This window comes from Dyella sp. 01N448, assembly GCF_056399225.1.
Window position 1 is genome coordinate 1 of sequence record NZ_JBFTQX010000002.1, and the last position, 230686, is coordinate 230686.

General features: G+C 63.8%; 202 protein-coding genes (1 of these 202 cut by a window edge). 96 read left to right on the forward strand and 106 right to left on the reverse strand.

The window, feature by feature from the left end:
* Positions 1-242 precede the first annotated feature (242 nt).
* The 7 genes from AC1DKY_RS02495 to AC1DKY_RS02525 form a co-directional block, all read right to left on the reverse strand.
* The gene (locus AC1DKY_RS02495) at positions 243-719 is read right to left on the reverse strand and encodes a tetratricopeptide repeat protein (protein ID WP_477179850.1); all 477 of its coding nucleotides are present in this window, start codon (positions 717-719) and stop codon (positions 243-245) included.
* Positions 716-1171 (reverse strand): hypothetical protein, encoded by a 456-nt coding sequence (locus AC1DKY_RS02500; protein WP_441602143.1) that lies wholly within the window; start codon positions 1169-1171, stop codon positions 716-718. The genes AC1DKY_RS02495 and AC1DKY_RS02500 overlap by 4 nt, the downstream gene beginning before the upstream one ends.
* A gap of 17 nt (positions 1172-1188) precedes the next feature.
* Positions 1189-2520 carry a hypothetical protein gene (locus tag AC1DKY_RS02505; protein ID WP_477179875.1) on the reverse strand — a complete coding sequence of 444 codons (1332 nt, stop codon included), beginning with the start codon at positions 2518-2520 and terminating at the stop codon, positions 1189-1191.
* A 472-nt stretch (positions 2521-2992) separates the two neighbouring features.
* Positions 2993-3283: a NadS family protein gene (gene nadS, locus AC1DKY_RS02510; protein WP_441602145.1), complete on the reverse strand. Its 291-nt coding sequence runs from the start codon at positions 3281-3283 to the stop codon at positions 2993-2995.
* Positions 3284-3285: 2 nt separating this feature from the next.
* Positions 3286-3600: a type II toxin-antitoxin system RelE/ParE family toxin gene (locus tag AC1DKY_RS02515; RefSeq protein WP_441602146.1), complete on the reverse strand. Its 315-nt coding sequence runs from the start codon at positions 3598-3600 to the stop codon at positions 3286-3288.
* A 51-nt stretch (positions 3601-3651) separates the two neighbouring features.
* Positions 3652-4725 carry a site-specific tyrosine recombinase XerC gene (gene xerC, locus AC1DKY_RS02520; protein ID WP_441602147.1) on the reverse strand — a complete coding sequence of 358 codons (1074 nt, stop codon included), beginning with the start codon at positions 4723-4725 and terminating at the stop codon, positions 3652-3654.
* Between the two features lie 4 nt (positions 4726-4729).
* On the reverse strand, positions 4730-7771 hold the full coding sequence (locus AC1DKY_RS02525; RefSeq protein WP_441602148.1) for a CHC2 zinc finger domain-containing protein: 3042 nt from the start codon (positions 7769-7771) through the stop codon (positions 4730-4732).
* A 113-nt stretch (positions 7772-7884) separates the two neighbouring features.
* Between AC1DKY_RS02525 and AC1DKY_RS02530 the strand changes: the two genes are divergently transcribed.
* Positions 7885-8280: a helix-turn-helix domain-containing protein gene (locus AC1DKY_RS02530; protein WP_441602149.1), complete on the forward strand. Its 396-nt coding sequence runs from the start codon at positions 7885-7887 to the stop codon at positions 8278-8280.
* Between the two features lie 697 nt (positions 8281-8977).
* Positions 8978-9211 carry a hypothetical protein gene (locus tag AC1DKY_RS02535; RefSeq protein ID WP_441602150.1) on the forward strand — a complete coding sequence of 78 codons (234 nt, stop codon included), beginning with the start codon at positions 8978-8980 and terminating at the stop codon, positions 9209-9211.
* Between the two features lie 7 nt (positions 9212-9218).
* Here the strand turns inward: AC1DKY_RS02535 and AC1DKY_RS02540 are convergent, their stop codons facing one another.
* Both AC1DKY_RS02540 and AC1DKY_RS02545 read right to left on the reverse strand, forming a co-directional pair.
* Positions 9219-9449 carry an antitoxin Xre/MbcA/ParS toxin-binding domain-containing protein gene (locus AC1DKY_RS02540; protein WP_441602151.1) on the reverse strand — a complete coding sequence of 77 codons (231 nt, stop codon included), beginning with the start codon at positions 9447-9449 and terminating at the stop codon, positions 9219-9221.
* A gap of 353 nt (positions 9450-9802) precedes the next feature.
* Entirely contained in the window at positions 9803-24019 is a 14217-nt protein-coding gene (locus AC1DKY_RS02545) for a putative Ig domain-containing protein (RefSeq protein WP_477179876.1), read from the reverse strand.
* A gap of 337 nt (positions 24020-24356) precedes the next feature.
* On the opposite strand from AC1DKY_RS02545, the gene AC1DKY_RS02550 reads away from it, so the two are divergent.
* Positions 24357-24839 carry a type II 3-dehydroquinate dehydratase gene (locus tag AC1DKY_RS02550; RefSeq protein WP_441602153.1) on the forward strand — a complete coding sequence of 161 codons (483 nt, stop codon included), beginning with the start codon at positions 24357-24359 and terminating at the stop codon, positions 24837-24839.
* A gap of 99 nt (positions 24840-24938) precedes the next feature.
* Here AC1DKY_RS02550 and AC1DKY_RS02555 read toward each other — a convergent pair whose 3' ends face one another.
* Positions 24939-25535, reverse strand: coding sequence for an NADPH-dependent F420 reductase (locus AC1DKY_RS02555; RefSeq protein WP_441602154.1), 597 nt, complete (start codon positions 25533-25535; stop codon positions 24939-24941).
* Positions 25536-25578: 43 nt separating this feature from the next.
* Complete coding sequence (locus tag AC1DKY_RS02560) at positions 25579-26025, reverse strand: DoxX family protein (RefSeq protein ID WP_441602155.1); 447 nt, start codon at positions 26023-26025, stop codon at positions 25579-25581.
* A gap of 182 nt (positions 26026-26207) precedes the next feature.
* On the opposite strand from AC1DKY_RS02560, the gene AC1DKY_RS02565 reads away from it, so the two are divergent.
* Positions 26208-27092, forward strand: coding sequence for a LysR family transcriptional regulator (locus tag AC1DKY_RS02565; protein ID WP_441602156.1), 885 nt, complete (start codon positions 26208-26210; stop codon positions 27090-27092).
* 45 nt (positions 27093-27137) lie between these two features.
* Here AC1DKY_RS02565 and AC1DKY_RS02570 read toward each other — a convergent pair whose 3' ends face one another.
* The 7 genes from AC1DKY_RS02570 to AC1DKY_RS02600 form a co-directional block, all read right to left on the reverse strand.
* Complete coding sequence (locus AC1DKY_RS02570) at positions 27138-27647, reverse strand: DUF4199 domain-containing protein (protein WP_441602157.1); 510 nt, start codon at positions 27645-27647, stop codon at positions 27138-27140.
* A 134-nt stretch (positions 27648-27781) separates the two neighbouring features.
* Positions 27782-28195: a helix-turn-helix transcriptional regulator gene (locus AC1DKY_RS02575; protein WP_441602158.1), complete on the reverse strand. Its 414-nt coding sequence runs from the start codon at positions 28193-28195 to the stop codon at positions 27782-27784.
* Between the two features lie 190 nt (positions 28196-28385).
* Positions 28386-30920, reverse strand: a complete 2535-nt coding sequence (locus tag AC1DKY_RS02580) for a TonB-dependent receptor (RefSeq protein ID WP_441602159.1) — start codon at positions 30918-30920, stop codon at positions 28386-28388.
* A gap of 37 nt (positions 30921-30957) precedes the next feature.
* The gene (locus AC1DKY_RS02585) at positions 30958-32982 is read right to left on the reverse strand and encodes a tetratricopeptide repeat-containing sulfotransferase family protein (RefSeq protein ID WP_441602443.1); all 2025 of its coding nucleotides are present in this window, start codon (positions 32980-32982) and stop codon (positions 30958-30960) included.
* A gap of 64 nt (positions 32983-33046) precedes the next feature.
* Positions 33047-34438 (reverse strand): M20/M25/M40 family metallo-hydrolase, encoded by a 1392-nt coding sequence (locus AC1DKY_RS02590; protein ID WP_441602160.1) that lies wholly within the window; start codon positions 34436-34438, stop codon positions 33047-33049.
* Positions 34435-35637, reverse strand: coding sequence for a 3-oxoadipyl-CoA thiolase (gene pcaF / locus AC1DKY_RS02595; protein WP_441602161.1), 1203 nt, complete (start codon positions 35635-35637; stop codon positions 34435-34437). The genes AC1DKY_RS02590 and pcaF overlap by 4 nt, the downstream gene beginning before the upstream one ends.
* A complete protein-coding gene (locus AC1DKY_RS02600; protein WP_441602162.1) occupies positions 35630-36448 on the reverse strand; it encodes an IclR family transcriptional regulator domain-containing protein in 819 nt (272 codons plus the stop codon). Before AC1DKY_RS02600 ends, pcaF begins: the two co-directional genes overlap by 8 nt.
* Positions 36449-36553: 105 nt before the next feature.
* Here AC1DKY_RS02600 and AC1DKY_RS02605 point away from each other — a divergent pair, with 105 nt between their 5' ends.
* Genes AC1DKY_RS02605 through AC1DKY_RS02635 form a run of 7 tightly spaced genes read left to right on the forward strand, consistent with a single transcriptional unit; the run spans position 36554 to position 47042 of the window.
* A complete protein-coding gene (locus AC1DKY_RS02605) occupies positions 36554-37873 on the forward strand; it encodes an aminotransferase family protein (RefSeq protein ID WP_477179877.1) in 1320 nt (439 codons plus the stop codon).
* Positions 37874-37884: 11 nt separating this feature from the next.
* Positions 37885-39468, forward strand: coding sequence for an aldehyde dehydrogenase family protein (locus AC1DKY_RS02610; protein WP_441602164.1), 1584 nt, complete (start codon positions 37885-37887; stop codon positions 39466-39468).
* 4 nt (positions 39469-39472) lie between these two features.
* Positions 39473-40318, forward strand: coding sequence for a CoA transferase subunit A (locus AC1DKY_RS02615; RefSeq protein WP_441602165.1), 846 nt, complete (start codon positions 39473-39475; stop codon positions 40316-40318).
* Positions 40315-41118, forward strand: coding sequence for a CoA-transferase subunit beta (locus AC1DKY_RS02620; protein ID WP_441602166.1), 804 nt, complete (start codon positions 40315-40317; stop codon positions 41116-41118). The genes AC1DKY_RS02615 and AC1DKY_RS02620 overlap by 4 nt, the downstream gene beginning before the upstream one ends.
* A 2-nt stretch (positions 41119-41120) precedes the next feature.
* Positions 41121-42464, forward strand: coding sequence for an acetyl ornithine aminotransferase family protein (locus AC1DKY_RS02625; RefSeq protein ID WP_441602444.1), 1344 nt, complete (start codon positions 41121-41123; stop codon positions 42462-42464).
* Between the two features lie 4 nt (positions 42465-42468).
* Entirely contained in the window at positions 42469-45009 is a 2541-nt protein-coding gene (locus AC1DKY_RS02630) for a CehA/McbA family metallohydrolase (RefSeq protein WP_441602167.1), read from the forward strand.
* Positions 45006-47042, forward strand: coding sequence for a S9 family peptidase (locus AC1DKY_RS02635; protein ID WP_441602168.1), 2037 nt, complete (start codon positions 45006-45008; stop codon positions 47040-47042). The genes AC1DKY_RS02630 and AC1DKY_RS02635 overlap by 4 nt, the downstream gene beginning before the upstream one ends.
* Positions 47043-47053: 11 nt before the next feature.
* Here the strand turns inward: AC1DKY_RS02635 and AC1DKY_RS02640 are convergent, their stop codons facing one another.
* Entirely contained in the window at positions 47054-48211 is a 1158-nt protein-coding gene (locus tag AC1DKY_RS02640) for a DmpA family aminopeptidase (protein WP_441602169.1), read from the reverse strand.
* A gap of 58 nt (positions 48212-48269) precedes the next feature.
* Between AC1DKY_RS02640 and AC1DKY_RS02645 the strand changes: the two genes are divergently transcribed.
* From AC1DKY_RS02645 to AC1DKY_RS02660, 4 genes are read left to right on the forward strand one after another with little or no spacing between them, the layout of a single operon-like run.
* Positions 48270-49340 carry an aromatic ring-hydroxylating oxygenase subunit alpha gene (locus AC1DKY_RS02645; protein ID WP_441602170.1) on the forward strand — a complete coding sequence of 357 codons (1071 nt, stop codon included), beginning with the start codon at positions 48270-48272 and terminating at the stop codon, positions 49338-49340.
* A complete protein-coding gene (locus AC1DKY_RS02650) occupies positions 49337-50638 on the forward strand; it encodes a Xaa-Pro dipeptidase (protein ID WP_441602171.1) in 1302 nt (433 codons plus the stop codon). Before AC1DKY_RS02645 ends, AC1DKY_RS02650 begins: the two co-directional genes overlap by 4 nt.
* A 19-nt stretch (positions 50639-50657) precedes the next feature.
* Positions 50658-51983, forward strand: coding sequence for an amino acid permease (locus AC1DKY_RS02655; protein ID WP_441602172.1), 1326 nt, complete (start codon positions 50658-50660; stop codon positions 51981-51983).
* A 5-nt stretch (positions 51984-51988) separates the two neighbouring features.
* The gene (locus tag AC1DKY_RS02660) at positions 51989-54076 is read left to right on the forward strand and encodes an oxidoreductase (RefSeq protein WP_441602173.1); all 2088 of its coding nucleotides are present in this window, start codon (positions 51989-51991) and stop codon (positions 54074-54076) included.
* A 2-nt stretch (positions 54077-54078) separates the two neighbouring features.
* On the opposite strand, the gene AC1DKY_RS02665 is transcribed toward AC1DKY_RS02660, so the two are convergent.
* Genes AC1DKY_RS02665 through AC1DKY_RS02680 form a run of 4 tightly spaced genes read right to left on the reverse strand, consistent with a single transcriptional unit; the run spans position 54079 to position 58703 of the window.
* A complete protein-coding gene (locus tag AC1DKY_RS02665) occupies positions 54079-55281 on the reverse strand; it encodes a threonine synthase (RefSeq protein WP_441602174.1) in 1203 nt (400 codons plus the stop codon).
* Positions 55282-55334: 53 nt separating this feature from the next.
* A complete protein-coding gene (locus tag AC1DKY_RS02670; RefSeq protein ID WP_441602175.1) occupies positions 55335-56633 on the reverse strand; it encodes a dicarboxylate/amino acid:cation symporter in 1299 nt (432 codons plus the stop codon).
* 26 nt (positions 56634-56659) lie between these two features.
* A complete protein-coding gene (locus tag AC1DKY_RS02675; protein ID WP_441602176.1) occupies positions 56660-58243 on the reverse strand; it encodes a SulP family inorganic anion transporter in 1584 nt (527 codons plus the stop codon).
* A gap of 10 nt (positions 58244-58253) precedes the next feature.
* Positions 58254-58703 carry a DUF3574 domain-containing protein gene (locus tag AC1DKY_RS02680; RefSeq protein WP_441602177.1) on the reverse strand — a complete coding sequence of 150 codons (450 nt, stop codon included), beginning with the start codon at positions 58701-58703 and terminating at the stop codon, positions 58254-58256.
* A 344-nt stretch (positions 58704-59047) separates the two neighbouring features.
* Between AC1DKY_RS02680 and AC1DKY_RS02685 the strand changes: the two genes are divergently transcribed.
* The gene (locus AC1DKY_RS02685) at positions 59048-61504 is read left to right on the forward strand and encodes a TonB-dependent receptor plug domain-containing protein (RefSeq protein ID WP_441602178.1); all 2457 of its coding nucleotides are present in this window, start codon (positions 59048-59050) and stop codon (positions 61502-61504) included.
* 44 nt (positions 61505-61548) lie between these two features.
* Here AC1DKY_RS02685 and AC1DKY_RS02690 read toward each other — a convergent pair whose 3' ends face one another.
* The 3 genes from AC1DKY_RS02690 to AC1DKY_RS02700 all read right to left on the reverse strand — a co-directional run bounded on the left by AC1DKY_RS02690 (position 61549) and on the right by AC1DKY_RS02700 (position 63828).
* Entirely contained in the window at positions 61549-62007 is a 459-nt protein-coding gene (locus AC1DKY_RS02690; RefSeq protein WP_441602179.1) for a MarR family winged helix-turn-helix transcriptional regulator, read from the reverse strand.
* Between the two features lie 34 nt (positions 62008-62041).
* Positions 62042-62923 carry an NmrA family NAD(P)-binding protein gene (locus AC1DKY_RS02695; RefSeq protein WP_441602180.1) on the reverse strand — a complete coding sequence of 294 codons (882 nt, stop codon included), beginning with the start codon at positions 62921-62923 and terminating at the stop codon, positions 62042-62044.
* A 107-nt stretch (positions 62924-63030) separates the two neighbouring features.
* Positions 63031-63828 carry a helix-turn-helix domain-containing protein gene (locus AC1DKY_RS02700; protein WP_441602181.1) on the reverse strand — a complete coding sequence of 266 codons (798 nt, stop codon included), beginning with the start codon at positions 63826-63828 and terminating at the stop codon, positions 63031-63033.
* Positions 63829-64022: 194 nt separating this feature from the next.
* Between AC1DKY_RS02700 and AC1DKY_RS02705 the strand changes: the two genes are divergently transcribed.
* Positions 64023-64631 carry a carbonic anhydrase gene (locus tag AC1DKY_RS02705; RefSeq protein ID WP_441602182.1) on the forward strand — a complete coding sequence of 203 codons (609 nt, stop codon included), beginning with the start codon at positions 64023-64025 and terminating at the stop codon, positions 64629-64631.
* 458 nt (positions 64632-65089) lie between these two features.
* On the opposite strand, the gene AC1DKY_RS02710 is transcribed toward AC1DKY_RS02705, so the two are convergent.
* Both AC1DKY_RS02710 and AC1DKY_RS02715 read right to left on the reverse strand, forming a co-directional pair.
* Positions 65090-65395 carry a hypothetical protein gene (locus AC1DKY_RS02710; RefSeq protein WP_441602183.1) on the reverse strand — a complete coding sequence of 102 codons (306 nt, stop codon included), beginning with the start codon at positions 65393-65395 and terminating at the stop codon, positions 65090-65092.
* 50 nt (positions 65396-65445) lie between these two features.
* Positions 65446-66729, reverse strand: a complete 1284-nt coding sequence (locus AC1DKY_RS02715) for a LysR family transcriptional regulator (protein ID WP_441602184.1) — start codon at positions 66727-66729, stop codon at positions 65446-65448.
* A 269-nt stretch (positions 66730-66998) separates the two neighbouring features.
* Between AC1DKY_RS02715 and AC1DKY_RS02720 the strand changes: the two genes are divergently transcribed.
* From AC1DKY_RS02720 to AC1DKY_RS02745, 6 genes are all read left to right on the forward strand, one after another.
* Positions 66999-67856 carry an amidohydrolase family protein gene (locus AC1DKY_RS02720; RefSeq protein WP_441602185.1) on the forward strand — a complete coding sequence of 286 codons (858 nt, stop codon included), beginning with the start codon at positions 66999-67001 and terminating at the stop codon, positions 67854-67856.
* Positions 67853-68752 (forward strand): substrate-binding domain-containing protein, encoded by a 900-nt coding sequence (locus tag AC1DKY_RS02725; protein ID WP_441602186.1) that lies wholly within the window; start codon positions 67853-67855, stop codon positions 68750-68752. Before AC1DKY_RS02720 ends, AC1DKY_RS02725 begins: the two co-directional genes overlap by 4 nt.
* 61 nt (positions 68753-68813) lie before the next feature.
* Positions 68814-70094 carry a C4-dicarboxylate transporter DctA gene (gene dctA, locus AC1DKY_RS02730; RefSeq protein ID WP_441602187.1) on the forward strand — a complete coding sequence of 427 codons (1281 nt, stop codon included), beginning with the start codon at positions 68814-68816 and terminating at the stop codon, positions 70092-70094.
* An 84-nt stretch (positions 70095-70178) separates the two neighbouring features.
* Positions 70179-71648 carry a carbohydrate porin gene (locus tag AC1DKY_RS02735; RefSeq protein ID WP_441602188.1) on the forward strand — a complete coding sequence of 490 codons (1470 nt, stop codon included), beginning with the start codon at positions 70179-70181 and terminating at the stop codon, positions 71646-71648.
* 20 nt (positions 71649-71668) lie between these two features.
* Complete coding sequence (locus tag AC1DKY_RS02740) at positions 71669-72340, forward strand: 4-carboxy-4-hydroxy-2-oxoadipate aldolase/oxaloacetate decarboxylase (protein WP_441602189.1); 672 nt, start codon at positions 71669-71671, stop codon at positions 72338-72340.
* Between the two features lie 13 nt (positions 72341-72353).
* The gene (locus AC1DKY_RS02745; RefSeq protein ID WP_441602445.1) at positions 72354-73376 is read left to right on the forward strand and encodes an amidohydrolase family protein; all 1023 of its coding nucleotides are present in this window, start codon (positions 72354-72356) and stop codon (positions 73374-73376) included.
* A gap of 28 nt (positions 73377-73404) precedes the next feature.
* Here AC1DKY_RS02745 and AC1DKY_RS02750 read toward each other — a convergent pair whose 3' ends face one another.
* Positions 73405-74106, reverse strand: a complete 702-nt coding sequence (locus AC1DKY_RS02750; protein WP_441602190.1) for a CerR family C-terminal domain-containing protein — start codon at positions 74104-74106, stop codon at positions 73405-73407.
* Positions 74107-74203: 97 nt separating this feature from the next.
* Here AC1DKY_RS02750 and AC1DKY_RS02755 point away from each other — a divergent pair, with 97 nt between their 5' ends.
* From AC1DKY_RS02755 to AC1DKY_RS02775, 5 genes are all read left to right on the forward strand, one after another.
* Complete coding sequence (locus AC1DKY_RS02755) at positions 74204-75343, forward strand: HlyD family secretion protein (protein WP_441602191.1); 1140 nt, start codon at positions 74204-74206, stop codon at positions 75341-75343.
* A complete protein-coding gene (locus AC1DKY_RS02760) occupies positions 75336-76916 on the forward strand; it encodes an MDR family MFS transporter (RefSeq protein ID WP_441602192.1) in 1581 nt (526 codons plus the stop codon). The genes AC1DKY_RS02755 and AC1DKY_RS02760 overlap by 8 nt, the downstream gene beginning before the upstream one ends.
* 11 nt (positions 76917-76927) lie before the next feature.
* Complete coding sequence (locus tag AC1DKY_RS02765; RefSeq protein WP_441602193.1) at positions 76928-78400, forward strand: efflux transporter outer membrane subunit; 1473 nt, start codon at positions 76928-76930, stop codon at positions 78398-78400.
* Between the two features lie 141 nt (positions 78401-78541).
* On the forward strand, positions 78542-78733 hold the full coding sequence (locus tag AC1DKY_RS02770) for a hypothetical protein (RefSeq protein WP_441602194.1): 192 nt from the start codon (positions 78542-78544) through the stop codon (positions 78731-78733).
* 133 nt (positions 78734-78866) lie between these two features.
* Positions 78867-80195 (forward strand): Nramp family divalent metal transporter, encoded by a 1329-nt coding sequence (locus tag AC1DKY_RS02775; RefSeq protein WP_441602195.1) that lies wholly within the window; start codon positions 78867-78869, stop codon positions 80193-80195.
* A gap of 15 nt (positions 80196-80210) precedes the next feature.
* Here AC1DKY_RS02775 and AC1DKY_RS02780 read toward each other — a convergent pair whose 3' ends face one another.
* The 4 genes from AC1DKY_RS02780 to AC1DKY_RS02795 form a co-directional block, all read right to left on the reverse strand.
* Positions 80211-81140, reverse strand: a complete 930-nt coding sequence (locus AC1DKY_RS02780; protein ID WP_441602196.1) for a LysR family transcriptional regulator — start codon at positions 81138-81140, stop codon at positions 80211-80213.
* Positions 81141-81248: 108 nt separating this feature from the next.
* The gene (locus AC1DKY_RS02785; protein ID WP_441602197.1) at positions 81249-82361 is read right to left on the reverse strand and encodes an alkene reductase; all 1113 of its coding nucleotides are present in this window, start codon (positions 82359-82361) and stop codon (positions 81249-81251) included.
* A gap of 180 nt (positions 82362-82541) precedes the next feature.
* Entirely contained in the window at positions 82542-82829 is a 288-nt protein-coding gene (locus AC1DKY_RS02790; protein ID WP_441602198.1) for a hypothetical protein, read from the reverse strand.
* Positions 82830-82924: 95 nt separating this feature from the next.
* Entirely contained in the window at positions 82925-83194 is a 270-nt protein-coding gene (locus AC1DKY_RS02795; RefSeq protein WP_441602199.1) for a hypothetical protein, read from the reverse strand.
* 111 nt (positions 83195-83305) lie between these two features.
* Between AC1DKY_RS02795 and AC1DKY_RS02800 the strand changes: the two genes are divergently transcribed.
* The gene (locus tag AC1DKY_RS02800) at positions 83306-83935 is read left to right on the forward strand and encodes a response regulator transcription factor (protein ID WP_441602200.1); all 630 of its coding nucleotides are present in this window, start codon (positions 83306-83308) and stop codon (positions 83933-83935) included.
* 47 nt (positions 83936-83982) lie between these two features.
* On the opposite strand, the gene AC1DKY_RS02805 is transcribed toward AC1DKY_RS02800, so the two are convergent.
* Positions 83983-84345 carry a nuclear transport factor 2 family protein gene (locus AC1DKY_RS02805; protein WP_441602201.1) on the reverse strand — a complete coding sequence of 121 codons (363 nt, stop codon included), beginning with the start codon at positions 84343-84345 and terminating at the stop codon, positions 83983-83985.
* Positions 84346-84355: 10 nt separating this feature from the next.
* The gene (locus tag AC1DKY_RS02810; protein WP_441602202.1) at positions 84356-85012 is read right to left on the reverse strand and encodes a DsbA family protein; all 657 of its coding nucleotides are present in this window, start codon (positions 85010-85012) and stop codon (positions 84356-84358) included.
* Positions 85013-85115: 103 nt separating this feature from the next.
* On the opposite strand from AC1DKY_RS02810, the gene AC1DKY_RS02815 reads away from it, so the two are divergent.
* The 3 genes from AC1DKY_RS02815 (at position 85116) to AC1DKY_RS02825 (ending at position 87552) form a co-directional block, all read left to right on the forward strand.
* On the forward strand, positions 85116-86024 hold the full coding sequence (locus AC1DKY_RS02815) for a substrate binding domain-containing protein (protein WP_441602203.1): 909 nt from the start codon (positions 85116-85118) through the stop codon (positions 86022-86024).
* 115 nt (positions 86025-86139) lie between these two features.
* Positions 86140-86769, forward strand: coding sequence for a glutathione S-transferase N-terminal domain-containing protein (locus AC1DKY_RS02820; RefSeq protein ID WP_441602204.1), 630 nt, complete (start codon positions 86140-86142; stop codon positions 86767-86769).
* A gap of 51 nt (positions 86770-86820) precedes the next feature.
* Positions 86821-87552 (forward strand): 2OG-Fe dioxygenase family protein, encoded by a 732-nt coding sequence (locus tag AC1DKY_RS02825; protein WP_441602205.1) that lies wholly within the window; start codon positions 86821-86823, stop codon positions 87550-87552.
* Between the two features lie 4 nt (positions 87553-87556).
* Here the strand turns inward: AC1DKY_RS02825 and AC1DKY_RS02830 are convergent, their stop codons facing one another.
* The gene (locus tag AC1DKY_RS02830) at positions 87557-88543 is read right to left on the reverse strand and encodes a HoxN/HupN/NixA family nickel/cobalt transporter (RefSeq protein WP_441602206.1); all 987 of its coding nucleotides are present in this window, start codon (positions 88541-88543) and stop codon (positions 87557-87559) included.
* Between the two features lie 306 nt (positions 88544-88849).
* Between AC1DKY_RS02830 and AC1DKY_RS02835 the strand changes: the two genes are divergently transcribed.
* A complete protein-coding gene (locus AC1DKY_RS02835) occupies positions 88850-89836 on the forward strand; it encodes a DUF4331 family protein (protein WP_441602207.1) in 987 nt (328 codons plus the stop codon).
* A gap of 9 nt (positions 89837-89845) precedes the next feature.
* Here AC1DKY_RS02835 and AC1DKY_RS02840 read toward each other — a convergent pair whose 3' ends face one another.
* Complete coding sequence (locus AC1DKY_RS02840; protein WP_441602208.1) at positions 89846-90838, reverse strand: AraC family transcriptional regulator; 993 nt, start codon at positions 90836-90838, stop codon at positions 89846-89848.
* A gap of 77 nt (positions 90839-90915) precedes the next feature.
* Between AC1DKY_RS02840 and AC1DKY_RS02845 the strand changes: the two genes are divergently transcribed.
* The 4 genes from AC1DKY_RS02845 to mctP all read left to right on the forward strand — a co-directional run bounded on the left by AC1DKY_RS02845 (position 90916) and on the right by mctP (position 94690).
* Positions 90916-91911: an oxidoreductase gene (locus tag AC1DKY_RS02845; protein WP_441602209.1), complete on the forward strand. Its 996-nt coding sequence runs from the start codon at positions 90916-90918 to the stop codon at positions 91909-91911.
* Positions 91912-91986: 75 nt separating this feature from the next.
* On the forward strand, positions 91987-92859 hold the full coding sequence (locus AC1DKY_RS02850) for an alpha/beta fold hydrolase (protein ID WP_441602210.1): 873 nt from the start codon (positions 91987-91989) through the stop codon (positions 92857-92859).
* A 168-nt stretch (positions 92860-93027) separates the two neighbouring features.
* Positions 93028-93225 carry a DUF3311 domain-containing protein gene (locus AC1DKY_RS02855; RefSeq protein WP_441602211.1) on the forward strand — a complete coding sequence of 66 codons (198 nt, stop codon included), beginning with the start codon at positions 93028-93030 and terminating at the stop codon, positions 93223-93225.
* Positions 93215-94690, forward strand: coding sequence for a monocarboxylate uptake permease MctP (gene mctP / locus AC1DKY_RS02860; RefSeq protein WP_441602212.1), 1476 nt, complete (start codon positions 93215-93217; stop codon positions 94688-94690). Before AC1DKY_RS02855 ends, mctP begins: the two co-directional genes overlap by 11 nt.
* An 86-nt stretch (positions 94691-94776) precedes the next feature.
* On the opposite strand, the gene AC1DKY_RS02865 is transcribed toward mctP, so the two are convergent.
* Both AC1DKY_RS02865 and AC1DKY_RS02870 read right to left on the reverse strand, forming a co-directional pair.
* The gene (locus tag AC1DKY_RS02865; RefSeq protein ID WP_441602213.1) at positions 94777-95844 is read right to left on the reverse strand and encodes an alpha/beta fold hydrolase; all 1068 of its coding nucleotides are present in this window, start codon (positions 95842-95844) and stop codon (positions 94777-94779) included.
* Between the two features lie 31 nt (positions 95845-95875).
* Positions 95876-96967: a redoxin domain-containing protein gene (locus AC1DKY_RS02870; protein WP_441602214.1), complete on the reverse strand. Its 1092-nt coding sequence runs from the start codon at positions 96965-96967 to the stop codon at positions 95876-95878.
* A gap of 407 nt (positions 96968-97374) precedes the next feature.
* Here AC1DKY_RS02870 and AC1DKY_RS02875 point away from each other — a divergent pair, with 407 nt between their 5' ends.
* Entirely contained in the window at positions 97375-99654 is a 2280-nt protein-coding gene (locus tag AC1DKY_RS02875; protein WP_441602215.1) for a PAS domain S-box protein, read from the forward strand.
* Complete coding sequence (locus AC1DKY_RS02880) at positions 99651-100019, forward strand: response regulator transcription factor (protein WP_441602216.1); 369 nt, start codon at positions 99651-99653, stop codon at positions 100017-100019. Before AC1DKY_RS02875 ends, AC1DKY_RS02880 begins: the two co-directional genes overlap by 4 nt.
* 94 nt (positions 100020-100113) lie before the next feature.
* Here AC1DKY_RS02880 and AC1DKY_RS02885 read toward each other — a convergent pair whose 3' ends face one another.
* The 3 genes from AC1DKY_RS02885 to katG all read right to left on the reverse strand — a co-directional run bounded on the left by AC1DKY_RS02885 (position 100114) and on the right by katG (position 104576).
* Positions 100114-100716, reverse strand: coding sequence for a peroxiredoxin (locus tag AC1DKY_RS02885; RefSeq protein WP_441602217.1), 603 nt, complete (start codon positions 100714-100716; stop codon positions 100114-100116).
* A gap of 190 nt (positions 100717-100906) precedes the next feature.
* Positions 100907-102097: an acetyl-CoA C-acyltransferase gene (locus AC1DKY_RS02890; protein WP_441602218.1), complete on the reverse strand. Its 1191-nt coding sequence runs from the start codon at positions 102095-102097 to the stop codon at positions 100907-100909.
* A 217-nt stretch (positions 102098-102314) separates the two neighbouring features.
* A complete protein-coding gene (gene katG, locus AC1DKY_RS02895) occupies positions 102315-104576 on the reverse strand; it encodes a catalase/peroxidase HPI (RefSeq protein WP_441602219.1) in 2262 nt (753 codons plus the stop codon).
* 377 nt (positions 104577-104953) lie between these two features.
* Here katG and AC1DKY_RS02900 point away from each other — a divergent pair, with 377 nt between their 5' ends.
* Complete coding sequence (locus tag AC1DKY_RS02900; protein ID WP_441602220.1) at positions 104954-105253, forward strand: hypothetical protein; 300 nt, start codon at positions 104954-104956, stop codon at positions 105251-105253.
* A 57-nt stretch (positions 105254-105310) separates the two neighbouring features.
* On the opposite strand, the gene AC1DKY_RS02905 is transcribed toward AC1DKY_RS02900, so the two are convergent.
* Positions 105311-105757: an H-NS histone family protein gene (locus AC1DKY_RS02905; RefSeq protein ID WP_441602221.1), complete on the reverse strand. Its 447-nt coding sequence runs from the start codon at positions 105755-105757 to the stop codon at positions 105311-105313.
* 211 nt (positions 105758-105968) lie between these two features.
* Between AC1DKY_RS02905 and AC1DKY_RS02910 the strand changes: the two genes are divergently transcribed.
* The 3 genes from AC1DKY_RS02910 to AC1DKY_RS02920 all read left to right on the forward strand — a co-directional run bounded on the left by AC1DKY_RS02910 (position 105969) and on the right by AC1DKY_RS02920 (position 107529).
* On the forward strand, positions 105969-106604 hold the full coding sequence (locus AC1DKY_RS02910; protein WP_441602222.1) for a nucleotidyltransferase family protein: 636 nt from the start codon (positions 105969-105971) through the stop codon (positions 106602-106604).
* Positions 106605-106682: 78 nt separating this feature from the next.
* On the forward strand, positions 106683-107267 hold the full coding sequence (locus tag AC1DKY_RS02915; protein WP_441602223.1) for an alpha-ketoglutarate-dependent dioxygenase AlkB: 585 nt from the start codon (positions 106683-106685) through the stop codon (positions 107265-107267).
* 100 nt (positions 107268-107367) lie between these two features.
* Positions 107368-107529: a hypothetical protein gene (locus AC1DKY_RS02920; RefSeq protein WP_441602224.1), complete on the forward strand. Its 162-nt coding sequence runs from the start codon at positions 107368-107370 to the stop codon at positions 107527-107529.
* 9 nt (positions 107530-107538) lie between these two features.
* Here the strand turns inward: AC1DKY_RS02920 and AC1DKY_RS02925 are convergent, their stop codons facing one another.
* From AC1DKY_RS02925 to AC1DKY_RS02935, 3 genes are all read right to left on the reverse strand, one after another.
* Positions 107539-108084 carry a type 1 glutamine amidotransferase domain-containing protein gene (locus AC1DKY_RS02925; RefSeq protein WP_441602225.1) on the reverse strand — a complete coding sequence of 182 codons (546 nt, stop codon included), beginning with the start codon at positions 108082-108084 and terminating at the stop codon, positions 107539-107541.
* A gap of 124 nt (positions 108085-108208) precedes the next feature.
* Complete coding sequence (ku, locus tag AC1DKY_RS02930; protein WP_441602226.1) at positions 108209-109138, reverse strand: non-homologous end joining protein Ku; 930 nt, start codon at positions 109136-109138, stop codon at positions 108209-108211.
* A gap of 99 nt (positions 109139-109237) precedes the next feature.
* On the reverse strand, positions 109238-111073 hold the full coding sequence (locus tag AC1DKY_RS02935; protein ID WP_441611201.1) for a CHASE3 domain-containing protein: 1836 nt from the start codon (positions 111071-111073) through the stop codon (positions 109238-109240).
* A gap of 263 nt (positions 111074-111336) precedes the next feature.
* Between AC1DKY_RS02935 and AC1DKY_RS02940 the strand changes: the two genes are divergently transcribed.
* The gene (locus tag AC1DKY_RS02940) at positions 111337-111618 is read left to right on the forward strand and encodes a hypothetical protein (RefSeq protein WP_441602228.1); all 282 of its coding nucleotides are present in this window, start codon (positions 111337-111339) and stop codon (positions 111616-111618) included.
* A 92-nt stretch (positions 111619-111710) separates the two neighbouring features.
* Positions 111711-112400 (forward strand): hypothetical protein, encoded by a 690-nt coding sequence (locus AC1DKY_RS02945; protein ID WP_441602229.1) that lies wholly within the window; start codon positions 111711-111713, stop codon positions 112398-112400.
* Positions 112401-112458: 58 nt separating this feature from the next.
* Here AC1DKY_RS02945 and AC1DKY_RS02950 read toward each other — a convergent pair whose 3' ends face one another.
* The 7 genes from AC1DKY_RS02950 to AC1DKY_RS02980 all read right to left on the reverse strand — a co-directional run bounded on the left by AC1DKY_RS02950 (position 112459) and on the right by AC1DKY_RS02980 (position 118259).
* A complete protein-coding gene (locus AC1DKY_RS02950; RefSeq protein WP_441602230.1) occupies positions 112459-112644 on the reverse strand; it encodes a CsbD family protein in 186 nt (61 codons plus the stop codon).
* A gap of 184 nt (positions 112645-112828) precedes the next feature.
* Positions 112829-114766 (reverse strand): response regulator, encoded by a 1938-nt coding sequence (locus AC1DKY_RS02955; RefSeq protein WP_441602231.1) that lies wholly within the window; start codon positions 114764-114766, stop codon positions 112829-112831.
* Positions 114753-115634, reverse strand: coding sequence for a sensor histidine kinase (locus AC1DKY_RS02960; RefSeq protein WP_441602232.1), 882 nt, complete (start codon positions 115632-115634; stop codon positions 114753-114755). Before AC1DKY_RS02960 ends, AC1DKY_RS02955 begins: the two co-directional genes overlap by 14 nt.
* On the reverse strand, positions 115627-116643 hold the full coding sequence (locus AC1DKY_RS02965; protein ID WP_441602233.1) for an ATP-binding protein: 1017 nt from the start codon (positions 116641-116643) through the stop codon (positions 115627-115629). Before AC1DKY_RS02965 ends, AC1DKY_RS02960 begins: the two co-directional genes overlap by 8 nt.
* On the reverse strand, positions 116634-117038 hold the full coding sequence (locus tag AC1DKY_RS02970; RefSeq protein WP_441602234.1) for an anti-sigma regulatory factor: 405 nt from the start codon (positions 117036-117038) through the stop codon (positions 116634-116636). The genes AC1DKY_RS02965 and AC1DKY_RS02970 overlap by 10 nt, the downstream gene beginning before the upstream one ends.
* Positions 117035-117397 (reverse strand): STAS domain-containing protein, encoded by a 363-nt coding sequence (locus tag AC1DKY_RS02975; protein WP_441602235.1) that lies wholly within the window; start codon positions 117395-117397, stop codon positions 117035-117037. The genes AC1DKY_RS02970 and AC1DKY_RS02975 overlap by 4 nt, the downstream gene beginning before the upstream one ends.
* A gap of 4 nt (positions 117398-117401) precedes the next feature.
* The gene (locus AC1DKY_RS02980) at positions 117402-118259 is read right to left on the reverse strand and encodes an STAS domain-containing protein (protein WP_441602236.1); all 858 of its coding nucleotides are present in this window, start codon (positions 118257-118259) and stop codon (positions 117402-117404) included.
* 159 nt (positions 118260-118418) lie between these two features.
* Between AC1DKY_RS02980 and AC1DKY_RS02985 the strand changes: the two genes are divergently transcribed.
* Positions 118419-118793: a response regulator gene (locus tag AC1DKY_RS02985; RefSeq protein WP_441602237.1), complete on the forward strand. Its 375-nt coding sequence runs from the start codon at positions 118419-118421 to the stop codon at positions 118791-118793.
* 4 nt (positions 118794-118797) lie between these two features.
* On the opposite strand, the gene AC1DKY_RS02990 is transcribed toward AC1DKY_RS02985, so the two are convergent.
* Entirely contained in the window at positions 118798-119025 is a 228-nt protein-coding gene (locus tag AC1DKY_RS02990) for a hypothetical protein (protein ID WP_441602238.1), read from the reverse strand.
* 236 nt (positions 119026-119261) lie between these two features.
* On the opposite strand from AC1DKY_RS02990, the gene AC1DKY_RS02995 reads away from it, so the two are divergent.
* The gene (locus AC1DKY_RS02995) at positions 119262-119708 is read left to right on the forward strand and encodes a ferritin-like domain-containing protein (protein WP_441602239.1); all 447 of its coding nucleotides are present in this window, start codon (positions 119262-119264) and stop codon (positions 119706-119708) included.
* 57 nt (positions 119709-119765) lie between these two features.
* Here AC1DKY_RS02995 and AC1DKY_RS03000 read toward each other — a convergent pair whose 3' ends face one another.
* Positions 119766-119987, reverse strand: a complete 222-nt coding sequence (locus AC1DKY_RS03000) for a hypothetical protein (RefSeq protein WP_441602240.1) — start codon at positions 119985-119987, stop codon at positions 119766-119768.
* A 266-nt stretch (positions 119988-120253) separates the two neighbouring features.
* Between AC1DKY_RS03000 and AC1DKY_RS03005 the strand changes: the two genes are divergently transcribed.
* The 5 genes from AC1DKY_RS03005 (at position 120254) to AC1DKY_RS03025 (ending at position 125507) form a co-directional block, all read left to right on the forward strand.
* On the forward strand, positions 120254-120544 hold the full coding sequence (locus AC1DKY_RS03005) for a glycine zipper 2TM domain-containing protein (protein WP_441602446.1): 291 nt from the start codon (positions 120254-120256) through the stop codon (positions 120542-120544).
* A gap of 46 nt (positions 120545-120590) precedes the next feature.
* On the forward strand, positions 120591-121109 hold the full coding sequence (locus AC1DKY_RS03010) for a hypothetical protein (RefSeq protein ID WP_441602241.1): 519 nt from the start codon (positions 120591-120593) through the stop codon (positions 121107-121109).
* Positions 121110-121234: 125 nt separating this feature from the next.
* Positions 121235-121990 carry a response regulator transcription factor gene (locus AC1DKY_RS03015; protein WP_441602242.1) on the forward strand — a complete coding sequence of 252 codons (756 nt, stop codon included), beginning with the start codon at positions 121235-121237 and terminating at the stop codon, positions 121988-121990.
* Between the two features lie 309 nt (positions 121991-122299).
* Positions 122300-123358 carry a glycosyltransferase family 4 protein gene (locus AC1DKY_RS03020; protein ID WP_441602243.1) on the forward strand — a complete coding sequence of 353 codons (1059 nt, stop codon included), beginning with the start codon at positions 122300-122302 and terminating at the stop codon, positions 123356-123358.
* A 4-nt stretch (positions 123359-123362) separates the two neighbouring features.
* The gene (locus tag AC1DKY_RS03025; RefSeq protein ID WP_441602244.1) at positions 123363-125507 is read left to right on the forward strand and encodes an amylo-alpha-1,6-glucosidase; all 2145 of its coding nucleotides are present in this window, start codon (positions 123363-123365) and stop codon (positions 125505-125507) included.
* Between the two features lie 3 nt (positions 125508-125510).
* Here AC1DKY_RS03025 and AC1DKY_RS03030 read toward each other — a convergent pair whose 3' ends face one another.
* Positions 125511-125738: a hypothetical protein gene (locus tag AC1DKY_RS03030; RefSeq protein ID WP_441602245.1), complete on the reverse strand. Its 228-nt coding sequence runs from the start codon at positions 125736-125738 to the stop codon at positions 125511-125513.
* Between the two features lie 63 nt (positions 125739-125801).
* On the reverse strand, positions 125802-126479 hold the full coding sequence (locus tag AC1DKY_RS03035; protein ID WP_441602246.1) for a GIY-YIG nuclease family protein: 678 nt from the start codon (positions 126477-126479) through the stop codon (positions 125802-125804).
* 23 nt (positions 126480-126502) lie between these two features.
* Here AC1DKY_RS03035 and AC1DKY_RS03040 point away from each other — a divergent pair, with 23 nt between their 5' ends.
* Positions 126503-127558, forward strand: a complete 1056-nt coding sequence (locus AC1DKY_RS03040; RefSeq protein WP_441602247.1) for a DNA topoisomerase IB — start codon at positions 126503-126505, stop codon at positions 127556-127558.
* 5 nt (positions 127559-127563) lie between these two features.
* Here AC1DKY_RS03040 and AC1DKY_RS03045 read toward each other — a convergent pair whose 3' ends face one another.
* Entirely contained in the window at positions 127564-128538 is a 975-nt protein-coding gene (locus AC1DKY_RS03045; protein ID WP_441602248.1) for a GlxA family transcriptional regulator, read from the reverse strand.
* Positions 128539-128677: 139 nt separating this feature from the next.
* Between AC1DKY_RS03045 and AC1DKY_RS03050 the strand changes: the two genes are divergently transcribed.
* Complete coding sequence (locus AC1DKY_RS03050) at positions 128678-129316, forward strand: HD domain-containing protein (protein ID WP_441602249.1); 639 nt, start codon at positions 128678-128680, stop codon at positions 129314-129316.
* A gap of 18 nt (positions 129317-129334) precedes the next feature.
* Here AC1DKY_RS03050 and AC1DKY_RS03055 read toward each other — a convergent pair whose 3' ends face one another.
* Positions 129335-129769: a DUF6326 family protein gene (locus AC1DKY_RS03055; RefSeq protein WP_441602250.1), complete on the reverse strand. Its 435-nt coding sequence runs from the start codon at positions 129767-129769 to the stop codon at positions 129335-129337.
* 52 nt (positions 129770-129821) lie between these two features.
* On the reverse strand, positions 129822-130556 hold the full coding sequence (locus tag AC1DKY_RS03060) for a nuclear transport factor 2 family protein (protein ID WP_441602251.1): 735 nt from the start codon (positions 130554-130556) through the stop codon (positions 129822-129824).
* Between the two features lie 213 nt (positions 130557-130769).
* Here AC1DKY_RS03060 and AC1DKY_RS03065 point away from each other — a divergent pair, with 213 nt between their 5' ends.
* From AC1DKY_RS03065 to AC1DKY_RS03080, 4 genes are all read left to right on the forward strand, one after another.
* Entirely contained in the window at positions 130770-131189 is a 420-nt protein-coding gene (locus AC1DKY_RS03065; protein WP_441602252.1) for a group III truncated hemoglobin, read from the forward strand.
* A 91-nt stretch (positions 131190-131280) separates the two neighbouring features.
* A complete protein-coding gene (locus AC1DKY_RS03070) occupies positions 131281-133203 on the forward strand; it encodes an FTR1 family protein (RefSeq protein ID WP_441602253.1) in 1923 nt (640 codons plus the stop codon).
* A gap of 98 nt (positions 133204-133301) precedes the next feature.
* The gene (locus AC1DKY_RS03075) at positions 133302-133898 is read left to right on the forward strand and encodes a TetR/AcrR family transcriptional regulator (protein ID WP_441602254.1); all 597 of its coding nucleotides are present in this window, start codon (positions 133302-133304) and stop codon (positions 133896-133898) included.
* Positions 133899-133932: 34 nt separating this feature from the next.
* Complete coding sequence (locus AC1DKY_RS03080; RefSeq protein ID WP_441602255.1) at positions 133933-134655, forward strand: SDR family oxidoreductase; 723 nt, start codon at positions 133933-133935, stop codon at positions 134653-134655.
* A 12-nt stretch (positions 134656-134667) separates the two neighbouring features.
* Here the strand turns inward: AC1DKY_RS03080 and AC1DKY_RS03085 are convergent, their stop codons facing one another.
* The 8 genes from AC1DKY_RS03085 to AC1DKY_RS03120 form a co-directional block, all read right to left on the reverse strand.
* On the reverse strand, positions 134668-137745 hold the full coding sequence (locus tag AC1DKY_RS03085) for an error-prone DNA polymerase (protein ID WP_441602256.1): 3078 nt from the start codon (positions 137743-137745) through the stop codon (positions 134668-134670).
* The gene (locus AC1DKY_RS03090) at positions 137742-139154 is read right to left on the reverse strand and encodes a Y-family DNA polymerase (protein WP_441602257.1); all 1413 of its coding nucleotides are present in this window, start codon (positions 139152-139154) and stop codon (positions 137742-137744) included. The genes AC1DKY_RS03085 and AC1DKY_RS03090 overlap by 4 nt, the downstream gene beginning before the upstream one ends.
* A 6-nt stretch (positions 139155-139160) precedes the next feature.
* On the reverse strand, positions 139161-139784 hold the full coding sequence (gene imuA, locus AC1DKY_RS03095; protein ID WP_441602258.1) for a translesion DNA synthesis-associated protein ImuA: 624 nt from the start codon (positions 139782-139784) through the stop codon (positions 139161-139163).
* Positions 139785-139796: 12 nt separating this feature from the next.
* Entirely contained in the window at positions 139797-140366 is a 570-nt protein-coding gene (locus AC1DKY_RS03100; protein ID WP_441602259.1) for a LexA family protein, read from the reverse strand.
* Between the two features lie 112 nt (positions 140367-140478).
* Positions 140479-141585, reverse strand: a complete 1107-nt coding sequence (locus AC1DKY_RS03105; protein ID WP_441602260.1) for a glycosyltransferase — start codon at positions 141583-141585, stop codon at positions 140479-140481.
* Between the two features lie 3 nt (positions 141586-141588).
* The gene (gene hpnH, locus AC1DKY_RS03110; protein WP_441602261.1) at positions 141589-142731 is read right to left on the reverse strand and encodes an adenosyl-hopene transferase HpnH; all 1143 of its coding nucleotides are present in this window, start codon (positions 142729-142731) and stop codon (positions 141589-141591) included.
* Positions 142732-142833: 102 nt separating this feature from the next.
* Positions 142834-143442, reverse strand: a complete 609-nt coding sequence (gene idi, locus AC1DKY_RS03115) for an isopentenyl-diphosphate Delta-isomerase (protein ID WP_441602262.1) — start codon at positions 143440-143442, stop codon at positions 142834-142836.
* 170 nt (positions 143443-143612) lie between these two features.
* Complete coding sequence (locus tag AC1DKY_RS03120; RefSeq protein WP_441602263.1) at positions 143613-144158, reverse strand: DUF2147 domain-containing protein; 546 nt, start codon at positions 144156-144158, stop codon at positions 143613-143615.
* Positions 144159-144212: 54 nt separating this feature from the next.
* Here AC1DKY_RS03120 and hpnI point away from each other — a divergent pair, with 54 nt between their 5' ends.
* The 5 genes from hpnI (at position 144213) to AC1DKY_RS03145 (ending at position 149657) form a co-directional block, all read left to right on the forward strand.
* Complete coding sequence (gene hpnI, locus AC1DKY_RS03125; RefSeq protein WP_441602264.1) at positions 144213-145376, forward strand: bacteriohopanetetrol glucosamine biosynthesis glycosyltransferase HpnI; 1164 nt, start codon at positions 144213-144215, stop codon at positions 145374-145376.
* A gap of 61 nt (positions 145377-145437) precedes the next feature.
* Positions 145438-146865 carry a hopanoid biosynthesis associated radical SAM protein HpnJ gene (hpnJ, locus tag AC1DKY_RS03130; RefSeq protein WP_441602265.1) on the forward strand — a complete coding sequence of 476 codons (1428 nt, stop codon included), beginning with the start codon at positions 145438-145440 and terminating at the stop codon, positions 146863-146865.
* 22 nt (positions 146866-146887) lie between these two features.
* Positions 146888-147718: a hopanoid biosynthesis-associated protein HpnK gene (gene hpnK / locus AC1DKY_RS03135; protein ID WP_441602266.1), complete on the forward strand. Its 831-nt coding sequence runs from the start codon at positions 146888-146890 to the stop codon at positions 147716-147718.
* Positions 147715-148749 (forward strand): lysylphosphatidylglycerol synthase domain-containing protein, encoded by a 1035-nt coding sequence (locus tag AC1DKY_RS03140; RefSeq protein WP_441602267.1) that lies wholly within the window; start codon positions 147715-147717, stop codon positions 148747-148749. The genes hpnK and AC1DKY_RS03140 overlap by 4 nt, the downstream gene beginning before the upstream one ends.
* Before the next feature lie 17 nt (positions 148750-148766).
* Positions 148767-149657, forward strand: coding sequence for a ferritin-like domain-containing protein (locus AC1DKY_RS03145; protein WP_441602268.1), 891 nt, complete (start codon positions 148767-148769; stop codon positions 149655-149657).
* Positions 149658-149701: 44 nt separating this feature from the next.
* Here AC1DKY_RS03145 and hpnA read toward each other — a convergent pair whose 3' ends face one another.
* Complete coding sequence (gene hpnA, locus AC1DKY_RS03150; protein ID WP_441602269.1) at positions 149702-150679, reverse strand: hopanoid-associated sugar epimerase; 978 nt, start codon at positions 150677-150679, stop codon at positions 149702-149704.
* Positions 150680-151010: 331 nt separating this feature from the next.
* On the opposite strand from hpnA, the gene AC1DKY_RS03155 reads away from it, so the two are divergent.
* The 6 genes from AC1DKY_RS03155 (at position 151011) to AC1DKY_RS03180 (ending at position 159691) form a co-directional block, all read left to right on the forward strand.
* Entirely contained in the window at positions 151011-152150 is a 1140-nt protein-coding gene (locus AC1DKY_RS03155) for a phytoene/squalene synthase family protein (RefSeq protein WP_441602270.1), read from the forward strand.
* The gene (gene shc, locus AC1DKY_RS03160; protein WP_441602271.1) at positions 152147-154165 is read left to right on the forward strand and encodes a squalene--hopene cyclase; all 2019 of its coding nucleotides are present in this window, start codon (positions 152147-152149) and stop codon (positions 154163-154165) included. The genes AC1DKY_RS03155 and shc overlap by 4 nt, the downstream gene beginning before the upstream one ends.
* A 20-nt stretch (positions 154166-154185) precedes the next feature.
* The gene (locus AC1DKY_RS03165) at positions 154186-154899 is read left to right on the forward strand and encodes a phosphorylase family protein (protein WP_441602272.1); all 714 of its coding nucleotides are present in this window, start codon (positions 154186-154188) and stop codon (positions 154897-154899) included.
* A gap of 75 nt (positions 154900-154974) precedes the next feature.
* Positions 154975-157587 carry an MMPL family transporter gene (locus tag AC1DKY_RS03170; protein WP_441602273.1) on the forward strand — a complete coding sequence of 871 codons (2613 nt, stop codon included), beginning with the start codon at positions 154975-154977 and terminating at the stop codon, positions 157585-157587.
* Between the two features lie 30 nt (positions 157588-157617).
* Complete coding sequence (locus AC1DKY_RS03175) at positions 157618-157980, forward strand: copper resistance CopC family protein (RefSeq protein WP_441602274.1); 363 nt, start codon at positions 157618-157620, stop codon at positions 157978-157980.
* 55 nt (positions 157981-158035) lie between these two features.
* Positions 158036-159691, forward strand: a complete 1656-nt coding sequence (locus AC1DKY_RS03180) for a copper resistance D family protein (RefSeq protein ID WP_441602275.1) — start codon at positions 158036-158038, stop codon at positions 159689-159691.
* Positions 159692-159706: 15 nt separating this feature from the next.
* Here the strand turns inward: AC1DKY_RS03180 and AC1DKY_RS03185 are convergent, their stop codons facing one another.
* From AC1DKY_RS03185 to AC1DKY_RS03200, 4 genes are all read right to left on the reverse strand, one after another.
* Positions 159707-160573, reverse strand: coding sequence for a polyprenyl synthetase family protein (locus tag AC1DKY_RS03185; protein WP_441602276.1), 867 nt, complete (start codon positions 160571-160573; stop codon positions 159707-159709).
* Between the two features lie 92 nt (positions 160574-160665).
* Complete coding sequence (gene ispC, locus AC1DKY_RS03190) at positions 160666-161871, reverse strand: 1-deoxy-D-xylulose-5-phosphate reductoisomerase (RefSeq protein ID WP_441602277.1); 1206 nt, start codon at positions 161869-161871, stop codon at positions 160666-160668.
* 45 nt (positions 161872-161916) lie between these two features.
* Positions 161917-163830: a 1-deoxy-D-xylulose-5-phosphate synthase gene (gene dxs, locus AC1DKY_RS03195; protein WP_441611206.1), complete on the reverse strand. Its 1914-nt coding sequence runs from the start codon at positions 163828-163830 to the stop codon at positions 161917-161919.
* Positions 163831-164004: 174 nt separating this feature from the next.
* Positions 164005-164784, reverse strand: coding sequence for a ferredoxin--NADP reductase (locus tag AC1DKY_RS03200; protein ID WP_441602447.1), 780 nt, complete (start codon positions 164782-164784; stop codon positions 164005-164007).
* Between the two features lie 535 nt (positions 164785-165319).
* Between AC1DKY_RS03200 and ahpC the strand changes: the two genes are divergently transcribed.
* The 3 genes from ahpC to AC1DKY_RS03215 all read left to right on the forward strand — a co-directional run bounded on the left by ahpC (position 165320) and on the right by AC1DKY_RS03215 (position 169304).
* Positions 165320-165883 (forward strand): alkyl hydroperoxide reductase subunit C, encoded by a 564-nt coding sequence (ahpC, locus tag AC1DKY_RS03205; RefSeq protein ID WP_441602279.1) that lies wholly within the window; start codon positions 165320-165322, stop codon positions 165881-165883.
* Between the two features lie 154 nt (positions 165884-166037).
* A complete protein-coding gene (ahpF, locus tag AC1DKY_RS03210) occupies positions 166038-167627 on the forward strand; it encodes an alkyl hydroperoxide reductase subunit F (RefSeq protein WP_441602280.1) in 1590 nt (529 codons plus the stop codon).
* 345 nt (positions 167628-167972) lie between these two features.
* Entirely contained in the window at positions 167973-169304 is a 1332-nt protein-coding gene (locus tag AC1DKY_RS03215) for a thioredoxin family protein (protein ID WP_441602281.1), read from the forward strand.
* Positions 169305-169370: 66 nt separating this feature from the next.
* On the opposite strand, the gene AC1DKY_RS03220 is transcribed toward AC1DKY_RS03215, so the two are convergent.
* A complete protein-coding gene (locus tag AC1DKY_RS03220) occupies positions 169371-169628 on the reverse strand; it encodes a hypothetical protein (RefSeq protein WP_046970820.1) in 258 nt (85 codons plus the stop codon).
* 258 nt (positions 169629-169886) lie between these two features.
* On the opposite strand from AC1DKY_RS03220, the gene AC1DKY_RS03225 reads away from it, so the two are divergent.
* Complete coding sequence (locus AC1DKY_RS03225; protein ID WP_441602282.1) at positions 169887-170570, forward strand: aspartyl/asparaginyl beta-hydroxylase domain-containing protein; 684 nt, start codon at positions 169887-169889, stop codon at positions 170568-170570.
* Positions 170571-170671: 101 nt separating this feature from the next.
* Entirely contained in the window at positions 170672-171592 is a 921-nt protein-coding gene (locus AC1DKY_RS03230; RefSeq protein ID WP_441602283.1) for a patatin-like phospholipase family protein, read from the forward strand.
* A 34-nt stretch (positions 171593-171626) separates the two neighbouring features.
* Here AC1DKY_RS03230 and AC1DKY_RS03235 read toward each other — a convergent pair whose 3' ends face one another.
* The 10 genes from AC1DKY_RS03235 to AC1DKY_RS03280 form a co-directional block, all read right to left on the reverse strand.
* Entirely contained in the window at positions 171627-171830 is a 204-nt protein-coding gene (locus tag AC1DKY_RS03235; RefSeq protein ID WP_441602284.1) for a hypothetical protein, read from the reverse strand.
* A 132-nt stretch (positions 171831-171962) separates the two neighbouring features.
* Positions 171963-172502 (reverse strand): Dps family protein, encoded by a 540-nt coding sequence (locus AC1DKY_RS03240; RefSeq protein ID WP_441602286.1) that lies wholly within the window; start codon positions 172500-172502, stop codon positions 171963-171965.
* 90 nt (positions 172503-172592) lie between these two features.
* Positions 172593-173285, reverse strand: a complete 693-nt coding sequence (locus AC1DKY_RS03245; RefSeq protein ID WP_441602287.1) for a YoaK family protein — start codon at positions 173283-173285, stop codon at positions 172593-172595.
* Between the two features lie 42 nt (positions 173286-173327).
* Positions 173328-174749, reverse strand: a complete 1422-nt coding sequence (locus tag AC1DKY_RS03250) for an alginate export family protein (protein ID WP_441602288.1) — start codon at positions 174747-174749, stop codon at positions 173328-173330.
* Positions 174750-174798: 49 nt separating this feature from the next.
* On the reverse strand, positions 174799-175704 hold the full coding sequence (locus AC1DKY_RS03255; RefSeq protein ID WP_441602289.1) for a glyoxalase: 906 nt from the start codon (positions 175702-175704) through the stop codon (positions 174799-174801).
* Positions 175705-175723: 19 nt separating this feature from the next.
* The gene (locus tag AC1DKY_RS03260) at positions 175724-176188 is read right to left on the reverse strand and encodes a DoxX family protein (protein ID WP_441602448.1); all 465 of its coding nucleotides are present in this window, start codon (positions 176186-176188) and stop codon (positions 175724-175726) included.
* Positions 176173-178053 carry an amidohydrolase gene (locus tag AC1DKY_RS03265; protein WP_441602290.1) on the reverse strand — a complete coding sequence of 627 codons (1881 nt, stop codon included), beginning with the start codon at positions 178051-178053 and terminating at the stop codon, positions 176173-176175. Before AC1DKY_RS03265 ends, AC1DKY_RS03260 begins: the two co-directional genes overlap by 16 nt.
* A complete protein-coding gene (locus tag AC1DKY_RS03270; RefSeq protein WP_441602291.1) occupies positions 178050-178328 on the reverse strand; it encodes a DUF1427 family protein in 279 nt (92 codons plus the stop codon). Before AC1DKY_RS03270 ends, AC1DKY_RS03265 begins: the two co-directional genes overlap by 4 nt.
* Before the next feature lie 27 nt (positions 178329-178355).
* Positions 178356-179009, reverse strand: coding sequence for a hydrolase (locus tag AC1DKY_RS03275; RefSeq protein WP_441602292.1), 654 nt, complete (start codon positions 179007-179009; stop codon positions 178356-178358).
* 204 nt (positions 179010-179213) lie between these two features.
* On the reverse strand, positions 179214-179846 hold the full coding sequence (locus tag AC1DKY_RS03280) for a response regulator transcription factor (protein WP_441602293.1): 633 nt from the start codon (positions 179844-179846) through the stop codon (positions 179214-179216).
* Between the two features lie 224 nt (positions 179847-180070).
* Here AC1DKY_RS03280 and AC1DKY_RS03285 point away from each other — a divergent pair, with 224 nt between their 5' ends.
* Complete coding sequence (locus AC1DKY_RS03285; protein ID WP_441602294.1) at positions 180071-183139, forward strand: sensor histidine kinase; 3069 nt, start codon at positions 180071-180073, stop codon at positions 183137-183139.
* 35 nt (positions 183140-183174) lie between these two features.
* Here the strand turns inward: AC1DKY_RS03285 and fusA are convergent, their stop codons facing one another.
* Positions 183175-185304, reverse strand: a complete 2130-nt coding sequence (fusA, locus tag AC1DKY_RS03290; RefSeq protein ID WP_441602295.1) for an elongation factor G — start codon at positions 185302-185304, stop codon at positions 183175-183177.
* Between the two features lie 379 nt (positions 185305-185683).
* Here fusA and AC1DKY_RS03295 point away from each other — a divergent pair, with 379 nt between their 5' ends.
* The 5 genes from AC1DKY_RS03295 to AC1DKY_RS03315 all read left to right on the forward strand — a co-directional run bounded on the left by AC1DKY_RS03295 (position 185684) and on the right by AC1DKY_RS03315 (position 191980).
* A complete protein-coding gene (locus AC1DKY_RS03295; protein ID WP_441602296.1) occupies positions 185684-188122 on the forward strand; it encodes a TonB-dependent receptor plug domain-containing protein in 2439 nt (812 codons plus the stop codon).
* A 101-nt stretch (positions 188123-188223) separates the two neighbouring features.
* Positions 188224-188598 carry a TraR/DksA family transcriptional regulator gene (locus AC1DKY_RS03300; RefSeq protein WP_441602297.1) on the forward strand — a complete coding sequence of 125 codons (375 nt, stop codon included), beginning with the start codon at positions 188224-188226 and terminating at the stop codon, positions 188596-188598.
* An 82-nt stretch (positions 188599-188680) separates the two neighbouring features.
* Positions 188681-189169, forward strand: a complete 489-nt coding sequence (msrB, locus tag AC1DKY_RS03305) for a peptide-methionine (R)-S-oxide reductase MsrB (protein WP_441602298.1) — start codon at positions 188681-188683, stop codon at positions 189167-189169.
* Between the two features lie 30 nt (positions 189170-189199).
* Positions 189200-190492 carry a thiolase family protein gene (locus tag AC1DKY_RS03310; RefSeq protein WP_441602299.1) on the forward strand — a complete coding sequence of 431 codons (1293 nt, stop codon included), beginning with the start codon at positions 189200-189202 and terminating at the stop codon, positions 190490-190492.
* Positions 190493-190546: 54 nt separating this feature from the next.
* On the forward strand, positions 190547-191980 hold the full coding sequence (locus AC1DKY_RS03315; RefSeq protein WP_441602300.1) for an amidohydrolase family protein: 1434 nt from the start codon (positions 190547-190549) through the stop codon (positions 191978-191980).
* 116 nt (positions 191981-192096) lie between these two features.
* Here AC1DKY_RS03315 and AC1DKY_RS03320 read toward each other — a convergent pair whose 3' ends face one another.
* Positions 192097-193335, reverse strand: coding sequence for an OprO/OprP family phosphate-selective porin (locus AC1DKY_RS03320; protein ID WP_441602301.1), 1239 nt, complete (start codon positions 193333-193335; stop codon positions 192097-192099).
* 238 nt (positions 193336-193573) lie between these two features.
* On the opposite strand from AC1DKY_RS03320, the gene AC1DKY_RS03325 reads away from it, so the two are divergent.
* Positions 193574-195337, forward strand: coding sequence for an amidohydrolase (locus tag AC1DKY_RS03325; RefSeq protein WP_441602302.1), 1764 nt, complete (start codon positions 193574-193576; stop codon positions 195335-195337).
* A 31-nt stretch (positions 195338-195368) separates the two neighbouring features.
* Here AC1DKY_RS03325 and AC1DKY_RS03330 read toward each other — a convergent pair whose 3' ends face one another.
* Positions 195369-196214 (reverse strand): hypothetical protein, encoded by an 846-nt coding sequence (locus AC1DKY_RS03330; protein WP_477179878.1) that lies wholly within the window; start codon positions 196212-196214, stop codon positions 195369-195371.
* A gap of 329 nt (positions 196215-196543) precedes the next feature.
* Between AC1DKY_RS03330 and AC1DKY_RS03335 the strand changes: the two genes are divergently transcribed.
* From AC1DKY_RS03335 to AC1DKY_RS03355, 5 genes are all read left to right on the forward strand, one after another.
* Positions 196544-197293: an SDR family oxidoreductase gene (locus AC1DKY_RS03335; RefSeq protein WP_441602304.1), complete on the forward strand. Its 750-nt coding sequence runs from the start codon at positions 196544-196546 to the stop codon at positions 197291-197293.
* Between the two features lie 48 nt (positions 197294-197341).
* Entirely contained in the window at positions 197342-198289 is a 948-nt protein-coding gene (locus AC1DKY_RS03340; RefSeq protein WP_441602305.1) for an alpha/beta fold hydrolase, read from the forward strand.
* Between the two features lie 155 nt (positions 198290-198444).
* Complete coding sequence (locus tag AC1DKY_RS03345; protein ID WP_441602306.1) at positions 198445-199161, forward strand: HAD family hydrolase; 717 nt, start codon at positions 198445-198447, stop codon at positions 199159-199161.
* 40 nt (positions 199162-199201) lie between these two features.
* Positions 199202-200014, forward strand: a complete 813-nt coding sequence (locus AC1DKY_RS03350; protein ID WP_441602449.1) for an NAD-dependent protein deacetylase — start codon at positions 199202-199204, stop codon at positions 200012-200014.
* Positions 200015-200090: 76 nt separating this feature from the next.
* A complete protein-coding gene (locus tag AC1DKY_RS03355) occupies positions 200091-201017 on the forward strand; it encodes a CHAD domain-containing protein (RefSeq protein WP_441602307.1) in 927 nt (308 codons plus the stop codon).
* A gap of 3 nt (positions 201018-201020) precedes the next feature.
* On the opposite strand, the gene tadA is transcribed toward AC1DKY_RS03355, so the two are convergent.
* Together tadA and AC1DKY_RS03365 are read right to left on the reverse strand one after the other, a co-directional pair.
* A complete protein-coding gene (gene tadA / locus AC1DKY_RS03360; protein WP_441602308.1) occupies positions 201021-201509 on the reverse strand; it encodes a tRNA adenosine(34) deaminase TadA in 489 nt (162 codons plus the stop codon).
* 41 nt (positions 201510-201550) lie between these two features.
* Complete coding sequence (locus AC1DKY_RS03365) at positions 201551-202462, reverse strand: LysR family transcriptional regulator (RefSeq protein WP_441602309.1); 912 nt, start codon at positions 202460-202462, stop codon at positions 201551-201553.
* Here AC1DKY_RS03365 and AC1DKY_RS03370 point away from each other — a divergent pair.
* Together AC1DKY_RS03370 and AC1DKY_RS03375 are read left to right on the forward strand one after the other, a co-directional pair.
* Complete coding sequence (locus AC1DKY_RS03370) at positions 202431-203441, forward strand: NmrA family NAD(P)-binding protein (protein ID WP_441602310.1); 1011 nt, start codon at positions 202431-202433, stop codon at positions 203439-203441. The genes AC1DKY_RS03365 and AC1DKY_RS03370 overlap by 32 nt on opposite strands.
* A gap of 24 nt (positions 203442-203465) precedes the next feature.
* Positions 203466-204167: an SDR family NAD(P)-dependent oxidoreductase gene (locus AC1DKY_RS03375; protein WP_441602311.1), complete on the forward strand. Its 702-nt coding sequence runs from the start codon at positions 203466-203468 to the stop codon at positions 204165-204167.
* A gap of 53 nt (positions 204168-204220) precedes the next feature.
* Here the strand turns inward: AC1DKY_RS03375 and AC1DKY_RS03380 are convergent, their stop codons facing one another.
* From AC1DKY_RS03380 to AC1DKY_RS03395, 4 genes are all read right to left on the reverse strand, one after another.
* A complete protein-coding gene (locus AC1DKY_RS03380) occupies positions 204221-205351 on the reverse strand; it encodes a porin (protein ID WP_441602312.1) in 1131 nt (376 codons plus the stop codon).
* Positions 205352-205434: 83 nt separating this feature from the next.
* A complete protein-coding gene (locus tag AC1DKY_RS03385; protein WP_441602313.1) occupies positions 205435-205920 on the reverse strand; it encodes a GAF domain-containing protein in 486 nt (161 codons plus the stop codon).
* The gene (locus tag AC1DKY_RS03390) at positions 205917-207287 is read right to left on the reverse strand and encodes an MFS transporter (protein ID WP_441602314.1); all 1371 of its coding nucleotides are present in this window, start codon (positions 207285-207287) and stop codon (positions 205917-205919) included. Before AC1DKY_RS03390 ends, AC1DKY_RS03385 begins: the two co-directional genes overlap by 4 nt.
* Positions 207288-207397: 110 nt before the next feature.
* Positions 207398-208642 carry a metal-dependent hydrolase family protein gene (locus tag AC1DKY_RS03395; RefSeq protein ID WP_441602315.1) on the reverse strand — a complete coding sequence of 415 codons (1245 nt, stop codon included), beginning with the start codon at positions 208640-208642 and terminating at the stop codon, positions 207398-207400.
* Positions 208643-208772: 130 nt separating this feature from the next.
* Between AC1DKY_RS03395 and AC1DKY_RS03400 the strand changes: the two genes are divergently transcribed.
* On the forward strand, positions 208773-209705 hold the full coding sequence (locus AC1DKY_RS03400) for a LysR family transcriptional regulator (RefSeq protein ID WP_441602316.1): 933 nt from the start codon (positions 208773-208775) through the stop codon (positions 209703-209705).
* Between the two features lie 42 nt (positions 209706-209747).
* On the opposite strand, the gene AC1DKY_RS03405 is transcribed toward AC1DKY_RS03400, so the two are convergent.
* From AC1DKY_RS03405 to folD, 4 genes are all read right to left on the reverse strand, one after another.
* The gene (locus AC1DKY_RS03405; protein WP_441602317.1) at positions 209748-210125 is read right to left on the reverse strand and encodes a gamma-glutamylcyclotransferase family protein; all 378 of its coding nucleotides are present in this window, start codon (positions 210123-210125) and stop codon (positions 209748-209750) included.
* A gap of 47 nt (positions 210126-210172) precedes the next feature.
* Positions 210173-211753 (reverse strand): glutamine-hydrolyzing GMP synthase, encoded by a 1581-nt coding sequence (gene guaA / locus AC1DKY_RS03410; RefSeq protein ID WP_477179879.1) that lies wholly within the window; start codon positions 211751-211753, stop codon positions 210173-210175.
* 126 nt (positions 211754-211879) lie between these two features.
* Positions 211880-213337: an IMP dehydrogenase gene (gene guaB, locus AC1DKY_RS03415; protein WP_426268967.1), complete on the reverse strand. Its 1458-nt coding sequence runs from the start codon at positions 213335-213337 to the stop codon at positions 211880-211882.
* A gap of 223 nt (positions 213338-213560) precedes the next feature.
* On the reverse strand, positions 213561-214427 hold the full coding sequence (gene folD, locus AC1DKY_RS03420) for a bifunctional methylenetetrahydrofolate dehydrogenase/methenyltetrahydrofolate cyclohydrolase FolD (RefSeq protein WP_441602319.1): 867 nt from the start codon (positions 214425-214427) through the stop codon (positions 213561-213563).
* 83 nt (positions 214428-214510) lie between these two features.
* Between folD and AC1DKY_RS03425 the strand changes: the two genes are divergently transcribed.
* A complete protein-coding gene (locus AC1DKY_RS03425; RefSeq protein ID WP_441602320.1) occupies positions 214511-215632 on the forward strand; it encodes a GNAT family N-acetyltransferase in 1122 nt (373 codons plus the stop codon).
* Here AC1DKY_RS03425 and moeB read toward each other — a convergent pair whose 3' ends face one another.
* The 8 genes from moeB to ndk all read right to left on the reverse strand — a co-directional run bounded on the left by moeB (position 215633) and on the right by ndk (position 223928).
* Positions 215633-216799 (reverse strand): molybdopterin-synthase adenylyltransferase MoeB, encoded by a 1167-nt coding sequence (gene moeB, locus AC1DKY_RS03430; protein ID WP_441602321.1) that lies wholly within the window; start codon positions 216797-216799, stop codon positions 215633-215635.
* 189 nt (positions 216800-216988) lie between these two features.
* Positions 216989-218386, reverse strand: a complete 1398-nt coding sequence (gene der, locus AC1DKY_RS03435; RefSeq protein ID WP_441602322.1) for a ribosome biogenesis GTPase Der — start codon at positions 218384-218386, stop codon at positions 216989-216991.
* Between the two features lie 23 nt (positions 218387-218409).
* Positions 218410-219636, reverse strand: a complete 1227-nt coding sequence (gene bamB, locus AC1DKY_RS03440; RefSeq protein ID WP_441611210.1) for an outer membrane protein assembly factor BamB — start codon at positions 219634-219636, stop codon at positions 218410-218412.
* Positions 219633-220277 (reverse strand): YfgM family protein, encoded by a 645-nt coding sequence (locus AC1DKY_RS03445; RefSeq protein WP_441602324.1) that lies wholly within the window; start codon positions 220275-220277, stop codon positions 219633-219635. The genes bamB and AC1DKY_RS03445 overlap by 4 nt, the downstream gene beginning before the upstream one ends.
* A 149-nt stretch (positions 220278-220426) precedes the next feature.
* Positions 220427-221380, reverse strand: coding sequence for a helix-turn-helix domain-containing protein (locus AC1DKY_RS03450; protein ID WP_441602325.1), 954 nt, complete (start codon positions 221378-221380; stop codon positions 220427-220429).
* 71 nt (positions 221381-221451) lie between these two features.
* On the reverse strand, positions 221452-222252 hold the full coding sequence (gene pilW, locus AC1DKY_RS03455; RefSeq protein ID WP_441602326.1) for a type IV pilus biogenesis/stability protein PilW: 801 nt from the start codon (positions 222250-222252) through the stop codon (positions 221452-221454).
* Positions 222242-223378, reverse strand: a complete 1137-nt coding sequence (gene rlmN, locus AC1DKY_RS03460) for a dual-specificity RNA methyltransferase RlmN (protein ID WP_441602327.1) — start codon at positions 223376-223378, stop codon at positions 222242-222244. The genes pilW and rlmN overlap by 11 nt, the downstream gene beginning before the upstream one ends.
* 124 nt (positions 223379-223502) lie before the next feature.
* Positions 223503-223928 carry a nucleoside-diphosphate kinase gene (gene ndk / locus AC1DKY_RS03465; RefSeq protein WP_441602328.1) on the reverse strand — a complete coding sequence of 142 codons (426 nt, stop codon included), beginning with the start codon at positions 223926-223928 and terminating at the stop codon, positions 223503-223505.
* Positions 223929-224163: 235 nt separating this feature from the next.
* Here ndk and AC1DKY_RS03470 point away from each other — a divergent pair, with 235 nt between their 5' ends.
* The 3 genes from AC1DKY_RS03470 (at position 224164) to AC1DKY_RS03480 (ending at position 228530) form a co-directional block, all read left to right on the forward strand.
* Positions 224164-224787, forward strand: a complete 624-nt coding sequence (locus tag AC1DKY_RS03470; protein ID WP_477175641.1) for a TetR/AcrR family transcriptional regulator — start codon at positions 224164-224166, stop codon at positions 224785-224787.
* A gap of 75 nt (positions 224788-224862) precedes the next feature.
* Positions 224863-227247: a 3-hydroxyacyl-CoA dehydrogenase/enoyl-CoA hydratase family protein gene (locus tag AC1DKY_RS03475; protein WP_441611212.1), complete on the forward strand. Its 2385-nt coding sequence runs from the start codon at positions 224863-224865 to the stop codon at positions 227245-227247.
* 74 nt (positions 227248-227321) lie between these two features.
* On the forward strand, positions 227322-228530 hold the full coding sequence (locus tag AC1DKY_RS03480) for an acetyl-CoA C-acyltransferase (protein ID WP_441602331.1): 1209 nt from the start codon (positions 227322-227324) through the stop codon (positions 228528-228530).
* Between the two features lie 216 nt (positions 228531-228746).
* Here AC1DKY_RS03480 and AC1DKY_RS03485 read toward each other — a convergent pair whose 3' ends face one another.
* Positions 228747-229130, reverse strand: coding sequence for a YidH family protein (locus AC1DKY_RS03485; protein ID WP_441602332.1), 384 nt, complete (start codon positions 229128-229130; stop codon positions 228747-228749).
* Between the two features lie 127 nt (positions 229131-229257).
* Between AC1DKY_RS03485 and AC1DKY_RS03490 the strand changes: the two genes are divergently transcribed.
* The 3 genes from AC1DKY_RS03490 to cycA form a co-directional block, all read left to right on the forward strand.
* Positions 229258-229797, forward strand: coding sequence for a DUF2058 domain-containing protein (locus AC1DKY_RS03490; RefSeq protein WP_441602333.1), 540 nt, complete (start codon positions 229258-229260; stop codon positions 229795-229797).
* 70 nt (positions 229798-229867) lie between these two features.
* Positions 229868-230605, forward strand: a complete 738-nt coding sequence (locus AC1DKY_RS03495) for a 2OG-Fe(II) oxygenase (RefSeq protein WP_441602334.1) — start codon at positions 229868-229870, stop codon at positions 230603-230605.
* 70 nt (positions 230606-230675) lie between these two features.
* On the forward strand, positions 230676-230686 hold the beginning of the coding sequence (cycA, locus tag AC1DKY_RS03500; RefSeq protein ID WP_441602335.1) for a D-serine/D-alanine/glycine transporter. The gene runs 1402 nt beyond the window's last position; 11 of the gene's 1413 nt are visible here — the first part of the coding sequence; it begins with the start codon at positions 230676-230678; the stop codon falls past the right edge of the window.

Genomic DNA, 230686 nt, shown 5'->3' on the forward strand with positions numbered 1-230686 from the left:
CCTTGACGTATCCGAGTACATTGATCAGTTCTACAACCCGATTCGCCGCCACAGTTACCTAGGTGGCGTCAGTCCGAATGAGTTCGAGGCCGCGCATCGGCGACGACGATCAGGTGTCCACTAAATCCTGGTAACTCCACTCTGACCCCGTTCTGGAATGAATGGCACGACCGACGGAAGCAAGGTGGCGCACTCCTATTTCTTCAGACGAGTCGTCGTGGCTTTGCCGAAAACTATATCAGTCATACCCTCAGAGCATTGAGGCGCTTCGCGATCAGTTGCCTAAGATCATCCCCTGGATTAAACCCCAGACATTTCTCCAGATCTTCGATAGCAGACTGCGTCTTACCCAGCTGAACGAGAACACTCGACCTGTTGTAATAAGTCAACGGATAGCTGGGATCCAAATCAACCGCTTTGGCGAAACATCCAAGCGCCTTATCGAACTGTTTCAACTCAAAATATATTGTTCCAGCAGTGCTGTACGCCGAAGCTTCGCCATAGCCAAGTGCGAAGGCCCGCTCAAGATCGTGAAGTGCGAAGTCGAATTTCTTTAGCATTGCGTATGCTGTGCCACGATCAGCATATGCCAAGGCATTATCGGGGTCGACCTTCAGCACGTCCCCGTACAAGTCGAATGCATCTTCAGTGCGCCCCTGGGCAAGAAATCCTCTCGCCCTCATGCAAAATGGAGATAGATCGATTGCGTTTTCGCTCACAAAGCACCATCCGTTTTCGTGATCAAACTCGTTAAATAGTCTTCCAAGGCATCAAAGCATATCGCCGTTGCGTAAGGACGCTCGGGATCTTGCCGTGCACAAGATTTTATCGATGCGGGCACGCTTTCACCTAGCCACAGCTCCCGCTTCTGATAAATGGCATACAAGATGCCATCAATTCGCTCCAAGACCATATGTCCATGCCACGAATCCTCGTACAGCCGACCGGAAACTGATCGAACGAAGAGAAGTGCCTCGTCACCCAATGCCAGCGCCACCTGCCCCCAATGATTAGGGCTGCCGACAAATTCAATCTCCGCTCCAAGATCAGTTACTTGGATTCCTTTTCTTGCCGCATATATCCGCTGCACCTTTGCACGAAAAGTCTGAGGTTTCGGCGCACCGACGACCTTAACCATCACTAGGTCACATGTTTCCACTTTGTCGGACAAGAACTCTCGAACGCTACTCATTGTGGTGTCCATAGTTGTCCGCGCTGTTCAAGCAGTGGCATATAGCTTCGCATGTTGCCGGTGGCTTCCGGGATAGGTATCCCGAGGTGGCTGGGGAATGTAGCGCAGTTGAAGGTGCACGCATTTTGTCCCGGGAAGCCATACTGCACGTCATTCATAGGATTGCCAACCCCGATGGAGTTATGCGCTGCCTGTATGGCATCAAAGTCAGCCTGAGCAAGGGGAATTTGCTGTTCAATTACAGCTTGCGGAAGCCCACCACGACTCATTGCCGGATTGTTCGCAACAGACTGAAAAATTGCTGTGTCATCGGTGATTACACCGGGATAACTCGCCCCATTTCGTAGCGACTGAACAGCGTCGTAGGCCGACATTCCCTCTGGCACGCTGGGGCCAAAACCGTAGATCGTCTGCCCCCCATCGAATGAATAGCCCACATGGCCGGTGATCACATATGGGTGAGGTGCACCATCTACAAGCAGATCCTCGACGGAACCAGCACCACGAAAACCGAAAATGCTAATTGTTGGATTCGCAACACCTGAGGCGCCTGCCCCCGTCAACGGCACAGACACTCCCTGTGGAGCTTCCAAGAACGAAGTATCAAATGCCCCCGGAGAAGTCACGCTGCGTATCGCGTCAAATGTATCGGCAGCGTACGCGAAGGTCTTTGCCGTCGCAGCTTCAGCGCCACCAAACGTCAGTATGGACATGCCAGCGTCGCCGATGGACCGCGCCTGCTGGTCCAGCGGTAAGGCATACCAGTCTGCCACGGCATTGGTTACACGGTCGTACGTATTAATCGGGTGAGCAACCGTCAGGGTGGTTCCAATCGCAAACTGTCGGAATGACTGATAGTCGGTGGCTATATCGAACACGCTCTTCCCCGCGCCGATCAGGCTGTTTCCGCCATCCGTTAGGAGCGTCACACTGTCGGCGGCCAAGTCACCCAAGTCGCTTGTACGCCAGGAATTGAGGTATTGCGCTGACTCTTCACGAGACTCCGCAGTAGCTTGCGCATCTTGTTCGAGCTGACTCTGGGGCACCACCTCGACTGTTGGCAGGGTGTTGCGCTGGGCGGCGTAGGCTTGGGCGACGCTCAGTCCGAAATTGCGCAGGTCATCCACATTATCCGGTGTAGGAACCTCGCCGAAGTCCTGCCCCCCATTCTGGGCAAACCAGGGGACGAATTTTTTCAGTCCAGCGTATTCCGCCTGAAGCTTAGCGACGTCCGCAGGATTGTTGGCATCGTAAGAATCGCTAGGCCAGACTGCCGGGAAGGTTGGCGCCGGACCCTGCTGCCCTTGACTGCCCGCGGCGGATGCCAACGCCGTAGCACCCGAATTCTGACTGTATGGGCCACTTGTGTTGACGAAGGATCCGGGCAAGCCGCTAGTCGGACTCGCGTCGCCATCGTTTAGCGCAAAAGTCTGCACACCATCGCTGTACTGATACCCGGGCGCACCGTTAGCACCAGTGATCTGACCCGTGACGGCCGTTGCCGGCTGCTGAGCCCCCTGAGCGTTGTACCCGTTGATACCCGCGATGGCCGCATTCCCCAACGCATTCCCAAACGGAATCGACTGACGCGGTTTCGCTCAGTGAGGCGCGATTTTTCGTCGTGATAGCAACGCGTTAGACAGCGCGGAACGCACAAAAAAGGGGCGGCGAAAGTTCGCCACCCCCGATGTGCAGTTTTTGCCCCATAGGGCATGTTTCGCTCGCGATAGCCGATACCGCCAGAGGCATGGCGATGTGCGCATGCCTCTTAAAGGCGACGTAACAATTTGTTACATCGCCTCACCCGATGAGTGCGGCCAGCACATGCTCGGGATCTTTCTCGATCGCACGCAGCAAGGCACGGGCAGGCCCCGTCGGATTGCGACGACCCTGCTCCCAGTTCTGCAGCGTGCCGAGTTCGACATCAATGACCTTGGCAAACTTGGCCTGCGAGAGCTTGGTCAGCGAACGGATGCGCTTGACTTGCTTGGAGGCCACGTAGGTCTCGCGCGAAGGTGCGCGCTCACCACGACGGATTTCATCCATCTGGGTGACGCTCTGCATGAGCTCGTTGAAAAGTTCGTTGTCCATAGTCATCTCCACTGCTCGATCACTTGCTTCAGCGCTTTCTTTTGCATCGGCGTGAGGTCTTCCGCTTCGTTCTTGGCATAGGCCAGCAAAAGCGCAATCTGCGATTCGCGAGTGAAGTGGTAATAAATCACACGCGCACCGCCGCGTTTGCCATGGCCATGAGCGGCCATGCGAATTTTCCTCAGGCCACCGGTGCCAGGAATCACATCTCCCGCGTCGGGAGTGTTCGCCAACAAACGCTGAAAATCGGCATAGTCATCGTCATTCACGAGAGCGGTGATCTGACGGGTGAACACCGGGGTCTCGATGAAGATCATGGCGCCAATATACGCCAATGGCGTATATGCGTCAATGGCGTATATGGACCTTCAAAACTCGCCGTCCGCCTCGCGCTCGGCATCGAGCGCGGCAAATAGCTCATCGGCGGCGGCAGGCTCGCCGGTGCCCTTCGCTGCCGCCTTGCGCGGCCGGGCTGGGTGCGTGGCCTCGTGGATGGCCTTCAGTTGCGTGACCGCGACGTGGGTGTAGATCTGCGTCGATTTGAGGTCGGCGTGGCCGAGCATGGCCTGGATAAATCGGATGTCGGCCCCGTTCTCCAACATCAGCGTGGCCATGGTGTGCCGGAACAAATGGCAACCGCCCTGCTTGCCCAGATTGGCCTTCTGCACATACGCCGAGACGGTGGTGGAGAGCCACGCTTCGTTGAACGGCACGCCGGCCCGTGTCAGAAACAACGTGCCGTCGTCCGGCGGCATCACGATCTGCGGGCGCACCTGGTCGAGATAGGTTTGCACCCACGCCATCGCCCGCTCGCCCACCGGCACCCAGCGGTCCTTCTGCCACTTGCCCTGATTGACGAACACCAGGCCGCGCGCCCGGTCGATCTCGTACACGCGCAGGTTGGCCAGCTCCATGCGACGCAAGCCGGTGGAGTACAGCACTTCCATCATCGCCCGATCACGAATGCCGATCGGCGTGCGCACATCGGCCAAGGCCAGCACTCGCTCCGCTTCCGCCTCGGTCAACACATGCCGCGGCAACACGCGTTTGAGGCGTGGCAATTCCAGGTCGCTGGCCGGGTTGTAGAGCAAGTAATTTTGCTTGGTCAGCCAGCGGAAAAAACCACGCAGCGGCACCAAGGCGCTGCGCTGACTGAATACGCTGAGCGGCTCGCCGTTGTCCTTGCGGTGATAGAACAAGTGCCGCTGGTAGCGTTCGATGATCGGCTTGGTGATCTCGGTGGGCCGCGTCAGTGCGCGAGGCTCACACCAGCGAATAAACGCGCGCACGTAGCGCTCGGTGTTGTGGATGCCGGCCTCGGTGTAGCCCTTGATGCCGAGGTGTTCCAGGTAGCGCTGCAGGTAGGCAAACAGGCCTTCGGGATCGGCCGGATTGCCGACCGGCGTCAGGAAACGCGAGCGATGCGCGGTGCGGCGAGCCATCGGATCACGCCGAGACAGCAGCTAAAGAAAGCGTTCCATCATTACGATGCGATGCAGGGCTGTGTTTGCTCCGACGTGCAGTTTCCCGCGCTTGTTGCACGGACGCAGCCAAAACGTCGCTGTCATTGGCCTGCACGAGCGTTTCGGGCGACCGATCCACGGCCGATGCCGTACCGACCATGGGCCGATCTGACCCCGACGATGCATCGACGCGCCCCGACTTTTCGTCGTCGTAGGCATGCAAGGTGGCCGCATCGATCAGGCCCATCAGGTGCGGCCCCTCGCTGGTCACCTCGCCATCGAAACGCAGCTCGTAGGCGATGCCCTTGCCGAAGGGCTGGCGATGCACGGCGAGGTATTCCATGTCTTCCAGGCGGCCCAGGTGGACCTTGAGCTGGGTCTGTCCCCAGCCGGTCACCTCGCGCACCTGTTTGCGCGTGAAGCGCAGCGCGGACGGTGCGCAGCCCTGCTGCGCCGCTTCGCTGCGCACCCACGCGGTGAGCAGGCCCAGCAGGCGCCGCGTCTGCGGCGGCAACTCATCCAACGTGCTGCCCAGCACCGCGTGCGCGAGGCGGTTGGCCAGCGCGATGTCGGCCACGCTCACCTCGACGTATTCGATCACCGCGCCGTGGTACTGCTCACGCTTCACCTCGCGCTGGCACTGGTGCAGCAAGGCAATGGCGTCGATCAACGCGAGGTATTTATCGTGGTCGCGGCGCATGCGTGTCTTGTCGCTGAGAAAGGTCAGTCGCTCGGCGTACGGGTTGACCACTTTCAGCGGACGCAGCAAGCGCTGCGCGTTCTGGTGCAGCGCGGTAAGCCGTGCCTTGTCTTCGCTGGCCCGTAGCCCATCGAGCGTGCGCCGTAGGCGCTGCTGCGCGTGAATGGCCTGGGTCTGCTCGCGCGATTCGTCCACGCTGAGCACGAGGCAGCGGTTCAACAACTCCTCGTCCAGGTCGATCGCGGTGGTCGTGCTGAACAGCATCACCGGGCCTTCGACACGGTATTCCTGGGTTTCCAGCTGACCGGTCTGGGCGTTCTTGCCGGTGCTGGCAATCGACACTTCGCCTTCGGACTGCAGCAGTTTCAGCGCATAACTGGCCTGACTCGCGCCCTCTTCCTCGCTGATGGCGAGGATCTTGTGGCGCAGATCCTTGTCGCCCAGGTAGAACAGGCTTTGCCCGGTCATCGCGCTGTACTGCACGCGTTCTTCGGGCGGCACGAAACGCAGCACCGCATCCATCAGCGACGACTTGCCGGCGGCGCTGGAGCTTTGCACCATCACGGCCAACGGACGATCCAACTTGCGCGAGACAGCGGCTAAATAAGCGACCTGCTTGTTCACCGCCTCGCCCACTACGCCGCAGCGGGCGAAGTCGGTCAGCACGCGGGTCATCAGGTCCGGCGTCTGCAGCAGCTCTAGCGCGGCGCCGCGATCGGCATCACTCAACGTGGCCTGCGCTTGCGCCTGACGGGCCTGCACGAGCTGCTGCTCCTGCCAACCTTCCAAGGCCAAAATCAGCTGACCCAGATCCTTCTTGATCGCCTCCTCGCTCGCGCCCACTTCCAGGCTGGCCTGCTTGCCGAACACCTGGCGTTGCCGCGCGCTGTAGAGATCCACCGTATCGACGTAATAGCCCTCGGTGGCCGGGTCTTTGACCAGCAGATTCACCTTCAGCTGCTCGGGCAGCGGTTTCGTGGGCAGGCCTCGCACGCGGTAAAAACGGTCACTCAGCAACAGGCGCATTTCCTCGCCGACGACCTGGTAGGCCGGCGTCGATGACGACGGCGCGTCAGGCAGTGGTGAGGCCGGTAACACAGGCTCCATCGCGGGCTTGGCCTCGACGGTCGGCACAGCCAAGCTGCTACCGTCTGCGATCACGGCTGACGGCAGATCGATCACGGCATCGAGCACGCGCGGTCGGCTGGGCGCACGTCCCTTCCCCATCCACTCGGCCTGACGCAACGCCAAACCCAGACTGCGACCCGCCGGTTGCACGCGCAACGCGTACGCATTGGCGTCCATGCCTTTCGGAAACAGCACCCGATAGCAGTCGATGCCGACAGCCATGAGCTTCTCGGCCAATGTTTCAGCGGCTTGATTGCCGGCGTCGTCGCGGTCGTAGGCGATCAGCACGCGTTCGATCTGGTGCTGCTGAAACGCGGCCAGCATCTCGTCGGTGAAGCCGTGCACGCCGTAAGCGGCGGTGACGTGGCGATAACCGGCACACCAGAACGTCATCGCGTCGATCAGCGCCTCGCACAGGATGATTTCGCGCGAGGCCGTCAGTGCGGCGGCGTTCCACACACCGGCATGCGGGCCGGGCAAATACAGGTGCTTGGGCGTGCCGGCACGTAGGTTGTCGAGCAGCTTGCGGCCGTACAGCTCCACCACACGCCCCGCTGCGTCGAACACCGGCACGATCAGCGAGCCGTTGAAGTGCTCGTGCCCGCTCTCGCGCAGGATGCCCAGCCGTTGCAGTTGCGAGCGCATCGCCGCGCCGGCACTGCGGTTCTTTTCCGGCAAGCGATAGGCCAGCGTGCGGTTGGCATAGCCCAGCTGAAAATGATCGATCAGCTCGGGGTGGTTGAGGCCGCGTGCCGTCAGGTACGCCAGGGCGTCCTCGCTGCCCTTCAAGGTCTGGTGATAGAACCCGACCACCCGCTGCAGGGCTTCGGCATCCTCGGTGTCGGTGGCCAGCGGCGCAGCCAGCGTGCGCACGGTCGAACGTGTTACCGGTGCCGCCTCCACCCCGGCGGCTAAAGGAAGACCCTCGCGCAACAGCTCGACCGCGTGCCGGAAGCTCACGCCACGGCGCTGCATCACCCAGTCGATCGGACCGCCGGCCGCATTGCAGCCAAAGCAGTGATACAGGTTCTTGGTTGGCGTCACGATCAGCGAGGGCGTTGCCTCCTCGTGGAACGGGCACAGGCCCGCATAGTCCTTGCCCTGCTTGGCCAGGGCGATCCCATCGGCCTCGATCAACCGAACCAGTGACACCTCGCGTTTGAGCTGCTCGATCTCGTGTTCGGGAATGCGGGCCATCAAAAACGGTCTCCGGCCGAAAAACCTGTCAAGGGGGTTGGGAGAAAAATAACTCGCTGGCAGAGTACCCGTAATACGAGTATTGTCAACTCGTCACCCGAGGATCATCGCCTATGCTCGCCAGCACGTCCTTTCTGCCAGATACCCTCATGGCCGCCGCTGACCGCGCCTTTTACGAACAACTAGGCCAACGCATCGCCGAGCACCGCAAAGCGCGCGGCATCACGCAGGTCGAGTTGGCCAAGGCCTTGGGCATTGCTCAGCAGACCCTGGCCCACTACGAGGGCGGCACCGTGCGCATCGGCGTGGAGACGCTGACGATGGTGGCGAAGGCGTTGGATGTCGCCATGGAAGACTTGCTCGGTAGCGCCTCGGCAAAGACCACGGGCAAGCGTGGCCCTGCTCCCAAACTACAACGGCAGTTGGAGCTGGTCAGTCAGTTACCTAAAGCCAAGCAGCGCCTCATCACGGAAGTGCTCGATTCCATGCTGGCTCAGGCGGGCCGCTAAGCGGCAAAGGCGCCGAGTTATATACCTTTACCGGTGTTTGCCTATCCTGCACTAGATTCAGACCCTCGACGTCTTTTCAGCGTACTGAAAACGTCATTGCCAAGTGGTACCGCTTTACCGGCAATTGCCTATCCTGCACTAGATCCATTCCACGTCCGGTCTTTCAGTACACTGAAAACGTCCGTGCCGGGTCGTTGAGCGGCTAGACGAAAACGATCACGCCTCTCGGACGGATCGCATAGCACCCACCTCACGGGCTGCGACAGCAGCCTGAGAGGTGGGTGTTTTTGTTTCTAAAGATCAGGCTTGCTAGCAACGTGCAGCACTCTGGCGGCGCTTTTCCTATCCTGCACTAGGACGTGGCTCTCCGAGAAATGATTAGCCCGCTAATAACGGCCGTCCGCTGGCATCTGCAGTGGGGTCTCGGGGCAGCGCCCTGAGCAGGTCGGGAGCGTGGCAGAGGGAGTGCAACGACTGGCGACACGCGCTTTGTTATCCCCGCCCATGCGGCGGGGGTATAACAAACCCATACCTTGTCCAGAGACGTTGATGGTTTTTTTGCAGCAAGCGGCAATCTTTGGAAGCAATGATCGAAGCAATGCCCAAGAACATGCCCAGGAAAGTGCCGTAGCAAATGGTGCGACACAGTGCCGGCAAGATGACAAAGCAAGATCACCCAACGATACGGAGAACGACCATGGGCAATGATGTCGACATCAACTACGGCGTGGATTTTGAGCGAGCGCTGGAGCGCCTCCACCACGCAGCCGGAAAGATCTTCCGGCGATACCGCGAAGCAAAGCGTGGCAATAGCAGCGAAGAAGAGATCGAGCGACTGCGGCAGGCCTACATCAGCGTGCAAGATGAGGCGGAAGCGCTATCGCCGCGCGATGAGGCGGCGATCCGGGCCGTGCTGGTCAAGCCGATCTAACCGCCAGTCAAAAGAAGAACGCCCGCGCAAGGCGGGCGTTTCTCAGCGGCAAGGCATCAATATCGAGGAAGTGAACCTGACCCCGGTAGTGGCCTTCGGCGACCAGTTCCAATGCGGTCTTGCCGCCGAACGTGGCCAGTGGCTCCTGCAGCCACGCAACAGCTTTGCTGCGATCGCCCGATATCGCTTCCACCACCTGCATGACACGCGTCACACGTAGATCATTGGTGATGGCCACACAACGCTCCGTCGATATATCGAAGGCCATCATAAAGAAGAACGCCCGCGCTTGGCGGGCGTTCAACTATCCAAGACAGACGAGCCTCCATTCACCAGATTGCGCATCTTCTGACGTCAATGAGATATCAGCATTTGTCGCTATCGCGCGAAGGTCATTGGCCGTGTGCTTCTTGACGATTTGCTCACCCTCGCACTCGAATCGCTGATGAAATCTTCCATCAACCTGAAGCTCACACATACACGATTGAATCAATCCCGGGTGCCCATCGACCAATCCCGCAAGCACCGTTCGGCCGCTTGACAGGCGAAATACATTCATCACCTTCATTTCAAATTTCATTATTTTTGCCCTTACAAGCCAGCGTCTCTGAGCTGCCGAAGAATCTGGACATCCTCGCTGCTCAAGCCAAGCATCGATTGATGGCGAATCATGAAGTCTTTCACATGGGTTTCCGCACTACCAAACCCCTGCGGGCCGAGCCTATCAACAATGCCGAGTTTGGACTGCGTTCCATGAAGGAACTCTTCCAGCACCGCCGCCTTGCTCGGATTGTCACGGAGAAGAATATGCGTGTAGTCCGGACCACCCACATTTGCCTCTGCCTGCATCCAATTCAAATATGCCATGTCCTCACTGCCCTCCTGGGCAAAGACGAGAGTGCGTCGACCAGCAACGCTATCAATGAGTTCTGGAGATGCCTTTTCTACGCCCCAACCAAGATTGGAGCTATTCATCGTGTTTGCGCCCCTCTCAGCGAAGTCTGCGCCGCTTGTAGCCCCTCGATCAACCAAGCTGCGGCCACCCGCATCAAGTAGGCTGCTCCCCTCGGCAATGGCGCGCTCGGCGGCCAGCGGAGCCGCGTAAGTTGCCGTATCAAATAGCGCGCCACCGAGCGCGTACATGCCACCCATTTTCTGGCGCTCATTGAGCGCCTTGATCAATCCCAGCGGTGAGGACTGAATCGCCCCCTGAATCAGGTTGCCTGTATCGGTGAGAACGGTATTGCCAAAGGTGCCGTTTTGATAAGCCGATTGATAGTGATTCGTCGCAGCGATCATTGCCGCCTTACCCACCCCTGGCGTGATCAGTGAATTAAAGAGTCCATTCACGCGATCTCCGGCTCCCGACAGAGCCTGCCCGAGGGGTTTAAAGGTGAAGAATGCCTCTGTGTCCGAAAGGGCTCGATAACTTCCCAGTTGATAGGGCGCCGAGGACTGGCCTTGCTGATCGGCAGACACATCTCCCACCCCGGCCGTAGCCAACGAGTACGCTGATTGATCTCCGTTGCCGCCAACTCCAGGTGCACCTTGTTCGTAAAACGGCGTGCCCATGGGCTGCGCAAGCGTGCCATCAGACAGTCCATAGGCTGCGGTGGCGCTGCTATTTAGATACGACACCGGCGCGCTAGCGCTCGCCACTGATTCTTGGTCGGCATCGCTACTGTCGGGTATGAAGGCAATTACTTGACTCTCTGGATGGAGCCGCCAACTTGGATCATCTCCAGGCAGCACCTTCCAAGTTGCGCCATCGGACGCCGATCCGGCGGATGCCAGCATAGGAAAGTCTGACGGGCTGTATGAGGCGAGCGCATCGCCCTGCGCTCCGACGCCCTGGCCAAGCTTCGTAAAGTCGTACTGCTGGCCCTGCTGCGCACTGCTCGGGCTATTCATCCCCGCAATCGCCGCATTCCCCAACGCATTCCCAAACGCATCCTCCGCAATCTGACCCCACCCTTGGACGTGGTTATCCCCAAGCAACTTCGACGTTTCGTGGTTTAGTGCACCGGACATTAGCCCACCAGCGATATCATTACCGATTCCTGAGCTTAGCCCCATGCTCTGCATGACACCGCCCTGAAGGTTGGCAGCCGCCGTTGCACTGGAGGATACGACAGAAGCAACGAGGCCCGCCCAGCTGAAATGCTCTGACTGCCCTGTAACCTTATCAGCGGCGATACCGGCGGCATAATTCCCCGCCCCCAAGATACCGGCGCCCTCTGGCGTGAAAGCATTGCTAGCGCTGGCGAAGTAGCCAGCGCCTCGCAGCAAGCTTCCAAACTCTGAACCCGCTGTGGCGGTCAGCCCTCCGGCAATCATCTGCCCAAAAGAGAAGCCCTTGCTTACACCCAAGGCATCCCCAGTCAATTGACCTGCCGCGTTGCCGAGCATCCCACCGACGAATGCCGCTCCGAGACCGCCGACTCCCGCCGCCCCCGTCATGACACCGATGCCTGCTGAAAATACGGCCGAGGCGGTGACAGTGGAGGCACCGGCGGCGGTTGCGCCAGCACCCACAACCTCCGGTGCCATCGTTGCAAATGCGCCAGCCGTATAGATGGACACCACGACTACAACAGCAATTACCAGCACTTCCGCCAACCCCGAACAACCCGCCGAACTCGGCGGCGGCGGCGGCGCCGCCGGCAAACTCGGCGTGGTGCTGCCGATGATCTGTCCAGGGTTATACGGCTTGAAGGTCGTCGAGGTATTTGAGTGCGTAGTCACCGAAGGCACGGTGATACCCTGCCCCACGACTAGGCCGCTGTCTCCCGTGAGGCCATTCGCTGCCGCAATGATGTACGCCAGGCTGCTGTTGCCGTACACGCTTTGAGCGATGCTTTCCAGGGTGTCGCCGGCGGCCACCACGTACTGCGTCGGGTTGCCGCTGCTGAAGCCCGTGAGATTTCCGGAGACACTGATCCCGCCCGCGCCGTCCATGTCACCAATCAACTGGCCATTGACATAGACATAGTGGTCATCGGGCGTGTACCCGTTGGGCGTGAACGTGCTGCCGCTTGCCGCTCCCGTGCGACGCTCAAGGATCTCGCCTGAAGCGTTATACGCAAACACGCGAGTCGTGTTCTGTGGAGCACCCGCATTGGTCTGGCTGCTTTGCGACACGACGATGCGATTGCCGAAGGCATCGTAGTAGCTGGTGTCGGTGGCGGGCACGTAGCCGGACACAGTGGGTGTGCCGGTCGTGCTCTGCTCGAGGTAGCCGTCCTTCTTGATGTAGTTGACGACGTAGTTCGCACCGTATGCAGGTGTTGCCTGCGGAACAGCCGGCTGGTTGTAGCTGTAGGCCGTGACGTTGTCTTCGTGGTCGAAGGCCGTGTAGGTCGTGGTGGAGGCCACCACGGCCGGGCCATCACTACCGATGGTCGGCACGGCGCTGGCGCCGCTGTCCGGCAATGAACCATCACCATCAAAGTAGCGCTGGCCAATCTGCGTCCAGTTGCGCTGCGGCGGCTGCCAGCTCACCTGCTGGGCGACCTGACCGTCGGCGTTGTACTGGGTGGCCGTGCCGGTGGTCAGCCAGCCGCCGATATTGAGATACATATAGCCGGTCGGCCGATCCGGCAGACCGTAGATGCTCTCGACCGTGTTGGTTGCCAGGTAATTATTGCTGCCCACCTGGTGACCATCGGCGTCGTACCAGTACTGCGTCCCCACACCCAGATTGGACTGGCCGATCGTCGTGTCGACGGTGTTGTACGACTGCACCAGTTCGTTGCGGCCGTCGTACACCATCTTCTGGCTCATCAAATCGCCAGCACTGTAAGTGGTGGTGGTGGCTCCCTGGACCTGCTGGTAGGTGGCCGCATTGACCGTGTTGCGGATCACCACATTGCCGGCCGCGTCGTACTGGTTGGCGAATGACGGGTCCTGGTAGGTGCCGCCGGTGACCACGATCTGGCCGTTGGTCAGGGCACCATTGTTCACCACGGTGCGGTTGTCGCCGTCGTAGGTGAACCAGAAGCTCTGAATATCAGGCGCCCCTGCCTGAACAGTCTGCGCTTGCGTCATTGCGACCTGGGCCGCTAGGTTACCCCCTGGCCCCTGGTAGCTGATGATGAACGAAATGGTCGTTGACAGTCCGGCAGGGTCATGAGCGGTCAGCGTCACCGTGTATTGGTGAAACGTATCGTTCTTGATGTTCGGGTTGCCGGTGAACGTCATGTTTCCAGCATTGAAGATCAGCCACGACGGACACGTGTAGGTGTATGTCAGCGTCCCGCCCTGGGGATCCATGAACTGGTTGGCAACACCGATAGAGACGTTTGCTGGTGCACCGTACTCGTAGTCATGGCCGTTGATGGTGCCGATATACTGCGGCGGCTGCGGCACCGTTGCCACGTTGACGGTAAAGGACTCACCCACCTGCGCTCCGTGACTATCCTGAGCGAATACCGCGAACGCGAAACTTCCGCCGGCCGGAGGCGTCCCGCTGAAGGTGTGTGAGTTGTAGTCGAAACTGATCCATCCGGGCAGACTGGCCCAGTTCGCCCCGTTCCAGCAATAGGGCGTGTACGAAACTATGTCGCCATTGGGATCTGATGCGCCCGGCGCCTGGTAGCTGAAAAATTGATTCTGCGTTGCATTGATGTTGACGGGGCTACCGGAGAATACCGGCGCCACATTCACCATATTAATGGTTAGCGTGGTGTTGGCGGTATTTCCAGAGACTGGATCGTGTGCAGTTACAGTGATGTTGTACGCCCCGGCTGCTGCACCCCCGTTGATATAGAACGTGGCGCCATCAAAAGTTACCCAGCTCGGCAAATTGCTGGCGGTATAGGTCATCGTGTTCCCGGTGGGGTCATAGAACACGTTGGACGGCATGGTGTACTTGAGGATGGCCCCGCCCGGCGTATAGGTCTGCGCCGGCATGGGGTTGGCTACCGAGATGGGCGCGTATGAGTTGTTCATCATGAACGCGCCGGCCGCCGCGCCGCCTTGCGCATTGGTCGCGATGATTTCGATCTGATAACTGCTGACAGACGCGTAGATGGGTGTCGAGAAAGACGAGGTCTGGTACGTCATGGTCTGCGGCACGCCGGTGACCGCACCCGTCGTAGCATTGACACTCAGTCCGACCGAGCCAATGGGTACCCAGGTGGCCGCCACGTTCGTGTCAATCGGCTCCCCACCCCTATTGATGGTGAGTACGTGCGCAGGTATGAGCACCATGCCGCTGTAAGTAAGCGCCCCGCCATCCGGCTCATTAAACGCATTGCCTGGCAGCGGAATATTGACCGAGGCACCACCGATCACGCCTGACTGATTGGTGAGATTACCGTTGTACACCGGCGGTGGCTGCACGTACTGGGCAACGGTGATGCTGAAGTAGCCTTTGACGTATTGACCCTGAGGATTCTGCCCCTGGATGTAAATGTTGAATGTCTGACCCACCGCGCTCTGCGGGGGCGTGCCGGTAAAGGTCAGCGAATTAGGAAAGAACGTCAGCCAGCCGGGAAGGTCCGAATCCACTTCCGTGGTGGGCTCACCCGGAATCGACTGCATTTGGTACGAGCCCGCGTTGTAGATAAGCGTGTCGCCATCGCTTTCGTAGAAGGCACTCGTACTGAATGCAAACGAAGACTGATGCGTGCCATACATCGTCTGGTTGCTGAGCGTGCCATTCAAGACGGGCGGCGTCGCCTGCACCGTCAGAGTGAAGTTCTCGGTCGCAACGCCACCCTCCGAAGTTGTTGCCTTGACCGTGATGGTGTAAGTACCCACGCTTCCCGACACAGGCGTGCCGGTGAAGGTCCGGCTGTTAGGGTCGAAGTGCAGCCACGACGGCATGTTCGTAGCGTTATATGTGACCGTGCCGCCGTTCAGGTCATTCGCGCCGGCTACGCTGAAGTTCAACGCACCACCCACGCCGCCAAGTTGATTTGCTGCGCCGGCTGAAAACACCGGTGGCGCGATGGGAACCGTCACAACCACATTGGTAGTCACACTCTGTCCATTGACGTCCGTGGCCGTGACCGTAACGGTCCAGCTGCCCGGCGCGCCCGGCGTGCCGCTGAAGGTGCCATTGCTGTTGAGCGACAGCCAGCCCGGCAGGCCGGTGGCGCTGAAGGTCAGGCCGAAGCCGACGTTGTCGGTGAAGTAGCCCGCAATGCTGGTGCTCCACGGGCCGGTCGGATTGGCGGTAAGGCCGCCAATGCCGGACGTCGTCGGCGCGCCGCCGCTGCCGCTGATCGCGGATGCGCCGCCGTAGGCACTCTGCACGAACACTGCGCGGCGGTTGCCGGCAGCATCGTAGTTGTACACGGTGCGCGTGCTGGCCACGCTGGTGTCTTGGTTCTCCGTGGTAACCACGGCCACGCGACCGTGGCTGTCGTAGCTGGTAATGGTCTCGCTGTGGACCGCAAGGCCGGCGCCATCGGTGGTCCAGGTGGCATCGAGCGTCTGGTTGCCGTTGGCGTCGTACTGGTAGTTGTCCCACAGGGCCGTCGTACCACCCGACATCTGCGCTTCCTGCTGCACCTGGCCGTCGGCGTAATAGGAGAAGTCAATTTCGCTGCCGCTGCCGGTCAGGATGCCCGGGAGATAGCCCGGATTGCCCTGCCCGGCGGGCGCCCAGCTGCTGACTTCCTTGGTCAGCAGGCCAGAACCGGCGTCATAGGTATAGGTCGTGTTGGCGCCGCTGAGGTCGACATGGGACTGCACGCGGCCGAAGTAGTCGTAGGCCCAGCTTTCCGAATTGCCATTGGCATCGGTGTAACCCACCTTGTTGCCGTTGGCGTCGTAGGTATAGGTCTCCTGCCAGCCGTTCTGATGCTGGATGGTTGTCTGGCTGGTCAGCACGCGATGCTGACTGTCGTAGCTGTAGTAGCTGGTGTTGCCCAGCGCGTCGGTGACCTGCAGGCGGTCACCGTTGGAGTTGAGCAGGTAGGTTTCCTGCGCCTGCTGCACGCGTGCGTTGCCGGCACTGTTGAGCAGGAAGTCACCTTGCTGCACGACCTGGTCGAGGTTGTCGTAGTTGGTATAGGTGATGCGCGCGTACGAGCCGCTGGCGGTATTGGCTGGCGGCGTCTGCTGGGCCACGGCGCGACCGAGGGCGTCATACCCGGTATACGTTCTATTGCCAACACCATCCTGACTCACCGTGACGTTGCCGGCGCTGTCGTAGGTGTTCCACGACGAGTTGCCGTTTTCGTCGGTCATGCCCATCAACTGGCCGCTGACGTTGTAGTACCACTCCTTGGTTGGCGTCTGCCAGGTGCGCACGCCTGTGGCGGACACCACCAGCACGTTTGGCGCGATGACCTGGATAACGTGGTTTTGCACGTCGTACCGGTACTGCGTGACATTCCCGACGGCATCGGTCGTCGAGATGACATTGCCCCAGCGGTCATAGCTGCGCGTCTGCTGTGTGGCGCCGTTCACACCCGTGGTTGCCTGCGTGCTCGGGCCACGTGACCAGACAACATGACCCGACAGGTCGGTGACGTTATGGGTCCAGGTAGTACCACTGACACCGTTGACCGTCGTGGTGACCGTGGTGTCCACGATGACGTCGCCGCTCAGGTCGTAGCTATAGGTATGGGTGGCGCCCGACTTGGCGTCCGGCGCCGTGAGCTGGTTGCCGGCGTTGTCGTAGGTGTAAGTGGCTTCGTAGCTGTTGTTGTCACCCCGTGCCACCACTTCACCGAAGGCGTTGTACTTGACCTGGGTATAGGCGTCATAGCCGGTCTGGCCGCTACGCTGCGTGGCTGTAGTCAGCTGCTGGTTGTTGGCGTCGTAGGTATAGGTAGTGGTGACGGTGCTCGACGCACCATTGGTGGTCAGCGTGAAGCTCTGCGTGAGCACATTGCCGTTGTTGTCGTACGTGGTGCTGTGCGTGTTGCCGTTTGCATCGTACTCGCCGGTCTGGCGACCCAATGCGTCGTAGTACGACCAGGTCTGCTCGGAAAGCCCGCCAGCAGCGACGTTGGTGCTCAACACATGGCCGAGCGCATCGTAGACGTAACTGGTGACCGGGCTGACCGTGGTGTAAAGGCTGGCGCTGGTCAGGTCGACCGACGTACTGGCCAACAGGCTCTGCCAGTTGCTGACCAAGGCCTGGCGCGCTGGCGCGGTCACACTGATGACGCGGCCTACGGTGTCATACGCCGTGGTGGTGGTCATGCCGTTGACGGTGATGCTGAGTACGCGATTCTCGCCGTCGTAGGTATAGGAGGTGACCGAGCTGCCGTTGGCAAAGCCGGCGCTGCCGTTGACGTAGCTGTATTCGCCGGTGTCGGTCTCGCTGGTCTTGCGGCCGATACCGTCATAACCGTAAGTGATGGTGCGGTCATAGCCCGTGGCCAGCGTGCCCGCGGGCGGCAGGCCTGGCGTCGTCGTCGTACTGACGCCGCTCGTGCTTACGGCCGTGGCGTACTGCGTCACCGTCAACGCGTCGCCGAATGCGTCATAGCTGGTGGTGGTGACGTAACCCTGCGGGCTGGTATAGCTCCCGGTGGGAGTGACGGTCATCGTCGCCCGATTGAGGGCATCGTAATAGTTGTACGTGGTGGCCCAGATCGCGGGCGTTCCGCTGGTGTCGGCGCCCTGGATCAGGGTGGACGTGCTGGTGACATTGCCGTACGCATCATAGGTGTACGTGGTAGTCGGCGACATCGGCCCTGCAACGCTGCCGCCTTGCGGGCCCATCGTGTAGACGTAGCTGATGGCGGACTGCTGGACCTGCGTCTTCTGACTGAGCTGGTTGTAGGTCGTGGTGACGCTGCGATCGCTGCCCGATGTCGCCAAGCCCTGCTGCAGCTGGGCGACGCTCAGTGCCTGCCCGGCACTCCAGCCGGTAATCGCACCGGTATTGAGCGCCGTGGCATAGCGCGTCGTGGTGAGCACATTGCCGTAGGCGTCATAGGTGTTGGCAGTGATGTACCCGTCGGCATCGACGCTGTACGCCACTTCGCCGTCAACGTTGTAGATCTTGTACTGATAGTGGCCGTCCGCGTCCTGATCGACCACGGCCTGGCCAAGCGCATTGTAGGTCACGTGCGTGGCAGCCACGCCGGCGTAGGTGGTGCTGGTCTGGTGATTGACCGCGTCGTAACCGTAGTTGGTCGTGTTCAGGACCGTGACGTGCGCCGAATCCGGTCCGGTCCCCTTGCTGACGGCTGTGACGTTGCCGACGCCGTCGTAGCTGTAGGTTGTGTACAGAAACTGTGTGACGCTTTGGAACGCGCCATTGCTGCTGTTGTAGCTGCCCACCGTGACGGGCGGGCTTTGTTCCAGGGTCTTGCGACCGGCCTTGTCAAACAGTACGTAGGTCCAGTTCCCATCGCGATCCGCACGACCGGTCTGCAAACCGGTGGCGTCGTACTGGAAGCTGGCGTTGGCGCCCAACGCGTCGCCCGTCGCGGTGATGCGACCCGCCGCGTCGTAGGTGATGCTGCTGATGCGCGCACCCGTGGTACCGCTGTTGGTGGCGCTGATCGCAGTAGCCAGCGTCGCCACCGTCTGCGTGCCGGGCAACGCGATGGCGTTGGCGTACGCTATCGTCTTCAGCGTTCGGCCATCAGCGTCGTACTGCGTTTCGGTGACGTGATTGGTGGCATCGATGGTGTAACGCAGGCGGCCTGCATTGTCATAAACGCTGTAGGTGACGTGATTGGGAGCACTCGCCAGCGCCTGCGCCACGCTGCTGGTGGAAAGCTGTGCGGCCAGCGTCTGACTCGTGGACAACACAAGGGTCATGCCGTAGCTGACGGTAGCCACCACGCGACCGGCGGCGTCGAAGCGCTGCTCGGTCACCACACCGAGCAACTGGCCGTTCACCGTGTTCTGCTGCACCGTGAAGCGCGCGTGGCCATCGGCGTCGTAGAGATAGAGCGTGGCCTGCGCATTCGCGTCGGTATTGACGGCGCCACTGACCAGGGACCCGACCGACGACAATGCCGTCGACTGCGACTGCTGCAACACCGTCGCTTCGCCAGCGGACACCGTCACCGCCGTCTTGTAAACCAACACCTCACTCACGCGATCGGCGCTGTCGTAGCGCGTTTCGGTGACATAGCCCTGCGGATCGATGCTGTAACGCACCTGGCCTTCCGCGTTGTACGCGGCATAGGAAACCTGGTCGTAACTGGTGACCGACAGGTCGGCCGTTACTGCGGCCACGCTTGGCGCATTGCCCAGGGCGCTCAGCTGTGCGCCGGTAAGGGCCGTGGCATAGGCGCGCACGGAGGTCACGCGACCATCGGCATCATAGGTGCGCTGCGTGACCGCGCCGCTGGCGTCGATGCTCAGAACCGCCTGGTTGGCTTCGTTGTAGACGGTGCGCGTCACATGCCCGTTGGCATCCGTGGCGCTGGTGAGATTGTTGTTGCCGTCGTACGCATACGTCGTCGCCAGATGCAGCCCGGACGGATCGACGATGGTCTGGCTCAGCCGCTCCAGGTTGTCGTATACGTACTGCGTGGTGCGCGCAGCGCTCGTGCCCGCACCCACCGTCACCGTCAGCGCCTTGCCGGCGCCGTCATAGGTGTAGGTGGTGGTGAGGTTGAGCTTGCCGGTGCCGGCGTCCTGCACCTGGGTAAGTACGTTGCCGTCGGCATCGTAGGCGTAGGTGGTCACCGAGTTCATCGGGTCGGTGATGCTCAGCTGGCGACCTTCGCCGTCGTAAGCGTAGCTGGTCTTGAGGTTGAGACCTGACGGGTCGACCGTGCGCGTAAGCACGCGACCGCTGGCATCGTAGCTGTAAGAGACGACGTGACCCGTGGCATCCGTGGTCTGGATCAGATGATCGTCAGCGTCGTATTGATTGCTGCTGATGTTGCCCAGCGCGTCCTTGGTTGTGAGCAGGTTGCCGTCGCCGTCGTAGGTGAACGTGGTGACGTCGTTGAGGCCATCGGTCACGGTGAGCACGTCGCCGTAGGCATCGCGCACGGTGGTGACGGTGACGCCGTCGGCGGTGGTCATAATGGTCTTGTGATTGGCCAGGTCGTACTGGTAGATGGTGCTGTTGCCCAGCGCATCCGTCTGGTTGACGACCCGATCGAACGCGTCGTAAGTCGTATGCGTGGTGCGGGCCGCGCCCTGTACCGTCTGCGACACGCTCACCTGGCGGCCGAGGTTGTCGTAACCGTAGGTGATCACGCTGCCGCGGGCGTCCGCGGCGCTGATCACGCGCCCGAAAGCGTCGTAAGTCATCGAGGTGGTACGCGCCACCGCAGTGCCCACGCCGTCCGTCTCGCCGGTGCGTTCGCCGCGCGCGTCGTAGGTGTAGGTGGTCGTGGTGCTGTTGCCCGCCGTCAGGCCGCTCCACGGCGTGCTCAACTGTTGCTGCTGCTGGATCAGGTCCCCGAACGCGTTGTAGATGTTGGCGGTTTGATAGCCCAGCCCATCGATGGTGCCGGCCACCTGGCCGTCCAGTGTGTAGCTGTAGCTGGTGGTGGTGTCCGTCGCCGGATTGGCACGTGCCGCCGCTGCCGCCGCCACCTGGGCAGTGGTCGCGTTGCTCACATTGAGCGTGGTGCCACTACTGGTGCCCGACGTGACCAGCGTCAGCATGCCCGCGTAGCGGCGCGTGCTGGCCACCTGGCCAAAGGCGTTGTACGAATAGGCGATGACATCGCCCAATGCATTGAGCGTGCCGCCACTGGGCTGGCCCTGCACCGTGTATGCGACGCGGCCATCGGCGTCGTAATAGGTGTAGGTGATATTGCCCAGCGGGTCGGTGGCAGTGATCTGCTGACCCAGCACGTTGTAGGTGTAGCTGGTGGTCTTGGTATTTCCGTCGGTACGGCCAGTCACTTCGCCGAAGGCGTCATAGCTCGTGCTGGTGGTGCGGGCCGCGCCCTGGCCTGCCGCCGGCGTTGCCGTCGTGGACAGCAGCTGGCCGACGGTGTTGTAGCTGTAGACAGTGACCGTGCCATCGGGCGCGGTGACCTGATGCAGACGGCCATCCGCATCGTAGATGCTCGTGCTCGCCTGCGTTGCCGGTGACACGCCCAGCAGGGCCACCAGCGCCGCGTTGGTCTCGCTGCCGGTCAATGCGGTCAGTTGCGTTGAGGTGAATGGCGTGCCGTAGCGGGTCGTGACCGCGGTATGCGTCGTCTCGTCGTACGCGGTCGTCGTGAGATAGCCATCCGCGTCGATCTGGGCAACCACCCGCCCTTCGTCGTTGTAATAGGTGCGCGTGGTTTGATCGGCCGCGTTGGTGGCCAGATCGGCTTGCAGCGCAGCGAGCGTCGGTGTGCTGCCGAGCGCCGTTAGCTGGGCCGGCGTCAGCGCCGTGGCGTAGATGGTGGTTTTGACGACGCGACCGGCCGTGTCATAGGCGGACACGGTGACGTAGCCCGATGCGTCAATCGATGCCACCGGCTGGTTGTCGGCGTCGAATACGGAGTGCGTGATGCGATCGTTCGCGTTACTGGTCAGGTCCGCCTGCAGGGCTGCCCAGGTCGGCGCGCTACCCAAGGCGGTGACTTGCGTACCCGTCAGCGCAGTTGCGTAAGCCGTGCTGCTCAACGCATTGCCATCGCCGTCATAGGTCGTCGTAACGACGTTGCCGAGGGGATCGATGGTGGCGATAACTCGACCGGCCCCGTCATACAACGTGTGGGCCGTACGATCGTTGGCATTGGCCGTCGGCACAGGCACGCTGGCCGGGAAACTCGCGGTCAGTGCGCCTCCACTCACCCAACCGGCCGTGCTGATGGTGGTGGCGTACTGCGTGGTGGCCACCACGTGACCGTCGGCATCGTACGTATAGGCAGTGACGGCGCCGGTCGCATCCACCGTGCCCGACACGCGACCATCCGCATCGTAGAAGGTGTAGCTGACATTGCCGCCCGCATCGATCACAGCCACCGGCTGGCCGGCGGCGTCATAGAGATAAGACGTCACCCGGCTGGCCTGGCCACTGGCCGACTGCGCGCTGCTGAGCAGCTCGCCGGCGCTGTTGCGCACTTGCGTGGTGGTCAGGCCGTTGGCCTGGATGATGGCTAGCTGATTGCCGCTATCGGTGTAGACATAGCTGGTGACATTGTTCAGCGGGTCTGTGCTGCTGATCAGTCGACCCAGCCCGTCGTAGGCGTAACTGGTGGTCTCCGCTGTGGTGCGAGCGCTGCCGCGCAGCGTTGCCTGCTGCAGCAAACGGCCCTGAGCGTCGTAAGTAAACTTGGTCACCACCGCACTGGTGTCGCTGCTAAGCGTGCCCACGCCGGCGCTGCTCAGCGCGCCCCACTGGATGGACTGGCTCAACTGGCCACGCACGTCGTAGCTGTAATCGGTGCGTTCCATCTGGCCAAGCACGGCCTGTACCGGACTACTGGCCACCCAGCTCTGCAACTGCGCCAGAGTCGGCGGCGTGCTTGGGCTCAGCCCCGCCAGGCTGTAGCTCGCACCGACGTATTGCTTGATGCTGCTCAGCACGGTGACACCGCTGCTGGTGCCGTAGTCGTGCTCGGTCACATGGCCCAGGGCATCAACAACGTAGTTGAGGCGATCGCTGCTGTCGTAAACGAAATAAGTGGTTTGCGCGCCACTGGGAGCCACGTAGCCACCCTGCCCGATCACACCCTGCGCCGGGACGCTGTAGGTAGTCTGGCTGGTGACCTGGTTGTCGACGTTATAGGTGTAGCTGATCGTGTGACCCGTCGGATCTTCCACGCTCAGGCGATTGCCGTTGCTGTCGTACGTATACGACGTGATCCCGCCATTGGCATCGACGACCTGGGTCAGGTTGCCGCTGGCGTCGTAGCTGTACTGCGTGGTCGGGCTGCTGCCGTTGACCGTCGGCGCGGTGACCTTGGCCAATTGGCCGGCGGCGTTATACGTATAGGCCCAGACGCGCCCCAGGCCATCGGTGACCGTGGTGGTGTCGGTGCCGAGCGTGTAGCCCAGGGTCAGCGTCTGAGCCGCCGCGCCACTGCCGGTGGTGATGGTGGCGACGCGCCAGGTGCCATTGCTGTCCTGCGCATAGGTGTAGCTGACCGTGGTGCCATCGCTCTGCGTGACCGAGGCGACGCGGTCGCTGCTGCCATCGTAGGTATAGGTCGTGGTGTAGCTGGCGGACGTGGCATCGGTGTCCGAACCCAGCGTGGTCGTCACCGTCTGCAGGCGCCCCTGGCCGTCGTAGCCGTAACTCACCTGCTGGCGCACCACCGCCGTGCTGCCGCCCGGCGGAATCTCGCTGATCGAGAGGCTGCTGAGCGCGCCCGCGGTGTAGCCCAGTGTGAGTTGATCGCCGTCGCCCGCGGTGATCGTGGTCAGTTGCGCGCCGGTGTAGCCAAAGGTGTATTGAGCGCCCGTCTCGGGGTCGGCCAGGGTCTGCAACTGGCCCGTCGCGTTGTAAGTTTCCTGCACGCGGCTGCCGCCATCGGTCCAGGTCCAGGTCGACGTCCCGGCGTTCCAGCTCAGCGTGTCGGCCGCGCCGTTCTGACCCTGGCTGACGTACTTGCCCAGGGTGGCGTTGTACGCGTAGGTCACTGTCGAACCGTCGTCCGCCGTGCGGGTGATGGTGCTGCCGGCCGTGTTGAGGGTGCCGGTCAAGCCGCCCACGTTGCGGGTGAAGCCGAATAGCCAGCCCTGGTTGCCAGTCAGCTGACCCAGGCTGTTGTAGGTGCGCAAAACGTTGAGCGGCAAGCCGTCGAAGATCAGGCCCTCGTCGGCGTTCTGCAGCACTAGGTTACCGGTCGCAAGATTGAGGTACTGGCCGATGCCGGCCTGCCCAATGGACGCTTGTCCTCCCGACGTCTGGCCCAGCTGAGTCAACGACGTATTGCCCAGACCCAGCCCATTCCCTGAAATCACTGCGACCATGCGACCACTCCCCGAATAAGTCATCAAAGGAGCCCTCTTTAAAGGGCCTTTGTGTCCTTATCCCAGGGCGCGGAAAAAAGTTTAGGGTCCCGGAGCAAATCCCTCACAGACCCCGGGCCAGCGCCCAGTCATGGCCGGCCATCACTGCGGGGGACCAAGATTCCCTTGGATGTCGTCCAACAGGCTGCCTGGACGGCCAGTCATGACGGCGCACTCCCGCAGCACCCACCTCGAGGCGGAAAATTTACGCCCCCGCAGTATTTCGATGTAGCGCCTTTACGCCCGCCGGACCCAGCATGCCTCATCCGCTCCGAGGAGCGCCGAAAAGCACCATGCTGTGAGCATTGTGATCGTCCATGGGCCGCACACGTCCGGCCACTCGCTTCCCCAGGAACTGCAACAACAACTTCAGCAACAAGCCGGCGCGGCGGGATGCACGCTGGAGCTTCGAGGATGCAAGGACCTGAGCCACTTTGTCGGTCAGGTGTGCGCTGCCGGCACCGACAGCACCGAGTTTGTACTGCTCGATCCAGGTGACCTGGCATCAGAAGTACGTGAGCACCCCGAGGCCGGCCTGGCTGACGCGTTAGACCATCTGGGCGCGCCGTATATCGAAGTTCACGAAGAGATTGATGCCGAGCTGCAACACGACGCCGGCTTTCACAAAGCTCCGCTCGCCACCGTCATCATCAACGGCAACATCGGCAGCGGTTACCGCATAGGCCTCAGCATCGCCTTGCGGCAATTGCGCGAAGGCCTGCGCGGCGACGATCAGAGGGGAGTCAACCGCTACCCTCTTCCGCAAGCAAGCATCGCTTGATGGCGTTCCATAGGCCTCCGACGTTGAAAGCCAAACCAGCCACCCGTCGAAGCCGGGCGGCTGAATGGGCTTGCGTTGGCATGCTGCGCGGAGGCTTTCTTAGCGCTGCTTGATCAGGCTATGCACCGCCAGCGGGCCGCCGAACTGTTGCAGCAGACCACCCTCTTCGAGACGGCCCAGGGTGATCGGGCTGAAGCCAAGTGTGGTGACCAGCGCGGCGACCTGTTCGTTGGCGTCCGCATGATTGCCTGAGACGAAGAGGGTGCGATGGCCGTCGCCCACGCGCGGCTCGTCGGCGAGCACGGCGGCCGGCAGTGTATTGAAGGCCTTGACCACCTTGGCGCCCTTGAACTTCGTCGCCACGACCTGGCTGGAGGGCTTGCCGCCAAGGTCCAGCGGTTTGAACGCAGGAAACTCGATGGCATTGGTGGCGTCGACCACGATCTTTCCGGTCCAGTCGCTGCGCAACTTCGCCACTTCCTCCACTGCCCCGAACGGGACTGCGAGGATGATGACTTCCGCGTTCAATGCCTCGCCCGTTTCCTTCGTGCTTACCGAAGGAGCGAAGGCTTTCACTTCCTCTTCCAGCGAAGCCGGTCCGCGGCGATTGCTGATGACGGCCGGAATCTTGTTGCGGGCAAACTGTTTGGCGAGGGCGCCGCCGATGGCGCCTGATCCGATGATGGCGTAGCTCATGAGATATCTCCTGGTGGACGATAACTGGGATGGAGGCGAGGTATCAGCGCGACTTGCTGTCAAGACTGATCGGGCCTGCGCCATGGACGGCCAGCAGCAGGAAGGCGCCGGCAATCGACACGTTCTTCATGAACATGATCATCTGGATCTGATCGGCGAGGTGGTTGTGGAACAGGATGGCCGTGAGCACGGTGAAACCGGCCATCAGCACCGACACGATGCGGGTCTTCCAGCCGAGGATGATGGCCAGCGAACCGAGAACTTCGGTGGCGATCACCAGCGGAAGCACGGCGCCGGGCACGCCAACCGAAGCCATATAGCCCGCGGTGGCCGCGTAGGCACCCATCTTGCCGATGCCGGAAAGCAGGAACAGAGCCACGATCAGTACGCGGCCGAGCAGTTCAGCGCTGCTCTTGATCGTGAAGACAGCGGTGTCTTGCGTGTTGCCTATCGATGAGGCGTAGCGAGCAGTTTCAACTTGAGTGTTCATGGTGATGTCTCTCGTTAAGTGGGTTGCTTGATTGGCCACCGGCTGGGTGGTCGGTTCGGATGGCGCCAGGCGGGGAGTGACAGCCTTCATGCGACCTCGTCTGCGATGGACAAAGGCTAGGCCTTGCCCATGCATCTGAATAGCCTATATATTTCGATGCAAACTATCGTTCTGGACGATATATGCTCGACGCCGTCACACTGGACCAGCTGCGCACCTTCATTGCCGCTGCCGAGGAAGGCAGTTTTTCGGCGGCCGGGCGAAAGTTGCGGCGCGCGCAATCGGTGGTGAGCCAGACCCTGCTCAATCTCGAGGCGCAATTGGGCGTCACGCTGTTCGATCGCAGCGAGCGTTATCCCAAACTCACCGAAGCGGGCGCGGCACTACTCACCGAGGCGCGCGGCGTGGCCGATCAAATGGACGGCTTCAAGGCGCGCGCTCGCTCGATGAAGGAAGGGTTGGAGCCCGAGCTTTCCGTCGCGGTCGACGTGATGTATCCGATGGATGGGCTCACCCGCGCTGCCGGCTATTGCCGCGAGTTTTTCCCCAACACGCCGTTGCGTGTCTACGTGGAAGCACTGGGCGGAGTGATCCGCCCCGTGATGGATGGCACGTGCCGCATTGGCATCGTGGGCTCGCTGCCGGTGATACCCGATGAGCTGGCCTCGGAGCCGCTGATCGACCTGCCCTTTATCACGGTGGTCTCGCCATCGCATCCGCTGGCCAGGCACAAGGGCAGCATCAGCAAGAAGCTCATCGAGAAACAGATCCAGCTGGTGCTGACCGATCGCACGCCGCTATCGGATGGCCGGAGCTTCGGCGTGCTCTCGCCACTCACCTGGCGCCTGGCCGACCTGGGTGCGAAGCACGCGTTCTTGAATGCCGGCCTGGGTTGGGGGCATATGCCCCTGCACATGGTCAAGAAAGATCTGGACGCCGGCAACCTGGTCAGGATCAAGGTGGAGGGAATCGCCAAAGACACGTTTCTCCCCATGCATATCGTCTATCGCAAGGACGCCCTTCCCGGCCCCACCGGACGTGCCTTCATCTCGCAGTTGCGCTGCTGACGGCCAGGCTCGTCAGCAGCACAACCCTGAGCGCCCGAAAGCGCATCAACTCCGCCGCACCGGCAAGAACCGGCTGTTGCGCAGCAATCCCGCCGAGATCAGCGACACCAGAACGCCGACCGGGAAGATTTCCACGAAGGTCATCGGCAGGCGGTACATCGGGTTCGCGTACTGGATCTTGAAGGCCTCCATGTCCGCGCTCAGCTTGGCCAGTGCCTCGGCGCTGGCGCCCTTGGCCTTTTCGCTGGCGATGATCGCCTGCGCATAGGACGTGGCGAAATCCATATGGGTCATCGCCTGTACCCCTTCCCAAGCGATCACGTAGAAGATGCCGGCGATGAAGCTGATGCCCAGGCCGACGCCGAGTGCCGGCCAGAAGCCGATCACCCCGCCCCGGTCCACGTCACGATGCCGCTTGATCCCGACGAACACTGCGCTCAGGGCGATCAGCATCGTCGTGTAGCCGATCAGCATGCCGTACCTCATGGGCGGCATGCCGGAGAACGCGATGAAGGTGACGAATTCGAAGCCGCCGACGATCACGCCGGCGATCACGCCGTACTTAAGGATGGTCCGTAACAAGGTGTGCTCCCCGGTGATGAATGGTGTCGCTATTGACTGCATTCGGGAGCCGGCCGGCAATCGCCCGAATGGGTGATTTGGACGATTTCATCCGAAATAACAAAGCGTCAGGGCACGATACCCAGCTCGCGTGCCCGGCGGATCGCCTCGGTACGCCGCTTCGCGCCCAGTTTCTCGAACAGCCTGGCGACGTGCGTCTTGACCGTGTTCGGCGACACATGAAGGCGCGCGGCGATCTCCTTGTTGGAATGGCCGGCGGCAAGTTCATGCAGCACTTCCAGCTCACGCCCGCTAAGACCCAGCGCCGCCTGCGCCTTCGGGTTGCCGTCAAAGTCGGGGGCCGCCGGCGTCGCAAAGACCCGCACGCCCAGGAAGATGCCAAGCACCAGGAAGGCCGCCGCGACCAGGAACAGATAGATATCGCCCGAATGCATCCGCGCCAGGCGCTGGTAGTCGAGCCACTGCAGGGCAACGGTACCTGCCGCCAGCAGCGCCCCGTAGCCGACCACCCGCTTCCACATCACCGCCGCCTCCACTTTCCCCTTGGAGTCGGATCTTAACGCTGGCCGGGGTTTCTGGTGCTTGCCGAAGGGCTGCCGCATCGTCACAAAAAAAGGCCGGGCCCGAGGGCCCGGCTAGGGAAACGCAACATCGGATGACTTGAGCCAAACCCGCACCGCGCCTTGCCGTCCTCGGCACGGCGGCGTCGAACTAGAACTCCTGGCTCAGCCGTATGCCGATCGTGCGCGGTGGCGTCATGACGGTATAGACCTGGCCATTGGGGTACGCCGGCACCACGTCGTGGGCGGCGCAGACGGCCTCCGCGCATTCGGTGTAGCGGTACAGTTGCCCCCGTTTGTCGAACATGTTGTTGATGTAGATATCCAGCGACAGACCGTGCTTCTTGATGCCGGCGGTAAAGTCCACCGTCGTGTACGCAGGCAGATTGCCCACCAGGCCTCGTTCCAGGATGCGCAGATCTGAGGTGCGCTCGCCCACGTGCACCACAGCTCCCTGCACGAAGGCCTCCATGCCGGCAACGTCGAAGGCATAACGCGCAATCAAATTGCCCTTGAACTTCGGCGTCACCGGCAACTGCGTGCCCTTGGGCGCCTGCGGCCCGGTCACTGTGTCACCCGTGAGCGGATTGACGGTACCCGCGGGGCAGTAGGTGATCGGCGTGCCGCTGGTGTCGGTGAAGCCGCAGTAGTTTTCCGTCAACTTGGCGTTGTACAGGGCGATGCCCATGCCGATGGTGAGGTTATAGGTGGCCGCCCAGTTCAGGTCAGACTCCAGGCCATCGATCTGGGCCTGGCCTGCGTTCTTGATTTCGGTCAGACCGTTGGCGCCCAGGATGCTGAACTGGAAGTCCTTCCACTTTTCGCGGAACACCGCGCCGTTGAACGACAGACGGTTGTCGAACCAGGTCGTCTTCCAGCCCAATTCGTAGTTCGTCAGATAGTCCGACTTGTACGGCGGCAGGCTGCCTCGGCGATTGATGCCGCCGGGACGGAAGCCTTCCGACCAGGTGCCGTAAATCATCTGCTCGGGCGTGATCTGCCAGGTCAGGTTGGCCTTGCCGAGCGAGCCCGATTCGTTGGTGCTCTTGAAGAAGTCCGAACAAGGCGCGCCGTGATACGGCTCCTGCGTCACGCAGCCGGCTTCACCATAGCTCGATGAGGGTGAGTAGCCGGAACTGAAGCCGTAGAAGCCTTGCAAGCTGTTGTCCGTCTTGAAGTAGCGGCCACCGATCGTGCCGGTCAAGGTCTCGGGTATGAAGTCGTAGGACACCTCGCCGAACACCGCCTTGTCGCGGTCATTGCGTTGCTGCTCGGTCAGCCACAGCGTATTGGGCCAGCCCGGCACCGCCAGCGAATCGGCCAGGCCATTGATCATGTAGGCCTGTTCGATGTCGTGCACCTGCTTTTCCCAGAACAGGCCGCCCACCACGCGCAGGCGATCCTCCTTGGGCGAGGCGATGCGCAGCTCGTGGCTGTTCATCGTGTAGTGGTCCTTGCCCTGGATGAACTGCGACGGATTGATCAGCTTGCCGCTGTTGTCGTAGATGTAGGCGCCATAGCCGGCCAGGGTGTCGTACCAGAACGAGTAGTCGCTGTAGTCGCTGTACTCTTCCTGGTTGCGCTTGAGGCGGCCATAGGCATAGGTCAGGTCGAAGTTGCCGATCTTGCCTTCCACCGTCAACGCCGCCTGGATCCAGCGGTCATTGGTCTTTTCCGGATAGAAGTGCGTGAGCGCCAGGCTGCCCACCTGCGGATCGGAGGCCACGTTGCCGTTGGCGATCGTCTGCTGCCCCATCAGCGTCGGGCTGATCGACCACTCGTCGTTGAGGTTGATCTTCAACGCCGCACGCGCGCCGCTGGTGTCGACGTCGTTGTAGTTCTTCTTGGCAGCGCCGGTACAGACCAGCTCCGGCGTCGAGCAACCCTTGGCATTGCTGACGGTGATGCCGGACGTGGGAAACGTGCGCTCGCCAACGACGTTGTCAATGTAGCCCGCATCGTGCTCGTGCCAGCCCACCAGGCGGATCGCCGTGCTCGGCGACAGCGGGATGTTGACCATGCCGTCGGCCTCGTAGCCGATGCCGCCATGATCGACCGAGTCCATGCCGACGCTGTAGCTGGCGGCAAAGGCACTCGGGTCGGGCTTGTTGGTGATGATGCGCAACGCACCCGCTTCCGCGCTGGCACCGTAAAGCGTGCCCTGCGGACCCGACAGCGATTCGACGCGCGCGATATCGTACATATGGATATCGAGCGGCCCCTGGATCGTGGTGACCGGCTGTTCGTCGAGATAGACGCCCACGCTTGGCAAGGAGCCGGAGTGGTTGCCGTCGCCGCCGCTGGCCACGCCACGCATATAGATCAGCGCAAAACCCGGTCCGAAGGTTTGATACGAAACGCTGGGCAGGTACTTCACGTAGTCGTCGAAACTCTTGACGTGCAGTTCCTGCAGCTGCTCTCCGCCCAGCACGTCGATGCTGATGGGTACCTTCTGCAGATTTTCCTCGCGCTTCTGTGCGGTCACCGTCACCGTGCCCAGCGTCTTGGGCTTGGCTGGAGCGGCGGGCGCCGCGGCGGGACTCTGGTTCGGGTTTTGATTCTGCTGGCTGTTGTCTTGCGCAAACACGGATGGCGCTACGGCAAGGCAGATCGCCGCGGCAAGCGGCAACCGGGCTAGTCGCACCCTCTCTGTTCGTATTGGCTGTCTCGGCCTGACCCTATGCATCGACTTACCCTCCCCGGTAGTGACGACGATCTACTTGCTATAGGACTCCCCATGCCGGCGGCTCGGGATAACACCCGAGCACCGGTCCCAACGCCTGTTCCAGCGGTTCCAGCCATGGGGCGTAATGCCGCCAGTGATCCACGCCTTCGCGGTAGATCGGCCGACGCACCTGCTCCGAACTGGCCGTACGCACCGGCCGCTCGTTCTGGAAGAAGCGCAGACACGATTCCTCGAACGGCAGGCCACAATGGTCGAGCAGACGCCGAACCTCCCCTTCGGTGTCCTCGACCATGTGTTCATAGATGACGCGATGGATGCGCCCGGGCAGCACCCGGTCGAAATGCGACATCAGCGCCACGTAGTCGCGGTAGTAGCGACCCAGGTCCTCAAGGCTGTAGCTGAAGCTCTGTCCGCGCGCAAAGTGCTGTTTGAAGCCCGAGAAACAACAGGCCAGGGGATGCCGGCGCGCATCGATGATCTTCGCATTCGGCAGCATCAGGTGGATCAGGCCGATATGCATGAAGTTGTTGGGCATCTTGTCGATGAACAGCGGCGCCGACGTCTTGCGCTGGATGCGCGTGTGTTCGAGATAGCGTTCGCCCAGTTCGTGCAGCGCGTTCGCATCGAGCGCCGCGAGCGTTTCGTGGTACGGCATTTCACTGGCGGCGTGCGCCTGCTCGCGCAGGCTGCGGGTGATCGAGGTGACTTCCGGCAGCTCCATGGTGCCCTCCACCATGCTGTGGCTGGAAAGGATCTGCTCGATCAGGGTGGAGCCGGCGCGCGGAAGGCCGACGATGAAGATCGGATCGCCGGACGCATGGCCGCAGCCGGCGCGCGCGGCAAAGAACTCGCTGGTGTAGCGTTCGCGGATGTGCTCGACGCGCGCTGCGGTTTCATCGGCGCGGTAGTTGAGCTGTGCGTGCCGTATCGCGTTGCCTTGCGCGTAATGACTGAACGACGCCTCGTACTCGCCGCCGTCCTCCAACGCCTTGCCGATGGCAAATTCCAGGTGCAGGCGATCGTCTTCGCCAAGGTCGGCGCGTGCCAGCTGCCGGCGCATGACGGCAAGATCGTCGGCGCTGAAGCGGAAGGTCTTGAGGTTGGCCAGGCTCCACCAGATTTCGCCAAACGAAGGCTGCAGCGCCACGCCGCGACGATAGGCTTCGATGGCGCGCGCGGTGTGCCCTGCCGTCTTCAGTGCATGGCCGTAGCTCATCCACACGCTGGGATGACGCGGATCGCGCGCCACCAGGTCGCCATAGATGCCGATGGCCGGCTCGTAATCGCCGATGCGGCACAGCACCGCCGCCTTCAGGTTGAGGTGACCGAGATTGTTCGGCTCAACGCCGAGCAGCTGTTCGACTTCTGCCAGCGCGCGCTCCGGCTGGTTGCCCCGATGCAGCACCAGCGCGTAGTTCTGGCGCGCCGCATGAAAACTGGGCGCCAGTTCCAGGCAACGCGCGAGCAGATGCTGCGCGTCTTCGAGCCGCCCCAGGCGCGCGGCGACTTCCGCGAGCATGCGGATCGCTGCCACATCGGTCGGCGCCTGTTTCAGATGTTCGCGCAACAGCGCCTCGGCATCCGGTATACGGTTTTCAACCAGGGCGGTGGCGGCCGACAGCAAGCGCGGATCACGCGTCGAGCAGCGCACGTGCTGGGCGTAAGCCGCATCGGCCTGCGCGTGCTCGCCAGCGGCCATCAGGACATCGCCCAGCGCACGCCACGCTTGCGGCAGCTCGGGCTTCAACACCGTCGCCAGGCGCAGTGCCGTCATGGCCTCCTGTCCCTGCCCGCTACGACCCAGGGCAATGCCCAGGTCGAGCTGCGCGTACGCCCAATTGGGCTGCGTGCGCACCAGCTCCTGAAGCACGTCGATGGCGCCCTGCATGTCGCCTTGCGCCGCGCGCGCCCCTGCGAGCAGGCGCATGGCCACCGGCTGGTTCTCGACGACTTTGAGGATTTCGGTCGCCTGCTCGGCGGCCATCGACGGGTGGCTCTCCAGCAGGCGCGCAGCGTGCGCCAGCGCCTGCTCCAGGGTGCCGCTGGCGTCGCGCGCCGTCATCGTGCGCGCGTCCATGGCAGCATGGACAGGGTGATGGCGGTCGGCATAAGGCGGCAGACGCTTCTCATAGGTCCTTGAGCAACCGATAGTTGAACTCTAACGACTGAGTGTAGGAATTGACCAGAATGCGTTCGTCCTGTCCGTGCGAGCGGTCATCGTCCACGTCATAAGGCAAGCCGTTGAACACATACGACGGCATGCCCGCTGCGCGCAGAAATACACTATCGGAAGCGCCGGCCGACATCATCGGCGACACCGGCACCGTACCCCACAGCGATTTCGCCACGCTTGCGATCTGCGCAAACAACGCCGCGTCCACCGGACTGGGCGGACTGGGCTGAGGTGCTGCGACGCGGCTGATGTCGATGCCGTTATCTGCCACGGCATTTTTAAGCATGACGTCGACCTGGTCCGGATCCTCGTCCGGCAGCAGGCGACAGTTGATGGTGGCGCGGGCCATCTGCGGCAACGCGTTCTCCGCATGGCCGCCTTGCAGCAAGGTGGGCACGCAGGTGCTGCGTAGCTGTGCGTTGTTATAAGGCGAGGACGCCGCAAGCCGGATCAGCGCCGCCGGATCGGAGGGCTGCATGCCGACCGCCCGCATATCGGCGGCGGTCTTGCCCGAGTAGAAGCTCGCCAGTTCGGTGTAATAGCCACGCGTGGCGGAGTTGGTGCGCAACGGAAACTGCAGCGACGAAAGGCGGTCCAGCCCTTTGGCGAGCCGATAGATCGCATTGTCGGAGGTGGGCAGCGAGCTATGGCCGCCGGGATTGCGTACGGTAAGCGTGTAGCTGAGGAAGACCTTCTCGGCCGTCTCGACCGAAAGCACCGCTGGCTTGCCGCCGCGGATCTCCGGGCCTGCGCCATCGACATTGATCGAATAGGCCGAACGGATCAGCTCCGGCCGATGGGCCAGCAGCCATTGCACGCCATTGGATACGCCATCCTCTTCGCCAGCGGTCAGCGCGAGGACGTAGTCGCCCTTGGGCTTGTAGCCTTCGCGGTGCAGGCGCAGCAAGGCGGTGACCAACCCTGCCCCGCCGCCCTTGATGTCCATCGTCCCGCGGCCGTAGAAATAACCGTCGCGCTCGGTCAGTGCGAAAGGGTCGACGTGCCAGTCTTCGCGTCGTGCTTCGACCACGTCGAGATGGGCGAGCAGCAGGACCGGCTCGCGCTCGCCGCGGCCATGCAGGCGCACTACCAGATTGCGTCGCTTGGGATCGTCGCCCACGACTTGCACATCCACCGGTGCAAACCCCGCGGCGATGAAGCGCTTGGCCAGGCGATCTGCCGCCACCGTGGTGCTGCCGTGCTCGGAGGTGGTGTCGGTAGTGATCAGCTCGTTGAGCAGCTCTCGGCCCAAAGCGTTCTGCGCGTCGACTGCGGTATCGCCCGCCCTGCCCATGGCAGGCAAGCTGAGTGCTGCGAACACTGCGCTGGTCAAAACACGATTCATGCCCGCTCCATCGCGAGGGCCAAGCCCTGGCCCACGCCCACGCAAAGACTGACCAGTGCACGGCGCTGGTCGTGGCGACGCAAGGCAAGCGCAGCGCTCATCGCCAGGCGCGCGCCGCTGGCTCCTAGCGGATGACCCAGCGCGATGGCGCCGCCGTTCGCATTGAGCTGTGCCGCATCGTCAGCCAGGCCGAGTGCACGCGCACATGCCAGCACCTGCGCCGCGAACGCTTCATTGATCTCGATGCGATCGAAGTCGGACAAGGCCAGGCCGGAACGCGCAAGCAGCTTGTTGATCGCCGGCACCGGACCCATGCCCATCACGCGCGGCTCCACGCCGGCCGACGCCATGCCGGTGATGCGCGCGAGCGGATCGAGGCCGTACTTGCGCACGGCTTGTTCGGAGGCGAGCAGAACGGCCGCGGCGCCATCGTTGAGACCGGAAGCATTGCCGGCCGTGATGCTGGTGCCCGTGCCAAGCAAGGGCTTGAGTGCGGCCAGCTGTTCGCAGGTCGAGCCGGGGCGCGGTTGCTCGTCGGCATCGACGGTGACGGCCTGCTTGCCGGATGTCGTTTCGACCGCGGTGATTTCTTCGGCGAGCCAACCCTGTTGCCGCGCCTGTTCCGCGCGCTGCTGGCTGCGCCACGCGTAGGCATCCTGATCGGCGCGATCGATGCCATGTTCGCGCGCGAGGTTCTCCGCCGTCTGCGTCATGGAATCGACGCCGTGGCTTTCCCGCATGCGTGGATTGACCAGACGCCAGCCCAGCGTGGTGTCTTCGAGCTGCTGGTCGCGGGCCAATGCACCCTGGGCCTTGGCCATCACGTAGGGCGCGCGCGACATGCTTTCCACGCCACCGGCGATGATCAGCTCGGCCTCACCGCCGGCAATCGCCCTTGCGGCCTGACCGATCGCTTCCAGTCCCGATGCACACAGGCGGTTCACCGTGACGGCGGGCACGCTTGCGGGCAGTCCGCTCAACAGCGAGGCCATGCGCGCGACGTTGCGGTTGTCCTCGCCCGATTGATTGGCGCAGCCCAGGATCACTTCGTCCACTGCCGCCCAATCCAGTCTGGCGTGACGCGCCATCAAGGCCGCGATGGGCAAGGCCGCCAGGTCGTCGGCACGCACGCTGGACAACGCGCCGCCATGCCGTCCAAACGGCGTGCGGGTCGCGTCGACCAGAAAAGCGCTATGCATAGGCCCTCGTCAGTGCCATATGCGGTTGCCAGTTGCCGCGCTGGATGGCGTATTCGACCGAGCGCTGGGCATCCTGCAAGGCGGGCAGGATCATTTTCACCGCACGCGCGGGCGTGTTGTCGCTATAGGGCATGCCCACGTTCAGCGCGGCCACCACGCGGCCGTCGGCAGCGTGAATTGGCACGGCGATCGAACACAGGCCCAGCTCCAGCTCGCGTGCCACGATCGAATAACCCTGTTCGCGTACGCGCTTTATCTCGGCCTTGAGCGCCGTCATGGTGTGCAAGGTATAGGGCGTGATCGCCTGGAACTTCTGCTCGCGCATCCAGACCGTCAGCTCGGCGTCTGGCAGGTCGGCCAGTACGACACGCCCCAGCGAGGTGGCGTAAGCCGGCAAGCGCGCGCCGACACCCAGCGCGACGCTCATCACGCGCCGCACCGGCACGCGCAGCACATAGACGATGTCGCTGCCATCCAGCACGGCCAGCGAACAGGATTCGCCTACCCGCTCCGACAGCAAGGCCAGCGTTTCTTGCGCCAGCTCGGTCAGGTCCAGCGATGACAGGTAGCTGTAGCCCAGCTCCAGCACACGGGGCAACAAAAAGAAGCTGCGGCCACGACTGCCCACATAGCCCAGATGCTGCAGCGTCAGCAGCAGGCGGCGCGCTACTGCGCGCGACAAACCGGCGCGTTCGGCCACCTGGGAAAGACTTGGACTGGCCATGTCGTGACTGAAGGCGCGCAGCACTTGCAGGCCGCGGGCCAGCGATTGCACGTAGTCAGCACTGTCCTCGAACGGTTCCGCTGCCATAGGTCGCAAGTGTCCATTGACAGCTCGAGCGTAGAAGGATTCCAATGAGTTCGCAATACGAATTTACGTTCGGTAATCGAACAAGCGATATCCGGGGGGAGAGGCTTGGCAAGCGAACACGACAGCGTCCTGCACAGCTGGTGCGTGCRGTCACAATGGCAGGCGCCGACCGTGGTTGGCGGCAGCGGCGCGCACCTGGTGCTGGCCGACGGCCGCCGCATTCTCGACATGAGCAGCCTGGCCGAGTGCAGCAACCTGGGCCATCAACATCCCGCCGTCGTCGAGGCGATCCGTCGACAAGCCGAGCAGCTGTGCTTCGTCACTTCGGCCTGGGGCGCGCAGCCGCGTGCAGAACTGGCTGAGGCGATCGTGGAAAAGGCCGGCTTCGAAGGCGGCCGCGTGTTCTTCACCCTGGCCGGCGCGGACGCCAACGAGAACGCGGTGAAATTCGCGCGCCAGGCAAGCAGCAAATCGTACGGCGTGATCGTGACGCGCGATCGCTCCTATCACGGCGCCAGCTATGCCTGCATGGCGCTGTCCGGCGATGCACGCACGCGGGCCCAGGTTGATCCCGCATCCTTCGGTGTGCTGCATGTGCCGCCGCCGTATGCCTATCACGGCGCATTCGGCAGCTACGATGCGCCGACCTGCGGCGAGCTGGCCGTGCAAGCTGTGGCGGCAGCCATCGACGATCTCGATGCAACGAATGTAGCCGCCGTGATGATGGAGCCCAACGCGGGCACCAATGGCATCGTCGCTCCCGACAATTACTGGCCCGGCTTACGCGCAGCGACCCAGGCGCGCCAGGTGGCCTTGATCGCCGATGAAGTCATGAGCGGCTTTGGCCGCTGCGGCGAATGGTTTGCCTGGCAGCGCTACGGCGATGAGGGCAAGCCGGACCTGATGACCCTGGCCAAGGGCCTGACCGGCGCGCACTTGCCGCTGGGCGCCGTGGTGCTGTCGGCAGAAATTTCAGCGCGCCTCGAACATCAGATGCTCTATACCGGGCTGACCTATTGCGGTCACCCGCTGTCGTGCGCGGCGGGTCTTGCGGCCTTGCGCGCCTACGAGCAGGAGAACCTGATCGAACGCTCGCGCACGCTGGGCCTGCGCATGTTCAACGAGCTGCAGGCCATGCAATCGCGCCACACCGTCATCGGCGATGTGCGCGGCGGCCACGGCCTGTTCGCGGTGATCGAGCTGGTGGCTGACCGGGCGACCCGCGAACCGTTGTCGCCCTGGCCGAAAACACCGGATGCACTCCATGCGCTGGTCGATGCAGCGATGAGCGAGGGCGCGTCGTTCGCCTGCCGCGGCAACCTGATCCTGCTGGCGCCGCCCCTGGTGATCGCCGAGCAGGACCTGGCTGATGCACTGGCCCTGCTCGATCGGCTGCTGACGCGCTTTTTTCCTTCGGCACTCTAGAGGAAACACCCATGAGCTTCCGCCTCACCTACGCGACCATGTACAACCCGCCGGAGGCGATGCACGAGCGCTTCGAGGCAGCCATGACACGCGTCGAGGCGAAGGCCGGTGCGCGCCACCCACTGTTCATCGACGGCGCCGACTGCGACGCCGCCCATTATGTGGAACGCCACGCGCCGTTCGATCACGCGTTGCGACTGGGCTCGTTCGCCCTGGCCGACGCCTCCGATGCTCATGCCGCCATGTCTGCAGCGCGCGCTGCGTACCCGGCGTGGCGCGCCACGCCGGTGGCCGAGCGCGCGAGGTTGATCCGCCGCGTGGGCGAGATCATGGAGGAGCGCGTCTATGACATCGCGGCCGCACTCACCCTCGAAGTGGGCAAGAACCGCATGGAGGCGCTGGGCGAGGCGCAGGAAACGGTCGACTTCTTCCGTCACTACGCCGACGATTTCGAAAGCCATGCCGGTTACACGAATGTGCTGCCCGATGATCCGATGGATGGCGTGGCGTCGCACAACGCCAGCGTGATGCGGCCGTACGGCGTATGGGTGGTGATCGCGCCGTTCAATTTTCCGCTCGCCCTGGCAGGTGGCCCCGCGGCCGCTGCACTGGTGACCGGCAACACGGTGGTGCTCAAGGGCGCCAGTGATACGCCATGGGCCGGACGCCTGCTGGCCGACTGCATTCGCGACGCGGGACTGCCGCCCGGCGTCTTCAACTATCTCTCCGGTGCGGGACGCGAAGTGGGCGAGGCGCTGGTGCGCCATCCGCATACGGCGGGCATCACCTTCACCGGTTCGGTACCCGTGGGCCGGCAGCTGATGCAGCAGATGACGGGCGGCGACTATCCGCGCCCTTGCATCGCCGAGATGGGCGGCAAGAACCCGTGCATCGTCACCGAGCATGCCGACCTGGATCGTGCCGCTTCCGGCATCGTGCGCTCGGCCTTTGGCATGGGCGGCCAGAAGTGTTCGGCGTTGTCGCGGCTGTACGTTCATGAGCAAGTTGCCGATGCCCTGATCGAACGCATGCGGGCGCAGATTGACGCGATCCGCGTCGGCGATCCGCGCCGGCGCGAGCACTGGCTGGGACCGGTCGTCAATGCGGCGGCCTATGCGAACTACCGCCAATACGCCGACGCGCTGCGCAGCGGTGGCGCCCGCCTGATCAGTGGCGGCGCGCAGCTGGGCGAAGGTCATGCCGCCGAGCCGGCGCTGGCCCAGGGTTACTACGTCGAACCCCTGCTCGCCGAGGCGCCGCTGTCCCATCCGCTGTGGCAGCAGGAGATGTTCGTACCCATCCTGATGCTGCACCGTTATCAGGACCGCGAGGAGGCCATGCGCCTGGCCAACGACTCGCCCATGGGCCTTACCGCAGGCTTCTTCGGCAGCGAGGATGAAGTGCCATGGTTCCACGACCACATCGAAGCGGGCGTGACTTATGCCAATCGCCCGCAAGGCGCCACCACCGGCGCGTGGCCGGGCTACCAACCGTTTGGCGGGTGGAAGGGCTCGGGTTCCACCGGCAAGGCGATCGCCTCGTTCTATTACCTCGCGCAATACCTGCGCGAGCAATCGCGCACGGTGGTGGAGTAAGACCATGCATCTCTCGCTTGCCGATGCGATCGAGAACTGTGTCGCCGACGGCGCCAGCATCGCGCTCGAAGGCTTTACTCATCTGATCCCGTTTGCGGCGGGCCACGAGATCATCCGCCAGCGCCGGCGCGATCTGCACCTGATCCGCATGACGCCCGACCTGGTCTACGACCAGATGATCGGCATGGGCTGCGCGCGCAAGCTCACCTTTTCCTGGGGCGGCAATCCGGGCGTGGGTTCGCTGCATCGCCTGCGCGACGCCGTGGAACACCAGTGGCCCAATGCGCTTGAACTGGACGAACACAGCCATGCCGGCATGGCCACGGCGTTCTGCGCCGGCGCCTCGCGGCTGCCGTTCGGCGTGCTGCGCGGCTATGTCGGCACCGACCTGCCCGCGCGCAATCCGAATATCCGCCACGTCACCTGTCCGTTCACCGGCGAGTCGCTGGCCGCCGTTCCCGCCATCAATCCCGACGTGACCATCCTGCACGCGCAGCGCGCGGACCGCGAAGGCAATGTCGCCATCGAAGGCATCGTCGGCGCCGCGCGAGAAGCTGCGCTGGCAGCGCAGACGCTGATCGTCACCGTTGAGGAAATCGTCGAGGAACTGCCGCCGGCGATGAATGCGATCGTGCTTCCGCACTGGATCGTGAGCGCGGTGGTGCACTGCCCCGGTGGCGCGTATCCGTCGTATGCGCAAGGGCACTACACGCGAGACAACGCGTTCTATCAGCGCTGGGACGCGATTGCGCGTGAACGCGACAGTTTCAGGTCCTGGATGAACGTCAACGTGATCGGCGCCCATGATCATCGGTCGTTCCTCGCCGGTTTGCAGCAGGCGGCATCATGAGTGATTGCACCCGCGACGAGTGGATGACCATCGCCGCATCGCGCCTGCTGACCAACCACGCCGTTTGTTTCGTTGGCATCGGACTGCCCAGCGCAGCCTGCAACCTGGCGCGCCTGACGCATGCACCCGGGATCGTGCTGATCTACGAGTCGGGCACCATCGGCACCCGGCCCGATGTGCTGCCCCTGTCGATCGGTGACGGCGAATTGGCCGAAACTGCCGCTTGCGTGATCTCGCTCCCCGAAGTCTTCAGCTACTACCTGCAGGCGGGACGCGTCGACGTAGGGTTTCTTGGCGCCGCGCAGATCGATCGCCACGGCAACCTCAACAGCACCGTGATCGGCCCGTATGACGCACCGACAACGCGCCTGCCCGGCGCCGGCGGCGCGCCTGAAATCGCGCTGCACGCCAAGCAGGTGTTCGTGATGGCGAAGGCCTCCACGCGCAGCTTCGTCGAGCAGCTCGACTTTCGCACCAGCGCCGGCTATCTCGACGGCCATGGCGCGCGGGCACGCGCAGGAGCGATGGGCGGCGGCCCGCGTGCAGTGATTACCGACATCGGCATGCTCGCGCCGCACCCCGAGTCCGAAGAACTGCAGCTGGTGGCGCTGTACGCCAGCACGAGCGTCGACGAAGCACGCGCCGCGATCGGCTGGCCGCTGCGGATCGCCGAACAGCTGGACACGATTGCCGCTCCGAGCGCACACGAACTCAACACCTTGCGCGCACTCAACGCACGCACCCTCGAGGCGCACGCGCGCCCTGTCCATATTCCGCTGCCCGCTGAAGGATTGCCGTGACCATGACCGTGCCCAATCCGGCTCACATCAAGACTGCCCTGCCCGGCCCCAAGGCCACCGCGATGATCGCCCGCGATGCCGAGGTGATCTCGCCCTCGTATCCGCGCGATTACCCGTTCGCGATGTCGCACGGCCGCGGCACCGAAGTGTGGGACGTCGACGGCAATCGCTTCCTCGATTTCGCCGCAGGCATTGCGGTGTGCGCCACCGGTCACGCCCATCCGCGCGTGGTCGATGCAGTGAAGAAGGCCGCGGATCAGTTCCTGCACATTTCCAGCGACTACTGGCATGCGCAGATGCTCGGCCTGGGCGAGCGCCTTGCACGCGTGGCGCCGATGCAGACACTGGCTGGCGAAGCGGCGATGAGCTTCCTCTGCCAGTCCGGTACCGAAGCGGTGGAAGGCGCGCTGAAACTGGCGCGCTACGTGACCCGCCGGCCGCGCTATATCGGGTTCCTTGGCGGTTTCCATGGCCGCACCATGGGCTCGCTCTCGTTCACCTCGAGCAAGTACACGCAGCAGCTTGGCTTTGCGCCGACGATGCCGGGCGTGACCCATGTGCCGTATCCCAATCCCTATCGCCCGCTGTTTGCCGGCGCCGATCAGGGCAAGGCCGTGCTCGACTACATCCGCATGCTGTTCGAGCGCAGCGTGCCGGCTTCCGAAGTCGCCGCGTTCCTGGTCGAGCCGATCCAGGGCGAAGGCGGCTATATCGTGCCGCCCGAGGGCTTCCTGGCCGGCCTGCGCGAGCTCTGCGACGAGCACGGCATCCTGCTGATCTTCGACGAAGTGCAATCGGGCGTGGGCCGCACAGGCAAGATGTTTGCCTGCGAGCACACCGGCGTGGTGCCGGACATCATGACGCTGGCCAAGGGCCTGGGCTCGGGCCTGCCGATCGGCGCGGTGGTCGCGAAGAAATCGCTCATGTCGCAGTGGAAGCGCGGCGCGCACGGCAACACCTATGGCGGCAATCCGCTCGCCTGCGCCGCAGCCAATGCCACGCTCGACCTGGTCTCCGAAGGCCTGGCCGACAACGCGGCGGCGACCGGCGCGCATTTCATGGCACGCCTGCATGAGCTGGCGCGCGACTATCCCTGCATCGGCGAACTGCGCGGCAAGGGCTTGATGATCGGCATGGAACTGGTGGAAGCCGATGCCGAGCGCACGCCGGCCCGCGCCTTGTGCGACGCCGTGGTCACCCGCGCGTTCCACAACGGATTGCTGCTGCTCTCCTGCGGAACCAGCACGGTGCGTTTCATGCCGCCGCTCAGCGTGAGCACCAGCGAGATCGACGAGGCCATGGTCTTGCTGCGCGCCAGTCTCGATCAGGCACTGGCGGGACACTGACCGGATGCGTCGCCCGGCCATCGCGTTCGCCCTGTTCGCCTGCGCTGGTTCGGCGCAGGCGGCGCGCGAGAGCGTGCTCAAGCAGGTCGACCTGCCGCACAACTACTACTGGCGCGAGCTGTACCTGCCGCAGCTCACCACGGGGCCGGACTTCGCCAGCTTCATGCCTGACGGAGACGCGCTGATCTACAGCATGGGCGGCTCGCTATGGCGGCAGCGCATCGACGGCGATGCGGCGACCGAGCTGACCCACGCCCCGCGCGCCTACGACAATCAACCGGACGTCGCTCGCGATGGCCGCAGCGTGGTGTTCGCCCGCTACGACGGCAACGCCATCGAACTGTGGCGGCTCGACCTGACGACGGGACGCGAGCAGGCGTTGACCTCAGGCGGCGCGGTGAATGTCGAGCCGCGCCTGTCGCCGGACGGCCGCCAAATCGCCTGGGTGTCGACGCAGGGAACCGGGCATTTCAACCTGTTCATGGCCGACATCGATGCGAACGGCCTGCACCATGCGCGCGCCCTGCCGGGTGAGCGCAAGACGGCGCTGGACCGTTACTACTACTCGGCCTTCGACCACGCCATCAATCCCTCCTGGTCGCCGGACGGCAAGACGATTTACTACCTCAGCAATCCGGAGATCGCCTGGGGCACGGGTGATGTGTGGTCGGTGCCGGTGGCCAATCCAGGCAAGCGCAGCAAGCTGCTCAGCGAAGAGACCAGCTGGAACGCGCGGCCCGAACTCAATCCGGACGGCAAGCGCCTGCTCTACACCAGCTACCACGGTCGGCAGTGGCAGCAGCTGTGGCTGACCACAAGCACCGGCGCTGCGCCGCTCCCGCTGACCTTCGGTGATTTCGACCGCCGCAATGCGCGCTGGTCCCCCGACGGCAAGCGCATCGTTTACGTCGACAACCAAACCGGCAACACCGCCCTGCGCGTCATCACGGTACTCGGCGGCGCCACGACCACGGTGACGCCAGCCCATCGTCAATACAAGACGCCACGCATTCGCCTGGTGCTCGACATCGTCGACGAGCACGGCGAGCGCACACCCGCGCGCGTCGCCGTGCTCGCCCAGGACGGCCGGGCCTACGCACCGGATGATGCCTGGATGCATGCCGACGACGGCTTCGACCGAACCCTGCAATCGGCCGAAACCCATTACTTCCACTGCGCGCCGCCGTGTGCGCTGGACGTGCCTGTCGGCGCCGTGAAGATCTGGGTGCAACACGGTTTTGCCTATGCGCCCTGGCGCAAGACGATAAAGGTTTCGGCAGGCCCCGATCTGTCCGTGCGCGCCACGCTCGTTCCGCAAGCGTTGCCCGCGGCGTTCGGCAACTGGATCAGCGCCGACCTGCATATCCATATGAATTACGGCGGCCACTATCGCAATACGCCAGCGAACCTTGCGCGCCAGGCGCGTGCCGAAGATCTCGATATCGCCTATGACCTGGTGGTCAACAAGGAAGAACGCATTCCCGATATCGCCTCCTTCCGCACCGATGCCGATCCGGCCAGCCTGCCGCACAGCCTGGTACTGCACGGCCAGGAATATCACACCAGCTTCTGGGGCCACCTGGGCCTGCTCAACCTCGGCGACCACTACATCACGCCGGATTTTTCCGCCTATCGGCATACGGCGATGGCAAGCCCGTATCCGCACAACGGCGTGATTGCCGACCTGGCGCATGCGCAGGGCGGCCTGGTCGGTTACGTGCATCCATTCGACACCCTGCCCGATCCAGCGCATGACGCTGTGTTGAGCAACGAACTGCCGGCAGACGTGATCAACGGCAAGGTGGATTACATGGAAGTGATCGGCTTCTCCGACCACAAGGCGACCGCCCAGGTCTGGTATCGCCTGCTCAATCTTGGCTTCCACCTGCCTACCGGCTCGGGCACCGATGCGATGGCCAACTATGCCTCGCTGCGCGGGCCGGTGGGTCTCAATCGCGTGTTTCTCGACACCGCCGGCAAACGCGATGCAGCGTCCGCCATGGCGGCCTTGAAGGCCGGTCACGGGTTCGCCAGCAATGGGCCGCTGCTCGGCCTGCTGCTGGACGACGCCAGGCCCGGTGACGCGGTTGCGCCAGGCAAACATCGCTATCGCGTCGCCCTGCGCTCGCCGGTGGCCGTGGAACACCTGGAGCTGGTGCATAACGGCAAAGTGGTGAAAAGCTTCGCGCTCGGCGGCGATCATCATGCGTTCGACGCAGAAGGCGAGATCGAGCTGGACGGCGGCTGGCTGCTGCTGCGCGCCTGGAACGAAGGCGGCGATCCGCAGGTGCTGGATATCTACCCCTACGCCACTACCAATCCAGTCTGGCTTGGCGATCACGTGCGTGCGCCAAGTGCACCCAGCGACGCCGCATGGTTTGCCCACTGGCTGACGCGAACCATCGAAGCGGCGTCCGCTCGCGACGACTACAACACCGCCGAAGAAAAGCGGGCAACGCTCGACTACCTCAACCAGGCACGCGAAGCGTATCGCGCCATGGCCGGCAACACCGCAACCACCGAATCCACACGAGGCACCCGATGAAGCGAACTGTGTGCTCGACGTTGGTCGTGTGGGTGTTGCTGTGCTGCCCCGGCGCGGCCCAGGCCGACGACACGCGATTCAACGCCGCCGACATCAATCGCATCGCCGATGTCAGTGAGCCGGCCTTGTCGCGCGACGGCGAGTCGATCGTCTACACCGTGAGCAAGGCCAACCTGGAACGCGATGAACCGCAATCGGACCTGTGGCGCGTGCGCTATGACGGCACCGGTCGCGTGCAACTCACGCACACGCCGGACAGCAGCGAGAGTCGTCCGCAGTGGTCCGCCGATGGAAAGTTGATCGCCTTCCTTGCCGACCGCAAGCTCGATGGCGAAGCCAGCGACGACGACACCAAGACCCAGGTCTGGGTGATGCCGGCCGATGGTGGCGAAGCGCATCGGGTCACCAACCTGCCGAGCGGCGTCGAGGACTTCGTGCTTTCGCCCGATGGCAAACAACTCGCGGCCATCGCCTTCGATCCCGAATATCCGCCGGGCAGCAAGAAACCCAGGCATCCGCTGCCCATTGCCACCGACCGCTTCCAGTTCAAGGACGATGACACCGGCTGGCTGGGCAACCGCCACAAGCATCTCTACCTGGTGGACCTCGCCAGCGGGACCGCCACCGCGCTCACCTCCGGAAAACATGACGAACAGCTGCCCGCCTGGTCGCCAGACGGCAAACTGATCGCTTATGTCACCAGGCGCGGCGCCGATCCCGATCGCCACCTCAACTACGACATCTATGTGATCGCTCCGCGTGCCGGCGCCAAAGAAAGACAGCTCACCACGTTTTCCGGCGCCGATCTCGACCCTTACTGGGAAACGCGCCCGACGTGGAGTCCCGACAGCACGCGTATCGCCTATCTGCAAAGCGGCGAGGACAAGTGGATCTATTACGCCCCCTGGCAGTTGGCGATTATTGATGTCGCCACCGGCAAGGCCATGCTGCCGGCTCCGATCGATCGCTGCTTTACCAAGCCGCGCTGGTCGCCCGACGGACGCAGCGTCTATGTCTTGATTGAGCAGGCGCAGGTCACCCACTTGTCCCGCGTCGATCTGTCGAGTGGAAAAATCGCCGAACTGACCCACGGGGATCGTTTCGATACCGACCTGGACGTATCGGACAACGGCCGCGTAGTCGTCTTGGGCGGCGATAGCCTGCACCCCCCGCAACTGTCGGCAGTCGAGCAGGACCACTTGCGCCTGCTGGACGATCACAACGCGTGGCTGGATGGCAAACACCTGGCAACCACCGAAACGCTGCACCTGCAAAGCGCTGATGAGACTCCTCTGGATGCGCTGCTGACCAAACCCCTGGGGTATGTGCCGGGTCGACGCTATCCGACCATCGTGCGCGTCCATGGCGGCCCGGTGTACCAGTTCAGTCACGAGTTCATGCCCGACTGGCAGGTTTACGCGGCACATGGCTACGCGGTGCTCGCCGTGAATCCGCGCGGCAGCTCGGGCCGCGGCTTTGAATTCGCCAAGGCGATCTACGCCGACTGGGGCAACAAGGACACCCAGGATGTGCTGGCTGGCGTCGATCGCGCCGTAGCGCTGGGGGTTGCCGATCCCGCCCGCCTGGGCATCGGCGGCTGGAGTTACGGCGCGATTCTCACCGACGAAGTCATCACCCGCGATACGCGCTTCAAGGCCGCCATCGCCGGCGCAGGCTCGGGCAACATGTATGGCATGTATGGCGACGATGAGTACGCACGCGAGTACGAACTCGAGCTCGGCACGCCCTGGGCCAATCGCGACGCCTACGACCGCGCGAGCTACCCGTTCCTCCACGCGGACCGGATCAAGACGCCAACGATGTTCCAGTGCGGCGAGCGCGACTTCAACGTGCCCTGCATCGGCGCCGAGCAGATGTACCAGGCGCTGCGCTCGCTGGGCGTGCCGACCGAACTGGTGATGTATCCCGGCCAGCATCACGGGCTGACCGTACCCAGTTACCTGCGCGACCGCCTGGAACGCAACCTGGCCTGGTACGACCGCTTCCTCAAATCGGCGGGCGCGAATCCGTGATCAGTACAACGTCAATGCGACGGCTCGTATCGCCCGAAGCGCTTGAGCAGCTTGATCAGCTCCGCATGCGGGATGGCCTTGGCGTAGTGCCCGCCATCACCCTGCATGTCGCGCGCGGCGATCATCGCATTGACAATGCTCTCCTCCGCCGCCTGCGCCGTGGCCTCGAACAACGGGTCCACATGGTCGTTGCCGATGAAGCTCGCCTGCTGCAGCGGCGTATCGTGCAGCGCCTGGGCATTGGCGGTGGAGAACGCCACGAAGATGTCGCCCGACCCATTGCCGGCAAAGCTGCCCATGCGGGCCAGCCCCATGCCGGCGCGCTTGGCGATGCGCTTGAGCTGCTGCGGCAGCAGCGGCGCGTCGGTGGCCACCACGATGATGATGGAGCCGGTGTCCGCGGCGGCGGTATGGGCCCCGCTGCGCACGCGGTCGTCGCGAAGATACTTGCCCACCGGCGCGCCGGCGATGCGCAAGCTGTCGCGCAGTCCGTAATTGGCCTGTACCAGCACGCCAATGGTGTAGTCGCGCTCGCCGATATGCACGCGCCGCGAGGCGGTGCCGATACCGCACTTGAATTCGTGGCAGATCGTGCCGGTGCCGCCACCGACATTGCCTTCGGCCACGGGCCCGCTCTTGGCGTCACGCAGGGCTTGCGCTGCGTGCTCGGGACGGACGTGAAAGCCGTTGATGTCGTTGAGGTCGCCATCCCAGGTTTCGGCCACCACCGGCAGCGACCACCAGTAGCCCGATGCATCCGCGCCACCCGCACGCACGCGCTCGGCAATCACCGCATCGCGCACCACGCCGACGCTGTGCGTATTGGTCAGCATCACCGGGCCTTCCAGCTCCCCCGACTCTTCCAGCCAGGCCGTGCCGGTCATCTCGCCATTGCCGTTGAGCGCGAACGATGCGCCGAAGGCAGGAACGTCGAAGCTGTCGTGCCCTCGGGGAAGTATCGCCGTGACGCCCGTGCGCACCTTGTGTCCGTTCGGCAGATCCTCGATCAGCGTCACCTGCCCCACCGTCACGCCGGCCACGTCGGTGATCGCATTGAGCGGACCGGGTGTGCCATCGAAGGGAATACCAAGTTCCCTGGCGCGCGGCTCGGCCGCCGAGGCGACACCGCACAGGACACACAGTGCAAACGCGAGACGACAGCGGGGCATGGAGACTCCAGAGTTCGACCGTTTGTTGGATCAGTCTATCCCGGGAAGCCCGCCTCGCATGCACGCTGATACGAAGATCACCGACCTCACGCTCGCTCGCGCACTCGACCCGAAGTTTTACTTCGGCGATCCCATGCTGGCGATGGAACAGCGTGCGGTATTCGCACGCAGCTGGCAGCTGGTAGCCCATCAGGAACAGCTGACCGGTCCGGGCGACCATGTGGTGGAACATATCGGCGGCGTACCTGTGCTGATCGTGCGCGGCCAGGACAAGGTGTTGCGCGCCTTCCCCAATGTCTGCCGCCACCGCGCCGGCCCGCTTGCGCTGTGCAATGGCAAGGGCGCGCGTTCGCTGCACTGCAAGTACCACGGTTGGACTTACACCCTCGAAGGCCAGCTGCGCAGCGCCCCGGAAATGCAGGACGCCTGTGACTTCAAGGTGGAAGATATCCGCCTGCCGCCGCTGCGCGTACACGAGTGGCAAGGCCTGGTGTTCGTGGCGTTGGACGAACACACGCCTGCCTTCGACGAGGTCTACGGCGGCATCGCCGAACGCATCGCCCCCATCGACCTGTCCGCGATGCGCTATCTGCGCCGCGACAGCTACGACATCGACTGCAACTGGAAGGTCTACATCGACAACTTCCTGGAGGGCTACCACCTGCCCCATGTGCACCCGGGCTTGTCCAGGGTGCTGGACTATCGCGCCTACGACACCGAGTTGTTCCCATGGCACTCGCTGCAATCCTCCCCGTTGCGCAACAGCGCCGAGATCTACGGCGACGGCCAGGCGTTCTATTACTTCATCTACCCCAACGTGATGTTGAACATCATGCCGGGACGCCTGCAGACCAACCGCATCCTGCCGCTGGGACCGGGCCGCTGCCGCGTGGAGTTCGACTATTACTACGCGCAGGACGAGGCGGCGCAGAAACGCATCGCGGCCGACCAGATGTTCAGCGATGAAGTGCAGCAGGAAGACATCGATATCTGCGAGGCCGTGCAGAAGGGCCTCGCCTCCGGTTACTACTCGCCCGGCCGCCTGTGCCCCAAGCGCGAAGGCGGCGTCTGGCATTTCCACAACCTGTTGCGCACGGCCTATGCCCAAGGCGCTGGAGAACCTGCATGACGATGAAGTTGTCCGGCCTGTTGTGCGCCATCGCGATGGCGTGTGCCCTGACCGTTGCTGATGCGCAAGGCGTACAACGCACCGTCGTACACGCTGGCCATCTGCTCGACGTGGACAACGGCAAGCTGCTCAGTGACCAGGCTGTCACCATCGTTGAAGGTCGCGTCGTGTCCGTGCAGCCGTGGGCGGCCAGCAGCGGCAATGGCGCCAAGGTATTGAACTGGACAGCCTATACCGTCGTGCCCGGCCTGATGGACATGCACACCCATCTGGCCGATGAGATGGAAACCGCCGACTACGGCGCCGCGCTCAAGAGCAACCCCGCCCGCGATGCCTTCATCGGCGCCAAGAATGCGCACGACACGCTGCGCGCCGGCTTCACCACGGTGCGCGACGTGGGCGTATTCCGCGGCTTTGCCGATATCGCATTGCGCGACGCCATCAACGCCGGCTATGTGCCGGGTCCGCGCATGTTCGTTGCCGGTGCGTACATCACCATCCCCGGCGGTGGCGGCGAAATCACCGGGCTGCCGCCGGGCACGGTGGTGCCGCCGGAATTCCGGGTTGGCGTCTCCAAGGGCGTGGAAGACGTGCGCAAACATGTCGACTTTCTGCTCGACCATGGCGTCGATCACATCAAGGTGATCGCCACCGGCGCCGTGCTCGCCGACAACACCGAGCCAGGCGTATCGGAATACACCGAAGAGGAGATCCACGTCGCCGTGGTGGAGGCGGCCAAGCGTGGCAAGTTCGTCGCCGCGCACGCGCATGGCGCCGAAGGCATCAAGCGGGCGACCCGCGCCGGCGTGCGCTCCATCGAACACGGCTCGCTGATCGACGACGAAGGCATCGCCCTGATGGTGCAGCACGGCACCTGGCTGGTGGCGGACATCTACAACGGCGACTACATCGACAGCGTGGGTCGCCGCGAGGGCTGGTCCGAGCAGACTTTGCGCAAAAACATCGAAACCACCGATGCCCAGCGCGATGGTTTCCGCAAAGCAGTAAAAGCCGGTGTGCACATCGCTTTTGGCACCGATGCCGGCGTGTATCCGCACGGTGACAACGCCCGTCAATTCGCGTACATGGTGAAGTATGGAATGACGCCTCTGCAGGCGATCCGCTCGGCCACCATCGACGCGGCACGCCTGATGGGCAAGGAGAAGGAACTCGGCTCGATTGCGCCCGGCAAGGCGGCCGACCTGGTCGCCGTGGCATGCGACCCGCTGCAGGACGTCGAATGCCTGCGCAAGGTGCAAGGGGTGATCAAGGCTGGTGAGACGGTTTCCCTCGACTAACCCAACGAGTGCAGATGACGTGAGCGAAGGCAAAAAGATCGGCTTCTGGACCTGCACCGCCCTGGTGGTCGGCAACGTGATCGGCATGGGCATCTTCATCCTGCCCTCGTCGCTGGCTCCCTACGGTTTCAATGCGTTGATCGGCTGGCTGGTGACCCTGGTCGGCTGCCTGATCCTGGCCCGCGTATTCGCGCATCTGTCCAAAGCGCTGCCGGGAGCCGACGGACCGTACGAGTACATTCGCTGCACCCTCGGTGATCTCCCTGCCTTCATGGCTTCGTGGGCGTACTGGGTCTCGCTGTGGCTGACCAATGCGGCGCTCGCCACCGGCGTGGTCGGTTACATCACCGTGGTCATGCCGCAACTGGCGGTGATCCAGCCGGCACTGTTCGCGCTGGGCCTGTTGTGGCTGTTTGTGATCGTCAATCTGTTCGGCGTGCGCTCGGGAGGCGCCGTGCAGATTGTCACCTCGGCGCTGAAGCTGTTGCCCATGGTTGCCATCGCGATGCTCGGTGGATGGGTCCTGCTCACCTCCCCTGCAAGCTATGTGGCGCACCCGCCGGCCACGCCGATCACCTTCAGCGGCATCCTGGCTGCCTCGACCATCGCCCTGTATGCGATGCTTGGCATCGAGTCGGCCAGCATTCCCGCCGGGCGCGTCAACAACCCGGGGCGCACGATTCCACGCGCCACCATGGCAGGCGCCATTCTTGTCGCGATGGTCTACATCGTCGTCTCGGCCGTGCCACTGCTGTTGATCGATCAGACGGAGCTGGCCAACGCCAATGCGCCGTTCGCCTTGCTGATGGATCGCTTCTCCGCGGCCGGCTCCGGTCGATGGCTTGCCTTGTTCGTGGTGGTGAGCGGGCTGGGCGCGCTCAATGGCTGGACGCTGCTGATGGGCGAACTCACCCGCACCATGGCCAATAACGGCGTGCTGCCGGCCGTGTTCGCGCGACAGAATCGCCGCGGTGCACCCGCCATCGCGCTGGTCGTCACCGGCCTGCTCGCATCGGTGATGACCTGGATGAGCTACAGCCAGTCGCTGGTGGCGGCGTTCACCTTCCTCACCCGCGTGGTCACGGCGGCGAATCTTCCGCTGTATCTGTGCTGCTCGCTCGCGCTGGCCGTGTTGTGGCGTCGCAACGCTGCCTTTGGCATGGGCCGCAAGGTATTGCTGGTGGCGATTGGCGGTGCGATCTATGCCGTGTTCGCCTTCGTGGGCAGCGGTCACGAGCCCTTCCTGCTTGCGATGGGCCTGATCGCGGCGGGCCTGCCCCTCTACGCCATCATGCGACTGCGTCGCAAATCGCCGCACAGCGCAACCGCACCGGCCAAGGTATGAGTTCGATGAGAGATCCGCGCTACGACATCCTGTTCACGCCGGTAAAGATCGGCCCCGTCACGGCAAAGAACCGCTTTTTCCAGGTACCCCATTGCAACGGCATGGGCCACGCGATGCCGCTGGCGCACGCCGCCATGCGCGAGATCAAGGCCGAAGGCGGCTGGGCGGTGGTGTCGACCGAGGAATGTGAGATCCACCCCAGCAGCGATCTCACGCCTTACGTCGAAGCACGCCTATGGGACGACCGCGATATTCCCGCGCTCGCGCTGATGTGCGACAAAGTGCATGCACATGGCGCGCTCGCAGCGCTCGAGCTTTCGCACAATGGTCCGACCGCATCCAATCTTTATTCACGCGAAGTGCTGCTCGGCCCCTCGCACCAGGTATCGAAGTACGGCTATCCCTCGCAAGCCCGCGCGATGACCTTGCACGATATCCGCGAGTACCGCCGCTGGCATCGCGAGGCCGCCTTGCGCGGCAAGCGCGCGGGCATGGACATCATCTATGTCTACGCTGCGCATGACTTGTCGCTGCCCATGCACTTCCTGCAGCGCCGCCGCAACCAGCGCAGCGACGAATACGGCGGCTCGCTGGAAAACCGCGTGCGCCTGCTGCGCGAAGTCCTGCAGGACACCCGCGATGCCGTCGGGGACACCTGCGCCGTCGCGCTGCGTTTCGCCACCGAGGAATTGCTCGGGCCCGGCGGCGTCGAACTGGCCGAGGCACAGGACATCGTCGGCATGCTGGCCGAGCTGCCCGACTTGTGGGACGTCAATCTCGCCGCCTGGTACAACGATTCGGTGCCCTCGCGTTTCGCTGCCGAAGGCGCGCAGGAACCGTTCATCGATTTCGTCAAGAAGACCACCACCAAGCCGGTGGTCGGCGTGGGCAGGTTCACCTCGCCCGACACCATGGTGTCGCAGATCCGGCGCGGCGTGATCGACCTGATTGGCGCGGCGCGTCCATCGATCGCCGATCCTTACCTGCCCAAGAAGATCGAAGAAGGTCGCGTTGACGATATCCGCGAGTGCATCGGCTGCAATATCTGCGTCTCCGGCGACATGACCATCTCGCCGATCCGCTGCACGCAGAATCCAAGCATGGGCGAAGAGTGGCGCAAGGGCTGGCATCCCGAACGTATCCGCCCCGCGCCCCAACCTACCCGGGTACTGGTGGTTGGCGGCGGCCCGGCAGGCCTGGAGGCGGCACGCGCACTCGGCCAACGCGGCCACGACGTAAGCCTGGCCGAATCGCGCAAGGAACTGGGCGGCCGTGTCACGCGCGAAGCCCGCCTGCCCGGACTCGCCGAGTGGGCACGCGTGCGAGACTGGCGCATGGGACAGATCGGCAAGCTCAACAACGTGAGCGTCTATCTCGATTCGCCGCTCACCGCGCAGGACGTGATCGATTTCGGCGCCGAACACGTGGTGCTGGCCACCGGCTGTCACTGGCGACGCGATGGCTTTGGCCGCAGCAATGGACTGGGCATTCCCAGCCTGGCGGACAACGCACGCGTGTTCACGCTCGATGACCTGATGGATGGCCGCCTGCCCGAAGGCCGCGTCGCGATCTTCGACGATGACGGCTTCTACTACGCCAGCGTAGCCGCCGAACTGCTGCGCGCTCGCGGTTGCGAGGTCGCCTACGTGACGCCGGAAGACAGCATCGCCCCATGGAGCGTCAACACGCTCGACTACCGCCATATCCGCAAGCGCATGGCCAAGCTCGGCATCGAGGCCGTGGTGTCGCACAACATCGCCGGCTTCGACGGCTCAACGCTGACGCTGGAAAACAGCTGGGACGATCAGCGCACCGAGCGCCCCTGCGATGCCGTGGTCACCATCACCTCGCGCCTGCCCGACGACGCACTCTACCAGCAGCTCTTGCAACGCCAGGGTCACTGGGGCGGCGCCGGCATCCGCTCGGTACGCTGCATCGGCGACGCCGAGGCGCCCGGCCTGATCGCCCATGCGATCTACGCCGGCCACCGCTACGCGCGTGAACTGCAGGAGCCGGTGACCGGCGAAGTGGCGTTCAGGCGCCACTTCCACACGGCCGATCCCGATGACCTGCGACGCGAAGCCCTGGCTTGAGGCTACGAACTCTGTGCGCCTGACAGGCCCAGCTCGGCGGCAATCACATCGGTGTACTTCAAACCTGCACCGGTGTTGAAGATCACCACGCGGTCGGACGCCTTCAGATCGCCCGAGGCGATCAACTGATCGTAGGCAGCGGTGGCCGCTGCGCCCTCCGGTGACAGGAAGATGCCTTCGTTGGCCGCCCAGTCGCGCAACGACGCAAAGGTGTCTTCATCGGATACCGCCACAGCCTTGCCGCCCGAAGCGCGCAAAATATCCAGGATGATGTAGTCGCCATACGCCTTGGGCACGCGCAGGCCCGAGGCTGCCGTCTTCGGATCCGCCCACATCTGGCTGACCGCAGCACCTTCGTCAAAGGCCTTCACCACCGGCGCGCATCCGGACGACTGAATGGCGAACATGCGCGGCCGCTTGCCCGGCTTCACCCAACCCAGTTGCTCGAGCTCGTCGAACGCCTTCCACATGCCGATCAGGCCGACGCCGCCACCGGTGGGATAGAACACCGCATCGGGGTATTCCCAACCAAGCTGCTCGACCAGTTCGTAGCCCATGGTCTTCTTGCCTTCCACGCGGAACGGCTCCTTGAGCGTGGAAATATCGAACCAGCCCTCGCTCGCCTTGCGCTCGCCGACGATGCGCGCGCAGTCGGAAATCACGCCGTCGACCAGGGTCACTTTGGCGCCATAGGCGGTCGCTTCCACCAGGTTGGCGAGCGGCACATCGCGCGGCATGAAGATATGCGCTTCGATATCCGACGCGGCGGCATAGGCAGCCAGCGCACCAGCCGCGTTGCCGGCCGATGGAATGGCCAGTTTGCGCAGGCCATAGTGACGCGCCATGGTCACGGCCAGCGACAGCCCGCGCGCCTTGAACGAACCGGTGGGATTGGCGCCCTCCTCCTTCAGGAAAAGCGCATCGTGACGCTTGCTGCGCAGCATCGGCGTCCAACCTTCGCCCAGTGTCACGGGCGCCACCTCGGGCAGCACGGCGCGATAACGCCACATGCCTCGCCATGGCGTGCTCGCATCGCCGCCGCTCACCACATCGGCTGGCGAGCTACCGAGCAGTGGCGTGAGGTCGTATCGCACGTAGAGCGCGCCCGCAGGTTGTTCGGGACATTGCGTGCACAGCGTCTGCGGCACATCGGCCGGCAGTCGCGCATGGCAGCGGGAGCATTCGAGATAGGCAATGGCAGGCATAAGACCTCGCTAGGGATGGGCGATGTTCAGAGCAACGGTGTGGAGAAGGATCTTCATGGGCGATCGCTATCGGCGGGCGCATCAAGCTGCCCTTCCCACGACGCCACCACGCTGGCCGCCACGGAGTTGCCCACGATGTTCGTCGCCGAGCGCCCCATGTCCAGCACGTGATCGACCGCCAGCACCAGCGCGACGCCGGCGTCGGGCAGGTGAAAGTAGTGCAGCGTCACGGCAATCACCGCAATGGCGGCGCGCGGCACGCCGGCCAGCCCCTTGGTGGTGAGCATAAGCAGCCCGAACAGCGTGATCTGTTGCCCCACACTGAGTTCGACGCCATAAGCCTGTGCGATAAACAGGATGGCGAACGTGCAATACATCATCGCGCCATCGAGATTGAACGAGTATCCCAGCGGCAGCACGAAACTGGCGATGCGCCGCGGTATGCCGAACGCCACCAATTGCTCCAGCAGGCGCGGATACGCCGCTTCCGACGAGGACGTGGCAAACGCCAGCAGCACCGTCTGCCGGATGCTGGTCAGCAAACGCAGGCTGCGCGATCCGATGATCAGGCTTAACGCGGCCAGCAGCAGTACCCACAGAATAAGCAGCGCCAGGTAGAAGCCCGCCACGAAGCGCGCATACGTGCCCATGATGGCGATGCCGTGCAGGCAGATAGAACTGGCCAGCGCCGCGAAGATCGCCAGCGGCGCGACCTTCATCACATAGTCCGTGATCTTGAACATCACCGCGGCCAAAGAATCGACCAGCTCGACAAAGCCCTGCGCCTTGTCCTTCAGCGATGCCGCCGCCAGGCCAATCAGGAGCGAGAACACCACGATCTGCAGGATCTCGTTGTCCGCCATGGCTTCGACGAAGGAGCGAGGGATCAGGTGATTGATGAAGTCCCCCAGCGAAAAACTCGTGGCCACGCCTGCACTGCCGCTTGCCGCCGGCCATTGCGCAAAAGCGGGCATGGCATGCAACGCGGCACCCGGCTGCAGCCAGTGCGCCATCAGCAGGCCCACGGTGAGCGACACACAGGAGGCCGCGACGAACCAGGCCAATGTCTTGATGCCGATACGCCCGATCTCCGCCGCACCACCCATGCGCGCGACGGTGGATACCAGCGAGGCAAACACCAAAGGTGCGACGATCATCTTGATCAGCCGCAGAAAGACATCCGTGATGACAGAAAGGTCAGCAGCGATGGCGGTCGCCCGATCCGTCGTCAACGTGCGATTGCAAAGCCAGCCCACAAGCACGCCGAGCAGCGTAGCCACCACGAGGGACAGCGTGAATCCGTGCCGTCCTCGCGCCCGGGAGCTGCTTTGCTTATCGCCGGTCAATGCCATCCATCCTCACGTCGCGCGACATCCGCTCAGGATGCACGGCGGGCTTCACGCGGCGCTGCCAACGCAAGCAGCAGCAACACGATGGCGAGCACCACATAGGCGCCCGTGAACTGCCAGACCAGCTGGCTTGACGCCTCATCGAGTGTCCAGGGCACATAGATCCCGCCAGTCAGCTCCACCGAGTGAATGATGCCAAACAGGCTCAAGGCCGCGCCGGACAGCAGGATGCCGGCCGCGCGACGCGTTCGGCCATCGATCAGGGCCACCAGGAAACTCGCCCAGATCATCGAGGTGATGATGAAACCGTTGCCCAGCACGGTGATCACCGCCAGCTCGGAGATGCCGTGGCCATGCTCGGCGAACAGCGCGGCGTAGTGGTCGCTCGGCACATAGGTGGGATCGCTCAGCTTGATCGTCACCATGCGCGCAATGGCCGGGAAAAAGCTGAACACGACGGCCGCGGCATAGCGAACCGGCGTTGCCTCGAAAGCCTGCACGGTGATGCCGATCGCCACGAACACCAGGATCGGTGCCAGCACCGACAACGGCAGCAGTTCAACCAGGTTGGACAGGTAACCGAACACGCCGCCGAGACCGATCACCAGGCCCGTCAGCAGCGTGTAGCCGCTGCGTGCGCCCATCGCCTTGTACGACGGCTGGCCGATATAGGGCGTGGTCTGCGCGACACCGCCGCAGAAGCCTGCCACCAGCGTTGCCAAGGCTTCCACCAGCAGAATATCGCGCGTGCGGTAATCGTCGCCGGCGACGCGCGCGCTTTCCGTGACATTGATGCCACCCACCACCATCAGCAAGCCAAACGGCAGGATCAATGGCAGATAAGGCGTGGCTGCTGCGAGGCCTTTCATCCATTCCAGGGTCGGCAGCGGCAGCGCAAAACGCCACTGCCAGGCGACCGGCGCGTGATAGCCGCTACCCAGCCAGCCCAAGGGGCCCAGGCCGTAATACAGCAGTGCGGCAATCACGAACGCCACCAGCACACCAGGCAGCCCCAACGGCATGCGTGCACGCGCCACCAGCGCGTACAACACCACGCCCAGGCCGGCGAAGCCCACCACCGGCACCTTGAGTATCTCGATCAGCGGAAGAAAGCCCATCAGCACCAGCGCAATGCCTGCGATGGAACCAAGCAGACCCGCACGTGGCACATGCCGCTGCACCATGCCGCCGAAAAAGGACAGCACGAACTTCAGCACGCCCATGATCACCAGCGAGGCCATGCCCAGCTGCCAGGTGGCGATCGCCGCCGCGTGCTCATCGAGTCCACTCTGTTTGAATTGCAGGAACGCCGGACCAAGCACCAGCAAAGCCATGCCGATGCTGGTGGGCGCGTCCAGGCCCAGCGGCATGGCGGTGACGTCGTCGCGGCCCTCGCGCTTCGCCAGCCGGCGCGCCATCGCCGTATAGGCCAGGTTGCCCAGCAGCACGCCGAAGGTCGTGCCGGGGAACATGCGCAGAAACACGATATCGGCGGGGAACCCGAAGATCCCGATCAAGGCGGTGGCAAGAAAGGCCATGATCGACAGGTTGTCGACCACCAGTCCAAGAAAACCATTGATGTCGCCGGGTGAGAGCCAATGTTGCGAACGCATGCTGCTCATCTCAGAACGACACCTCGGCAGGCTGCGTCACCCGCAGCACGGACTGGTCACCCGTCAGCTGCTTCCAGGCAGCGCGTATGGCCTCCACCTTAGCTCGATTCTCCGCCGTATCGGGATAGTCGATCACCAGCATCTTGGAACGCAGGCGCTCCGGTGCAGTCTGCCCCTTGCCCTGCCACTGGCCATACACGTCGACCACGCTCAAGCCATCGGGGAACCGTGGCGTGACCTGCGCGTCGAGAAATTCCCGCCAGCGCTGCTCGCTGATGCCATGGCTTTCATCGCCGACGATGCCCAGACCGAAATACAACTTCGTATCCACCCACCCCTGCGTTTGAGCGGGATGCGCTGCGTCGCCATGCAAGGTGGCAGTCGCGGGAGCCACCGAGGCAACGCAACCGGATAGCAATCCGGCAGCAAGCACCGCCCACGCCAAACGCAAATGAAACATGGCTATTTCCTCATACCAATTTGGACATCTATACGGATAGAGCGTCAAAGCTCGCTGGTCTTCGCGCAGTATTGACAACATGACTTGCGCAATGCAACAAATAACCACCGGCCGCCTTGCGAGGTCGAGCCCACTGCCAGCTGTACCTGGGGATCAGGTTTGTCGAACATGATCGATTACATGCTTGAGAGCCCGCACGCGCCGCATGGCCTCGCCATGCGGCGATGTTGCCTGGCGTAATCGCTCGTCCGCGCCTCCCCGGCGCCAGTACTTATCAATCCATCCTGTCCTGCGTTCGCCCTCACCGCTCACGCGACGGACGGTTGCACCCCGAAGGAATTGCCATGTCGAACCGCCACGCCGCGCCGCCGCGCGTCCGCTTGCTCACTGCACTCGTCACCGCAACGCTGGCCGCGCCTTTGGCCCAGGCACAATCACAGTCCGCCGATGAGCAGCCCAAGACGCTGGGCCAGGTCGTGGTGACTGGCGTACGCGCCAGCAATCGCACGTCGCTGGATTCGCCCGTGCCGGTGGATGTATTGAGCGAGCAGGACTTGCGAAACGCCGGTGCAGTCAACGGCGAACTGGGCGCAGCGCTGGCCGTGCTGCTGCCTTCGTTCAATTTCCCGCGCCAGTCCAACTCAGGCGGATCGGACCATGTGCGTGCGGCCCAGCTGCGCGGACTATCGCCTGACGAAGTGCTCGTCCTGGTGAACGGCAAGCGCTTTCACACCTCGGCCCTGGTCAACACCGATACCAAGATCGGCAATGGCACGACGCCGGTCGACTTCAATGCCATCCCCATCAGCGCCATCAAGCGTGTCGAGGTGCTGCGCGATGGCGCCGGTGCGCAATATGGCTCCGACGCGATTGCCGGCGTCATCAACATCATCCTCAAGGATGCGCCCAGCGGTGGCGAAGTCACGGCCGATTACGGCGCCTACCATACGCATTTCCGGCCCACCAATCGCGAGATCACCGATGGTCAGGGCGGCTATGCGGCCGCGGATTTCGGCACCACGCTGGCTGGCAGCGGCTATCTTCATGCGGGCGTGGAGACCAGTCACCATGCCGGCACCAATCGCGCCGGCTACGACACCGTGCCCGACTTCATTGCCGATCCCACGCCGGCCAACCTCGCCCTGCGCGGGCACCGCAACTACGCCGCCGGCGATCCGCCCAACGAGAGTTACAACGGCTGGTTCAACGGCGAGCTGCCGCTGAACGAACACGCCAGCCTGTATGCCTTCGGTACGTATACGCAGCGCCACACCATCGGCGACAACTATTTCCGCTATCCCGACAGCAATGCGAACGTGCCTGCCATCTATCCGGATGGTTACCTGCCGCAGTCCATCGGCCACAACCGCGATGCACAAACCGCCGGCGGCGTACGCGGCACATTGGGCGAGTGGAATTACGACGGCAGCCTCAACTGGGGCAGGAACGCGTTCGACTACGATCTGCGCGATTCGCTCAACGCCTCGCTCGGTGCAGCGAGCCCCACTTACTTCCATATCGGCAGCTACGCGTTCAATCAGAGCACGGCCAATCTGGACGCCAACCGCCAGTACGACGTGGCTGGCAGGATTGTCACGCTCGCCGTCGGCGGCGAGTATCGCTATGAAACCTTCCGCACCGGCGCGGGAGATCCGGCGTCCTACGCCGTCGGACCGATCGACGCACCTGCCGGAGCGCAGGCTGGCGGCGGCCTGCAGCCGCAGGACGCGGCGGATCTCTCACGGCGCGTGCAGGCGGCCTATGCCGAGGTTTCCAGCGACATCACCGACACCTTCTTCGCCGACGCGGCGGGCCGCCATGAACACTACAGCGACTTCGGCGGCAACTGGAGCGGCAAGCTCAGTGCGCGCTGGGAGTTTGCGCCTGGGTTTGCCTTGCGCGGCGCAGCGTCCAACAATCTGCGCGCACCATCGCTGAGCCAGATCGGCTACGAGGCCACCACGACGGGTTACGGCGCAGATGGCAAGCTGGTGACGGGGCGCATTCTGTCGGTCAACAATCCCTTGGCACGCGATCTTGGCGCGCAACCGCTGAAGCCGGAGAAATCGCGCAACTTCAGCATCGGCATCACCGGTCAACTCGGCAGCGCCTTTGACTTCTCCCTCGATGCTTATCAGATCGCCATCGACCATCGCGTCACCTTGTCCGAGACCATCGACAACGACGGGCTGGAGCAATACATCCAGCAGAATTTCGGCGTGGCCGGCGTGCAGAGCGTGCAGTTCTTCACCAATGCCGTGAATACCATCACGCGTGGCGCGGAATTGGTCGGCAACTATCGCACCGAGGTCGCCAACGGCAACCTGCTGCTCACCCTGGCCTATAGCCACAACAACACGCAGGTCCGAAGTGTCGAAGCTACCCCGCCAGCACTGATCGCGGCCGGCGCCGACAACGTGCTGTTCGGCGTGGAAGCGCGCAACACCTTGACAGATGCAGCGCCGCGCCAGCGCGGAAGCTTCACCGCCAAATGGGACAACAAACAGTGGGGCCTGCTCGGCCGCGTCACCCGTCAAGGCGCCACCACGCGCGTATTCGATTTTGGCGACGGCTATATCCCCACCCAGACCTATGCGCCCCGCTTCCAGCTGGACCTGGAAGTGGAGTACCGCGCCACCGACCACCTCAGCTTTGCGCTCGGCGGCGACAACGTCACCAACCAGTACCCCACCCGCTCCAACAGCGACATCAACTACGGCGGCAATTTCCCGTACGACGTGATCTCGCCGATCGGCAGCAATGGCGCCTACTGGTATGGGCGGGTGCGTTACACGTTCTAGCCAAGAGGGCGCTCAGGCGATGCCTGCGGCATGGAGGCGGATATTTACTCGAATGATGAGGTGGCCAGATCGCCCGTCTTCATGCCTGAAAGACCTTGCCGCAGGGCTCGCACGTCTTTGGCGCCATTCATGTCGCTGAATTGCCGCTGCGCTTCGCGCCATAGCGGCGCCGCTTGTTCGAACAGATCCTTGCCATCCGGGGTGAGCTCAACGAGACGGCTGCGACCGTCCGTCGGCGACGGTCGGAGCCGGACGAAACCGTCCCGCTCCAACACGCCAACCATTTTTCCCATCGCCGTTCGCTCGGTATCGAGACGCTCGGCAAGGTCGTTGATCGAGACGCCCTGCTCCTGGTTCAGCGCTGCCAATATCAGGAACTGCGTGATACGCAGACCGGTGGGCTGCAAGTGGCTGTCATACAGGCGCGAGATCTGCCGGGCAGCCTTCCGCATCGCAAAACAGTGGCATTGATCGACGCCGATGGGCGACCTGGCTGGCGACATCTCGACTCTCCTCAACCCTCGTGTAACGCGGACATCAGGCAAATGCAGCGCGATGCTGTTCGATAAAGGCCGGCACCGACAGCGCGGGCGTACCCGTGATCTTCTCGACTACATCATTGGTGCCCTGGAAGATGCCTTCCCGGTAATGCTGGGCCACTTCCACCAGGTGCTGGACCAGGAACGGAGGGAACTTATACACGTTTTCCATCTTGTGCCTGAATTCGTCGATCGAGGTCGGTGCATAGTCGATGCGTGCGCCGAGCACCTCGCTCATGGCCGCAGCGATCTCGCTGTGATTCATTTCGACGGGGCCGTGCAGGGTGTAGATCTTGCCCTCGTGCCCGGCGGGGTTGGCCAGGATATGCGCGATCACCCGCCCCTGATCGCCCGAGCCGATCGGCGCATGACGTCCATCCGCAAACGGAAACTCGATCTTTTTCCGGGCCCAGATCTCATGCGCAAAGTGCGGGTAGATCAGCCAGTCGGCAAAAAACGTAGGACGCAAATGCGTGGTGGGCACGCCGGACCAATCGAACACGCGCTCGGAGATCCAGTGGTCCTGGGCCGCATGGCTGGAGGACTCGCGGCGCGCGGAAATCTGCGACATATTGACGATGGCCGTGACGCCCGCCTCTTTCGCGGCCTGCGCCACATAGGCAGCGGCCTCGACGATACCCGGCGCGATCGGGTGCAGGAAATAGGCAGAGCTGACGCCTTCCATCGCCGCGCGAATCTGGTCGATATCGGTGAAATCGCCGATGGCGGTCTCCACGCCTCGAGCCCTTAGGGCTGCCGCTCTCTCGTCGTCCGAACGCACGTAGGCACGTACCCGCTGGCCCATTTTCAGCAGTTCGTCGATGGCGGCACCGCCGGTGCGGCCCGTCGCGCCACTTACAAGAATGCTTGCTTCGCTCATGACCTGGTTCTCTCGAATAATACGGGCATATGCTCTTATATCCAAAATAAGGGTGTATGCTCGTAGTTGCAAGGGATCCACCAGCCTTGACGCAATCGGATGTCGTCTCAGGTGCGGTGCCAGGATTCGGTGGGCTCGTCGACCGGACACAGGCATTCCAGTCGAAGCTCCTGCGGCCCCGGTGCCCGCGGCGTTCCCACGGTTGTCACCAGGGAGAAGTAGCTGAGTCTTAGTTCGCCATCGAGAAAAGTAAGCGGAACCACCGGCAACTCCGCGGCATCGCCGTCAACGGCGCCTTCGTCGACGTCGGGATAAGCGCGCAAAGCGGCGATGAGTTCGTGCAGCCGGTCGTCGATGAGGCCTCCCACGGCTTCGCGCCGCACGCGCTGGAACATCGCCCGCGAGAACGCGGGCCAATCCCCAACAAAGGGACGCAATCCCTGCGGGTCGAACAGCAAGTGCAGCACATTGCGCGGGCGCGGCCAGCGATCGAGATCGATGAAACGGCCGAAGAGCTGTCGCACGGCGTCGTTCGCCATCACCACATTCCAATAGCGATCCATCACCAGGGCCGGATAGGGCTCGTGTTGCGCCAGCATGCGTTCGAGCGCCCGCTGGACGGTCGACAAAGACCGGGCGTCCCACGCGTCATCCTGATACTGCGGCGCATAGCCGGCCGCAAGCAGCAGCTGGTTGCGTTCTCGAAAAGGCATGTCCAAACCGTCGGCCACCGCCATCAACGTGTGCCGGCTCGGCGAGCTGCGGCCGCTCTCGATATAGCTGAGGTGGCGCTGGGAGATTCCCGTATCGAACGACAACTCCTCCTGGCTCTTGTTGCGCATGCCGCGCCACGCTTTCAACAGTCTGCCCAATTCACCCGTGGTTGAAAGGCTTGCCTTGATCACGTTCGATTCCTCGCTGGCGATGGCTGCTCTCCTGTGTCACGGGAGTTGGCCTGCCAACAGTGTACCGATGCCGTGCCGGCGGCCTTATAACCTCCGAGGTTATTGAGATGCCGTAGCACCCTGCTCACACTCCTCTTCACCGATCCACCGATGCGCACGGAACGGGTCGGCTTTCTCAGGTCCAGGAGACACGTATGAGCAAGAACCAGGGCAAATTCAGCGAATTTGTGTTCAGTGCGCAGGAAGGTTTCAACGAGCCGGCAATGCGCGAAGCTTTCTCGCATGCGGTGCCACTGAAGACGGTGGTGATCTATTGCCTCGATCCCCGTGTCACCGGGATTCCCGCCGCTGTTGCCAGGCATTTGGGGGACGAGGTTTACCCCGGTGACGTGATCCTGGATGCCGCGGGGAACCGCGTCGGCTCCACCACCACCCTGGCTGCGGTCAGTGTGGCCGCCGGCCGGGCCATCGATGCATTGCGTTCGGTTTCCATCCTCCAGCACCTGTTCGGCATCAAGCGCGTGGTGGTGGTTCATCACTCCAACTGCGGCGCTACCTCGTACTCGGCCGAAGGCATCGTCGACGCCTTCCGGCATGAACACGGCGCGGATATCTCGCACGCTTACGAGACTCAGAGCGTGTGCATCGACGACTTTGAAGCATCCCTCAAGCATGACGTCGGCGTACTCCGGGCCAGTCCGGGTACGCCGAGCCACGTCGATATCTTTGGCTACTTCTACAACACCGACACCGGTGAGATCACCGAGGTCGTGCGGGACATCCACCAAGCCGTGGCAGCCTGAGTAAAACAGGGATGGAGGTCGTCAGTTGAGGATAACTACCTCCGTCCCCTTTCTACGATGATGCGAACCTTGATGCGTAGCGCGCAAGCTCCGCCGCCATCGTCAATCCCACCGGACGCGCTCCCACCACCAATACCTGTGTGTTCATCACTCGCTACTCCGATCGTCATCTCAGTGCGTGAAGGGCCTTTCAAAGGCGAAGGCAGCGTCAGCCGCGGAAGAAATCGCCCGCCTCGAAGCCATATTAGTCGCTTGATTAATCTATTAATCGTTCGATTAATTATTGCAGGCAAAGCCCCGTGCAAGGCGGGCTGCCAGGATGTCGCAGCCCGCTCAGGCCAGGTGGCAACCTGGATCTCGCCTCGCGTCGAGAGCGCTTGCTGAGCGGCGATTCATTGGATCAACGCGCCGGGCAAACAGAGAAAAGGACTGACCGAATGCGCAAGCCCGCCGATCGCTCACGCCCCCGGCGCCAGCATCCCGGCGATGGCGAGCACGATGCCAAGCAGCCCGACGAGGCGACTGCTGAGGCCGCTGCCTCCCGCAGGCATGGCGCGAAACGCCTGGTAGATCTGGGGAAGGGTCGCGCTGCTCCTGATGTTGGGAAGCAGGCCAAACGCCTCGTACCAAGCCGAACAAAGCAGTGAGCAGGCGAACAAATAGGATCGGGGCGGATCGAAATGCAGCAGGCACCAAGGGGCGAGCACGAGCGCGATCATCGCGCCCCGCAACTTGTTCCATGCAAATCCGTTTGTCTGGCCCATCGCACGCCCCTTCCCTCTGCAGCCCGTCCATGGTGTGGCGTGCGCCACGATCAGTGCAAGTCCTCGACATCCCAGCGATCCGTGGATGCATTGACTTCGATACGAACACGCACGTCCGCGCGCTCAGTGCGCTCGGCAGCCATCTCCCGCGCCAGCGTAGCGAACTGCTCCTGCAAGGGTGTCGGCCGCCAGTCGCTGCGGCGAGTCATCGCGATGCGCCGACGCAGGACGCCGCCCTCGATGGGGATTTCAGTCAGCGCGCCAGCCTGGCGCTCGAACATGAACTGGTCCAGCGACATCAGGCTCAACCAGTCGCCTTTGAGCATGAGCCCGCGCGTCACCAGGACGGAGCTGCATTCGATGCGCGGCGTCGGCGGCTCGATGCCGTTGACGCGAAACAGCGTTTCCCAGTTGCGCCGCATCGGCACGCCGGGTGCCGGCACGGCCCAGGGATAGGCGAGCAAGTCGTCGATCGCCACCCGTTCTTGCTGTCGCAGCGGATGGGCGCTGTTGCCGACGATGAAGAGCTCGTCATCGAACAAGCCCTCCTGTTCTACGTCGTTGGCCGGCGCAGGATGGCGCATGGCGCCGCCGATCATCAGGTCGATATCGCCATGGCGCAACGAGGTGAGCAGCTCGCCATACGGCGCCTCGCGCACATCCACCGAGGCAGACGGATGTTCTTGCGCGAATCGCGCGAGCAAGTCCGGCAGAAACACCGCGCGCGCCATCGGCAAGGTGCCGATGCTGATGCGGCCGCCGCCGTATTTGCCGGCCGCGATTTCATCGACGCCGGTGCGCAGCTCCGCCAACATCAGGCGAACGAAGCGCACGAATCGACTGGCCAGGTCGGTGGGCCGCACGACGCGTCCTGCTCGCACCAGCAATTCCGAGCCCAGCGCATCCTGCAGCTCGCGCACGGCGCGATACACCGCCGGCTGCGATAGCGCGATCTGTTCTGCAGCGGTGGCGTAGCTGCTGCATTGAACGACGGCCACCAGGGCGCGCAGCTGGACCATGCTGATGCGTCGCTCGATCTGGTTCAGCGGCGCCAGACGCGCCGAGCGGCGCACCAGGCGCACGCCGTGAGTCAGATAGCGCAACGCGCGTTCCACGCGAATGATCCAGGCCCGTCCACTGATGGTCGGGCGCGTGCCGTCGACCTGCCGTTCGAACAAACGGATTTCGAGATTGCGCTCCAGCTTGCCCACGGCCTGCGTCAGCGCCGGTTGCGAAAGACTGACCTGCTCAGCCGCCACGCTCATGCTGCCGGCGCGTGCAATCACGCTCAGTGCATCGAGGTGGCGAAGATTGAGGGAGTAAATCTTATCCATGCGCAATCAATAGTATTTACTTATGTGTCAATAATAAAACGAATTTGGCAACACCAGTGTTTCGGCGCAGATTCCGCTCACGACCGGAGAGCGAAAAAACTCTCTCGTAACAATCGATATCAATCTCGAAAGTCGCGCCAGCGTTTTTCAATGACGCAACGCAGCATCAAAAGGCGCCGATCCCCCCACTTTCGCTGATCTATCCAATGTTGCGACGCAAGAAAGAAACGCCCTTCCCCGCGAACGCCGATAGTGAACTGACTGCGCCCATGAAGATCATCGATTCCCACCTGCACGCCATCGCCTCCGACACGACCACCTACCCGAAAAACCCGATCGGCGGCCATCAGTCCGAGTGGTCGCAGCAGCGTCCCGTCGATGCAGCAGGCGTGATCAAGGCGATGGACGCCGCGGGCATTGCCAAGGCCGTGGTGGTGCAGGCGTCCACTGTGTACGGGCACGACAACCGCTATGTCGTCGATACGGTGCGCGCTCATCCCGATCGACTGACCGGGGTGTATTCAATCGATGCGCTGGCGCCCGATGCGGTCGAGCGGATCGATCATTGGGAAGCACAGGGCCTGCACGGTTTTCGCCTGTTCACCACCGGCACCACCATGCCCGGTCAGTCCGATTGGCTGGGCCACAAGGATTCCTATCCGGCGTGGGCGCATGCAGAACGCAAAGGCATTCCTGTCTGCCTGCAGATGACCATGCAAGGCCTGCCGACGCTGCGCACGTTGCTGGAGCATTTCCCTGGTGTGCGCGTGCTGCTCGATCATTGCGCCCGCCCGGACCTGGACGATGGCGTGCCGTACAAAGCGGCGCAGATGCTGTTTGAGATGGCCCAGTTCGACGGCGTGCATCTGAAGCTGACCAATCGCACGCTGGCGGCGGCAGCCAAAGGCCTCTCCCACCCCATCGATTTCCTCGAAAAGCTGGTGAGCACGTTTGGCGCCGAGCGCATTGCCTGGGGCTCCAACTTCCCCGCTGCGGAGGGCTCGCTGCATGAACTGGCGACGACGGCGCGCGATGTGCTGTCCAGCCTGCCGCCGCCGATGCAGGCGATGATCTTCGGCGGCACGGTCCAGCGCATCTATCCGGCGCTGGCGGGAGTATCGGCATGAGTCAGCCGGCCCATCTGCAGACCGTGTTGAAGACCACGGCCCTGACCACACCTCTGAAGAACGGCACGCTCAAGAGTGACCACGTGGTGCTCGACTTCACCGAGATCAGCCCGATCCACAAGGCGTTTGCGCCGATGGTGCGCGAGGCGGCGTTCGACATCTCGGAGCTGGCCATCGTCACGGCGCTGCAGGCGATTGCCTATCAGCGCCCGGTAGTGTTGCTGCCCGTGGTGGTTGCCTCGCGTTTTCAGCGCGGCTGCCTGGTTTCCTATCGCCCGCATGGCGAGCTCAAGCCTGAACAACTGCGCGGCAAGCGCGTCGGCGTGCGTTCGTATACGCAGACCACGGGCATGTGGGTGCGCGCGCACCTGGTCGAGGATGCCGGGCTTGCAACTTCTGACATCCATTGGGTCACCCACGATCCGGCACATGTCACGCAGTATCAGGACCCGCCGTTCGTGGAACACCCTGCCCATGGCAAGGACTTGCTGGCCATGCTGCACGATGGCGACATCGACGCGGCGATCTTCGGCAATGATCTTCCCGAGGGCGACGACTATGTACCGGTGATCGCCGATGCCAAGGCCAAGGACCTGGCCTGGGCGCAGCTGCACGGCTTTGTGCCGATCAACCATGTGGTCGCGGCCAGTGCCGAGACCTGCCGGCGCGAGCCGGACGCCGTGCGCGCCGCTTATGCCCTGCTGGTGGAGGCCGAAGGCCGGCAGCAGGTGTCCGCCGCAGGTCCGCGCAAGACGTTGTCTGGCTTTGATGCCTTGTCCGGTCCCCTGGATTGGATCATCGACGCCTGCTTGGAACAGGCACTGCTACCGCGCAAGCTTGGCCTCGACGAGGTGCTGGGTCCCGCGCACGCTTTGCTCGAAGGCAAGTCGGCCTGACATTGCGCCATAGCGCCAACGCGATCCCTTACCAGAGTTCAGTTTCCAGATGACCCGACCGGTGAACCTCCAAACCCATCTGACGTCGCAGCGGCACCCGCTCTATCGCGACCTGACCTTCCAGGTGGTGGTGGGCATCGTGCTCGGCGTGCTGGTCGGTGTGGTATGGCCGAACATCGGTGCCGCGCTGAAGCCGCTGGGCGATATCTTCATCCGCCTGATCCAGATGGTGGTGGGGCTGATCATCTTCTGCACGGTCACGCACGGCATCGCCAGCGTGCGCGACATGGGCAAGGTGGGTCGCATCGCGCTCAAGGCGATGGTGTATTTCGAACTGGTCACCAGCGTGGCGCTGGTGATCGGCCTGGTCGCGGTCAATGTACTCAAGCCCGGCGTGGGCATGCATGTCGACCTCGCCACGCTCAAGCAGGGAATGGATGCGACGGACCACGTCGCAACCGCACCCCAGGGCTTTGGCGACTTTCTTACGAATCTCGTGCCGACCTCGGCGCTGGGCGCATTCAGTCGCGGCGATATCCTGCAGGTGCTGCTGTTTTCCGTGCTGTTTGCCTGCGGCCTGGCCAGCCTTGGTGAAAAAGCGCAGCCGGTGCTGCGCGTGGTCGATGCCACCCAGCTCGCATTGTTCTGGATCATCCGCCAGGTGATGAAGATTGCGCCGATCGCGGCATTTGGCGCGATCGCCTTCACCACCGCCAAGTTCGGCGCCGCCAGCTTGTTGCCGCTGGCGAAACTGGTGGGCGTGTTCGCGCTGACCTGCGCGGCCTTCCTGCTGCTGGTGCTCGCACCGATTTCGTACGTGTGCGGCTTCAGCCTGCTCAAGCTGATGCGCTATATCCGCGAGGAGCTGGTGCTCGTGCTTGGCACCAGTTCCTCGGAAAGCGTGTTTCCGCAGCTGACTGAAAAGCTGACCCGTCTTGGCGTGAACGAATCGGTGGTCGGCATGGTGCTGCCCACGGCCTATAGCTTCAACCATGACGGCACCTGCCTCTACTTTGCGGCAGTCACGGTGTTTCTGGCGCAGGCCACCGACACCGCGCTGGGCTGGCAGGGGCAGCTGGGCCTGCTGTTGATTTTGCTGGTCACCTCAAAGGGCGGCGCGGGCGTATCGGGCTCGGCCATCGCGGTCCTGACCATGACGCTGGCGGCGACCAAGACCATACCCGTCAGCAGCGTCGCCTTGATTCTTGGTGTTCATCGCATTCTGTCGGCGGGCTTTGTGTTCGTGAACATCGTCGGCAATTGCGTGGCCACCGTAGTGGTTGGCCGCTGGGAACAGGCAGTCGATCGCGAACAGTTACAAAAAGAACTACACGCGGGTTAACAGGACGTCGGCCTTCAAAACAACATGTGTCTCGCGGCACCTGACGGCGCCGCGGCGGGGAGGAGTTTGTCAATGAAAAGGTCGATGACACGTCAATCGCTGTATCTTGGTCTGCTCGCCGCCTTGCTGATGCCTGCCGCTCATGCGCAGGACACGCAGGCAACGGCGGACAGCGGACCGGGCGCCAACTGGGCCGACGGCTATGCAGCCGCGCAGGCCGATGCGCAGCCAGGCGCCGTCGCTCCGGCCGACACGCTCGCTCCCGCACAGCCGCCTGCGCGTGAGCCAGGCCTGCCTCGCGCGGCATGGGTGCAGAACCTGATCGACGACGGCGTCAACATCCGCGCCAGCCTGGTGGATCAATTCGCCAAGAACACCACCGGCGGCGTCGCCCAGGGCAGCCATAACGTGGGCCAGTTCTACGTCGGCGCAGATCTCGATCTGGGCAAGATCTGGGGATGGACGGGGTCCACCTTCCACTTCACCGTCTATCGCGACTACGGCCTGAGCCTCAACGCGCTGGTCACCGGCACCTATACCAAGCAGCAATACATCTACAAAAACCCCTATACGCGCTGGCATCTGGGCTTGTTCTCGTACGAGTACAAAGGCCTGGACGACAGGCTGGATATCCAGGTCGGCCGCCTGGGCAGTACGACGTACTTCGGCCACCTGGTGGTGAACTGCCAGTTCACCTCCGCCAACACCTGCGGCGAGCCGCGCATGCTGGTTTCCGAAACCGGCCTCAGCCTGCTGCCGTCGGCGACCTGGGGCGGCAACGTGAAGTACAAGACCACCGAGAACACTTACGTCGACGTCGGTGCGTTCGAAGTCAATCCCACCGTGCAACCCAGCAATGGTCTGAACTGGGGCATCGAACATGCCACCGGTTACACCGTGCCGGTGGAATTCGGCTGGGTGAAGAATGATCCGCGCACGGAGCAGTTTCCGTTCGAGCTGAAGGGCGGCGCTTATGTGAGCACCGCTCCCCTGACCGACATCGACATGAACACGCGCGGCCAGCCGCTGGGCATCAAGGGCGGCACCGCTGCCACCGATAACCACGTGCGCGACGGCATCTACCTGATGGGCGACAAGGTGATCTGGCGTCCGGATCCGAGTTCGCCGCGCAGCTTCAACGTGTTCGGCGGCTGGGTGCAGCAGCTGGAGCAGCAGGAAATCATGCGCCAGCAGATCTATGCCGGCTTTGTGATGACCGGGCCGTTCGCCTCGCGTCCGTACGACACGCTCGGCCTCAACATCTCGGAGTTTGAGTTGACCACGGCCGAGCGCGACTTTCTTGCCGAGGAGCGCGCCAAGCTCGGCGGCAGCGGCTGGAACGCCCGCCACCAGACGGCTGCCGACCTGACCTACAGCTACCACATCGTCAAGGGCCTGGAGCTGATGCCGAGCGTGCAGTACATCGTGCACCCGGACAACTCCGCCATTCCGAAAACCGCGGTGTTGCCGAAGAACCTGCTGGTCTATGCCATCGGCCTGCGCATGGACATCGGCGTACTGATGGGCTTCAAGCCTGCCGCCGCCAACGATTGATGTTCGAAAGAGGATGAGACATGTCTGTCGTAGTAACCCACATCGAACGTGCCGACGCCAACGTCATTGACGGCCTGGCCAAGGTCGGCGTCGCCACCGCACACGAAGCACAGGGCCGCAGCGGCCTGATGCACTCCAGCCTGCGCCCCATCTACGGCGGTGCACGCATCGCCGGCTCGGCGGTCACGGTGCTGATGCCGCCCGGCGACAACTGGATGATGCATGTGGCGATCGAACAGTTGCGCGAAGGCGATCTACTGATTGCCGCCACCACCAGCCCCTGCGAAGACGGCTATTTCGGCGACCTGCTGGCCACCTCGGCCAAGGCGCGCGGCTGCCGGGGCCTGATCATCGATGCGGGCGTGCGCGACGTGCGCGATCTCACTGCCATGGGTTTCCCGGTGTGGAGCCGGGCCATCCATGCACAGGGCACGGTCAAGGAAACCCTGGGCTCGGTCAACGTGCCGGTGGTCTGCGGCGGCGCCCTGGTCAACCCAGGCGATGTGGTGATTGCCGACGACGATGGCGTCTGCGTCGTGCCACGAGCCAGCGCCGCACGGATACTGGAACAAGCGAAGGAGCGCGAGGCGCGCGAAGAAGCGAAGCGCGCGCGCCTGGCTGCAGGCGAACTGGGCCTGGATATCTACGACATGCGCGAGCGCCTGGCCAGCAAGGGCCTCACCTATGTCTGAAACAACGCGCCCCCTGATCATCGATTGCCACGGTCACTACACCACCGCGCCAAAGGGCCACGATGCGTTCCGCGACGCACAGCTGAAGCACTTTGCCGATCCGTCGCAACCCGTGCCGGCCTACCCCGCCATCTCCGATGACGAGATTCGCGAGAGCATCGAGACCAACCAGCTGCGCCTGCTGCGCGAGCGCGGCCTGGACATGACCATCTTCTCGCCACGCGCCAGCACCATGGCCCACCATCAGGGCGACGAGGCTGTCAGCCAGGTGTGGACGAGCCATTGCAATGACTTGATTGCGCGCGTCGTCGGGCTCTATCCGGAGACCTTCATCGGCGTATGCCAGCTGCCGCAGTCACCCGGCGTCACCATCAGGCATTCGATCGCCGAGCTGGAACGCTGCGTCAACGAACTGGGCTTCGTGGGCTGCAACCTCAATCCCGATCCATCCGGTGGTCATTGGAACGGGCCGCCGCTGACCGATCGTGCCTGGTATCCGTTCTTCGAGAAGATGGTGGAGCTGGACGTGCCGGCCATGGTTCATGTGTCGGGCAGCTGCAACGCGAACTTCCACGCCACCGGCGCGCACTACATCAACGCCGATACCACGGCCTTCATGCAATTCCTGCAGGGCGACCTGTTCAACGATTTTCCCAGCCTGCGTTTCGTGATCCCCCATGGCGGCGGCGCGGTGCCGTACCACTGGGGCCGCTACCGCGGCCTGGCCGACATGTTGAACAAGCCACCACTGAGCGAGCACGTGATGAAGAACGTGTACTTCGATACCTGCGTATATCACCAGCCCGGGATCGATCTGCTGTTCAAGGTGATCGACGTCAAGAACATCTTGTTCGGCTCGGAGATGGTGGGCGCCGTGCGCGGCATCGATCCCACCACGGGCCATTATTTCGACGACACCCGCCGCTATATCGAAGCGGCGAACCTCTCTGCCGAAGAGCGGCACCAGGTGTACGAAGGCAATGTCCGTCGCGTTTATCCGCGGCTGGACGCGCAGCTCAAAGCACGCGGCAAGTAAGCCGCCCAGGCGCCAAACGCGCCGACGATCAGCCCCGCACCTGCCAGCTCTCCAGCAGGGTGCGAGTCTGCTCCATCACCGTCGCCTTGAGCATGGCGCCCTTGGTGGCGTCGATCTCCTTCCACCCCAGGGCGTCCAGGCAGGCGCCCGGAGGATGGAAGAACGGCAGGATCTGGCCCTTGAGGGTGAGCAGGCGTATCCGCGTGATCGGATCGCGGGTAGTCGTGCCGGTGATACGCGCCAGCAAGCTCAGGCGCAGCTTGTTCAACGGCTGCTTGAGCCGCCGCTCCAACAGTTGTGAGGCCACCAGCGGCTCATCGCCCGCCACCTCGCGCACCATGAACAGGCGCCGCTTGGATGCCTGGCTGTCGGTCAGCACCATGTCCAGCACCACCTCGTGGATGCCAAGGAAGGCGTCGATCAGCTCAGCCGCACTGGCCTCGCCTTTCAAAATGCCTGCCGCCTGTCGCATGGCAGGCTCGAATCGGCCACGGATGTCATCGGCGATGAACTGGGCGCAGGCCCGGTAAACCCCTTCCTTGTTCTCGAAGTAGTACTGCAGCGCCGGCGCATTGACGCCGGCCGCCGCCGCGATATCGCGGGTGGATGCGCCCGCGTAGCCATGCTCGCCGAACAAGGCCACGGCCGCGTCGATGATGCGCTGGCGCGTTTCATCGCCGCGCGCATAGCCTCCGGCCGACGAGTGCCGAGGACGCTTGGATGGGCTCATGCACGGTTCTCCTGCTTGCTCCTGCCAAATATAACATTTGACAAAGTTATTCCAATCGGAATAAATCTTCCAGCTGGAATATATTGGACACGCCCTCATGCCCGCCCCCTCCGGCTCCACGCCCGGCGAAGTAAAGAAAGATCCCACCGTCCCCAGCTCGCGCCGCTCCAAAGCGGGCAAGATTCTGCTGCCCGTCGCCATCGTCCTGGCCGTCATGGGGGTGCTGGCCCTGGGCTACTGGTGGGTGGTCGGCCGCTATATGCAGAGCACCGACGATGCCTACCTGCGCGCCGACAGCATGACCGTGGCGCCCAAAGTCAGCGGCTATGTCACCGATGTCTACGTGGGCGACAACGCCACGGTGAAGGCCGGTGATCCACTGGTGCGCCTGGATGGACGCCAGTACCGCGCGGCGCTCGACCAGGCCCAGGCCACGGTCGATGCGCGCCAGGCGGATATCCAGCGGGCGCAGGCCGCCATCCTGCAGCAGCGCGCCGCGATCGAGCAGGCCAGGGCCCAGCAGCTGACCGCCCAGATCAGCAGCAGCCACGCCGACGACGAAGTGCGCCGCTACGGCCCGCTGGCCACCACCGGCGCCGAGAGCAGCGACCAACTGTCCGTGCTCACCAGCAACCGCGACCAGGCCAGGGCGACCCTGGCGGCCGACACCGCTGCGCTCGACCAGGCACAGGCAAAGATCGCCGATCTCAACGCACAGATCGCCCAGGCTCGCGCGCAACTCGAAGCCGCCCAGGCCTCGGCGCGGCAATCGAAGCTCGACCTCGACGACACCTTGATCCGCAGCTCGCTGCCCGGGCGCGTGGGTGATCGCACGGTGCGCGTGGGTCAGTACGCGCAGCCCGGCACGCGGATGATGACGGTGGTGCCGATCGAAGGCGTTTATCTCACCGCCAATTTCAAGGAGACGCAGATCGGCCAGATGCGCCCGGGCCAGCACGCCAGCGTGCGAGTCGATGCGCTGCCCGATACCGAGCTGCAAGGCGTGGTCGAGAGCTTTGCACCCGGCACCGGCGCGGAATTCGCCCTGCTGCCGCCCGAGAACGCCACCGGCAACTTCACCAAGATCGTGCAGCGCGTGCCGGTACGCATCCGCCTGGAAGCCGACGAGCAAACCCGCAAGCTGCTGGTGCCGGGCTTGTCGGTGACGGTGAAGGTGGACACGCGTCAGGCGCACGAGGACGGCAAGGTCGCATCCGCAGAACGCCGTCATGGCTGAGGCAGCCGCCCAGCCTGCCGCGCATCCTGAGCGTGCCAGCGTCGCGGACTGGATTGCCGTTGCGGCCGGCTCGCTGGGCGCGTTGATGGCGACGCTGGACATCTCCATCACCAACTCGGCCCTGCCGCAGATTCAGGGTGAAATCGGCGCCACTGGCACCGAAGGCACCTGGATCTCCACCGGTTACCTGATGTCGGAGATCGTGATCATCCCGCTCGCCGCGTGGCTGACCCGTGTGTTCGGCTTGCGCAATTTCCTGCTCGGCTGCGCTGTGCTGTTCATCCTGTTTTCGATGATGTGCGGCATCTCGACCACGCTGATGGCGATGATCATCGGCCGCATCGGCCAGGGCCTCACCGGCGGCGCGATGATCCCCACGGCGCAAACCATCATCCGCAGCCGCCTGCCGATGTCGCAGCTGCCGATCGGCATGACCGCGTTCGGCCTGATCGTCTTGCTCGGTCCGCTGCTGGGCCCGGTGCTGGGCGGCTGGTTGACGGAAAACATCAGCTGGAGCTGGTGCTTCTTCATCAACCTGCCGGTGTGCATCGGCCTGATCGTTCTGCTGCTCGTCGGTTTGCCTTCGGACAAGCCGCACTGGGAGGCCTTGCGAAAAGCCGATTGGCTGGGCGTGTTCGGATTGGCGATCGGACTGAGCTCGCTGACCGTGGTACTGGAAGAAGGCCAGCGCGAGCGCTGGTTCGAGTCCAGCATGATCATCTGGCTCAGCCTGCTGTCGTTTGCCGGCATGGTCTTGATCGCGATATCGCAGTTCACGGCCGCCAAGCCGGTGATGCGCCTGAGCCTGCTGAAGAACCCGCGCTACGCCAGCGTGATCTTTATCGTGCTGGTGGTGGGAGCGGCCTTGTACGGCGTGATCTATGTGATTCCGCAATTCCTTGGCCTGATCGCGGGCTACAACGCCGAACAGTCGGGCTGGGTCATGCTGGTATCGGGCGTACCGGCCTTCATGATGATGCCGATCTTGCCGCGCCTGCTGGGCAAGGTGGATTTCCGCATCCTGGTGATCACCGGCCTGCTGTGTTTCGTGGGCAGCTGCATGCTCGACATCCACCTGACGGCCCAGTCCGTCGGCGATGACTTCTTCTGGTCGCAGCTGGTGCGCGGCGCCGGCCAGATGCTGGCGATGATGCCGTTGAACCAGGCTTCGATGGCGGCGGTGTCGCGCGAGGAATCAGGCGATGCGGCCGGCATCTACAACATGGCGCGCAACTTGGGCGGCTCGATCGGCCTGGCCATCATTGGCACCGTCATCGACCGGCGCAACACCTTTCATGTGGCGACCATCCGCGAATCGCTATCGGCCAATTCCGTGCTCGGCCAGGATCGTATGGCAGCCAACGCAGCGAGCTGGTTCGCGCAAACCGGCGACATGACCTACTCGAAGATGCGTGCGCTGGCTCAACTGGCCCAGCAGATCCAGCAGCAGGCCCTGGTGATGACGTATTCGGAAATTTTCTATGTGCTGGGCATGGCCCTGCTCTGCTGCATACCGCTCGCCTTGCTGCTGAAGACACCCCGCTACCACGCGCCGGCAGCGACGGGCCACTAAGGATGTTTGTGATGACTACGATTCCATCGCGCGCGCCGCGCACCTTGCTGCTGGCGCTGCTTGCCTCGATCATGGCGCTTTCGGGCTGCACGGTCGGCCCCGACTACCGCGGCGCCCCCGATGTACCCGGTAGCCATGGCAATGCCTTTGTACGTGCACCAACGACAGGTCTCGCCACTACACCCGCGCCCAGCCAGTGGTGGACCACGCTCAACGATCCGCAGCTCAATGCGCTGATCGACGCAGCACTGGCACACAACCCCAACCTGCAGGCGGCACAGGCGCGCCTGCGGCAGTCGCGCGAGCAACTGCTGCAACAACGCACGAAAGCCCTGCCCAACCTGTCGGTGGACGCGGCAGCCGTGCGTGTGCGCGAGCCGGATCTGTCGCTGCTGCAGTCGTCCAACAACAACGGGCAAAGCGGCCAGGGCACGAACACCTCCAGTGGGCGTGGTCCGCTGCAGTTGTATACGGCTGCGTTCGATGCCTCCTGGGAGCTGGACCTGTTTGGCGGCGTGCGACGCGCCACCGAGTCCTCATCGGCGCAGGCCCAGGCCGTCGAGGCGGACTTCGCCGATGCCCAGGTGTCGTTGGCCGCCGAAGTGGCGCAGGCCTATATCGGCTTGCGCGATCAGCAGCAGCGCCTGGTGTTGGCGAATCAGTCGACCGATCTCGCGCAGAAGACGCTAGAACTGGTGCAGCAGCGCCGTGCACGCGGCGTCGCCGCCGATGCGGACGTCGAGCGGCAGACCACTCAGGTTGAAAACACGCGCGCGACCCTGATTCCGCTGGACGAGCAGATCACCGAATCGCTCGATCAATTGGCGGTGCTCACCGGCCAGGCGCCGGGGGCGCTCGACCAGGAACTGTCGAAGCCGACCGCACTCCCGATCTTGCCGGCTGCGGTACCCATCGATGATCCGGCAAGCCTGCTGCGACAGCGCCCGGATATCCGCGCTGCCGAGCGTCGACTGGCCTCGAGCAACGCGCAGATCGGCCAGCACACTGCCGATCTGTTTCCCAAGGTGACCTTGATGGGCTTCCTCGGCACCACCGGCGTAAACCCTGCCGACCTTGCGAAGAAGAGCGCCCTCACCTGGCTGGGCGTGCCTTACCTGCAGTGGAATGTGTTCGATTTCGGCCGCACCCACAGCAGCATCCGCCAAGCCGAGGCCGGCCGCGATGAAGCCGTCGCGACGTACACACAGACCGTGCTCGCCGCGCTGCAGGACGCCAATAACGCCCTGTCCCGCTACGGCCACCAGCGCGACAGCGTGGCGCGCATGCAGCAGATCGAGGCATCGGCCAATCGCTCCGAGCGCTTGATGCATCAGCGCTACGGCGCGGGCGCATCCTCGCTGATCGACCTGATGGATACCCAGCGTACGCAGTTCACTGCACAACAAAACCTGATCGAAGGACAGGCCGATCTGCTCAAGGACTTTGTGTCATTGCAGAAGAGTCTTGGGCTGGGTTGGCAATAAGCACGACAGTGATGTACCACCAGGCTATCGACGCCGCGCTCACGCATAGGTGTCGAGCCAAACGCTCACAAAAGTCCTGCACTCGCGTCACGCGGCGCCCTGGAACATGCAGCCTTGTTCTGCACGACGCAGGTGCTGCCCATGTCAAGCAAAGATCGAAAAGACGTTCCTCATCCGCACGACCATCAGCCTGCACAAGTAGAAACGCCGGCTGAGCGGGAGGCTCGCAAGAAGAAGGAATCGGAGAACCATGAGGAAGCGCTGGAAGAAACTTTTCCGGCCAGTGACCCGGTGTCTCCGTTCATTCCGGCCAAGCCGCCGAAGGACGACTGAGAACAACTCACGCGCGGCGACGCACGAGGCGTCGCTGTCGCGACACTGACGCCCTTCACCGAACGCCGGCCTCGCACTCTCCACCACGTCACAGATGCGGGCTCACGATGCCTTGAATGATCGGAGCAACCACATGAGTGCCGAGGGCGACGAGGTCATCCTGGAGCCGCTGGCAGACGGCGGCGCGCCAGCATCCAAGAGCGGCAAATCCCAGGCGTGGTGGCAACGCCTGAGTGCGGGCTTTGTGACCGGCGCAGCAGACGACGACCCCAGCGGCGTCGCCACCTACTCGCAAGTCGGCGCGCGATTTGGCTACGCGCTGCTGTGGATCGTGTTTCTGACCATACCGCTGATGATCGCGATACAGATGATCAGCGCTCGCGTGGGTCGCGTGACGGGTCGCGGCCTGGCGGACAACCTGTCACGCAATTTTCCACGCTCCGCGGTGTGGTCGCTGGTGTCTCTGTTGATCGTCGCCAATGTGATCAATATCGCAGCGGACATCGCCGCGATGGGCGCTGCCTTGCAGTTGCTTGTCGGCGGCTCCGCGGTCGCGTTCGGCGTTGTCCTGGCGTTGATCTCGACGGGCTTGCAGGTGTTTGTTCCCTTCGCGAAATATTCGCCCTACCTCAAGCTGCTGGCCTTGAGTCTGTTTTCCTATGTGGCGACGGCCTTCGTGGTCAAGGTGCCGTGGGGTGAAGTGCTCAAGTCCACCCTGCTTCCGCACCTGCAATGGAACGTGGCGTATCTCACGGCGATTGTCGCGGTGCTTGGCACCACCATCAGTCCTTACCTGTTTTGCTGGCAGGCAGCGCAGGAGGTGGAGGAAATACGCGAGAGCGATGAGCGCGAGCCACTGAAGCACGCCGACGCGCAAGCGCCCGACGCGCTCAAGCGCATCGCCATCGATACCAGCGTTGGAATGATTTTCTCGAATCTGGTGGCGTTCTTCATGATCGTCACCGCGGCGGCGGTGCTGCATGCGCACGGCAAGACCGATATCCAGTCGACCGCTGAAGCCGCGCAGGCATTGAAGCCTGCCGCGGGCCGCTTCGCCTTCTCGCTGTTTTCGCTGGGCATCATCAGCACCGGCATGCTGGCGGTTCCCGTGCTGGCCGGCGCGACCGCGTTTGCCGTGGCGGGCGCCCTGCATGCGCCCTACGGCCTGGCGCACAAGCCCGGGGATGCCAAGGTGTTCTACGGCGTCCTGGTCGCCGCCATGGCGGGCGGCGTCGCTTTGATCTTCACCCCGATCGATCCGATCAAGGCGCTGTACTGGAGCGCTGTCGTCAATGGCGTATGCGCCGTGCCCTTGATGGCGGCGATCATGATCGTCGCCAGCCGCGGGCAGACCATGGGCAATCATGTGGTGAGCGGCTGGCTGCGGCGCTTCGGTTGGTTGGCGACGGTGGTGATGGGAGTGGCCGCGATCGTGATGTTTGCCACGCTGGGCAAGAGCTAGCGGACGCTCGTCAGCTTACTTGCGTTCGTCAGCAAACAGGTGAGCACTCATGTAATCGAGGAACACCCGCAGCCGCGGTGAAATATGCCGGTGCGACGGCCAGACGGCGCGAAAGACGTTCTGATACTCCAGCTGCCCGGACAGCACCGGCTTAAGCAGACCAGCCTCGATGGCTGCAGTCACCGAGAAATCCGGCACGCAGGCAATACCGCCACCTTCGATGGCCAGTTCGAGCATGGGCGCGATGGTGCTTGCCGACACGGCCACCGGCACGACAACGTCCAGTCCCTTGTCCGATTGACGGAACGGCCAGCGCTCGAGCTTGCCGGTGGATGGAAAGCGATGATGGATGCAAGCATGCCCAGCGAGATCGCCAGGCATCTTCGGCACGCCCGCACGCTCAAGGTAAGAAGGTGAAGCCACCAGCACTAGGTGATAAACGCCAAGCCGGCGCGAGATCAGTCGCGAATCCACGCCCTCGCCGGTGCGGATGGCTACATCGAATCCTTCGTTGACGATATCGACGAGGCGGTCGCTGTAATCGAGATCCAGCTCGATATCCGGATACATGGCCATGAATCCGGCCAGCACCTTGCCGAACAGGCCGCTCAGATACGGCAGGCTCACTCTCAGCTTGCCACGGGGCGAGGCCTGGTTGCCGGCGAGTTCGCGTTCGACGCTGTCGATCTCCGACAACACGCGGCGGCAGCTTTCAAGGAAGACTTCGCCATCGGGCGTCAAGGAAATGCTGCGTGTGCTGCGGTGAAACAGCCGCACGCCCAGGCTGGCCTCCAGCCTCGCCACGGTCTTTCCCACCGCCGATGCGGTCAGGCCAAGCACACGAGCCGCCTGGGTGAAACTGCGCGTTTCCGCCGCCTGCACATAGGTCGCCAAAGCGCTCAGACTGTCGAGCGAATCCGTGTCTGCTTTGGTGGATGTGGCCATGGCAGGAGCACTTGGCATGGATGCTTCACCCTAGGGATGCGCTGATCTATGCCGCGTGAGCGGCATCCGGGTATCCGAGGCCGGCCTGACCGGCCCCGGTGCGATAGATCAGGCCGCCGCCAACTCGGCGTGGGCCGGATAGTCGGTATATCCGGCGGCATCGCCACCGTAGAAGGTGTCGCGATCGTAGCGGTTCAAGGGCAGTCCCTTGGCCAGGCGCAACGGCAGATCGGGATTGGCGATGAAGTCGCGGCCAAACGCGACCAGATCCGCGCTGCCTTCCTGCAGGATCGCCTCGGCCGATTCGCCGTTGAAACCACCGGCAGCAATGATCGGCCCGTTGAAATGGTGGCGGATCAATCGCGCAGCCACGGGATTCTGATCGCGGCTGTCGTCCACCGTGTTGCCGTTGACGCGCGGTTCGATCAAATGAAGATAGGCAATGCCAAGCTTGTCGAGCTCACTCGCCACATGGCTGAAAAGTGCGACCGGGTCGCTGTCGTGCATGTCGCCAAAGCGACCACTGGGCCCCAGTCGCACGGCGACGCGGTCGCGGCCCCACACGGCGATTGCTTCGCGCGTGATGTCCAGCAGGAACCGGGCGCGCCTGGCCACGCTGCCGCCATAGCTGTCGGTGCGCTTGTTTGATCCATCCTGCAGGAACTGGTCGATCAGGTAACCGTTGGCGCCGTGGATTTCCACGCCATCGAAGCCGGCCTTGAGGCCACGCTCGGCGGCATGGCGAAATTGCACGACCATGTCGCGCACTTCGTCTTCGCTCAACGCGCGGTGCGGCGAACTCGGCACCCAGCCCTGGGCGGTATACGCCACGCCTTCGTAGGGGACGACGGAAGCCGTCACCGGCGCGCCGCCTTCGGGCTGCAGGTCGGCGTGCGACTGGCGGCCGGCATGGAACAGCTGCAGGAAGATCAGGCCGTCCTTGGCATGCACGGCATCGGTGATGCGCTTCCAGCCCGGGATCTGCGCGTCGGAATAAAGTCCCGGCGAACCCAGGTAACCGCCGCCGTTGGGCGCCACCACGGTCGCCTCGGACACCAGCAGGCCACCCTGGGATGCACGCTGGGCGTAGTACTCGCGCATCAGCTCGCCAGGGCGATCGCCCGGCTGCTCGGCGCGCATGCGGGTTAACGGAGCCATCACGACGCGATGACGCACGGCGTAGCGACCGATCTTCGTGGATTCAAACAGTTTGTTGCTCATGGGAAGGACCACCTGTGGAAGACGCCAGCACTGGCGAGTCATCAGATGGGTGTCCCCATGGCGGACTGTAGGTCCGCGCTGGTCCGAACACTCAGGAACAAATTTCCGCAGTCACCAGCCGCCTGTACGGCAGGCATGGGCTAAAGACCATGTTTTGCCGCGAATGCCCTGCCCGATGGGTCAGCCGCGATCGCCGAACAGGATGGCGAGCAGGAAGGCTTCAACGAGATGTTGCATGCCTTGCGACACCAGCGCATCGGCCGTATCGCCGCCCAGTTCGGCGATAGGCGTCTGATGCCACCACTCCGAGATGCGTATCTCGTCGGGCTCGATCATCAGCGCCAACTGGAGGAGCTGGTATTGCCCCACGCGGTCGATGACACGCGAGTTGCCGCTGGGCTTGCTCCAGCGGATAGGCACCGGCATGGGATTGAACGATGAGCGTGGCTTGACCAGATACATAGTCATTCACCGCTGCGCTTGCACGTCGGCCCCGACGGATTGCCGGCCAACCGAAGGTGAATGTAAGTCGATCCAGCACGCCCGTCGATTGTACCTGGGTATCATTTTTCCCGGGAAAAAAGCCTTGGAAAGCGCTGCATCGACAGCCTTCCGTCGAAGCGCGACTGCTCGGTGGCGACTGGCGATCTGCCTTCGCGTTGCCGATCAAGAAGCGTTTCACTCTTGATACAGTGAAAATAATCACATTGAAAACGCATGGAACGCAGCGTAGAACCGAGGTTGCAGGCGATTGATGTCGTGCTCATCAACTTGAAGCCGCCGTCGATTGCCTGCGTGAGCCACGTGCGGATCCGTGCAGGTTGCGGCCCCATGTCATCTTGAACCGCGCGACAGGGGCGCCTCTGCCATCGGAGATAACGATGCGCCCGCCCCATGCACCGGACCGGGACTCCGCGCACCCTCCTATCCCGTCTGCTACGCCCGTGATCTTCGTCGTCGACGACGACTTGTCCGTGCGCGAAGCGCTCGAGGCGATGATTCGCCTGGAAGGCTGGCAAGTGGAGACGTTCGCGTCCGCCCAGGCCTTTCTGGCGCGCCCGCGCGTGTTCGCACCAAGCTGCCTGATCCTCGACATATCGTTGCCGGATCTCGACGGGCTGGATGTGCAGGACGCCATCGGCCATGACCGCATCGACATGCCGATCATCTTCATCACCGGATTCGGGGACGTTCCCACGACGGTGCGCGCGATGAAGGCGGGCGCAGCGGAATTCCTCACCAAGCCGTTCGACAACGAAGTGATGCTGGAGGCGATCCGCCAGGCCATCGCGCACAGCCGCGCCACGCTCGAGCAGGAGCTCGACATCCTGGTACTCGAGCAGCGCCGGGCATCGTTGAGCCGGCGCGAACGGGAGGTGATGGCGCTGGTCGTGGTGGGCTTGCTCAACAAGCAGATTGCCGCTGAACTGGGCATCAGCGAGATCACCGTCAAAGCCCATCGCGGCCAGGTGATGCGCAAGATGATGGCCGGCTCGCTGGCCGAGCTGGTGCGCATGGATGCCAGGCTTCAGCAGGCGCATGCGGCAAGAGAAGCCCACGACCACAGTCGGTGATCGACCATCAACTTACCCTGCCGATCGTCGATCGCACGCAGTGATCGTCACACCGGTGGGCCAAACAGCTTGTGCGCAATGCGCCACCGGTCATCACAACGCAGCAGCGACAGCACGTTGTAGTAGTGGTTGCCGAGAAAACGCAGCTCCGCCGTCACCGTGGCCATGTCGCCAAGCACGTGGATGGACAGCACGCTCATGGTGAACGCTTCGCCTGCCGCGTGCGGGCTTTGACGAGAGCCCACAGCCTCCACGTATTGACTGGCCGTGCGCGAGCGGAAGCTGCCCGTCACCAGGTCCTCGACACGCGCATCGGGCAGGAACACCTCGCGCAAGGCTTGCGTGTCGCCCTCATAGATGCTGCGCAGGTACCGGTTGGCCAGTTCGAGTACTGCCTGATCGTGGGTCATGCGCGTCGCCTTATCCGACCTTGGTGTCCAGGCGCGAACCGGTCACGGTGCGCACCCGCGAGATCAGCTGCTGCGCGTCGATATACCCTGGCGCGACGCTATAAAGTCTATCGCCATCTTCCAGCAGCAAAGATGGAAAACTGGAGATGCCCCAGCGACGCGCCTGCAGGAAATCCTCCTGCGTTGCCGTCACGGCCTCGGCCGATTGCCAGGCAGCGAGGAAATCCCCCGGCGTGGTTGCAAAACCCAGCGCGCCCATGACGGCAGATGCCACCTCGGCGAGCACCTCGCCCTTGGTGATATCGCGCCCGTCGACATAGAACGCACGCTGGATGCCGCGCAGCACCTCGAGCTGATCGATCGCAGGCGCCAGTCGTCGTGCGGTGACCACGGCGCGGCACGCCGGCTCGGTGTCGTAGACCAGATGGTCGTTGGCAAGAAAGGCTTCGCGATTGAATGGCAGGCCGCTGGCTGCCTCCACGCGCGACCAGTGCTCAAGCCGTGCGACGCGCTGCTGCCTCGGCATCACGTCGGTTTCACCGGGGCGCAGACCGCCCACGACCACCTCCAGCTCGAGGCCCGGGATGGCCTCGCGCAACGCCGTGACCTCTTTGCCAAAGCCATAGCACCAGGAACACATGGGGTCGGCGACCAGGATGAGTTTCATGTTTGCTGCCTCGAATGCTTGACAAGGCGTCCACTGTATTCCTGCGTTCCATAGCCATAAATGTGGTTCAATGCATTTCAGTTGATACGTGGCGTAATGAATCATGCGTCGCCAATTTGATGATGTGCTGCTGGGTAGCATCGAGTTGTTCTGCCTGGCTGGTGAACTCGGCAGCTTTACCGCCGCCGCTGCTGCGGCTGGTGTGACGCCCGCCGCGGTCAGTCGCTCGGTCGCCCGACTCGAAGAGCGCATGGGCGTGCGGCTGTTCGTGCGCACCACCCGACAGATCCGCCTGACCGACGTCGGTCGCGCCTATTTCGAAGAGTGCCGGCAGGCACTCGCCCAGCTGATCGAAGCCGAACGCATGGCCACGGGCCAGCAGCTGCGCCCCGTCGGAACGCTGCGAATCAGCGTGCCGACCACCTACGCCCACTACCGGCTGCTGCCGCTGCTGCCCGCGTTTCGCGAACAGCATCCGGAAGTGCAGCTGGAAGTGCATGTAAGCAATCGCAACGTCGATTTTTCCGAAGAGGGTTACGACCTGGCCATCCGCGTGCGCGCACCCGCCGACTCGACCTTGATTGCCCGCCACCTCGAAGATGCCGAACTCGTCGTCGTGGCGTCGCCCGATTACCTGGCCGCGCGCGGCACGCCTGCCGTGCTGGACGACCTCAACCGGCACGAATGCATCCAGTTTGATTTGCCCAGCAGCGGTCGGCGCATTCCATGGTTGTTCCGGGATCAGGGCAAGGATGTCGAGATCGCCGGCGATGGCGGCTATGTCTTGTCCGAAGATGTGCTCGGCGGCGTCACGCTTGCGCGTCACGGTGCCGGCCTGTTTCAGACTTACCGCTTCATCGTGGAAGACGACTTGCGTGATGGCCGCCTGGTGGCGGTGCTGCCGACTTTCGGTGGACGATCGCGACCCTTCAGCCTGCTCTACCCGCATGGCCGTCACCTGCCCTTGCGCGTGCGCAGCTTCATCGATTTCCTGGTGCAGCAGGTTGCCTGAGCACCCCGCGGGCTTGTTACCCCAGGTATCAATAGAAGTGTTTCACAGCGCGTTTATGTGCGCCATTGCATGACCTACCATCAGCGGCTGCCCAGCCATCATCGATGAGCGCCCCATGATCGATCTCTACACCTGGAAAACACCGAACGGCCGCAAGCCGGTCATCGCACTGGAAGAACTGCAGCTGGAGTATCGGGTGCATGCGGTGGATATCGGCAACGACGCGCAGTTCCTGCCCGACTTCGTCGCGATATCGCCCAACAGCAAGATACCGGCGATGGTCGATCGCGAGAATGGCCTGACGCTGTTCGAGAGCGGCGCCATCCTCCAGTACCTCGCAGACAAGACCGGCAAGCTGCTGCCCACCAGCGGTTCAGCGCGCTACACCGCCTTGCAGTGGTTGAACTGGCAGGTCGGTGGTGTAGGACCGATGTTCGGCCAGCTTGGTTTCTTCGCCAACCGCGCGAAGGAGAGGATTCCGCTGGCGATCGATCGCTACCTCACCGAATCCAATCGCCTGCTCGATGTGCTCGAGCAACGCCTGTCGCAGTCAGCGTATGCGGGCGGCAACGAGTACGGCATCGCTGATATCGCGATCTATCCGTGGGTGGCGGCCGTGATTACTGCCAACCCGAGCCTGCTGGGCGATGCCCGCGCCAGGCGCCCGGCCATGGATCGCTGGATGACGCAGCTTGCCGCGCGCCCCGCGGTGATCAAGGGCATGAACGTTTTGCAGGACGCCTGACGCGGGAAGCACACGGTAGGTGCGGATGCCCGGATCACTTATCATGGGCGGATGCTCAATCCCGCCGATCTGCCCGTATCGACGCTCCTGACTGAAGTCAGCCGCGATGGTTTCGCCTTTGCGGCATCCGACCGCATGCAGCCGCTGCTGACTGCAGTAGGCGAGTTGTCGGACTGGCCGGCCTTCGTGGACAGCTGGAACAAGCTGGAACCGGACCCCTACCTGGCCGCGAAGGGACGCTTCCGCCGCCGTCGGCACGCGACGTTCTCTGCCACGGCACAGGGCGTCAAACCGGAAGCGCATCAAGCGCATTTTCAGGCGCTGCAGTACAACGCACTGCAGGGCGATATCGAACGATGGTTCGAGCCGGTCGTTCCCTCGATCGTCGCGGGCGCCAGCATGCGTTGCATTCTCGACTTCTGCCATGCGTTTTTCGGCTCGCTCGCACCAGCTGTGCCTCGTTGGCATATCGAAGTGCATCAATTCCGCATCGAGGCCACCCGCGATGCCGCGGGCGAGCCCACGCCCGAAGGCAGCCATCGCGATGGCGTCGACTACGTCTTGGTGCTGCTGATCGACCGCCACAATATCGCCAGCGGCACCACCACCATCCATGCGCCGGATGGGCGCTTGCTTGGCGACTTCACCCTCACCCATCCGCTGGACGCGGCGTTGATCCACGACCCCAGCGTTTTCCACGGCGTGACGCCGGTGCGACCGCTGGTGGCTGACGAAGCCGCGCATCGCGATGTAATGGTGGTGACGTTCAGGGCATCCGCCTGAGCGACTAGCGTTTGCGTAGAGGCGGCTCGACGCCCGCTGGCTGCTGCGCGCGATAGATCAGATACGACAACGTCCAGGCCAGGGCGAACATGCCGATCACGGCAAAGCCGAGGCTGTCGGTGTGATCGTTGAGTGCGCCGATGATCTTCCACGCCGCGCCCTGCCAGCGAAACGTTTCGCCCAGCCATCCCATCGCCTCGGTGCCCGCCACGATGATCGCAACCAGGGCGGAGACCAGGGTGATGGTCATGTTGTAGTAGAGCTTGCGCAGGGGCCGCACAAATGCCCAGTCATACGCGCCCAGCATCACCACGCCATCGGTGGTGTCGATCAGGGACATGCCGGCGGCAAACAAAGCGGGCAATACGAGGATCGCCATGATGGACACGCCCTTGACCGTCTCCTGCGCGGACACCGTGAACATCGCGATTTCGGTTGAGGTATCCAGCCCCAGTCCAAACAGCAGCCCGAGCAGAAACATGTGATGGCTGCGCGCCTCCAGGCGAAACAGCGGTCGAAAAATACGGGCCAGAAAGCCGCGTTGATGCAGCAGCCGATCGAGGTCCTCCTCGATATATACGCCGCCGTTGCGATATTGCCGATAGCTCTTGTGGATCGACAGGAAGATGGCGAGATTCATTACCGCGATGGCGAGCAGGAAGGCCACCGACACCGACGTGCCAATCGCCGCGCCCAGGTTGCGCAGATGCTGGAACACCGCCAGGGAACGCGTCGCGCAGGCCACGCACACTGTGACCAGCACCACGATGGTCGAATGCCCCATCGCAAACCAGAAACCCACCGACACCGGGCGTTGTCCTGCCTGCATAAGCTTGCGCGTGACATTGTCGATGGCGGCGATATGGTCGGCATCGATGGCGTGACGAAGGCCAAGGCCATAGACCAGCAAGGCCACGCCAAGCAACGACGGTCTCGCATGCAGGGCGGCAATCGCCCATATCCACACACCCACATTGAAGATAATCAGCACGGCATAGATGAAATGCAGCTTCTTGCGAATGCCGATACCCTGGGCGTGTGCGACGCCTGGTCGGAGAGTCTCGGGGAGATGTCGGCATGGGCTGTGCGCGGAGTGCATCGCCCTACTAGAGCTGCCCCTGACATCCACCGCAACCCATACTTCCGCATAATTGCTTGCCCTGCGCACGCAGCGCAGCATCCAGTGGTTCGTTTGCGTGCGTGCGATACGCCCTGATGTCGTCATGAAGACGCATGCGCCTGATGAAACGGCGCGGGCAGCGCCATGCATCCCTCCATCACGCACAGGCGGTCAATCATGTCGCACCACTATCCCGGCCCGGACTTCGGGTTTCCCCATGGCGATGCCCGCCTCAATCTCACCGACCTGTATGCCTTTCCCAAACCAGGAAGCTCGGACAAGTCCATCCTGGTGATGAACGTGCATCCGTCGGTAGGCGTGAATCCCGAAGGACCCACCACCAACGAGCCTTTCTCGGCGGATGCGATCTATGAACTGAAGATCGATACCGACGGCGATGCCGTCGCCAATATCTCGTACCAGGTGCGCTTCTTCTCCAGCAAAGGCTGGGCCCTGGCCGCCACGTTGCGCCGACTTGAGGGCGCGCAGGCTGCGGGCATCGGCGACAGCGGCACGCTGATCGTCGAGGAGGCGCCCGTGTCGACAGGGCCCATGGCTGTGGTGACGGAAGCTGGCGAGTACCGTTTCTTTGCCGGCTGGCGCAGCGATCCCTTCTTCTTCGACACGCGCGGCGCGCTGAACAATTTCCAGTTCACCGGCGACGACTTCTTTACCGAGGGCGATGTATGCAGCATCGTGCTTGAAGTGCCTAACACCGCACTCGGCACGGGCCAGCTGGGCCTGTGGCATCGCACGCTCAATCGGGTGGATGGACATTGGGTGCAAGCCGATCGCGCGGCGCGCCCATCGCAGGAAGTCTTTCTCGCGGGCGATCAGAAGAGTCTCTATCTCGCCAGCGAACCGGCCGAGGACGCCCGCTTCATTCCCACCTTTGCGCACTCACTGGAACACACCGGTGGCTACACCCCGGAAGAGGCCAAACGTGTAGCGAGCTCGTTGCTGCCGGACATCCTTCGCTACGATCCCGAACAACCGGCGTCCTACCCCCGCAACGGGAGAGGCCTGACCGACGATGTGATGGATGTGTTCCTGCCGCTGATCACCAACGGCAAGGTGCCGGGCGACAAGGTGGGACCGCACAAGGATCTGCTCAGCGAGTTTCCCTATCTTGGCCCGCCGCACAAGGTACGCACCGAGGCATAGAGCGGATATCTATAGCCCGTCGACGGCTACCGCGGCCCGGGCATCGTTGTCTTCGCCCATATCGCGCAGCTGTTCGCCATAGTGCCTCGGAGAAAGACCGACCACGCGCTTGAACGCATGACTGAACGCACTCTCCGAGGCATAGCCCAGCGTTTGCGCCAGCGTCGCCACCGGCGCATCGCCGCGACGCAGCGCCTGCTCGGCCAATCGCATGCGCCAGCGCGTGAGATACGAAAGCGGCGCTTCGCCGGCCACCGCCTTGAAGTGCGTCGCAAAGCTGGTGCGCGACATGGCCGAGGCACGCGCGAGCTGATCCAGTCGCCAGGCGCGCCCGGGTTCGCCGTGGATCAATCGCAGAGCCGGCGCGAGACGTGCGTCCGTCGCCGCCCGCAACCAGCCGGCACGCAACGCGCCGCCTGCCGCCAGATGCGCACGCAAGACCTGGATAAACAGCAGATAGCCCAGCTGCATGGTGGCCAGGCCCGAGCCCGGCAAGTCGGCGCGCTCGCGCAGCAACTGATCGAGGATCCAGCGCAAGGCCTGTGCCTCCGGCGCCGAGCCATGCACATGGATATACGGCGGCAGCACATCCGACAGCAAGGCACCGTAGGAAGGATGCAGATGCACATGGCCACCGATCTGCACCACCTCGGCCTCGTCAATATTCACCCCATCCACGGCCACCATCGGCTCGCTGCGATTTGCAAACAGCTCATGCGAGGCGCGTGGTGTTGCTGTCAAATCACTCGCCAGTACGAAGTTGCGCCTGAGGGCGAGCAAGATCACGTCGCCCGGCTCCAGCCGTAACGGACTCGCCTCGCCTTCCAGCTGCAACCAGCAGGCGCCGCGCACCGCCGCGAAGAACTTGAGCTTGCCCGGCGCAGGAAAACGAATCGCCCATGGACCCGATGCCATAAAACCGCCGGTCACCAGCGATTGCACATTCGCCAGCTTGAGCACATCGGAAAGCGGATCGTTGAGCATGCCTGAACGATTGGGCATGTATCAGGGATTTTCAAGCATTCATCGTACGAGGCGCGATGTCTAGACTAGGCGTCACCTTCACCGGAACCCTCCCCATGCCCAGCTTGCAAGCCCCCATCCATACCGGCTTTTCCGCGGCCACCACGGCGCAGGACGTGCTGGCCGGCATCGACCTTACCGGCAAGACCGCCATCGTCACCGGTGGCTACTCGGGCATCGGCACCGAGACAGCGCGCGCATTGCGCGCGGCGGGTGCGCGCGTCATCGTGCCGGCGCGCGATCTCGAAAAAGCCAAGACCGCCCTGGCCGGCCTGGACGTGGAGATCGCGACGATGGACCTGTCCGACCCATCGTCCATCGATGCGTTTGCGGCAGCCTTCGTGGCCTCCGGCTCGCCCTTGCATATCCTGATCAATAGCGCCGGCATCATGGCCTGCCCGCTGATGCGCGATGCACGCGGCTACGAGATGCAACTGGCTACCAATCACCTGGGACACTTCCAGCTGACCGCGCGCCTGTGGCCGGCGCTGGTGCGCGCGAACGGCGCCCGCGTGGTCGCGTTGTCGTCGCTGGGGCATCGATATGCGGCAATCGATTTCGACGATCCGAATTTCGAGCGTCGCGAGTACGACCGCTGGATCGCCTACGGCCAATCCAAAACGGCCAACGCGCTGTTCGCCGTGGGCCTGGATACGCGCGGTGCGCCCCACGGTGTGCGCGCCTTCTCCGTCCATCCGGGCCGCATCGTCACCGACCTGGCCCGACACATGAGCGCGGAAGAACTGCGGAAGATCGGCGCCATCGACGAACACGGCCAGGCGGTGGTCGACCTCTCGCTGGGCCTCAAGAGCGTGGCGCAAGGCGCGGCGACCAGCGTATGGGCAGCCACCAGTGCGCAACTGGATGGCCTGGGCGGCGTCTACTGCGAGGACTGCGATATTGCTGAACTTGCACCCGACACCGAGGCCACCGAGGCAGGTCAGGCGACCTTGTCGAGCGGTGTTCGCCCGTGGGCGACCGATCCCGCGGCTGCCGAACGGTTGTGGACGCTGAGCGAGCGGTCGACGGACGTGCGCATCGCATCGACGTAAGCTTTACGGCGCATCGCGTCTAATCACTCGGCTTGCTGATCCACACAGAGCGCGATCAGCACACGAGTGAATGCCATGACGACGTACCAGAGCGTTCAGGTCCAAGGCTTGAACCTCTTTTATCGCGAAGCCGGCAGCAAGAGCGCACCCGGCGTGCTCCTGCTGCACGGCTTTCCGTCGTCGTCGAGGATGTACGACAAGCTGATACCGATGCTCGCGGTGCGATACCACGTGATTGCTCCCGACTATCCGGGTTTCGGACACTCCGATGCGCCCGACCCCGCCATCTTCGCCTATACATTCGGGCATCTTGCGTCGGTCATCGAAGCGTTTACCAAGCAACTGGGCCTGCAACGCTACACGCTGTTCATGCAGGACTATGGCGGCCCGGTTGGATTTCGGCTCGCGCTTATGCATCCCGAGCGCATCCACGCGATGGTGATCCAGAATGCCGTGGCGCATGAAGAAGGCCTCGGGCCACTGTGGGCAACGCGTCGTCAATACTGGGCCGACCGACATGCCTTTGCCGACAAGTTGCGCGCGAATCTGATCTCGTTCGAGGCAGCCAGACAACGTCACCTCGGAACCGATCCCCACACCGAACTGTACGACCCGGATCTGTGGACCGACGAATCCGCCTTCCTGAACCGACCCGGCCAGGACCGCATCCAGGAAGATCTTTTCTACGATTACCGAACGAACGTGGCCTCGTATCCGCAGTGGCAGGCTTATCTCAAGGCACAGCAGCCGCCTTTGCTGGTGTTGTGGGGAAAATACGATCCGTCGTTCGTCGAACCCGGTGCCTGGGCTTACCAGAACGACGTTCCATCGGCGGAGGTCCACTTGCTGGACGCCGGCCATTTCGCGATGGATACCAAGGTGCTGCAAGTGGCCGATCTCACCCTGCAGTTTCTGGATCGCCACCGCATGCGCATGGCGCAGGCCTGAGGCTGCGTGGCGGAGCACCGGGATTGTTGCTGCTCACGGAAGACTGACTATCGATTCGTGGCTATTCGATCCTTGCGCATGGCGTCATAGAGTGGAAGGCAGCTGCATGGCATTCGCGGTTATCGGTGCAAAGGACGCAGCGATGGCCGCCCCCGATGAGGTGTTTGCATGGCTCGTGATCGCGCTCGCCTGATTTCCCTGCTACTGCTGCTGCCCTATCTGGGGCTGCTCTGGGTGTCGTTCTATAACAAGGCCGAGCCCGCGCTGTTGGGCTTTCCGTTCTTCTACTGGTACCAGCTGCTATGGGTGCCGATCACGGTCATTCTGCTCTGGATCGTCTATGGGAAATCGCGTCATGACGACTGAGCCCGACTTTGTCGCCATCGGCGTCTTCACTGCACTGTTCGCACTCGTCACCGTGATGGGTTTTCTGGCCGCGCGCTGGAAGCAATCGTCCGAACCGACCAACCTGGATGAATGGGGTCTGGGCGGTCGCCGTTTCGGCACCTGGATCACCTGGTTTCTGGTCGGCGGCGATTTCTATACGGCCTATACGATTATTGCCGTGCCTGCGCTGGTCTACGCCGTCGGCGCTTACGGCTTCTTTGCCCTGCCCTATACCATCATCGTCTACCCGTTCGTGTTTGCCGTGATGCCGGTGCTGTGGCGCAACGCCAAGGCACACGGCCATATCACGGCGCCGGATGTGGTGTATGGCCGCTTCGGTTCGCGTGCGCTTGAGCTGGCGGTGGCGATCACCGCCGTCATCGCCACCATGCCGTATATCGCGTTGCAGCTGGTGGGCATGGCGACCGTGTTTGCCGCCCTGGGATTGAATGGCGAAATTCCGCTGATCATCGCGTTCGTGATACTTGCCGTTTATACCTACTCCTCCGGCATCCGCGCGCCGGCGCTGATCGCCTTCGTCAAAGACATCCTCATCTATATTGCGGTGATCGCCGCGGTGGCCGTCATTCCCAGCAAGCTGGGCGGTTATGGCGCTGTCTTCGATGCCGCCGCGCAGGCATTCAAGGACAAGGGCAGCGGCAGCATCCTGCTGGATCCGGCCCAGTTCATGCCCTATGCCTCGCTGGCACTGGGTTCGGCGCTGGCAGCCTTCATGTATCCGCACACCTTGACCGGGATCTTTGCGAGCAAGAGCGCGAACACCATCCGCAAGAACGCGATGCTCTTGCCGGCCTATACCTTGCTGCTAGGCCTGCTTGCCCTGCTCGGCTACATGGGGCATGCCGCTCATCTGAAGCTTGCCAGCAACAATGATGTCGTGCCGGCCTTGTTCAAGGCGCTGTTCCCCAGCTGGTTCGCGGGCTTTGCCTTCGCCGCCATCGGCATCGGGGCGCTGGTGCCCGCCGCGGTGATGAGCATTGGCGCGGCCAACGTGTTCACCCGCAACTTCTGGAAGGCCTATGTGAATCCGGCGGTCAGCCCGCAAGAGGAAGCGCGTGTTGCGAAGATCGCGTCGCTGGTCGTCAAGGTGGGCGCGCTGCTGGCCATCCTGTATCTGCCCACGCATTTTGCGCTGGACCTGCAATTGCTGGGTGGCATGTGGATCCTGCAGACCTTCCCTGCACTGATGTTCAGCCTGTTCGCCTCGCGTGTCGCCGCGCGCTGCCTGCTGATCGGGTGGATCGCCGGCATGGCCAGCGGCACCTGGCTGATCTGGTCGGATGGACTCAAGCCGATCCATCACTACGCGTGGGGATCGTTTTCGGTCTCGCTGTATACGGGGTTGGTGGCGCTGATCATCAATCTGCTGGCGGTGGCGATCGTGCATGCGGTCGGCAGCCTCTCGTCCAAAGCAAACCCGTGACCCTCTCTCCATCTTCCACGCAAGCCGTGGCGAGCTCCGCGCCCGGCGGAGTTGGCCATTTCAATCGAATAGCCGGCGGCAACAACTCACAGGTGATCGACATCGATCATCGCCTTGGCAAAGGCCTCCGGCGCTTCCTGCGGAAGATTGTGACCGATGCCACCGGCGATATCGCGGTGCGCATACTTGCCGGTGAATTTCTTTGCATAGGCGCTGGGATCAGGATGCGGCGCGCCATTGGCGTCACCTTCCATGGTGATGGTGGGCACCGTAATGACAGGAGCGGCGGCGAGCTTCTGCTCATACTCGTCATACTTCGCTTCGCCCTGGGCCAGCCCGAGACGCCAGCGGTAGTTGTGGATCGCGATGGCCACATGATCGGGATTGTCGAAGGCGGCGGCTGACCGCTCGAAGGTGGCGTCGTCGAAATTCCATTTGGGCGAGGCGAGTTGCCAGATGAGCTTGGCGAAGTCGTGCCGGTATTTGTCGTAGCCCTCCTTGCCGCGATCGGTCGCGAAGTAGAACTGATACCACCATTGCAGCTCCGCCTTGGGCGGCAGCGGCGTCTTGCCGGACGCCTGGCTGCCGATCAGATAGCCGCTCACCGATACCATCGCCTTGCAACGCTGCGGCCACAGCGCCCCGATGATATTGGCCGTACGTGCACCCCAGTCGAAGCCGCCGATGGTCGCCTGCTTGATCTTGAGCGCATCCATCATTGCCACGATGTCGACCGCTAGCGCCGCCGGCTCGCCGTTGCGCATGGTGCTGTCAGAAATGAAACGGGTGGTGCCGTAGCCGCGCAGATAGGGAACGATCACCCGATAGCCCGCCGCGGCCAGCAAGGGCGCCACGTCCACGAAGCTGTAGATGTCGTAGGGCCAGCCGTGGAGCAACAAGGCCACCGGTCCGCCGGCGGGGCCAGCCTCGGCATAACCGATACTCAGATCGCCCGCCTTGACCTGCTTGAGCGGCGCAAACGAAGTGTGCGCAGCTGCCTTGGCCGGCGCCTGCATCTTGGGATCCGTGCTGCCCTGTTGCGCATGGCTCAGCGACGCCACGCCCAGCTGCGTGGCAGCCAGCGTGACAGCCGCGGCACCCACCAGCTGGCGGCGGCGGACGTCGATGTCATCGGTCGAACCGGTGCGCTTCATGGCGTTCCTCTTGGCGGATGCAGCAAACGATTCAGCCGAAGGTGAACACAAACGCTTCGGCGCCCGGATCGAGAAACTCGATCGCGAACTCGTGATCGAAGATCGGCAAGGGCTGCCGGATCAGTTGATACATCCGCGGCCCGGTGACCGTACCTTCGCCCTGCTCGTTCACGTCAACACCGTGGGCGGCGCCGGGCGGTTTGCCATCGATGGTCACGCGAAAGCGCACCGATGTGCCTGGCGTTGCCGGCCCCATCACCAGATGCAGGTCGCGCGCATGAAAATGGTAGGCAATGCGTCCCTGGGCCTTGTTCAGTACGGCCGAATGCTTGCCCACCGTCCAGTCGCCTACCAGCGCCCACTGGTTGAGATTCAGCAGCGATGGCCTGGCGTAGACATTGCGCTCGCTGAACCGACTGGCGCCGGTCGAGGCGAAATTCTCGCGGCGCTCGGAGCCGATATAGGTTTCCTGCGATCTCACATCGTCCCAGTCGGGAGCGGCCTCAACGCCGCGCGCATCGACGGTCACCAGGTCGTGACTCACCTGCGTGGCACCGGCCTCGACCAGCAATTGCTGGATGACCCGCTCGGACTGGTCGTACTCGCCTTCGCCAAAGACGTGATGGCGTATCGCGCCCTTGGCATCGATGAAGTACAGCGCAGGCCAGTACTCGTTGTTGAAAGCGTTCCAGATCGCGTGCTGGCTATCGATCGCGGTGATCAGGGGTGGACCGAAGCGCAGATCCTTCACCGCCTGGCGAACATTGTCGGGGTCTTTTTCAAACGCAAACTCGGGGGCGTGCACGCCGATCACGACCAGGCCCTGTTTCTGGTACTTGTTCGCCCACGCGCGCACATAGGGGAGCTGACGTATCGAGTTGATGCACGAATAGGTCCAGATATCGACCAGCACCACCTTGCCGCGCAAGGCCGCGGGCGTCAGTGGCGGCGAATTGAGCCATGCCACGGCGCCATCGAGCGACGGGAGGCTGCCTTCACGAGGCAAGTGGATCGCACCCGGCGCCGGTGCCGCCGCGTCGCTTTGTTCCCGCGCGTGCGTCGCCAGCAGGAATACCGTGGCAAGCACCACCAAGGAGGCCAGCAGGCGCTGGTTTGCTTTCATGTTCAGACCTTGATCCTAGTCGCACGCTGGCCACCCGCCGTCGCGGTACGGACGTCTACTTGGGTCTTGCCCAGTAGCGCCGGCGCCATCGTCTCATCGCCAGCGCGGCAAGCCGACGGGCGCCCGCTGCCCTACCCGTCCGCGAGGCTGCACCCGTCGCCCGTGCAGCGTCTATCGAGCTTTGGTATTGGTTGGGCCGGGCGCCGTCACATCGCCTCCACACATTGTGGCGCGAGCTTGGCCAGCGATTGCCCAGCCCAACATCCACGCTCCCGAGTCGACGCTGGAGTCACGCATCAGCGGCCACCATCTGCCCAGGCCCGCAAGGCGTCGAGGCTGCTCGCCGACACCAAAGTACCATGGACGACGCTCGGAGCTGTGGCGCATAAACGTCGAGGAAGATCGTCGTGCAACACGAGTGGAACCGTATCTTCGACGCGCTCCCTGTCCCTGCGTGGACGGCTTTTGCCGACGGACGCGCGGACTTCGTCAATGCATCTTGGTGCGAGTACACGGGACTGGGTTTCGATGAGGCCTTGGGCCAGGGCTGGCAAATGGCGATACATCCTGACGATCGTTCGGCGCTGCTTGCGGGCTGGCATGCCATGGCGGCTGCCGGCGCCCAGGGGGAGCTCGAAGTGCGAATGCGCCAATGCGACGGAGACTATCGCTGGTTCCTGCTGCGGATGGGTCCGCTGACGGACGCATCCGGCCGGGTGGAAAAATGGTGCGGCATCACCACCGACATCGACCAACGCAAACGGCTTGAACAAGCCGTGCCCAAAGCCTTGCCGGATTTGCGCGCTGCGCTGGACAGCATGCCGGTGCCGGCCGCCGTCACGACGCGCACGGGCAAACTGCTGCGCATCAACCAGGCCACGCGCGATTACTTCGGCAAGACGTTCTCGCAATTGAAAAGCCTCAAGCCGTCCGATGTCGTGCACCCGGACGATCTGCCCTACATCCTTGGCGCGCAGTCCAAGGCCTATGAGAGCGGCTCCACTTACAACGTGCAGAGTCGCCACCGCCGCTCAGACGGCGTCTACCGCTGGTTCAACGTGATCGGCATGCCCTGGCGAGATGGCGACGGCGAGATTGCCTGCTGGTTGCATCTGCTGATCGATATCGACGACCAGCGGCGGCCGGAGGAAGCCCTGCGCACCGCCGAGCGCAATCTGCACGCCACCATCCACACCATACCTGCGCTGGTGTGGTCGGCGCGCACCGATGGTTCGGCGGAGTTCTTCAACCAGCACTATCTCGACTATGTCGGACTCAATGCCGAGCAGGCGCTCGGCTGGGGCTGGATGGTGGCCGTCCACCCGGACGACGTGGACAACCTCACGGTCTCCTGGCGGCTCATCCTGGCCTCGCACGAGCCCGGCGAGATCGAAACCCGCCTGCGCCGCTGCGACGGCGAGTACCGCTGGTTTCTGTTCCGCGTCAATCCTCTGCGCAACGAGTACGGCGGCATCATCCGCTGGTATGGCATCAGCATCGATATCGACGACCGCAAGCGCGCCGATGAAAAGCTGCGCCGCAGCGAGGCATTTCTCGCCGATGGCCAGCGCATCAGCCTTACCGGCAGCTTTTCCTGGTGCCTGGACAGCGACGAGATCGTCTTCTCCGAAGAGCTGTATCGCATCTTTGGATTCGCCCAGGGCAGCACCGTCACGCTGGAGCGGATTACCGATCGCGTGCATCCCGATGACATGCCGCTGCTGACCGACAAGCGGATCGATGCGCGCACGGCAGGCAACGACCACGACTACGAAATACGCCTGTTGATGCCCAACGGGTCGATCAAGCACGTACACATCGTTTCCCACAGCACGCGAGGCCGCTACGGACGCGAGTACCTCGGCGCCGTGCAAGACGTCACCCAGCGACGCACTTCGGAAGAAACCCTGGGCGCGTTGCGCGCCGAGCTGGCGAGCATGACCAAGATCAACAGCCTCGGTGTGCTCACCGCATCGATCGCGCACGAGGTCAACCAGCCCCTGTCAGGCGTGATCACCAATGCAAGCACCTGCCTGCGCCAGCTGGCTGCCGATCCGCCATGCATCGAGGGAGCCATCGACACCGCCAAGCGCACCATCCGCGACGGCCATCGCGCGGCCGATGTGATGACGCGCGTGCGCGCCCTCTTCAGCAACAAGGCAACCGTGCCCGAGTGGGTGAACTTGAACGACGCCACCCGTGAAGTCATCGCGCTTTCGCAGAGCACGCTCAAGAGCAGCCGCGTGATGTTGAAAGCCGAGCTGCTCGATGACATGCCGCTGGTGATGGGCGATCGCGTGCAACTCCAGCAGGTGATCCTCAACTTGCTGATGAATGCGGCTGAAGCCATGCGCGAGGTGGACGATCGTCCCAGGCAGGTGGTGATCCGCACCGAACGCGACACCGGCGACCGTGTACGCCTGACGGTACGCGATTCGGGCGTGGGCTTCGGGCCCAAGGGCGTGAGCAAACTGTTCGATACGTTCTATACGACCAAGGACGGCGGCATGGGGATAGGACTATCGATCAGCCAGTCCATCATCGAGCGCCATCAGGGACGGCTATGGGCCGCGCCCAACGACGGACCGGGCGTGAGCTTCTGGTTTTCCATTCCGCGCGCCAGCCAGGATGAGCCGGCGACGCAAACAGCAACCACCGGCACGACGCGCAACACGAGGCAGCTGTGACCGCTGCAGGTCCCCTGGTTACGGTGGTGGACGACGACGAGTCCGTGCGCGAGTCCTTGCCCGACCTGTTGATGGAGTTTGGTTACTCGGTGCGGGCCTTTCCGTCGGCGGAAGCTTTCCTCAGTTCGGACTGTGTCGGCGCGGCACGCTGCCTGATTCTGGACATGGCCATGCCAGGCATGTCGGGACTCGAACTGCAACAAGTGTTGGCGCAAAGCGGGCGGGATATTCCCATCGTCTTCATCACCGCCAGCAGGGATGAAAGCGTGCGCACGCTGGCACTCAAGCGCGGCGCGGTCGACTGCCTGTTCAAGCCATTCAGCGAGTCGCTGCTGCTGGCCGCACTCCATACCGCCTTTCACTGAAGCGGGTGGCAAGCGCATCCACCTCGACGCTCTGTTCGTAGCGCCGCGGCCCTGCGGTGAAAGGTGCGCGGCACTGGCCGCGCACCCATGGCGCTTACGGAGCCTTCGGGCTCTTCATCTGCTCGACCACGCTCAGCGACTTGCTCACGTGATCCTTGGGATGCAGGTGATCGGTTTCCGAGGAAAGCACGGCAGCGATCTTGCCGTCGCGTCCGATCACGAAGGTGGTGCGTTCGATGAAGCCATGGTCGATGGCCACGCCGCGCACGTCGACGGCCTTGGGATCGGCAGCAGACACCTTCAGGCCATAGGACTGGGCGATCTTGCCGTCCGGATCGGAGGCCACCGCAAACTTGCCGGCGCAGTAGTTGGGATCGGACGAGAAGGTGTTGAGGCGCTGGATGCTGTCCTCCGACACGCCGATCACGGTGGCGCCGGCGGCCTTGAACTTCTCCGTCTCCTGCGCAAACTCATGCGCCTCGATATCGCAACCGCCGGTATAAGCCGAGGGGAAGAAATAGACCACCACCGGCCCCGACTTGAGTGCGTCGGCCAGTGAGAACGAGATGGTCTTGCCTGCCTTGCTGGCCGGAGCGTTGAAGCTGGGCGCGGCATCGCCCTGGCCGGCGGCCGCGAACGCTGACGTCGCCAGGGTCAGGGCGGTGATGGCGAGCGAACGGACAAGAAAGTGTTTCATTGCTTGGAGCCCTTGTGATGGAGAGGGAAGCCTGGCCGGGTAACGCGCAAGCGTCCGCGGTAAGTACCCGTTGAGCGCGGGAAGGTTGCCATCTTGCTCCAAAGCGGGGCAATCCGCTCGTTTCCCGGCGCGAGATGAACGAGCTTTCATCTCGGCCGCGGGCCGCCTCAGCTTCCGTCCTGCACCCGCTTCAGGCGGGCAGCTCCAGCGCCACCGCCGTGGCCTCGCCGCCGCCGATGCACAGCGACGCCACGCCTCGCTGCAACTTCGCCCGCCGCAGCGCGTGCACCAGGGTCACCAGCAGGCGCGCGCCGGTGGCGCCAATGGGATGGCCCAGTGCGCAGGCGCCACCGTGCACATTGATCTTGTCGCGCGGGATGCCAAGCTCCTTGGCCGCAATCATCGGCACCACCGCAAACGCTTCGTTGATCTCGAACAGGTCCACGCTGTCGATGGACCAGTCCAGCGCCGCCAGCAACTTGCGGATCGCCGGCACCGGCGCCGTGGTGTACCAGGCCGGTTCGTGCGAATGGGTGGCGTGGCCTTTGACGATGGCGAGCACCGGCCAACCCTGCTGCTCGGCGATCGAACGCCGCGTCATCAGCAGGGCAGCCGCGCCATCGGCGTTGGCCGAGGCACTGGCAGCCGTGATGCTGCCGTTTTCGCGAAAGGCAGGCTTCAACGCGGGAATCTTTTCGACGGAGACGCGCTGCGGGTGCTCGTCATCCTTGAACACGCTGGTACCCGTGCGGTCATGCAGCTCGATCGGCGCGATTTCATCGGCGAAGGCTTGCTCGCGTGCCGCCGCCTGCGCGCGCTGCAAGGTCTCGATGGCCCACGCATCCTGGGCGGCGCGATCAAAGCCGTAGCGCTCGGCGGCCATCTCGCCGAAGTCGCCCATCGGGCGGCCTTGTTCATAGGCGTCTTCCAGGCCATCGAGCATCATGTGATCGAAGATCTGATCATGGCCGACGCGATAGCCGCCCCTCGCCTTGGACAGCAGATAAGGCGCGTTCGTCATCGACTCCATGCCGCCGGCCATGACCACCCGGGCCGAACCGGCGGCGAGCAGATCGTGCGCCAGCATGGCCGCCTTCATGCCCGAGCCGCAGACCTTGTTGATGGCGGTGGCGCCCACCTCGCGCGGCAGTCCCGCACCCCAGGCCGCCTGGCGCGCGGGCGCCTGTCGCTGCCCGGCCGGGAGCACGCAACCCATCAGGACTTCGTCAACCATGTCCGGGGCAACGCCGGCGCGGGCGATGGCGGCACGCATGGCGATGCTGCCCAGCGCATGACCGGCCAGACCGGATAGCGCACCCTGGAAACGCCCCAGCGGCGTACGGGCGGCGGCGACGATAACGACGGGGTCGGAGGTGAGCATGATGATTTCCGCGGCGGAGTTTGGGGTGGCGTGGATTTTTATATGATACACATCATATTTAAGTTAAGAAGAGAGCAGCCGGCCGCTGTGCCCACGCATGCGGCACGATCCTGAAGACCCATCCGACGAGCGACCCGACATGACACGTCTGCAGCTCGCGCCCTGAACAAACTAACGCCCCGCCGGGAACCTGCTCCCGGCGGGGCGTCGTCATCGATCAGGCGGCGAGATCGAACCGGTCGAGGTTCATCACCTTGACCCAGGCCGCCACGAAGTCGCGCAGGAATTTCTCCTTGCCGTCTTGCGCCGCATAGACTTCCGACAAGGCACGCAGCTGGGCATGCGCGCCGAAAATCAGATCCACGCGACTGCCCGTCCACTTCACCTTGCCGCTCTTGCGATCGCGTCCCTCGAACACATCGTGCGAGGTCGACGTCCATTCCACGCCCATGTCGAGCAGGTTGCGGAAGTAGTCGTTGGTGAGTGTTTCGGGCTTGTCGGTGAGCACGCCATGGGCATCCTTGCCGGTGTGCACGTTGAGCACGCGCAGACCACCGATCAGCGCGGTCATCTCCGGCGCGGTCAACGTCAGCAGCTGGGCCTTGTCGATCAGCAGCTGCTCGGCCGGGATGCTGTACTTGCCCTTGAGGAAGTTGCGGAAACCATCGGCCACCGGTTCGAGCATGGCTACCGATTCCACTTCGGTCTGTTCCTGCGAGGCGTCCATGCGGCCCGGCGAGAACGGCACATTGAGCGGATGGCCCGCATTTTTCGCGGCCTGCTCGATGCCGGCGCTGCCGGCGAGCACGATCAGATCGGCCAGCGAAATCTTCTTGCCACCGGACTGGCCCTTGTTGAAGTCGTCCCGGATGCCTTCCAGCACCTTCAGCACCTTGGCCAACTCGTCGGGCTGATTGACCGGCCAGTCTTTCTGCGGCGCCAGGCGAATACGTGCGCCATTGGCGCCGCCACGCTTATCCGAACCGCGGAAGGTGGATGCCGACGCCCACGCCGTTTGCACCAGCTGCGCGACCGATAGTCCGGACGATTGCAGCTTCTGCTTGAGCGAGGCGATGTCCTGCTCCTCCACCAGCGGATGATCGACGGCGGGAATCGGATCCTGCCAGATCAGCTCTTCCTTGGGCACTTCCGGGCCGAGATAGCGGGCGCGCGGACCCATGTCGCGATGGGTGAGCTTGAACCAGGCGCGGGCGAAGGCATCGGCAAACTGGTCCGGATTTTCCATGAAGCGCCGCGAGATTTTCTCGTACACCGGATCCACGCGCAGCGCGATGTCGGTGGTGAGCATCGACGGCGCGATGCGCTTGTCCTTGTCGTGCGCATGCGGCACGGTGCCCGCACCGGCACCATTCTTCGGCTGCCACTGGTTGGCGCCGGCCGGGCTCTTGGTGAGCTCCCATTCGAAGCCGAACAGATTCCAGAAGAAGTTGTTGCTCCAGCGCGTGGGCGTGCTGGTCCAGGTGACTTCCAGGCCACTGGTGATGGTGTCGGCGCCCTTGCCGCTACCAAACGTGCTGACCCAACCCAGTCCCATGTGCTCGAGATCCGCACCTTCGGGCTCCGGACCGACATGATCGGCGGGACCGGCGCCGTGCGTCTTGCCGAAGGTGTGACCGCCCGCGATCAGCGCCACGGTCTCTTCGTCGTTCATCGCCATGCGGCCGAAGGTATCGCGGATATCGTGACTGGCCGCGGCCGGATCGGGATTGCCGTCTGGGCCTTCCGGATTCACGTAGATCAGGCCCATCTGCACGGCGCCCAGCGGGTTTTCGAGATTGCGTCCGCCATCGGTGCGGCTGGTCTCGCTGCCATGCAGTTCCGGCTCGGCCACCAGCACGCCTTCTTTCTCGTCACCGGGCTTGCCTTTGCCATAGCGGATATCGCCGCCCAGCCAGGTCTTCTCGTTGCCCCAGTAGACGTCCTGATCGGGTTCCCAAGTGTCCTCGCGCCCGCCACCGAATCCGAAGGTCTTGAAGCCCATCGACTCCAGTGCGACGTTGCCGGCAAGAATCATCAGATCGGCCCAGGAAATGCTCTGGCCATACTTCTGCTTGATCGGCCACAGCAGGCGACGTGCCTTGTCCAGGCTCACGTTGTCGGGCCAGCTGTTGAGCGGCGCAAAACGTTGCTGTCCGCGTCCGCCACCACCACGGCCATCGCCGATGCGGTAAGTGCCGGCGCTATGCCAGGCCATACGGATGAACAGCGGACCGTAGTGGCCGAAATCAGCGGGCCACCAATCCTGCGAATCGGTCATCAGTGCGGTCAGATCCCTCTTCACCGCGGGCAGGTCGAGCTTGTTGAAGGCTTCGGCGTAGTTGAAGCCTTGATCGAGCGGATTGGATTTGCTCGAGTGCTGTGCGAGCAGATCCACTCGCAGTTGCTTGGGCCACCAGTCCCGGTTCGTCGTACCGCCGCCGGCGGCATGGATGAAGGGGCACTTTGCTTCGGTTGACATGCGCTCTCTCCTTGGGAGGATGAACCCACTACACGTTCTTTCGATGCGTCAGGCGTCTATGCCCCTGTCGTGGCGGGAAACCGAAAGCGGTCACCCAAGGTGCATGAGCCTGGTCCGGTGGGCCGCCTGGACGCGCGTCGGGCGGGTTCTGGCGCGCGTCGACGGTGCCCGCAGTTGTCGGAGCTTACGCCGACCGGAGCGAAAGTTCCGTATTCGGCCCGTAGCCATCCAGCGAGCCGAGGGAACCGGCCAATCCGCAGCAAACCGCGGCCATCGCCAACGCGCCACGGTGGACGGATGCCGGCGCCCGGTGGCCGTCATGCGCCTGCCACATGGGGCGGGCATGGTCGCGCCGTATCGGCAAAGAGAGTGTTGCCATGGCCTATAAACATGCAGCCACTGCGCCGCTGCGGGCCTGGGACGGTGCCCTCCCGCTGCTGATGTCGCTGGCTGTCCTGCTGATGATCGCATCCGAGCTGTTGCGGTACGGACTGCACGCGCACCACGTCAACGACCTGGCCGATCACATCGCCCAGCTGCTGATGTTCGGGCAGATTCCCATCATGTTCTGGTTCACGGCCCCCGGCCGTCGTCGCGTCCGGCAGATCCTGCCTACGCTGGCGCTGCAGCTCGCGCTCTGGGCCATCACGTTTGCGCTGGCGGTTACGCTGACCTGAGCAGGTATCGCGCTGCGGTGATGGTGAGGCCGATCACCGCAGCGCGATCAGGCCGTCTTAGGCTTTCTTCTTGGCAGTGGTCTTGCGCACCGCACGCTTCACGGCCTTTTTCGGCGTCTTTTTGGCGGCTTTGGCGCGCTTGGGTTGCGCAGCGGAGCTGGCAGCGCCGTCAATCAGCAGATCCGCTTCGGTCACGCCGCGACGCTTGAGCGCCTTCACGAACCAGAGCGGCTGGCGGCCACGTCCCGACCACGTCACGGATGGATCAGACGGGTCGCGATACTTCGGCGCTACCGAGCCGGTCTTGCCCTTCTTGCCCGCGACCTTCTTGCCGCGCGCGGGATAGACGTCGTCCAGGTTCAGGCCTGCATGACTCAACAGGGCATCGATCTTTTCCTTGATGGCCCGCACGTGGGCCACCCGTGCCTCCTGCATATGGGCACTCGCGTTCGCAATGAGAGCCTGCAGTTCTTTGGGCGTAAGGTTCTTCAGATCAATAGCCATCGATATACCTGCGTAGTGGGTTCGAGCTCAGTCTAAGCCATTGCAAGCCTGATGACTCCATCGACCTGTCTGATTCGTCGACGATGTGATGCTTGTCGGCACGTTGACAAAATCTCCACGCGATTCGTCGCTGACTCTGCACCATGGACATCGCCAATCCGCCCGTCACCGTCGATGACGAAGCCCGTCTGCTCCACGTGTGGACACGGCAATGAATCACCGCAAACTTCGCGTGGGCGGCATCATCCTGGCGGCCGACAGCGCCAGTCGCCTTGATGCGCTCAGGCAGGTCATCGCCATCGATGGCGAACCTACGGTGCGACGCGTCGCACGTGATGCACTGGCTGCACGCCTGCAGCCCGTGGTGGTCGTGGTCGGTGCGCAAGGGGACGGCGTCATCGCCTGCCTCAACAATCTGGATATCGTCCCTGTCGAAAACCAGGCCTCGTCGGAGGGTGCCGGCGGCTCGCTGGCCGAGGGCGTGAAAGCGCTGCTGGCCAGCGCAGAACCGTTGCGCGCATTGATGGTGCTCCTGGCCAACCAGGCATCGATCCGTGTCGGCCATATGGAAAAAATGCTGGCCGCGCACGCCGCGGCACCCGACCGCATCCTGGCCTGCGGTCGGCAGCGCGTGCTGCGCTTGCCCTGCATTTTCCCGATCGCTTATGCCGAGGAACTCGCCACGCTGCAGGCGGCTGCCGGCGCAGAATCCTTGCTGCAAAAATACGCCGCGCAGGTCGACGCCTTCGACCTGCCCGAAGCCTTCCTCGATACCGACAACCCCGACGAAGAGGGCGCGTGGCCAAGTCGGCGAGCGAAGCCACCCACGGACGACGGGGCTTTTTGAGCGCCGCACGGGGCACTCGAATTCAGGCTGACCGCCCCCATCTCCAGGCCATTCCCAAGCTCTTTGCCCTGCCCGCCCGTGACGCAATTTTCGCTGTTTTCCCAAGGCCCGCTGGTGCTGCTGGATGACACCAGCGGACGGATCGTCTATGAAGAAAACGTCATCCCCGCCGAGCAGGCGGCGCAGTGGCACGCGCTGCTGCTGGACAGCCCGATCTGGCGGCAACAGCGCCGCGTGATGTACGAACGCGAGCTCGATGTGCCGCGCCTGACTGCACATTTTGCAGCCGACGATGCGGATCTGCCCGAGCCCCTGGGCAAAGCGCTCGAGCAGGTGCGCGCCATCACCGGCGAGCAGTTCAACAGCATCGGCCTCAATCTCTATCGCGACGAGCACGACAGCGTCGCCATGCACAACGACCGCCTCGGCGATCTGCACGAAGGTCACCCGATCGCGCTGATCTCACTGGGCGAGACGCGACGCATGCACATCCGCAACAAGAAACACGTGCCGGCACGGCGCCTGGACCTGGATCTGGCGGCCGGCAGCCTGCTGCTGATGAGCTGGGAAACCCAGCTCCATTACGACCACGGCATTCCCAAGCAGACCCATCCGCTGGGCCCGCGCATCAGCCTCGCGTTCAGGACCCGCAAGCGCGACTGAATCTCGGGCCTGAACGCACAACGCAACACTCACGCCAGCGCGACGCCTTCTTGAAGAGCCAGGCGACAGCCTCGGGATACGTCCCGCAAAGGCCATCGCCATGAGCAACCACAAGAAAGAGCAGGACCCGCATCATCAGCCACCGGGCACCTCAGGCTATCCCGAACCGCAACCCACGCCATCGAAGGGCAAGAACATGCCCGACGAGCACACCCCGCATGAGCCGCAAAACAACCCACGGCAAAAGCCCAAGTCCTCGTAAGCAGATAGATCAGGCCGCCAGGCTTTTAATCACCGCATCGACGAAGGCAGGAATATCCGCGGGCTTCCGGCTGGTGATGAGCTGACCGTCGGTCACCACGTCGCGGTCCACCCAGGTGGCGCCGGCATTTTCGAGATCCTGGCGCAGGGACGGCCATGAGGTGACCTGGTGGCCCTTGACCAGGCCCGCATTGATCAAAGTCCACGGCCCATGGCAAATAGCGGCGATCGGCTTGCCCGCGCTGCCGAAGGCCTTGACGAATTCGACCGCCTGCGGAAGCTGGCGCAGGTTGTCCGGATTTATCACGCCGCCGGGCAACACCAGCGCATCGAAACCCTCGGCCTTGGCCTCGTCGAGCGATGCATCGACACGGACATCGTCACCCCAGTCCTTCTTGTTCCAGCCGGTGATCTGCTGCTTGCCTTCCGGGGCAATCACCGTCACCTGTGCACCCGCTTCTTCCAGCAAGCGCTTGGGCTCCATCAGCTCCGACTGTTCGAAACCGTCGGTGGCAAGCATCGCCACTTTGCGACCGTTGATTCTGGCTTGTGTCATGACGCTACCTCTCCTGACTGGTGGGTGCCGATCCTGCAAAACACGCCATACGGGTCGCGTCGGTTCTGCGTGGTCGCTGCGTGACGAGGTCGGGTTCGGCTCAGTCTTGCGTCATGTCCGAGATTCAAGCGGTTCGTCGCGACGCGCGCTTGCGGGCAGGTGCTTTCTTGGCGGTCTTCTTGGCCGTGGCGCGTTTGCGCGGAGTGCTGGTCTCCTTGGCCTTGCTGCGCGAAGCCGCTTTCTTTGCCGGCGTGCGTTTCTTGCTCGCCAGGCTCTTCTGCAGCAGCGACATGAAATCCACCACATTGGTGCTGGCGTCTTCCGGCGCCGACGGCTCGTCATCGATCGGCGTCACCACGCCCTTGGACTTCATGCGCTTCTCGATCACCTTGTGCAGGCGGTCGCGGAATTCGTCCCGGAAGTCGCCCGGCTCCCACTTGCCGGACATGGAATCGACCAGTTGCTCGGCCATCTGCAATTCCTTGGCGGTAATGCGATAGCTGGCTGTTTTCCCCGACGGCAGCGCGTAATCGTCCACATCTACCAGCTCCTGCGGATAGCGCAGCAGCACCAGCAGCAGGCTGTCATCCTTGGGAATCACCGCGGAGAGATAGCCACGCGTACGTATCACCACGCGTGCGATGCCGATCTTGCCGGTGCGTCGCAGCGTTTCGCGCAGCAGCACATAACCCTTTTCGGCCTTCTTGCCGGGCACCAGCACATAGGGCTTCTCGAAGTATTCGGGGCCTACGGCCGCGGCATCGACAAAGGCCTCCACCTCCACCGCCTCGCGCCCTTCCGGTGAGGCGGATTTGATGTCTTCGGGCCGCAGCACCACGTAGCTGCCCTTCTTGTATTCGTACGCCTTGACGATGTCCTTCCACGGCACCTCCTCGCCGGTGTCGGCGTTGACGCGCTCGTAGCGGATGGGCGTATTGCTGCGGCTGTCGAGCATGCGGAAATGCAGGTCGACGCGGCGCTCCGCCGGCATCACGGATACCGGCACGTTCAACAGACCGAACGACAGCGTTCCGTTCCAGATGGGGCGGGCCATGGCAGGGCTCCTCGAAAGACGAACCCTGAGCAAAAGCCCTCCCGCGTGAGCCCGCGGTGAGCCACGCGTGAAATCCCGCCCAGCAACGCCTGGCTCCCGCTAGGCGTGCTCGCTGGTGCCGTCCTTGATCGCCGCCAGCATCTCGCGCGCCAGGTCCACCATGGTGAACGGCTTGCTGATCAAGCGCACGCCGGGGTCGAGGACACCATTGTGGACAATCGCGTTACGCGTATAGCCGGTCATGTAGACCACGATCAGTTCGGGGTAGCGCTCCTTGGCCTTGCTGGCCAATTGACGGCCATTGGTGCCGGGCATCACCACATCGGTCAGCAGTACGCGGACGTCGGGGTGTTCGTCCAGGGCCATCAAGGCGGCATCCGCGCCGCCGGCTTCGATCGCGATATAGCCGATCTCGCGCAGCGCGTTGACCACGAACAGGCGCACATCCTGATCGTCCTCGACCACCAGCACTTTGTGCTGCGAGAGCAAGGCCTCCTCACGATGGGGCGCAACCGTCTCGTCCAGCGCCTCGGAGAAGTCGCGCGGCAGATAGATCTTCACCGTCGTACCGACGCCGATCTCGCTGTAGATCTTGATGTGCCCGTGCGATTGCTTGACGAAGCCGTGCACCTGGCTCAGGCCCAGGCCCGTACCCTTGCCCAGCTCCTTGGTGCTGAAGAACGGGTCGAAGGCTTTCTGCATGACCTCCGCGCTCATGCCGCCACCGGTGTCGGTCACCGCCACCATCACGTACTGGCCCGAGGTGACTTCCAGATGCTGCTTGGCGTAGGTGCGATCGAGCACGGTGTTGGCCGTCTCGATGGTGAGCTTGCCCGAGCCATTCATGGCGTCGCGGCTGTTCACCGCGAGATTGACGATAGCGCTTTCCAGTTGCGCGCGATCGACAAAGGCTGGCCACAGGCCGCCGGCCTGCACCGTCTCGATCTGGATGTTTTCGCCCAGCGACCGGCGCAATAGCGCGGACATGTCGCGAATGCACAGATTGATGTCGGTGGGTTTGGGTTGCAGCGCCTGCTGGCGCGAGAACGCCAGCAGTTGCTTGGTCAGCTCCCCCGCCATCATCGCGCCGTTGAGCGCGTTGTTGGCGGGCCCCTGCAGGCGAGCGTCCTCCGTGGGCAGCCGCCGTATCAGCAACTCGAGATTGCCGATGATGATGGCCAGCATATTGTTGAAATCGTGGGCGACGCCACCGGTGAGCTGGCCGATCGCTTCCATCTTCTGCGCCTGGCGCAGCTGTGCCTCGACTTCTTCGCGCTGCTGGATTTCCTGCTCCAGCGCCAGCACGGAGCGTCGCAACGCATGAGAGTGCTGCCGGCCCTCGCGTATCACCATATAGGCCAGCGCGCAGGCCAGCCCGATCGCCAGCACGATGGCGACCATCAGCAGCAGGCGCTGCGTATCCATGGCCGAGGTGCGCTTGCTCAGTACGTCCTGCTCGCCCCGGTCCATGCCGGTGACGACGCTGCGTATCTGCACCATCAGCTGGCGGCCGGCGTCGGTCTTGACCAGCGCGGCGGATTCATCGAGCTGGCCGTTGCCGCGCAGTTGCACGGTGCGGCCCAGCTCATCCATCTTCGCGGCGATCAGATCGAACAGCTGATTCTGCTGGGCAGCGCGCTCGGGGCTGAGCGCCACCATGCGGCGCAGCTGATCTTCGCGTTCGGGCAGTTGCGCCTTCGCCTCGAGGAAGGGCTGGAGATAGGAGCGATCGCCGGTCAGCAGATAACCGCGCTGCCCCGTCTCGGCATCCTGCACGAGACTGAAAAGCTCCCAGGTGCTCTGCTGCAGCTCCAGCGAATGCTCCACCCACCGTTCGGCGCGAAAACTCGACGCCACGGCAAACACGATCAATACGCAGGCCACGCCCAATAGCGCGAACCCGCCAACGATGCCTCGCCTCATGCGCGAGCGCATGGCTACCGATTCCATCGAACCCCCTTGAACACATCGCCGACACCGGCCAACGCGAGGACGGCGTGCTGCCAGCGAACTGGAAACATCACCGTTTCATAACGTAGATCCCGCGATTTTCCCCATACGCCCGAGGCTGTCAATCGGGTCTTTATGGTGTGTAGAGCGCGCAATTCCATTCACACGATTTCTTGATACGGTCATCACCTTCTCAGCCGCTACCATGCCTTCACGCGCCGTAGGGGCGCCAGGCTGGGGGAAAGCGAATGCGCATGATGGCCACGCGGGAACGCAGTGTCACCTCGCTCGGGGAACGGGCGGCGTTTGACGAGGCGATGGCCATTTACCTCAGGAAAGTTGCCGATTGCCGGCGCAGGCGCCTGGGGGCGGATCTGCTGCTGGTGTTGGCCTGCATGCTGCTTGCCGGAAGTGGACTGGTATCGCCCGCGCTGCGCCTGGCGGTGTTACCGTTGGCGTTTGGCGTGGCGTGGACGGGCGTTCACCTTGGCGAGCGAGCCTCGCGCGCGCGGGCTCGCCTACGCTGGTGAGCTGGACGGAGGGTTTGGACACCCTGTTGGCCGAGCGCGTGAGCGCACCGAATGATCTCTCTGTCACCGAACGCGGTGACTGCAGGCAAGCCATGAATGCATCGCCGTCGAGCTTCAGCAGCGCCATCCCAGGCTGGATCGGCGAAGCGTTCGGCCGGCCCTCGGCGACCGAAGCGATGCAGTGGCTGCTCGCCACCATCGGCCAACAGGTTGGCGCCGACGTGTGCCTAGTGTTGCGCCTCAACGGCGCGGGCACGCATGGCTCGCTCGCATCGTCGTATGGCCCAAGTGCTCAAGCCCTGTCGCGCGATCTGTATCCGCTGGGTGGCAGCACGATCGAGCACCTATTCAGCGCGCCCACGCCGGTTGCGCTCGAACGCAGCATGTTCAGTCGCGACCCCTGGCTGGCGAAGCTGGGCATCGCCGGCGGCGCTGCGGTGGCTTTGCAGCAAGGCCCCATGAAATTCGGTTCGCTGGGTGTCTATTTCACCCACGACGACGTCGATGTCAGCGATACCATCGCCTTGCTGGCCGAGATCCGCATGCTGATGTGGCCACTGCTGTGCTGGCAGATCCTGGGGGCGGAGAATGGAACGTCTACCGCCGCGATGGGCGCCGTCCACCGTGCCAACAATATCCTCAGCAATATCGTGCTGCTGACGGATCTGGCCCTGGATACGCCCTGCGGACGCGATGATGAGCATCTGCGCGCCTTGCTCCTGCGCATGGCCAGCGAAGGCGTGCGCTGTGCCGATGTGCTCAGGGAAATCAGTCCGGGCTGAAGAGTAGCGGCGCCCTGCCGAGCGCCGCTCTCCCTGTTAGAGCGTAAGTACGTGCAAATTAATGGTGCTTATCGAGGTCGCGCTGGCGATCGTGCTCTTTGCCGACTTCCTTCTGGATCTTGCCGGCATTCTTTTCGATATTGCCTGCGACTTCCTTGGCGGGATTGTTGGTGATCTTGCCGACGCCTTCTTTGATAGCGCCCTTTACTTCATGCTTGGTGCCTTCAACGCGATTCTTATCCATAACATCCTCCAGAGCCGCCTAATTGCGACAGGACGTTTTTAGGAATTGGGTGGTGCCCGCCCTGTGAAAATAGAAGAAAACACGGCGTTCTTCTGAATGCGTCTTCAGCTGCGCTCGCCACTTGTTAGCTGCACGGCAAGGACAGATGCGCAGCACGTGCGCATTCACGCCCCAGTCGGCGCGCTCAATTGAGCATGTCGCGCACCTTGGTCAGCAGCTGGTCGATCTCAAAGGGCTTGATCAGGATGTCCATGCCTTCGTCCAGCAACTCTTCGCCGGTCAATGCACGCTCGGCGTAGCCGGTCATGAAGAGAATCGGCAAGGCCGGTCGCCATGCGCGCGCCGCCTCAGCCAGCTGCCGGCCATTCATGCCCGGCAGGCCGACATCGGTTAGCAGGAGATGGATGGCGGCATCGCCGCGCAGGGCGCGCAACGCGGCCTCCACGTCCTCTGCCTCGGTACAGTGATAACCCGCATCGGAGAGCAGCTCGCGGGCCAGCGCGCGCAGCGAGGTGTTGTCCTCCACGATGAGGATGCTTTCGCCCTGCCCTTGCACCAGGTCGATCGAAGCATCGACTTCCTCTTCCACCTGCAAGTGTCCGCGCGGCAGGGTGATCCGCACTTCCGTGCCCACGCCGCTCTGGCTGCAGATGGATACGCGACCGCCGGACTGCCGCGAGAACCCGTAGATCATCGACAGCCCCAGGCCCGTGCCCTTGCCGATCGGCTTGGTCGAGAAGAACGGCTCGAACACGCGCTCCAGCACTTCAGGCTCGATGCCGGTGCCATTGTCGATCACCGCCACCTGCACATAGTCGCCATCGGGCAACTCGCTGTCGCCTTCCAGGCTGACCGTGGAGGTGAGCACGCGAATCTCGCCGCCGTTGGGCATGGCGTCGCGTGCATTGATGACCAGGTTGATGATGGCGTTTTCCAGCTGGTTCGCATCGACCTTGGCGATACCGGTGCCGTCCATCAAATCGAAGCGCAACTCGATATGCTCGCCGATGGTCCGGCGCAGCAGGTCGCCGAGCGAACGCATCAGCTGATTGATGTCCACCGGCCTGGGATCGAGCGGCTGCTGGCGCGCAAAGGCCAGCAGGCGATGCGTCAGCGACACGGCGCGGCGCGCCGAACCCAGCGCCATATCGGCAAAGCGCTGCACGCCTTCCACGCGACCCTCCGCGACATGGCGACTCATCAGGTCGATGCCGGTGATGATGGTGGTGAGCAGGTTGTTGAAGTCGTGCGCAATGCCGCCGGTCAGCTTGCCCAGCGCGTCCATCTTCATGGCCTGGTGCAGCTGCGACTCCGTGCGTTCGCGCTCGGCGATTTCCTGGGCCAGCTGGGTATTGACCGAGGCCAGGGCCGCCACATGGCGTTGCTCGCGCCGCCACTGCTCGGTGACATCCTCGACAAACACCAGGCCCAGGTCCGGCGCACGATACGGCGCGATACGCCACTCGATGTAACGAGCGACGCCGCGAATACTCATGGAGAAGGTGCCACGCCAGCGCTTGCGCTCTGACAGATGCGTGCGCAATTGCTCGATGGCATCTTCCTGATTGTGCTCGAATGCCGCCGGCAACCTGCCGTCGTCCGCGGCGCTGTCCAGCAGCCGCATGAAGGCCTCGTTCGCCTCATGGATCACCAGGCCCGAGTCCATCACCGCGATGGGTGCGATCGCGCTGGTGAAGATCTCGCGGAAGCGCGCCTCGCTTTCCAGCAGCGCATCTTCGGCAATACGCACACGCAACAAGGTGCGCAACGTGGCCAGCAGCACGTCCGGGTCCACCGGATGAATCAGGTAGGCATCGGCGCCCGCATCCAGGCCGGTGATCAAATCGTTGGTTTCGATCGACGCGGCCGACACGTGGATGACGGGCAGCAAGCGCGTCGGCGCCTGGCTACGCAGGTGCCGGACAATGTCGAAGCCGCTGATATCGGGCAGATTCACGTCCAGGATCAGGGCGGCAAACACATGCTGCGCCATCAAGGCGAGGCCTTCCGCGCCGGTGCCGGCCTCCAGCACGGGATAGCCGTGGCGCTCGAGCACGCGCCGCATCGAATAGCGTGTCGCGGCGTTGTCGTCGACGATCAGCAGCTGGTTATGGCGTGGCATCGGCAGCAGCCTCCGGGAGCGTGCGCGGCAGAACGACGAAGAACACCGAACCCTCGCCCGGCTTGCTTTCCATGCCGACGTGGCCACCGAGCAATTCCGCATAGCGCTTGCACAGCGCAAGACCCAGGCCGGTGCCGCGCAGGCGCTTCTGCAACGGCGATTCCAGCTGGCTGAAATCCTTGAACAGATCCTGCTGCAGATCTTGCGGGATGCCGATGCCGGTATCGCGCACGGCAAAGCACACGGTGCCGTCGTCCTGCAGAGTTGCCGACACTTTCACGGTGCCGCGCGGCGTGAACTTCAAGGCGTTGGAGATGTAATTGCGCAGGATCTGCGCCACCTTGCGGTCATCGGTGTAGAGCTTGGGCATGCCTTCGGGATCTTCGAAGATCAGGTCGGCGTCGGTCAGCTCGGTGATCGGACGGAAGGTGCCGCGCAGCGCGGAGAACAGGTCCACCATGTCGAACCAGGCCGGCGAGATGGTGATGCGCCCCGCCTCGATCTTGGCCAGGTCCAGCAAGTCGTCGACCATGTCGCTCAGTTCGCGCGCGGCGTTGGAGATGTACTTGACCTGGCGATGCTGTTCTTCCGAAAGCTGGCCATCCATTTCGTCGGTCATGATGCGCGCGATGCTGAGGATGGAACCCAGCGGCGTGCGGAATTCGTGACTCATATAGGACAGGAAGCGGCTCTTCAGCTCGGAGGCTTCGCGCAACTGCTCGGCCTGCTTGTCCAGTTCGGCGTAGAGCGCAACCACGCCCTGATTGGTTTCCTCAAGCTCGGCGCGCAGCGACTCCGACTCCTCGCGCAAGCGCTCCAACTCCTCGCGCATGGATGCCTCGGAACGGGGTTCAGTGGATTCAGACATGCGTCCGCTCCAGGGAGATCACCATGACGGTGGCGTCGTCGCGAATCCGATTGAAGTCGCGATGCAATACCGCGGCAATCACCGCCGGATGCCGCTGCCACAAGCCCGGATAATCCGCCATGCGCCACCTCGACTGCAGCCCGTCGCTATGCATGATCAGCAACTGCCCGATGATATCGCTGAAATCGAAGGCCTGGGCGCGTCGAAACTGCGCACCGACAATGCCGGGGTGGGAGGCCAGGCCGCGCGTGGCCTCCGGCGTGAGCAACGACGCAGAGATGTTGCCGATGCCGGAAAAGCGCAACGTTCCCTGGGCAGTGTCCACCCGAGCCAAGGCCACCGCACCACCGCGCGTACCCATCATGGCCTGGTGCAGATCCGCCATCAGGGCCGCAGGCTCGGCCAGCGGCTGGGCGACAAAGGCCTTGACGGCGGCCTCTGCGGCCAACGCTGCGGCTTCGCCATGTCCCAACCCGTCGACCATCAGGAACGACCAGGTGGTGCCCTTGCTCGCCAGCGCCCAGCCATCCCCGCAATACGCTTCACCATGCAACGCCGTCTGGCTCACGCCGAAACGCAGATCATCGTCGGCCTGCTGACGCGGATAGAAACGGGCCAGCACCACCGCGCCGCGGCTATCGGCGTAGACATCCATCACCTGCGACTGGCGAACCACGGCGCCGAGCCCGATGCCCCGCGTGCCGCCGGTGGAGAAGCCGTCCGGCAGGCAATGGGCAAGACTGAAGCCCGGTCCGCGGTCCACCGCGACGATCTCGATGCCGCGCGTGCGTCGCCCAGGGACCGCTCGCAAATAGACCGCGCCTCCACGGCCATGCTTGATCACATTGGTGGCCAGCTCGGTCACCACCAGCGCGACACGCCCGGCATCGCCATCGTCGAAACCCGCTTCATCGGCCAGCTGCTGCGCGTAACGGCGCGCCTGGCCGACCTGGGTGATTTCATCGATCGCAATGGCGACGCCAAGCGATCCAGGCAGCGTCAATTCCATTTGGTGATGGTGACGCGCGTTCCCTTTCCTGGCGCGCTCTGTATTTCGAATTGGTCGACCAGCCGCTTGGCACCTGCCAGGCCAAGCCCCAGGCCGTTGCCGGAGGTCCAGCCATCGGTCATGGCCTGCTTCAGATCGGCGATGCCCGGACCGGTATCGCGAAAAACCAGCTGCACGCCCTTGCGCGCGCCCTCTTCCACGATCGTCCAATCCATGTCTCCGCCGCCGCCGTAGATCACGGCGTTGCGCGCCAGCTCGCTGACCGCGGTCACCAGCTTGGTCTGATCCACCAGGCGCAAGCCGCATTCCTGCGCCAGCTTGCGCACGGCCTGGCGCCCGAGCACAACGTCCTGCTCAGAGCGGATGGCGTAGGTTCCACTGCGCGGCGTACTCATTGCGTCGGGACACGCTCGCGCAGAAGTTTCATGCCGCGCTCGACATCGAGCGCCGTGCTCACGCCGGACAAGGTGAGGCCCAGTTCCACCAGGGTGATGGCCACGGCCGGCTGCATGCCGACCACCACGGTCTCGGCATCCATGATGCGCGACAGGCCAGAGATCATGCCGATCATCCGGCCGATGAAGGAGTCGACCACGTCAAGCGCGGAAATATCGATCAGCACACCCTTGGCCGAGGTCTCGCTGATCTTGGCCGAGAGATCGTCCTGCAGTGTCATGGCGAGCTGATCATGCATGTCGACCTGGATGGTGACCAGCAGAAAGCTACCCATGCGAAGAATGGGAATGCGATCCATGAGCTTACCCGGCCTTCGTCACGCTCAGGCCCGAGCGCTTGAGCGCCAGCGCCAGCGCGTCGGCCAGGTTGGCCTTGGTCACGATACCGCCCAGGTCCAGGCCTAGATGCACGATGGTCTGCGCGATCTGCGGCCGGATGCCGCTGATGATGCAGTCCGCGCCCATCAGCCGGATCGCCGTCACGGTCTTCAACAGGTGCTGGGCCACCAGCGTATCCACGGTGGGCACGCCGGTGATGTCGATAATGGCGATATCCGAACCGGTTTCCACGATACGCTGCAGCAGAGACTCCATCACCACCTGGGTGCGCTGCGAATCGAGCGTACCGATCATCGGCAAGGCCAGCACGCCATCCCACAGCTTGACCACCGGCGTGGAAAGCTCGAGCAGTTCTTCCTGCTGACGCCGGATCACTTCTTCGCGGGACTTCTGGAACGCGCGAATGGTGTGCATGCCCAAGGTGTCGAGCAGCTCGGAGATGGCCCACAGCTCACCTGACAGCACCGAGGGATTGCTCGCATAGGTCTTCTGCAGCAGATCAAACAACGGACGCTTCAGCGAAAAGATGAAGTGCGCCGTGTGATACGAGTCGAAGCCCTGCATCGCGCGGCTGCGCGACAGCGTTTCGAGGAACTGGCGCGATTCCGCCCAATCGGTCGTTGACAGGTCGGCCGCATCGCCCGTGGCCGACGCGCTCACCAGCAAGGCCAGGAATTCCTTCGCCTGGCGGCTCACGTCGTCGCGACTGATGCGGTTATCCGACAACGAACCACCCTGCTCCAAGTTCGCGACCCACCCTGCGAGCAAGGCAGGCTCGTTGTTCTTGATGGCGTCGATGGTTGCCGGCTTGAGAATCGACATATGGCAGTCTCCCCATTGAATTCATTCATCATCCGGGATCAAGCAGGGCTTGGGAATAGGCGCTGAGTAAAAGATCGATGTGTATGGAAATTTGACACGCCGTTGACGCTCACGCCCTTAGACAGAACGGTTACAGCCTTTCGTCCACTAAGCGACTCCATGAGCTCCGATCACGTCCTGACCATTCTTCTCGTCGAAGATGACGACGGCATCCGCACGATTGCGAGCGTGTTATTGGAGTCGCAGGGCCATCGCGTGCATGCGATGGCCAATGGCGAACTGGCCAGCGAATGGCTTAAACAAGGCCAGCCCGACGTGCTGTTTACCGATATCAACATGCCCGGCGGCATGAGCGGCGCGGAACTGGCCCGCCTCGCGCGACTGGCCCATCCGGGGCTGCGCGTGCTGATGACCTCGGGCGAGGCCGTGCCCGATCCCGCATGGCTGGCGTCGGGCATCCACTATCTGAACAAGCCGTATGACCGTCGAACACTGCTTGCGGCCATCGACGCAACCGCCAAGGCCGTGGCCTGATCGATCACGTCCTGGCCGGCGGAGCCCCCATGCCCACCTCTGCCACCATGCGGCGAATACGCTGCAGCGCCCAATCGTGATCGTCGCGCGCAGCATTGCGCAGCACTTCTTCCGCCAGGCCTGAGAATTCCTGCCAGAACAAAGGCGGCTCCGGATATTTCCGGGCCAGTGCCTGCGCATAGCCTTGCAGTCGATCCAGATCGCTATCGAGGTTGTCGCGATTCTTGGTCATGGTGACTCAACGACTCATCTGGCCAAAGTCTTCGGCGCCTGTGTTGTAGCGGCGCGACGTTATGCATCGCGTCGCGAACATGTCGGCTGCGCGTGATGCGCACAGCCCTCTTGCAACGTCAGCCTAATGCGACAAGTGGATCTGCGCCTCACTCCGGATGTTTCACATTTGAGCGGCAGTGCACTCACGAGCGGACCGCCATCGTCGTCGCACACCCCACGACGAGGTTATTCCCCATGAGTCAGCACGACCACGAAATCAAGGTACTGAACGGCCTGATCGAAACCACCATCGACAGCGTCGACGGTTACGCCGAAGCGGCCAAGGATGCGGAAAACGCCCAGTTCCGCGATCTCTTCCTGACCCGCGCCGCCGAGCGCCGCCAGGTCGCCGCGCATCTGCGCGAGGCCGTGCGTCGCGAAGGCGGCGAGCCTGCCGATGACGGCACCGTGCTCGCTTCGGCGCATCGCGTCTTCACCGGCCTGCGCAGTTCCATGAGCCATGGCGACAAGGCGGTGATCGAGGAAGTGGAACGCGGCGAAGATCACATCAAGGCCAAATACGATGAAGCGCTCAAGGACGACAAGCTGTCGCTCTCTGCCCGCGAATCCATCCAGCAGGCCTATACCTCGGTGCGCCAGGGCCATGATCAGATGAGTGCGATCAAGCACGCCGTGCAGTAAATCATTGCCATCTCGTTGACCTGCGACGGACGGCATGCCGTCCGTCGCTTCGCTTGATCACATCTGCGGCTGCTGCTCCGGCGGTGGCACCGGATCGCCCACCGGTGGCGGCTGCGGCTCGGGATCGGTCAACGGCGGACGCGCGGGTGTGGGCGCCGGTGGCTCCGGCGGCGCGGGCGGCTCGACCGGGCTGGGCGGCCCCGGCGGCTTGACCGGATCGGGCGTGGGCGCAGGCACCTCGCCGTGCGCGACGTACATGACGAAGTTCTCGGCGATCATCGTTCGACTCCTGCGTAGACGCCTTCATCCTCGCCATTGGCGATTGAACTGCGTGCACGCACGGCGTGAATACCGATATTCACGGTGCGCCGTATCGGAACGATTCATCAGCCTGTACGCGCCGCTGTGATTGCTGCAACCGCAGCTGACTTGCACCATTGAAATTTGACTGGCTGGTCACTTGTTGGCGCGTAATTCTCGTTGCCATGCCAACGGAGGACCGACGCATGAAGACGCGTGCCATCACTACTCTCGCCATCGTCCTGATGACTTTTACGGGTGCGACGTTTGCGCAGACGCAAACCCGCACCGTGTGCGAAGACGTACCGGTGAAGCAGGTCAATTCCAGCGATACCCATCGCGTTGCAGGCACGGCCATCGGCGCCGTCGCTGGCGGCGTGCTCGGCAACCAGGTCGGCGGCGGCAAGGGCAAGACGCTTGCGACGGTCGGCGGCGCGGTCGCCGGCGGCGTGGTGGGCAACCAGGTGCAGAAATCGCATCAGGACAAAAACGCCACCTATACCACCGAACGCCGCTGCCATCAGGAGCAGTACTGATCCTCGCTGCATCACCCCCCATCCATCGCCCTTAGGAGACTCCTGCATGCAAACGTCCGTCTATTGCATGGCCCGCACCTCGGAGCAGGCTGAAGTGATCCTGCTGGAACTCAAGCAGGCCGGGTTCACCAATAACGATATTTCCGCCCTGCTGCCGGATCGCCGGGGCACCAAGGACTTCGCCCACGAGCACAACACCAAGGCGCCGGAGGGCGCGACCGCGGGCGGCATCGCCGGCATGGGCGTCGGCGCTGCACTGGGTTGGCTGGCTGGCGTCGGCGCGTTGGCGATACCGGGCGTCGGGCCATTTATCGCAGCCGGCCCGATCATGGCCGCACTCAGCGGCGCGGCCGTCGGCACCGCCACCGGCGGCGTGGTCGGCAGTCTGGTGGGTCTGGGCATGCCGGAGTTCGAAGCCAAGCGCTACGACGCGAAGATCCGCGAGGGGAACATCCTCATTTCCGTGCACACGGAAAGCGGCAAGCAAAAGGATGTCGCCAAGGACGTGTTCAAACGCAACAATGCGGACGATATCTCGACCGCTTCGGAGGCGCGGGTGCACTGAGCCCGCGGCGATCCTGACGCCAGCTGACTCGACCCAGCGGCGGCAACGAGGTTTTCACACGTGGCTCACGACCGGAACGATTTGATCCGGCCATTCACCACGTACAGCACAGTGGGGGCAAAGACATGCACGCCAAGAAACGTCGATCCGGTTTCGTGATACTGGTGGAAGACAATCGCCAGAACGCGCAGGCCACGGGTGAATACCTGGAAAGCCAGGGCTATACGGTGGATTACGCCTACGATGGCATCACCGGCCTGCACCTGGCTTCGTCCAACGACTACGACGCCGTCGTGCTCGACGGCATGCTGCCCGGCATGGATGGCCTGGAAGTCTGTCGCCGCCTGCGCACCGAGCACAAGCTGGCCGCGCCCATCCTGATGCTCACCGGCCGCAACACCCTGGACGACAAGGTCGCCGGTCTTGACACCGGTGCCGACGATTACCTGTGCAAGCCATTCGATCTGCGCGAGCTGGAAGCACGCCTGCGCACGCTCATCCGTCGTGAGCGGCGCCAGGTGTCGCGTGAAGTCCTCACGGTGGGTGATCTCACCTTCGACACCGGCACGCTGAGCGTGACGCGCGCCGAGCAGGAGCTCACTTTGTCGCCGATCGGATTGCGCCTGCTGGCCATCCTGATGCGCGAATCGCCCCGCGTGGTCAGCCGCTCCCGCCTGGAACGCGAAGTGTGGGGCGAATCGCTGCCCGATTCGGACACCTTGCGCTCGCACCTGTACATCTTGCGTCGCGCGATCGACAAGCCGTTTGCCAATCCCTTGATGCACACCTTGCCGACGGCCGGTTATCGCCTTGCCGATCTCTCGCCCGCCGCCAAGGGCGCAACGCCGAAGGCGTCGGGCACGACTCTCGCGATGGCCTGATACAGCGCCCCACATGCACCGACGCGACGGCCGCCGAGCAATCGGCGGCCGTTGTTTTTTCGAGAATGGTGGCGTCAAACATCATCTCCACGCAGGCTGCACCTTCGACCACGCAAAGTTGAAGGCACGGACCAACACCGCCCCGCGCAAGCAAACCATCGACCGCAAGCGCCGCGATACCCGCCTCGACGATTGGACGCATGCAGCCGCCAGGCTGATGCGCATCAACGCAGTCGCCCGGCCTACCGCATGGATGCACCCTTCCACCGATGACGCCACGCGGCGCCGTCCGCCATCAGCGAGGTGACCGTGCGTATCGCCCAGATCTCACCGCTCTATGAATCGGTTCCGCCCAAACTCTATGGTGGCACCGAGCGCATCGTCGCCTATCTGACCGACGCCCTGGTCAAACGCGGTCACGACGTCACCCTGTTCGCCAGCGCCGACGCCCAGACCCGGGCGCGATTGTGCGCCACGCGTGCGCAATCGATCCGGCTCGATCCATCGCCACTGAAATCCGATCTCGCCGCGCACCTGACCCTGCTGCACGAGGTACAGCGACAGATCGATCGATTCGATGTGCTGCACTTCCATATCGACCTGCTGCACCTGCCGGCGTTTGAAGCGGTGGCCTCGCGTACCATCACCACCTTGCACGGCCGCCTGGATCTGTCCGATCTGGCCGACGCCTATGCGCGCTGGCCGCAATATCCGCTGGTATCCATCTCCAGGCAGCAGCGCGCGCCCATGCCGAATGCGTCCTGGCTTGCCACCGTGCCCCACGGCATTCCGGCCGAGCTCTATCGTGCGCACCCGCACTCGGGCGAGGGCTATCTGGCCTTCCTCGGCCGCATTTCGCCGGAGAAGCGACCGGATCGGGCGATCGCCATCGCGCGACGTGCCGGCATTCCGCTGCGCATTGCCGCCAAGGTGGATGCGGTGGATAAGGCGTATTTCCACGAGCATATCGCGCCGATGCTCGACGATCCGCTGGTGCAATACGTGGGCGAGATCAGCGATGCAGAGAAAGAGGCGTTCCTCGGCAACGCGCGCGCCCTGTTGTTCCCGATCGACTGGCCCGAGCCGTTCGGGCTGGTGATGATCGAGGCGATGGCCTGCGGCACACCCGTCATCGCATGGAACTGCGGATCGGTGCCCAGCGTCGTCGACGATGGCTTGACCGGCTTCATAGTAAACAGTGAGGACGAAGCGGTCGAAGCCGTCAAACGCATTCCCAGGCTCAACCGCAAGAGTATCCGTAGCGTCTTCGAACGACGCTTCACTGCCGACGTCATGGCGGCCGCCTACGAGACGGTCTACCGCCAGGCCTTGATGGAGTCGGCCGATCTTCGCGCGGTAGGAACCTGAGCGGATGAATGAAGACGCGTTTACTCCCAATGAGATAACGGACAGCCTCAGCATCGGCGAAACGCGGGCGATGTTTGCGCTCAAGGCGGCGCACAGCTTTGCCGTGAGCGACGCACGCGGCGACATGCTGGGCGGCGCGGAGGGCATGTTTCGCAACGACACGCGCGTGCTGTCCCACTGGATCCTCGAGCTGGGCGGCGAGCGCCCTTCCCTGCTCAGCGGCGCGGTGAGCCACGACAACGTGCTGTTCACCGCCGACCTCACCAACGAGCCCTTGCCGCCCACCGGCGGCAAGGCGGCGCCGGCGGGCGTGATCCATGTGCAACGCACGCGGCTCCTGTGGGACAACCGCCTGTTCGAGCAGATCCACCTGCACAACTTCGACGACAGCGACCTGACGGTGCTGGTGCGCCTGCGCTTCCATGCGGATTTTCGCGACATCTTCGAAGTGCGCGGCATGACCCGCAAACAGCGCGGCGAAGCACTGCCCGCCCAGCTGCATGGCGACCACGTCCAGCTCGGTTATCGCGGGCTCGATGAAGTGTTGCGAAGCACGGTGATTTCGTTTTCCGAAAAACCGCATCAGCTCGCCGCGCAGCGGGCGGACTTCGAGCTGGCCATACCACGATTGGGCAGCACCTCGATTTACCTCGAGGTGGGCGACGAGCATCTGCAACCCACACGCGAACGCTACCGCAGCGCCGCCGCCGCAGCGCGCGCCACCATGCGCCGCCGTCGCCATCGTGGCGCCTGCCTGAAGAGCAATTCACGCCTGTTCAACAACTGGCTGGATCGCTCGCGCGCCGATATTGCGCTGCTGGTAGCTGACCTGCCTACCGGCCCTTACCCTTACGCAGGCATCCCCTGGTTTTCCACGCCGTTCGGGCGCGACGGGCTGATCACGGCCCTGCAGACGCTATGGGTGGATCCCAGTCTGGCGCGCGGCGTGCTGGCTTATCTGTCCAGTCGACAGGCCACGCAAACCTCGGCATTCCGCGATTCCGCGCCGGGCAAGATCATGCACGAGACGCGCTCGGGCGAAATGGCCTCACTGGGCGAAGTGCCCTTCGGTCTGTACTACGGCGGCGTGGACAGCACGCCGCTGTTCGTGATGCTGGCCGGCGCCTATGCGCAACGCACCGCCAACTATGCCTTCATCGACCAGCTATGGCCCTCGCTCAAGGCTGCCATGGGCTGGATTGAAACCACCTGCGATGCGCATGCCCACGGTTTTCTCGCCTATGCGCGCGGTGCCGAGGGCGGCCTGGTCAATCAGGGCTGGAAGGACAGCAACGATTCGGTCTTCCACGCCGATGGCCGCATTCCGCAGGGGCCGATCGCCCTGGTCGAAGTGCAGGGCTATGTCTATGCCGCGTTGCGCAGCATGGCGAAACTGGCCGAGCACCGCGGCGACAGCGACTGCGCGACACGCTGGCGCACCCGCGCCAGCGACATGCGGCACGCGGTGGAAGAGCTGTTCTGGGATGAGGACCTGGCCAACTACGCGATTGCCCGCGACGGCGACGATTCGCTATGCCGCGTGCGCGCTTCCAACGTGGGGCATCTGCTTTACACGGGACTGCCGCGCAAGAAGCGGGCGCGCCAGGTGATCCGCCAGCTCAGTTCGGCGGCCTTCGATGGCGGCTGGGGCATCCGCACGCTGGCGAACGAACAGGCGCGCTACAACCCCATGTCTTATCACGACGGTTCGGTATGGCCGCACGATGTCGCCATGGGCGCCGCAGGCATGGCGCAGTACGGCGAGCGCGCGGATGTGGTGCGCCTGGTCGGCGAGACCTTTGAGGCCGCCACGTACTTCGGCATGCGTCTGCCGGAGTTGTTCTGCGGCTTCCCCCGCCGCGCCGGCGAACCGCCGGTGGCCTACCCGGTGGCCTGCATGCCGCAGGCCTGGGCGGCCGGCACCATGTTCATGCTGATGCAGGCCTGTCTGGGCGTGGAGATCGACGGACGCCGCGGCATCGTGCACGTGCGTCGTCCGCGCCTGCCCCAAGGCATCGACCGACTGGTCGTCAACGGCCTCGAGGTGGGCGGCGCGCAACTGGACCTGGGCTTTGAACGCATCGGCGGACGCGTGGTGACCTTCCGCGAACGTGGCGACAACGACTTGCGCATCCAGGTCGAGCAATAGCGCTTAGAACATCGGATAGCAGCCCTGCACACCGTGCGTGGTCAACATGGCGCCGATGCGCGCCGTCAACCAGTCCTGATCGAGCGGATCGCTGCGCTGCATCAGCTCGTCGGCGAGCTCGGCGAAGCGCGGCCAGAATTCGGTTGCCGAAGGATGCGCCTGCAGCAACGAGGACACCTCGATGTCCAGTTCGTCGAGGCTGCGTTCCAGGCGTAGTCGGTTGGGCTTCATGGGCGGAGCCTAAGCCCGGATTCATCACGGCGATGTGGGATTTTTGCGAGCGGGGCGTCTTGCCTAAAACTGCCTTCGCCACGCCAGCACCGTGTCCGGAAAGAGCCCCGCCAGCGGCACGTCGACCGCCTCGCAGGCATCCATCACATAAGCCAGCGAACGGGCCGCCTCGCCCCGTTGAAGTTCGCGCGGCACATTGAAGGCCTCGTACTCGATGGCCTCCAGCATCCGCAGCGACCACTCGTAGAGACCGTCGCCCTGGCTCTGGAACCACCGTTGCAGCCAGTCCTTGAGCGTGTGCAATGGCAGGTCGTCGCGGACCGACACCTCCTGCAACTCGGCAGTCACTTCGGGACAGACGCCGCGCAGCCATTCGCTGTAACCGGCTGCCGCATCGGGTATGACCAGCGGCGCCGGCGAACGCTGTTCGGCATGCCGCAACAGGATGCTTCGCTCCACCTGGCGCGCCTGGGCGAGCCGTTCAGTTTCCAGCAGCAAGCCGCGATCCAGATCGAATACGTCGAAAAACCGTCGATGCAGGTTGCGCATGCGCACCAGCGGCTGCCGTGAGTAGCCGACTTTCACCAGGTCCTGCTCCCGCCATGGCAGCAGGTAGACGAAGGTACGCCCCTTGCTGAGCATCCTGGGCATGACAAATTCATCCATGCGCACGATGGTTACACAGGCATCGCCCGAGTCGAAGCCCATGCCCCGGTCACAAAAGCCAATCAGGCGATTCACGCAGCCCGTGAAAGCCTCGCCGCATGACCGCGACCCAACAGGCAGCCACCCGACCCGAACGCGATGCCGCGTCCGAAGGCCTGGTCTATATGCGCGGCGACGAACCCGGCCTGCGTCGTCGTCGCCAGGGCAAGGGATTCGTCTATCTCGACGCCCGCGGGCATCGGGTCACCCAGGCACGCGTGCTCGATCGCATCCGCCTGCTCGCCATTCCGCCGGCCTATGTCGATGTCTGGATCAGCCCCAACCCGCGCGGCCACCTTCAGGCCACCGGGCGCGATGCCAAGGGTCGCAAGCAGTATCGCTACCACGCACGCTGGCGACGCGTGCGCGATGGCGGCAAGTTTTCGCATATGGCCGAATTCGGGGCTGCACTGCCGCGCATTCGGCGACGCGTTCGTCTCGATCTCGCGTTGCCCGGCTGGCCCAAGCAAAAAGTGTTGGCGCTGCTGGTGCGGCTACTGGATGAAACGCTGATCCGCGTGGGCAACGAGGCCTATGCCACGGACAACGGCAGTTACGGCCTCACCACGTTGCGCTCGCGCCACCTGCGCACGGAAGCCGGCAAGCTGCACCTTATTTTTCGCGCCAAAAGCGGACAGCAGAGCGACGTGACGCTCAGCAATAAACGCCTGGCTCGCCTGTTGCGACGCGTCCAGCAGCTGCCGGGACAGCGCCTGTTTCAATACGTCGACGATGACGGCAAGCGCCATGCCGTCGACTCGGGCATGGTCAACGACTACCTGCACGAGGCCAGCGGCGGCGATTTCACCGCCAAGGATTTTCGCACCTGGGCCGGTACGGTGATGGCGATCGGCCTGCTTGCCGAGCAGCCCATGCCGGCCGACGCCAGCGAGCGCGAGCTGCAGGAAGCGATCAACCTGGTCGTCCGTGAGGTGGCCGACGCGCTGCGCAACACGCCCAAGGTCTGCCGCACGTCGTATATCCACCCCAAGGCGTTCGAGGGATGGAAGGATGGCAGTCTGCAGCGCCTGGTACCTGCGTCAGTGGCGCATCAACCGAGAAAGCTGGAAAGCGCCACGCTGCGCTTTCTGAAATATCGTTCGCGCAGTCGCTGAGTCGTTCACTCCTCAGTGACGGCAGCCGGTCGATGCATGCGCCGATAGTCCGCCGGCGTCACGCCAACTTGACGCATGAAGGCCCGGCGCAGCCCATTGGCATCCGCGTAGCCGCACAAGCTGGCCACGCGCTTGGGCGGTTCCTGTCCCAGTTCGAGCAGTCGACGTGCCGCTTCCACCCGCACCTGTTCCACGTACTCCGCAGGCGGCACGCCCACTTCCTGATGGAACACGCGCGCGAAATGACGTGGACTCAAGCCCGCACGCTGCGCCAATGCCGCCACCGAGTGGTCCTCGCCGGGATGGGCGCCAATCCAGCGCTGCAGCTCCTGGATGGCGGCATGTCCCGCCAGCTCGGCTTCGCCATGACGACTGAACTGCAGTTGCCCGCCGGGACGCTTGAAGAACATCACCAGCTCACTGGCCACCTGCATCGCCACCTCGCGGCCGAGATCCTCCTCGACCAGGGCGAGCGCGAGATCCATGCCCGCGGTCACGCCAGCGGCGGTGCATACCGGACCATCGCGCAGATAAAGCGCATCGGGTTCGACCTGGATCTGCGGATAGCGCTCGCGCATCACGTCGACCACGCCCCAATGGGTGGTGATTCGACGCCCCTCGATCAGGCCGCTGGCCGCCAGCACCAAGGCACCGTTGCACACGGACCCATAGCGTCGACTGCGCTTCGCTGCGCGCCGCAACCAATCCAGTGCATTGAGATGAGTCGGCGCATGGGCCATGCCGGGTGCGCCGGCCACGAGCACCGTATCGAAGCGCGGGAGCGCATCTCGCAGGGTCAGGTCGGGCATCAGCCGCACGCCGGACGAGCTTTCGATCGCACGCGCGGACGTGCCCACCACCCGCAGCTGATAAACCGTCTTGCCAAGGCGTCGATTCGCTTCGGCAAATACGTCAAGCGGCCCGGATACATCCAGCAGCTGCGCGCCGGGAAAGGCAAGGATGGCGATGGTGCGGATCATGGGCGCCTCCGGCACGCGTCCGTCCTGGCCACAAAATGGCATGATTTGATGCTTTGAGTCAAATCATGACGGATGGATTTCGCGTTCCAATGGCTGCGAAGGCGGCATGCCGTATGCCGGCCACCACGGAGCATCCATCATGACCACGATTGCAGGTGTTGCCATTCCGGACAGCCAGCTCGCCAGGGAAGTCACCGACCTGGTACGCGATACCGAAACCGATCTGCTGTACCACCATTCGCGCCGCGTGTTTCTGTTCGGCGCGCTTACCGGCCGCCAGAAGCAGCTCAGCTTCGATCCCGAACTGCTCTACATCGGCGCGATGTTCCACGACATGGGACTGATGCCCGCCCATAGCAGCCCGGACCATCGATTCGAAGTGGATGGCGCCAGCGCGGCCGCGGACTTCCTGCGCCGTCACGGCATTCCCCAGCAGAGCATCGAACTGGTGTGGACCTCGATCGCGCTGCACACCACGCCGGGCATTCCCGAATTCATGCGCCCGGAAATCGCCCTGCTCACCGCCGGCGTGGAAATGGATGTGCTCGGACTGGGCTTTTCGAATGTCGCCGCTGGCGATCGCGCCACCGTGGTGGAAGCGCATCCCCGCAGCGCGCAGTTCAAGCAGGACATCATCGAGGCGTTCTACCAGGGCATACGCCACAAGCCCGACACGACCTTCGGCAATGTCAAAGCCGACGTGATGGCCCTGAAGGAGCCGCACTTCCATCGCGGCAACTTCTGCAGCGTCATCCTCCATTCGGCTTGGCCGGGCTGAGGCTTCGCCGTCGATCGTTCAACCCGTAGCCAGGCGGGGCCACGTCCAGGCATGCCAGACGATAAGCAGGGACAGCGCGATCTCGATGGCGCCCATCACCAGGTAGAACGTCCAGGCACCCGGCATGGTGACGAGCATGATGATGGCGTAGACCAGGCCCAGGAAGATATTGAGCACGCGACTCAACATCGGCTTCATCACCAGCGAAAGAAAAATCATCAGGCTGGGTACGGCCATGAGCAGTGACGTACCCAGCAGAACGCCCTGCGTGGTGGGACCGAGCGGCCCCATGTTTCCCTTCAGCATGTCCTGCAGATTGCCGGGCTGGTAGAGGCCGAAGTAATCGACGTAGATGTAAAGGAACATGAGGCTCGTCCACAGCCCGGCGAGCTTCAGCTTGACCGGCACCTTCAGGTCTTCGAGCGGCGCCTTGGCGCTTGGTTGCGAATTCACGTCTGCTCCTTGCGTGCGATGAGTCAATGGAGTGTGCGCCGATGGGACGCGCTCAGCCTTCCCTGTTGAGGCGCAGATCGTTGAACTTGCGTCGCTCGATCAGCGCGGTGATTTTTCCGTTGGCATCGCGCTGGAACACCAGCAGGTTGCGTTCGTCATCCGTGCCCATGAATACGTCCTTCGCCACCGGCTGCAAGGTATTGGCCGGCCCGCCTGCGCGCGTGACATAGCTGAGCACGCCATGATCCACCGAGACCGTCCATGCGCGATTCGGCGCGAAACGATAGGTGCCCGCGTAATCATTCAGCACAAGACCCGGCACGTCGATCTTCGGCGGCGCGGTGGGAATGGTCACATCCTCGAAGCCGGCCACCTTCCACTCGCCGCCCTGCTTCACGAAGGTGAGCAGGGCGCGATAGCGCACGACGAAGCTTTGCCCGAAATACGTTTCGCGCTCGTACTGCTCCACGCTGAGCAAGGCGCTGTCGCCATGCACCCAGGCGTGCGGATCGCGCATCTCCATGCTGCCGGTGATGCCGGCGGGAAAGGGGTGCAGCGAGGCGATGGTTTCGGCCTTGCTGGCGACGCGGCCAAACTCGTCGATCATCACCGCATCGTCGGTGACCGCCTTTTCCCAGATGGTTTTGTCGCCTGTGGGTAGCGCGTCCATCAGCTTCTGCGTGGTCTGCACCAGCTCGTCGCGCAAGGCGGTCGGCGCTTCGGCCGCGTGCAGCGGCACGATGGTCGCTGCGGCAATCAGTCCCGATACGATGGATCGCTTGAACATGGCATCCCTCCGGCGATGCCGTGAAGCATGCGCTCGGCCGCCATGCCACACCCGTGCTTTAAGTCATTGGATGCCCCACGGTCCAGGGCCGCGTGCGACGCATGCGGCAATCGATCCATCGACCGGTGTGGCAAAGACGACCAGAATCAGCCCGATCATGGAGCTCCGCGCCGTCCCCAAGGCAGGCAGGCTCCGCAGCATGGATTTCATCTCATGGCACTTTTTCCCGCTGCCAACGACATCGGCATTGCCACCCTGATCGACCGCTTCTACGACAAGGTGCGCGCGGACGCCGAGCTGGGCCCCGTGTTCAACGCGGCCGTCCACGACTGGCCGGCGCACAAAGTGCTGTTGCGCGACTTCTGGTCGTCCCTGGTGTTGCGCTCGGGGCGTTATCACGGCAACCCGATGGGCGTGCATCGCGCCCTGCCCGCGTTCCCGCAGCACCTGTTTCATCGCTGGCTGGCGTTGTGGCGGGAAACCGCGCGCGAGGTCTTCGACACGCCGGCGGCCGAGCTGTTCATCGGCACCGCCGAACGCGTGGCGCAGGGCCTCAGCATGGGCCTGGGTCACGGACGCTTGTCGGTCGACCACCCCTCGCGGGTGCTGGGTCCCTTGCACATCATCTCCTGACGCAACCGAACGCCGCGTTTGCCGGCACGAACGACGCAACGGCGCTGAGTCAGAGTACACTGCACAGATGAGAATCAATCGCATTTGTGATGTGCTGCGCGCACTCCCGTTCCTGATCCTCCTGCTGGGCCTGGCCTCGCCGCCCGCCCACGCCCAGGCGGACGCCAACGATCCCGCGGCCAGCGTGCCGCAGACCTGGCAAATGCTCGATTACCTCGCCGCGGATTACGCGGGCGCGGTCAAACATGGCGAGGTGGTAAGCGCGTCGGAATACGACGAGATGCGCGAGTTCGCGCGCCATGCGCGCGATCGCGTGACCGCATTGCCGCCCAGCTCCGCCTCGCCCGTCCTGCGCGAACAAGCCGACAAGCTGGTGGAGCTGATCGACGCCAAGGCACCGGAGTCCGAGGTCGCCCATCAGGCGCACGCGCTGACCGACACCTTGCTGCAGGCCTATCCCATTCCCACCGCACCGACCAAGGCACCGGAGCTTGCGCGCGGAGCGGCGCTCTATCAGACGCAGTGTGCTCTCTGCCACGGCGCGAGTGGACATGGCGATGGTCCGGCGGGACTGCAGCTGTCACCGCGGCCCATCGATTTCACCGACGCATCGCGCGCCGATCAACGCAGTGCCTTGTCGCTCTATGAAGTGATCACCCAGGGCGTCGCCGGCACGCCGATGGCCAGCTACGCACAGACGCTCTCCAGCGACGACCGCTGGTCGCTTGCCTATTTCGTCGGCACCCTCGCCTATCCCGAGGCGAGCGCGCAAGGCGAACAGGCATGGCGCAAGGATCAACAAGCCCGCGGCGCCATCGCATCGCCCAGCGAACTGGCGCGCGCACGCGTTTCCGGCCTTTCCGACCTGATCGGACCAAGCCAGGCACGCCTCATCGTCGGCTACTTGCGCGCGCATCCCGAGGCCGTGCACGAGGCCCTGGCCGGGATTCCACTGGCGCGCACTCGCGTCGCCGACAGCGTAGAGGCGTATCGCAGAGGCAAGCCTGAAGAAGCGCGACAGCTCGCGCTCTCGGCTTATCTCGATGGCGTCGAACCCATGGAGGCGCGACTGGATACACGCGATGCAGCGTTGCGCGCACGCATCGAAACCGCCATGGGCGCCTATCGCACCTCGCTGTCGCAGTCCGCGGCAGGCGATGCGGTGACCACGCAGGCGCACGCGGTGGACCAACTGCTTGCGCAAGCGCAGTCGCTGCTGATGGAAGGCACGGCCAGCCCGATGACGACCTTCATCGGCGCGCTCACCATCCTGGTCCGCGAGGGGCTGGAAGCCTTGCTTGTGGTCGTGGCGCTGCTGGCCTTCCTGCGCAAGGCCGATCGGCACGACGCCACCCGCTATGTGCACGCGGGCTGGCTGCTCGCGCTGCTGGCAGGCGCTGCCACCTGGGCGGTGGCGAGCTATTTCATCTCGATCAGTGGCGCCAGCCGCGAGCTCACCGAAGGCCTGTCGTCGTTGTTTGCCGCGGGCGTGCTGCTTGCGGTTGGCTTGTGGATGCACCAGAAGAGCATCGGCGGCCGCTGGCAGTCTTATCTGAAGGCGAAGATGGCCACGGCGCTCGATCGTCGCTCAGCGTGGTTCGTGTTCGGCCTGACCTTTATCTCGGTCTATCGCGAAGTCTTCGAAACCATCCTGTTCTACACGGCACTGTGGAACGAAGGCCAGGGACAGTGGTTGCTTGCTGGCATCGTGGTGGGCGCCATCATCCTGGGCTTCATCGCCTGGGTTTTGCTGCGCACCAGCCAGCGCCTGCCGCTGGGCCTGTTCTTCTCGGTGAGTTCGCTGGTGATCGCCGTACTGGCGATCGTGCTGACCGGCAAGGGTGTGGCGGCACTGCAGGAAGCGGGATGGACCGCCGTCACTGTGGCCCCGGTGCCGTCCATCGACCTGCTGGGCATCTATCCCACCTGGCAGTCGCTGCTGGCGCAGCTGGCCGTGGCCTTGATGCTGGCCATCGGCTTCACCTACAACCGCTGGCGCGCCAACGCCGCCTGACGCCGCCGCCCTTGGGCGCCTCTTGCGGGGGCGGCACTTGAATTCTGTATCGGTCGATACATATTATTGTCTCGATCGATACAGAACGAAGGTGCGTTATGGCCCGCCCACGCGAATTTGACGAACAGAAGACCCTGGAAGCCGTTGCCGAGGCTTTCTGGGCGCGTGGCTATGAGGCCACCACTACGCGCGACCTGGCACAGCGCACCGGCTTGACGGTAACCAGCCTGTACAACGCGTTCGGCGACAAGCAGGCGCTGTTTCAACGGGCCTTGGAGCACTACCTGGATGCAACGCTCCGCGAGCGCATCGACCGCCTGGAGAAGACTCTGGCACCCAGCGAGGCGATCGCCGCGTTCTTCCATGAAGTGATCGAGCGCTCGCTGTCCGATAAGCAGCAGCGCGGCTGTTTCCTGGTGAACTCGGCGCTGGAGGCCACGCCCGAAGCGCCCGAACTGCGCGCTGCGATTGCTGCCGAAATCGACGCCATCCGCGCCTTTTTCCGTCGCTGCCTGCTGGCCGCCCGCCGCAGCGGTGAAGTGCCCTCATCCGTTTCCGCAGCGGAAGCTTCCGCGCATCTCCTGACCGTCATGCTCGGCCTGCGCGTGATGGCCCGCGTCGATCCCGATCGCACCACGATGACGGCTGCCGTAGCCACGGCGCTGAAAGCCGCCGGCATCGCGAAACACCGCTGAACAACATCCCCACTCCCCTCTGGAACTACCCCTCATGTCACCCCGCACTTTCCTCATCACCGGCGCCACCAAGGGCATCGGCCGCGCTATTTCCCAACGTCTCGCCAACGCAGGACATCACGTCGTCGGCCTGGCGCGTAACATCGACGAGCCGGACTTCCCGGGCACCCTGGTGTCCGTCGATCTTGGCGACCGCGCAGCCACCGCCAAGGCGCTCAAGGCGCTGGTCGAGCAATATTCCTTCGACGGCGTGGTCAACAACGTCGGCTATGTGCGTGTGGCGCCAATCGACGAGGTAGACCTCAACGATCTCGACGACATCCTGCGCGTCAACCTCGTGCCCACCATCCAGACCGTGCAGGCGCTGCTGCCGCAGATGCGTGCCAAGGGCTGGGGCCGCGTGGTGAATATCACCAGCTTCGTCGCGCTGGGTTATGCGAATCGCACGTCGTATGCAGCCGCCAAGGCTGCGGTGAACAGTTTCACCCGCACCTGGGGCCTGGAGCTCGCGGAAAGCGGCATCACCGTGAATGCAGTGGCGCCGGGTCCGACGGAAACGGAACTGTTCCGCGCGAACACGCCCGAAGGCAGCGAAGCCGAGCAACGCTTTCTCTCGGTGGTGCCGATGAAGCGCCTGGGCAAGCCGGACGAATTGGCGGCGACCGTGGAGTTCCTGCTGTCTGATGGCGCCAGCTTTATCACCGGGCAGACGTTGTATGTCGATGGCGGCGCATCGATCGGTCGCTCCGCCGCCTGATCGTGCAACGGATCAGTGGAAATCGCGCGAACGGCTGTCCAGCGAACCCAGCAACTCGCTCAGGTCGATGAGTCGATCGGCGATGAGATGGCTTACGCCGTCCGCGTGTTCCCAGCGCCCATCCACGCCCAGCAGGCGCGACTCGAGAAAGATGCGGCGCTGACGTTCGGCCACGTGACTCCACACCACCACGTTGATGGGTCCGAACTCGTCTTCCATGGTGATGAAGGTGACGCCACTGGCCGTCTGCGGACGCTGGCGCTGCGTCACCAGCCCGGCCGCGCGCACTTTGCTGGCATGCGGACGCAGGTGCAGGCTCTTCGAATCCAGGCAGCGCGCCGCGCGCAGGCGCGCACGGATCTGCTGCAGCGGATGCGGCCCCAGACTGAGCCCCATGCGCGCGTAATCGGCCAGCGTGCTTTCACCTTGCGATGGTGGCGGCAGCACGACCTCTTCTTCCACCGGACTGGTGTTGCCGAACAAGGGCAGCTGCGCCTCGATGCCCGCCATGGCCCAGCGCGCACGATGACGATGGCCGGCCAGGCCGCGTAATGCATCCGCCTCGGCCAGCGCATCCTGCTGTTGCTTATTGAGTCCGGCGCGCGCACACAGGTCGGCCACGTCTTCGAACGGCCGGCGTGCACGCGCCGCCATCAGTTGCGTCATCACCTCCTCGCGGCAGCCGCGCACTTGCCGCAGGCCGAGCCGCAAGGCGTAGCCGCCGCGCGAGGCGTCGTCGGCTTCGAGCGTGTTGTCCCAGTCGCTGTGGCGCACATCCACCGGCCGCACCTTGATGCCATGGCGCTGGGTGTCCTGCACGATCTGGCTCGGACCGTAGAAACCCATCGGCTGCGCGTTAAGCAAGGCGCACATGAAAGCCGCGCGGTAATGGCATTTGAGCCAGCAGCTGGCATACACCAATAGTGCAAAGCTGGCCGCATGGCTTTCGGGAAAACCGTAGGAGCCAAAACCCTTGATCTGCTCGAACAGGCGCGCGGCAAAATCCGGCGTGAAACCGTTCTTCAGCATGCCGGCCATCAGTTTCTGGCGATGGATCTCCATATCGCCGTTGCGTCGCCATGCCGCCATCGAACGACGCAACTGGTCGGCCTCGCCGGGCGAGTATTCCGCCGCGACGATCGCCAGCTTCATCACCTGCTCCTGGAACAAGGGCACGCCGAGCGTGCGCTCGAACACATCCTTCAAGGCTTCCGACGGATAAGTGATCGGCTCCTCGCCACGCTTGCGGCGCAGATACGGATGCACCATGTCGCCCTGGATCGGACCCGGCCGCACGATCGCCACCTGGATCACCAGGTCGTAGAAATTCTCCGGCCGATGCCGCGGCAGCATCGCCATCTGCGCGCGCGATTCGATCTGGAACACGCCGATGGTGTCGGCGCGCTGGATCAGTTCATAGGTAGGCGGATCATCCGGCGGAATCGATGCCAGCGTTTCCACGCGGCCGTGATGACCCTTCAATAGATCGAGACATTTCCGGATACAGGTGAGCATACCCAGCGCCAGGCAATCGACCTTGAGCAGGCGCATGGTGTCCAGATCATCCTTGTCCCACTGGATGATGGTGCGGTCGGGCATCGAGGCATTTTCCACCGGCACCAGATGCGATAGCGGCTGGTCGGAAATGACAAAGCCACCCACGTGCTGGGACAGGTGGCGCGGAAAATCCATCAGCTCTTCGGTGAGCGCCATCACCCGCCGCAACACGGGACTATCCGGATCGAAGCCGCGTTCGCGCAGGCGGCCGTCCAGCGGATCGTCGCCGTCCTGCCAGGCGAAGGTGCGCGACAACAGGTCGATCTGATCCGATGGCAGGCCGAGCACGCGTGCCACATCGCGTACCGCGCTGCGGCCTCGATAGCAGATCACGGTGGCGGCCAGCGCGGCACGCTCGCGGCCGTATTTCTCGTAGATATGCTGGATGACTTCTTCGCGCCGCTCGTGCTCGAAGTCGATATCGATATCCGGCGGCTCGTTGCGTTCGGCGGAAATAAAACGCTCGACCAGCAGCGTGGTCGTGGCCGGATCCACCGCCGTCACGCCCAGCGCGTAGCAAACCGCCGAATTGGCGGCCGAACCGCGGCCCTGGCACAGGATGTCCTTGCCGCGCGCGAAGCTCACGATCTCCTGCACGGTCAGGAAGTACGACTCGTACTTGAGCTGCTCGACCAGCTTCAGCTCGTACTCGATCTGCTCTCTCACCTTGGATGGCTCGCCCTGCGGCCAGCGCCAGCGCACGCCTTCTTCGGTGAGCTGGCGCAGCCACGTGGTCGGCGTATGCCCTTCCGGCACCAGTTCGGCGGGATAGCGATAGCTCAGGTCGGTCATCACGAACTGGCAGCGTTCGGCGATGCGTACGCTTTCGGCCATCAGTTCGTCGGGATAGATCGCAGACAAGGCCGCACGCGTTCGCAGATGTCGCTCGCCATTGGGAAACAACAGGTCGCCGGCATCGGCCACGGTGCGATGGTGGCGGATCGCCGTCATCACATCCTGCAAGGCACGGCGGCGGCGTATATGCATGTGTACGTCGCCCGCGGCCACCATCGGCAGCTGCAGTGCATCGGCCAGCATCTGCAGCCGGGCGAAACGGCGGTCGTCGTCGGGGCCGCGATGCAGCTCGACCGCCAGCCACAATCGCCCCTCGAACAACGAGCGCAGCCACTCACCATGCGCCTGCTGCAGCTCGGCCTGCGGCAACCACAAGGCCAGTGTGCCGGGCAGGCCGTCGGCAAAGTCGTCGCGCGTTACACGATACGTGCCCTTCTCCGCCACGCGCCGACCGCGCGTGATCAGCGCACACAGCGAGGTATAGCCCTGCAGGTTCTCGCACAACAGCACCAGCTTCGGGCCGTGCTCGATCTGGAACTCGGCGCCGACGATCAGCGGCAGCCCGGTATCGCGCGAGGCCTCGTAGGCGCGCACGATGCCTGCGAGCGAACATTCGTCGGTGATCGTCAGCGCGCGATAACCGCAGGCCTTGGCCCGCTCGAACAACTCGCGCGCACTCGACGCGCCACGCTGGAACGAGAAGTTGGACAGGCAATGCAGTTCGGCGTAGTCGTTCATGCGAACCAGCCATGCAACATCCAGTTGCCCTGCTCGCCCGGCGCGCAATACACCCACGCACACTGTCCCTGCGAGGTGCGCACCACGTAGTAATCGCGCCGGATGTCGCCACCATCCCACCAGCCGGTTTCGATGCGCTCGGGGCCGGCGAGCACCTCCGGCGCCGGGCCACGCAGCGGGCATGGCGAGGCCAGCAGCCAGGTCGGGCGCGGCAAGGTTTCCGGCGTGGTGGCCGCTTTCACATGCGCGGTATCGGACTGCGCCCGCTCCGGGCGTGGATCCACCGTGCGGTGCAGATGCTGGATGGCCTGCTCGCCCAGGCGTGCACGCAGGCGTTCGCGCAACTGATCCAGCGGCACCGCATGCGTGGGCCGCGTATCGAACAGGTCACGGCCGGCCGGCACGAACGGCGGCAGGTCGCGCGCCACCAGCCGCATCGCCAACACCGGCTGGTGCAATTCCAGGCGTTCGAGCCGTCCGCGCGCGCAGTCGAACAACAGCGTGGCATCGCGCGCGGCGGCCAGCATGCCCACCGTCACGCAGGTGGGCAGACCGCTGCGATGTTCCAGTTCCAGTTCGAATCGCTGCACGCCACCATCGCGACCGGCGAGATACGCCGCCAGGTCGCCGGTGAGACGGCGCAGCGGAAACACCAGCGCCTCGACGTGCTCGATTTCGTGCGTCCACTCCATGCGCTGTTCGAACGCATCGGGCGGACGGTAGCTGTCCATCGGCGTGGGTTCGTCGCCGGTGAGGCGATCGAGCTGCGCCACCAGCTCGGCGCCGAAGCGGCGTTGCAGGCCTGCGCGCGGCAGCTTCAAGACTTGGCCCAGGGTGCGGATGCCCATCGACGGCAAACCCTGCGCGGCATCGGCCGGCAGGCGCGCACGCGCAATCGGCACGGGCGCCAGCGCCTCGCGCAGGATCTCCGGCGACATCACCGCCAGCCCGTCGTGCACGCCGGCCAGCACATAGGCCGCATGCGGTGTCGGTGCGAGCGCGATGCGATGACGGAAAGCCAGTCCCTGCAGATCGTCCCGCAGCAGCGATTCAAAACGCGGCCATGGCCCGAACAGGTTGAGGCTGCGACTCACCTCCAGCACCACGGCGTGCGCGTACAGCCCCACCTCGGCGCTATAGCGATACGCCCAGGCAGCGAGCAGGCGATGCCAGCGCGCTTCGTCTTCCGGGTCGTGCTCGACCATCGCGAACTGCTGCAACAAGGCTTGCGCCGCGGTGAGCCGTTGCCCGCGATAAATGCCCGCCGCGCGCGCGCTCGCATTGGCCGCATGGACGATGCGAGCCTGCGCGGGACCGCTTACCAACACCAGCGGTTCGTCCGACGGCGGCCGTCGCCGGAGGACACCGTCCAGCGCCAGTTGCGGCAGCAAGATGCAAGCCCAGAGCATGGCGCGTCACGACCAGCCGGAAGCTAGCGATACCGCCTGTGCCGGCGGATTGCCGCCACGGCATTTGCGCACGCGTATCTGCCAGCTGGGCGTGCTTTCCAGTTCCAATCGCAATGCCGCGGGCGACGCCTGCACGGCATGGCGGCGATCGCGGAACAGAAAGGCCAGCGCCTTGCCGGTATCGGCCGCCACCTGCAATCGACGCAGGGCACGATCATCAGCGTGCACCGGCCACGCCAGCACGGCGGCGCAACTGGCCGAGCGCAGGCATTGTTCGGCCGCCCACAGCACATCGCGTTCGTCCGCATGCACGATGTCTACGTTCGACATCACCACGCCGCGCGCTTCCCAGCCCGCCACATAAGGCACGTACGGCGGCGAGATCACCATCACCGGACGCCCTTCGCGGGTGAGGCGCGCCAGCGTAGGCAACAACAAATGCAGCTCACCCACGCCATCGGCGGGCAGCAGGATTTCGGTCATCGCGTGCTCGGGCCAGCCGCCGCTGGGCAAGGCAGCATCGAGCGTCGCCCAGCCGGTCGGCTGACTGCCCGACGGTTGCGGCGCAGCGCGGCCTTGCCAGACCTGGCGGCTGTGCAGGAGTGTATCGAGCGCAAGGACCTGACCCACGGCGCACGCCCCTCAGCGCAACGTGCGCAGGCAACGGGTGACGACGCCCCACACGCTGAGCGTCTCGCCCTCGCGGAACACGATGGGCTTGAAGTGCGCGTTTTCCGGCAGCAACGCGATATGCCCATCCACCTTGCCCAGCCGCTTGATGGTCAGCTCGTTGTTGACCATCGCCACTACGATGTCGCCCTGGCGCGGCGCGAGCGCACGATCCACCAGCACCTCGTCGCCATCGAAAATGCCGGCGCCGATCATCGACCAGCCCGACACGCGGATGATGAAGGTGCTCGGCTCGTGGCCGGGCAGTACGAGGTGCTCGTTGAGGTCGACCACTTCGTCGACATCGTCGTCGGCGATCGACGGCAGGCCGGCCGGCACGCGACTGAGGAAAGCCGTCAGCGCGACCGTCGATGGCTCCAGCGACAGCGGCCGCGGCGCCTCCAGCGTGGCCGGACTGCGGTAGGCCTCCAGATAGGCCAGCACGCCCGGTACCTGGCTGTCGGGTACGCGTATGCGCTGACTGGGTTCACCGGCGGGACGACCGGCTCCCGGGCGGCGTCCACCGTGGTCGGAAGGAGGCATGGGGCGACTTGATTAGTGGGACGGTAATCAAGATAGCACGATGGCATTCTCACCGAGCGAGATTCAGCACGCCGCCATGAATAATTTTCAAGCGACTGATTAAAAAGGCAATTCAGGCGTCCGCGCGGTAGACCCGCCCCTTCCACTGGGAGCGCACGCCGCGCCAATAGCGCAGCGCCGAACTCCAGGTCATGCCGAGGTATAGCCCCGCCCCCAGCGGCAGCAGCAAGGCCCACCACAGGGGCATCCGGTAGTACCTGAGCATGGGCAGGTAGCCCAGCATCATGGCGCCCAGCGCGATCCATGCACAGGGCCACAGCTGTGGTGCGGCCAGCAAGGCCAGCGGCACCCCGTAAGCCCACAGGAACAACACCGTCACCAGCAGCAACACCGTCGTCGAATAGCCGAGCTGGGTGAAGGCCGAACGCGCCACCATGCCGTGGATCGACTCGAAGCTGCCGTACGGCCGCCGGCTCAGCACATCGCGGCTCAAGCCAATCCAGGTGCGGCCGCCCGCGCGCTTCACCTGACGTGCCAGCGCGCAATCGTCGATCAACGCATCGCGCAGGCTGCCGAAGCCGCCGATGCGTTCAAGCACCTCGGTATCCACCAGGATGCAGCCGCCCGCGCCGGCCGCCACCCAGCGCGAGGGCGAGTTGGACAAAGCAAACGGATAAAGCAACTTGAAGTAATAGACGAAGGCCGGCAGCAACAGGCGATCCCAGAAACTGGTGCGGCGCAGGTCGGCCATGATCGACACGAACTGCCGCTGCTCGCGCTGCTTGTGCAACAGCAGCGTGGCCAACATGCCGGGACGCAGCTCGATATCCGCATCCAGCAACAAGGTCAGCGGCGTGCGTACCTGCTGCCTGCCCTGCTCCAGCGCCCACAGCTTGCCCGCCCAACCTTCCGGCAAGGGCGCACCCTGGATCACGCGAACACCGGGATACGAGCTCGCCACACTGGCCGTGCTGTCGGCCGACTGGTCGTCGACCACGATGATCTGGAGTCCACTGCCCTGCGCCTGCAAAGCGCGCAGCGTGCTGCCGATCACGTCGGCTTCGTTGCGTGCAGGCATCAATACGGTGACGTCGTCCAGGCGCATGCTGGCCAACGCATCAGCCTCCAGATGCTCGCGCGTACTCCATGGCCGCCACGGCACCAGCAGTAGTCCCAGCCACATCACGACCGGGACGATGGCGCCAATGAGCAGCCACATGACTCAGTGCCCGGCGTCGGCCCCGGACGACGAGCCTCTGCGCTGGATCGCGCTGATGGGAATATGGATCGCCGTGGCATCGACGCGGTCGCCGTACATCACCGGCAGATCCGGCGCCATTGCGCCATCGATGCGCGGACCGAACGTCGCCACGCGCGCGGCCTTGAGCGGATGCGCAAAGGTGTCGTCCACCGCCGTGCCCTCGAAACCGCAGTGCGCCATGCAGTTGTCGCACTTGGGGTTGATGCCGACGCCGTATTTCTCCCAGGCCGTCTCTTCCATCAATTCCTTGTACGAACTGGCGTAGCCCTCGTCGACCAGCAGATAGCACGGCCGCTGCCAGCCGAAAATGTTGTAGGTGGGGTTGGACCACGGCGTGCACTGGTAACTCTGGTTGCCCGCGATGAAGTCCAGGAACATCGACGACTGGTTGAACACCCACTTGCTCTTGCGTTCCTTGCCGATGCGGAAAATATCGCGGAACAGCTGCTTGCTCTCGGTGCGCCCAAGAAAGACATCCTGGCGCGGCGCATGCTGGTAGCTATAGCCGGGCGACACCGTGATGCCTTCGATGCCAAGCGACATGGCGAAGTCGAAGAACTCGGCAATTTCTTCCGGCTTCTCGTTGTTGAACAGCGTGCAGTTGATGGTGACGCGAAAACCGCGCGACAACGCCAGCTTGATCGCCGCCACCGCCTTGTCGAACACGCCCTCCATGCACACCGATTGATCGTGCTGCTCCTGCAAGCCGTCCAGATGGACCGACCAGGTGAAATACGGCGACGGCGTGTATTCGTCGATGTGCTTGGTCAGCAGCAGCGCGTTGGTGCACAGGTAGATGAATTTCTCGCGCGCGATCAGGCCCTGCACGATCTGCGGCATCTCCTTGTGGATCAGCGGCTCGCCGCCGGGGATCGACACCACCGGCGCGCCGCATTCGTCCACCGCGCGCAGTGCGTCTTCCACGCTCATGCGCTTTTGCAGGATCTCTTTGGGATGATCGATCTTGCCGCAACCGGCGCAGGCGAGATTGCACTGGAACAAGGGCTCCAACATCATCGCCAGCGGATAACGCTTCTGCCCGCTGACCTTCTTGCCGATGATGTAACGCGCGATCTTGGTTTGCTGAATAAGAGGAATGCCCAACGGAATCTCCTCATCACTGACGGATGGATGTTACGCGCTGCGATCGATGCCAGTCGCCTTCATCACGGGATCGAGTATAGCCACGTCGCGGCGATGTGGCGTTCAGGACGCCAGGCTGGCGGGCGGCGCAAATACATGCGCGTGTTCGCGACGCAAGCGCTCCCATTCGATCTTGAACCATGGCGTGAAATGCTCCGGATGCGCGGCGATCTCACGATCCAGCGCATCGGGCGCGATATAACGCAGCGCGGCGATCTCAAGCCTGTTGGCGACGGGAGCCGCATCCGTACGGCCGGCGTAGACCCAGCAAAGCTCGTGTTCCGCGCCTTCGTCATCGAATTGCGCCTGATACTGGAACTTGAACTGGAACTGGAATTCGCACTGCAGGCCGAGCTCCTCGGCCAGGCGACGATGAGTGGCTGTTTCCATCGTCTCGCCGCGCCGGGGATGGCTGCAGCAGGTATTGGACCAGTAACCCGGCCACAGGCGTTTGCCTTCGGCGCGTTGCTGCAGCAGCAGCTCGCCGTCCGTATTGAACACAAACAGCGAAAACGCGCGATGCAGAATGCCCTGTCCGTGGTGCGCGCTCGCCTTGTCGAGAAAGCCGGTTTCGCGGTCGTGTTCGTCGACCAGCACCAGGGGTTCGTCCTGAAAGGACACCACACTCTTCGACCAGCTTCCTTCGTTGAAGTCCAACTCGCGGTTAGCCAAGGCTCAAACCTCTCTCTTCCGACGGACGGCGGCAGTACACGCCCGGTCATCACATCTTCGTCACATCTGGCGCGACGCACGTTCGACCGTACATCGATGGCGCACTCAGGCTAGCAAGGATGAGCGAAGGCGAGTAGTCCCTCGCGGGCGCCGTTCATACCAAAGGATAGTTATTGCGTTGAATGAACACTGCTCGCCGGCGCCGGAAACGGCTCATGCGTGCGTGTCCACGTGGTGTTTCCACCGAGCAGCGTGATGCCGATGAAACCGCGCAACACCAGCCGGTCCGGTGAGCGCAGGTGAATTTCGCAGTGATATTCCTTGCCGTTGTCGGCGTTGTAGACGCGGCCGTCCACCCAGGCGTGCGCCTCGGCGTCGTAACGCAATCCCCATAGCAGGCGCAGGCCCGTCAATGGGCGCGAACGCAGCGCCGGATCGGGATTGTGACGATCGGTGACGGTTTTTCCGTTGAGCTCGGCGCCGTCCTCAGGGCCATAGGTATCGTGCAGCTGCCACACAATGCTGCCGACAAACGCATCACCATCGCGCTCGATGCGGATAATGGCGTCGCGGCTTTCCACCAGCCAGTCGCCCTCGATGGCGGTGCCCGGCGTAGCGTCGGCAGACGGCGTCTGTGCGAGCGCCACGCCCTGCAGCAGGCATAGCGTCAAGATCCATGCAGCCTGCCGAAACAGCCGCAAAACGTGCGCTTTCACGAAGTGCATGCATTAACTTTGGAAGGAATGACGGACCGCGTGCTGACCGAACTCATGTCCCCTCCCGCTGCCCTATCGCTGCTGTCATGGATTGGCCTGGTGCTGGCCGGGTGCACCACGGCCTATGCGTGCCTGAGCCTGTGGGCCTGGTTCCGCTGCGAGCGCCGCAACCAGCATCCGCGAGCGGATGTGAACGATCAGGCAAGCCGCCCGGTGAGCGTACTCAAGCCGCTGCACGGCGCCGAGCCCGGCCTCTACGAGAACCTGAAAGGTTTCTGCAAGCAAACCCACCCGCATTACGAAATCCTGTTCGGCGTGCGCGATCCCGAGGATCCGGCGATTGCCGTCGTGCAGCGCCTGCAGCGCGAGTTCCCCGAACGCGCCATGGCGCTGGTGATCGATCCCACGGTCCACGGCGCCAACCTCAAGGTCAGCAACCTGATCAACCTGCTGGCGCAGGCGCGTTACGACTGGCTGGTGCTGGCCGATGCCGACATCAGCGTGGCGCCGGATCATCTGGCGCGCGTCACCGCACCGCTGAACGATCCGGGCGTGGGCATCGTGACCTGTCTGTATCACGGCGTGGCGGGCGATGGATGGACGGCCCGCCTAGGGCGCCTGTTTATCGACGACTGGTTTGCGCCATCGGTACGGCTGGCCCACGCGTTTGGTTCCACCCGCTTCGCCTTCGGTTCCACCATTGCCGTGCGACGCGACACGCTGAATGCGATCGGCGGCCTGTCGGCACTCAAGGACACGCTTGCCGACGATTTCTGGCTGGGCGAGCGATCGCGCCAGCAAGGCTTGCGCACCGTGCTGAGCGACGTGGTGGTCGGCACGCAGGTGAACGAAAACCAACTCTCCCAGCTGTGGTCGCATGAAATGCGCTGGCTGCGCACGATCCGCGCCATATCACCGGCCGGATTCACCTTCAGCTTCGTGTGCTACAGCTGGCCACTGCTGGTGCTGGCCTTGTTGCTCTCGCCCACGCTGCCTTGCCTGATCGTGGCCGCGTTGGGAGTCCTGGCACGCCTGTGGCGCTACCTCGTGTCCTGGCCAAGCACCGCAAGATCCAACCGTTGGCAGGACCTGTGGCTCACCCCTTTTCGCGACACACTGTTGCTGCTGGAATGGGCTGGCGCACTGGTCCACTGGCGAGTGGATTGGCGCGGCCAGATCTTGCATGCGCGCGACCATGCGCCATCGCGCTATCCTTGAACAAGTGGTGACTGGTGTGTTGAACAACTCATTGCGGACAACTGCAGGAGCTTGGCAATCCATGAAGACGCTTTTTCTGCAAGCCCCTTCGTTTGACGGTTTCGATGGCGGCGCGGGCTCGCGCTACCAGGCCAAACGCGAGATCAAGAGTTTCTGGTATCCCACCTGGCTCGCCCAGCCTGCGGCGCTCGTACCCGGTTCGCGCGTGCTGGATGCGCCAGTGGAAGAGTTGTCGGTGGAAGCAACGCTGGACATCGCCGCCGAATACGACCTGGTGATCATCCACACCAGCACGCCATCGTTTCCCACCGATGCGAAATTCGCCGAGCTGATCAAGCAGCGCCGCGGCGACATCCTGATCGGCATGGTGGGCGCCAAGGTGGCCGTGGAGCCTGATGCATCGTTGCTGGCCTCGCCCGCGATCGATTTCGTGGCGCGTGAGGAGTTTGACTACACCTGCAAGGAAGTGGCCGAAGGCCGCGCCTTCAAGGACATCGCCGGCATCAGTTACAAACTGATCGACGGCAGCGTGCAGCACAACCCGTCGCGCGCCACCATCGAGCAGATGGACGACCTGCCCTTCGTGGCTCCCATCTACAAGCGCGACCTGAAGATAGACCGTTACTTCATCGGCTATCTGCTGCATCCCTACGTGTCGATCTACACCGGCCGCGGCTGCCGGTCGAAATGCACGTTCTGCCTGTGGCCGCAGACGGTGGGCGGCCATCGCTACCGCGTGCGCTCCGCTGCCAACGTGCTGACCGAGGCAAAGTGGATCAAGGAGAACATGCCGGAAGTGCGTGAGCTGATGTTCGACGACGACACCTTCACCGACAGCTCCAACATGGATCGCGTGCACGAGATCGCGCGCGGCCTGCACGCCATGGGCTGGACCTGGAGCTGCAACGCTAAGGCGAACGTGCCGTACGAGTCGCTGAAGATCATGAAGGAAAACGGCCTGCGCCTGCTGCTGGTGGGTTATGAGTCGGGCGACGACCAGATCCTGCACAACATCAAGAAGGGCTTGCGCACGGATATCGCGCGCACCTTCACGGAGAACTGCCGCAAGCTGGGTATCACCGTGCATGGCACCTTCATCCTGGGCCTGCCGGGCGAAACCAAGGAAACCATTGCGCGCACCATCGCATACGCCAAGGAGATCAATCCGCACACCATCCAGGTGTCGCTGGCTGCGCCTTACCCGGGCACGACGCTGTACAAGCAGGCCATCGAAAACGGCTGGCTGGAACACAACACCGCCGCCAATACGGTCAACGACAAGGGCGTGCAGCTGGCCATGATCAGCTACCCTCACCTGTCCAAAGAAGAAATCTTCCACGGCGTGGAAACCTTCTACCGCAGCTTCTATTTCCGCCCGTCCAAGATCTGGGAGATCGTGAAGGAAATGGCCGGCAGCTGGGAGATGACCAAGAGGCGATTGCGCGAAGGCGTGGAGTTCTTCCGCTTCCTGCACGCGCACGAGGCATGACGGCGCGACCCGTGCGTTACCGATGACCGAAGCACCCGCATCCGCGCGCCCACGACTGATCGTGACGGCCGATGATTTCGGCCTGCACCCTGCGGTCAATCACGCCGTGGAACGCGGATTCCGGGAAGGCGTGCTGCGTGCTGCCAGCCTGATGGTGACGGCACCCGCCGTCGCCGATGCGGTGGCCCGCGCCAAGCGCCTGCCCGGCCTCGCGGTGGGTTTGCATCTGGTGCTTGCCGACGGGCTGTCGGCCCTGCCGCCGTCGCAGATTCCCGAACTGGTCGACGCGCGCGGACGCTTCGGCGACGATATGGTGCGCGACGGCTTTCGGTTTTTCTTTCTGCCCTATGTGCGACGGCAGCTTGAAGCAGAGATCCGCGCGCAGTTCGAGGCGTTTGCCGCGACGGGCTTGCCGCTCGATCACGTCAACGCACACAAGCACTTCCATCTTCATCCGACGGTACTTTCCTTGATCCTTTCCATTGGCCGCGAGCACGGCTTGCGCGCGGTACGCTGGCCGGCCGAACCCGGCTCCGGTCCCTGGCTCAAACCCTGGCTGGCGCTGATGCGCTTCCGTTTGCGCCGCGCCGGCATGCAATCGAACGACCATGTGTTCGGCATCCGCCAAACCGGCGCGATGGACGAACAGGCGTTGCTGGATGTGCTGCAGCGGCTGCCTCGCGGCCTGAGCGAGCTTTACCTGCATCCGGCCACGCACGGCGAACTGACGCCCACCATGGCGAACTATCGCCACGCCGACGAACTGGCCGCACTGCTGTCGCCGCGCGTGCGGCGCGCCGTGGCCGAACACTGCCAGCTTTGCAATGGCTTCAGCGATCCGGCGGCGGCATGAAATATTTCGTTTATCTCGCCGGCGTGCTCGGCCTGGTGGCCGCCATCATCCTGGTAACGCACCAGAACTGGTCGGCCATCGAGGACGCCTTCGACCATGCCGGCTGGGCCCTGCTGTGGCTGCTGCCGTTCCACGCACTGCCCTTGTTGCTGGACGTGTTCGGCTGGCGCGCCCTGATCGCTCCCAGCGATCCGCACGGACGCGCCCGCGTGCCGTTCCTGTTCTGGGCCGCCACGGTGCGCGAAGCCTGCAATCGACTGCTACCCGTAGCCAACGTGGGCGGCGAAATCGTCGGCATCCGGCTGGTCAAATGGCGCGGCCTGGAAGGCGCACCGGTGGCTGCGAGCGTGATCATCGAGGTGTTGCTGACCCTGGTGAGTCAATACATCTTCGTGGCCCTGGGCCTGTTGCTGCTGATCGGCATGGCGGGCCATATCGGCACGCTCAATTCGGTGATCTGGGCGGTGATCGCCACGCTGCCGCTGCCGATCGGGCTGGTCTGGTTATTCCGTCACGGGCAGGTCTTTTCACGACTGGAGGCCTTTGCGGAAAAGCTGCTTGGCGGGCCCTCGCGCTTCACCGAGCTGCTCGACGGCGCCCGCCTGGACGACGAAGTGCGCAAGCTGTACGGCAAGCCCGCACGCCTCACGATCGCTTGCGCCTGGCAAGTCGCAGGCTTCGTGGTGGGCAGCTTCGAAAGCTGGCTGGCGCTGTATCTGCTGGGCTATCCCATTTCCGTATGGGACGCGATTGCCATCGAGGCGACCACCCAGGCGGTGCGTCACATTATTTTTTTCGTGCCCGCCGGACTGGGCGTGCAGGAAGGCGGCCTGGTGCTGTTCGGCAATATCATCGGGCTGCCCGCGGATGCTGCGATCGCCTTGTCGCTGGTGAAACGTGCGCGTGAGGTAGGCTTTGGCGTGCCTGCGCTATTGTCGTGGCAGTGGGCGGAAGCACACCGCCTGCACCGCCGCTGGCTGTCGCGCCGCAAGCCATCACTGGCCGATGCACCAGACCGGAAGTTGTCGTAACACCACGAGGTGAAACCGTGTCCCATGACGCCGTAGCCGCCGCCGACCACAGCATGCGCCACTGGGCTGGCAATGAGCCGGGACACATCAAGATCGGCTCCGATGCCCACAAGCGGCTGTTCTGCCGGATGATCCTGGACACGCACAACCCGTATAAGCCGGCCGTGATCGAATGGCCGGCGCTGGATGCGGACACCTTGCATCGCATCACCTCGCTGCCGATCTGGGACATCGCCGTGCAGACCGAGGGCAAGGCCAAGCTGCGCGTGGCGACCTATACCAACACCATCGCCGATCCGCTGCTGCATGAAGCGTTGACCATGGATGGCGACGAGGAAGCGCGCCACAAGGTGGTGTTGAGCAAGATGGTGGCAGCCTACGGCATCACGCTGGCGCCCGAACCCGAGTACGAGGTACCGAAAGATCCCGAATGGGGCTGGCTGGTCACCGGCTACAGCGAATGCATCGACAGTTTTTTCGCCTTCGGCCTGTTCGAGTCGGCCAAGCGCACCGGTTATTTTCCGGCCGAACTGGTGGATACGTTCGAACCGGTGATGCAGGAAGAGGCGCGCCATATCCTGTTCTTCGCCAACTGGGTGGCGTGGTATCGCAAGCAGTTGCCGTGGTGGCGGCGCCCGGCGTTCGAGCTGAAAGTGCTGCGGGTGTGGCTGTTCCTGATCTGGGAACGCATCGGCATCGCCAAGGGCCTGGACAACAACGGCGAGATGCAGGACGCCAACTTCACCATCACCGGTCATCAGCAGATTGGACTGGACCTGAAGATCGGCGAGTTGCTTGACATGTGCCTGGCGCAGGACAGTTTCCGCATGGGCGGCTACGACGAGCGCCTGCTGCGGCCCACGTTCGTGCCGCGCATGGCGCGCCTGGCACGCCGCTTCCTGCGCTGAGTCCCTCCCTTGTAGGAGCGCACCCTGTGCGCGAACGCATCGCGCTAGCGATGCAGACTGAACCAGGCCACCGCATCTTCCAGCGCCAGTCGCACCGGCCCTGCCGCATAACCCAGCGCCCGCTCCGCCTTGGCACTGCTGAAGTACATGCGCTTGCGCGACATGCGCACCTCTTCCACGGTGGCGATCGGCGGCTTGCCCGTCATGCGCGCCCAGGCCTCTGCCATGTACGCCACCGGCATCACCGCGCCATGCGGCAGGCGCCAGCGCGGCGGCGTGCCGCCCACGATCTCGGCAATCTCGAACAACAGCTCGCGCAGACTCATGTCCGCGCCGCCCAGGATGTAGCGCTCGCCCACCACGCCGTGCTTGAACGCCAGCCAGTGTCCGTCGGCGACATCGTCCACATGCACGACGTTGAGCCCGGTATCCACATAGGCCGGCATGCGACCGGTCATCGCGTCGCGCACGACGCGCCCGGTGGGCGTGGGCTTGATGTCGCGCGGTCCGATCGGGGTGGAGGGATTGACGATGACTACCGGCAGGCCTTCGGCGGCGAAACCGGCGACGACTTGCTCGGCAAGAAACTTCGAGCGCTTGTAGTGACCGAGCATATCGGCCAGCGATACCGGCGTGGTTTCACTGCCAGGCGTACCGTCCCTGGGAATGCCCAGCGTCGCCACGCTGCTGGTATAGATCACCCGCGGCACACCGGCCTGCCGCGCCGCCTCGAGCAAGGCGCGCGTACCTTCGACATTGGTCTGATAAAGCTCCTGCGGATGCGGCGCCCACAGCCGGTAATCGGCAGCGACATGGAACAAGGCATCGCAGTCGTCGCAAATCCTTGCCAGCGAGGTCGCGTTGGTCAGATCGCCTTCGACGATCTCCACGTCCAGGCCCTGCAGGTTGCGCCGGTCGGAACCGGCGCGGGCCAACACGCGCACATGATGATCCTCGCGCAGCAGCCGCCGCACCACGGCGGAGCCGACGAATCCGGTGGCGCCAGTAACTAGCGACCGCACGGAAGCAATACCAAGGTATACACGACCATCGCCAGCCTGGACCCTGGACACATAAGGCAGTCGTTCCCTGAACTCGGGGAGGAGTGGGAGGTCATTATGTACGAACGACGCAGACATCGGCGCGTGCGGCCACGGTAGTCGCATCGGCGCCACCGGCACCAGTGCCTGTCCGGTCGACGTCCGCTTTCCCCAGGCTTTCAAAGCGTATCCACGCGTCTCTACGAATCGATGACATTCGCTTTGATCAGATGGGCGGCGTCTCTCACAGACAGGGTGATACCATGCCGATGTCGCTGGATTCTCTGTATGTGAATACTAAGAAGGCCGAGGCATGCCCATGTTTGAAGCGAAACACGCCGCTGCGATCGCCCCAAGCAACGCCGGCGCTTACCAGGAAGCCATTCTTCCCAAGGTGTCACGAACCTTTGCCCTGACGATTCCGCAATTGCCACCGGCATTGCGCGACGTCGTGGCCAACGCGTACCTGCTCTGTCGCATCGCCGACACCATCGAAGACGAACCCGCGTTCAGCGCGGAAGAAAAAGGCCGCTACGAAAAAGCCTTCGTCGACGCCGTGACCGGGCGCATGGACGCACGCGAATTCGCCGCCCATATCGCGCCGCGACTTTCCGATGCCACCTCCGAAAGCGAACGCGACTTGATGTTCCGGCTGCCGCTGGTGCTGGAAATCACCGAATCGTTCAATCCTGTCCAGCACGACGCCATCGTCGAATGCCTGCGCGTGATGTCGCAAGGCATGCACGATTTCCAGCGCGTGGTCGGCCTGCAAGGACTGGACACGCAGCGCGACATGGATCGCTACTGCTATCACGTCGCCGGCGTGGTCGGCGAGATGCTGACCAAGCTGCTGATCGATTTCGAACCGGAACTGGTGCCGCAGACACGGACCTTGATGCGCCTGGCCATCTCGTTCGGCCAGGGCCTGCAGATGACCAATATCCTGAAGGACCAGTGGGAAGACCGCAGCCACGGCGTGTGCTGGCTGCCGCACGATGTGTTTGCGCGCCACGGCGTGGAGCTGCAGGACCTGAGTGCCGGCCAGCAGGATGCACACTATGCCGACGCCATGATCGAACTGATCGGCATTGCGCATGCACATCTCTGCCGCGCAGTGGAATACACGCTGATCGTGCCGGCGCGCCACGCCGGTTTCCGGCGCTTCTGCCTGTGGAGCATCGGCCTGGCCGTGCTCACGCTGCGCAATCTGCAAGACAGGCTCGACTTCTCTTCCGGCACCCAGGTAAAGGTGTCGCGTGCCGCCGTCGCGCAAACGATCGGCCTGACGCGCCTGAGCGACAAGTACGATCCGGCCGTGCGCTTCCTGTTCGGCGCGGCGGCGCGCAAGCTGCCGCTCACGCCCCTGGCAGCGGAGTGGGACGTGCCCCAGGCCGGCAACGCCGCCTGGCCGTGGCGACGGACATCGCAGTATAAAAACGCGCGATCGCTATGACGGATTCACCAGCCACCGTCGCCGACCCTGCCCCGCCCAACACGCGTCAACCGACTCTCGATCCCGGCCTTGTCGATCCGGATCGCATCGACCGGGCCATTGATCGGGCGCGACAGGCCCTGATGGCGCGTCAGCGCGCGGACGGTCACTGGTGTTTCGAGTTTGAAACGGACTGCACGATCTCGTCCGAGTACATCCTGATGATGCATTTCATCGACGAGATCGATGAGGTGCTGCAGGAGAAGCTCGCGCGCTACATCCGCCTCAAGCAGCGCCTGGATACCCACGGCGGCTGGCCGCTCTACCACGACGGTGCGCTCGACCTGTCGTGCACGGTGAAGTCGTATTACGCATTGAAGGCGGCAGGCGATTCACCCGACGCGCCGCATATGCGCCGTGCGCGCGAGGCGATCCTCGCCAAGGGTGGCGCAGCAAAAAGCAATGTGTTCACGCGCATCCTGCTCGCCATGTTCGGCCAGGTGCCCTGGCGCGCCGCGCCGTACGTGCCGGTGGAAATCATGCTGTTCCCCCGCTGGGCGCCGTTCCACCTGGACAAGGTGTCGTACTGGGCGCGCAGCACCATGGTGCCGCTGTTCATCCTTTGCACGATGAAGGCGAAGGCCAAGAATCCGCGCCAGGTCGGCATTGCAGAACTGTTCGTGACGCCGCCGGAGCAGGAACGCCACTACTTCGCCACGGGCGGCGGCTTCATCAGCAAAGTGTTCCTGGTGTTGGACAAGCTGGGTCGCGCCTGCGATCCACTGATTCCCGGCAGCCTGCGTCGCCGGGCGGTGCAGCGGGCCGAGCAATGGTTCGTTGCCCGACTCAATGGCGAAGATGGCCTTGGCGCGATCTTTCCGCCCATGGTCAACGCACTCGAAGCGATGGATCTGCTGGGCTATGCGAAAGACCATCCCGCCCGCGCCACTTGTTTGCGTTCACTGCAGAAACTGATCGTGCAGCGCGATGACGGCACGGCGTATTGCCAGCCCTGCGTGTCGCCCGTGTGGGATACCGGCTGGTCAGCCATCGCCTTGCTGCGAGCTTCGCCCGATGATGCGACGCAAGAGGCGGTCACCCGCGCCATGGCATGGTTGGCGCCGTTGCAGGAACTGGAACTCAAGGGCGACTGGGCCGTGCAGGCGCCCGATCTGGCGCCTGGCGGATGGGCTTTCCAGTACGCCAACGCGTACTTTCCCGACCTCGACGACACGGCCGTGATTGCCGCGCTGATGCATGTGGCGGTCCGCGGCACCCCGCGTGAAGGCCAGTATCGCGATCGCATCGAGCGCGCGGCAGACTGGCTGGTCGGCATGCAATCGGACAATGGCGGCTTCGCCTCGTTCGACCGCAACAACACGCACTATCACATCAACGAGATTCCCTTCGCCGATCACGGCGCCATGCTCGATCCGCCCACCGAAGATGTGTCGGGACGCGTGCTGGCCTTGCTGGGCATCCTCAATCGCCCGCAGGACCAGCCCGCCATCGAACGTTGCATCGCCTACCTGCGTGCTGCGCGCCTGCCGGATGGCTCGTACTGGGGGCGCTGGGGCACCAATTACATCTACGGGACCTGGTCGGTGCTGGCCGGCCTCGCGCTCGCAGGCCAGGACATGCAGCAGCCATGGATACGGCAATCGGTCACCTGGCTGCTGTCCAGGCAGCATGCCGACGGCGGCTGGGGCGAAACCAACGACAGCTACTTCGATGCCGCACTGCGTGGCAGCAACGGCGGCGTAAGCACGGCGCACAGCACGGCCTGGGCCTTGCTCGGGCTGTTTGCGGCGGGCGAACACACGTCGGAGGCAGCGCATCGCGGTATTCGCTGGCTGCTGGATCAGCAGCAGGCGCCGGGCGAGCCCGAGGCCGATCTCTGGTATCACCCCAGCTTCAATGCACCGGGATTTCCACGCGTCTTTTTCCTCAAATACCACGGGTACACCGCGTATTTTCCGCTATGGGCACTCAGCCGCTATCGCCAGCTGCTTGCGAACTCACCGCCGACGCCGTGATGCCGGGCTCGGTGGGTATCGTGACAGCGCTTGCTTCGGAGGCGCGCACGCTCACGCGTCGACGGCTGCGTGTGCGCACCGCGCTGGCTCTGGAACATGGCGGCGCGCTGTGGCTCTCAGGCATGGGCCAGGATGCGGCGCGGCAGGCGGCCCTGGGTTTGATCGCGTCGGGCGCGACGGCCCTGGTGTCGTTCGGCGTGGCCGGTGGTCTTGCCCCCGGTTTGCGCAGCGGCACGTTGATCTGCCCGTCCTGCGTGCTCGACGAGCGCAGCCATGATTACCTGCCCGATGCCGCGTGGCGTGCCTCGATCATCCGCCGCCTTGCCGCCACGCAGCTGCCCCGCGTGGATGAAGGCACACTGCTGAGCCTACCCGTTCCGCTGCTCAGCGTGGCGGAAAAAGGCGCGATGCGCGAACGCCACCAGGCCTTGGCCGTCGACATGGAAAGCGCAGCGATTGCCGCGGTGGCCGGCGAGTACCGCATACCCTTCGTCGTGTTGCGAGCCATCGTCGACGAGCGTGACGACAACCTGCCGGTCGAACTGCAAGCTGCGATCGACGCCTGGGGGCGGCCGCGTCCGGCTCGCCTACTCGCGACCTTGCTGCGACACCCGCATCTGTTCGCCGAACTGCCCGGACTGGTCGCGCGCATGGGCAAAGCCACGCGCAGCTTGCGCATGGCGGCCAACGTGGCCGGCATCGAACTGGGACGTAACGTACCCCAGCCCTGTTAATCTCACCCTGTATTCGGATGTCAGGCCTGGCCTCGACGTGCGGCCGGCGGCATCAAAGCCTGGAGGTCCGACCGCGTGTTCAGAGCGATCCACAAAGGCCTGGTCTGGATGGTCGACCGCAGCGGTCGGCATCACTTCATCGTGTTGCTGCTGTCGGCGCTATTGGTCGTACTGAGCCTGTGGGGCGCATCCCGCTATCTGAGCATCGATACCGATGCGGACCATCTGTTTTCGGAGAAGCTGGCGTGGCGCCAGCAGAGCCGCGCCTTCGCACGCCAGTTCCCGCAATTCAGCGACACTCTCACCGCGGTGGTGCGCGCACCCACGCCGGAAGAAGCACGCATTGCAGCTCAAGCACTCAATGCCAAGCTGCAGGCGGACAAGCAACATTTCCACTCCTCCTCGACGCCGGGCATCAGCCCGTTCTTCAATCGCGAAGGGCTCCTGCTGCTGCCGCAGGACGAGCTGGAAAGCACGCTGGACAGCATGCTGCAGGCGCAGCCGCTGCTGGGACCGCTGGCCAAGGACACCTCGGCGCGCGGCCTGTTCAACGGCATCGACCTGATGGTGGAAGGTGTGCGCCGGGGCCTCGCCAACGATCTCTCTTCCTATGACGCCGCGCTCGGCAACGTGGCGCAAACCATGGAGGATGCGCTGGCCGGCAAGCACGCACCCCTCTCATGGCAGGCGCTGTTGACGCCGGACCTGGTGAGCAGCAGCGGTGGGCAGGAGTTCATCCTGATCCATCCGGTGCTCGATCACACCGCACTGGAACCCGGCGACGCAGCGACGCAGGCCATGCTGCGCCTGGCCGACGAGTTGCCCGAAGTGAAATCCGGGCGCGTGCGCATCAACTACACCGGTTCGGTGCCCTTGGCGGACGAGGAGTTTGCATCGCTGACGGATCGCGCCGGCCCCATCGCCATCGGCAGCAGCCTGTTGCTGGTGTTCTGGCTGGTGTTGGCGCTGGGCACCTGGCGCTTGATCGTGCCGGTCATCATCACCTTGATCGTCGGCTTGATCTATACGCTGGGCTTTGCCGCGTTTGCGGTGGGGCGCCTCAACCTGGTGTCAGTGGCATTTGCGGTGCTGTTTGTCGGCCTGGCCGTGGATTTCGGCATCCAGTTTGGCGTGCGCCTGCATGCCCGCCAGTACAGCGATCGAACCTTCGACGACTCGCTGCATGAAACCGCTCACCGCGTGGTCAGCCAGGTGGGTCTTGCGGCACTCGCCACGGCCTGCGGCTTTCTGGCCTTTGCGCCCACCGATTTCACCGGCGTCGCCGAGCTCGGCATCATCGCCGGCGTAGGCATGCTGCTGGCGCTGCTATGCACGCTCACGGTACTGCCCGCCCTGCTGCGCCTGTTGTCGAAGGGCTCGCCCCATGCGGAAGTGGCGCTGCCCGGCGGCGTCGCTGCCGATGGCTGGCTGCAACGCAACCGCAAGGCGGTGCTGGTGACGTTCGGCGTGCTCGGCGCCATCGGCGCCTGGTGTGCCATCACCATACCGTTCGACGCCAATCCGCTGCACACCAAGAGTGCGCGCAGCGAGGCGATGCGCACGCTCACCTCGTTAATGGAAGATCCCAACACCAACCCCTTCACCATGGACATCCTGGTGAAGGACCTGCCAGCTGCCAAGACACTGAGCGAGCGACTGGGCAAGTTGCCGGAGGTGGCGCAAGTGGTGTCCGGCGTCGACTTCGTGCCAACCGGCCAGCAGGACAAGCTCGATCAGCTGCAGCAAGCCTCCGACCTGATGTACGCCGTGCTCAATCCCGGCGAGAAGACCGCGCTGCCCAGTTACGACGAGATGCGCCAGTCGGCCAAGGACACCAGCGAAGGCATCGCCAGCGTGGCCGACAAACTGCCGGCGAATTCGCCGCTGCGACGCATCGGCAAGGCACTCGCCGCCCTGGCCAAGGGCAGCGATCAGCAAATGGCAACGGCCAATCAGGCGCTGACCGAGTTTCTGCCTTACACACTCAACCAGCTGGCCGACTCGCTATCGGCCACGCCCATCACCATGCAGAGCCTGCCGGATGAACTCAAGCGCGACTGGTTCGCCCCGGACGGACGTGTGCGCGTGCAGGTGACGCCCACCGCGAAGGCGCAGAGCACCCTGGGTCTGCGTCGCTTTGTGCAGGCCGTGCAGCAGGTCGCGCCGGACGCGGCGGGTTCCGCTGTGGACACGATCAAGGCCGCCGACACCATTCTGATCGCTTTCCGCGAAGCCGCGATTTACGCCACGCTGGCCATCGCCATCGTGCTGATCCTGGTGCTGCACCGCGCGCGCGACGCCGGCATGGTGCTGGCCACGCTGCTGATGTCGGCCCTGCTCACCGCGCTGCTGGCGCGGCTGTGCGGCATCTCCATCAACTTCGCCAACATCATTGCGCTGCCGCTGCTGCTGGGCGTGGGCGTGTCGTTCAACGTGTACTTCGTGATGAACTGGCGCCAGGGCATGCAGCTGTTCCTGGGCTCGCCCACCGCGCGCGCCATCCTGTTCTCCGCGCTCACCACCGGCACGGCCTTCGGCAGCCTCGCCATCGCCCGCCATCCGGGCACGGCCAGCATGGGTACGGTGCTGCTGCTGAGTCTGCTTGCGGTGTTGCTGTCCACCTTCGCCTTCCTGCCCGCGATGCTCTACTCCGTCGGGCAGTGCAAGCAACCCCTCAGCCAACCATGACCTTGGTTTTCCCATCGCCGGAGTCGATGCATGTTGCCTAGCCGTCGTTTTCTCATCGCTGGACTTGCCCTGCTGTTGAGCGTCAATGCGAGCGCCCACGCCATCCTGGTGGACAGTACGCCCAAGGCGCACGGCAATGTGCCTGCCGGGCATGTGGCGCTCACACTGAGCTACAACAGCAAGATCGACCAGATGCGCTCGCGACTGGTCTTGATCGCACCGGACAAGAGCGAAACGCCGCTCACCATCATCGCCAACGACAGCAAGCCCAATGAACTGGCAGCGGCGGCCGAGGTGAAAGCTGGCGCGTATGTGGTGCGCTGGCAGGCACTGGCACTGGACGGCCACATCACGCGCGGCGACCTGCCGTTTTCCGTGACGGCAACGCCCTGAGGCAGCCCGCCTTTCGCACTGAACCCGCGCACCAGCGCTGACCAACGGACATCCCGTGGCTCTCCTCGTCGATATCTTCGGCTACCTGAGCATCATCCTGCATGGGTTGGTGGTTGTCGCCCAGTCCATGATGCTTGGTGGTTTGCTGTTCCTGGTTTTTCTGCTGCATCCGCTGGCATCGCAACTCGCGCAAGGCGAACAGCTCGAACAACGTGTCGCTCGCCTGGCGCGCTGGAGCGCGTGGGCGCTGCTGCTGTGTGAATTGGCGACGACAGCACTGCAGGTGTCCGTGCTGATGTCCACCGTGGAACTGCCCCTGGGCAATGTCATGCAGGCATCGTTCGCGGTGGCGGCCAGCATCAAGATGCTTTGCGCGCTGGTCATTGCGCTGAGCCTCAGGCCATCCACGCTGACGCAGGCGTATGGGCGATGGCTGCTTATGCTGGTTGGCCTGATCGAGCTTGGTGCCGCCACCATGACCACGCATGCCTATGCGCGCCTGCAAGACAGCGCGCTACTGCTGGTGGTGGAAGGCCTGCATCAGTTCGGCGCGGCGATCTGGATTGGCGCGATTCCCAGCTTTGTGCTCGTGCTAGGGCGGCTGGACGACGCGGAAGGATTGCGACGGATCGGCTCCGGTTTCTCGCGTATGGCCATGCTGGGCGTCGCCTGCATCCTCGTATCCGGCATCACCATGTGGGTGTACTACGTGGGCGATATGCAGGGCTTTTACGGCACGGCCTACGGCGTGATGGTGGGAGCCAAGATCGCCATGTTCATCGGTTTGCTGGGTTTGGGGTTGGGCAATCTTCTGGTGACCGAGCGCCTGCGCAAACGACACGATGCATCGGTGATCCGGCTGCGTCGCTTTGCCGAGGTGGAAATTGGTATCGGCTTCACCATCTTCTTTGCGGCGGCATCGCTGACCTCGGTGCCGCCCGCCGTCGACCTCACGACCGATCGCGTGAGTCTGCACGAGATTGCCGAGCGCAACGCGCCAGCGTGGCCGCGACTGGACTCGCCCGATCACGACATGCTCGCCATCTCGCAACGGCAGGCGCAACTCGACCACGACGCACGACGCGACAACCACGAGGCGGAGGCTGCCACGATCCCCGGCTCGGGCATCCTGCCGCCACGCAATGCCCAGGACATCGCGTGGTCGGAATACAACCATCACTGGGCCGGCATCTTTGTGTGCCTGATCGGATTGCTGGCCCTGCTCGGCAGCGCCGGCGTGCGCTGGGCGCGCCACTGGCCGCTGCTGTTCCTGGCCATGGCCGGCTTTCTGCTGGTGCGTTCGGACCCGGAAGTGTGGCCACTGGGGCAAACCGGCTGGTGGGCCGCGTGGCGCGACGTGGAAGTGGCACAGCACCGCTTCTTCGTCGTGCTTATCGTGCTGTTCGGCACGTTCGAATGGGCCGTGCGCACGGGGCGTTGGAAGAGCGGGCGCGCCGCCCTGGTCTTTCCGCTGCTGGTCGCGGTGGGCGGCGCGATGCTGCTGACCCACAGCCATCAGATTTCCAACGTGAAGGACCAGCTGCTGATCGAATTGACCCACACGCCGCTTGCACTCGCCGGCGTCACCGCCGGCTGGGCACGCTGGCTTGAAATACGCCTGCCTGGACGCGGTGGGCGAATCGCCGGCTATGCCTGGCCGGTGTGTTTCCTGCTGATCGGCGTGATCCTGCTGTGGTACAGCGAGGCCTGATCGCGTCGCTCGCCGTCAACGGATGCGGTGCACGATGGCGTCCGCAAGGCCCAGCAGGTGCGCCGCGCGCTCACCAAGCGGCAGCAAAGCGACACGCGCACGCTCACCCAGCTCCTCAGCCAATGCCCGCGAGGCTTCGAGGCCGAGCAGCGATACATAGGTGGGTTTATGGTCCTGCGCATCTTTGCCAGGCGTCTTGCCCAGCGTCGCCGCATCGGTGGTCACATCGAGTATGTCGTCGACCACCTGAAAGGCGAGACCCACCGCGCGCTGATACTGGTCCAGCGCGGCATGCAGGTCCGGCAACATCGGTGATGGCCCGGTGTGCGCGCCCATGAAGATCGACGCACGCAGCAAGGCGCCGGTCTTGAGTCGATGCATCCGCTCCAGTTGCTCGCGCGCCAATACCTGGCCGACGCTGGCCAGGTCGATCGCCTGTCCGCCGACCATGCCCTGCGAACTGCTCGCGCTCGCCAGCTCCTTCAGCAGCGCGACTTTCTGAGCGGCCGTCGCCGGAAGCTCGCCGATCACAGCGAACGCCTGCGCCTGCAGACCATCGCCCACGAGTACGGCCATCGCCTCGCCGTAGCGCACATGCACGGTGGGCAGGCCGCGGCGCAGCAAGTCGTTGTCCATCGCCGGCAGGTCGTCGTGCACCAGCGAGTAGGCGTGAATCATCTCGATCGCGCTTGCGGCGCCATCGAGCGTTGCCGGTTCGGCGTCCACCAACTCACCCGCGGCATGGCACAACAGTGCGCGCAACCGCTTGCCGCCGCCCAGCGTGGCATAACGCATGGCCTCGTGCAGCGTTGCAGGCTCGACATCGGACGCAGGCAGATATCGCTCCAGCGCCTGCTCGGTGCGTTGCACGATTCGCGGCATCCACCGTTCCAACGGTTCCACGCCCGTGGGCGCATGAGGTGTGGCAGGCCAAAGTTGAACAGCTTCACTCACGGGTACGTCTCCACATCACATCAATGAATCGCCACGACCGCGGACGCCGCCGGCAGCTGCGCCACGAACTGCCGCGCGGTGGCGCGGGCAAGCTCGTCGCCGGCGAGGATGTCTTCCAACGACGCGAAAGGCGCGAGCGCCGGCAGTTGCTGCAGCGCCCGCTCGATCACGCAAGCAATATCGGTAAAGCGGATCTGCCCATGCAGGAACGCATCGACAGCGATCTCGTTGGCGGCATTGAGCGTGACGCTGGCAGTGCAACCGTCACGCAGCACCTGCAGGCCAAGTCGAAGACACGGGAATCGCTCCAGATCGGGCACCTGAAAACTCAAGTTGGCCATGCGCGTGAGATCCAGCGCGGCCACGCCCGAATCGATGCGCTCGGGATAGGCCATGGCATGGGCAATCGGCGTGCGCATATCCGGATTGCCAAGCTGCGCCAGCACCGACTGGTCCGCATACGCCACCATCGAATGAATCACGCTCTGCGGATGGATCAGCACCTCGATGCGCTCGGGTGGCATATCGAACAGCCAGCGCGCCTCGATGACTTCCAGCCCCTTGTTCATCATGGTGGCCGAATCGACCGAAATCTTGCGCCCCATCACCCAGTTGGGATGCTTGCACGCCTGGTCGGGGGTGACGTCGTCGAGTGTGTCGAGTTCGCGCTGCAGAAACGGGCCGCCAGACGCGGTGAGGATGATGCGCTCCGCACCGCCGCCCGCGCACACGTTGGTGCTCAGGCACTGGAAGATCGCGTTGTGTTCGCTGTCCAGCGGCAACAGCGTGGCGCCGTGCTGCGCCACGGTGCGCATGAACAGCGCGCCGGACATCACCAGCGCTTCCTTGTTGGCCAGCAGGATCTTTTTTCCCGCACGCGCTGCCGCCAGCGATGAGGCCAGGCCGGCCCCACCCACGATGGCCGCCACCACGGTGTCGCAGGCGGACGCGCTGGCAACATCAATCAACGCCTGCGGTCCGTACGCTACCGTGGTGGAGAGACGTGCGGCTCGCAGTTTCTGTTCGAGTTCCGCGGCGCCGTCGGCATCACCGACCACGGCCACCTCGGGAAGAAACGCCACGCATTGCTCGAACAGGCGATCGATGCGCTGGTGAGCGGTCAGCGCGAACACACGGAAGCGATCCGGATGGCGCGCCGCCACGTCCAGCGTACTGGTACCGATAGAGCCGGTGGAACCGAGGATGGCCAGGCGCTGCCTACTCATCACTGGATCTCCCGCGCGACCGCTGGCTGGGCGCATTCACCATCATCACGAACGCGCCTCTCGCGCCACGCTGCAACTGGGCTTGACCGACAACACCTTGTCGGCAAAACGCTGGATGGACGCACGGATGCCTTCCGCATCCAGCCCGTAGTGATTGAGCAGGCCCGCCGGGTCGCCGTGCTCGATGAATTCATCGGGCAGGCCCAGGCGCAGCATGGGCACACTGATGCCGGCATCGGACAGAAACTCCAGGCAGGCCGAACCGGCGCCGCCCTGCACGCAGCCCTCTTCCACCGTCACCAGTGCGTCGTGCGATTGCGCCAGTTGGCGTATCAGAGCCTCGTCCAGCGGCTTGACGAAACGCATATTGGCGACCGTCGCGTCCAGCGCTTCGGCGGCGGCGAGGCTGGGCGGAAGCATCGAACCAAACGCCAGGATCGCCACGCGAGAGCCTGCCGCGAGTGCCGTGTGGCGACGCACTTCGCCCTTGCCGATCGGCAGCACCGTCATCTCGGTTTCGATCGCGACACCCGGACCGGTACCACGCGGATAGCGGACCGCCGCCGGTCCATCGTGATTGACCGCCGTATGCAGCATCTGGCGGCATTCGTTTTCATCGGAGGCGGCCATCACCACCATGTTCGGAATGCAACGCAGATACGCCAGATCGAACGCACCCATATGCGTGGCGCCATCGGCGCCGACGATGCCCGCACGGTCGATGGCAAACGTCACGGGCAGGTTCTGCAGCGCCACGTCGTGGATCAACTGGTCGTAGCCGCGCTGCAAGAACGTGGAATAAATCGCAACCACCGGCCGCAGGCCTTCGGTGGCGAGGCCCGCGGCAAACGTCACCGCGTGCTGCTCGGCGATCGCCACATCGAAATAGCGATCGGGAAAGCGCTTCTCGAACTCCACCAACCCCGAGCCTTCGCGCATGGCCGGCGTGATGCCGACGATGCGCGGATCCAGCGCCGCCTCGTCGCACAGCCACTCGGAGAACACCTGCGTATAACTCTTGCGCGCGGCCTTGGCCCCCGACACCAGGCCTACCTTGGGATCGAACTTGCCCGGACCGTGGTACTGGATTGGATCGGCCTCGGCCAGCTTGTAGCCATGACCCTTCTGCGTGATCACATGCAGGAACTGCGGGCCACGCAGCTTCTTGAGGTTCTGCAGCGCGGGGATCAGCACATCCAGATCGTGCCCGTCGATGGGGCCGGTGTAGTTGAAACCGAACTCCTCGAACAAGGGAGCCGGCACGACCATGCCCTTCATCTGCGACTCGAGCCGCAAGGCCAGATGGCTGATCGGTGGAATCGGCCGCAATGCGTAATGCACGCCCTGCCGCGCCTGTTGATAGAAGCGGCTGGAAATCAGCCGACCGAAGCAATAGCGCAAGGCGCCGACCGGTGGCGAGATCGACATGTCGTTGTCGTTGAGCACCACCAGCAGTGGCGAGTCTTCTGACACGCCCGCATTGTTCATCGCCTCGAACGCCATGCCGGCGCTGAGCGCGCCATCGCCGATCACCGCAATGCTGTGGCGCTGCTCGCCGAGGATGCGCGCCGCGTGCGCCATGCCCAGCGCCGCGGAGATCGAGGTACTGGAATGCGCCGTGCCAAACGTGTCGTATTCAGACTCGCTGCGCCGCGGAAAACCGGAGATGCCGCCCCATTGCCGGATGCCGCCCATGGCCTCGCGACGGCCGGTAAGGATCTTGTGCGGATAGGACTGGTGCCCGACATCCCACACCAGTCGATCGCTGGGTGTGTCGAACACATAGTGCAGCGCGATGGTGAGCTCCACGCTGCCCAGGTTGGAGGACAGATGTCCGCCGGTGCGCGACACGCTTTCCAGGATGAAAGCGCGCAACTCGCCGGCCAGCCGGTGTAGCGCCGGCATGTCCAGCTCGCGCAATTGCGCCGGTGAATCGATAGTGCGTAGCAAATCGTACACGACGGACTCTCCTCGGGGCTGCCGGAGTCTCTATCTGGACGTTTCAGTACTTATGCCTGCCGTGGCTACTTCCGACAACAACACCGCATCAACAACCCACGGAGCGATGCCGCGATCCCGAACGCCATGCGCCGGGTCGCCAACTTCGCCATCTTGCCTCCTGCCCGCCTGCATTCACCTTTCGACGAAGGCACGCTCGATCACGTAATCGCCCGGCTCCCGCGTGCGCGGCGAAGCCTGGAAACCGCGACCATCCAACAACGCGCTGGTGTCATCCAGCATCGCCTGACTGCCGCACAGCATCACCCGGTCGGTCACCGGGTTGAGCGGCGGCAGGCCGGCAAAATCGCTCATGCGTTCATCCACGATCGCATCGGTAAGACGCCCGCGATGGCGAAATGGTTCACGCGTGACGCTGGGGTAATACACCAGCTTTTCGCGCACCAGATCGCCCAGATACGTGTGCGACGGCAGCTCCTGCTCCAGATACTGGGCGAACACCAGGTCGCTGATGCGGCGCACGCCATGCGCCAGCACGACGCGGTCGAAGCGCTCATAGGTTTCCGGATCGCGCACGATGCTGAGGAACGGCGCCAGGCCCGTGCCCGTGCCTAGCAGGTACAAATGCTTGCCCGGCTTCAGATCGTTCAGCACCAGCGTGCCGGTGGGCTTGCGGCTGACCATGATGGGATCGCCTGGCTTGAGGTGTTGCAGCCGCGAGGTGAGCGGCCCATCGGACACCTTGATGCTGACGAATTCCAGGTGTTCCTCGTAGTTGGCGCTGGCGATGGAATACGCCCGCAGCAGCGGCTTGCCCTCCACTTCCAGGCCAAGCATCACGAAGTGACCGCTATCGAATCGAAAACCAGGGTCTCGCGTCGTACGAAAACTGAAAAGGCTGTCGTTCCAGTGATGAACTTCGATCACATACTCCGTCGCCAATGCCACCATCACAGCCACCGTTGCCAAGTGAATAGATGCATGCACGCGACCAGACGATTCGACACGCGAGACGGATCTGGCTGTCGAATCGCTGGACCGTCAGTGTCTTGTTACAAGTTTCTGGCGGTGGAAGTCAATCCTGCTTAGTGATGCTTTTTGATAGTCGCGCGATTCATGAAAAACATCGGCACGTATCGATGAATAATCACAAGACAATCACAACACGCCTGTTACGGGCCGCGTGGTTTTGCGCGAACGCAAACGCCTGTTCACGCGCTCGCATCGGAGGCTTGCCGTGCACCCTCCGTAGCGCGATTTGAGTCGCGCTTCGCGCCATGAGCAATGAATCGCCGCGGGGCCCTTGCAACGGCCGCGCATGCCACCACTTCAGGCCGGTTTGCAGGCTCCAAGCATGGCAAGAATGAGCACCCAGGCCGCAGTCTCATAGTCAAGCTCAATGAGCCTGATGCCAACAATCAATTAGACCTATGAAGTCAAACCCCGTAACCTTGCCACTCATCCCACCACAACCAACGGAAAACAACCGATGTCGTTGATCAATACCGAAATCAAGCCGTTCAAGGCACAGGCCTATAAGAATGGCCAGTTTGTCGAAGTGACCGATGCCACGCTGAAGGGCAAGTGGTCCGTGGTGGTGTTCTATCCCGCCGACTTCACCTTCGTCTGCCCGACGGAGCTGGAAGATCTGGCCGATCACAATGATCAGTTCCAGAAGCTGGGCGTCGACATCTACGCCGTTTCGACCGACACCCACTTCGCCCACAAGGCTTGGCACGACACGTCCGACGCGATCAAGAAGGTGCAGTACACCATGATCGGCGATCCGACCGGCGCGATCACCCGCAACTTCGACGTGATGATCGAAGAAGAAGGCCTCGCTCTGCGCGGCACCTTCCTGATCAACCCGGAAGGCCAGATCAAGCTGTGCGAAATCCACGACAACGGCATCGGCCGCTCGGCCTCCGAGCTGCTGCGCAAGGTCAAGGCCGCGCAGTACGTCGCCGCCCACCCGGGTGAAGTGTGCCCGGCCAAGTGGCAGGAAGGCGACAAGACGCTGAAGCCGTCGCTGAGCCTGGTTGGCAAGATCTAAGTACAACAACGTCCTGTCTTGCGGCCCGCTGCATCGGGCCGCCTTGGACCCGGCACCCCGCCGGGTCCTTTTTCCCAAGTTCCAAGACGCACGCAACGCCCGGCAACGACCGCGGTGCTAGCGGCGCTCACCCCGAATAAAGGATGGAGTCACCATGTTGGATGCCGATCTGAAGTCCCAGCTGCAGGCCTACCTCGAGAACCTCGTTCATCCGATCGAGCTGGTCGCATCGCTTGATCAAGGTGAATCCTCGCAGGAGCTCAAGGCGCTGCTGGAAGACATCGCTCCGCTGTCGAGCAAGATCACGCTGCGCCTGGATGGCAGCGACGCGCGCAAGCCGTCGTTCGCGATCAACCGCACCGGCACCGACGTGGGCGTACGCTTCGCCGGCATCCCGATGGGCCATGAGTTCACCTCGCTGGTGCTCGCCCTGCTGCAGGTCGGCGGCCATCCGTCCAAGGCCTCGCAGGAAGTCATCGAACAGGTGCGCAACCTCGACGGTCAGTACCGCTTCGAAACCTTCATGTCGCTCTCCTGCCACAGCTGCCCGGACACCGTGCAGGCGCTGAACCTGATGAGCGTGCTCAATCCCAACATCTCGCATGTGGCGATTGACGGCGCGCTGTTCCAGGACGAAGTGAACGAGCGCCAGGTGATGGCCGTCCCCACCGTCTACCTCAATGGTGAATTCTTCGACACCGGCCGCATGGAGATCGAGCAGATCGCCGCGCGCCTGGATACCAATGCGCATGCACGCACCGCCGAACGCCTGACCAACAAGGCGCCGTTTGACGTGCTCGTGGTCGGCGGCGGTCCGGCCGGCGCCGCTGCAGCCATCTACGCCGCTCGCAAGGGCATCCGCACCGGCGTCGCCGCCGAGCGTTTCGGCGGCCAGGTGCTGGACACCATGGCGATCGAGAACTTTATCTCCGTGCCGTATACCGAAGGCCCGAAGCTGGCCGCGTCGCTCGAGCAGCACGTGCACGAATACGACGTGGACGTGATGAACCTGCAGCGCGCCGAGCAGCTGATCCCGTCCACCACCGAAGGCGGCCTGCATCAGGTGCGGCTCGCCAACGGCGCCCTGCTCAAGGCAAAGACGGTGATCCTCTCCACCGGTGCCCGCTGGCGCAATATGAACGTGCCGGGCGAGCAGGATTACCGCAACAAGGGCGTCACCTATTGCCCGCATTGCGATGGCCCGTTGTTCAAGGGCAAGCGCGTGGCAGTGATTGGCGGCGGCAACTCGGGCGTAGAAGCAGCGATCGACCTGGCCGGCATCGTCGGTCACGTGACCCTGCTCGAATTCGACAGCAAGCTGCGTGCGGATGAAGTCCTGCAGCGCAAACTGCGCAGCCTGCCCAACGTCGACATCATCGTCAGCGCGCAGACCACCGAAGTAGCCGGCGATGGCCAGAAGGTAACGGGCCTCAACTACACCGACCGCTCCAGCGGGCAGTCTCACTCGGTGGCATTGGAAGGCGTGTTCGTACAGATCGGCCTGCTGCCCAATACCGACTGGCTGAAGGGCACGATCCAGTTGTCACCGCGCAACGAAATCGAAGTGGACGCCCGCGGCGAGACCTCGGTGCCCGGCGTGTTCGCTGCCGGCGACGTCACCACGGTGCCGTACAAGCAGATCGTGATCGCCATGGGCGAAGGCTCCAAGGCCTCGCTGAGCGCCTTCGATTACCTGATCCGCCTGCCAGTGGAAGAGGTCGAGAAAGAAACCGTCGCTGCCTGACGAAAGCTGTTCCAACGCCCGGTCCCGTGCTGCCGATCCCCCTCCCGGCGCACAGGGCCGGGCTTTTTTTTGGCCGTCCGTTTGCGGCGAGCATACCCGCAGCCCAGTCATGGCGCGGCTTATAACCCTGCGTGATGCCGACATGAGAAATGCTCATCTGTCGGAGTCTTTCAATCGCTCAAAGCTCGGGTTTTCATACGCCCACACCCTTCTCCAATGGTGCCAGAAGGCAGCGTGGCGGCGCTGCGCCAGGCTTCGACACGGGCCTGCGTCAGGAGGAATGCGGTCAGCGAGACCGCCTCCTACCACCCTCACCTCTCATCCGCGAACCAGAGACACGCCGCCATGTTCAACGCTCTCCGTCGCTCGAAGATCTCGCTGCTTGCCGCCGCACTTCTGGCCTCCCTGCCGATTGCAGGCCTGCACGCAGCGGAAGCCAGGACGCCACTGACCATCGACGAAGCACTTAAGGCGTCCGCCGAACAGCATCGTCCGGTGCTGGTCGATTTCCAGGCGGTGTGGTGCTACTCCTGCTACTACATGGCGAGCCATGTGTTGAATGGACCCGAATGGGATGCCGTCCAGCGCAAGGCCATCGTGGTCGAAGCCGATGCGGACTCGCCGGACGGACAGACATGGATGAAGAAACTCCATGCGTCCTTCCTGCCCAGCTACGTAGTGCTCGATGAACATGGCAACGAGCTGGGGCGCATTTCGGCGGAGCAGCCGCGCGCGTCGTTCTATCCGAAGATCAACGCCATCCTCGCCACCGGCAACACGCTGGAGGGGCTCAGGCAAAAAGCCACCGAGGGCGCGCCGGGCGATGTCGCCAATGTGCTGGAGGCCTATCAGGCACGCGCCGAAGGCAGTGACGGCCTGAACTGGTTCGCCAGCCTGCCTGCAAGCCAGCAACACAACGCACGCACCAACCCACGCGTTGGCCTGGCGCTCGATCAGCTTGCGCTTGCCAAGGCCCGGGCCGCCGACGACAACGCTGCCGTCATAGCCAACGCGCAGAAGGTGCTCGCGCAGGATATCGGCTGCCAGCGTCCCTACGTGCTTGAGAACCTGCTCGACGCCACCGACAAACGTCCTGCCGCCGAACGCAAGTCGCTGCTCGCCGCGCAACGCAAGCCGCTCGATCAGTACGTCAACACGCAGGTGCTCATTGCCAAGCCGGTCTGTGCAGACCAGCGCAGCGCCGTGCTCACCAGTGCGCAGCTCGATGAAGCGCTCGGCGAGCATGACGCAGCAGCAGCGATTCTCGATCGCGCCATCACCCAGACACGCCAGCGCCTCGGCAACAACCTCGCCAGCGACCGCAACCTGGCCGACAACCTGCGCATCTACCTGCTGCGAGCCAAACGCACCGCCGAACTGGACGACTTCCAGCACAAGCTGATCGCCGCCTACCCCGACGACTACGTCTACGCCTACCGCTATGGCCGCAACCTGGTGGAAACCGGCAAGCCGGCCGAAGCCTTGCCGTATCTCGCCCAGGCCGCCGACAAGGCCTATGGCGCCAACCGTCTCGCCGTGGCCCTGCAACGTGTGAAAGCGCTCAAGGCACTGCATCGCGACGACGAGGCCAACAAAGTGGCCGCCGACGTGCTGGAAACCAATGGCCCCTGGTTCAAGCAGCAGGCCGATGCCCTGAAGGCAGCGCTCAAGGCGTAAACGCGCAAGCACACCGCGTCCCGGCGACGGACGCGGTGTGCTGATCAGCGCGCCATGAACGCGCTGCTATTCGCGCAACTGTTGCAGCAAATGCTCCAGCTCGGCGCGCAGCTGACGGACCTGTGACAAAGCCAGGTCACGCTCACGCACTACTTCGTGATGCACCACGAGCGATACCGCGTGCATCGACAAGGTTTTCTTTCTCGCTCGATAACGACGCGCGCGCTCCGCCGCCGTCAGCGCATTGGGCTTGCGTGGACGGCCACGCGGCCGCTTGAACGCCAAGGGCAACGCAAGCGTGCCCGGATCTCGGGGGTCAACCATGGCACCTCCTCCTTTTTTGCGCGCATTTTACGTGACGTCACGTAAAATGCAAGAAAAATCCTACGAAAAAACAGCAAGAAAGGAGGTCTATTTCATCTGCAGCCGCTGCTTGCGGCTGTCGACGCGAGGGCGCCTCGTGCGTTCACGTGACAAGGAGATTCCTGTCGCTACCGTGCAATCGCGGGCTGCCCGAGGACGCGGCCAGGCGATGCCGGGGCGAGTGAGCCCACCGCGCAGAAGAAGAAGGAAAAGCCGAAGATGGATTCGCTCTATGAGCTGTCATCGCGGGCCATCCGCCGTCTCTATGACGCTCGCATCAGCACGCCGCCCGTGCTGGATATCGATACCTACTTTCCCGATGGACATCGTTTTCGCGATGCATGGGAAGTCATCCGTGGCGAAGCGATGGCGATACTTGAGAGCGCCCAGCCCATTCCACGCTTCCACGAGATCATGCCCACGCAGGCGGACATCTCGGCGAACGACGGTCGTGACTGGCGCATGTTCCTGCTCAAGGTTTACGGACAGGACATCCCATCCAACCAGGCGCACTGCCCGTTGCTGACCCAGCTGCTGACCAGGTGCCCCGATGTGTTGTCGGCCACCCTGTCCTTCCTTGCGCCGCACAAGCACATTCCGCGGCATACCGGACCCTTCCGGGGCATCCTGCGTTACCAGCTGAACCTGGAGGCGCCGCTCGGCGTCGATGGCCGCCCCAGCGCCGTACTGTGGCTGGCCGGGGATGAGCATCGCCTGGGCAATGGCGAACACCTGTTATGGGACGACACGTATCCGCACGAGGTGTGGAACCGCAGCGAGCACACGCGGGTGGCGTTGCTGCTGGATGTGCGCCGGACCGACATGCCGCTGGATCTGCGCCTGTTGTCCAGCGCCGTGACCAAGAGCGTGGGCATGGTGGTGCGCTGGCGCGGGTTTTCCTGACCACGCCGGGGGCTGCCATATCCGCCCCGGCTCAGCTCAGCGCGCCATGGCAGCATTGCGGCCGGGCTGTTCGCCCCCATGGAAGGCTACGCCATGCGCACATGGAACAAGACCTGACCTGGGAAGGGGGACGTATGCTCGGCAAAGTGGACGAAATTCGTGAGGTCGACTTCAGCAGGATGGGCACACTGGTCCTCGCCGGCGGCGGCAATCGATGCTGGTGGCAGTCAGGCGCGTTGCGGCATTTGATGGAGCGCGGCATGCGTTTGCCTGCGCAACTGGTCGGCACCAGTGCCGGCGCTGCGGTAGCCGCCTCGTTCCTCGCGCAAGGCGCCGACACGGCACTGCAGACGTGCCTGAGGCTCTATGCCGACAATCCCAGGATTTTCGACTGGTCCGCCCTGCCCAGGCTCAAGCTGAAATTTGCGCACCAGCACGTGTATCCCGCGTGGGTCGATGCGTTCTTGAACGAAGCGACATTCGACACGTTGCGTCAGTCGTCCTCACGCCTGGTCGTGGCCCTTACTCGGCCGGCGCGATTCCTGGGCACAAGGGGATCCGTGGCAGCGGGAACATTGGCCTATCTGGTCGACAAATACCTGTGGAACAGCATTCACCCTCGCCTGCCCAGGGTATTGGGGCTACGCCAGGACTTCATGGTGCTCAACGATTGCTCCGACATCGACACAGCCCAGGCTCTGCTTATCGCAGCCGCGTCCGCGCCACCCATCATGTCCGCGCGCGCGGTCGGGGGCGGGATGGCGATCGATGGCGGTTACACGGATAACGCCCCGATTCCGCTTCAATCGGAAGTGGAGCGATCGAACACACTGGTGATGCTCACCCGTCACTATCCGAAACTGCCGCCGATGTTCAGCTGGCAGGGGCGCAATTATTGGCAGCCCAGTCAACGCATTCCCGTCTCAACCTGGGACTGCACGCCGAAAACGACAGTGCGCGAGGCCTATGATCTGGGGACGCAGGATTCGGTGCATGCCTTGAGTACAGGCTTGCTTCGATAGCTGCGCCGGTTGCGACAGCACGCAGGCGCGACCCTCATCCGTGGTGTTTGTGCGGGCGGGCTGGGATAAACGGCGATACGGGATCGCTGGCCGGAAACGTCTCCTCCAGCGCCTCGTCCTGCAGCGCCTGGCTGTGCGATTCGGCTTCGCTGCGCGCAAGGCGCCTGGCATCGCTATCGGATCGATGGCGACGAAGGTCGCCCGCTTGATCGGTGGGACTTTTCTCTCGGCGTGGCATGGGACTCCTCCGCAGCACAGGCGACGCAAACGCATCGGCAACCCTACTGGCGCCGAACCGCAAGATCAGCGCCACCTGCTCATGCGATGCCCGTGACCAGCGATGCCTCGCCAGCCACGGGCCTCTGACCGGTCAGGCGTGCCGACTGGTTTCGAACAGGAACCACACGCGGCGCTCGGCCTCGTCGATCCAGTTCTCCAGCAGGCTGGCCGTAGCCACGTCCTTGTACTCGTCGCACAGCTCATGGGTGGCGCGCATATAGCCGGCGAGACGCTGGTTGTCCTCGCGCAGCTCGGCCAGCATGTCATCGGGCGTCACGAAGTCCGCATCGTTGTCGGACAGACGGGCAAGGCGCTTGGCATGCCCCAGCGACCTCAAGGTGGTGCCACCCAGCTTGCGCACGCGCTCGGCGATGGGGTCTACGGTGGCGTAGATCTGGTCGGACTGTTCGTCCAGCAGCAGGTGGTAGTCGCGGAAATACGGCCCGGACATATGCCAGTGGAAGTTCTTGGTCTTCAAGTACAGGGCCAGGACGTCGGCCAGCAGTGCATTGAGTTCGCCGGAGATGTCGCGCGTCGCCTTGTCGCCCAGTGCCGAAGGCGTGTTGAGCGCTGCCTTCTGACGGGTCTTGGCGGCCGCGGTGTCGCCCTTGGCCTTGCTAGTCTTGCTCATTGAGATTACTCCGCTGTTGGCTCTAGGGAGGCCCTGATCTATGCGTACGGCGTAGTTCAAGGCATCCCTTAGAGTATGGACCGGTAAATGTCATTTCGATGTCGCTGCCGGCGTGGCGTCGGCGTGGCGCATCAGCGCAGCGAGCGCCAGCAGCGGCGGCACGGCAAAACACCACATGCTGCCGAAGGCATACAGCAGCGCGCCGGCCGCGCAGCCGATGGCGAAAGCCAGCACGGCGAAGCTCATGCGGCTCAGCCGGTCGTTGATGGCGGCCCTCTGATCCTCGGGCACGCCGCAGATGCGGTCGGCCACATCCAGCATGATCTGCGTGGTGGTGCCGGTCATCAGAGTCGATGGCGGCGAGCTGGCCAGGTGCACGCGATGCAAGGCGTTCTGCACAGCCATGGCGCCTACCAGGGTCATGCCGGTCAATGTGGCCGACCAGGTGTCGCCTTGCGGAAAGGGCCCGTAATGAATCGCCAGCACCATGGCCACGATGAACAATGCCAGATTAATCGCCAGCAACGAACGCACCACCGGTTGCCCGACGGCCATCAGGCGATAACGCAACAGCCGCGCCCCGATCACGAACAGGCAGAACACCGGCAACGCAAGCAACTTGGCCACGATGCCGGAAGTGCCATTGACCAGCGCCGCGCCGATGGTGACGAAGTTGCCCGTCACATGCGCGGTGAACAAGCCATGCAGCGCAAGAAAGCCTGCCGTGTCGACATAGCCTGCCATCACGCTGAGGATGGTCGGCAACCAGGATTTTTCAGCCATGCCACTGCGCTCCGGCGGAATCAGGCTCGATCATTGAACGCATCACCACATGAATTTTCCTTCGACGCCGACATAGTCGCCGTCGCGTCCGCCGGCCATGCGTATCGCCCGCCCCACGTCGTAGTGGACAGCTTCCACTGCGCCGGTGAAGTTGGCGTTGAAGACATAGTCGGCGCGCACCTGGCCATACACGCCCGCCCAGCTGCCGCCCCGACCTGCCGTGCCGGGCAAGGGAATATTGGGCTGCACGTAGATCGCATCGGCCGTGGTTTGCCGCCACTGGAAACCCAGTGCCGCCATCAACGTGAAGCGGCTGGCGGGCTTGATGGTCACGCTGGGCTTCACGTGCACCAGGTTGGTGTAACCCGTGAAGCCGGCCAGGGTGAAGTAATAGCCATTGGGAAACAGCGGATTGAAGGTGCCCAGCGTGCCGTCACCGGGATGGCGATCGCCTGAGGCGGCATCGACCTGCAGCCCGAGTCGGGGCGACCAGGGGATCGACCAGGTGTAACCCACGCGTGCGCCGGTGCCCCAGGCATCGATGTCCTTCGCACCCACGTGACCGCGCTGGGCCATGCCCTCCAGGTCCCAGTCGACGCCTGACTGGTTCCCGGCGAAACGCACGTCGTAGACATCGCGCCGCTCCTCGCCCACGGCGTCCAGGTAACGTGCGTTGTCGCGGCTGTACAGCGCGTAGTATGCCGACAACTCGTCCTTGCCCCACAGCAGGCGCTCGACGCGCAAAGTGTTGAAGCGGAAATGGCGGTTGGAGGTATCGTCGAACGGATGCTCGTCCTTGTATTGCACCGGCTGACTCAGAAAACCGATGAAACGCCACTGCCCCGTTTCCCAGTCCGCCCAGATGGCGTCGAACGACTGGCGCACGTTCGGTCCATCGCGCAACGAGACGAAGCGCTGCAGGTCGAACGCGAAATCCTGACGGCCCACGCGCGCCTTGAAGGTGCCATCGGCAAAGGTCCGGACATAGGCGACAAAGGCGAGTCGCAAATCCCAGGGATTGCGATCGGCGCCACCGATCACCTGCTTGTTCACCGTGCGCGCATCCTCAAACTGCACGAAGGCCTGCCAGTAGTTGGCAAAGCGCAGATCGGCGTGCAGCTGGAAGCGCTGCAACAGATAGGTGTTGTTCGGGCTCCCACCGATGCCGAAGCTCGCGGCGTCCGACCATTCCGTCCGCTCACGCAACGTCACGCCGAACGAGAGATAGGTCTTGGGATCGTCCGCACTGAGCGACCAGTACTTCAACGCGTCGCCCCATTGCGTGCGCAACGCGGGATCGGCCAACACGGACCAGTCTTCCTGCCAGCGGTTGCTGCGCAAGGCGGGCCGCTCCGCGGCGCTCTGCACGGGCGTGGCCTGAGTGGAGTCCGCACTCACCTCCTGTGCGCTACTGGTCGATGCGTAGCCCGTGCAGCACAGCGCACCTGCCAGCAAGACGCACACGGGAGCCCCACTGGCCCCCGTGCGCAAGCTTCCTGTTCGAGGCATGGCCTCAATGACCGGCGGCGTGGATCTCGGCCACATAGCCACCCGGGAATGCCACCATTGCCGACTCGCGACCCTCACTGGTGAATGGCTCGACCAGCACCTTCGCGCCATGCGCCTTGGCCTTGCTCAAGGTGTCGGACAGGTTGCCCACTTCGTAACCGGTCATCTCGTGCCCGTAGGGATAAGGCAAATGGCCGTCAGTGACGAATACAGTCATCTTGCCGAAGGTGGATTCGATACGCACGCGACGGAACGTGTCGCCCGTACGACCGATCTCCACGCCAGGCGCCTTGGCCTCATCGGACGCCACCTTGCCGTGCGAGAACGTCACGAAGCTCTTGACGAAGGCATCGACGCGGTCCGGCGACACATACACGCGATTTTCCGGCACCGTCTGAAACGCCGCGTAGTTCGGCGGCGTGGTGTGCCAGTACAACTGCATGTTGACGCCACCGGGCCACTGGATCACCGCGTCGCGGCCGATGGGATCGGGAAAGATCTGCACGATCACGTCGGCGCCGGCTGCCCGTGCGGCTTTGACCGCCACATCGAGATCGGTCACCAGATAGCCGGTGCGTTCGGCGCCGAACGGATGCGGAACCGGCGTGCGGAAACCAAACAACGACACCGTGCCCACCGGCGTCTGCAGCAACTGCGTGCTGGTGCTGCTGGGCGTGGGCGTGACGGTGGCGATGCCTTGCTTGGTGCTCTGGCCGCCAAACGTGGCGAGAAAACTATCGACGAAGGCGTCAACGTCGGCCGGTGCCACATAGACGTGGGTGGTGTCGTACTGCGAACCCACCGCCACCATCGGCGTGGCCGGCGCCTCCTTGGCCACCGCCGGCAGCGATACCGCAGCCACCATGCTGAAACCCAGGGCAAAAGCAAACAATCTTGAAGCGGTGCGCATGGGGAAAGTCCTTGGGAGTTCAGGGATGAGAATGTGCCGCGGCCAGCGTTGCACGTTCGCGCAGGTCGTACCACGCGACGAGCAGGAACCCGCCGACCAATCCGAGGTGCTCAAAAAAAGCGTTCGTCACGCCAAATCGTTCCGCCTCGGGCACGGACCAGAAACGATTGGCGATAAAGGTTGCAGCCAGCGTGAAGACGGCCAGCAACAAGGCGCCCAGCCAACGCCCCTTACCTGAAAGTATGGCCAGCGAGGCACCGAGCTCCAGTACGATCACGGCGACGGTGATCGGCCCGGCGGGCGTCATGCCAAAGTGCGCCGTTTCAGCTACGGCGGCGTCGAAGCCCCAGAGCTTCTGCAAACCGCCCTGCAGGTAGGCCGCGCAAAGCCCCAGCAAGGCCAGCCAGCGTACCCACGGAGCAGCGAGTCGCCCGGCCCAATGGGTGGATGTCAAAAAAGCCCGCATGGCTACACCGCCCAGCACGCGCAACCTAGCGCGCCCCAGAAGGATTTCAGATCAGACACCGGCAAGCGGCTGGACCATGCGTTGGCATGATCGTGCCCATGCACGCCGCAACCGTGGTTGCAGCCGCATGCGGCCTGCGTGATCGCCGGCTGTGCCTGGCGTTGCTGTGCCCATGCGCCATAGCCACCGTAAGTGCGCACCGGCGACCAGTCCGGCATGGCGGCCGGCACCGTCACCTCTTCGAGCGATGCGTAGTCGCCGCTGCCGTAGACCACGCGGCCGCCCACGATGGTAAGCAGCGAGGTGGTATCGGCAATATCATCCTCGGCGCAGGCAAAGAAATCGCGATCCGGCACGATCAGGTCGGCCAGTTGCCCTACTTTGATCTGACCCTTCTTGCCCTCCTCGTTGGAGAACCAGGTGACGTTCTGCGTCCACATGCGCAGCGCCGTGTCGCGATCCAGGCAATTGCTGCGCGGATACAGCGCGAGGCCGCCGACGGTCCTGCCGGTCACCAGCCACGCCAGCGACACCCACGGGTTATAAGACGCCACGCGCGTGGCATCCGTACCCGCCGAAGTGCGCAGCCCTTTCTCCAGCATGCGTTTCACCGGCGGCGTCGCCTGCGCGGCGCCCGGACCGTAGCGCTCGACGAAATACTCGCCCTGGTAAGCCATGCGGTGCTGCACGGCAACGCCACCGCCGAGTGCGGCGATGCGGTCGATGGAGCGTTCCGAAATGGTCTCCGCATGATCGAAGAACCAATTGAGCCCTTGCAGCGGAATATCGCGATTGACCTTTTCGAACACATCCAGCGCGCGACTGATGGTTTCGTCGTAAGTTGCATGCATGCGCCACGGCCAGCGGTTTTCGGCGAGCACGCGAACCACTTCCTCCAGGTCGCCCTCCATCTCGGCTGGCATGTCGGGGCGTGGCTGCCGGAAGTCCTCGAAATCCGCGGCCGAGAACACCAGCATTTCACCGGCGCCGTTGTGGCGAAAGTAGTCGTCGCCCTGTTTGTACTTTGACGTGCTCGTCCAGCGGAGAAAATCGTCCTTTTCCTGTTTGGGCTTTTGGGTGAACAGGTTGTAAGCCAGGCGGATGGTGAGCTGATTTTCCGACGCCAGCTTTTCGATGACAGCGTAATCCTCGGGATAATTCTGGAAGCCACCGCCCGCATCGATGGCGCCCGTCACGCCCAGGCGATTCAATTCGCGCATGAAGTGCCGCGTGGAATTGAGCTGGTAGTCGAACGGCAACTTGGGGCCCTTCGCCAAAGTCGCATAGAGAATGGCCGCGTTCGGCTTGGCCAGCAGCAACCCGGTGGGATTGCCCGCGCCATCGCGTACGATCTGCCCGCCAGGCGGTTCGGGCGTGTCCTTGGTATAGCCGACGGCCCGCAGCGCCGCGCCATTCAAGATGGCACGGTCGTACAAATGCAGCAGGAATACCGGCGTATCCGGCGCTACCGCATTGAGTTCGTCGATGGTCGGCAGCCGCTTCTCCGCGAACTGGTGCTCGGTGAAGCCGCCGACCACGCGCACCCATTGCGGCGCCGGCGTGATCGCCACCTGCTGCTTGAGCATGGCCATCGCATCCGCCAGCGAACGCACGCCGTCCCAGCGCAACTCCAGGTTGTAGTTGAGGCCGCCACGAATGATGTGCAGGTGGTTGTCGATCAGGCCCGGCAGCACGCGCTGTCCTTTGAGATCGATCACGCGCGTGCGCGAGCCGGCCAGCGGCATGATCTCGGCAGCACGCCCCACGGCCACGAAGCGGCCATCGGCGATCGCCACGGCTTCGGCTTCGGGTTGGCCCCGATCGAGCGTGGTGAAACGACCGCCGTGAAGGATCAGGTCAGGCGACTTGTCGACGGCCGTCATGACTGCAGCTCCTTCTTGGCGGGCTTGTTGCCGGCATTGTCCGCGGTTGGCAACTCGCCGCACATATGCGGCTTCACCTGATTGTGCAGCCAGGCGGTTGTCGTCGCCTGGCGATGCATGAAGGTCTTCACCAGCGGCGGCGCCTGCTCACCCAGCAGGATGCCCAACAGACCCACTAGAGCCACCAAGGGCGGCGCTGGCGAACGAACCTGCAGCAAGCCGTAGATGACGCCGACCAGCATGCCGGCAGCAAGCGATATCAGATAGATTTTCATGGCCATGCTCCAGGACAACGACGACGATCAACCTTCGTGTGCACCGAACATGGTCTTGGCATAGATCACGCCCAGGCCATACGAACCGCCGAAATGCTTGGCGATGCCGGTGGTGCTGTCGTACGTCTCGGCACGCGCCCAGTCGCGCTGGAGTTCCAGCAGGTATTGCAGCGAGGTCATCGGCCGCGCGCCTGCCTGGATCATGCGCTCCATCGCACGGTTGTGTGCCTCGGTCGAAACGTCGCCGCAGGCATCGGCAATCACGTAGATTTCGAAACCCTGATCGATCGCCGACAGCGTCGGACCGACGATGCACACGGAGGTCCACAAACCCGCCAGCACCAGGCGCTTCTTGCCGATCTCGTTGACGCGCTTGACCACGGCCGCGTCTTCCCAGGTATTCATGGAAGTGCGGTCCAGCAGAGCCTGGCCCGGGAATGCGTCGGTAATCTCGCTGAACATCGGGCCCGAGAAGCTCTTCTCCGCCACCGTGGTGAGGATGGTCGGCACCTTGAAGCTTGCCGCCGCATGCGAGATCAAGGCGGCGTTGTTGCGCAACACGATGGCGTCGATGGAATGCGTGGCAAAGGACATCTGCGACTGGAAGTCGATCAGGATCAAGGCGTGATCCGTCGGATTGATCAACTGTTTGCCAGGCGTGGGGGTCGCGTTGAGGGACATGGGGGATACTCCAGTGCGGCGGGGCGTGGGATGAGATGACGTTCGACATGGCGCGGGCGAACGGATGACTTCCGCCCTACACCCATTGTTCTCATCGGGCAGTCGATGAATACCCCAATCGCGGCAAAAGTGGGCTACCCAATCAGGTAAGCGCGTACGTCCCGGACCATCGCAGGCACGCACTGTTTCGTGCGTGTCACCACTTCAGTTGTCGAAGAAACCCCGATTGCGCGCCAGGGTGACCGCATGCGTGCGGTCGAGCGCGCCCAGCTTGATCATGATGTTCTTCAGGCGCGCTTTCACGGTGTCTTCGGATACGCACAGGATGTCGGCGATGCGCCGGTTGGTATGCCCCGTGGCCACCAAACGCAGCACGGCGAGCTCACGGTCGCTGAGCATTTCCGCCCAGGCGTGGGAGGCAATATCCCCGGCCACTTCCGCGGCCATCACGCGACGACCCGCCATCACGGTGCGGATGCCGGCCAGGATCTCGTCGCGCGTAGCCGTCTTCAGCAGATAGGCGCTTGCGCCGAAGGTGAGTGCACGCTTCACGCGCGCATCACCGGGATACGAGGTCAACACGATGATGCGCGCATCCGGAAATTCGCCGCCCAAGGTGGAAATGGCCTGGAGCCCATCCACGCCCGGCATCTGCAGATCGATCAGCGCCACGTCCGGATGCAGTTCGCGATAGCGCACGATCGCTTCCGCCCCGTCGGCGGCCTGCCCCACCACTTCCATGTCCTGCGCACTTTCGATGGCCGCGACGATGCCATCACGCATGATCGGGTGATCGTCCGCAATCAGGACCCGGATGCGTGTCGCATCAACTGTCACGATATGGTCCCTCGACACGTGGCTGCTCGCGCCTCCCAGGACGGCTGCGGGAGATCTGTCCGGGCTTGCAGCTTCAACTATAGCCTGCAATGCGCGGTGCCGATCAATGCCCGATCGGGTGATTCTGTGTTCATTGCGCGACACCTATGGCCGCGCCACGTGCGGCGATATGCTGCGCCTGTCGCAGCTGGATTTCGCCGCCTGCGCGCCAGCCACGGAAACCTATGACGATGCTCGGATGGCGGAAACTCGCGCGTCGTGGTGCTGTACTGGCCGGCGTGGTGCTATGGCTGGTGTTCGCCGCCTGCGCGCACGCTGAGGATTCGCCCGGCTTTCGCCGCCGCCTGTGGACCACCGAGGCAACCACGCCTGCCGATATCTGGGCCATGGCCCAAGGCAAGGACGGCTATCTTTGGCTGGGCACAGGCAGCGGGCTCTATCGATTCGACGGCTCTCGCTTCGAGCGTTTCCAGCCCTTGCCCGGTGAACGCTTCCGTTCAAACAACATCACCGCGCTCACCGCCCTGCCCGACGGCTCGATGTGGATCGGCTTCTACTACGGTGGCGCCAGCATGCTGCGCGGCGGCCGCTTGCATCACTATGGCGCCGGCAAGGATTTTCCCGCCGGCATGGTGCTGGCTTTTGCGCAAACCGACGACCGCGCCCTGTGGGCAGCCACCGAAGGCGGACTCGCCCGCTTCGACGGTCGCGCATGGCAAACCGTGGGCGATGCATGGAGCTATCCCGCGCAACGCGCCGACTGGCTCATGGTGTCCCGCGACGGGACCTTGTGGGTGACCACCGGCGAAGCGCTGATGTTCCTGCGACCGGGCGAGCATCGCTTCCAGCGCACCGACCAGGCGGTCTCCAAGTACGCCATCGTGGCGCAGGCGCCCGACGGCACGTTGTGGCTTTCCGATCATCTGCATGGCACGCGCGCCCTGCCCGGCCTCACCGCTACGCGTCCCACCAGCACACCGACCGAAGCTCCTGGCGACACGGATTTCGCCTGGGCCAATCGCCTGCTGTTCGACCGTTACGGCAATCTCTGGGGCACCTGCGTCGACCGCAACGGTATCTATCGCGTGGCATCGCTGGCGCCGCTTGCGAGCGGCCGCTCGCTGCGCGCGCAGGATCTCACTGAACTGATCGGGCGCAGCAGCGGCCTGGTGTCCGAACGCGTCGTCCCCCTGGTCGAAGACATGGAAGGAACGATATGGGCAGGCACCAACCTGGGCCTGGTGAGTTTCCACCGCAACAGCTTCCAGGTGCCCGGACAAATCACGCTGGGCGCTGCGGCCAATTACGCGATGGCCACTGACGCGACCGGCGCCGTATGGGCCGCGAACGGCGGAACGCTCTACCGCTTCGATGCCCACGGCGACCAGGTGGTGCGCACCGACCTGCACGACATCGACGGCATGCAGTTCGATCGTGCAGGCGCATTGTGGATGGTGGGGCGCAATCGGCTCTACCAGTTGCACGGCAAGACCCTGGCCACCATCGAATGGCCCGTATCGCCCGATCTCACGCGGGCAAGCGCGTTTGCGATCGATCGCGACGATCGCCCCTGGCTGGCACTGGCCGAGCACGGCCTGTACCAACTCAAACAGGGACAATGGCAACGCGTGGTGCCCCTGCCCGCGCTGGCCGATGAAACACCCACGGCGCTGGCGAGTGGCGAACATGGCGACGTGTGGATCGGTTATGCAGGCGACCGCCTGGTGCGCATCGACGAGCAAGGCGCGCATCTCTACAGCGCGGGCGACGGACTGCACGTGGGCACCATCACCGCCATCGTGGTCGACGCCGGCGACCTGCTGATCGGCGGAGAGCAAGGGCTGGCGCGCCTGCGCGACGGCCGCCTCGCATCGATGCCGGTGCAGGACAACGACACCTTCAGCGGCATCACGGGCATCGTGCGCACCGCCAATGGCGACCTGTGGCTCAATACCGGCAAGGGCGTCGTGCGGATCGAATCTGACGAAGTCACCGCCGGCTTCGAACGATCGGACCATCAACCGGCCTATCGTCTGTTCGATCTGCGCGACGGCCTGCCTGGCATCGCCAAGCAAGGCGCCATCCTGCCGACCACCGCCGTGGACGGTCGCAATCGTTTCTGGTTTCTCACCAACCAGGGGCCGGCGTGGATCGATCCCTCCAAGCCCTTCAACAATCCATTGCCGCCGCCGGTGGCGATCACCGCGATCATTGCCAACGGCCGGCGCTACGCCGCAGGCCAACGCATCGTCTTGCCCAAGGGCACGACCAATCTGCAGGTGCAATACAGCGCGACAAGCCTGGCCATTCCCGATCGCGTGCGCTTTCGCTATCGGCTCGATGGCGTCGACGCCGCCTGGCAGGACGTCGGCAATCGCCGCGAGGCGTTCTATTCCAACCTGGATCCCGGCAATTACCGATTCCATGTGATTGCCGCCAACGACGACGGCGTGTGGAACCTTCAAGGGGCGGAGATCAGCCTCGGCATTGCGCCGTGGTTCTACCAGTCCTGGTGGTTCTATGTGTCGTGCGCCGTCGTCCTTGGCAGCCTGGTCGCCGTGTTCTTCCTGTGGCGAACCCGGCTGGCGGCCGATCGTGTGCGCCTGCAGTTGATGGAGCGCATGAACGAGCGCGAGCGCATCGCCCGGGAAATCCACGATACCTTGCTGCAAGGCGTGCAGGGCCTGTTGTTGCGCCTGCAGGCGCTGATGTCGCGTCCAGTACCCGATCAAGAGCAGGCCGATGTACTCAACGCCGCCATCGAGCAGGCCCGGCAGATGGTGATCGAAGGGCGCGACAAGATCATCGCCTTGCGCGGCGACGAACCGCAGCACAATGAACCGGTTCAGTCGATCCTCGCGGTGGGTGAGGACCTGGCTTCGCTGTACCCGGGCGTGAGGTTCCGACTCAGCGCCGAAGGCGAGCCGCGCGCCCTGCTGCCCAGCGCGCGCGATGAAATCATCGATATCGTCCGCGAGGCGATCCGCAACGCCTTCGTCCACGCCGAAGCGCGCCAGGTGGAGGTCCACGTGGATCACCAGCCACGCTGGCTGCGTGTGCGCGTGGCGGACGATGGCAGCGGCCTGGATGAAGCCACAGTGCGAGCAGCGGTGGACGCCGGGCACTGGGGCATCGTCGGCATGCGCGAGCGCGCGGAACGACTCGGCGCCAAGTTATCGCTGCGGCAGCGCGACCCGCATGGCACGCAATGGTTGCTGAGCGTCCCGTGCCGCGCGGCTTACCGCGCGACCAGGGACGAGCGCCGCAGCACTGACCGACCCGTCACGCCGTGAGCGCCATTCGCTCCACGGCGTGACCAGCGAGGCCTCTACTTCGACTCTTTTTCCATCAAGGTGTCCACCAGGTTGGCAGGCACTTCCTCGTAGTGGTCGAACTCCATGGTGAAGGTGCCGCGCCCGCGCGTGGCCGAGCGCAGGAAGTTGATGTAGCCAAACATTTCCGCCAGCGGCACAAAGCCCTGCACGAAAGCCTGCGTGCCCTTCTGGCCCTGGTCGCTTACGGTGCCGCGACGACGGTTGATGTCGCCGATGACATCGCCGAGGTAGTCCGCCTCGGTGACCACTTCCAGCCGCATCACCGGCTCCAGCAGCTTGGGCTTGCTCAGCCGCTGTGCCTCGCGGAAGCACTGCCGCGTGGCAATCTCGAACGCCAGCGCCGACGAGTCGACGTCATGGAACTTGCCGTCGATCAGGCGCGCCTTGAAGTCCACCACCTCGTAGCCGGCGATCTGTCCCTCGCGCGACTCCACATTCACGGCGTGCTCCACGGCGGGGATGTATTCGCGCGGCACGCGGCCACCGACGATCTCGTCGGAGAACACCACGCCGCTGCCCGACTCCTGCGGCTCGAAAATCATGGTGACTTCGGCAAACTGGCCCGAACCACCCGACTGCTTCTTGTGCGTATAGGTGTGTTCCACCGTACGACCAAAGGCCTCGCGGAAACTCACCTTGGGCTTGCCCATATTGGCGTCCACGCCCAGCTCGGTGCGCATGCGGTCGATGGTCACCTCCAGGTGCAGCTCGCCCATGCCCTTGAGCACGGTCTGGCCGGTTTCCTTGTCCATCTCCAGGCGTAGCGACGGATCGGCCTTCACCATCTTGTAGAGCGCCGCGGACATCTTGTCGATGTCGTTGCGGGTCTTGGGCTCCACCGACACGCTGATCACCGGATCGGGGAAGCGCATGCGTTCCAGCAGCGCAGGATGCGCAGGATCGGACAAGGAGTCGCCCGTCTCGGTTTCCTTCAACGACACGAATGCGCAGATGTCGCCCGCGCGCACCTCGTCGATTTCCCTGGTCGCGTTGGCCTGCACTTCGACGATGCGGCCGATGCGTTCCTTTTTGCCGCGGGTGACGTTCTGCAAGGTGTCGCCCTTCTTGATCACGCCCGAATACACGCGACAGAACGTAAGCGTGCCGAACTGGTCGTTGATCACCTTGAAGGCGAGCGCGCGCGCCGGCGCTTCATCGATCACGCCCTGCTCGCCGGTGACGTGACCGTCCTCGTCCACCAGCGCAATGCCGCCGTTCTCGCCGGGATACGGCATATAGTCGATCACCGCGTCCAGGAGCTGCTGCACGCCCTTGTTGCGATACGAGGAGCCGCAGAACACCGGCACCAGCTTGCCGGACACGCAGCCCTTGCGGATGCACTGCTTCAACATTTCCGGATCGAACTCGCCCGTTTCGATCAGGCGATCGAACGCAGCGTCGTCCATGGCCAGCGCGTATTCCAGCGTCTCGTGGCGCAGCTTTTCAAGGTTGTCCACCCACGCCTGGTCGGCCGCCGTGCTGAACTTCACGCGGCTCGCCACTTCGTTGAGCGGCACGGTATCCCACGGGCTGTCCTTGTCGTCGCCCTTCCACAGATAGGCGACGCCAGCCACCAGGTCGGCCATGCCGACGAATTCGTCGTGGCTGCCCAGCGGCACCTGGCACAGCAGCACACTGGCGCCAAGGCGCTCGCGGATGCCCTTCACGCAGTGTTCGAAGCTCGCACCGGTGCGATCCATCTTGTTGACGTAGCACAGGCGCGGCACGTTGTACTGGTCGGCCAGGCGCCAGTTGGTTTCGGTCTGCGGTTCCACGCCGGCCACACCGTCGAACACCACCACCGCGCCGTCGAGCACGCGCAGGCTGCGATTCACCTCGATGGTGAAATCGACGTGTCCCGGCGTATCAATCAAGTTGATCTGGTGACCTTTCCACTCGGTGGATACCGCCGCCGACTGGATGGTGATGCCGCGCTTGCGTTCCTGTTCCAGATAATCGGTGGTGGTGGAACCCTTGCCGTCCTTGGTGTCGTGCACGTCGACGATCTGATGCTTCTTGCCGGTGTAGTACAGGATGCGCTCGGTCGTGGTGGTCTTGCCGGCATCGATGTGCGCGATGATGCCGATGTTGCGATACAGCTCAAGCGACTTCTTGCGTGCCATGGGGTCCTGCCTTGATGAAAAGGTGCAATCCGACCAGGCACGCCACCCGTCACGACAGGTGCCCAGCGCTCCGCCCGATATAGGGTCGTTCAGCCAAGCATCAACGTTGCGTGAAAACCCATGTAATCAGCCACTTGCGAAATCACCCGCGCAAGCCTAGGTGAAAACCCGGCCTAAAGCCGCGCCGGAACGCCCGTCCGCCGCGCCGCCAGGACGGCGTCGCACAGGCATGCTCATGACGCCACGGCATGAGCAAATCAGCAAATGTCATTGGACATGTTTGGACGTCTATACCGCTGTTGACTCGCGCAAACAATCGCCGTTAGCCTGCGATTGCTGCATCGCATCACTGTGTTTTTTGACTGGGGAATTACGTCGCATGCCTAAGAATTCCGTCGGCCTGAAGGCCGCGCCTAGCGTCCTCGCCGTTGCACTGCTTTCCATCCTTTCGCAAGCCTCCGCGCAGGACGCCGCCCCACCGCCGTCCACTGAAAGCGCGAAGAAGCTCGGCACTGTCATCGTCACCGGCACGCGCGCCGACAACCGCACCGAGAGCAGCTCGCTCACACCCATCGACGTCGTCTCGGCGCAAACGCTCAAGCAGACCGGCACCACGGAACTGACTACCGCACTGGCGCGCATCATTCCGTCGCTGACCTTCCCGCGCCCCTCGGCCGCCGACACTGCCGACTCGCAACGCCCGGCTCAGCTGCGTGGCCTTTCGCCGGATCAGGTGCTGGTGCTGGTCGATGGCAAGCGCTGGCATCCTGGCGCGATCCTGCTCACCAACGGCGTGCTCGGCCGCGGTTCGCAGGCAGTGGACCTCAACACCATTCCCATTGGCGCGGTGGATCACATCGAAGTGCTGCGCGATGGCGCCTCCGCGCAGTACGGCTCCGATGCCATCGCGGGCGTGATCAACATCGTGTTGAAGAAAGGCGCCCAAGGCGGCGAAGTGGACGTCACCGGTGGCCAGTATTCCGCAGGTGATGGTCGCCAATGGCAGGGTTCGGCCAACTTCGGCATTCCACTCAGCGACAAGGGATGGATACGCTTCACGCTGCAGGACGGCAACCAGGATTACACCAACCGGGCCGAGCCCAACCGCACGCGCCCTTCGGAAGGCACTACCCAGCGCTACGGTGACCCGGCGGTGCAGGATCACAACCTGTTCCTGAACTCGCAGTTCGACCTCACGCCAAACGTGCAGCTTTACGCCTTTGGTCACTACAGCGAGCGCAACACCACCTCGCCTGCGTTCTTCCGCAATCTGGCCAACAGCAACTCGGTGCCGTCGCTCTATCCGAACGGCTATCTGCCGCTGGAACACGCGGACTCCACCGATCGTTCGCTGGTGATCGGCGTACGCGGCAAAACGGATGGCGGCTGGCGTTGGGACGTGAGCGGCAATTACGGCGGCAACCGCGTGTCGTATGCCACCGAGAACAGCGTCAATCGCGCGTTCCTGCATGACTTTGGCTATAGCCCCACCCAGTTCCACGACGGCATCCTCAACTCGTCCCAGCAGTCGTTCGACGTGGACATTGCCAGGGAATTCTCCACCAGCTGGCTGCCCAACCCGGTGACGCTGGCGTTCGGCGCGGAATACCTGCGCCAGACCTATGAGATCGATGCGGGCGACCTGACCTCCTGGTACACCGGCACCTCGGGCGTGTCCGGCGGCGCCCAGGGTTTTGGCGGTTACCAGCCGACGGATGCGGGCTCCTATAGTCGCCACGACGTAGCCGAATACGTGAGCCTGGAATCGAACCTCACGGATCGCTTCGGCGCGTCGCTCGCCTTGCGCCACGAGGATTACAGCGACTTCGGCAACACCACATCAGGCGCGCTGGCCGGCCGTTTTGACTTCACCAATCGCTTCGCCTTGCGCGGTAGCGTGTCCACCGGTTTCCGCGCGCCGTCGTTGGCGCAGCAGCACTATTCGTATACCTCGTCGCTCTATTACGGCGCGGGTAACTCGCTGCAGCTGCCGCCAGGCATCTACAACACCGGCCTGGTACCGGTGAACAGCCCGGTTGGCACGCTGCTGGGCGCCCAACCGCTGGAACCGGAGAAGTCGCACAATTACACCTTCGGCGCGGTGTGGAATCCGCTCGATGCGCTCAACCTGAGCGTGGACATCTACCAGATCAACATCGACAACCGCATCACCCTGTCCAGCAACCTCGCCACCACCTCGCCCGCGGTGCAGGCGTATCTCGCGGCCAACGGCATCACCAACACCAACTACAGCGGCATCGCGTACTTTACCAATGCGGTGGACACCCGCACGCGCGGTGTGGACCTGGTGGCGAGCTATCTCAGCGACTTCGGCGATGCCGGCTCGCTGCAGAGCACGGTGAGCTACAACTACAACAAGAACAAGGTCACCGACATCAAGGCCAATCCGGCGATCCTCAACCAGCTGGGGGTGAACCTCAAGCGCATCGACCGGCGCGACCAGTACGGCCTGCTGGCCGATACCACGCCGCGCAGCAAGCTGATCATCAACGAGGTCTACAACCTCAGCCGCTGGAGCTTCAACGGCACGCTGACGCGCTACGGCAGCTTCGTGTCCTACAACTCCACCACGGCCACGCTGGACCAGACGTTCGGCGCCAAATGGATACTCGACCTGGCCGTGAACTACAGCCTCGACCGCTGGACCTTCACCGTCGGCGGCGACAACGTGCTCAATACCTACCCTGACCGCGTCATCCACGCCAACGACAACAGCGGCACCATGCCGTACTCGGTGTTTTCGCCGTTCGGCTTCAATGGCGCCTATGTCTACGGCAAGGTGGCCTACCGCTGGTGACGCCTGCGCACCGGCCCGATCCACGGGCCGGTGCCTTCACCGCGCACGAACAAAACCTGTGCGATAGCTACCGGATAATCCTCCCCGACGGAGTCGCACCCATGGCCGCCCAACAACACCTCACCCCCGAGTTCATCGCACAGCAACGCAAGCGCCTGGAGGCGCTGCGGCAGCAGGTGCTGGGCGGTGAACTGGACGTCAATGCACGCAAGCGCGCCTTTACCGAGGAGCACGGTGACGAGGCCGAAGAGTTCGAGGATTCCGCGCAGGACCTGGCCCAGGAAGAAGTGCGCCAGGCCACCCACGACGTGGACGAGCAACGCGTGAACAACATCCAGCGCGCCCTGCAGAAGATCGACGACGGCACCTACGGTTACTCCGACATCAGCGGGGATCCCATCCCCAAGGCCCGGCTGGAAGCGGCCCCGGAATCCGTGCTCACGGTGCAGGAAGAACAGGCCCGCGAGCGCCGCTGACCCCTTGAGCCCGCCGCGTTCGCCCCGATCTTCAGGGCGTTCGGGCATTCAATGCCCGTGGGTTCATCGAGGAGAGCACGCAGTGAGCAGTCGTCCCACGTTCGACCTGTCCCCTCCCACCCCGCTTCAGTTCGATGCACTGGCTGCCAAGTTGACGGCGGAAGAGCGCAAGGTGCTGCTGGACCATGGCACCGAGTCGCCCTTCTGCGGCGTGCTGCTGTCCGAAAAGCGCGCGGGCGTCTACGGCTGCCGGCTGTGCGGCCTGCCGCTGTTCCTGGCCGGCAACAAGTTCGACAGCCGCACCGGCTGGCCGAGCTTCACCACGCCGTTCGACGAGACGCATCTGGCCTATGTGCGCGACAGCAGCTACGGCATGGTGCGCACCGAAATCCGCTGCGCCCGCTGCGGCAGTCACCAGGGCCACGTGTTCGACGACGGTCCGCCGCCGACCCACCAGCGCTATTGCATCAACTCGGTGTCGCTGGAGTTCGTCGCCGCCACCGACCCGCTGCCAGACAAGCTGGGACGCGGCGCGCCTGAAGGCGCCGTGTGGAACCTGTTCGCCAGCTGACTCCTTTACCCCCGCCATCAGGACACGTCCATGCCCTTGAAGTCGCGTTACAGCCGACCCGTCTGGCTTGCTTCTGGTGTACGCACGCCCTTCTCCAAAGTGGATGGCGCGCTGGCCTCGCACGATGCCATCGCGCTGTCGGTGCCCGTGGTGCAGCACATGCTGGCCAGCCTGCCCGAGGGCAAGCGTCCGGATTTCGCGGCCTGGGGCGCGGTGGTGCCCAACCTCACCTGGAGCAACATCGCGCGCGAAGTGCTGATGGACGCGGGTGCGCCGGCGACGATCCCGGCGTTCTCCACCATCATGGCGTGCTCCACCAGCATGATCGGCATGATCGAAGCGGCCGGCATGCTCGACGACGACAGCCTGCAGCTGGCCCTGGTCGGCGGCGTGGACAGCCTCAGCCGCATCCAGCTGGGTCTGCCGCAAAGCCTTTCCGACTGGATCCGCCAATTCCAGAAAGCACGCTCGGTGGGCGAGAAGGTTTCGCATGCACTCACGCTGAAGCCGGGCGACGTTCGCCTGTACATCCCGGGCATCGTCAATCGCACCTCGGGCCTGAGCATGGGCGAGCACACCGAGATCACGGCCAAAGACTGGCATATGCGCCGCGAAGATGAAGACGCCTGGGCGCTCGGCAGCCACCAGCGCACCGTAGCGGGCTGGAACAGTGGCTTCTTCGATGACCTGGTGATACCGGTGGGCGACTTCCGTCGCGACAGCATTCCGCGCGCAGATAGCACGCTGGAGAAACTGGCCAAGCTCCCGCCGGCGTTCGACCGCACGACCGGGGAAGGCACGTTGACCGCGGGCAATTCGTCGCCGCTCACGGACGGCGCCGCCGGCTTGTGGGTCTCCAGCGAGAAAGGCCTCGATCGCATTCCCTCGCATGTGCCGCGCGTCAAGCTGGTCGACTGGGAAATCGCCGCGGTCGACTTCCGCGTGGAAGGCCTGCTGATGGCGCCGGCATTCGCCATACCCAAGCTGCTGGCTCGTCACAACCTGCGTTATGACGACGTGGCCCTCTGGGAAATCCACGAAGCCTTTGCCGCGCAGGTGCTGTTCCACATGGCTGCGTTGGAAAGCCGCGAGTTTCTCGCGCGCAAAGCAGGTGTGGACCGCGACTTCGGACCGTTCCCGCGCGAGCGCGTCAATCCCAATGGCGGCAGCCTGGCCATTGGCCATCCCTTCGGCGCCACGGGTGCTCGCATCCTCAGCCAGGCAGTGAAGGAGCTCGCGGCGCAACCTGCGGGCACCCTGGCCATTGTCAGCATCTGCGCCGATGGTGGCCAGGGCACGGTGGCGCTACTCGAAGCAGGCTGACCGATCGGCAACGCTGCTTGCTACGATGCTCCCACTTTTGACAGGGGGAGCACCATGGCATTGCAGCGTTCGCTTTTCACCGTCGCCATTGCCGGCCTGCTATGCGCAGCCAGCGCATCGGCCGCCGATACCAAGCCTGCGAGCGACCAGGACTTCGTCGCTTACGATCAACCGCTGATCGCCTTCACCCATGCCACCGTGATCGACGGCACGGGCGCCAAGGCCGCGCGCGATCAGACGCTGGTGATCGACCATGGCCGTATCGTCGCCATGGGCAAGAGCAGCAAGGTGAAGCTGCCGCAGGATGCCAAGGTGATCGACGCCAAGGGCAAGACGCTGATGCCGGGCTTCGTGATGGTGCACGAGCACATGTTCTATCCGGCCGGCGGCGCCGAATACAATGAGATGAGCTATAGCTTCCCGCGCCTCTATCTCGCCGGTGGCACGACTACCATGCGCACGGCCGGCTCGATGATGCCCTATGCCGACATCAACGTGCGCGACGCCATCGCCAAGGGCACCGTGATCGGTCCCGACATGGACGTGACCGGCCCCTACCTCAACGGCCCGGGCCTGCCCATTCCCGCCGTGCACGTGCTGAGCGGTCCGGACGATGCCGAACGCACCGTCAACTACTGGTCGGCCGAAGGCGTCACCTCGTACAAGGCCTATATGCAGATCACCCGCGATGAACTGAAGCGCGTGATCGATACCGCTCACGAGCACAAGGCCAAGGTGACGGCGCATCTGTGCTCGGTGACGTATCGCGAAGCGGTGGACATGGGCATCGACAACCTGGAGCACGGCTTCTTCGTCGCCAGCGATTTCGTCAAGGACAAGCAGCCCGACCAGTGCCCGAAGAGCCCCGGCGTCAACGACTCGCTGGCCGCCGTCGATCCAAGGTCAGCTGACGTGAAGCTGCTGATGCGCGACATGATCAACCACCATGTGGCGCTCACCTCCACGCTCACCGTATTCGAAACCTTCGTGCCGAACCGGCCCAAGGCGCCGCAGGGTGCGCTCGACCTGATGTTGCCGGAAGTGCGTGCGCAGTACGAAGCCACCTGGAACAAGGTGCAGGGGTCCAAGGCGCGCATGACGCCGGAGACCTACCTCAAGCTCGCCCGCATGGAGAAGCAATACGCCGACGCCGGCGGCCTGCTGCTCGCCGGCACCGATCCCACCGGCTACGGCGGCGTGGTGCCGGGCTATTCGTCCAAGCGCGAAGTGGAACTGCTGGTGGAGGCAGGCTTCGGTGTCGAGCAGGCGGTGAAAGTCGCCACCTCCAACGGCGCGAAATACCTGGGCCGCGACGGCGACGTCGGCACCCTCGCCGTAGGCAAGCGCGCTGATCTGGTGGTGATCGATGGCGACCCGGCCAAGCACGTGGCCGATATCGAGCACATGCCGCTCGTGTTCAAGAATGGCGTGGGCTACGACACGCAGAAGATCTTTGACGCGACGCGCGATAGCGTGGGTCTGCATTGAGTTTGTATCACCGGCGCCCATCCGGGCGCCGGTGGCAAACCGCGGCCCCCACTGCCAGTCATTCCGGCGTAGGCCGGAACGACGACAATGAGAGTGCGCGCAAGGCTTGAACAGCCTTAGAAATAAACCTGCGCCCGCATCTCGAAAATGCGCGGATTCACCTGCAGCCTGCCCCGATCACTGAAGGCCCACACATAGTTAGCCTGGAACTTCAGGTGCTCGCCGATATACCAGTTCGCGCCGGCCGTCCAATCGTGTTCCTTGCCGCCCGTGATGGCGCCATCATTGAGATCCAGCTCGCTATAGCGCACCGCCAACTCCACCGCGCCCCAGGCGTGTGTCGGTCGCACCGCCTGCAGGTCGCGGCCGTTGTAGCGACGGTCGGCCACGTTGCCGTCGCTGTAGAAGCGCGACTCGCCGGTGAGCGTCCAGGTAGTGAACACATAGAAACCGTTCACCTCGACATTGGGCTTGCCATTGCTGCGATCCACCTGCGCCTGCAGATACTCGCCCTGCAGCGACCAAGGCCCCTGGATCCACAGTGCCTCTAAGCCCTGGCGATCGACACTTTTGCCATAGGGCAGATTGCCGGTATCCACCAGACGCACGGGCGAAAGGCCATCTTCCGGCCGCGCGCGCAGCCGGGCTGAAGGCGGCACCGAGCCCTCGTCGGCCCAATCGAGCTTTTCGCGTGACGCGGACAGGCCCAGGTGCAAGACATGGCCGGGCTTGTTGAGCGGTATCCACGCGGCACGTGCAGCCCAGGTGCGCCCCGGATTGTTGCCGTCGAAATCCTTGCGCCAGAAATAGTCGCCGACGTTGAGGATGAAATGCGGCCTCACCCAGGCCCAGTCGAAACCCGCGCGACGTCCTTCCCACACGGCCTGCGTGGGCAAGGCGGTTTCGACAAACGTGGTGGCGGACGAACTGGTCACGCCTTCGAAACCCACCGGCGTTTTCGAATAGCCGAAGCGGAAGTTGCCGATGTCCTCGCCGATCACGCCGCTGCTGCGAAAACGCACGAAGGTATCGACCCACTGCCTGGCCTGGAAGTCGTATTGCACGATGGCGTCGTACACGCCCGGCTTGCGCAGGTAGAAACCCAGATAGCGACGCCGGTTGGTACTGGCGTCTTCGAACTTGCCGGCGTCGTTGGAGAATTGATTGACGTCGTACTGATAAAGCACGGCCAAGCCAAAGTCCGTGCCATCGGATGCGGTCACGTGCGTGGGCCAGTTGCTGTAGAAGTCATAGTTGTCCGCGAGACAACACACCGGCCAGGCGCAGGCGATCGCCATGACGGCGAGTGCGCGACGCAAGGTGACGGCGGTCTTTGCGGACAGGGCTGGATTCATGGTCTCGCCTCCCAACGAGTAAAAACATGCTGTCCAATCGGCGCCAGAGCAGGAAATGACTTTTGTGCATATGCACATGGCCTTCATCTCGCCAGCAGCCCTGTGGCCTGAAGCAATTTACCGGCCCATTGGCCGCGCTTCCTGACATCGCTGCTTGACGGGACTCGGACGCAGTCACGAAAGCTCGACGCCTGCCGACGCAACCTGATGCTGTAGCGGATCACAAGGCGCGAGGGCCGTGTACCCGACGCTTATCGTCCACAACGCAAAGATCCACACCGGCGTCGCCCAGCGGCCCGAGGTGCAGGCATTGGCCGTCAACGGGCGGCGCATCGCCGCCGTCGGCACCAACGGCCAGATACGCTCGCTCGCCGGCCCTGCCACCATGGTGATCAATGCAGGCGGGCGGCGCATCATTCCCGGCCTTATCGATGCGAACCAGCACCTGATCGCCACCGGCCTGGACTACAACCAGCAACTGCGCTGGGACGGCGTGCCCAGCGTGGACGCAGCACTGGGCATGCTGGCCGACCAGGTGGCGCGCACGCCGCCTGCGCAATGGGTACGCGTCGTGGGCGGCTTCGGTGAACACCAGTTCGCCGAGCATCGGCTGCCGACGCTTGAGGAATTGAACCGCATCGCCTCCTCCACGCCGGTCTATGTGCAGCACCTGCAGGATCGCGCCCTGCTCAACGCAGCGGCCATCGCTGCCTGCGGCTATGACGGGCAGACGCCGGATCCACCGGGCGGCCATATCGAATGGGACGACCAAGGCGTGCCCACCGGCCTGCTGCTCGCCACGCCGACGCCGGAAATCTTTCGCGACGCGCTCGCTCACGCACCTGTGCTGCCGCACGAATACCAGATCAACAGCCTGCGCCAGAGCATGCGCGAACTCAATCGATTGGGCATCACCAGCGTCATCGATGCCGGCGCCGCGCATTTGCGTTACCCGGACGATTACAAGGCCGTGGAAGAACTCGCCCAGCATCATCTGCTCACCGTGCGCGTGTCCTATCACTTGTCCGCGCAGACTCCGGGCGGCGAAACCGGCGACTTCCTGCACTGGTGCACCATCAACCACTACGGCGATGGCGACGAACTGTTCCGCTTCAACGGCGCAGGCGAAGTGCTGGTGCATGACGCCATGGATCACGACGACTTCCGTCAACCGCCGCCGGTCCTCACCGCCCAGACGGGCACCGAGCTCAAAGACATCGTCAGCCGGCTGGTGGCGCGCAGCTGGCCCTGGCGCATGCATGCCGTCTACGAGGAGACCATCGAGATGGCCCTGGAGGCTTTCGAACGGGTCGAAGCGGAAATGACACTGCGCGCCCTGCCCTGGTTTTTCGATGGCGCCGAGACGATCAGCGCGAGAAACATCGAGCGCGTCGCCCGGCTTGGCGGCGGTATCAACCTGCAGCCGCGCATGGCCTATCAGGGCGAGTACTTTCTCGAACGCCACGGTCCGGATGTCGCGGCACACACGCCGCCGATCCGTCGCATGCTCGATGCCGGCCTGCATGTCGGCGTCGGTTCGGGCGGCAGCACGGCGGCAAGCATGGATCCGTGGACCACGCTCTACTGGCTTACCACCGGCCGCACGCTGGGTGGCAGCACCCTCTATCCGCCCGAACAACGCCTGGACCGCACCCAGGCGCTCGCCCTGCATACGCGAGCCAACACCTGGTTTTCCGGCGAAGCAGGCAGCAAGGGCCAGCTCGATATCGGCCAGTACGCCGACTTCGCCGTGCTCTCGCAGGATTACTTCAGCGTGGCCGACGAAGACATCCGCCAGATTGAGGCCGAGCTCACCGTGATGGATGGCCGCGTGGTCTACGCGCAAGGAGACTTTCGCGCGTTCGATCTGGCCCAGCCGATGCCGTTGCCGGAATGGTCGCCGGTCAATCACGGCGGCGGATGCTGGCGGCAACGTCACCACGCGGAACAAGGCCATCCCATCGCCTCGAGTTCGCGCGATGGCGGCCGCGCCCAAGGATGAAGGCGCAGCCGCCGCACGGCCTGTATCCAGCTCAGAAGCGCAGGCGGGCGAACAACGAAGGCCCCTGCAACTTCATATCCAGATTCGCCTGGTAGGACGGATGGTTCTGGTCGAGGCGAATGCGCGTATAGCTGTATTCGGCACCCACGCCGAGGTTCTCGATCGGAAACCACTCCAGGCCGAGGGCCGCGTTATAGATATGGCCCGCGAGGTTGCCGCCGTTCTTCTTTACGCCATAGGCATCGGCGTAAATGCGGAAGTTGTGCGAGAACGCGTGCCGCCAACCCAGCTGCAACACCGGCGCCCAGGCCGTCTCGTGGGTGCTGGCCACGGCGCTGCCGCCGAAGCCGTCGATATCGGCCTGTCCCTCCACCCGGGCCTTCACGCCGTAATACGCCGCGCCGATACCAAGGCCGAACACATCGCTGCCCGTGCCAAACCACCAGCGATAGGCTGCGCTGCCGAAGTTGAAGTTGAGTTTGCCGTCCACGCTGGCGGAGGCGGGAAACGTCGTGCCGTCATAGCTGATGTCACGACTGATCGAGCGGCCGTGCGTGCGAYTGATGCCGAAGAAATCGAACGAGAATCCCTGATGATCGCCGATCAGGAAATCCAGCCGCGCGCGCGGAACCGCTTTATGCTCCTGGAAGCCCAGATCGTCCTCCAGACTGAAGTGACCGTTGTAGCCGTTGATGATGCCGCTGCGACCGGTCGCGCCAATCTGCGTCTGCGTATCGGAGTAGAACGCACCCAGCCAGATGCTGACACGGTCGAGTGCTGCGGATGGGTCGGCAAAAGCGGGGACGCTGCCGAATGCGGTAAGGGTTACAAGTGCAAGACGAGTGCAAAGCCGCGTTTTGTTTTTCTGTTGTTTCATCGATGGTCTCCCTGGGCGGTGCACGCACCCTAAGGAGACAAATGTCGACTGCTGGTCCCCGCAATGTGACCGTTACGCAAAGACGCATATCAACAGTCAGCGTTGTTGCCATCTTGTACGCGACGTCTCGACGAGACTCGCACGAGTTCTGCATAGCGCCTTGGCACGATGCGCACGCCTGGTACACATAAGTCGAGGAAACGCCAACAAAGGTCACTCTTGGGATGTTCGACCATATCGAACATGTTCATCGGAAACATGGCACGGCAAGGCCAACGGGAAGTCGCATCATTTCCCCATCGACCACACATCCATCCACGGAGCACGCCATGAACCGTTTCACCGACAAAACCATCCTCGTCACCGGCGGCAACAGCGGCATCGGCCTTGCCACCGCCCAGGCCTTCGCGGCGGAAGGTGCCCGCGTAGTCATCACCGGCCGCGATGAAGCCGCACTCGAACAGGCCCGCGCCAGCATCGGCGCCCAGGCCATTGCCATCCGCAACGACGCCAGCAGCGTGACGGGCGCCAGGGAGCTGGCCAGCGCGCTGAGCGCCAAAGGCCTGCGCCTGGACGGCATCTTCCTCAATGCCGGCATCGCCAAGCTGGCACCGTTTGAAACCGTGGACGAAGCGCTGTGGGACCAGACCTTCAACGTCAACGTGAAGGGCCCCTATTTCCAGATCCAGTCGCTGCTGCCGCTGCTCAACAAGGGTGCGTCCATCGTCATCAACGGCTCGATCAACGCCCATATCGGCATGCCGACCTCGTCGGTTTACGCCGCCAGCAAGGCCGCGGTGATTTCGCTGGCCAAGACCTTGTCGGCGGAACTATTGCCGCTGGGTGCGCGCGTCAACGTGGTGAGCCCGGGACCGGTGGAAACGCCGCTCTACGGCAAGCTCGGCATGGACAAGGCCACGCTGGAAGCCACCGCCGCGCAGATCCAGTCGCAGGTACCGCTGGGTCGCTTTGGCACTCCCGCTGAAATCGCCTCGACCGTCTTGCACCTGGTCGCACCGGAATCGGCCTTCATCGTCGGCACCGAGATCATCACCGACGGCGGTATGAGTCAGCTGTAAGCCATCTGCCCGGCCGCACCCGCGGCCGGGTCTACCAGGGAGTTCACGATGAAGACCTTGCATTGGATGCGCCGCCTTGCGGTGGCGTTGCTGGCCTCGCTCGCCCTTCAGGCAGCGGCTAGCGCCAAGACACCAACCATCGAACAACACACGGCCAACGCCAACGGCGTGCAACTGCATTACCTACAGGCCGGCCAAGGCTCGGACACGCCCGTGATCCTGCTGCACGGCTACGCCGAAACCAGCCATATGTGGCTGCCGCTGATTGCCAAGCTCGACGACCGCCGCACGGTGATCGCACCCGACCTTCGCGGCGCCGGCGATTCATCGATGCCCGCCTCGGGCTACGACAAGAAGACCATGGCGCAGGACATCCATGCCCTGGTGCAGCAACTGGGCTATCACAAGGTGAAAATCGTCGGCCATGACATCGGCCTGATGGTGGCCTATGCCTATGCCGCGCAATACCCGGACGAGGTGGACAGCATCGTGTTGATGGATGCGTTTCTCCCCGGCGTGGGCGACTGGCAGAAAGTGTGGCTGCTGCGCGACAAGTGGCATTTCAACTTCTACGGCGAAACGCCGCTGAAACTGGTCGACGGGCGCGAACGCATCTACTTCGAGCATTTCTGGAACGACTTTGCCGCCGATCCCAAACACTCGATGTCCGAAGCCGATCGCCAGTACTACACCCAGCAGTACGCCCGGCCGGGTCGCATGAAGGCTGGCTTCGAATACTTCCACGCCTTCCCGCAGGACGCCGAGGATTTCGCGGGCTTCGCCAGGCAGCCGCTGACCATGCCGATGCTGGTGCTCGCCGGTGAAAAAGCTTCGGGCGATTTCCTCATCGCCCAGGCCAGGCTGGTCGACACCCATGTGCAGGGCGTGATCATCAAGGGTTCGGGCCACTGGCTGATGGAAGAAGCCCCCGCGCAGACCATCTCCGCGCTGGTCGGCTTCCTCAACAACGACAGCAACGCCCAGGCCCAGCGCTGAGCTTTCCATGGTGACGACGCGGCCGGCCCTTGCCGGCCGCGTTCCGTTATCTGCGTCTCAGCCCTGCCAGGACGCCAGCGCCACCAGCCACCGTGTTTTCTGGAAAAATCACCCCCATATCGCTGGCACGGCCAGTACGGCAGACGGGTGAACACGTGATAGAGCTGGTGGGTTTCGACGGTGACGACACGCTGTGGCACAGCGAGGGTTATTACCAGTCGGCGCATGGTGAGTTCGAGCGCATCGTGGGCGAGTACATCGATCTGGTCGATGTACGCGTGCACGAGCGACTGCTCGCCACCGAGCGCCGCAACATCAAATTGTTCGGCTACGGCGCCAAGGGCATGACCTTGTCGATGCTGGAATCGGCCATCGACATCACCGGCCAACGCATCAGCGCTGCCGATCTGCACCGCATCATCGAACTGGGCAAGCAGGTCCTTGCGCATCCGGTGGATCTGCTGCCGGGCATCCGTGCCGCAGTGGAAGCCGTGGCCCAGCATCACCGTGTGGTGCTGATCACCAAGGGCGACCTGTTTCATCAGGAACAGAAGGTCGCCAGCAGCGGGCTGGCCGATCTGTTCCATCGCATCGAGATCGTTTCGGAGAAGGACGAGCGCGCCTATCGCAACGTACTGGAGGAATTCCAGCTCTCGCCGACACGATTCGCCATGGTCGGCAATTCGCTGCGCTCGGACATCGCACCCGTGGTCGAGCTCGGTGGCTGGGGCGTGTACATGCCCTACCACGTGACCTGGGCGCACGAGACCGATACGGATTTCGTCGACCACACTTCGCGCGTGGTGCAGGTGGCTGATCCCACCGGCATCGCCAGCGCCCTGGAGGAGTTGCAGCAACGTGCCGTCGCCTGATCTCGATCTCGACCTGTCCATCGATGCCGGCGCCGCCAGCATCGAGCGAGACCGCGCGCGCCTGCGCGAGTTCGTGCACGCGCATCCACGCCTGTTCGTGCTCACCGGTGCCGGCTGCAGCACGGATTCGGGCATACCCGATTACCGCGACACCGACGGCGGCTGGAAACGGCCGCAGCCGGTGACCTATCAAGCCTTCATGGGCGAAACCGCCACGCGCCAGCGTTACTGGGCACGCAGCCTGGTGGGTTGGCGCCGCTTTGGCCGGGCGCAACCCAATGCCACCCACCGCGCACTGGCGCGACTGGAACAGCAGGGACGCGTGACCACCCTGCTCACCCAGAACGTGGACGGCTTGCACCAGGCCGCAGGCCATCAAAGCGTCATCGACCTGCATGGGCGACTGGATGAAGTGCGCTGCATGAGCTGCGACCTGCGGCTGCCCCGCGACACGTTTCAGCAGTCGCTGGTGGAACACAATCCCGCCTGGGCCTTGCTCGATGCCGGCGATGCCCCGGACGGCGACGCCGATCTGGACGGCCGCGATTTCACGCAGTTCGTCGTGCCTCCCTGCCCGGCCTGCGGCGGCATCCTGAAGCCGGACGTGGTGTTCTTCGGTGAAAACGTGCCACGCCATCGCGTTGACGCCGCCGTCACATCGCTGAACGACGCGGACGCCATGCTGGTGGTGGGATCGTCCCTGATGGTGTTTTCCGGCTACCGCTTCGCGGCCGCGGCCGCGCGGGAGGGCAAACCCATTGCCGCCGTGAACCTGGGCAAGACCCGGGCCGACCCACTGCTCAGCCTCAAGATCGAACAATCATGCGCCGAGGCCTTGGCTTTTGTGTCATAGGGACGCGGCCCGATGCCGCTCGCGCATTGTGACCATTTGATGCAGAGTAGACATCCCGGTCGTCTGGAATCACTGCATGAATGCCAGGCTGCAACATCGCGCCGCGTCGCCGCGGTCTTCCTCGTCCCACGCCAAGAGTGGGCCGGGCAAGCCATCCGAGTTCGAGCGGATCTGCGAGGCGCTGGACGGCTATTTCGACAAGGCATTCGAGGCGCGCAAGCGTCTGCTTGAACAACCCTACGAGCCCAAGCTGTTGCATGCATGGCGCGTCAACCTGCGCCGCGTGACGGCCACGCTGAAAGACCTCGCCTCGCTTTCCGACGACGACTTGCGCGATGTGCTCGCCTACCTGCGCTCCTGCCGCGAATCCACCGGGCAATCGCGCGACCTCGACATCCTGGCGCAGGAAACCCTGCCCGCCTTTCTGGACAAGGAAAACGTCAAGCTTCCCGGCGTCGATGCCGCCACCAGGGCGCTTTCCGAGCGCCAGCAACAGGCGCACAAGCAGGCCGTGGTCGAACTCAAGAAGCACAATCTCGCAGCGTCGCTGCAGTCATGGCGCCACTGGGTGCAAACCGTCGAACCGCCGACCGACAACCAGGTGCGCAAGCTGGCCGCCGCGGCCCTCCAGCAACGCTGGAATACGCTGAAGAAACGCGCCAGCAAACTCGATGGCGGCCAGAAGCGCCTGCATCGTTTGCGCAGCGCCACCAAAAAGATGCGCTACAGCATCGAGCTCTATCAGCACGCCTTCTCCAAGCAGGCGACCTCGGCCTGGCTCAAGCAGCTGACCGAGCTGCAAAGCGGCCTTGGCCTGGCACACGACCGCATGACGGGACGCACGCTGATCCGCGACTTTCTCGTGGCGGAAGACACCCAGACCGTGCTCAAGCCGTTCCGCCAGTGGGGCAAGCGCACCGCTTACCACGCCTCGGAAGAGGCCATGCACTCATTGGCGAAGCTGGAAAAATTGAACTCTTTCTGGCGCAAGGCCGCGCACTGACGCTTAGCGCCGGGCGCGGAAAAACTCGCGCAACATAGTCGACGAATCATCCGCCAACAGGCCGCCCTCCACCGCAATGCGGTGATTGTGGCGATCGGAGATCAGCGTATCGAACACGCTGCCGGCGGCGCCGGTCTTCGGATCGGTCGCCCCATACACCACGCGCCCGATGCGCGCATGCACCAGCGCCATCGAACACATCGCGCACGGCTCCAGCGTCACGTACAAGGTGGCGCCGGGCATGCGGTAGTTGGACAGTTTTTCGCCCGCGGCGCGCAAAGCCATGATTTCCGCATGGGCGCTGGGATCGTTCAGCGTGATATTGCGGTTCCAGCCCAGCCCGATGATCTCATCGCCCTGCACCAGCACCGCGCCCACTGGCACTTCGTTCTCCGCATCACGCGCGTGCGCAGCGAGCTGCAGCGCGCGGCGCATGTAGCGTTCGTCTTCGTCGGAAAACGCCGGGGCTGGCGAGGGTGTCTGATCGGTCATCAAAAAGGCTATGAAGGCGTGCGAAACCACCATTCTACTGCCTAGATCGCCGAGGTGATCCCGATGACGAAATCGAGAAATGCACGCACCTTGGCCGATGGGTGCTGGCGCGAGGGATACAGCGCGTACAGCGGGAAGCGCTCATCGGGCCAGTCCGGGAACAGATCCACCAACTGGCCACGGGTCACCAGCGGCCCGGCCGCCACCGCCATCACCTGAGCAATGCCATAGCCGGCCACGCAGGCGCTGTGCATGCTGCCGCCATCGTTGACCACCAGCCGCCCCGAGGTTTTCACCGATAGGCGCTTGCGCTTGCGATGAAACTCCCACGGAAAGGTGTGCCCCGTCGCCGGATCGCGAAATTCGATGCAGATATGCCGGTCGCCCTCCAGCTCCTGCGGATGCGCAGGCCGCCCATAGCGGCGCAAATAAGCCGGCGAAGCCACGGTGAGGATGCGCGTCTCCAGCAGCTTGCGCGCCACCAGGCTGGAATCGGGCGGCTCGCCGAAACGCACGGCCAGGTCGAAGCCGTCGGCGACGATGTCGCCCAGCTGGTCGCGCGTGGCCAGCTCCACCTCGAGCTGCGGATGAGCCTCCATGAACTCGCCCACGCGCGGCGCCAGTACCAGCCGCGAAAACAGTGGATCCATATGCACGCGCAGTCGCCCGCGCACCATCGTGGCGCCTTCGGCCGCGCTCGCGGCGGCCTCTTCCAGCCCGGCCAGCAAGGGCATCACCTGGGCGTGGAAACGACGTCCTTCATCAGTGAGACGCACGGATCGTGTCGTGCGATCGAACAGCCGTATGCCCAGCCGTGCTTCGAGCCGCGCGATGGCACGGCTGACGCCGGGCGGCGACATGTCCAGCGCCTCGCCAGCGGCGGCAAAGCTGCCGCCATCGACCACGGCGGTGAACACGCTCATGCCGTTCAAGATGCGCTCGTCGAAGGCCATGCATTCATGCCCTTTTGTCACTTATCCATTGTCATTGATGTTATCGCGAAACCAGTGGCAGACGCGGAAAATCCTCATCCGAACGCGGCACGCGCCGCCCCTTGAGGATCCGAACATGTATGCAGTCATGGGTATCACCGGCCAGGTTGGCGGCCAGGTAGCAAATGAACTGCTGGCCGCCGGCCAGCGCGTACGGGCGATCGTTCGCGACGAGGCCAAGGCAGCGCCCTGGATCGGGCGCGGTTGCGATACGGCGATCGCCACGGCCAACGATGCCGACGCGCTGGCAGCCGCGTTCGCCGGCACGCGCGGCATATTCCTGATGATCCCGCCCGACTACGACCCCGCCCCTGGTTTTCCCGCTGTCCAAGAGATCATTGCCGCCGTACAGCAGGCCGTCCTAAAAGCCCGCCCCGGCAAGCTGGTATATCTCTCCACCGTCGGCGCCCACGTGGACACGTTCTCGCTGTTGAACAACGGCCGGATGGTCGAGTCCGCGCTTCGCGAACTGCCCCTGCCCACCGCCTTTGTGCGCCCCGGCTGGTTTATGGAGAACGCCGCATGGGACGTCAGCGCCGCTCGCGCCGGCCTGATTCCCAGCTATCTGCAGCCCCTGGACCACGCCATCCCGATGGTCGCCACCGCGGATATCGCGCGTACCGTGGCAAGCACTCTGCAGGACACCTGGCAAGGCACACGCGTGATCGAACTCGAAGGACCGCGGCGTTACTCCGCACTGGACATCGCCAGCGGCTTTGCTGCCGCGCTGGGCCAGCCTGTGCGCACCGAACCGGTGCCTCGCGACTCCTGGGAACACCTGTTCCGCACCCAAGGTATGCAACACCCTGAGGGCCGCATGCGTATGCTTGACGGCTTCAACCAGGGCTGGATCGACTTCGAACACGGCCAGGCCGGCTCGCACAAAGCATCGACAACGTTGGAACATGTCCTGCGCAATCTGGTCGAACGATCACCCTGACTCACGGCTCAGCAGGCAACCCTCATGACTTCGAACACGCAGCAAACCGCTCTCATCATCGGCGCCTCCCGTGGCCTGGGACTCGCCTTGGCGGCTGAATACCTCAAGCGCGGCTGGCAGGTCATCGCCACCGTGCGCGGCCCAAACCACACGCCGCTGCATGACCTCCAGGCATCGTCCGGCCAGCGGCTGGAGATCGAACACCTGGACATCGATGCACCCGAGCAGATCGCCGCGCTGCGTGCCCACCTGAAAGGCCGGGCGCTGGACGTATTGTTCGTCAACGCCGGCGTCGCCATCGAGGCAGACAAGCCCATCGGCGAAGTCAGCACCGAGGGCTTCACCCGCATGATGGTGACCAACGCGCTCAGCCCCATGCGCGTCGTCGAAACGCTCGATGCCCTGGTGGCGCCCGACGGCGCCATCGTCGTCATGTCGTCCGGCCTCGGCAGCGTGGCCAACAATATCGATGGCGGCTGGGAGTCTTATCGCGCCAGCAAGGCTGCGCTCAACACGCTCATGCGCAGCTACGCCTCCCGCCAGCCCGACCCCGGCCGCAGCTTGCTGCTTATCGCACCAGGCTGGGTGCGCACCGACATGGGCGGCCCCGACGCGGCGCTCGACGTCAGCGAAAGCATTCCGCTGGTGGTGGACGTGGTGACCCAGCAGACCGGCCGCAGTGGCCTGCAATTTCTCAACCGGCTGGGGGAGACCATGCCCTGGTGAGGGCACTACCTGGCCAGGTGAAACGGTGCCGTGGTGAACGGCACCGTCGTCGGCTAGAACGTCACCCGTAATCCCACTCGCATGGCGCCCTGCTGGCCATTCGACGAAGGGATGAAATACGGCAGGGCCGCCACCGCCATCTGGCCCGTCGAATCACGCCCCGTGGCCTGCTGGCGGTACAGCAAGGCATACAGCAACACTTGCTTGGATAGGCTGTACCAGGCGCCGGCATTCCACTGCTGGTAGGTCGCAGTCTGGGCCTTCGTGTAGTCGTATGAAGCGCCAAGCATCCACGCCGGGTTCAAGCGGTAAGTGGCCAGCAGTTCGTAGTTGTTGAAGGTCGCCGTGCCCGAAAACGGCGTCGATGAGGTGCGCACGACGTCCTCGAATCGGGTCGAGGTATAGGTGAAACCAGCCAGTACCGGCCCCCACAGATAATTCACGCCCGCACCGAACTCCACCCGCGTCTGCGCCGACACATAGCCGCTGAAGATGGGACTGGCGATCGGATTGCTGAAACTCGCGCCCGCCACAGGAACCGATCCCGCGTCGTAAAGCGTCGTCGCGGGCTTGCCGATGCGCGAATAGAAGGCACTGGAAGTGAGCGCCTCGTTCGCATAGCTCACGCTGGCCGAACGCTTGCTGCCCACGGAAGGCTCGCTCCCGCCGCCGGCGGGACCAAACAAGGCCGCGAACTTGAATCCGTCAAACACCGGCGAGTTGTATTTGATGACGCCGGTGAGTGAGTAGCTGCCCCACATATTGTCTTCGTCCGACGCATGCGTGGCCGCCACGCCGCCGAAACGTCCCGCACCCGACAAGCCGATCAGCGAATCAAGCGCGAGATCGTATTGGCGGCCCACCGTGATCGTGCCGTAGGGAGACTCCAGCCCCGCAAAAGCCTGGCGACCAAACAGACGACCGCCATTGGCAAGCTTGCCCGTGTTGATGTCGAAGCCACCTTCCACACGACCGATCACGCGATAGCCGTTATCCAGCTTGTAGTCGGCCAGCAGTCCAAACTTGCTGCTGCCCAGGGAGCCGTTGGTCAGCTTCAGCTGGCTATGCCCCGACTGGTTGGTGGTGTAAGTGAGGCCGTCGTCCAGGACGCCATAGAAGGCGACATTCTCGGCGTGGCACGTCAGCGCCGTCGTCAACGCGAGCCCGGCAAAAATCCTTTTCATGAGCAATCCACCCCTGTGCATTGAACAGACGATTGAGTGATGGCGCGCGACCTTCCCCGTGTCGCTTGAAAGCGCGCGCTGCTTTAACCGGCGAGCAGCGCCGGCACTGCCGTGTGGGCAATGATTCGAACGACATCGATATCGATATGGACGTAGCGCTCCGGCGCATCGAGCATGTTCAAACTGCCGAGCACCCTGCCTTGCCAGCGCAGCGGCATGTTCACCACGCTGCCCAGGCCCAGAAAGGCCAGGCGTTCGTGGTGAGCGAACACGCAAGCGAGTTCTTCTTCGCAATGACCCACGAACGGCAAGCCCCAATGCAAGACCTGATCGGCCCAGGCCGGTGATGCCACCGGATCGGTCGCCCCTTCGGGATAGGTGGCCGGATCGCTGGAATAAAGGCGGGTGGCGACCGTGCAGGCTTCGTCATAGACCAGCACCGTCAGCAAGCGGTGCCCAACCAGGCGTTGCAACGCTGCGTCAACGGCCCGGAACACATCGCGCGAGCGCCGGGCGTGGAAACAGGCGCGTTCGATCACGCCCAGTTCGTCGGACAGGCAATCGCTCATCGACTGCCCTCCTCGGCGGCGATCGCTTCCAGCGAGCGGCCTTTGGTTTGCGGACCAAGCACGATCACCGCGCAGACACCCGCCGCCAGCACCACCGTGGTCATGGCGAACACGCCGCCAAAGCCCAGCACCGGATACAGCAGCCCGACCAGCAAGGGCGCACTGATCGCGCCGATGCGCCCCACCGCCGACGAACTGCCGGCACCGATCGCACGGATCGCGGTGGGAAAGATTTCTGCCGTGTAAGCGTAGACGCCGGCATAGGCGCCATTCATCGCAAACGAGAGGCACGCGCCGGCCAACAGGATCGCCTGATGATCGTGGGCGAAAGCCATCGCCAGGGCAAAGGCGGTACCCAGCGTCATATACAGGACGATGGTGCCCTTGCGCCCGATTTTTTCATTCAGCAGTGCGGCTGAGAAATAGCCAGGAATCTGCGCCAGATAGATGATGAACGAGTAGCCGAAGCTCTGCGTGATGCCCATGCCCTTCTGCATCAGCAGGCCGGGAATCCAGGTGAAAAACAGGTAGTAACTGAAGGTGAGCGAGAGCCACATCAGCCACGCCATCGCCGTGATACGCGCCTGCCTGCCGTGCCACAGGCCTTGCAGCAAGACCTTCAATGACGGTAGTCCCAGGTCCTTCCCGCGCGGCGCCAGCGCCGCCTCACCTGCCGTGTCGCGTAAAGGCGTGCGCTGATCGAAGGTCGACTCGATCTTGGCGATGATCGCCCTGGCCTCTGCATGTCGTCCGCGACTTTCGAGCCAGCGTGGCGATTCATCGAGCGATCGCCGCCACCACAGCAACATGCCCACTGGCAACGCGGTGATGATGAGCACGACCCGCCAACCCTCCGCGGATGAGCGGACGACGAAGTAGCCGAGCGCCGCCGCGGCAACAAAACCGAACGAGAAGAATCCGGTGAGCGCACCGACGAAGGTGCCGCGATAGCGCTTGGCTACAAACTCCGCCAGATACGGCGCAATGATCGCGCTCTCGGCACCCGTGCCGATGCCGGCGACGATGCGCAAGACCAGGAACATCGACCACGACGTCGACCACGCCGAGGCCAGCGAAGCCGCCGCATAGATGGCCAGCGCATACATCATCACGCGACGCCGGCCGAACACGTCGCCGAGCAAACCCGCGCCAAGCGCACCGAAGAAGAAACCGATGTACGCCACGCTGCCCAGCACGCCGGTCTGCGCGCTGCTCAAGCTCCATAGCGAGCGCAGCACCGGCAGGATGAAGGCCAGTACGGCGGTGTCCATCGCATCGAATGCGTAGCCCAGGCCGCCGATCAGGAACAGGCGGCGGTGGTAGCGGGCGTACGGCCAGCTTTCCGTTCTTGACGAAACGAATGACAAAGTAACCCCCATGCATCGGCAAGCGACGCTGTTTGACGAGAACGACGATTGGACGGGACCGGTGGCCATCCCCATGGCCACGCAGCGTTGCTGCGCCCGACGTTTGTTTTTCAGGCTGGCGCGCGCGTGAGTCGGTCGACCACCGGTTTGCCTGCCTTGAGCACCATCAGCAGATTGCGTTCGTGTTGAAAGGCGCGCAGATCGCGCAGAGGGTCACCGTCCATGACCAGCAGATCGGCGCACGCCCCCATGGCGATGACGCCCAGCCGCCCCGACTGTCCTATCAGCTCTGCGTTGACGTGGGTCGCACTGCGCAGGACTTGCGCCGGCGACATCACTTGTTGGCGCAGCACGAGTTCGTCGCACTGCAGGTCGTGCATGTCGCCCAGCAGATCCGAGCCCAGGGCGATCTTCACCCCGGCCGCCTGCGCGATGCGGATGGCGTCGACGCCGCGATCTTTCACATGCGCGCATTTCTCCAGCATGGCGCGCGACCAGCCCAGCGCGCTCCCGCGTTCCGCCAACGCTGCGTAAGTGGCCAGGGTGGGCACCAGGTAGACGCCGTAGCGCGCCATCAATTCTGCCGTCTGCTCGTCGAGCAGATTGCCGTGCTCGATCGAACGCACCCCTGCTCGCACGGCCCGACTGATGGCCTCCGGCGAATACGCATGCGCCATCACATAAGTCCGGGCCGCGTCCGCTTCTTCCACGATCGCACCGAGTTCCTCGGTGGAAAATTGCAGGCCCTCCAGCGGATCGTTGGGCGTGGAGATGCCACCGCCGGCCATCACCTTGATGTGATGGGCGCCGTTGCGGATCTGCTCCCGCACGGCGCGGCGAACCTCGGGCACGCCGTCGGCGACGTAGCCGAGCAGGCCGGCCGAGCCGCAGCAGATGCAGCTGCCATGGGAGAAGTGTGGCGGGCGTGGGTCACCGTGACCGCCGGTCTGGGTGATGGCCTGTCCCGCGATCAACAGCCGCGGCCCGACGATATGTCCCTGTTCGATCGCCTGCACCAGGCCCGAATCAGCCCCGCCCGCATCGCGCACCGTGGTGTAGCCGCGTCGAAGCATGGCCTCGAGCACGGTCTCCGTGTGGGCGGTGATCAGCGACTGCGTCATCAAAGAGAGCTTGAAGAAGTCAGCGACTATCGCAGTGACGTGTACGTGTGCATCGATCAATCCTGGAAGCAACGTAAGACCGTCAAGCGCGATGCTGACTCCCCCGTTGTCAGGCAAATCTCCCTGGACGACGGCGGTGATGGTCTCGTCCTCGATGCGCACTGACATGCGGGTTAGAAGCTCGCCGGTACTGCTGTCGAACATGTTTGCGTTGCGGAACGTCAACGATGCCATCGGCGATTCCCTTCGTAGGCCGTGGCATCGATTGTGTTGACGGCTGCCTATGCGAACAATGACATCGCCCCGACAACGTCTTTGCCTTCAAGGCAACACTGTCTTCCCGATGTTTCGCCAAGGATTGCGAATGAATGGTCTGTCGATGGGCCGACTGAAATACCTGTTCGAAGCAGCACGACTGGGCAGCATGCGCGCTGCGGCGGACTTTCTGGACGTGGCGCCCTCGGTCGTCAGCAGGCAGATTGCCGAGCTGGAGAAAGTCACTTGCACGCCTGTGATGGAAACCAATCGCCGTGGCGCCAAAGCGACCGAAGCGGGCCGGCTCCTGATCGAGCACTACCGCAATCACCTGGCCCAGGAGGAATCGCTGGCGTCGCGCTTGAACGCGCTGGTGGGTCTGTCGATCGGCACGGTGAGCATTGGCGCCGTGCAGGGATTTGCCGATGACCTCATGCGACACGTCTTGCAGCCGTTCAACGCCCGGCATCCCGGTATCGCCATCAAGCTGCAGCTGGGCAGCATCAACGACATACTCGGCTGGCTCGAGCAGGATGAGGTTCACCTGGGCCTGATCTACGGGCCTGGCTTCCACTCGCACCAGGGCCGCCTGAAAGAGGTGCGCTCCCAACTGCAGCCGCTATGCGTGGTGGTTTGCGCGCAGCATTCGCTGGCCGAGGTACCGCTGCTGCCGGTTGGGGCGCTGTTCGAGCATCCGTTTGCGCTGGCGCACGCCGGCTTCGGAACACGCAAGATCGTCGAGCAGATCGAGGCCGCCGAGCATCGACGCCTCAAGCTCGCCATGGAATCGGATCACCTGATCTGCCTGACCGGCTTTGCCCGCTGCGGCATGGGCGCGACCCTGCTTCCGGCCTTTGCCGTCTACGACGATCTCCAGCGGGGAACCCTGAAGGCGATCCCCGTGGCCCACCCCTTGCTGACCGAGGTACAGGCGCAGCTGGTGGCCCGACGGGGGCGAGCGCTGCCCGCCGCCGCGCAGCGACTGCAGCGCCACATCGTTCAGCACATGGAGGCGTTCAATGCGTTGAGCGCGTCAGGGTGATCCGCGCCGAAGGGCGAAAACTGCGACACCTGGCGAGTGCCCTCAGGCCTGGATGTAGACCCAGGCCTGTTTGCCCGACTTCAGGCGCACGGCGACACGCTGGTAGTCCGCGACCTCGTAGCGATCAGCCGCGGCCAGCTCGGCCGCGGTGATGCGGAACACCTTGCCGGCGACTTCGTCCGACGGGTCGTCGCTCGGCGCGACGATGGGGTGGAACTGCTCGCCGCTCTGGCGCAGCACCTCGGGATCGCTGATCTCGATCAGCGTCCGGCGGTAGCCCGGCATGGCGTCATCTTCGCCTTCGAGAACACGCCCGAAAGAGGCGAGCTGCACGCGCTCGAGCTGCAGAGTGCCGTAGGAGAACAACAGCTCGTTGCGGCTCTCGTCCACCATCACCATCATTCCTTTGATATCAATCAATTACGGCGACTTCCTGAGAAAGCCACCGTTGGCCCGGAGCCTGGAACTCACTCCCACTCAATGGTTGCGGGCGGCTTGCCACTGATGTCATAAACGACACGAGAAACACCACGCAACTCATTGATAATACGATTGGACACCTTGCCAAGGAAGTCATACGGCAGGTGCGCCCAGTGCGCCGTCATGAAGTCGATGGTCTCGACCGCGCGCAGGGCAATCACCCATTCGTAGGCACGGGCGTCGCCGACCACGCCCACCGACTTCACCGGCAGGAACACGGCGAAGGCCTGGCTGGTCTTGTCGTACAGATCCCAGGCGCGCAGCTCTTCGATGAAGATGGCATCGGCGCGGGCCAGCAGTTCGGCGTATTCGGGCTTCACTTCGCCCAGGATGCGCACGCCCAGGCCGGGACCAGGGAACGGATGGCGGTAGACCATGGCGCGCGGCAGGCCGAGTTCCACGCCGATGCGGCGCACCTCGTCCTTGAACAGCTCACGCAACGGCTCGACCAGCTTGAGCTTCATGTGCTCCGGCAGGCCGCCCACGTTATGGTGGCTCTTGATCACATGCGCCTTGCCGGTCTTGCTGCCGGCAGACTCGATCACGTCCGGGTAGATGGTGCCCTGCGCCAGCCACTTCACCTGGCCGTGGCCGGCGTTGGTGACCTTGGCCGACTCCTCGTCGAAGATCTCCACGAACAGGCGGCCGATGATCTTGCGCTTGGCTTCGGGATCGGCCTCGCCTTCCAGCGCCTTGAAGTAGCGCTCGGCGGCGTTGACGCGGATCACCTTCACGCCCATGTGCTCGGCCATCGTGGCCATCACCTGATCGCCTTCGTTCCAGCGCAGGAGGCCCGTGTCGACGAACACGCAGGTCAGCTGGTCGCCGATAGCCCGGTGCAGCAGCGCGGCCACCACGGACGAATCCACGCCGCCGGAGAGGCCCAGCAGCACGTGATCGCTGCCGACCTGCTCGCGCACGCGGGCGATCTGGTCTTCGATGATGTGCGCGGCGGTCCACAGCGTCTGGCAGCCGCAGATTTCCGTGACGAAACGCTTAAGCAGCGAGGTGCCCTGCTTGGTATGGGTTACTTCCGGATGGAACTGCACGCCGTACCAGCGCCTGTCCTCGTTTTCCATCACCGCGACAGGAATGCGGTCGGTGGTGCCGGTGATGACGAAGCCCGGCGGCGCCTTGGCCACGTGGTCGCCATGGCTCATCCAGACGTCCAGACGATGCGCGCTGTCGTGATCGCTCAGGCCGGCGAACAGGCGGCTGGTCGGCGCGATATCCACTTCGGCGTGACCGAACTCGCGTGCGTCGGCGGCCTCGGTGGCACCGCCCAGTTGCGCGGCGAGCGTCTGCATGCCGTAACAGATACCCAGGATGGGGAGCTGCGAATCGAACACTTCCTGCGGCGCCTTGGGCGCACCCGGCAACGTCGTCGACTCGGGGCCGCCGGACAGGATGATGCCCTTGGCGCCGAACTCGGCGATCTCGGCCGGGTCGTGGTCCCACGCCCAGATTTCGCAGTAGACGCCGATCTCGCGCACGCGGCGGGCGATCAGCTGCGTGTACTGCGCGCCGAAATCGAGGATGAGGATTTTGTCGCTATGGATGTCGGTCACGGTCCGGCTCCGGTGCGCTGCAGGCTTGCCCTGCCCGCGCTTGATTCAGTGAATGCGAAGGCGACGCGCATGGGCGTCGCCTCCCGTTAAAACGAATGCGCCGGCCATCAGGCCGGCGCGTATCCCTCAGGAATTGAGCCGGTAATTCGGCGCTTCCTTGGTGATCTGGATATCGTGCGGATGCGCTTCGGTGACACCGGCGCCAGTCACCTTCACGAACTGCGCGTTGTTGCGCACATCGTCGACCGTGGCGGCACCGAGGTAACCCATCGAGGCACGCAGGCCGCCGATCAGCTGGTGGATGATGTTGCGCAGCGAACCACGATACGGCACGCGACCTTCGATGCCTTCGGGCACCAGCTTGTCGGCGTCGGCTTCATCCTGGAAATAGCGGTCCTTGGAACCCAGCGCCATCGCGCCCAGCGAACCCATGCCACGGTAGCTCTTGTACTGGCGGCCCTGGAACAGTTCGACATCACCCGGCGATTCTTCGGTACCGGCAAACATCGAACCCAGCATCACGGTGGATGCACCGGCGGCGAGCGCCTTGGGGATGTCGCCCGAGTAGCGGATGCCACCGTCAGCGATCAGCGGGATCTCATCCTTCAGCGCGGTCGCTACGAGGTCGATCGCGGTGATCTGCGGCACGCCCACACCAGCGACAACGCGCGTGGTGCAGATCGAGCCGGGACCCACGCCCACCTTCACCGCATCGACGCCGGCATCGAGCAGCGCGCGCGCCGCTTCGCCGGTGACGATATTGCCGGCGATCACCTGCACCTGCGGGTAGCGCTTCTTCACCCAGCCGGCGCGGTCGATCACGCCCTGGGAATGACCGTGCGCGGTGTCGACCACCAGCACGTCCACGCCGGCGTCCACCAGCGCTTCAATGCGCGCCTCGGTATCGCCACCCACGCCGACAGCCGCGCCAACCAGCAGGCGCTCGAGGCGATCCTTGGCGGCGTTCGGGTTGTCGCGGGCTTTCTGGATGTCCTTGACGGTGATCAGGCCACGCAGCTGGAAGTCGTCGTTGACCACCAGCACTTTCTCGATGCGGTGCTTGTGCAGCAGCTGCAGCACTTCGTCCTGGCTGGCGCCCTCACGCACCGTCACCAGCTTCTCCTGGCGGGTCATGATGTTGCGCACGGGATCTTCATGCTTGCGCTCGAAGCGCAGATCGCGGCTGGTGACGATGCCGACCAGTTGTTCGCCATCCACCACCGGCACGCCGGAAATGTTGTGCGCACGGGTCAGCTGCAGCACTTCGCGAATGGAAGTATTCGGGCCGACCGAAATAGGACTGCGGATCACGCCGGCTTCGAACTTCTTCACCAAGCGCACTTCGGCAGCCTGCTGTTCGGCGGTCATGTTCTTATGGATGATGCCGATGCCGCCCTGCTGGGCCATGGTGATGGCGAGGCGGGCTTCGGTGACCGTATCCATGGCGGCGGACACGATGGGAATGTTCAGGCGCAGGTTTCGGGTGAGCCGCGTGGAAGTGTCTACATCACGTGGCAGAACGGCCGAATGAGCCGGAACGAGGTAAACATCGTCGTAGGTGAGAGCCTCGGCGAGGATGCGCATGCGTTTTGTCCCGCTGCAAAGAGGAGATTATACGCAGAAGGCTTTTGGCCCGCCACTCTTTGCATGAACGGAATGTCGCAGGTCTCGCCCTTTGTGGGAGCGCACCCTGTGCGCGACTGCGGCATCTCGGCGTGTCGCTCCGTAGGCTTGTCGCGCACAGGGTGCGCTCCCACATTTGTAGGTTTGTCGCGCACAGGGTGCGCTCCCACACCTAAGGGAGGGCTCAGCCCTGGCGAGCGGCGTCGCGCGCGTCCGCCGCTTCCAGCGTGTTTTCCAGCAGCGTCGCCACCGTCATGGGACCGACGCCGCCCGGCACCGGCGTGATCCAGCTGGCGCGTTCGGCGGCCGTGGCGAAGTCCACGTCGCCCACCAACCGGCCGTCTTCCAGGCGATTGATGCCCACGTCTACCACCACGGCGCCCGGCTTGATCCATTCGCCCTTGACGAGACCCGGCCGACCGACGGCGACGATCACGATGTCGGCCTGGCGCACGAAGCCCTCCAGGTCGCGAGTGAATTTGTGGCAGCAGGTGGTAGTGCAACCGGCAATCAACAATTCCAGCGCCAGCGGGCGGCCCACGTGATTGGAAACACCGACCACCACCGCGTGCTGACCGCGCACGGGACGATCGGTATGACCGAGCAAGGTCATCACGCCACGCGGCGTGCACGGACGCAGGCCGAAGCGGCGCAGTGCCAGGCGACCGACGTTGACGGCCTGGAAGCCGTCGACATCCTTGCCCGGATCAATGCGATCGACCAGCGCATCCTCATCGATGTGGTCGGGCAGCGGCGACTGCACCAGGATGCCGTGCACGGCCGGATCGGCATTGAGCTGGTCGATCAGCGCAATCAGTTCTTCCTGGCTGGTGCGCGAGGGCAAGTCGAAATCGAACGAACGGAAGCCGACTTGATGGCAGGCCTTGCGCTTGTTGCGCACATAGACCGACGAGGCCGCGTCGTCTCCCACCAGCACCACGGCGAGGCCCGGCACGTCCAAGCCCTTGGCCGAGCGCTCCGCCACCCGGCGCCCGATCCGATCCATCAGTTCCTGGGCGATGCGTTTGCCGTCGAGGATACGTGCGCTCATGATCGGGGCTGCCTGCAAAGGAACGTATTATCCCGGCTAGGGCCGGTTAACGCTATTGGCCGTACGCATACAAACGAGATCGCATGGCTGCCACAACACGCCTGACCACCCCACTGGAACTGGACGCCCACGGCATACGTCTGCGGCCGTGGCAGGCCGACGATGCGCAAGCCCTGTTCGAGGCCACCCGCGAATCGATCGCCTCGGTGGGGCCATGGTTGCCCTGGCTGCATGAGGGCTACACCCTGGAAGACGGCACCCAATGGATCGCCGACTGCCAGGCCGGCCGCGAGCGCGGCGATGCCTACGCCTTTGGCATGTTCGACGCGCAAGGCCGAGCGTTGGGCGACGTGGCGCTCAATCGCATCGACCCCAAGCGCGGCAGTGCGAACCTCGGGTACTGGGTGCGCCAGTCGGCTCAGGGCCAAAGCGTCGCCACGCGCGCGGCTCGCGCCTTGGCCGAATTCGGCTTCGAGGTGTTAGGTCTGGTACGCATCGAGATCGTCATCGCCGTCGACAACGTGGCCAGCCGGCGCACGGCCGAGCGCCTGGGCGCTCTTTTCGACGGCATCTCACCGAACCGGATCATCCATCGTGGCGAGGCCGCACCCGCCGCGGTGTATTCGCTGCTGCCGCCAGAACGCGATGAACCCTCGCCGGGTCCCGTGCTGGAAGATGGCGACCTGCGCTTGCGCCCGTATCGGCCGTCCGACCTGCATGGCTTGCACGCCGCCCTGCACGAATCGATGGCCACCATCGGTCGCTGGCAGGACTGGTGCACGCCGGCCTACAGCCTGGACGATGCCCGCCACTGGATCGCCAAGACCCGGCTGGCCTGGCAGGGCGCCGGCGACGAATGCGCGCTGGTCATGGCTGATCGCGCCAGTGACGAGCTCATCGGCAGCATCTCGCTCAATCACTGGCAGCCCGAATACGGCATGGCCAATCTTGGTTACTGGGTGCGCCAGACGCGCCAGGAGCAAGGCGTCACCACTCGCGCCGTGCGGCTGCTGGCACGGCACGCGCTGCAGGCCACGGATCTGCGTCGACTGGAAATCGTGATCGCCGTAGACAATCTGGCCAGTCGCCGCGCTGCCGAAAAGGCGGGCGCACGCTTTGAAAGCATCGCGCGCCAACGACTCATGCTGCGCGGTGAGCCGCGGGATGCGGCGATCTATTCGCTGATTGCGGGCGACCTGCGCTGATCAGCCCGCCGATGCGCAGAGCTGCACCAGGTCCTCGTAACCATGGAACGTGGCGCCATCGCCACAGCCCGGGCAGCCCGGATCGCGCGGCAGGCGCGTCTCGCGAAAGCGCATGGCCAACGCATCGAAGTTCAGCAGGCGACCGACCAGCGGTTCACCGATACCGAGGATGAGCTTGAGCGCTTCAGTGGCCTGCAGCAAACCGACGATACCGGGCAATACGCCAAGCACGCCGGCTTCGCTGCAGTTGGGCGCATCGGCCGCGGCAGGCGGCTCGGGGAACAGGCAGCGATAGCACGGCGAGTCCGCGCGACGCGGGTCGAACACGCTCACCTGTCCGGTGAAGCGCTCCACTGCGCCATAGACCATGGGCAGCTGCAAACGCTGGGAGGCTGCAGCGATCAAATAGCGCGCAGGAAAATTGTCGGCGCCATCGATCACCAGATCGTGATCCGCCAACAGGCGCTCGACGTTGTCGGCCTGCAGGCGTTCGTTGCGAATTTCCACGCGCACGCGCGGATTGAGTGCCGCAAGCGCGATGCGCGCCGACTCGGTCTTGGCCATGCCGACGCGCGCATCGGCGTGTATGACTTGTCGGTGCAGGTTCGAGCGCTCGACGCGATCATCATCGATCAAGGTGAGCTGCCCCACCCCCGCTGCCGCCAGGTAGAGCGCAGCTGGCGCACCGAGGCCGCCCGCACCCAGCAACGCTACGCGTGAGGACGCCAACTTCGCCTGTCCTGCTTCTCCCACCTGCGGCAATTGCAGTTGGCGTGCATAACGTTCGGCGGCATCGCTGTCCAGGGCACCCAGGGCTACCGGCAGACCCTCCGCCTTCCATCGCTGGAAACCGCCGGCCACCGAGAACACCTGCTGGTAACCCATGCGCTGCAGCGTTTCGGCGGCGAGCAGCGAGCGTTGGCCGCTGCCGCACAACAGGAGCACGGGCTGGTTGCGATCAGGCAGCAGTTGTTCGATGCGCAGTTCAAGAAAGCCGCGTGAAACACCGACCGCGCCTACCGGCAAGCCGCTGGCACGCTCGCCGTCTTCGCGCACATCGATCAGGAAGCTGCCTTGCGCCTGCCGGGCCAGCGCCTCGGCGGGGGATATCTCGGCAATGCTGGCGCGCAGGGAGGCCAGCCAGCTGTCGCGGTTGAGGCTCGTCATCGCGCTAGCTTACTCCAGCCCGCCCGCCCCCTGTCCTCTGTCCTCTGTCCTCTGTGGGAGCGCACCCTGTGCGCGACGGTGCGGAGCGCGGCAACCAAGGGTTCTGGCGCGAGTTGAACGAACCGAGGTACAACGATGCGCCGCGGTCGCGCACAGGGTGCGCTCCTACAAGAGCGATGGGGTCGCGCGTCAGCGGCGCTTCTTCATCTCGCGCACCATGCGCTGGCGCTTGCGCTGCTGGGCTTCGGTGAGCACGTTCTTCTTGCCGGCGAACGGGTTCTCGCCGTCGCGGAAAAAGATGCGTACCGGCGTGCCATCCAGCTTGAAGCGCTTGCGGAAAAAGTTTTCCAGATAGCGGCGATAGGCCGGCGCGATGTGCTTGGTGCGGCTGCCGTGGATGACGATGCTGGGCGGATTGGTCCCGCCCGGATGCGCAAAGCGCAGCTTGGGGGCATGGCCACGCACCAGCGGCGGCTGGTAGCTTTCGTAGGCGAGCTCGAGCGCCTTGGTGAGTTCGGACGAACCCAGTTCCTTGGTGGCGGCACGATGCGCGTTCACCACCGCCTTCATCAGCTCGCGCAGGCCGGAACCGTGCAGCGCGGAGATGAACACCGTCTTGGCCCAGTCGACAAACTGCAGGCGACGCTCCAGCGCACGCTGGCACTGTTCGCGCTGATAGCCGTCCATGCCGTCCCACTTGTTGACGGCGATGACCAGCGCCCTGCCCTCATCGAGCGCGTGACCGATCAGCGTGAGATCCTGGTCGGCCAGGTTCTCGCGCGCATCGACCATCAGTACCACCACTTGCGCGGCGGCCATCGACTGCAGGGTCTTGATGACGCTGAATTTCTCCACCGCTTCTTCGACGCGCGCCTTGCGACGCACGCCGGCGGTATCGATCAGGGTGTACTTGCGGCCATCGCGTTCCAGCGACACGCGGATGGGATCGCGGGTGGTGCCGGCCACGTCGGAAACGATCAGGCGATCCTCGCCGAGCAGGCGATTAATCAGCGTGGACTTGCCCGCATTCGGACGACCGACGATGGCGACGCGAATGCTGTCCGCCTCGACCGGATCGATCTCTTCGTGCTGGTCTTCCGGCAGCAGCGTGATGGCCGAAGCGACCAGATCTTCGGTGCCGCGATTGTGCGATGCCGCCAGCGGCAGCGTGTTGGCGATGCCGAACACGGCGAATTCCGCCATCGCATTCTGCAGATCCAGACCGTCAGTCTTGTTGACCCCGGCGATGATCGGCTTGCCGCTGCGACGCAGCTCGTCGAGGATGGTGCGGTCCTGCGGCAGCAGGCCGTCGCGGGCATCCACCACGAAGACCAGCACGCTGGCCTCTTCGATGGCCAGGCGCACCTGCTGCGCAGTCAGGCCTTCGATGCCTTCCTCTTCGCCGGACAGGCCGCCGGTGTCCACCACCACGAACGGGCGTGTGCCGGTGCGGCACACGCCGTAGTGTCGATCTCGCGTAACGCCCGGCATATCAGCCACCAGGGCGTCACGACTGCGCGTCATTGCGTTGAATAGGGTCGATTTACCGACATTGGGACGACCGACCAGGGCAACGACGGGCAGCATGATTCAAACAACCTTTATTACGATCAGTGGCCGCCGAGACGGTAAGCGCCGATGCGGCCCTTGACGTCTTCGACGTACACAATGTCGCCCACCACCAGGGGTTGGGCGCGAATGGCTTTCTTGGACAGGCGCTCACGTGCCGCCAGCGCGCCGTCACCGGTCTGCAGGAAGTGCACGTAGCCCTCGAGGTCGCCGACCACGACGTAGTCACCCAGCACGGCCGGCGCAGTGAGCCAGCGGTACTTCAGTGCATCGTTCTTCCACATGTCGGCGCCGCCGGTCTTGTCGAACGCCCACACCTGCGACTCATCGCTCACGCCGTAGAGGCCGTTGCCGGTGACGTCCAGCGAGGTGAAGGTCGAGAACGGGCGACCCCACAGCGGGCGACCGCTGGGACCGTCGATCGCGGCGATATTGCCGTGATAGGCGGCGCTGTACAGGGTGGTGCCTTCGAGCAGGATCGAACCGTCGGCATCGGCCAGGCGATCGATTTCGGTGCGGCCTTCGCCGCTGGCGAGGGTCTGTTCCCACAGCTTCTCGCCGTTGTCCAGACGCAGCGCGACCAGCTTGCCGGCATCGTTGCCGTAGAACACCACGCCGTTGGCGACCAGCATCGGGCCATTGCCGCGCAGGCTGAGCAGCGGCACGGAGTCCTGGTCGTAGACCCAGCGGCGCTCGCCGGTGGAACTATCGAAACCGTACAGACGGCCGTCCTGGGTGCGTGCAACCACGAGGTTGCCGGAGATCACGGGCGGGGAGATCACTTCGGAGTTGACCACCGACTCCCAGCGCGGGCTGCCGTCTTTCGCATTGATGCCGTAGACGTGGCCATCGAGCGTGCCGACCACGAGCAGGTCGCCGGAAACCATCGGGCCACCGGCATACAGCGCATCGGCGCGCTTCTTGTCGCCCCAGCCAAACCAGCCCTGGGTGCGCGAGCTCTTGGTCCACAGCGTCTTGCCGCTGGTGGCATCAATCGCGGCGATCTTGCCGTCGGTGCTGCAGGCGTAGAGCACGCCGTCGGCAAACGCCGGACGCAGACGCACGCCGCTGTCACCCGCACCGTCGCCCACACTGGTGGTCCACAGCTTGGTCACCTGGGTGGTGGGCTTGAAATCCTTGGCCAGCGGAGTCGGCGGCTGGACGTTTTCCTTCTTGAACGAATGGCAACCGGCAAGCACCACCAGAGAGGTCAGTGCCACCAGCCAAACGCGCTTCATCGCACCGCGCTTCTTCACTTCAGGTTTCATGCACCCTGCTTCCCGGCCACGGCCAGATCATCGATTTTCATCTGCACGCTCTGAGGCGCGTTCTCACCCAGCGCCGCCTTGGCGGCTACGTATGCCTTGCGGGCATCGTCTGGGCGCCCAAGCTTGACCAGCGCATCGCCGCGTAGTTCCTGTGACACACCTTCATACGTCTTGGACTGCATGCGATCGAGCGCGGCAATCGCGTCGGCGGCCTTGCCCTGCGCCAGCTGCACGCGCGCGATGCGCATCTGCGACAGCGCCTTGAGGTTCGCATCGGTTGCGTGGCTCTCGGCCCAGCCGAGCGACTCGATCGCCTTGTCCATCTGCTTGGCCTGCACCTGGCGCTCCGCCCGATCGCCCACGGCGAACACGGCGTAGGTGGAATCGGTGTAGTCCTTGAGCAACTGCTCGGTCAGCGCATCGGCGTTGTCGGACTTGCCGGCAGCCACGGCGACCTGGATCTGCTGATACAGGTTCGCAGCGTCAGCCTGATGCTCTGCCTTGTGCTTGTTCCACTGCTGCCAGCCGAAGATGCCGACCAGGCCGATCGCGATGCCGACGACGATGGACAAGCCGTTCTGGCGCAACCACTGTTGTACGCGTTCGCTCTGTTCGTAATCGTCGTACGCTTCAAATGCCATGCAATCACCCTTGGGGAACCGCACGCCAGAGGCACCTGGCGGCGCCCGTCATGCGGAAAAGAAATCAGCCCGAATGTCCGCTCGTTGCCGAACGGACAATGGGCAAGCATAACCGATTGCGCCAGGCCGCACAGGCCTGGCGTGATGACTCAGGCGCCGGCCGGGGTGGCCTTGCCGTCGCGCAATTCGATGCGGAAATGCGCAACATTGGAACGGCGATAGCTATCCAGCGGCATGGGCTGGCCATCCAGCATCACCTGGGCGCCACCGGCGTTGCCGATGCGCACTTCCAGCGGCTGATCGCTGCGGTAGGTCTTGGAGCTGCCGGCCGGCAGCAAGCCGTATTCCAGGCGCGAGCCGTCCTTGCCGGTGACTTCGACCCAGCTGGCGTTCTGCAGGCTCAGCACGAGGCTGTGCGCGCCGCCGCCCACCGAGCCGGCATCCGTGGTCGGCGTCGGTGCCGCCGGCTGCGCTGCCGCATGGGTATCGCCCAGGAACGGCGTCATGGAAGCCATCAACGGCTGGTCTTGCGCAGGCGCAGCCGCCGGTGCCGGTGTGGTAGCCGGCGCGGTCGTACCTTCCTGCGTATTGGGTGCAGTGCTTGCCACGGTCGATGCCGCGGCGCTGGCACTGCTGGCCGGCGCATCGACCTGGGCGACCGGCGCGGCATCGAGCGGCGCCAGATGGCTGACGTCGCGATCGAGCGTGCCACGCACGCCCAGCCAGATGGTCGGCACCACGATCGCCGCGGTCAGCACCACATAGGTCGCCGCGCGCGCGTAGTTCTCAAGCAGATAACGCGAGTGCGAGATGCCGCCCGTCGCCACCAGGGTGGGTTCCGCCGGCTTGATGCGATCGAGCTCGAGCCTGACCTCGGCTTCGTCGACGCCGAGATAACGCGCGTACTTGATGAGATAGCCACCCAGGTACACGTGGTCGATGCCGCTGTACTCGTTGCTCTCGACCTGCCTGAGCACACGGGTCGGCAAGCGCAGCGCATGAGCGCAGGTCTCGACGTCCAGCCCGCGCGCTTCGCGCGCAGCGCGCAAACGCCCGCCCAAGGTGCCCTTGATCGCTTCCGGCGAATTGTGTTCGGTTTCCATGGTGACGTTGGGCGCTTGGGTGAAAGGGAATTCTCGGTTGCCGCTGTTGGCCGAATTTGACGGTTGAGTGGTCATTGGCGTGCAGTTGCGTCGAGGGCGCGGGCCTGCTCCGAATCCGGGAACTGGCTTTGCAGTCGCCTGCTGTAGTTGAGAGCAGCATCCGTGTTGCCCAACCGTGCTTCGATATCGTGTCCGAGCTTGAGCGATCCCGCGGTCGGCTGACCCAGCGCATCGAAGCGCTGGATGAAGGCACGAGCACGGAAGGCATCGTTCTGAAGATAAAGCACATTGGCGAGCTGATACAACGCCCCGCCGTTTTGCGCATCGATTTCGATGGCCTTGCGGAAGTCCGCCTCGGCCGCCGTCATGTTCTGCGCCTTGGCCTGGCAGATGCCGGCATTGGTCCAGGCCAGCGACGGCGTCTGGTAGAACGGATCGGCCACCGCCTTCTGGAAATACGCCTGCGACTCGGCCGCCTTGCCCTCGCGGTTGCACAGGAACCAGCCGAGGTTGTTGTTGGGATCGCCCTTCTCCGGCGCCAGCGTGACAGCCTTGCGGTAATGCAGCTCCGCATTGGGCAGGTCATTGATGCGCTCGTAGATCACCGCAGCCACGGTTTGCGCAGGCACGTAGGTCGGGTCGAACTGCATGGCCTTGTTGATCTTGACCATGGCGTCCTCCAGATCACCGTTGGCCATGTACTGCTGGGCCAGTTCGGTGTGGATGCGCGCGCCTTCCTGCTTCTGCTCAGCCTTGGACTGGCGAGTGATCTTGCTCCCCTCGTTCGAGTTGGAACCGGATTTCGACACCGGCACGCACGCAGCCAAAAGCATGGCCACGCTCGCACTCAGCAACAATCGATCAAGCCGCATGACTCGCCCCTTCGTCCAGACGCTTGCGAAATTCGGCCTGGCGACGGGTGCGGTCCAATACCTGCCCTTTGAGCTGGCCACATGCCGCATCGATGTCGTCGCCGCGGGTACGGCGCAACATGGTCAGCACATTGGCATTGAGCAACTGGGTCTGGAAGGCGCGGATGGTTTCGGCGTCGGAGCGCTCGAAACGCGTGCCAGGAAATGGATTGAACGGAATCAGGTTGACCTTGCACTGAGGCATGCGGCGCATCAGCTTGATCAGCTGGCGGGCGTGCTCGGGCTGGTCGTTGACACCCTTCATCAGGGTGTACTCGAAGGTAATCGAGGTGCGCGGCTTGCGATCCAGCCAGCGCTGGCACGAAGCCATCAGCTCGGCGATCGGGTAGCGCTTGTTGAGCGGCACCAGCTCGGTGCGCAGCTCATCGTTCGCTGCATGCAGCGACACCGCCAGCGACACGTCGATGGTCTCGGACAACTTGTCGATCATCGGCACCAGGCCGGCGGTGGACAGCGTGACGCGCTTGGACGCCAGGCCAAAGCCCAGGTCATCACGCATCAGGCTCATCGCCTTGGTGACGTTGTCGAAGTTCAGCAACGGCTCGCCCATGCCCATCATCACCACGTTGGTGATGCGACGGTTCTGGTGCGTGATGTTGCCGAGGTATTTGGCCGCCACCCACATCTGGCCGATCACTTCGGCCGTGGACAGGTTGCGGTTGAAGCCTTGCGTGGCGGTGGAGCAGAACTGGCAGTTCAGGCCGCAACCCACCTGCGAAGACACGCACAGCGTGCCGCGCGTCGGCTCGGGGATGTACACCGCCTCGATGGCGTTGCCGCCATCCATGCCGAGCAGCCACTTGTGCGTGCCGTCGGTGGCGCCCTTGTCGAACAAGGTCTTCGGCGGACCGACATAGCAGGACGCTTCGAGCTTGGCCCGAAGCGTCTTGCCCACATCCGTCATGTTTTCAAAGTTGTCTTCCAGGCGGTGGTAAATCCACTTCATCACCTGCTCGGCGCGATACGGCTTCTCGCCCAGCTGCGCAAAAAAATCACGCAGGCCCTGTCGATCGAAATCGAGCAGGTTGACCTTGTCGGTGGTGGTGGAATTTGCCTGATCAGTCATCTTGAAATATTGCGGCTCAACGCCGCCCTCTTAATCCTTACGCTATCCAATGGAACGCGGTTTTCGTGAAGAGTGCGGCCATGGATGGCCGCTTCGTGATCTTCGCGCTCATGGATGAGCGCACTTACCTCGAGAAGATTTCGGTCGCGGCGAAGAAGTACGAGATCTCGACGGCAGCCGTGTCGGCAGCGTCGGAACCATGCACAGCGTTCGCATCGATGGAGTCGGCGAAGTCGGCGCGGATCGTGCCCGGCGCAGCGTCCTTCGGATTGGTGGCGCCCATCAGGTCGCGATGCTTGAGGATCGCGTTGTCACCTTCGAGTGCCTGGATCATCACCGGTCCGGAGATCATGAACTCGACCAGCGCGTTGAAGAACGGACGCTCCTTGTGCACCGCGTAGAAACCCTCGGCTTCCTTGCGCGACAGATGCTTCATCTTGGCGGCAACGATCTTCAGGCCGGCCTTTTCGAAGCGAGCATAGATTTCACCGATCACGTTCTTGGCAACGGCGTCGGGCTTGATAATGGAAAGGGTGCGCTCCAGCGCCATGAGGGTCTGCTCCGGAAAAACTGGTATTTGAGTGGGCGGGCCGATCGATATCGGCGAACTTATGCCAAATCCCGACTAGATATGGGGATTTAGCTCACGAAAGTTTGACAGATTCTACCTGATACGCAAGCCGGGCGCAGGGATCCCAGGGCCCCTTGAAACGACCGTTTGACGGGCGCAAATCGACCCGCGTATCCTCAAACGATCGTTTGATTCCTGCCCGGGGTTGCGGACCATGTCAGTCTCCAGTGCTTCCATGCCGACCAAGGAGCGCATTCTCGGCGCCGCGGAGGAATTGTTCGCCCGGCACGGCTTCGAAGGGGCCTCGCTGCGCCAGCTGACCGCCGCCGCCGGGGTCAACCTGGCCGCGGTGAACTACCACTTCGGCTCCAAGGACCGCCTGATCGAAGAGGTGTTCCGCCGCCGCCTGGACCAGCTCAACGGTCGCCGCATGGCCGCCCTGCAGAAGATCGCCGGCGAGGCGGACACCACCATCGAGGACGTGCTGGCAGCCTTCATCGTGCCTGCACTGGAGCTCTCCCACGATGGCAATGGCTCGCTGTTCATGCGCGTGCTCGCCCGCGCCTTCGCCGAACACGACGACACCCTTCGCAAGTTCCTGTCGGACAACTACGGCCACGTGATGCGCCAGTTCACCGCGGAATTCGCCCGCCTGTTGCCGCAGCTGAGCAAGGAAGAACTCTACTGGCGCGTCGACCTGGTGACCGGTGCCCTGACCCACGCCATGTCGGGCTTCGGCATGATCCAGCGCAAAAGCGACGTGCCCGAAGAGCGCCATCGCGCGCAGACCGCCGAGCACCTGATCCGCTTTGCCGCCTCCGGTCTCAAAGCCCCCTGATTCGTTCCAACCCTTCCCCTCGGCCGCTCGCGGCCGTTCGTCTCACTACCAGCGTTTCGCATTACGGAGAAGCCAATGACCGCTCCATCCACCCCTAAAGCGCTACGAATCCGCAAGGCCGCGGTACTTGGCGCCGGCGTCATGGGCGCGCAGATCGCCGCGCACCTGAGCAATGCCGGCGTCGAAACCGTGCTGTTCGACCTGCCCGCCAAGGAAGGTCCCAAGAGCGGCATCGCGCTGAAGGCCATCGCCAACCTGCAGAAGCTCTCGCCTGCCCCGCTGGCCGACAAGAACGTCGCCGCCACCCTGATCCCGGCCAACTATGACGAGCACCTCGATCATCTGAAGGACGTGGACCTGGTGATCGAAGCGATTGCCGAACGGATGGACTGGAAGCTGGATCTCTACAAGAAGATCGCGACCCATCTGTCGCCGACCGCGGTCATCGCGTCCAACACCTCGGGCCTGTCGATCAACCAGCTGGCCGAAGCGCTGCCGGAAGAAATGCGTCACCGTTTCAGCGGCGTGCACTTCTTCAATCCGCCGCGCTACATGCACCTGATCGAGCTGATCCCGACCAAACTCACCGACAAGAACGTGCTGGAGGGCCTCGAAGCCTTCCTCACCACCGCGCTCGGCAAGGGCGTGGTGTATGCGAAGGACACGCCGAACTTCATCGGCAACCGCATCGGCGTGTTCTCGATGCTGGCCACCATGCATCACACGCAGCAGTTCGGCCTGGGCTTCGACACCGTCGACGCGCTCACTGGCCCGGCGGTTGGACGTCCGAAGAGTGCGACCTACCGCACCGCCGACGTGGTCGGCCTGGACACCATGGCGCATGTGATCAAGACCATGGCCGACACGCTGGCCGACGATCCGTGGCACGAATACTTCAAGGCGCCGGTATGGCTGTCCGCCCTGATCGAAAAGGGCGCGCTGGGCCAGAAGACCGGCGCGGGCTTCTATCGCAAGGCCGGCAAGGACATCGTCGTGCTCGACGTGGCCAAGCAGGATTACCGCCCGTCCGAGCAGAAGGCTTCCGACGAGGTCGCCGCGATCCTCGCGATCAAGGATCCGGCCGAGAAGTTCGGCAAGCTGCGCGCATCAAATGATCCGCAGGCGCAGTTCCTGTGGGCGACCTTCCGCGACCTGTTCCACTACAGCGCCTATCACCTGGCCGACATCGCCGATACCGCGCGCGATGTCGACTTCGCCATCCGCTGGGGCTACGGCTGGAAGCTCGGTCCGTTCGAGACCTGGCAGGCTGCCGGCTGGCAGCAGGTGGCGAGCTGGATTGCCGAAGACATCGCCGCTGGCAAGGCCATGAGCAAGGCGCCGCTGCCGGCGTGGGTGACCGACGGCCGCAACGGCGTGCATGGCAAGGACGGCTCCTGGTCCGCTGCCGAAGGCAAGAACAAGCCGCGCTCGCAGCACCCGGTCTACCAGCGCCAGCTGTTCCCCGATCCGATCCTGGGCGAGAAGTTCGACCAGGGCACCACGGTATGGGAGAACGACGGCGTGCGTCTGTGGACGCTGGGCGACGATGGCGTGGGCATCATCTCGTTCAAGACCAAGATGAACACGGTCAACGACTACGTGCTCGACGGCGTGCAGCAGGCGATCGATGTCGCCGAGCAGCAGCTCAAGGCCGTGGTGATCTGGCAGGCCGGCGAGCCGTTCTCGGCGGGCGCCGATCTGAAGGGCGCACTGGGTCTGCTGCAGGCCGGCAAGTTCGACGACTTCGAGAAGATGGTCGCCAACTTCCAGGCCACCAGCATGCGCATCAAGCATTCGCTGGTGCCGGTAGTGTCGGCGGTGCGTGGTCTCGCTCTCGGCGGCGGCTGTGAATTCCAGATGCATTCGGCGCGCACTGTGGCGGCGCTGGAAAGCTATATCGGTCTGGTCGAGGCCGGCGTCGGCCTGCTGCCGGCCGGTGGTGGCTTGCATGAGCTGGCCATCCGCGCGGCCAGGGCCAACCCGGAAGATCCGTTCGAAGCGCTGAAGAAAGTGTTCGAGACGGTCGCGATGGCGAAGGTCTCCGGCAGCGCGATGGAAGCCAAGCAGCTGGGCCTGCTGCGCGACAGCGACATCGTCGTGTTCAACGCCTACGAGCTGCTCTATGTCGCCAAGAAGGTTGCACTGTCGCTGGCCGAGAGCGGCTGGCGTCCGCCGATGATGGCTCGCAACATCCCGGTCGCCGGCGATGTGGGCACGGCCACGTTCCAGGCTTCGCTCGCCAATCTGGCGGAAGGCTATTTCGCTTCGCCGCATGACGTCGCAATCGCCACGCGCATCGCGGACACGCTGTGCGGCGGCAAGATCGAACGCGGTTCGCAGGTGGACGAAGAGTGGCTGCTGCAGCTGGAACGCAAGCACTTCGTGGAGCTGGCCAAGACCGAGAAGACCCAGGCCCGCATCGCGCACACCATGACCACCGGCAAGCCGCTGCGTAACTAACCAAGCGTCCTTACCTGCGAACAAACTTTGAGCGCGTCGCCGCAAACCTGAGCGCGACGCCACGGAGCAAAACCATGAGCAAGCAAGTGCAAGACGCCTATATCGTCGCCGCCACCCGCACGCCGGTCGGCAAGGCGCCGCGCGGCGTATTCCGCAACACCCGTCCGGACGACATGCTCGCCCACGTGATCCGCGCCGTGATGGCGCAGGCGCCGGGCATCGACCCGCATCGCATTGAAGACGTGATCGTCGGCTGCGCCATGCCCGAGGCCGAGCAGGGCATGAACGTGGCGCGCATCGGCGCCCTGCTCGCCGGCCTGCCGTACACCGTGCCGGGCGTCACCATCAACCGCTTCTGCTCCTCGGGCGTGCAGGCCATCGCCATGGCAGCCGACCGCATCCAGCTCGGCGTGGCCGACCTGATGATCGCCGCCGGCACCGAGAGCATGAGCATGGTGCCGATGATGGGCAACAAGATCGCCATGAATCCGGCCATCTTCGCCAACAAGGAAGATATCGCCATCGCCTACGGCATGGGCATCACTGCCGAGAAGGTGGCCGAGCAGTGGAAGGTCACGCGCGAGCAGCAGGATGCGTTCGCGGTGGAAAGCCATCGCCGCGCACTGGCCGCCATCGCCGCCGGCGAATTCAAGGAAGAAATCACGCCGTTCCAGCTCGATGACCATTACCCCGATCTGGCCACGCGCGGCATCAAGACCGACAGCCGCCTGATCGACACCGACGAAGGCCCGCGCGCCGGCACCACGCTGGAAGTGCTGTCCAAGCTCAAGACGGTGTTCCGCAACGACCGCTTCGGCGGCTCGGTGACGGCTGGCAACTCCTCGCAGATGTCCGATGGTGCCGGCGCCCTGCTGATCGCCAGCGAGAAGGCGGTGAAGGAATTCAACCTCACTCCCATCGCGCGCTATGTCGGTTTCTCGGTGGCAGGCGTGAAGCCCGAAGTGATGGGCATCGGCCCGAAGGAAGCGATTCCTAAGGTGCTCAAGCAGGTTGGCCTGACCAAGGATCAGATGGACTGGATCGAACTCAACGAAGCGTTTGCCGCGCAGGCGCTGGCGGTGATCGGCGATCTCGGCCTCGACCCGAGCAAGGTCAACCCGCTCGGCGGCGCCATCGCGCTCGGCCATCCGCTCGGCGCCACCGGTGCCATCCGCGCCGCCACGCTGATCCACGGCATGCGTCGTCGCAAACAGAAGTACGGCATGGTGACGATGTGTATCGGCACCGGCATGGGTGCAGCGGGCGTGTTCGAAGCGCTTTGATCTGTCGCTTCATGCGTAAACGAAAAGGCGCCGTAGCGATACGGCGTTTTTTTTCGCCATCTCCGATGCAAACGGCCCTGCTCTTTTTTCTCGTCATTCCGGCGCAGGCCGGAATCCAGGTGCGATGCATCCGGTTGTCGCGACAATCGGCACGCACTGCTACTGGATTCCGGCCTGCGCCGGAATGACGCGTTGGAGGCGACGCGACGAAGGGCCTCAACTCAGCGCCGCAAGCTGCCGCGCCACATAGAGCGTCAAGAAGATCGCCATCAGCACCAACAGCACGGCCATGCCCCGGGCCGTCCACGAGTCGCCATACATCGAGGTATCGGCCGCCTCGATCGCCTTTCGATTGCGATAGAACCGGATCGTGGCGCCGACGATCATCAAGGCGCCCACCAGCAGCAGCCCCAGGCCCAGCCATTGCGACGCTTCCGTATGCAGGCTCTCGGTCACCTTGGCGGCCGCGCGCGATGTGAACAGCAAAAAGATATCGAAGCGTTCCAGCAGGAAGCCGAACGCCATGACCGAGATCGCGGTGCGCACCCAGGCGAGATAGGTCCGCTCATTGGCCGAATGGTCGGTGAAATGCGGGATCACGGCACATCCTTTGGTGAGGAACCCTGCCCGCAGCCATCATGCCACGCCGCGTCTCACCGGGCCGCAGATCGCGCCGTGCCGGACCCGCGCTACAATTCCCGGGCTACGTTTTCCGGACGCTCCACGCATGCGCAATCCCCTGCAGGAACAGCTACTCAAGGCCGGCCTCGCCAAAAAGGGCAAGGTCGACCAGATTGCCCGCGAACAGGCCAAGCAGCGCCAGGGCAAGCCCATTGCCAGCGAGGCCGCCGAGAAGATCGACACCCAGCGCCTGCAGGCCGAACGCGCCGAACGCGATCGCGCCCTGGCTGCCGAGCGCAATGCGCAGGCCCATGCCCGCGAGATCGCCGCCCAGGTGCGCCAGATCATCGAGGCCAACAAGGTCAAGCGCGAAGGCGAGATCAGCTATCGCTTCAACGACGGCGAGAAGATCCACAGCGTGCTGGTGAACGAAACCCTGCGCACCCAGCTGGCCAAAGGCACGCTGGTGATTGCGCGCTTGGGCGACGGCTACGAGCTTTTGCCGCGCGCTGCAGCCGACAAGCTGCGCGAGCGCGACGCCAGCGTCATCGTGCTGGACCACGGCCGGGCCGCGGATGCCAAGCCGGCCAGCGATGACGATGAGTTCTACAGCCAGTTCAAGGTGCCGGACGACCTGATCTGGTGATGCGCAAGAATCGGAGTGTGGCATCAGTCGCCACCGGCTAGTTTGAGGTCTCGCCACTCGACTGCCCACCATGCACGCACAACTCATCGAATCGCCCAACCAGTCCATCGCCTCGCGCATTGAGGCCATCGATTGGCCGACCCTGCTGGCGGAGCTCGATGAACGCGGCAGCGCAGTGATTCAAGGCCTACTCGATGCCGAGCTATGCCGCGATATCGCAGCCCACTACGCCGACGAGTCGCGGTATCGCAGTCGCGTGGTGATGGCCCGCCACAACTTCGGCCGAGGCGAATACCGGTACTTCCGCTACCCCCTGCCCGAGCCCGTGCAGCAGTTGCGCGGCGCGCTGTATCCGCAGCTGGCGCCCTTGGCCAGCCAGTGGAACGTCCGCATGGGCATAGCGATGCAGTATCCGGCGACACACGAGGCGTTCCTGGCTCGCTGCCATGAGGCCGGCCAGACGCGCCCGACGCCGCTGCTGCTCAAATACGGTACCGGCGACTACAACTGCCTGCATCAGGATCTTTACGGCGAACACGTGTTTCCGCTGCAGGTGGCGGTCCTGCTGTCCGAACCCGGTCGCGACTTCAGCGGCGGTGAATTCGTGCTCACCGAGCAGCGGCCACGTATGCAGTCGCGCGTCGAGGTGGTGCCGCTGCGCCAGGGAGACGCCGTAATCTTTGCCGTCAACCAGCGTCCGGTCGCCGGCATGCGGGGTTCCTACAGGGTCACCATGCGCCATGGCGTGAGCCGCGTGCGCAGCGGCCAGCGTCACACGCTGGGTGTCATATTCCACGACGCCCAGTAGGTATGCAGCACGACCCGGTGCGTATCCTTTAGGATGGTCGCTTTCGTACCTCGAAAGGATCGTGCCGCCTATGCAGAACCA

Bases quoted from the DNA above. Each gene is read 5' to 3' on its own strand.
- nadS (WP_441602145.1), bottom strand. From the start codon at position 3,283: ATGGACAACGAACTTTTCAACGAGCTCATGCAGAGCGTCACCCAGATG.
- AC1DKY_RS02515 (WP_441602146.1), bottom strand. From the start codon at position 3,600: ATGATCTTCATCGAGACCCCGGTGTTCACCCGTCAGATCACCGCTCTC.
- xerC (WP_441602147.1), bottom strand. From the start codon at position 4,725: ATGGCTCGCCGCACCGCGCATCGCTCGCGTTTCCTGACGCCGGTCGGC.
- AC1DKY_RS02525 (WP_441602148.1), bottom strand. From the start codon at position 7,771: ATGGCCCGCATTCCCGAACACGAGATCGAGCAGCTCAAACGCGAGGTG.
- AC1DKY_RS02530 (WP_441602149.1), top strand. From the start codon at position 7,885: ATGCTCGCCAGCACGTCCTTTCTGCCAGATACCCTCATGGCCGCCGCT.
- AC1DKY_RS02535 (WP_441602150.1), top strand. From the start codon at position 8,978: ATGGGCAATGATGTCGACATCAACTACGGCGTGGATTTTGAGCGAGCG.
- AC1DKY_RS02545 (WP_477179876.1), bottom strand. From the start codon at position 24,019: ATGGTCGCAGTGATTTCAGGGAATGGGCTGGGTCTGGGCAATACGTCG.
- AC1DKY_RS02555 (WP_441602154.1), bottom strand. From the start codon at position 25,535: ATGAGCTACGCCATCATCGGATCAGGCGCCATCGGCGGCGCCCTCGCC.
- AC1DKY_RS02560 (WP_441602155.1), bottom strand. From the start codon at position 26,025: ATGAACACTCAAGTTGAAACTGCTCGCTACGCCTCATCGATAGGCAAC.
- AC1DKY_RS02565 (WP_441602156.1), top strand. From the start codon at position 26,208: ATGCTCGACGCCGTCACACTGGACCAGCTGCGCACCTTCATTGCCGCT.
- AC1DKY_RS02575 (WP_441602158.1), bottom strand. From the start codon at position 28,195: ATGTGGAAGCGGGTGGTCGGCTACGGGGCGCTGCTGGCGGCAGGTACC.
- AC1DKY_RS02580 (WP_441602159.1), bottom strand. From the start codon at position 30,920: ATGCATAGGGTCAGGCCGAGACAGCCAATACGAACAGAGAGGGTGCGA.
- AC1DKY_RS02585 (WP_441602443.1), bottom strand. From the start codon at position 32,982: ATGACGGCGCGCGACGCCAGCGGCACCCTGGAGCAGGCGCTGGCGCAC.
- AC1DKY_RS02590 (WP_441602160.1), bottom strand. From the start codon at position 34,438: ATGAATCGTGTTTTGACCAGCGCAGTGTTCGCAGCACTCAGCTTGCCT.
- pcaF (WP_441602161.1), bottom strand. From the start codon at position 35,637: ATGCATAGCGCTTTTCTGGTCGACGCGACCCGCACGCCGTTTGGACGG.
- AC1DKY_RS02600 (WP_441602162.1), bottom strand. From the start codon at position 36,448: ATGGCAGCGGAACCGTTCGAGGACAGTGCTGACTACGTGCAATCGCTG.
- AC1DKY_RS02610 (WP_441602164.1), top strand. From the start codon at position 37,885: ATGAGCTTCCGCCTCACCTACGCGACCATGTACAACCCGCCGGAGGCG.
- AC1DKY_RS02615 (WP_441602165.1), top strand. From the start codon at position 39,473: ATGCATCTCTCGCTTGCCGATGCGATCGAGAACTGTGTCGCCGACGGC.
- AC1DKY_RS02620 (WP_441602166.1), top strand. From the start codon at position 40,315: ATGAGTGATTGCACCCGCGACGAGTGGATGACCATCGCCGCATCGCGC.
- AC1DKY_RS02625 (WP_441602444.1), top strand. From the start codon at position 41,121: ATGACCGTGCCCAATCCGGCTCACATCAAGACTGCCCTGCCCGGCCCC.
- AC1DKY_RS02630 (WP_441602167.1), top strand. From the start codon at position 42,469: ATGCGTCGCCCGGCCATCGCGTTCGCCCTGTTCGCCTGCGCTGGTTCG.
- AC1DKY_RS02635 (WP_441602168.1), top strand. From the start codon at position 45,006: ATGAAGCGAACTGTGTGCTCGACGTTGGTCGTGTGGGTGTTGCTGTGC.
- AC1DKY_RS02640 (WP_441602169.1), bottom strand. From the start codon at position 48,211: ATGCCCCGCTGTCGTCTCGCGTTTGCACTGTGTGTCCTGTGCGGTGTC.
- AC1DKY_RS02645 (WP_441602170.1), top strand. From the start codon at position 48,270: ATGCACGCTGATACGAAGATCACCGACCTCACGCTCGCTCGCGCACTC.
- AC1DKY_RS02650 (WP_441602171.1), top strand. From the start codon at position 49,337: ATGACGATGAAGTTGTCCGGCCTGTTGTGCGCCATCGCGATGGCGTGT.
- AC1DKY_RS02660 (WP_441602173.1), top strand. From the start codon at position 51,989: ATGAGAGATCCGCGCTACGACATCCTGTTCACGCCGGTAAAGATCGGC.
- AC1DKY_RS02665 (WP_441602174.1), bottom strand. From the start codon at position 55,281: ATGCCTGCCATTGCCTATCTCGAATGCTCCCGCTGCCATGCGCGACTG.
- AC1DKY_RS02670 (WP_441602175.1), bottom strand. From the start codon at position 56,633: ATGGCATTGACCGGCGATAAGCAAAGCAGCTCCCGGGCGCGAGGACGG.
- AC1DKY_RS02675 (WP_441602176.1), bottom strand. From the start codon at position 58,243: ATGCGTTCGCAACATTGGCTCTCACCCGGCGACATCAATGGTTTTCTT.
- AC1DKY_RS02680 (WP_441602177.1), bottom strand. From the start codon at position 58,703: ATGTTTCATTTGCGTTTGGCGTGGGCGGTGCTTGCTGCCGGATTGCTA.
- AC1DKY_RS02685 (WP_441602178.1), top strand. From the start codon at position 59,048: ATGTCGAACCGCCACGCCGCGCCGCCGCGCGTCCGCTTGCTCACTGCA.
- AC1DKY_RS02690 (WP_441602179.1), bottom strand. From the start codon at position 62,007: ATGTCGCCAGCCAGGTCGCCCATCGGCGTCGATCAATGCCACTGTTTT.
- AC1DKY_RS02695 (WP_441602180.1), bottom strand. From the start codon at position 62,923: ATGAGCGAAGCAAGCATTCTTGTAAGTGGCGCGACGGGCCGCACCGGC.
- AC1DKY_RS02705 (WP_441602182.1), top strand. From the start codon at position 64,023: ATGAGCAAGAACCAGGGCAAATTCAGCGAATTTGTGTTCAGTGCGCAG.
- AC1DKY_RS02710 (WP_441602183.1), bottom strand. From the start codon at position 65,395: ATGGGCCAGACAAACGGATTTGCATGGAACAAGTTGCGGGGCGCGATG.
- AC1DKY_RS02715 (WP_441602184.1), bottom strand. From the start codon at position 66,729: ATGGATAAGATTTACTCCCTCAATCTTCGCCACCTCGATGCACTGAGC.
- AC1DKY_RS02720 (WP_441602185.1), top strand. From the start codon at position 66,999: ATGAAGATCATCGATTCCCACCTGCACGCCATCGCCTCCGACACGACC.
- AC1DKY_RS02725 (WP_441602186.1), top strand. From the start codon at position 67,853: ATGAGTCAGCCGGCCCATCTGCAGACCGTGTTGAAGACCACGGCCCTG.
- AC1DKY_RS02735 (WP_441602188.1), top strand. From the start codon at position 70,179: ATGACACGTCAATCGCTGTATCTTGGTCTGCTCGCCGCCTTGCTGATG.
- AC1DKY_RS02740 (WP_441602189.1), top strand. From the start codon at position 71,669: ATGTCTGTCGTAGTAACCCACATCGAACGTGCCGACGCCAACGTCATT.
- AC1DKY_RS02750 (WP_441602190.1), bottom strand. From the start codon at position 74,106: ATGAGCCCATCCAAGCGTCCTCGGCACTCGTCGGCCGGAGGCTATGCG.
- AC1DKY_RS02755 (WP_441602191.1), top strand. From the start codon at position 74,204: ATGCCCGCCCCCTCCGGCTCCACGCCCGGCGAAGTAAAGAAAGATCCC.
- AC1DKY_RS02760 (WP_441602192.1), top strand. From the start codon at position 75,336: ATGGCTGAGGCAGCCGCCCAGCCTGCCGCGCATCCTGAGCGTGCCAGC.
- AC1DKY_RS02765 (WP_441602193.1), top strand. From the start codon at position 76,928: ATGACTACGATTCCATCGCGCGCGCCGCGCACCTTGCTGCTGGCGCTG.
- AC1DKY_RS02770 (WP_441602194.1), top strand. From the start codon at position 78,542: ATGTCAAGCAAAGATCGAAAAGACGTTCCTCATCCGCACGACCATCAG.
- AC1DKY_RS02775 (WP_441602195.1), top strand. From the start codon at position 78,867: ATGAGTGCCGAGGGCGACGAGGTCATCCTGGAGCCGCTGGCAGACGGC.
- AC1DKY_RS02780 (WP_441602196.1), bottom strand. From the start codon at position 81,140: ATGGCCACATCCACCAAAGCAGACACGGATTCGCTCGACAGTCTGAGC.
- AC1DKY_RS02785 (WP_441602197.1), bottom strand. From the start codon at position 82,361: ATGAGCAACAAACTGTTTGAATCCACGAAGATCGGTCGCTACGCCGTG.
- AC1DKY_RS02790 (WP_441602198.1), bottom strand. From the start codon at position 82,829: ATGACTATGTATCTGGTCAAGCCACGCTCATCGTTCAATCCCATGCCG.
- AC1DKY_RS02795 (WP_441602199.1), bottom strand. From the start codon at position 83,194: ATGGGGCCGCAACCTGCACGGATCCGCACGTGGCTCACGCAGGCAATC.
- AC1DKY_RS02805 (WP_441602201.1), bottom strand. From the start codon at position 84,345: ATGACCCACGATCAGGCAGTACTCGAACTGGCCAACCGGTACCTGCGC.
- AC1DKY_RS02810 (WP_441602202.1), bottom strand. From the start codon at position 85,012: ATGAAACTCATCCTGGTCGCCGACCCCATGTGTTCCTGGTGCTATGGC.
- AC1DKY_RS02815 (WP_441602203.1), top strand. From the start codon at position 85,116: ATGCGTCGCCAATTTGATGATGTGCTGCTGGGTAGCATCGAGTTGTTC.
- AC1DKY_RS02820 (WP_441602204.1), top strand. From the start codon at position 86,140: ATGATCGATCTCTACACCTGGAAAACACCGAACGGCCGCAAGCCGGTC.
- AC1DKY_RS02825 (WP_441602205.1), top strand. From the start codon at position 86,821: ATGCTCAATCCCGCCGATCTGCCCGTATCGACGCTCCTGACTGAAGTC.
- AC1DKY_RS02835 (WP_441602207.1), top strand. From the start codon at position 88,850: ATGTCGCACCACTATCCCGGCCCGGACTTCGGGTTTCCCCATGGCGAT.
- AC1DKY_RS02840 (WP_441602208.1), bottom strand. From the start codon at position 90,838: ATGCCCAATCGTTCAGGCATGCTCAACGATCCGCTTTCCGATGTGCTC.
- AC1DKY_RS02845 (WP_441602209.1), top strand. From the start codon at position 90,916: ATGCCCAGCTTGCAAGCCCCCATCCATACCGGCTTTTCCGCGGCCACC.
- AC1DKY_RS02850 (WP_441602210.1), top strand. From the start codon at position 91,987: ATGACGACGTACCAGAGCGTTCAGGTCCAAGGCTTGAACCTCTTTTAT.
- AC1DKY_RS02855 (WP_441602211.1), top strand. From the start codon at position 93,028: ATGGCTCGTGATCGCGCTCGCCTGATTTCCCTGCTACTGCTGCTGCCC.
- mctP (WP_441602212.1), top strand. From the start codon at position 93,215: ATGACGACTGAGCCCGACTTTGTCGCCATCGGCGTCTTCACTGCACTG.
- AC1DKY_RS02865 (WP_441602213.1), bottom strand. From the start codon at position 95,844: ATGAAGCGCACCGGTTCGACCGATGACATCGACGTCCGCCGCCGCCAG.
- AC1DKY_RS02870 (WP_441602214.1), bottom strand. From the start codon at position 96,967: ATGAAAGCAAACCAGCGCCTGCTGGCCTCCTTGGTGGTGCTTGCCACG.
- AC1DKY_RS02885 (WP_441602217.1), bottom strand. From the start codon at position 100,716: ATGAAACACTTTCTTGTCCGTTCGCTCGCCATCACCGCCCTGACCCTG.
- AC1DKY_RS02890 (WP_441602218.1), bottom strand. From the start codon at position 102,097: ATGCTCACCTCCGACCCCGTCGTTATCGTCGCCGCCGCCCGTACGCCG.
- katG (WP_441602219.1), bottom strand. From the start codon at position 104,576: ATGTCAACCGAAGCAAAGTGCCCCTTCATCCATGCCGCCGGCGGCGGT.
- AC1DKY_RS02900 (WP_441602220.1), top strand. From the start codon at position 104,954: ATGGCCTATAAACATGCAGCCACTGCGCCGCTGCGGGCCTGGGACGGT.
- AC1DKY_RS02905 (WP_441602221.1), bottom strand. From the start codon at position 105,757: ATGGCTATTGATCTGAAGAACCTTACGCCCAAAGAACTGCAGGCTCTC.
- AC1DKY_RS02910 (WP_441602222.1), top strand. From the start codon at position 105,969: ATGAATCACCGCAAACTTCGCGTGGGCGGCATCATCCTGGCGGCCGAC.
- AC1DKY_RS02920 (WP_441602224.1), top strand. From the start codon at position 107,368: ATGAGCAACCACAAGAAAGAGCAGGACCCGCATCATCAGCCACCGGGC.
- AC1DKY_RS02925 (WP_441602225.1), bottom strand. From the start codon at position 108,084: ATGACACAAGCCAGAATCAACGGTCGCAAAGTGGCGATGCTTGCCACC.
- ku (WP_441602226.1), bottom strand. From the start codon at position 109,138: ATGGCCCGCCCCATCTGGAACGGAACGCTGTCGTTCGGTCTGTTGAAC.
- AC1DKY_RS02935 (WP_441611201.1), bottom strand. From the start codon at position 111,073: ATGCGCTCGCGCATGAGGCGAGGCATCGTTGGCGGGTTCGCGCTATTG.
- AC1DKY_RS02940 (WP_441602228.1), top strand. From the start codon at position 111,337: ATGCGCATGATGGCCACGCGGGAACGCAGTGTCACCTCGCTCGGGGAA.
- AC1DKY_RS02945 (WP_441602229.1), top strand. From the start codon at position 111,711: ATGAATGCATCGCCGTCGAGCTTCAGCAGCGCCATCCCAGGCTGGATC.
- AC1DKY_RS02950 (WP_441602230.1), bottom strand. From the start codon at position 112,644: ATGGATAAGAATCGCGTTGAAGGCACCAAGCATGAAGTAAAGGGCGCT.
- AC1DKY_RS02955 (WP_441602231.1), bottom strand. From the start codon at position 114,766: ATGCCACGCCATAACCAGCTGCTGATCGTCGACGACAACGCCGCGACA.
- AC1DKY_RS02960 (WP_441602232.1), bottom strand. From the start codon at position 115,634: ATGTCTGAATCCACTGAACCCCGTTCCGAGGCATCCATGCGCGAGGAG.
- AC1DKY_RS02965 (WP_441602233.1), bottom strand. From the start codon at position 116,643: ATGGAATTGACGCTGCCTGGATCGCTTGGCGTCGCCATTGCGATCGAT.
- AC1DKY_RS02970 (WP_441602234.1), bottom strand. From the start codon at position 117,038: ATGAGTACGCCGCGCAGTGGAACCTACGCCATCCGCTCTGAGCAGGAC.
- AC1DKY_RS02975 (WP_441602235.1), bottom strand. From the start codon at position 117,397: ATGGATCGCATTCCCATTCTTCGCATGGGTAGCTTTCTGCTGGTCACC.
- AC1DKY_RS02980 (WP_441602236.1), bottom strand. From the start codon at position 118,259: ATGTCGATTCTCAAGCCGGCAACCATCGACGCCATCAAGAACAACGAG.
- AC1DKY_RS02985 (WP_441602237.1), top strand. From the start codon at position 118,419: ATGAGCTCCGATCACGTCCTGACCATTCTTCTCGTCGAAGATGACGAC.
- AC1DKY_RS02990 (WP_441602238.1), bottom strand. From the start codon at position 119,025: ATGACCAAGAATCGCGACAACCTCGATAGCGATCTGGATCGACTGCAA.
- AC1DKY_RS02995 (WP_441602239.1), top strand. From the start codon at position 119,262: ATGAGTCAGCACGACCACGAAATCAAGGTACTGAACGGCCTGATCGAA.
- AC1DKY_RS03000 (WP_441602240.1), bottom strand. From the start codon at position 119,987: ATGATCGCCGAGAACTTCGTCATGTACGTCGCGCACGGCGAGGTGCCT.
- AC1DKY_RS03005 (WP_441602446.1), top strand. From the start codon at position 120,254: ATGACTTTTACGGGTGCGACGTTTGCGCAGACGCAAACCCGCACCGTG.
- AC1DKY_RS03010 (WP_441602241.1), top strand. From the start codon at position 120,591: ATGCAAACGTCCGTCTATTGCATGGCCCGCACCTCGGAGCAGGCTGAA.
- AC1DKY_RS03015 (WP_441602242.1), top strand. From the start codon at position 121,235: ATGCACGCCAAGAAACGTCGATCCGGTTTCGTGATACTGGTGGAAGAC.
- AC1DKY_RS03025 (WP_441602244.1), top strand. From the start codon at position 123,363: ATGAATGAAGACGCGTTTACTCCCAATGAGATAACGGACAGCCTCAGC.
- AC1DKY_RS03030 (WP_441602245.1), bottom strand. From the start codon at position 125,738: ATGAAGCCCAACCGACTACGCCTGGAACGCAGCCTCGACGAACTGGAC.
- AC1DKY_RS03040 (WP_441602247.1), top strand. From the start codon at position 126,503: ATGACCGCGACCCAACAGGCAGCCACCCGACCCGAACGCGATGCCGCG.
- AC1DKY_RS03045 (WP_441602248.1), bottom strand. From the start codon at position 128,538: ATGATCCGCACCATCGCCATCCTTGCCTTTCCCGGCGCGCAGCTGCTG.
- AC1DKY_RS03050 (WP_441602249.1), top strand. From the start codon at position 128,678: ATGACCACGATTGCAGGTGTTGCCATTCCGGACAGCCAGCTCGCCAGG.
- AC1DKY_RS03060 (WP_441602251.1), bottom strand. From the start codon at position 130,556: ATGTTCAAGCGATCCATCGTATCGGGACTGATTGCCGCAGCGACCATC.
- AC1DKY_RS03065 (WP_441602252.1), top strand. From the start codon at position 130,770: ATGGCACTTTTTCCCGCTGCCAACGACATCGGCATTGCCACCCTGATC.
- AC1DKY_RS03075 (WP_441602254.1), top strand. From the start codon at position 133,302: ATGGCCCGCCCACGCGAATTTGACGAACAGAAGACCCTGGAAGCCGTT.
- AC1DKY_RS03080 (WP_441602255.1), top strand. From the start codon at position 133,933: ATGTCACCCCGCACTTTCCTCATCACCGGCGCCACCAAGGGCATCGGC.
- AC1DKY_RS03085 (WP_441602256.1), bottom strand. From the start codon at position 137,745: ATGAACGACTACGCCGAACTGCATTGCCTGTCCAACTTCTCGTTCCAG.
- AC1DKY_RS03090 (WP_441602257.1), bottom strand. From the start codon at position 139,154: ATGCTCTGGGCTTGCATCTTGCTGCCGCAACTGGCGCTGGACGGTGTC.
- AC1DKY_RS03100 (WP_441602259.1), bottom strand. From the start codon at position 140,366: ATGCCTCCTTCCGACCACGGTGGACGCCGCCCGGGAGCCGGTCGTCCC.
- AC1DKY_RS03105 (WP_441602260.1), bottom strand. From the start codon at position 141,585: ATGTGGCTGCTCATTGGCGCCATCGTCCCGGTCGTGATGTGGCTGGGA.
- hpnI (WP_441602264.1), top strand. From the start codon at position 144,213: ATGTCCCCTCCCGCTGCCCTATCGCTGCTGTCATGGATTGGCCTGGTG.
- hpnJ (WP_441602265.1), top strand. From the start codon at position 145,438: ATGAAGACGCTTTTTCTGCAAGCCCCTTCGTTTGACGGTTTCGATGGC.
- hpnK (WP_441602266.1), top strand. From the start codon at position 146,888: ATGACCGAAGCACCCGCATCCGCGCGCCCACGACTGATCGTGACGGCC.
- AC1DKY_RS03140 (WP_441602267.1), top strand. From the start codon at position 147,715: ATGAAATATTTCGTTTATCTCGCCGGCGTGCTCGGCCTGGTGGCCGCC.
- AC1DKY_RS03155 (WP_441602270.1), top strand. From the start codon at position 151,011: ATGCCCATGTTTGAAGCGAAACACGCCGCTGCGATCGCCCCAAGCAAC.
- shc (WP_441602271.1), top strand. From the start codon at position 152,147: ATGACGGATTCACCAGCCACCGTCGCCGACCCTGCCCCGCCCAACACG.
- AC1DKY_RS03175 (WP_441602274.1), top strand. From the start codon at position 157,618: ATGTTGCCTAGCCGTCGTTTTCTCATCGCTGGACTTGCCCTGCTGTTG.
- AC1DKY_RS03185 (WP_441602276.1), bottom strand. From the start codon at position 160,573: ATGCCGCGAATCGTGCAACGCACCGAGCAGGCGCTGGAGCGATATCTG.
- ispC (WP_441602277.1), bottom strand. From the start codon at position 161,871: ATGAGTAGGCAGCGCCTGGCCATCCTCGGTTCCACCGGCTCTATCGGT.
- ahpC (WP_441602279.1), top strand. From the start codon at position 165,320: ATGTCGTTGATCAATACCGAAATCAAGCCGTTCAAGGCACAGGCCTAT.
- ahpF (WP_441602280.1), top strand. From the start codon at position 166,038: ATGTTGGATGCCGATCTGAAGTCCCAGCTGCAGGCCTACCTCGAGAAC.
- AC1DKY_RS03215 (WP_441602281.1), top strand. From the start codon at position 167,973: ATGTTCAACGCTCTCCGTCGCTCGAAGATCTCGCTGCTTGCCGCCGCA.
- AC1DKY_RS03220 (WP_046970820.1), bottom strand. From the start codon at position 169,628: ATGGTTGACCCCCGAGATCCGGGCACGCTTGCGTTGCCCTTGGCGTTC.
- AC1DKY_RS03225 (WP_441602282.1), top strand. From the start codon at position 169,887: ATGGATTCGCTCTATGAGCTGTCATCGCGGGCCATCCGCCGTCTCTAT.
- AC1DKY_RS03230 (WP_441602283.1), top strand. From the start codon at position 170,672: ATGGAACAAGACCTGACCTGGGAAGGGGGACGTATGCTCGGCAAAGTG.
- AC1DKY_RS03235 (WP_441602284.1), bottom strand. From the start codon at position 171,830: ATGCCACGCCGAGAGAAAAGTCCCACCGATCAAGCGGGCGACCTTCGT.
- AC1DKY_RS03240 (WP_441602286.1), bottom strand. From the start codon at position 172,502: ATGAGCAAGACTAGCAAGGCCAAGGGCGACACCGCGGCCGCCAAGACC.
- AC1DKY_RS03245 (WP_441602287.1), bottom strand. From the start codon at position 173,285: ATGGCTGAAAAATCCTGGTTGCCGACCATCCTCAGCGTGATGGCAGGC.
- AC1DKY_RS03255 (WP_441602289.1), bottom strand. From the start codon at position 175,704: ATGCGCACCGCTTCAAGATTGTTTGCTTTTGCCCTGGGTTTCAGCATG.
- AC1DKY_RS03265 (WP_441602290.1), bottom strand. From the start codon at position 178,053: ATGACGGCCGTCGACAAGTCGCCTGACCTGATCCTTCACGGCGGTCGT.
- AC1DKY_RS03270 (WP_441602291.1), bottom strand. From the start codon at position 178,328: ATGAAAATCTATCTGATATCGCTTGCTGCCGGCATGCTGGTCGGCGTC.
- AC1DKY_RS03275 (WP_441602292.1), bottom strand. From the start codon at position 179,009: ATGTCCCTCAACGCGACCCCCACGCCTGGCAAACAGTTGATCAATCCG.
- AC1DKY_RS03285 (WP_441602294.1), top strand. From the start codon at position 180,071: ATGACGATGCTCGGATGGCGGAAACTCGCGCGTCGTGGTGCTGTACTG.
- fusA (WP_441602295.1), bottom strand. From the start codon at position 185,304: ATGGCACGCAAGAAGTCGCTTGAGCTGTATCGCAACATCGGCATCATC.
- AC1DKY_RS03295 (WP_441602296.1), top strand. From the start codon at position 185,684: ATGCCTAAGAATTCCGTCGGCCTGAAGGCCGCGCCTAGCGTCCTCGCC.
- AC1DKY_RS03300 (WP_441602297.1), top strand. From the start codon at position 188,224: ATGGCCGCCCAACAACACCTCACCCCCGAGTTCATCGCACAGCAACGC.
- AC1DKY_RS03310 (WP_441602299.1), top strand. From the start codon at position 189,200: ATGCCCTTGAAGTCGCGTTACAGCCGACCCGTCTGGCTTGCTTCTGGT.
- AC1DKY_RS03315 (WP_441602300.1), top strand. From the start codon at position 190,547: ATGGCATTGCAGCGTTCGCTTTTCACCGTCGCCATTGCCGGCCTGCTA.
- AC1DKY_RS03320 (WP_441602301.1), bottom strand. From the start codon at position 193,335: ATGAATCCAGCCCTGTCCGCAAAGACCGCCGTCACCTTGCGTCGCGCA.
- AC1DKY_RS03335 (WP_441602304.1), top strand. From the start codon at position 196,544: ATGAACCGTTTCACCGACAAAACCATCCTCGTCACCGGCGGCAACAGC.
- AC1DKY_RS03340 (WP_441602305.1), top strand. From the start codon at position 197,342: ATGAAGACCTTGCATTGGATGCGCCGCCTTGCGGTGGCGTTGCTGGCC.
- AC1DKY_RS03355 (WP_441602307.1), top strand. From the start codon at position 200,091: ATGAATGCCAGGCTGCAACATCGCGCCGCGTCGCCGCGGTCTTCCTCG.
- tadA (WP_441602308.1), bottom strand. From the start codon at position 201,509: ATGACCGATCAGACACCCTCGCCAGCCCCGGCGTTTTCCGACGAAGAC.
- AC1DKY_RS03370 (WP_441602310.1), top strand. From the start codon at position 202,431: ATGCCGTTCAAGATGCGCTCGTCGAAGGCCATGCATTCATGCCCTTTT.
- AC1DKY_RS03365 (WP_441602309.1), bottom strand. From the start codon at position 202,462: ATGGCCTTCGACGAGCGCATCTTGAACGGCATGAGCGTGTTCACCGCC.
- AC1DKY_RS03375 (WP_441602311.1), top strand. From the start codon at position 203,466: ATGACTTCGAACACGCAGCAAACCGCTCTCATCATCGGCGCCTCCCGT.
- AC1DKY_RS03380 (WP_441602312.1), bottom strand. From the start codon at position 205,351: ATGAAAAGGATTTTTGCCGGGCTCGCGTTGACGACGGCGCTGACGTGC.
- AC1DKY_RS03385 (WP_441602313.1), bottom strand. From the start codon at position 205,920: ATGAGCGATTGCCTGTCCGACGAACTGGGCGTGATCGAACGCGCCTGT.
- AC1DKY_RS03395 (WP_441602315.1), bottom strand. From the start codon at position 208,642: ATGGCATCGTTGACGTTCCGCAACGCAAACATGTTCGACAGCAGTACC.
- AC1DKY_RS03400 (WP_441602316.1), top strand. From the start codon at position 208,773: ATGAATGGTCTGTCGATGGGCCGACTGAAATACCTGTTCGAAGCAGCA.
- guaB (WP_426268967.1), bottom strand. From the start codon at position 213,337: ATGCGCATCCTCGCCGAGGCTCTCACCTACGACGATGTTTACCTCGTT.
- folD (WP_441602319.1), bottom strand. From the start codon at position 214,427: ATGAGCGCACGTATCCTCGACGGCAAACGCATCGCCCAGGAACTGATG.
- AC1DKY_RS03425 (WP_441602320.1), top strand. From the start codon at position 214,511: ATGGCTGCCACAACACGCCTGACCACCCCACTGGAACTGGACGCCCAC.
- moeB (WP_441602321.1), bottom strand. From the start codon at position 216,799: ATGACGAGCCTCAACCGCGACAGCTGGCTGGCCTCCCTGCGCGCCAGC.
- der (WP_441602322.1), bottom strand. From the start codon at position 218,386: ATGCTGCCCGTCGTTGCCCTGGTCGGTCGTCCCAATGTCGGTAAATCG.
- bamB (WP_441611210.1), bottom strand. From the start codon at position 219,636: ATGAAACCTGAAGTGAAGAAGCGCGGTGCGATGAAGCGCGTTTGGCTG.
- AC1DKY_RS03445 (WP_441602324.1), bottom strand. From the start codon at position 220,277: ATGGCATTTGAAGCGTACGACGATTACGAACAGAGCGAACGCGTACAA.
- AC1DKY_RS03450 (WP_441602325.1), bottom strand. From the start codon at position 221,380: ATGGAAACCGAACACAATTCGCCGGAAGCGATCAAGGGCACCTTGGGC.
- pilW (WP_441602326.1), bottom strand. From the start codon at position 222,252: ATGCGGCTTGATCGATTGTTGCTGAGTGCGAGCGTGGCCATGCTTTTG.
- rlmN (WP_441602327.1), bottom strand. From the start codon at position 223,378: ATGACTGATCAGGCAAATTCCACCACCACCGACAAGGTCAACCTGCTC.
- ndk (WP_441602328.1), bottom strand. From the start codon at position 223,928: ATGGCGCTGGAGCGCACCCTTTCCATTATCAAGCCCGACGCCGTTGCC.
- AC1DKY_RS03470 (WP_477175641.1), top strand. From the start codon at position 224,164: ATGTCAGTCTCCAGTGCTTCCATGCCGACCAAGGAGCGCATTCTCGGC.
- AC1DKY_RS03475 (WP_441611212.1), top strand. From the start codon at position 224,863: ATGACCGCTCCATCCACCCCTAAAGCGCTACGAATCCGCAAGGCCGCG.
- AC1DKY_RS03480 (WP_441602331.1), top strand. From the start codon at position 227,322: ATGAGCAAGCAAGTGCAAGACGCCTATATCGTCGCCGCCACCCGCACG.
- AC1DKY_RS03490 (WP_441602333.1), top strand. From the start codon at position 229,258: ATGCGCAATCCCCTGCAGGAACAGCTACTCAAGGCCGGCCTCGCCAAA.
- AC1DKY_RS03495 (WP_441602334.1), top strand. From the start codon at position 229,868: ATGCACGCACAACTCATCGAATCGCCCAACCAGTCCATCGCCTCGCGC.